Source organism: Stenotrophomonas sp. YJH_SMC_54 (assembly GCF_059368435.1).
Window position 1 is genome coordinate 1 of sequence record NZ_JCAFRS010000004.1, and the last position, 222937, is coordinate 222937.

The following is a 222937-nucleotide window of genomic DNA, read 5'->3' on the forward strand; positions in this document are numbered from 1 at the left end:
CCAGCGCAATTCCGTGCTGACCCAATGGCTGCACCACTACAACTGGCACCGCCCTCACATGGGGATCGGTGGCCAGCCACCTATTTCCAGAGTCCTGCTGAACAACGTGGTGGGTTTACACAACTAACAGTCGACTCTACCAACAATCGACTCTACTGACAGAATCTGTCAGCAGGGCCGTACCACCATGAGCGCTCCCAACAACGGAGCTTCCCCATGTTCACGCCCAGCACCCTGCTGCAGTACGTGCGCGACGTCGCCGCCAGCGCCACCTTCTACAGCGGCATCCTCGGCAAGCCGCCGGTCGAGCAGTCGCCCGGCTTTGCCCTGTTCCTGCTCGGCGATGGCGCCGCACTGGGCCTGTGGCAGCGCGATGACGTGCAGCCGCCGGTGTCCGCGCAGGCCGGTGCCGCGGAGCTGGCGATGGTGGTGGCCAACCCGGAGGCTGTGCAGCAGATGCACGATGCGTGGCGCGCTCTTGGTGTGGAGATCCTGCAGGCGCCGGTGACGCTGGAGTTCGGCCATACTTTTGTCGGGGCAGATCCTGATGGCCACCGCCTGCGTGTGTACAGCCGCGCCGAGGGCCTGGTCGCGCGCGATTGATCGCCCGCATTGTGTAGATCCACGCCATGCGTGGATGGAGCGCGACGGAGCAGGCACAAAAAAACGCCGGGCAATGCCCGGCGTTTTCTCCAAGTCATGTGCCAACCAACGGTTGGCACCCACCGATCAGGTGGCCGATCAGCTGGCCAGCGCCAGGTCGTCCATCATTGCGCGCAGGAAGCGCGCCGCTTCGCCGCCGGTGGCCGCGCGGTGGTCGAAGGTGACCGACAGCGGGATCACCTTGTGCGCTTCCACGCCGCCCATCACCGGGGTCATCTGGTGGCGGGCACGGCCGGCACCGACGATGGCCACGCACGGCGGCACCACGACCGGGGTCGCGTAGCGGCCGGCGAACATGCCGAAGTTGGACAGCGAGATGGTGTAGCCGCTCAGTTCCGAGGCGGCGATCGAACGCGATTCCACCTGCTCGCGCAGGCGGTTGACGCCTTCGCGGATGCCACGTGCATCCAGCATGTCGGCATTGCGCAGGGCCGGCACGAACAGGCCGTCGTCGGTGTCCACGGCGATGCCGATGTCCACCTGTGCGTGCAGGGTGCGGGTCAGCGCTTCACCGTCGAACCAGGCGTTCATCGCCGGCACCTTCTGCGCGGCGACCACGATCGAACGCACCAGGCGCGCGGTGACGTCGTTGCCCGGCACCCAGGCGTGGATGTCGGCGTCGTCGTTCAGCGTAGTCGGCACGACCTTGCTGTGCGCATCGGCCATCACGCGGGCCATGTTGCGGCGCACGCCCTTCAGCGGTTCCGGCTGGCCCTTGGCGACCACGCCCGGCGGCTGGGTACGCATCGGCTTGCCGGCGGCGGACAGCGGGGTGCGGGCTTCGCTCTGCACCGGGGCAGACACCTGCGCCGGGGCCGGCGCGGCATAGGCAGCAGCGGCAACCGGTGCCGGAGCAGCGCCGAGCTTGGCGGTGCCGTTGGCGGCGGCCTGCTTGACGTCGGCCATGGTGACCGCGCCATCGGTGCCGGTAGCGGCCACGCGGCTCAGGTCCACGCCCAGCTTGCGCGCCATCGCACGCACGGCCGGCACGGCCTTGACGCCACCGACGGCCAGCGCCTGCTCGGCGTGCACGGCGTTGGAGCTCTGCATGGCGCCGACCACGGTGCCGGCATCATCGCGCTCGGCAGCGGCGGGCTTGGCTTCTTCTGCGGCCACCGGTGCGGCAGCAGTGGGAAGCGGCGGCGGGGTCGGTGCGGCAGCCGGCGCGGCCGGTGCGGCATGACCATGGCTGTGGCCGGTGTCCTGGCCATCGGCACGCTGCGGCAGGTTCGGGTCCAGTTCGAAGCTGGCCAGCACCGAACCGGTCGGGATGATGTCGCCGGCACCGCCGGACAGCTTCAGCACCTTGCCGGAGAACGGCGAGGGCACTTCCACCACGGCCTTGGCGGTCTCCATCGACACCAGCGGCTCGTCCAGCTTGATCACATCGCCTTCCTTGACGAACCACTCGACGATGGTCGCGTCCGGCAGGCCTTCGCCCAGGTCGGGCAGGTTGAAGTTCTTGGTCTGGCTCATTTGCAGTTCTCTTCCAGCAGTTCCAGTTCGCGGGCCGGCAGCCAACCCGTCGCGCCATTGGCGCGCTCGGACCACCACCACCCGCCGTGTTCGTGATGAAGCTTCACCATCTCGCCGCTTTCCACATCCAGCTCGCGGGCGTCGTAGTCGCACAGCGCTTCGGCGCGACCCTCGTCCAGCAGCTGCAACCAGGCGATGGGCGCCCATCCAGCGCGCCCATCGTTGGTGCGTACCCAGGCAAACGCCGGCCATTCCTCGTCACGTACACCTACTTCGACGATCTGGCCGGTGTGGAACCGGAGCGGGTTGGGATACTGGCTGCGGTAAGCCCCCAGAAGGCGGGCCCGCATGTCAGCCGGCCGCCACCGCGCGCTTGGCCGCAGCCACGATCCGCTCAACGCTCGGCAGGTACTTCATTTCCAGGCGGAACAGCGGGATGTGGGTGTCGTAGCCAGTGACGCGCTCGACCGGGGCCAGCAGGTCGTAGATCGATTCCTCGGCCAGGCGCGCGGCGATCTCGGCGCCGAAGCCCGCGGTCTTCGGGGCCTCCTGCACGATCACGCAGCGGCCGGTCTTGGCCACCGATTCGGCGATGGTGGCGAAGTCCAGCGGACGCAGCGTGGCCACGTCGATGACTTCGGCACTGATGCCTTCGCCGGCCAGCTTGTCGGCCGCTTCCAGCGCTTCCTTCACCTGCGCGCCCCAGGTCACCAGGGTCACGTCGGTGCCGTCGCGCAGCACGAAGCAGACGTCCAGCGGCAAGGCTTCGCCGTCGTTGACGACCACTTCCTTGTACTGGCGGTAGATGCGCTTGGGCTCCATGTAGATCACCGGATCCGGTTCGCGGATCGCGGCCAGCAGCAGGCCGTAGGCGCGCTGCGGCGACGACGGCAGCACCACGCGCAGACCCGGCACGTTGGTGAAGATCGCCTCGTTGGCTTCGCTGTGGTGTTCCGGCGCGCGGATGCCACCGCCCCACGGCACGCGCAGCACCATCGGGCAGTGCAGGCGGCCACGCGTGCGGTAACGCAGGCGTGCGGCGTGGCAGACGATATGGTCGACCATCGGGTACATGAAGCCATCGAACTGGGCTTCGGCCACCGGCTTCATGCCCTGCGCGGCAAGACCAATCGTCAGGCCGGCGATGGTGGTTTCATCCAGCGGGGTGTCGAGGATGCGGTCCGAGCCGAAGCGCTGCTGCAGACCGGCAGTGGCGCGGAACACGCCGCCGTTGACGCCCACGTCTTCGCCCAGCACCAGCACCGACGGGTCGTGTTCCAGCTCCCAGGCCAGCGCCTGGGTGATGGCTTCGATGAGGGTGATCGGGGTGGTGGTCATGCTCTCTTCTCCGCGCGCGACCGCAGCGCTGTCGGCGGCGTTGGTGTGCGCGCCGGGCGCGCCGTTCTTGATCTCATCCATGGCGCTTCTCCAGGGCGATCGCCTGGGCACGCTGGGCCAGCAGGTCCGGCGGCGGATCGGCATACAGGAAGTCGAACATCGCCTCGACCGGCTGCACCGGCGTGTTGAGGTACAGGTTCACTTCCTCGTCCACGCGCGTGCCGCACTCGGCGACCCAGGCAGTCTCTTCGTCCTCGCTCCACACACCGGCGTTGATCAGGTACTTGCGCAGGCGCAGCATCGGCTCGCGCTGCCAGGCATCCTTCACTTCGGCGTCGTCACGGTAGCGGCGCGCGTCATCGGCAGTGGTGTGGTCGGACAGGCGATAGGTCATCAGTTCCAGCACGGTGCCGCCGTCGCCGGCCAGCGCACGTTCGCGCGCCTGCTCCATGGCCGCCAGCACCGCGATCAGGTCGTTGCCATCCACCTGCAGGCAGTGCAGGCCGCCCGCCAGGCCCTTCTGCGCCAGCGTTTCGGCACCGGTCTGGGCCGAACGCGGAACCGAGATGGCCCAACCGTTGTTGACGATGCACAGGATCAGCGGGAGCTTGTAGGCGCCGGCCGAATTCAGTGCTGCGTAGAAGTCGGTCTTGGAGCTGCCGCCGTCGCCGCACACGGCCACCGCGATCTGCGGTTCCTTGTTGAGCTTGAACTTCAGCGCCGCCCCTGCGGCATGCAGGCACTGGGTGGAAATTGGCACGCAGAACGGGAAGTCCTTGGCCGCGTTGCCGCCGTAATCGTTGCCGCGTTCGTCGCCGCCCCAGTACATCAGCACGTCGTGCGGGCGCACGCCACGCATGAACATCGCGCCATACTCGCGGTACGAAGGCGCGAACACGTCGTCCTTCTGCATCGCCGCGCCGATACCCACGTGTGCGGCTTCGTGGCCCAGGCAGGCGGCATAGGTGCCGAGCTTGCCGGTGCGCTGCAGTGCGATGGATTTGCTGTCGAACGTACGTACGAACAGCATCTGCTTGAACAGCGGTACCAGGACCTTGGGGTCGCGCAGCGACGCAGGCAGGTCATCGCGGACGAGTTTGCCGTCCGTATCCAGGTACTGCAGGTATTCGATCTTGAATTCAGCGGCAACCGTCATTGCGTACTGCACCTTCGACAGAGAAGTTACAAATGATATGAATCGCCATGTTAAGGAACGCGTACGGAATAGCCTTCCTGCGCCGCAACACGGGAATTCCCCGTTTTACCCCTGCCGGCGGGTGGGGGGCCAATAACAACAACGTATTCAGTCGTTGCTGCAAAGCATCAGAATACGCCTCTGGCTGACCGCCAGTACAACGGCCTGGACGGTTCCACGCGCAGGCCCGGGATCGGCCGATGCTCCACGGCCAACCGCACGCCCGGGTATGGACCCGGCGGCTGCCAGCGCGGCGGCAACGCGCTACCCTTGCCGCCCCCGATCTGGTCCCGCCCATGTCCGTCGACAACAACCAACGCGATCTCGAAGCCGGCATCCACACCGACCTGCAGGGACGCCTCACCTACGGCGGCTACCTGCGGCTGGACCAGCTGCTCAGCGCGCAGCAGCCGCTGTCCAGCCCGCCGCACCATGACGAGATGCTCTTCATCATCCAGCACCAGACCTCGGAGCTGTGGCTGAAGCTGCTGGGCCATGAGCTGCGTGCCGCAATCGGCTTCCTGCAGCGCGATGAAGTCTGGCAGTGCCGCAAGGTGCTGGCGCGCAGCAAGCAGGTGCTGCGCCAGCTGACCGAGCAGTGGTCGGTGCTGGAAACACTGACCCCGTCCGAATACATGGGCTTCCGCGACGTGCTGGGCCCGTCGTCGGGCTTCCAGTCGCTGCAGTACCGCTACATCGAGTTCCTGCTGGGCAACAAGAACGCGCAGATGCTGCAGGTGTTCGAGCACGACCCGGCCGGGCAGGCGCAGCTGCGCACCGTGCTGGAGGCGCCCAGCCTGTACGAGGAATTCCTGAAGTACCTGGCCCGCTTCGGCCATGCCGTGCCGGCGGTCTACGAGGCCCACGACTGGACCCAGCCGCACGTAGCCGACGACGCCCTGCAGCCGGTCTTCGAACGCATCTACCAGGACACCGACCGCTACTGGCGCGAGTACGCGCTGTGCGAGGACCTGGTGGATCTGGAGACCGCCTTCCAGCTGTGGCGCTTCCGCCACATGCGCACGGTGATGCGGGTGATCGGCTTCAAGCGCGGCACCGGTGGCTCGTCCGGCGTGGGCTTCCTGGCCAAGGCACTGGAGCTGACCTTCTTCCCCGAGCTGTTCCAGGTGCGCACCAGCCTGCAGGCCGCGCCCCCGGCCGAACAGGCCTGATCCGTATTCAGCTTGGATCCCGGCCGGCGGCTGGATCGTTTCAGATGCAAGTTCAGCGAGCAGGCTGGCACCTGCCTCAAACGGCGTGTATTTGACGTGAACGCCAGAAGTCGGTGATCCTCGCGCGTTGCTCCAACTGCACACCGGACGTGCTCGTCATCCACCGAACCAGGAAATCCGCATGAGCGTAAACGCCACTGCGAACACCCCAGAGCCGGCGCTGCCGGACTTCAAGACCACGCTGGGCCACCCGCGCCCGTTGTGGATGCTGTTCATGACCGAGTTCTGGGAACGCTTTGCGTTCTACGGCATCCGCTGGGCCTTGGTGCTGTACATCGTCGCCCAGTTCTACAACGGCAGCGCTGCCGGTGAAGGCGACGCCAGCCGCATCTACGGCGCCTACCTGGCCCTGGTGTACGCCGCGGCGATCTTCGGTGGCTACGTGGCCGACCGGGTACTGGGCTACCAGCGCTCGATCCTGACCGGCGCGATCATCATGGCCGCCGGCCTGTTCATGATCTCGCTGCCACAGGAGCACATCTTCAAGCTCGGCCTGGCCACGATCATCGTCGGCAACGGCCTGTTCAAGCCCAACATCTCGACCATGGTCGGCAAGCTGTACGGGCTGAAGGACGAGCGCCGCGATTCGGGCTTCACCATCTTCTACATGGGCATCAACATCGGCGCGATGATCGCCCCGGTGCTGACCGAGTACCTGGCCCGCAAGGTGTTCGGTACCGATGCGATGCCGTCCTACAAGGTCGTGTTCATCGCCTCGGGCGTGGGCATGCTGATCTCGCTGGTGTGGTTCTACATCGGTCGTGCCGGCCTGAAGGGCATCGGTGCACCGCCGGCCGGCGCCGAAGGTTTCGGCCGCATCATCATGGTGCTGGCCGGTGCCGTGGTCGCCATCCCGGTCGCGTACTTCCTGCTGGCCACCGGCGCCACCGCGCTGGCCTGGATCCTGGGTGCGATGTTCACCGCGCTGGCCGTCCTGCTGCTGGTCGAGGGCATCCGCGAAGGCAAGGTGCAGCGCGACCGCGTGATCGCCATGCTGATCATCTTCGCCTTCAACGTGATGTTCTGGATGTTCTTCGAACAGGCCGGCAGCTCGTTCACCTTCCTGGCCGAGAACATCGTCAACCGCCAGTTCGGTGACTGGACCTTCCCGACCGCGTGGTTCCAGTCGGTCAACTCGGTGGCGATCATCACCCTGGCCCCGGTGATCGCCTGGATCTGGGTGGCCATGGGCCGCGCCAATCCGTCCATCCCGCGCAAGTTCGGCCTGGGCCTGCTGTTCAACGGCGCCGCCTTTGCGCTGCTGATGTTCGCCCTGTCGCAGATGGTCGTGGACGGCAAGATCCCGTTCTGGACCCTGTTCATGGTCTACGTCATCCAGTCGGTGGGTGAGCTGTGCCTGTCGCCGATCGGCCTGTCGATGGTGACCAAGCTGGCCCCGGTGCGCCTGGTCGGCTTCGGCATGGGCGGCTGGTTCCTGTCCACCGGCATCGGCAACAACCTGTCGGGCATCTTCGCTGGCGTGGTCAGTGGTGAAGGCGGCATGACGGTCGAGTCGGCCCTGAAGGGGTATACCTTCGGGTTCTGGGCCCTGATCGGCTCCGGCGTGGTGTTGTTCCTGATCGCCCCGCTGATCAACAAGCTGATGCACGGCGTCAAGTAATGATGGGAGGGTAGAAGGCATGCGTAGCAAGCTCGGTACTGCGGTAGTGGTGGTCTGTGCGGCGCTGATCGGCGCCTGTTCCCAACCGCAACCGCCTGCCACCGCCGAGCCCACGCAGCCTCTGGATACCCGACCCACCGAGCCACCGGTCGCTGACCCCAGCGAACCGGTGGCCTCGGGCAACACCCCGGTGGCGGCAGACATTGCCGCCATCGCCGGGCTCGGTGCGCAGTTCGACCCGGCCCGCAACCCCGCCGATGATCTGGCCACCGCCAAGGTGGAAGCCCAGCGGGGCAAGAAGCGCATCCTGCTGGAGGTCGGCAACGCCGCCTGTGAGCGCTGCCGCGCGCTGGACGATGTCGTGGAAGGCAACGGCGACCTGCGTCGCTTCCGCGATGCCCACTACGTGTGGGTGAAGGTCAACGCCAGCGACGAGCAGCCCAACACCGCCTTCTTCGCTCAGTTCCCGGTGATGGAGCGCGACTACCCGCACCTGCTGGTGCTCGATGCCGATGGCGGACTGCTGGTGTCGCAGGCCACCGGCGAACTGCGCAGGGGCGAAGCCTTCCAGCCGGCACGGGTGAGCGCCTTCCTAAAACAATGGGCGCCTGACAAACCGGAATAGGGGTAGTGCCGGCCGCTGGCCGGCAGGGGTGGTGGTGGGTGGGTGCCGACCGCTGACCGCCAACCCCGGTGGACGCCGACCGCTGACCGCCATCCCCGGTGGGTGCCGACCGTTGGTCGGCACAGAAGTGCATCCACGCATCACGTGGATCTACTGTGGTTGCGGTCACATTCCCGGAATCGGCATCTCAATATCGCAACGCGCTCGCCGTTACCGGCAAGGACCTCAGTCGACATCCCGTCGACGCAACCTTCCGGAACGCCCATGCACAGCGACCACGCCGAACGACTGCCCGAACCCGCCAGTGAGTTGGCCGAGGGTGGAGCAGGCGAGGGCGTAACCCTGCCGCCGCAGGAGGCGCTGCTGGATGACACCGGAACCGGCGAGGCCACCGTCGACCTGGCGCCGCCGCGCCATCGCCTGCCGCAGATCGCGCTGCCCGACAACGTGGTGCTGAAGGGGGCGGTGCAGAAGCTGGTCGAGCAGAAGTCCCGGCTTGATGCGCTGGCCGCCGACGGTCAGCTGGCCGGGCTGCTGCCACCGGAGTGGCAGGGGCACGGCGTGCGTGCGATCGAGCTGTCCACCTTCATCCAGGGCGTGCTGCCGTTCCTGCAACCCGGCGAACGTGGCGAAACCGCGCCCGCGCGCCTGCCGGTGCGCCATGTGCTGGGAGACGACAGCCGCTGGGGCCTGGAGGATGTCGCCGAACCGAAATCGCTGGCCTGGTACCTGGCCAGTGACGAACGCGCCACCGCTGGCAGCAAGGACGTGGCCGAGGCCTATCTGGTGGGTGCGCTGGGACTGGCGTGGATGCAGGAAGGGCGCAGCCGCCCCGGCTTCCTGCGCGCGATGGGGCAGGACAGCCTGGCCGCGCGGGTGACCATGCTCGGCTACCCGCCGGCCAACGAACTGGCGCTGTACAGCGTCACCGCGCATGGGCAGCAACAGATCTGGTGCGTGCATGGCCGCCGTCGCATGCGCCCGCTGGTGGCGCCTTGGCTGAGCGTGCCGGTGCTGACCGCGTATGGCGTGCCGGCGCCGGTCGCGTGGCCGTCCAGTTTCCCGCCGGTGGAGGCCGTGGCCGAGCTGCTGGCGACCGCACGGCAGGGGCGCGCGCTGCCGGAAGTGGACCTGGCCAAGGCGGTGGCGAAGATCGCCGAGGACGCCGCCTCGGAAGCCTGGCAACCGGTCAGCCTGCTGCAGCTCAATACCTGGTCACCGCGTTGGCATTTCTTCCTGGGCACCTTCGTCGGCCTGCCGTCGCTGCTGCTGGTGGCGGCAGCGCTGGCGCTGCCGGGGGCAGTCGAAGCAGCCACGGTTGCGGCTTCCCTCGGCTTCGCCGGTGGTGCCATCGCGGCGCTCGCGGTGCCATGGATCCATGCACGGCGCAAGCATCTGAGCTGAAAAAAGGGGACGGAGGGGATTAAGCCGCAATCAGCACAGATGTGCCCAAAACGACTTAATCCCCTCCGTCCCCTTTCTTTCAGACCCCTTCGCCCATCCGTTCCAGACCTTCGCCGGCCAGGCGCAGGATCAGCTTCTCCAGCACCTGCTCTTCCTCTTCGCTCAGCACCGACATCAGCTTGCGGGTGATTTCGATCACCATCGGCGCGATGGTCTCGTACACCTCGAAGCCAGCTGCCGACAGCGCCAGCACCGAGCGGCGGCGGTCGTCGCCGTGGGTCTCGCGCTTGATGAAGCCGCGCTCCAGCAGGCGGGCCACGGCACGGCTGACCGCCACCTTGTCCATCGCCGTGCGGTCGGAGACCTCGCTGGCCGAGGAGCCCGGGTACAGCGCCAGGATGGTGATCACCCGCCATTCGGGAATCGCCAGACCGTAACGATCGCCGTATAGCTTGGCGATGTTGCCGCTGACCCGGTTGGACAGCACGCTCAGCCGGTACGGCAGGAACTGTTCCAGGTCGAGCAGGACGTGCGAGGAACGCAGGCGGGTCGAAACGGGATCGGCGGGGCTCATGTTGCGGTGCACCTTGCTGGTGGTTTCAAGTGTAACTATAAGGGGTGGGTCCAGACCCTGCATTCTCGCCGGGTCCCTACCTGCCCGCACCTGGTTTGTACCGATGCGGTACCGATTCGGAGCCACGCCATGAATACCGCAGTCCCGACCGCCTCGCATCCCAACCCCGGCATGCAGGTCACCACCTTCGAGAACCCGATGGGCATCGACGGCTTCGAGTTCGTCGAATTCGCCGCCCCGGCCGGCCGTGGCCAGGAGCTGCACGAGTACTTCCGGAAGATGGGCTTCAGCGCGGTGCTCAAGCACAAGCAGCGTCCGATTACCGTCTATCGCCAGGGCGACGTCAACTTCCTGGTCAATGAGGACCCCGATTCGTTCGCCGCCGACTTCGCCGAGAAGCACGGTCCGTGCGCCTGCGGCTTCGCCATCCGCTTCAAGAAGCCGGGCCAGGAGGTCTACCAGACCGCGCTGGGCAACGGCGCCGAAGCCATCGCCTTCAAGCCGGACAGCAAGGCGGTCAGCGCGCCGGTCATCAAGGGCATCGGCGACTGCATGCTGTACCTGGTCGATCGCTACGGCAGCGCCGGCAGCATCTACGACGGCGACTACGAGCCGATCGCCGGTGCCGACCTGCACCCGGTGGGCTTCGGCCTGACCTTCATCGACCACCTGACCCACAACCTGTATTTCGGCAACATGCAGCAGTGGTCGGACTACTACGAGCGCCTGTTCAACTTCCGCGAGATCCGCTACTTCGACATCAAGGGCCTGAAGACCGGCCTGGTGTCCAAGGCGATGACCGCGCCGGATGGCATCGTGCGCATCCCGCTGAACGAATCGTCCGATCCGAAGAGCCAGATCAACGAGTACCTGGACGCGTACAAGGGCGAGGGCATCCAGCACATCGCCTGCTTCACCGAGAACATCTACGAGACCGTCGAAGCGATGCGCGCGCAGGGCGTGGACTTCCTCGATACGCCGGAGACCTACTTCGACGTGATCGACCAGCGCGTGCCGAACCACGGTGAAGACGTGCCGCGCCTGGCGAAGAACAAGATCCTGATCGATGCCGATCCGGAAACCCACCAGCGCAAGCTGCTGCAGATCTTCACCCAGAACTGCATCGGCCCGATCTTCTTCGAGATCATCCAGCGCAAGGGCAACGAAGGCTTCGGCGAAGGCAACTTCACCGCACTGTTCGAGAGCATCGAGCGCGACCAGATCCGCCGCGGCGTGCTGTAAGGTCTGCAGGCAATGTCGGCGTCCCGCCGGCATTGCCTGTCCGAATGGTCGTGCCGGCCGCTGGCCGGCAATCTCTGGAGTTCCCATGTCCCCCGCCATCACCGCCCGCGGCTACCAGTCCGGCTTCGGCAACGAATTCGCCACCGAGGCCGTTGCCGGCGCGCTGCCGGTCGGGCAGAACTCACCGCAGAAGGTGGCCCACGGCCTGTACGCCGAACAGTTGACCGGCACCGCCTTCACCGCGCCGCGTGGCAGCAACCGCCGCAGCTGGCTGTACCGGATCCGCCCGGCGGTGACCCATGGCGAGTTCACCCCGTTCGCGCAGTCGCAGCTGCAGTGTGATTTCGGCGCTCAGCCGGCCTCGCCAAACCAGCTGCGCTGGAGCCCGCTGCCGCTGCCGGAGCTGCCGACCGATTTTGTCGAAGGCCTGTACACGATGGGTGGCAACGGCTCGCCCGATGCGCATGCCGGCGTGGGCATCCACCTATACGCTGCCAACCGCGACATGGTCGGCCGCTACTTCTACGACGCCGACGGCGAGCTGCTGATCGTGCCGCAGCTGGGCGCGCTGCGCCTGCTGACCGAGCTGGGCGTGATCGAGATCGAGCCGCAGCAGATCGCGGTGATCCCGCGCGGCGTGCGCTTCCGCGTTGAACTGCCCGATGGCCCGAGCCGTGGCTACATCTGCGAGAACTACGGTGCGCTGCTGAAGCTGCCCGACCTCGGCCCGATCGGTTCCAACGGCCTGGCCAATCCGCGCGACTTCGAGACCCCGCATGCGGCGTTCGAGGATGTGGATGGCGATTTCGAACTGATCGCCAAGTTCGAGGGCCGCCTGTGGCGTGCGCCGATCGACCATTCGCCGCTGGACGTGGTGGCCTGGCACGGCAACTACGCGCCGTACCGTTACGACCTGCGTCGCTTCAACACCATCGGTTCGATCAGCTACGACCACCCGGATCCGTCGATCTTCCTGGTGCTGCATTCGCCCAGCGACACCCCGGGCACCAGCAACATGGACTTTGCGATCTTCCCGCCGCGCTGGCTGGTGGCGCAGAACACGTTCCGTCCGCCGTGGTTCCACCGCAACATCGCCAGCGAGTTCATGGGCCTGGTGCATGGCGCCTACGATGCCAAGGCCGAAGGCTTCGTCCCGGGTGGCGCCTCGCTGCACAACTGCATGAGTGGTCACGGCCCGGACGCGCCGACCTTCGACAAGGCGTCCAATGCCGATCTGTCCAAGGCCGATGTGATCAAGGACACGATGGCCTTCATGTTCGAGACCCGCGCAGTGATCCGCCCGACCGCACAGGCGCTGGCCGCCGGCCACCGCCAGGGCGATTACCAGCAGTGCTGGAACGGCCTGCGCAATAACTTCCGCTGACCCTAGAAAGGGGACGGAGGGGATTAAGCCGCAATCAGCACACGTGTGCCTGAAACGACTTAATTCCCTCCGTCCCCTTTTTCTTCAGGCGACTTCGGCGAACGCGTCGCAATGCTCCAATGGCAACGCCTCTAGCAGGCGCTGCCGCACGCGCTGGCAATAGCCATCCGAAGTGAGCGTGGGCAGCAGCTGCATTGCCGACTGCAGTCGCTGCAGCACCTCGTCCTCCGCACGCGCCTGCTGCAGGTCGCGGAACAGCACCGCCGCCTGTGGATGCCGCTGCATTTCCAGGATGCCCAGCACGTAGATGCGCGCTGCCACCAGTGAGCGCCGGCGTTCGACCGCGGGTGCAGCAGGTGTGGCTGCCGGCGGCGTGGGCACCGGCGCCACCGCGGCTGCGGTCGACGGTGCTGGGGTCGTGGCGCCTGTGCCGGTGCTCAGGTACCCCGCCTGTACCAGCTGGATGACCATCGCCGGTGCTTCCTGGCCGAGCAGACCGGTCAGGTCGGCGACGGTACGCTGGCCGTCGCACAGGATCAGCAGCCGGCGCTGGCGCATGTCCAGCGGCGCGCGGTGGGCCTGCAGCGCGGTTCGGGCGAGATCGGTCTTGCGCGGTTGCATGGAAGGGACGGCCAGGTCGGTGCTCGCCGAGCCTGAACGAAGGCGATGAAACCGCGATGACAATGCAGCGCCTGCACACCGGATGGGCTAGCGTGCAGCCATCCTTGTGCCAGGGAACCGCACCGATGAAGCACCTTCCGCTTGCTGGTCTGTTGCTCCTTTCGCTCACCGCCTGCAGTGCTGGCCCCGACAAGCAGGGGGCGGCCGGCAGCGGCAGCGACACCCCGGCGGAAACCGCCGCGGCGACCGGACCCGCGCAGTCGACGGATCCCGACCTGGCCACCCGTCGAGCCAATGACCGTCGCGAGGACAGTCCCGCGCGCCTGGATGGCTTCGCTGGGGCGAAGCTGGGTGCCGGCATCGCCGAGGTCCGTGCCGGCTTCGGCACGCCGCTGCAGGGTCTGGGCACCGATGCGGCCGGCAAGCCACTGCCGGCTGACGACAGCAACGACGGCTGCTACTTCCTGCGCCCGCAGGATGCCGAAGATCCGCGCCTGATGATCGAGGGCCGCAAGCTGGTGCGCTACGACGTGCGCAGCGCCGCCATCACCGCACCGGGCGGTGGCAAGGTCGGCATGACCCTGGGTGAGCTGCAGGTGCTGTATCCCGAGCGCGCGGACGTCGGCCCCGACAAGTATGACGAGAAGGCCCAGCACCTGCGCGTGCGCCCGGCGCAGGAGGGCGGGGCGGTGATCGACTTCGCACTTGGTGCCGATGGCCGGGTGGGTGCCTGGCGCGTCGGACAGACCCCGCAGGTCGATTATGCGGAAGGCTGTGGCTGATCCTTGATCCACGGCCCAGCCGCGCGTACGGGCCAAGCGTAGAATCGCGCCACGACCGCTGGGGGAGTGCTCGATGATCGCCATTGCCATTGCCTGGTTCCTGCTCGGCCTGCTGCTGCTGGCGTTGGGCGGGGACTCCATCGTCAAGGCCGTGTCCGGCCTGGCCCAGCGTTTCGGCGCCAGCCCATTCACTGCCGGGCTGTTGCTGCTCGGGGTGACCACCTCGTTGCCGGAACTGGCAGTCAACGCGCGCGCCCTGGCGGTGGGCCAACCGGAGCTGGCACTGGGCAACGCGGTGGGCAGCAGCATCGTCAACCTGGGCTTGACCCTGGCCGTGGCGGCCATGGCTGCGCCCCTGCTGCTGCGCGCGCGCCTGCAGACGGTGCTGTGGTGGTCGCTGCTGGCGGCGGGTGTGCTGCTGATCCTGTTCGGGCTTGATGGCGGCCTGGCACGCTGGGAGGGCTGCATACTGCTGGCCGGCTTCATCGTGGTGCAGGTGCTGCTGCTGCGCCGTGGCCGTAGCGAGAGCGCCGAGGTGCAGGTGGCCATCGCCGAGTCCGCACTGAGCCGCACCAGCCTGCCGTTGAACGTGCTGCGCGTGCTGATTGCCGCGTTGGCGCTGTACTGGGGCGCGCGCCTGGTGGTGGGCGCCGCCGCCGACTTTGGCGCCGCCCTGGGTTGGACGCCGCTGCTGGTCGGCCTGCTGCCGGTGGCGATCGGTACCGCACTGCCGGAGGTGGCCACCGCCATCGCCGCCGCGCGTCGCGGGCATGGCGACATGGTGCTGGGCCACGTGCTGGGTTCCAGCGTGGTCAACCTGCTGCTGGTGATCGGTGCGATGGCCGTGCTGCAGCCGCTGGCGCTGCCGGCCTCGTTCGTGCGCCTGGAACTGCCGGCGTTGCTGGCGTTCGCGCTGGTGCTGTACCCGATGCTGCGTGGCGACCTGAAGATCAGCCGCGGCGAAGGTGTGATCCTGCTGGTCGCGTTTGTCGGCTGGTTCGTGCTGGAGCTGCTGCTGGTCGGCGCGGCATGAGGTAGTGCCGGCCGCTGGCCGGCAACCCCATGGCCTTCGACGGAGCCCTTGCGGCAGCCGGCCAGCGGCCGGCACTACCGGTTCTGCGTGGCTTCCTCTTCCCGCACCGGCTCCGGCGGCGGCAGCTGCTCCTCGGCGGCACGTTCGTTGCCTGGCAGGGTGGGGCGGGTCTCCATCAGCAGCGACAGCGCGGCCTTGGCCATCATGTGCGCGCTGATCGGTGCGGTGATGAACAGGAACACGGTGATCAGCAGCTCGCGCGGCTGCGGGTCCTGGCCGAGGAAGATGTGGTAGCAGACCGAGCACACCAGCACGCAGCCCACGCCCAGCGTGCTGGCCTTGGTCGGCGCGTGCAGGCGCTTGAAGAAGGTCGACAGCTTCACCAGGCCCAGTGCGCCGACCAGGATGAAGAAGCAGCCGAACAGCAGCAGGATCGACAGGCCGATCTGGATCGCGGTGATCATTCGACGATGTCCCGGCGCAGCACGAACTTGCTCAGCACCACGGTGCTGCCGAAGCCGAGCATGGCGATGATCAGCGCCGCCTCGAAGTAGATCGGCGAATTGAGGTACATGCCGAACAGCATCAGCTCGGCGATCGCGGTCACCGACAGGGTATCCAGCGCAAGGATGCGGTCGGGCACGGTCGGCCCGCGCAGCAGGCGCCAGGTGGCCAGCAGCATGGCCAGGCCGACCACGTGCATGCACACCACCAGTGTGGTCTGGATGACTTCAAAACCGGTCATGGGAAGATCTCCATCAACGGCGCCTCGTAACGGCGCTTGATCGTATCGATCAGGTCCTGTGGGTCCTCCAGGTGCAGCACATGCACCAGCAGGAACTTGCGGTCGTCGCTGAGCGCGGCCGAGACCGTGCCCGGGGTCAGGGTGATCATGCTGGTCAGCGCGGCGATGCCGTGGATGTTGGCGATGTCCAGCGGCAGCCAGATGAAACCCGGGTGGATGTTCTTTTCCGGGCCCAGCACCTGCAGGGCGACGCGGATGTTGGACATCAGGATGTCCCACAGGGTCACGCACACCAGCCTGGGCAGTGGCCGCAGGGTGCCGATACGGGCGAACTCGCGGTCCAGGCGCGCGGCGAACAGCGGCACCACCACGCCCAGCAGCAGCCCCAGCACGATCTGGCCGAGGGTGAAGCTGTCGGACATCAGCAGCCAGAACGCCACCACCATGATGCTGAGCATCGGCGAGGGAATCAGGCGACGGAACAGGGAGCGCTGGGCGGTCATGGCTGGCGGATCTCCGGCGTGGTCGCACGCAGTTGCTGCACGTACTCGCTGGGTTGCAGCAGCTGTGCGGCGGTGGCGTCGGTGTAGCGCATCAACGGTGCCGCAGCCAGGGTCATGCCGATGCCGTAGGCCAGCAGCAGGCAGGCGGCGTAGAGTTCTACCCGGCGCAGGGGAGCCTTGCGCGGCTTCGGTGCCTCCGGATCGACCGGCGGCACGCGCCAGAACAGGCGGATGCCGCCGCGGGTCAGGCCCATGATCACCAGCAGGCTGCTGACCAGCACGGCGGTCCAGACCGGGCCGATGTACTGCGCCGGCATGCCGGCCAGCAGTGTGGCCTTGGCCAGGAAGCCGGACAGAGGCGGCAGGCCGGCCACCGACACTGCCCCGATCAGGAACAGCACCGCCGGCGTTTCCTTGCCCGGCATCGGCGCCACCACCTCCTTGCGGTCGCTGGCGCCACCACGGCGGCGGCGGATCAGGTCGGCAACCAGGAACAGCGCAGCGGCCACGAAGCTGCTGTGCGGCAGGTAGTACAGGCCGGCCGACAGCACCTGCGGCGTGCCCACCGAGAAGGCGATGAACAGTGTGGCTGCCGACACGATGACCAGGTAGGAAATCAGTACGCGCAGGCGGGTCGCGGCCAGGGCGCCGAGCCCGCCCAGCACCAGCGTCGCCACGCCGGCCCACAGCAGCCAGTCGCGGCCATAGCCGGCCATCGCGCCCGCGTCATCGCCGAACCACAGCATCTGGATGCGCAGCACCGAATACAGGCCGACCTTGGTCATGATCGCGAACAGCGCCGCCACTGCGGCCGGTGCGCGCGAATAGGCTTCCGGCAGCCACAGGTACAGCGGCATCAGCGCGGCCTTGGCGCAGAACACCAGCAGCAACAGGCCCATCGTGGCCTTCACCAGGGTCAGCTGCGTCGGCGGCACCGCGGCAATGCGCTGCGACAGCTCGGCCATGTTCAGCGAACCCAGCGTGGCGTACAGCAGGCCCAGCGCGATCAGGAACAGGGTCGAGGCGGTGACGTTGAACACCACGTAGTGCAGGCCGATGCGCATGCGCAGGCCGCGGCCACCGCTGAGCAGCAGGCCGTAGGAGGCGATCAGCATCACCTCGAAGAACACGAACAGGTTGAAGATGTCGCCGGTCAGGAACGCACCGTTGAGGCCGACCAGCTGGAACTGGAACAGTGCATGGAAGTGCGGTGCGCGGCGGTCCCAACCCGAGCAGGCGTGCAGCAGGCAGGGAATGGCCAGCAGCAGGGTGGTCAGCAGCATCCATGCCGACAGCCGGTCGGCCACCAGCGCGATGCCCAGCCGCGACGGCCAGTCGCCCAGCAGGTAGACGTTGATGTCACCGCCCGCGGTCGACGCGAACAGCAGGCCCACCGCCAGCGCCAGCGCCGACAGCGAGGTCCACGCGACCGCGCGCTGCACCCTGGGGCCGTAGCGGCGGTGTTCGACGAACAGCGACAGCGCGGCGCCGAGCAGCGGAATCAGGATCGGCAGGATCACCAGATGGTTCATGCGCGATCCTCGCCCTGGCGCGCCGATGCGCTCTCATCCTGCAGGTCGTCGTCGGGCTCGTGGGCGTCCACATGGTCGCTGTGGTTGTCGCTGCGGCTGCGCATGGCCAGCACGATGCTCACTGCGGTCATCGCGAAGGCGATCACGATCGCGGTCAGCACCAGTGCCTGCGGCAGCGGGTCGGTGTAGTTGCCCAGGTGGCTGTCCACGCCCTCCTGCAGCACCGGCGCCTTGCCCAGCACCACGCGGCCACCGGCGAAGATCAGCAGGTTGGTGGCGTAGGACAGGAAGGTCATGCCGAGGATCACGTCGAAGCTGCGCGCACGCAGCAGCAGGTAGATGCCGATGGCGGTCAGCACGCCGATCGCGGTAGCCAGGGCCAGTTCCATCAGTGCATCTCCCCGGTGCGGGCCGAACGGCGTTGCAGGTCGATCTCACCCTTGCGGGCAGCGCGGGTACGCGACGGCTTGATCGTGCCCATCATCGACAGCATCAGCATGGCGCCGCCGAACACCACCAGATACACGCCGATGTCAAAACCGATCGCGCTGGCCAGCGGCACGTCGCCGATCAATGGCAGGTGCAGGTCGAGGTGGCCACTGGTCAGGAACGGCACGCCGAACAGCATCGAGGCGCTGCCGCTGAGCAGGGCGATCAGCAGGCCCATGCCGATGCAGCGGATGTAGTCGAAGCCGAAGCGCGATTCCACCGACGCGGTGCCCTGGATCACGTACTGGATCAGCAGCGGCACCGCCAGCACCAGGCCGGCGATGAAGCCACCACCGGGCGCGTTGTGGCCGCGCAGGAACAGGAAGATCGACACGGTCAGCGTCAGCGGGAACATGATCTGCGCCAGGTCGGCCGGTACCGGCAGCTTGATCGGCGGGCCGGGCATGATCTGTTCCGGTGCCATCCGCGTGCGCCGCAGCAGTGCGTGCACCACCAGCGCGGCGATGCCGAACACGGTGATCTCGCCGAAGGTATCGAAGCCGCGGAAGTCGACCAGGATCACGTTGACCACGTTCTGGCCGTAGGCCTCGGGCAACGCACGGGCGAGCAGTTCGCCGGCCATGGTGTTCGGCGGCAGGGTCATCGCCGAATAGGCCAGCGCACCCAGCCCGGCGCCGGCGATGATCGCGATCACCGCATCGCGGCGCTTGCGCCAGCGCGGACGTTCCGGCCCGGACTGCGCGGGCAGGTAGTTCATGCCCAGCAGCATCAGCACCAGGGTCACCATCTCCACGAGCAGCTGGGTCAGGGCCAGGTCGGGTGCGGACAGGAACACGAAGGTCAGCGCCACCATCAGGCCGACGCCGCCGACCAGCAGCACCGCCAGCAGGCGCTGCTTGTAGATGCGCAGGGTGGCCACCGCGCAGGCCATCATCACCAGCCACAGCGCCCAGCCCAGCAGCGGCATCGGCTGTGGCGCGGTCCAGTTTGGCGACGCCGGATTTGCCACGAATGGCGCGGCGGCAACTGCGATCGCCACCAGCACCAGGCCCAGCAGCATGCGCTGCAGGCTGCCGTTGGCGATGCCGTTGGTCAGGCGCATGGCCAGTGCGGACACGGCATCCAGCTGTGCATGGAACACATTGCGGCCAGTGCTGACGTTGGTCACGGCATGCAGGTTGATCAGCTTGCGCAGGCCGAAGTACAGCGCCACGCCGCCGATCACGCCGATCGCGCTCATCGCCAGCGGCAGGTTGAAGCCGTGCCATACCGCCAGACTGTACTCGGGCATGGCGCTGCCGAGGATCGACGCCGCAGCGGCATGCAGCACCGGTGCCACGGTCAGTGCCGGGGCGATGCCAACTGCCACGCAGATCACCACCAGCAGTTCCACCGGTACCTTCATCCAGCGCGGCGGCTCATGCGGCACGCGATCCAGGTCGTGCGGGCCGGGGCCAAAGAAGGTGTCGTGCACGAAGCGCAGGCTGTAGGCCACCCCGAATACGCCAGCCAGCAATGCGGCGATCGACACCGCCGTGCGCATGATTCCCGGGCCTCCGGCCGTGATCGCCTCGGCAAACAGCATTTCCTTGGACAGGAAGCCGTTGAGCAGCGGGATGCCGGCCATCGCCAGCGAGGCGATGATCGCCAGCGCGCTGGTGAACGGCATCAGCCTGCGCAGGCCGCCCAGCTTGCGCATGTCGCGGGTGCCGGTCTCATGGTCGATGATGCCGGCGGCCATGAACAGCGAGGCCTTGAAGGTGGCGTGGTTGAGGATGTGGAACACACCGGCCACCACCGCCATCGGCGTGGACAGGCCGAACAGCAGGGTGATCAGGCCCAGATGGGAAATGGTCGAATAAGCCAGCAGGCCTTTCAGATCGTGCTGGAAGATCGCGTTCCAGGCGCCGATCAACAGGGTGATCGCACCGATGCCGCTGACCGTGTAGAAGAACAGGTCGCTGCCGGCCAGCGCTGGATGCAGGCGCGCCAGCAGGAACACACCGGCCTTCACCATGGTGGCCGAGTGCAGGTAGGCAGAGACCGGAGTGGGCGCGGCCATCGCGTGCGGCAGCCAGAAATGGAACGGGAACTGCGCGCTCTTGGTGAAGATGCCCGCCAGCACCAGGAACAGCGCGTACGGGTACAGCGCGCTGGCGCGGATCTGCTCGCCGGCGGCCAGCACCACGTCCAGGTCGAAGCTGCCGACGATGCGCCCGATCAGCAGTACGCCACCGAGCAGCGCAAGGCCGCCGCCGCCGGTGATCACCAGCGCCATCCGCGCGCCCTCGCGGGCGTCCTGGCGATGTGACCAGAAACCGATCAGCAGGAACGAGCTGATGCTGGTCATTTCCCAGAAGATCATCAGCAACAGCAGGTTGCCCGACAGCACCATGCCCAGCATGGCGCCCATGAACAGCAGCAGGTAGCAGTAGAAGCGGTGCGCGTTGTCCTGCTGGCTCAGGTAGTAGCGCGCGTACAGCACCACCAGCGCGCCGATGCCCAGCACCAGCCCGGCGAACATCCACGCCAGCCCGTCCAGGCGCAGGGTGAAGTCCAGGCCGATCTGCGGCAGCCAAGGGACCATCGTCCGCACCACCTGGCCGTCGAGTACGGACGGGGTCAGCCAGCCGAGGATGGCCAGTCCGCCCAACGGCGCCAGCGCCGCCAGCCAGGCAGCAGTCGAGCGCGAACTACGGGGGAAGGCCGCAACAGCCGCTGCCATCAGGAACGGCAGGGCCAGCAGCAGGGGCAGGCTGGGGAGCATGCAGGGAATCCATGATTCACGAGCAGGTCAGGGAGGATAACAGGCTGCGAAATGTCGCTGAAACCCATCGAACAGCGATCAATTGCATGTAACGTCCGCTGATTCATATTTTCTGCGACGCAACATCGCGTTCCTGCAGTCCCTCCCCGGTTGCCCTCGGGTGACGCCCTACGTCCACGCAGGGAGACCGCAGGCCCTGTCGCACAGGGGCTGCCGTCGACGGGCGGGAAGTGGGGAGCGGATCACCGGCGCAGGCTGGCAGGGCCGTCGTGGAGTGCGGGTGATGGAATCTGCCCGTTCAGGAAACGAGGGGCGCCGTCGACCCTGGGCAGGTCAGTAGCGCCAGTCGAGCTTGCGGTAGAACTTGGCCATCACCCAGGCCGGGCCGATCAGCAGGTAGGTCAGGTCGGTCAGGAAGCTGGGCTTGCGGCCCTCGAACTTGTGGCCGATGAACTGCGCGATCCAGGCCACCACGAACACGCCCACCGCCAGCCAGAACAGGTTGTGCAGGCCGATTTCGGCCTCCAGCAGGCGGCACAGGCAGCCGAACACGAAGAACTGGATGAGCATGCCGATGCCCAGCGGGCGCGACAGTTTGTTGTAGAAGCACCAGGCGCTGAACATCGCGAACGCCGACCAGATGCCGTACTGGAACCAGGTGATCAGCGGCGGCAGGCACCAGAGCAGAGCCACCACCGACCACAGGATCGCCGGGACCGCCACCACGTGGATGCGCTGGTTGATCACATTGCGGTGGTCGTCGGAGTAGCTGGCGAAATAGCGGTCGATCGGCCGCGCAAGCTCGGTGGATGTCTGCATGCTGCGTTGCTTCCTCGGACAACGGTAGTGCCGGCCGCTGGCCGGCACTCCAAAGCATAGCCGAGTTCGTGAGGTTGCCGGCCAGCGGCCGGCACTACCAGAGCCAGGCCATGCCTGGCTGCAGGTGTTCGTGAGGTTGCCGGCCAGCGGCCGGCACTACCCTTCAGAGCGCCCCCCGCCTTTCCGGCCGGGGGCGCAGGCGCATCAGTCGACGCTGATCCCGGCCAGGCGCTGCAGTGCCTCGGCATACTTGGCGCGGGTGCGCTCGATGATCTCGGCCGGGATGGTCGGGCCCGGGGCGGTCTTGCCCCAGTCCAGCGTCTCCAGGTAATCGCGCACGAACTGCTTGTCGTAGCTCGGCGGGCTGGTGCCCACTTCGTACTCGTCGGCCGGCCAGTAACGCGAGGAATCCGGCGTCAGCATCTCGTCCATGATGTACAGGCGGCCATCGGCGTCGGTACCGAACTCGAACTTGGTATCGGCCAGGATGATGCCGCGCTCGCGGGCGTAATCGGCCGCGAACTTGTAGATGCGCAGGGTGGCGTCGCGCACGCGCTCGGCCAGTTCCGCACCGACCTGCTTCACCATCGCATCGAAATCGATGTTCTCGTCATGATCGCCCACGGCGGCCTTGGTCGAGGGGGTGAAGATCGGCTCGGGCAGCTGCTCGGCCTGGCGCAGGCCGTCGGGCAGGTCGATGCCGCTGACCTTGCCGGTGCGCTGGTAATCCTTCCAGCCGCTGCCGATCAGGTAGCCGCGGGCGATCGCTTCCACCGGCACCGGCTTCAGCTTGCGGGTGACCACCGCGCGCCTGGCATACAGGGCCGGGTCCACGCCTTCGGGCAGCACGCTGGCCACGTCGATGCCGGTCAGGTGGTTGGGCATCAGGTGCGCGGTCTTGGCGAACCAGAAGTTGGAGACCTGACAGAGCATCTCGCCCTTGCCCGGAATCGGGTCGGGCAGGACCACGTCGAACGCCGACAGGCGATCGGTGGCCACCATCAGCAGGTACTCGCCCGGCGGGGTTCCGGCTGGCAGCCGCTCGCGCGGGATATCGAACACATCACGCACCTTGCCGCGATGGCGCAAGGGCAGGCCGGGGAGATCGGATTGCAACAGCGTGGTTGGCACGGGCACTCCTGGGGCGTTGTCGATACGGCTGCTGCCCAACGGACCCGGCGGGCCCGCTGACCAGCGGGCGGCCTAGTGTAAAGCCGTCCGGGCCCGCTGTGACGTAAAATGAGCGTCCATTTCGTCGGTCGACCCCGGAGCGCCATGCGCTGGTACGGAAAACTGCTCGGATTCATCGCCGGCGCCCTGCTGTTCCGGCCCAATCCGCTGTTCGGGGCGGTGGTCGGCCTGCTGATCGGCCATGCCTTCGATTCGGACTGGTTCCGCCTGAACAAGGAGAATCCGTACCGGGAGCTGGGGCTGACCTCCGAGGCCACCGATGCCGAGGTCGAGCGCGCCTACCGCAAGCTGATCTCGCAGTACCACCCCGACAAGCTTGGCGGCGCCGCCCCCGAGCTGCAGCAGCAGGCCGAGCAGAAGTCGCGGCGCATCAACGCCGCCTACGACCGCATCAAGACCCTGCGCAAGCGCTGACCCCTTTCCCCTCGTTGCAAGGCCCGGCCATGTCCCACTGCCTCATCGCCCCCTCCATCCTGTCCGCCAACTTCGCCCGCCTCGGCGAGGAAGTCGACAACGTCCTCGCCGCTGGCGCGGACTGGGTCCACTTCGACGTGATGGACAACCACTATGTGCCGAACCTGACCATCGGCCCGATGGTCTGCCAGGCGCTGCGCAAGCACGGCGTGACCGCGCCGATCGACGTGCACCTGATGGTCGAGCCGGTGGACCGCATCATCCCGGACTTCGCCGAGGCCGGTGCCACCTACATCAGCTTCCACCCGGAGGCGAGCCGCCACGTGCACCGCACCATCCAGCTGATCCGTTCGCTGGGCTGCAAGCCGGGCATCGTGCTCAATCCGGCCACGCCGGTGGACATCCTCGACTGGGTGCTGGATGACCTGGACCTGGTGCTGCTGATGTCGGTCAACCCGGGCTTCGGCGGCCAGGCCTTCATCCCCTCGGCGCTGGACAAGCTGAAGGTGGTGCGCAAGATGATCGATGCCAGCGGCAAGGACATCCGCCTGGAGATCGACGGCGGCGTGAAGGCCGACAACATCGGCGAGATCGCGGCTGCCGGTGCCGACACCTTTGTCGCCGGCTCGGCCATCTTCAACGCCAAGACCAGCTACCAGGACGTGATCGCGCAGATGCGCGCCAACGTCGCCGCCGCCCGCTGACAAAAAGGGGACGGAGGGGATTAATCTCGTTTAATTCCCTCCGTCCCCTTTATCTGCGCATGGCACTGTTGAACATCCGTCCGGCCACCGTGGCCGATGCTGGCCTGATCCTGCATTTCATCCACGAACTGGCCATCTACGAGAAGGCCGAGCATTCGGTACAGACCGATGAGATCGGCATCGCCGAGAGCCTGTTCGGCGCCGATGCCACGGCGCGCGCGTTGATCTGCGAAGCCGACGGCGAGGCCATCGGCTATGCGGTGTACTTCTACAACTACTCCACCTGGCTGGGCCGCAAGGGCATCTACCTGGAAGACCTGTATGTCAGCCAGGAAAAGCGCGGCGTGGGCGCCGGCAAGGCACTGCTGAAGTACATCGCACGCCAGGCCGTGGCCGAGGGCTGCGGTCGCTTCGAATGGTCGGTGCTGGACTGGAACACCCCGGCCATCGAGTTCTACACCGCTGCCGGTGCGAAGCCGCAGGACGAGTGGACGGTGTACCGGCTGCAGGGCCAGGCGCTGCACGATTTCGCCAACGGGTGAAGCGAAGTGCATCCACGCATGGCGTGGATCTACCAACCGGGTGGGTGCGAACCTTGGTTCGCACTCCCTGCACACCCCAAAAAAAAAGCCACGCCAATCACTGGCGTGGCCTCGCTGCATGCGTGGGAGGCTGATCCTGCCTCCATCCGTCGTCCCTGCTATGGACTCCCATTCTCCGGTAGCTGAATGACATCTGCGTGACATTCACCGCAGGCAAACAGCGCATTGCTAGCCTGTGCCACCGCATCCCTGGAAGCTCTGCATGACCACCCCGCGCTGGCGCCTGATCCTCAACGGCAAATCCGCCGGCAATGATGAGTTGCGCGACGCCGTCGGCCATTGGCGCGGACAGGGCGTGCAGCTGGAAGTGCGGGTGACCTGGGAGGACGGTGACGCCGAGCGCTATGTCGCCGAGGCGATCGACCATGGCGTGGATGTGATCGTGGCCGCCGGTGGCGATGGCACGCTCAGTGCAGTGGCCGAGACACTGGCGCATCGTGAGGAGCTGGCAGATGCGCTGCCCTCGCTGGCGCTGATCCCGATGGGGACCGCCAACGATTTCGCGACTGCGGCCGGCATACCGACCGAACCGAAGGAGGCCTTCGCCTTGATCGGGCAGGCGACGCCGCACGCCATTGACCTGTTGCGCGTGGACGCCGATGGCACCCAATGGTGGTGCGCCAATCTCGCCAGCGGTGGCTTCGGCACGCAGGTGACGGTGGAGACTGATGCGGGCTTGAAGAAGATGCTGGGCGGGCTGGCCTATGTGATCACCGGCATCGCCAAGCTGGGCCGCATCGAGCCGATCACCGCACGGTTGTCCGGTCCGGACTTCGCGTGGGAAGGCGACTTCATTGCGCTCGGCATCGGCAATGGTCGCCAGGCCGGTGGCGGCCAGCAACTGTGTCCGCAGGCATTGATCGATGATGGGCTGCTGGATGTCACCGTGCTTCCGGAACTGGAGGGTGAGGTCACCGCCACGCTCGGCCAGATGCTGAAGTCGGGCACCCAGGCCGCGCTCGAACAGCTGGCCACGCGCGCGCGGCTGCCGTGGCTGGAGATCGCATCTGAGCGCCCACTGACCCTCAATCTGGATGGCGAGCCGGTACAGGCCCGCCAGTTCCGCATCGAGTGCGTGCCGGGCAGGGTGCGGATGCATCTTCCGCCTGGCTGCCCGTTGCTGGGTGGGTAGGGAGGTAGAGTCGACTGTTAGTCGACTGCTCTTCGTTCCGACGGCGTAAAACCCCGCGCTACGCGCGCAAGTCGACCAACAGTCGACTCTACCGGTCCGCGTCGTCGGTTCCCGTGGCTGGCCCCGCCCGTCCCGTGGTTCAGTTTTCCAGGGTTCCCCTGCCGTCCAAGCTGCGATACAGTCAAGGGGTGTCCAGCCTGACGACCCCGCATACCCTTTCTTCCGCACGCCGTTGGTGGCGATGGTGGCCCGTTGCCGTCGTCCGCCCCCATAACGCTGTGTCCCGGAAGGAAAGTCGTCTTGAACTCGCACGCTCAGTTTCAGCAGCAGGCCGCTGAAGGCCACACCCATATTCCCGTCGTCCGCGAAGTGCTGTCCGACCTGGACACGCCGCTTTCGGTCTATCTGAAGCTCGCCGACGGCCCCAATACCTACCTGTTTGAATCTGTCGAAGGCGGCGAGCGCTTTGGTCGTTACTCGATCATCGGCCTGCCGGCGCGCCGCGTGTACGCCTTCCACGGCCACACGCTGACCGTGCGCGAAGACGGCCAGGTGGTGGACACCCGCGAGGTGGCCGACCCGTTCGCCGAGGTCGAGGCGCTGCGCAGCGCCCACTCGGTGCCGAAGCTGGAAGGCCTGCCGGGCTTCACCGGTGGCCTGGTCGGCTGGTTCGGCTTCGAGTGCATCGGCTACATCGAACCACGCCTGGCCCCGCCGGCCGGCCGCGATGAGCTGGGCACGCCGGACATCCTGCTGCTGGACTCCAACGAGCTGGCCGTGTTCGACAACCTCAAGGGCCGCCTGTACCTGATCGTGCACGCCGACCCGCGTGTCGACGGCGCCTTCGAACAGGCGCAGGCGCGCCTGGATGCACTGACTGCCAAGCTGCGCGCGCCGGGCGCCGGCTATCCGGCACCGCTCAACAGCGATGTGCTGGATGAATCCGATTTCGTCTCCGGTTTCACCCGCGAAGGCTTCGTCGATGCGGTCCAGCGCAGCAAGGAATACATCCGCGCCGGTGACATCTTCCAGGTGGTGCTCAGCCAGCGCCTGAGCGTGCCGTTCAAGGCGCGGCCGGTGGATGTGTACCGCGCGCTGCGTGCACTGAATCCGTCGCCGTACATGTATTTCCTGGATGTCGGCGACCTGCAGGTGGTCGGCTCCTCGCCGGAAATCCTGGTGCGCCTGCAGGATGGCGAAGTCACCGTGCGCCCGATCGCCGGTACCCGCCCGCGTGGCGCCACGCCCGAGCAGGACCTGGCGCTGGAAGCCGAGCTGCTGGCCGACCCGAAGGAACGCGCCGAGCACCTGATGCTGATCGACCTCGGCCGCAACGATGCCGGTCGTGTGTCCAGGGCGGGCACCGTGGAAGTGGGCGAGCAGTTCGTGATCGAGCGCTACAGCCACGTCATGCACATCGTCAGCGAAGTGACCGGGCAGCTGCAGCCGGGCCTGAGCTACGCCGACGTGCTGCGTGCCACCTTCCCGGCAGGCACCGTCAGCGGCGCGCCGAAGATCCGCGCGCTGGAAGTGATCCGCGAGCTGGAACCGATCAAGCGCAATGTCTACGCAGGCAGCATCGGCTACATCGGCTGGCACGGCGATGCCGATACCGCGATCGCGATCCGCACCGCGGTGATCAAGGACGGCCGCCTGTACGTGCAGGCCGGCGCCGGCATCGTCTACGACTCGGACCCGGACAAGGAATGGGACGAGACGATGAACAAGGGCCGCGCGCTGTTCCGCGCCGTTGCCCAGGCTGCCAAGGGCCTGTAAGCCTGCCTCGCCACGGCGCCGCGCCGTGGTCGTTCCGCTGTTCCCGTTGAAGACAAGGAGTACCGCATGAAGCTGCTGAGCGCATTGCTGTGGTCGTCACTGCTGGCCACGATGGCCCCGTCTGCGTGGGCGCAGGCCAATACCATTCCCTCGCAGCCGCACCTGCTGGTGAAGGGCGAGGCGCGTCGCGTGGTGATGCCGGACCGGTTCGGCCTGCAGTTGAACATCGAAGAGACCGACATGGACGCCGACGCCGCGCGCCGCCGCGTGCAGGACAACGTTGCCCGCGTGCTGGCACTGTTCAAGCAGCACAAGGCGGTGGAAGGCAGCGTGCGCGCGGACAACCTGCGGATTGGTCCTGCGACGCGCTATGAGCAGAATCGGCAGGTTTTCATCGGCACCCGCGTGTCACGCCAACTGCGCGCCAGCTTCGCCAGCGTCCAGCAGATGCAGGACGTGCTGGGGGCGCTGAAGGCCAACGAGAACGTGCAGGTCAGCAGCGTGGCCCCGACCTACTCGGGCGAAGTGGCGCTGCGCCGCGAACTCAAGGGCGAGGCGGCGGCCCAGACCCGCCAGTCTGCGCAGGGCCTGGCCAAGGCCTACGGCACCCAGCTGCGTGGCCTGTACAGCATCTCCGATGTGGCGCCGAACTTCGCCTATGGCGTGCAGGCGGGCAACTGGCCCAGCAGTGGGGATCTGGTGACGCCGCCCTCGCCGCCCGCGCCCGAGGCACCGATGAACAGCATCGAGACCACGGGCTCGCGCCTGCGCGAGTCGGTGGAAGCCGGCCCCATCACCTACACCGAAAACGTGTACGCCATTTTCCTGATAAGCGACGGAACCTGACCATGTTGTGGATGATCGACAACTACGACAGCTTCACCTACAACCTCGTGCAGTACCTGCAGACGCTGGGCGCCGAGGTGAAGGTGGTGCGCAACGATGCAATGAGCGTGGACGAGATCGCCGCGCAGAAGCCCGAGCGCATCGTCATCTCGCCCGGCCCGTGCACGCCCAACGAAGCGGGCGTGTCGCTGGAACTGATCGAGCGCCTGGGCCCGACCACGCCGATCCTCGGCGTGTGCCTGGGCCACCAGGGCATCGGCCAGGTCTACGGCGGCACGGTCATCCGTGCCGGCAACATCATGCACGGCAAGACCTCGCCGATCCGCCATGAAGGCAAGGGCGTTTTCGCTGGCCTGCCGGACCGCTACCAGGCCACCCGCTACCACTCGCTGGTGGTGGACAAGAACAGTCTGCCGGACTGCCTGGAAGTGACTGCCTGGACCGAGAACGACGACGGCTCGATCGAAGAGATCATGGGCCTGCGCCACCGCCAGTTCCCGGTGGAAGGCGTGCAGTTCCATCCCGAGTCCATCCTCACCGAACACGGCCACGCCCTGCTGCGCAATTTCCTGCAGCGCCCGGCGGCCTGATCCAAGGAGCATTCCCATGAGCTTCTCCCCCCAGGAAGCCCTGCATCGCACCATCGAACATCGCGAAATCTTCTTCGACGAAATGGTCGACCTGATGCGGCAGATCATGCGTGGCGACGTGTCGCCGATGATGACCGCCGCCATCCTCACCGGCCTGCGTGTGAAGAAGGAAACCATCGACGAGATCGCCGCTGCGGCCACGGTCATGCGTGAATTCGCGCTGGCCGTGCCGGTGGCCGATACCACCCACCTGGTCGACATCGTCGGCACCGGGGGCGATGGCTCGCACACCTTCAACATCTCCACCTGTGCGATGTTCGTCGCCGCTGCGGCCGGTGCGCGCGTGGCCAAGCACGGCAACCGCAGCGTGTCGTCCAAGTCCGGCAGCGCCGATGCGGTGGAAGCGCTGGGCGCGGCCATCGAGCTGCAGCCGGCCCAGGTGGCCGCCGCGATCGAACAAACCGGTATCGGCTTCATGTTCGCGCCCATCCACCATCCGTCGATGAAGGTGGTCGCGCCGGTCCGCCGCGAGATGGGCGTACGCACCATCTTCAACATCCTTGGCCCGCTGACCAACCCGGCCAGCGCGCCGTCGGTGCTGATGGGCGTGTTCCACCCCGATTTAGTGGGTATCCAGGCACGCGTGCTGCGCGAGTTGGGCACCGAGCGCGCGATGGTGGTCTGGGGCCGTGACAACATGGACGAGATCTCGCTGGGCGCCGGCACCCTGGTCGGCGAACTGCGCGACGGCAAGGTGCGCGAGTACGAGATCCACCCGGAGGACTTCGGCATCGCCATGTCGGCCAGCCGCAACCTGCGCGTGGACGGCCCGGAACAGTCCATCCAGATGCTGCGCGCCGTGCTCGACAACGAGCCGGGCCCGGCGCTGGACATCGTCGCGCTGAATGCCGGTGCCGCCCTGTACGTGGCCGGTGTGGCCAGCGACATCGGCGATGGCCTGGCCCGCGCCCGTGCCGCCATCGCCAATGGCAGCGCCCGCCAGCGCCTGCAGCAGTATGTGGAGACCACCCGCGCGCTGGTTGCCTGAGCGCGCGGTTCAGCCTGACCCTCTCGATGGCCGATAATGGCCGTCCTCACCGCCCCCCGCACCGACCCGAAGACGATGAGCGACATCCTGCAGACGATCCTGGCCCGCAAGGCCGAAGAAGTGGCCCAGCGCCGCGCCCAGCGCCCGTTCGAGGAGCTGCAGGCCGCCGTGGCCAGCGCCCCGCCGGTACGTGGCTTCGTGCGCGCGCTGCAGGCGGCGGTGGCCAATGGCGACCCGGCGGTGATTGCCGAGGTGAAGAAGGCCAGCCCTTCCAAGGGCGTGATCCGCCCGGATTTCCGCCCGGCCGACATCGCCGTCAGCTACGAGTTCGGTGGCGCCAGCTGCCTGTCGGTGCTGACCGACGTGGACTTCTTCCAGGGCGCCGACGCCTATCTGCAGCAGGCCCGCGAAGCCTGCACGCTGCCGGTGCTGCGCAAGGATTTCGTCATCGACGCCTACCAGGTGTACGAGGCGCGCGTGCTGGGCGCCGACTGCATCCTGCTGATCGTCGCCGCGCTGGACGATACCCAGCTGGCCACGTTGTCCGAGCTGGCGCTGTCGCTGGGCATGGACGTGCTGGTGGAAGTGCATGACATCGACGAACTGGAGCGCGCGCTGCAGGTGCCGGCGCCGATGATCGGCATCAACAACCGCAACCTGCGCACCTTCGAGGTGTCGCTGCAGACCACGCTGGACATGCAGCAGGCGGTGCCGCGTGACCGCCTGCTGGTCACCGAGAGTGGCATCCTCGGCCTGCAGGACGTCGCGCTGATGCGCGATGCCGGCATCCATGCATTCCTGGTCGGCGAGGCCTTCATGCGCGTGGAAGAGCCGGGCGAGGGCCTGCGTCAGCTATTCTTCGCGGCATGACAACGCACTATCCGACGCCGCGCGACGATGCGCCGCTGGTGGTCTTCGATTTCGACCACACCCTCTACGACGGCGATTCGGGCACCCATCTGTTCGCCTCGCTGATCAAGCGCAACCCGCTGCGCATGCTGGCCGCGCTGCTGGTCACGCCGATCGCCGGGCCGTTGGTGGCGATGCTGCCGACCCGCCGAACGGGTATTTCGGTCTACGTGTGGATCGGCAGCTTCGGCCTGCACCGTGCGCGCGATTTCAACAAGGTGATCGATGCCTACGTGCTGCGCAACGAGGCGCAGATGCGCGCCAAGCTGCTGCCGCAGGCGCTGGAGGTGTTCGCCGCGCACCGCGCCAAGGGCGACCGTGTAGTGGTCGCCACCGGCGCGCCGCCGGAACTGGCCCGCGCCATCCTGGCGTTCGTTGCCCACCAGGACGTGCCGGTGATCGGCACCGAGGTCGGCCCGCGACTGGGCGGCGTCGGCCCGACCCGCCACTGCCACAACGAAGAAAAGATGCGCATGCTGCGCGAGCGCGGCTACGGCAATATCGACATCGCCTACTCCGACAGCACCGCCGACCTGCCGTTGCTGCTGGCCGCCAAGGCGCCGGTGGTGGTGAACCCGAAGCGATCCAGGGTGGACTTCTTCCGCCGCGTGCTGCCGGCCGGCACCCGCATCCTCAACTGGGGCTGCGTGGACCGCGGCGGCGACAAGGCGTAGCCCGGGGCCGGATCCCGTCCGGGGCCTGACCCCATCGCACGATGACGGATCTGCCGGCCAGCGGCCGGCACTACCCTCCTCCGTCCCGGTAGTGCCGGCCGCTGGCCGGCAAACGCTCAATGCCCCAGGTACCCGTACACCGCATGGCCGATCTGGAACAGGCTGATCCCCAGCACCAGCACGCCAACGGCCACCAGCACCCAGCGCTCCTTCACCCGCTTGACCAGGATCGCCGCCACCGGCGCGGCCATCATGCCGCCGATCAGCAGGCCGGCGACGATCTGCAGGTGCTGCACGCCCATCGACAACAGGAAGGTCGCTGACACGGTCAACGTGACCACGAATTCGGCCGCGTTGACCGTACCGATGGTGGTGCGCGCCTGGCCGCCACGGGCGAGCAGGGTGGACGTGGCGATCGGTCCCCAGCCGCCACCGCCGCTGGCGTCCAGCAGGCCCGCGAAGAAGCCCAGCACCGGTACCCGGCGGATCTCGCCCTTGGGCATCCAGCGCCCCGCGGCGCGCGCCAGGATGATGATCGCCAGCACCAGCAGGTACAGGTAGATGAGGGGGCGGATGATGTCGCCGGGGATCTGGGTGAGCACGTACGCGCCCAGGGCGCCGCCCACCGCACCGGGCAGGGCCAGCCGCAGGAACAGGCGTTTATCGACATTCCCGGCGGCGAGGTGCGACACGCCCGAGGCGCCGGTGGTGAACACTTCAGCGGTGTGGATGCTGGCGCTGACCTGCGCCGGTGGCAGGCCCATGCTCAGCATCACCGACGAGGACACCAGGCCGAAGGCCATGCCCAGTGCGCCGTCAACCAGCTGCGCGCCAAGGCCGATGAGGATGAACCACCAGAATTCGCTGCTCAGTTCCATGCACCGAGCCTAGCGCGCGAAGGAGTGCGGACCAAGGTCCGCACCCACCGGGTGCTCAACCGTCAACGGGTGCCGTACAGCACCACGGTCTTGCCGCGGGCATGCAGCAGGCCGTCGGTCTGCAGCTTCTTCAGCACGCGGCCGGCCATTTCGCGCGAGCAGCCGACCAGGCGCGCCAGTTCCTGGCGTGACACGCGCAGCTGGCTGCCCTGCGGATGGCTCATCGCTTCTGGTTCCTGCGCCAGATCGTGCAGTGTGCGCACGATCCGATCGGTAACATCCAGGAATGCCAGGCGACTGGCCTTGCGGCTGGTATCGAGCAGGCGCTTGGAAATCTGCTGGCCCAGCGCATACAGCAGGCGCGGGGCGTCGGCCGACAGCGGGCCGAGGAACAGCTGGTGCAGGCGCTCGTAGCTGATTTCGGCCAGTTCGCAGGCGGTACGGGTCCGCAGGATCACCTCGCGGCGGTCCGATTCGACGAACAGGCCCATTTCGCCAACGAACTCGCCGGCACCGAAGTAGCCCAGCACAAGCTCTCGATCGTCATCTTCCTCGGCCATGATTGAAACCGAGCCGCTGACAACGTAATACAGGGTTCCCGCCGGGTCACCGGGTCGGAGGACGTCGGTACGGGTGGGATATCGCCGCCGGTGGCTGTGCGCCAGGAAACGATCGATGGTGGCGATATCCAAGGCCAGTGGACTGCTAGCTAGGCGCACGGTTGACACGATAGGGGCGCTCCCTCTGCGCATGAACGGATTCACGGGGTCGATAGCGGAGCTTAACCAGCGCAATTGTTAAGGGCAAACAGTGTGCCAGAACTCTTGCGTCTTCACGTTCCCCCCGGGGGCAGTTTGCCCCATAATTCCCCCTTTCCCTTCTTACACAGGAATCGACCGCCGTGGTCAAGCCGTTGCCTCGCCTGAGGCTGCAGGGTTTCAACAACCTCACCAAGGCGCTGAGCTTCAACATCTATGACGTGTGTTACGCGCGCACCGAAGAGGAGCGTCAGCGTTACATTGAATACATCGATGAAGAGTACAACGCCGACAGGCTGACTCAAATCTTGACCGATGTCGCCGAGATCATCGGCGCCAACATCCTGAACGTGGCCCGCCAGGACTACGACCCGCAGGGTGCCTCGGTGACCATCCTGATCTCCGAAGAGCCGGTGATCGACAAGAAGCTGGCCGGCAAGGAGCTGATCTCCGACGCCGTGGTCGCGCACATGGACAAGAGCCACATCACTGTCCACACCTACCCGGAAACCCATCCGCAGGAAGGTATCGCGACGTTCCGCGCGGACATCGACGTGGCCACCTGTGGCGTCATTTCCCCGCTGAAGGCCCTGAACTACCTGATCGAGAGCCTTGAGTCGGACATCGTGATCATGGACTACCGCGTCCGTGGCTTCACCCGCGATGTGAAGGGCAAGAAGCACTTCATCGACCACAAGATCAACTCGATCCAGAACTTCCTGGCCAAGAACATCAAGTCGCGTTACGAGATGTTCGACGTCAACGTCTACCAGGAAAACATCTTCCACACGAAGATGCACCTGAAGGACTTCGACCTGGACCAGTACCTGTTCGAGGAAAAGGCCAAGAACCTGTCGTTCAAGGAACGCATGAAGATCGAAGCGCTGCTCAAGCGCGAGATCGAAGAGCTGTTCCACGGCCGCAACCTGTCCGAGTAAGCCCCATGTGCGATGCCCGCAGGCATCGCCACCCAGGCGGGACGACCCGCCCCGTGGAACCAGTGCCCCCGCACGCGTTACAGTTCCACGGTGATGTACCGACCCACGGCCCGGTGTGAAAACACCGGGCCGTTTCGTTTTTTTCAAAAAAGGTAAGGAGCCCCCACCCATGCCCTGGATCTACCTGCTGCTGGCCGGCCTGTTCGAGATCGGTTTCGCCCTCGGAATGAAGTACTCCGAAGGCTTCAGCAAACCCCTGCCCACCGCTGCCACGGTGGTATCCGCGCTGATCAGCCTGTACCTGATGAGCCAGGCGATGAAGAGCATCCCGGTCGGCACGGCCTACGCGATCTGGACCGGTATCGGTGCCATGGGCGTGGCGGTGCTGGGCATCTACCTGTTCAACGACAGCGCATCGCCGGCCCGCCTGGCCTGCGTGGGCCTGATCGTGGCTGGTGTGATCGGCCTGAAGCTGGTCTCGCCGAACTGATTGATGGCCCGACCAACGGTCGGGCCCCACCGTCGGCCCCCCCCCGCACCTCTTGGTAGGCCCGCACCGTTGGTGCGGGCGACCCTTCAAATGCGGTAGGCGATGGTCTTCATCACCCTGGAGGCCAGTGCCATCACGCCCGGGATCGGGAACGGCAGGCGGCGAGCGCCGGCCTGCTCGGCGTGGTCCGCATGGCGGGCCTCGTCTTCCTTCATCACCGCGATGACCGCGCGGCTGCGCAGGTCGCCGGCCGGCAGGTCGACCAGGTGCTCGTCCAGGTGGGCCTCCACCTGGCGCTCGGTCTCGACCACGAAGCCCAGGTTCCAGCCGTCGCCGCGCAGCCCGGCCAGGGTGCCGATGGTGTAGCTGCCGGCGTACCACAGCGGGTTGAACAGGCTCGGACGGCTGTCCAGTTCGGCCAGCCGGGTGGCGCACCAGGCCAGGTGGTCGGTTTCTTCCTGCGCCGCTTCCAGCAGGTGTTCCCGCGTGGCCGGGTCGCGCGCCACGGCGGCCTGGCCGAAGTACAGGCCCTGCGCGCAGACCTCGCCGACGTGGTTGATCCGCATCAGGCCTGCGGCATGGCGCCGCTCGGCGCTGTCCATGCCGGGCTCGCCGGTGTCCGTGGCGGGGTAGGGGCGGGCCGCCGGCGGATTGCCGAACACTGTGTCCAGGGCGCGCTGCGCCTCAGTCAGCAGGTGGTCCAGCGGAGTGGTCTGGCGGAGCACGGTCATGGCAGTACGCGGTGGGGCGGAAGACACCCCGATTCTCGCCCGGCCCCGCGCCCCTGCCAACCCGGCCCAGGGGACGGGTTGCGCTCCCGCGGCAGGATGAGTACAATCCCGCCTCTTACGCTTCACCTTTTTACAACGCGTGGCAGAGTTCCGGCGAGCCTTTCGCCGCAATGAGCCCGACCTAACCTAGAGTTCTTCATGAGCACTTTCACTGCCAAGAACGAGACCGTCCAGCGCGACTGGTACCTCGTCGACGCCGAGGGCAAGACCCTGGGCCGTCTCGCCACCGAGCTGGCCCGCCGTCTGCGTGGCAAGCACAAGCCGGTCTACACCCCGCACGTTGATACCGGCGACTACCTGGTCGTCATCAATGCAGAAAAGATTGCCGTCACCGGCAAGAAGCTGCAGGACAAGATGTATCACCGTTTCACCGGTTACATCGGCAACCTGAAGACCGAGTCCCTGGCCCAGGCGCTGGAGCGCCACCCGGAGCGCGTGATCGAGATCGCCGTGAAGGGCATGCTGCCGAAGGGCCCGCTGGGTCGCCAGATGTACCGCAAGCTCAAGGTCTACGCTGGCACTGAGCATCCGCACGCCGCACAGCAGCCGCAGGTTCTGGATATCTAATCATGGCTATCACTCAAAACTACGGCACTGGCCGCCGCAAGTCCTCCACCGCTCGCGTGTTCCTGCGCAAGGGTTCGGGCAACATCACCGTCAATGGCCGTCCGCTGGACGAGTTCTTCGGTCGTGAGACCGCGCGCATGATCGTGCGCCAGCCGCTCGAGCTGACCAAGAACACCGAGAGCTTCGACATCCTGGTCACCGCCGCTGGCGGCGGCACCACCGGCCAGGCCGGTGCGATCCGTCTGGGCATCGCCCGTGCTCTGGTCGAGTACGACGAAACCCTGAAGTCCGAGCTGCGCAAGGCTGGCTTCATGACCCGTGACGCCCGTGAAGTCGAGCGTAAGAAGGTCGGTCTGCACAAGGCCCGCCGCGCCACCCAGTTCTCCAAGCGCTGATTTACCGCGCCTGGTTGGGCTCCTTCGGGAGCCCGCTGGATGGAAAAGCAAAAGCCCGGCTTCGGCCGGGCTTTTGTCGTTCCGGGGTCATGGATTTCCTGGTCGCCGGCCAGCGGCCGGCACTACCCGTGGTCTCGCGTGTCGGGAGGGTGGGGTCAGGGCCTTTCCCTGCGGAAAAGGATCCGACCCTGGGGTTCTTTCTGGAGAAGAGCCCCCTTGTTGTTCAAGGGGGTGTGCCGACAGGCGCGGGGACAAGGTGGAATGCGCGACCAGATTAAAAGCAAAAGGCCAGATCTTTCGATCTGGCCTTTTGCTTTTAATTTGGCTGCCCCGGATGGATTCGAACCACCGAATGCCTGAGTCAGAGTCAGGTGCCTTACCGCTTGGCGACGGGGCAAAACGTGCAACTATTTTCTCACTTTTCACGCTGAAAAACAACTTGATTTTCAGTGTGGTGGCTATGGGTGGACTCGAACCACCGACCCCAGCATTATGAGTGCTGTGCTCTAACCGGCTGAGCTACATAGCCTTGGTGAGCCCGCTATTCTGCGGATGTGTACCGCCCCTGTCAACACTTTTGTGTCGTGCTTGTGGGCCGACAGAGGGCATGGGATAGTCCCGGCCAGTAGATTTTCTTAGGAGTCCGCATCGTGATCGATCCGGACGGCTATCGACCGAACGTCGGCATCGTGCTGATGCGGCAGGACGGCCAGGTGTTCTGGGCACGACGCGTGCGCCGGGACGGCTGGCAGTTCCCGCAGGGTGGCATGAACACCGACGAGACGCCTGTCGAGGCCATGTATCGTGAACTGCAGGAAGAGACCGGCCTGCTGCCCGAGCATGTGGAAGTGCTCGGGGCGACGCCCGGCTGGCTGCGCTACAAGCTGCCGGCGCGGGCCATCCGCCGCAATGAGCGGCAGGTCTGCATCGGCCAGAAGCAGGTCTGGTTCCTGCTGCGCCTGACCGGCGACGAATCCCACGTGAAGCTGGACCACACCGACTCGCCCGAGTTCGACCACTGGCGCTGGGTGGACTTCTGGTACCCGGTGGAGCATGTGGTGATGTTCAAGCGTGGCGTCTATGCGCGTGCGTTGCGACATCTGGCGCCGCTGGCCCGCGGGGTGGCCGGGCAGGGGGTTACCGCCATGCCCAAGAGCGCCGCCGAAGCCTGGATGCCTGGCCATACCGCCGGGCACGACCGCCCACGCAAGCGCCCTCGGACCCGCGGCTACTGGCCGAAGAAGGCCACGGGCGATGGCCCGGCCAGCTGACGGGCTGAACGGTATCGAGAATGGTTCAGGTCTCTGATTGACAACCATTCTCGTTTCCATTGGAATAGCCAACAGGCCGCTTCTGGCCTGCCAGCCCGGTTCACGCCTGTGTACGTCTGCATCTGCAACGGAGTCACCGACCACCAGATCCGCGAAGCCGCCAGCCATGGCGTCAGTACGGTGGCCGAACTGACCATGCGTACCGGCTGTGGCGCTACCTGCGGTTCCTGCCTGGACATGGCCGGCGATCTGCTGGCCAAGGCGCGTGCCACCCACGATCTGCCGCTGCCGGTATTGGGTCTGGCCCAGGTCGCCTGATCGTCTCTTGGCGGCGCGTTGACGGCGCGCTTTCGCATTCTTCACGTGCGGCCGCACAGGCCAATGCGCACGATTCGCGTTCCTTCACGGCTGCAGGCAAGGCGTTAAAGTGCCTGCGTTTTCAGCGTGCAGGAGCATCCCCATGAAGGGCGACACCAAGGTCATCGAATTCCTCAACAAGGTCCTCTACAACGAGCTGACCGCGATCAACCAGTACTTCCTGCATGCCAAGATGCTGAAGAACTGGGGCATCAAGGAACTGGCCGAACACGAGTACAAGGAATCGATCGACGAGATGAAGCATGCCGACATGCTCGCCGACCGCATCCTGTTCCTCGAAGGCCTGCCGAACTTCCAGGCGCTGGGCAAGCTGCGCATTGGTGAGAACCCGACCGAGATCCTGCAGTGCGACCTGTCGCTGGAACGCGATGGCGTGGTCACCCTGCGCGAGGCCGTGGCGTATGCCGATTCGGTCGGCGACTACGTCAGCCGCCAGCTGTTCGTGAAGATCCTCGATTCGGAAGAAGAGCACATCGACTGGCTGGAAACCCAGCTCGACCTGATCGAGCGCATCGGTGAACCGAAGTACCTGCTGAGCAAGCTGGAAGAGTGAGTCAGCCGGCCTGGCCGGCGCGATGCTGTGCCAGGTAGCCCGTCAGCGCTACGCGCGCTCGGGCGAATTCCGCAACCAGCAGCGCCACCGCTACTGCGGGGCGCTGCAGGCTGCCGCTGCGGGCTTCGTGCTCGATGCGCTGCGCGACTGACGACAGCGACAGTGCGCCCACGTTCGCGCTGGATGACTTGAGGCTGTGCGCGACGGCCTGCAGGCGAGGCTCGTCGCCGTTCTGCGCGGCCTGCTGCAGCTGCTGCACCATTGCCGGCGCATCCTCCAGGAACACCGAGACGATCTGGATGGCGCTCTCCCCGATCACTGCATGCAGTTCGTCCAGCACGTCGCGGTCCAGCACCGGCTGCGGCTTGGAGCCGACTCGGCTGTCATCGTCCTGTAGAGCCGAGCCATGCTCGGCTGATGGAGCGCGACGGCTATCGGCCGTCAGCCGGGCATGGCTCGGCTCTATCGAAGGCCGTGCAGGTGATGCGGCTTTGCCGCCGCCCCAGCGCTGCAGCAGCGCATGCAGGGTGGCGCGTGCAATCGGCTTGGACAGATAGTCGTCCATGCCGGCCTGCAGGCAGCGCTCGCGGTCACCGGCCATGGCATTGGCGGTCATCGCGATGATCGGCAGGCGCGGGCGTCCGTTCTCCACTTCCTCGGCGCGCCAGCGGCGGGTGGCGGCATAGCCGTCCAGCACCGGCATCTGGCAATCCATCAGCACCACATCCACGTCGCCTTCGCGCAGGGCAAGCAACGCCTGCTCGCCATCGGCGGCGTTGCGCACTTCGCACTGGAACACGCGCAGCAGCTGCTCGGCCACCATGCGGTTGACCGTGTTGTCCTCCACCAGCAGCACGCGCAGGTGCAGCGGCGGCAGCGTGGGCGTGGGCTGGCCCTGTCCGGCGTTGGCCAGCAGCGCGGCAGGGCGCGCATGCGCAACCGGTGCAGCCAGCAGTGCATGCAGCCCAGCGTCGTCGAAATGCGAGGGTAGCTGCCGCTGGCGTGGGCGTGGAGGAAGGGCATCGTCCTGCAGCCACAGCACCTGCAGCCCGTCGTCTTCGCCACGTTCGGCCAACGCCTGTTGCAGCGTCGCTTCACCGATGCGGCGCGCACGTGCATCGACCAGCAGCCACGCCGGTGCCGGTTGCCCCGGCCTCGGCACCGCGCGCAGGCGCTCGACCACGGCATCGAACTGCGCCAGGGCGTGCACCAGCAGTCCATGATGGGCCGCGATGCGCTCGATGCGTGCCTGCAGGATGGCATCGCTACTGAACAGCAGCAGCGCGTGTGGCGTGCGCGCCATGGCCGGCAGGTCGCCGGGCACCTTCAACAACGGGATCTCGAACCAGAACGTGGCGCCCTGGCCGGGCGTGGACTGCACGCCGATGCGCCCGTGCATCAGGTCGATGATGCGCTTGCAGATCGCCAGGCCCAGGCCGGTGCCACCGTAGATGCGGGTCGTTGAGGCATCGGCCTGGCTGAAGGACTGGAACAGGCGCGCCTGCAGTGCCTCGTCGATGCCGATGCCGGTGTCGATGATCTCGAAGCGCAGCTGGTGCTGTGCGGGACCTTCGCCCAGGCGCTGCACGCGCAGCTGTACCTGGCCGCGCGCGGTGAACTTGATCGCGTTGGCCAGCAGGTTGCTCAACACCTGGCGCAGGCGTACCGGGTCGCCACGCACCGGCAGGCGCACCGACGGGTCCAGCTGCAGCCCCAGCGACAGGCCCTTGGCGTCGGCGGCGCGCTGCATCAGCTGCACCACGCCATCGAGCAGGTCGCGCAGGTTGAAGCTGGTGATCTCCAGTTCCAGCGCCTGTGCTTCCAGCCGCGAGTAGTCGAGGATGTCGTCGACGATGCGCAGCAGCTGCTGCGAGCTGGCCGAGGCGGTGGCCAGCATCTGCCGCTGGTCCTCGCCCAGCGGGCCGCGTGCGATCAGCTCCAGCATCGGCAGGATGCCGTTGAGCGGCGTACGGATCTCGTGGCTCATCGTGGCCAGGAACTCACCCTTGGCCAGCACCGCCGCCTCGGCGGCCTGCTTGGCCTGCAGCAGCTGCTGTTCCAGCTGCCCCTGTCGTTCGGTGGTGCGGCGCAGCTGGTCACGTTCGGCGGCCAGCAGGCTGCGCTCGCGTTGCAGCTGGGCCAGTGCCCGGTTGCGCGCGCGCAGCCGCAGGCCCAACAGCAGCGCGCTGATGGAGGCCGCAGCAAGGGCAACCAGCAGCGCGACCCACATCGGCACGTCAGAGCACCGCGTTGTGGAAGTCGAAGTTCAGATCGCTGCCGGCCGACTGCACCATGTTGCCCTGGATGTAGTCGACACCGCCCACCCACATCGCGGCGGCGGCCTGCGGATCTTCGATCTGCTGGCCGATGATCTGCTGCCCGGCGGCGTGCGCCCGCTCGATTGCCCGGCGCAGCTCTTCGCGCGTGGCCGGATTGGAATGACTGCTGGAGAAGCGCGCGGCCATGCGCACGAACGACAACGGCAGCTGGGTCAGCAGCGCATCGGCTTCGCCCCCGGGTTCGAACTGGCTCAGGCAGAAGCGCACGCCGGCGCCGGCCATGCGCTGGCAGAACTGCTGTAGCGGCACGGTATGGATCAGCGCGTCGGGCAGGCGGACGTCGATCACCAGCGCGCTGCCGGGCAGGTCGCGCTGCTGCAGCGATTCCAGCAGCCAATCCGCGAACGCATCGCGTTGCAGGGTGCGCAGCGACTGCGAAACGAACAGGTTCAGTGGTTGCGTCGCGTGCCGGTAAAGGTCGAGAAGGCCCAGTGCATGGTCCATCACCTGCTGGTCGAGATCGGCGATGCGCCCGGCAGCCTCTGCGGCCGGAATCACCTGGCCTGCCGCCAGCAGCGTACCGTCGGCCTGGCGAAGGCGCAGCAGCAGCTGGTACTGCGCGGTGTTGCCGCCGGCGACGGCGACGATCGGCTGGTAGGCCAGCTCAAGCTGGCCTTCCAGCAGTGCCAGGTGTTCCTGCTCGCTGGTCACGTCGCGGTGCACGTGGCCGGCCACGCCGGCGCTGAGCAGCCGTGCCTGCAGGGTGGTGCGCTCGACTGCCTCCAGCGCGCTGTTGGCATCGTCGAAGCCCGGCGACAGCGGTGCATAGCCGACCACGCCCCGCAGATGCACCGATTCGTCATCGCGGATCACGAAGGCCCGCGCCGACAACTGCTCGCGCAGCGCAGCGGCAATGCCTTCCAGGCTGTCCTCGCTGACATTGCGCGCAAGCAGCAGGAAGCTGTTGTCGTTCAGGCGCGCCAGCAGGTGCGGGTGGCCGGCTTCTGCCAGGCGTTGCCCGGCCTGCACCATCAGGCGCTCGAAGGCGGCATAGCCATAGCGCTCGCGCAGGCCCAGTGCGCTGGATATCTCGACGAACAGCACGCCGCCCTGGTCACGGTGGGCGAGCGCGGCGTTGAGCTGCTGCAGCACGTGATGCCGCGTCGGCAGCCCGGTTTCCGGATTGCTGGTGGCCGGGGTGCCGGATACGCCGGGCAGGGTTGCGGCCTGCGCCCGCGCGCGGCGGATGCGGTTGGCCACGGCGGCGATCAGGTGGCGCGGTCGGATCGGCTTGCTCAGGTAGTCGTCGGCGCCACTGTCGAGCACCTCGAACTGGCGTTCCGGGTCCGGGTCGCCGCTGAGGAACACGATGGGCAGCAGCTGCAGGCCGGGCTGCTGGCGGATCAGCGCGGTCAGGCGCATGCCGTCCAGACCGGGCAGGTGCAGGTCCATCAGGATCAGGTCGGGGCGATGTTCCTTGATCGCCTGCAGCGCACCGTCGGCATCGCTGTGCACGATCGCCTGCATGCCGGCGCCATGCAGCACGCTCTGTGCGAACAGTGCCTGGGCGCGATCATCCTCGACGATCAGCACGCGGTAGGGCGAATCGGAGTGCAGCGGTGCCGGGTCATTGCCGCCGGCCTCGGCCAGCAGGGATGGGCCGGGCAGCGGCGGCGGTGCGCTGCCGATCGATGCGGGTGCGTCGGAGGCGGCCAGCGGCGGAACCGCTGCCGGCGCTGCGGCGACGGCGCTCGCCGGTTCAGCGGTCCAGCGTTGCCAATGATCGGCCGGAGGGGTTTCAGCGCGTCCCGGGCGGGCGCCCGCGGGGGATTCGTTTGCGGCCATCGGTGCTCCTGGTGTTCGCGTCCATTATGCGACAAGCCCGGCGATCAACCGGTGCCGGGCTGGCGTGGACTGTCGGGCGACGCACTGCGTGCCAGCCAGCGCACGCCCTTCCACAAGGTGCGCCAGACCAGCCACACCAGCAGCGCGCCCGCCAGGCTGCAGGCCAGCACCACGATCAGCGCGATCCACGGGTGTGCCAGGGCCAGGGCCAGACCACCGACCACCACGGTGTCCTCGGCGGCGGAGGCCACCCAGTTGCTGGCAGGCTCGGGCGAGGTATTGAGCAGGGCGCGGGTGCCTGCCTTCAGGCCGTGGCTGGCCAGCGCGACACCTGCACCGGCAGCAAGTGCGCCGGTGCCCAGCTGCCCATCCGGCGACAGCGTGGCTGCGGCAAGGAAGGCACCTGCGGGTACACGTGCCAGGGTCTGCACCAGATCCCACGCCGAGTCGACGCCGGGAATCTTGTCGGCGAAGAATTCGGTCACCGCCAGCGCCGCCGAGGTGCCCAGCACCCACCACGATTCAGTGGCCTGCAGGGCCGGTGGCAGGTCGACCCAGCCGAGCAGGCCGGCCAGGCCGACACCGAACACGGTGAGGTAGACGCGGATGCCGGCCAGCCAGGCCAGCAGGATGCCGATCACGAACAGGTGGGCTTCGGTCATGGCGATGCTCCGGCGACGGAACTGTGCAGGGGACCACACTATCGACGATGGCATGCCTGAACGCCACAGACCGTGGCTCGCCACTGCGCAGGAAACCCACCCGTCCTGTCATACACTAGCCCGTCGTTTGCCACAGGGGCCGTACCGGTGTCGCCCTCGCGATGCCCCGGAATCCACCCATGACCAACCGTCCTCCCATGCGCGTGCAGGTCCGCCTGCCCGGCGCGCCGCAACCGCCGGCCGACCGCCGCCGCCTGCTGGTGATCGGCGGCATCTGGCTGCTCAGCCTGGTGCTGGCGGTGCTCGGCGGCTGCTGGATGGCCACCCCGCGCGATGCGCAGGGCCAGCGCCTGCAGGCCGCCGAGAAGCGTGCCGAGACGCTGCAGGCGCAGCTGACCGAACTGCGCCAGAAGCAGGCCACGCTGGAAGCCTCCGACCGCATCAGCCGCGCCGCCAACACCGAGGTGCAGTCCTCGCTGGCCGAGCGCGATGAGGAAATCGCCGGCCTGCGTGCCGACGTTGCCTTCTATGAGCGCCTGGTGGGTTCGACCAGCCAGCGCAAGGGCCTGAACACCCATTCGATCGAGTTCAGCCCGGAAGCGGCCGGCACCTGGCAGTACACCGCGGTGCTGACCCAGAACCTCAACCGCGGCGCCATCAGCCAGGGGCAGATGCGCTTCACCGTGGAAGGCGTCAAGAACGGCAAGCTGGCCACGATCAGCTGGGATGATCTGCACCAGCGCAGCAAGGTACCGGGACAGGATTACTCGTTCCGGTACTTCCAGCAGCTCACCGGCAGCGTGATGCTGCCGGCTGACTTCACCCCGCAACGCGTGCGGGTGACATTGGGGAGTGGTACGGGGGGTACCACCCAGGTATTCGACTGGAAACAGGCCGGTGCGCCGGCCAGCAAAGGGGAGTAGGCAGATGTTCGGAAGCAGCAAATCCAACCGTGAAGGCCAGCTGGTGGTGGATGCCCTGATCGGCAACCAGGTGGTGATCCGCGGTGATGTGGAATTCAGTGGTGGCCTGTACGTGGAAGGCCGCATCCATGGCAAGGTGATCGCCGCCGAAGGCGCCAGTGGCGCGACCCTGACGGTCGCCGAGCATGGCGTGATCGAGGGCGAGATCCGTGCCCAGGTGGTGGTCATCAGTGGCCGCCTGGACGGCGACGTGCACGCCAGCGAGAAAGTCGAACTGACCCCGAGCGCGCGGGTCAACGGCAACGTCCATTACCAGGTGGTGGAGATGAATGCGGGCGCCCAGCTGAACGGTCGCCTGATCCATGCCAGCGCCCCGATGGCCGCCCTGCCGGCCCCGGAAGCTGATGAGGCCAATGGCGGCAAGGGTGACACCGCCGCACGCCGCAAGCTGGCCGAGGCGATGGCTTGAAAGCCGTCGTCGGCACCCCCATGCTGACACCATGAGCACGCTAGTCTCCCTGCCCGGCGCCACCCCGGCCGCCGCGCCCGATTACCAGTCGCTGGAGCGCCCGCTGAACTTCACCGAGTCGGCGGCCGCCAAGGTCAAATCCCTGATCCAGGAAGAGGGCAACCCCGACCTGGCCCTGCGCGTGTACATCGAAGGTGGTGGCTGTTCGGGCTTCCAGTACGGGTTCGAGTTCGACGAGAACCGTGCCGAGGACGATCTGGCGGTACAGACCAGCGGGGTGACCCTGCTGGTCGACCCGTTGAGCCTGCAGTACCTGATGGGAGCCGAGGTGGACTACACCGAGAGCCTGACCGGTGCACAGTTCGTGATCCGCAACCCGAACGCAAAGACCACCTGCGGCTGCGGCAGCAGTTTCAGCATGTAGGCGGGGCGCGGGGCCTGCGTCCCGCGCGACAAGGTGTGTGGAGCAAGCTCCACACCCACAGACGGCTTCGGCAAAGCCCGCGGCTTGCCACCCGCATCGATTGGCGGCACGCTTGCAGGATGCCCAATACTCCTTCGCCGCTTTCCGGTTTCGCCTTCGTGGGCGAACCGCTGGAGCGCGCCGATGCCCTGCGCGAAGATGCCGATGCACTGGCGCGCCTGTGGCCGGGCGCGCGCATTCTGGTGCTCGATCAGGACGGCAGCGCCTTCACCGGCGATGACGACCAGCCGCTGGCGCTGACCGGCGCCGACATCGGCGGCGGTCCCGGCTCCGCGATCTTCCTCGGCCTGCGCGGGGAACAAGCGTGGTTCTCGGTTGAAGCCGCCAGCGTCACCGTCACCGCACCACGTCGCCTCGACCTGCGCCAGGCCGCGCTGCTGTGGTCGGTGGCTGATGCGACCGCTTTCAGCTACGCACGTGGCATGTCCTACTGGCACTCGCGCACCCGTTTCTGCGGGGTATGCGGTGGTGCCGTGGCGTTCGCCCGCGGCGGCTTCGTGGGGCGTTGCGCGCAGTGTTCCACCGAGCACTACCCGCGTGTCGACCCCGCGGTGATCGTGGCGGTTGAAAACCAGGGCCGCCTGCTGCTCGGCCGTCAGTCAAACTGGGCGCCACGTCGCTACTCGGTGCTGGCCGGCTTCGTCGAACCGGGCGAGACCTTCGAGCAGACCGTGGTACGCGAAGTCCACGAAGAGAGCAAAGTGCGGGTGACCGCTTGCCAGTATCTGGGCTCGCAGCCGTGGCCGTTCCCGGGCGCACTGATGGTCGGCTTCCGGGCGCAGGCGCAGGATGACCTGCCGACCGTGGACGGCGAGCTGGAAGACGCGCGCTGGTTCAGTGCCGACGAGGTCGGCGCGGCACTGGCGCGCGATGTGGAGGACGATGGCCAGGGCATCCGCCTGTCGCCGCCGATCTCGATTTCGCGCGGCCTGATCGAGCACTGGTACCGGCAGCAGAAGGGCTGAGGCGGGCCGGCTGGGGTGATTGCATTGCCGCCACCTGAACACGGCACGGGTTACAGTCCGGTTCACCGCTGAGGGCGCCGCTGCGACAGGTAAGGTAGCGGCGCCGAGCGTTCTGTTTCGTAGGGAGACCTGCCATGTTCACCACTCTGGCCGCCGTGCTGGTGGCACTGGCCCTGGGCCATGTTGCTCCGGCCGCTGCTGCCTCGCTGCGCCGTTTCGACGGTTTCCGGCGTTGGCTGGGCTGGCTGGATGCGCGTGGTGGCAAGGCCTGGCAGGGACCGGCCGGCGTTGCCTTGGCCCTGCTGCCGCCGCTGTTGCTGATGGCGCTGCTGGCGTGGCTGTTGCGCGGGGTGCTGTTCGGCCTGCCGTCGCTGCTGCTGGGCGTGGCGGTGCTGGCCTGGTGCTGGGGCCCGCGTGACCTGGACCGCGATATCGAGGCCATCATCGATGCCGATGATGCGGCGACGCGGCAGGCTGCAGTGCGCAACCTGCAGTCGGCCGGCGGCAGCCTGCGCGAGGACATTCCGTCACTGGTCGAGGCGACGGTGCTCAACGCACTGCGGCGCTGGTTCGCGGTGCTGTTCTGGTTCCTGTTGCTGGGCCCGGCTGGCGCGCTCGGTTACCGGTTGCTGGCGCTGATGGCGGAAAGCCCGATGCGTGCCCGCGTGCCGGTCGAGCCGCTGGCGCTGGCGCAGCGGCTGCTGGGCTGGATCGAGTGGCCGGTGGCACAGCTGATGGCGTTCTCGATGGCGCTGGTGGGCAACTTCGATACGGCGTGGAAGGCGTGGCGCCAGGCCCATGGCGAGCGCCTGACCGGCAACACCGGGTTCCTGGGTGCGGTGGCGCGGGCCAGCGTCAACGCCGAACTGCGCGAGGATGCGCACGACTACACCGAGGCGGGGCTGTTGCCGGTGTGGCAGCGGTTGCCGGACCTGCGTGATGCGATGAGCCTGGTGTGGCGGATGCTGCTGCTGTGGCTGGCGATCCTCGCCCTGCTGGTGATTGCAGGCTGGGTGACGTAGGTGTTTTGGCAGGGCTTGCAGCCCTGCACCTGCAGAGGCAACAGAGCAACAGCAACAGCAACAGCAACAGCTGGATTGCTGCGGGTTGGCGGGGTGGGTCGGATGGCGGGGGACGCCGTGAATCCGTCCATGGAGGCTTGGTCGCCGCTTGCTCGTGTGCGCTGTCCTGCGCACACGGCAAGACCCGGGTTGGGCGTCCTGCCCAACCCGCCCGAGGCATGCCTCGGGCCCATGCGGCTCACACCCCCGCCATCCAACCCACCCCGCCTTCGACAGTTTTCCGCGCACGGACGTTCTCCAGAGCCGAGCCATGCTTGGCTCCGAGCGAGCGTAGCGAAGCGATCCGCTTCTGCTTTTGATCTTTTCTTTCTTTTCCGTGGTGGACGCGCACGGAAACTGTCCGTGGCCGGGCGGGATGGGTTTGCGGGGGTGTCCGCGGCATGGATGCCGCGGCCAAGCCTCCACGGACGGATTCACGGCGTCCCCCGCAAACCCATCCCGCCCGGCCAACCCCAAGGCTTCTGCCTTCAAACGCCGCCCACCACGAGGGGCTGCGTCGTTGGCTGGAAACCTAGATCGGTGCCAGTGCAGTGAACGGTGCCCACGGCAGGTTGCGCAGCAGCGCATACCCGGGCAGCACCCAGAGCCAGAACACAGGATTGGCCAGCACCCGCATCAGCGGGTCGAGCACGCGTGGGCGGATGCCGGCGATGTTCAGCAGCATCAGCAACAGGAACGGCAGGCTGATGACCAGCAGCGGGTTCATCGCCATCGCGCCGGGCAGGTCGAAGTGGACCAGGGAATACAGGCAGCGCGTGCTGCCACAGCCCGGGCAGTACAGGCCGGTCAGGGCGTACAGCGGGCAGCTCGGCAGTGGATTGCCGGCGACATACGGATTGACGTTGCGCAGCACCACCGTGGCACCCACGGCCAGGCCGGCGGAAGCCAGCAGCGGTGCCCAGCGGGCGAGTCGGGAACGAGCGGGAAGCGCGGACATGCAACAACGGATCCGGCGCAGGCGCCGGATCCGTCCAGGCGTATCAGTAGCCGCTGTTGCTCATCGCGCCCATGCCGCCGAGCACGACGAAGAACAGCACGTACAGCACGACCAGCACGGCCCAGGCAATGGCCGACCAGATGGCCCACTTCTTGGCCTTGGCGGCGGAGTCCTGGGCGCCGGCGATGTCGCCAGCGGCCAGCTTGCCGTTGACCTGCGCGGCGTAGACGATCGACACGATGCCGGCCGGCAGGCAGCAGAACAGGGTGGTCAGGATGGCCCAGACCAGGTTGTTCGGGACCTGCGGAGTAGCGGTATTCATGGGTTCAAGCTCCTTGATGGGTGGTGGTGGTGAATCATTGGTCGGAAAGAGCGCCCAGTACGGCCAAGCCGCCGAACAGCCCGAGCCACAACAGCAACAGGACCGGCAGGGCCACGGCCGAAGCCACTGCCCACCAGCCCGCCTTGCGCGACGCGCTGTAGGCCCCCGGCAGATCGCCAGCCGCGCGGCGGCCATCGACCTGGGAGGCATAGACGATCGACACCACGCCCAACGGCAGGCAGCAGAACAGCGTCGTCAGGATCGCCCAGACCAGATGGTTGGGGATGTAGACCGGACGGCTGAGCGGTGGTGGTTGATTCAAAGCGAGACTCCATTCCTTGGTGGCCGGCCTTGGTGAATCGGCCGAACCTCCCCCCTGTGGGTGCGTAATCTACCGCAACCGGCGTTGCATGTATGCGTTTACACGCACGGCATGTCGTGTTCGCCACTGGACGGTGGCGTATGCGGGGGAGGTTGCCGGGCCTGCCTGTCAGTCCGATTCTGTCAGGCGTGATCGCCGCGCAGGGCCCTCACCTGGGCTTCCAGCGCCTGGGCGTTGGTGGTGTGGCCGTCCATGGACGGTGCCGCCACTACCTCGACGGTGGCTCGGAAACGGCGCGGCACCCGCATGCGGCCGAGGCGGCTGTCGCGCCGGCTCCACATGCTCGACCACATGCCGCGCAGGGCCATCGGCACCACCGGCACCGGCCGCCGTTCGAGGATCTTCTCGACGCCGGACTTGAACGGGGCGATTGCACCATCCTTGGTCAGTGCGCCTTCCGGGAAGATGCAGACCAGCTCGCCTTCGGCCAACGCGGCGTCGATGTCATCGAACGCGCGTTGCATCAGCGCCGGGTCTTCGCGCGCACCGGCGATCGGGATCGCCTTGGCGGTACGGAAGATCCAGCGCATCACCGGGATGTTGAAGATCCTGTAGTACATGACGAAGCGCACCGGACGCGGAATCGTCGCCGACAGGATCAGTGCGTCCATGTAGCTGACATGGTTGCAGACCAGCAGCGCGGCGCCTTCGTCGGGCACGTTGGCTTCGATGCCGTGCGGGCGCAGCCGGTACAGGGTGCGCACCATCAGCCAGCTGAGGAAGCGCATCAGGAATTCGGGGACGATGGTGAAGATGTAGATCGCCACCAGCGCGTTGGCGATGGCCAGTGCCAGGAACTGCTGCGGGATGGTCCAGTGCAGCAGCTTGTGCGCGGCCAGCGACAACAGGGCTGCGCCGACGATGAAGCCGGAATTCTGGATGTTCAGTGCGGCGAACACGCGCGACATCTGCGCCTTCGGCGTGCGGCTCTGGATCAGCGCGAACAATGGCACCACGAAGATACCGGTGAACAGGCCGATGCCGATCAGGTCGATGACGATGCGGATGCTGCCCGGCTGCTGCAGGAAGGTGCCGATGGTCAACCCGTGCACCGTCGCCTCGCCACTGCGGGCGAAGTACAGGTCGAGCAGGAACGCGGTCATGCCGAACGCACCCAGCGGCACCAGACCGATTTCCACCGTGCGCGCCGACAGCTTCTCGCACAGCAGCGAGCCAACGCCGGTGCCGACCGAGAACAGGGCCAGGGCGAACAGATACAGTTTGGGTTCGCCGCCGAGGTTGGCCAACGCGTAGTTGGGCAGCTGCGAGGTCAGCACGGTGCCGACGAACCAGAACCAGGACACCCCGAGGATGGCGTTGCGCACCGCCTTCTGCTGCCGTGCCATGCGCAGCACGACCCGCGACTCCGGCAGGGGGTTCCAGTTGATCTTCAGGTTCGGATCGCCGGCGTCGACCTTGGGGATCAGGCGCGCGGCGATGTTGCCGCAGATGGCTAGAACGATCACCGCTGTGGCGGCCACGATCGGGCCGTGGCTCCCCGCAAGCAGGAAAACCGAGCCGCCGATGATCATGCCGGACAGGATCGAGATCGAAGTACCCATCTCGACCAGGCCGTTGCCGCCAGTCAGTTCCTCGGGTTTCAGCACCGAGGGCAGTACCGAGTACTTCACCGGGCCGAACAGGGTCGACTGCATGCCGGTACAGAACAGCGCGACCAGCAGGAACGGCAGGTTCTCGGTGACGAAACCGACAGCCGCCATCGACATGATCACGATCTCCATGGTGGTGGTGATCACGATCAGCCGCGATTTTTCCAGTTTGTCGGCGATCTGCCCGGCCAGCGCCGAGAACAGGAAGTACGGGAGGATGAAGATGGCTGGCGCCAGCGTGGTGTAAAGCGAACGCTGCTCCTCCGAAACGCCCAGATAAAACAACAGGCCGATGATCGCCTGCCGGTACACGTTGTCGTTGAACGCACCCAGCGCCTGGACGACGAAGAACGGCAGGAAACGGCGCTGGCGCAGCAGGGCGAACTGGTTGTGACCGGACATGGAACCTCCTTGACCGGCGCAGCCTAGCATTCCTGCCTATCCACTGTGGGTGCGGACCTGTGGGTGCGGACCGTTGGTCCGCACACCTGTCGATGCTCTCAGACGATATCGTCGACCACGCCGCCATCCACGCGCAGTGCTGCACCGGAGGTGGCGGAAGCCTGCGGCGAGGCCAGGTACACCACCATGTTGGCCACCTCCTCGACCGTGGCGGTGCGCTGGATCACCGAAGACGGCCGGTGTGCCATCACGAACTCGCGGCCGATCTGCTCCAGCGGCTTGCCGCTGCGCTGGCGTTCATCTTCGAACATCGCCGCGAAACCGTCGGACAGGGTCGGGCCGGGCAGCACCGCGTTGACGGTGACGCCACTGCCAGCCACGCGCTTGGCCAGGCCGCGCGACAGCGACAGCTGCGCGGTCTTGCTGACACCGTAATGGATCATGTCGGCGGGAATGTTGCGTGCCGATTCGGAGGAGATGAACAGCACGCGGCCCCAGCCGGCGTCGACCATCGCCGGCAGCAGTGCCCGCGACAGGCGCACGCCGGACATCACGTTGGTCTGCCAGTAGCGCTCCCAGGTGGCGTCTTCGGTTTCGAAGAAGTCCTCGGGGCCGAAGATGCCGGCGTTGTTGACCAGGATGTCGACCTTGGGCAGGCCGGCCAGCAGCACATCGACACCGGCTGCATCGGAAAGGTCGGCGGCGACGCCGATCACCTCGGCACCTGGAACGGTGGCGAGCAGGCGCTGGCGGGCGCGTTCGACACTGTCGGTGCTGCGGCCGTTGAGAATGACCCGCGCACCCGCCGCGGCAAGACCCTGGGCGATCGCCAGGCCGATGCCGGCGGTGGAAGCGGTAACGAGCGCGGTGCGGCCGGCGAGTTCGATCTTCATGGGGGGAGTCCAGGAGCAGGGGATCACCCAGTATCCGCGCAGGACCGTGATCGGGATGCAGCGCCAGGCGCAACACACGGTTGCACACGGTGCAGTAGATCCACGCCATGCGTGGATGGACTGCGGGTCGCGCCAGGCCCTGCCCGGCGCCGGCCTTCAGGTGAGCGTGTGCACCGCCTCATTCGCCGCCGCCCGCACCTTCGGCAGCATCCGCAGCACCAGCGCCATCTGCGTGCGGATCAACTGCAGCTTCGCCGGCATCGCCTCGTCGATCTGCTCCAGTTCGGCCGCCACCGCGCGATCAGCGTCGTTGTCGTCCTCGTTGACCGGCTGCCGTGCGGTCAGGGCCGAGGCCAGCTGCTGCAGCGCCTTGCGCACGCGCTCACCGGCCGCCAATGCCAGCGGGTCGCCAGCAAAGCTGTCCACTTGGTCGCGATGCGCGCCCAGCGCCGACAGATGGCCGAGCAGCGTGTTGGACAGCGCCAGGAAGTGGAAGCCGGCATCCAGGTTGCGGCGCACGTGACCGGGTTCGCGCAGCATGTTCGACAGCGCGGTGGACAGCGCGGCGTCGGCGTTGTGCATGTCGCGGCGGGCGATGCGGTAGGCCAGGTCATCGCGCATGCCGCTGCGGTACTGGCCCAGCACCGAATCCAGGTAGCGCGCGGCGGTATCCAGCACCCGCGCCAGCACAAGGTGCAGCTGGCGGCCCTGCCAGTCGGGCAGGATCAGGAACGCGGCGGCAGCGGCAATCGCGCAGCCCAGTAGCGTGTCGACCATGCGCGGCACGATCAGCACGAAGCCATCGCCGATCAGGTTGAAGCAGGTCAGGGCCATCACCGTGATTGCCGCCGATGCCACCAGGTAGCGGTCGGTGCGGGTGAAGAAGAACAGCAGCGCCGACAGCAGCGCGATCAGCAGTTGCACGTGCAGTTGCGGGAACAACTGCAGCAGCGCCCAGGTGAGCACGAGGCCCGCCACGGTGCCGACGATGCGCTGCGCCAGGCGTTGGCGGGTGGCGCCGAAGTTGGGCCGGCACACGAATACGATGGTCAGCAGCACCCACGAGCCGTTCTGCGCATTGAACAGACGGATCGCGGCGAAACCGGCGATCAGCGCCAATGCCATGCGCAGGCCGTGGCGGAACAGGACCGAGCCGGGCGTGAGCTGCTGGCGCACGCGCACGCCCATCTCGCGCAGGGTATGCGGGTTGCTGTCGCGCAGGCGCGTATCGACATTGTCGAGGCTGGCCTCGGAGCGTTCGGCGTCCAGCAGGCGGCGTTCGATGCTGCGCAGGTTGTGCACCAGCAGGTCCAGCGAACCCAGCAGTCGCTGCCACTGCGGGCGCTGCTGGTCGCGCAGGTAGGCCAGCGCATCGGCCAGGTCGCGCCCGGCCTGCTGGTTGGTTTCGCCATACACGAACGGGCGGCGCAGGCGGATCGCCTCGCCCAGGCGCGCGCAGGCCTGGCCCTGAAGATCGAGCAGGCGCTGGCAGCGGTACAGCACGTCGCTGTGGAAGAACGCATCGACCAGGGCGCCGTACGGGTAGTGCGAGGAACTGGCGCGCTCGTGGAAATCCTGTGCCATGTAATAGAGGCGCAGGTACAGGCCGGAGTTCACGCCCGGCCGCCCGGAACGGCCGAAGCGGGCGAGAATCGCGGTCTTGGCCTCGTTCAACGCGCCGACCACGCGCCGGTTCTGCTCGGCCAGGTCGAGCTGGCGGCGTTGCAGGTCGGCCTCACGTACCGGTTCGAACAGGGCGGCCTTCAGCTGCAGGTAGCGGCCCAGCTCGATGTAAAGCCGCGCCACGCGCTCGCGCACCGGTCGGTTGGCGAACAGTGCGGTCCACAGGATCGACAGCAGTCCGTACCAGACGGCGCCCGCCAGCAGGTGGCTGACCGCTTGCAGCGCGGTATGCAGGTCGCTGGCACCGTGCTGCTCCAGCCCGATCATCGTGTAGATCGCCAGCGTTACCGTGGCCTGGGCGATGGATGCGTAGCGCTCGCCGAGCGCGCCCAGCAGGGTCAGGCCGAAGGTGGACAGTGCCAGCGCGCCGATGAAGATCCACGGCCAGGGGAACAGCCAGATCACCGACGCCGCAGCGATGCAGAAACACAGCAGCGACAGCGCCACCGCCTTGGTCCGGCCCCACCAGTTGTCGTCGGTCTCGGCGATGGCGCTGGCGATGATGCCGAGGAAAACGCCGGGCAGGGCGGTCAGCGCATCCAGCTGCCAGCACACGGCAAGCGCTGCGGTCAGGGCGATGAACACGCGCAGGCCGTAACTGGCCTTCTCGTGGGCCCACAGGCGGCTGAGGCGGGATTGGCGGGCGGGCATGCAGGCTCGGTGGAAGGATCTCCCACCATTATTGCGGGGTGCGCGTGAAATATGGAGGGCGGACCACCGCGGTAGTGCCGGCCGCTGGCCGGCAGATTTGCCGTACCGAGAAAGCCGGCCAGCGGCCGGCTCTACCCTTGGATCCACGCCATGCGTGGATGGGCCGTTCTACGCACGCTGCGCGCGCTTGAGCAGCTTCGCTTCGCGCTTGCGCGCGCGACGGGCCCGCCAGCGTTCGGCCAGGCACGAGAAGATCACGTACAGCGCCGGCGTGCTGAGCAGGGTCAGGCTCTGCGAGAACAGCAGGCCGCCGATCATCGCGATGCCCAGCGGGCGGCGCAGTTCGGAGCCTTCGCCCAGGCCGATCGCCAGCGGCACCGCCGCCAGGATCGCCACCATCGTGGTCATCATGATCGGGCGGAAGCGCACGATGCTGGCCTCGCGCGCGGCATCGCGCGGTGCCAGGCCATGCTCGCGCTGCGCCACCAGCGCGAAGTCGATCATCATGATCGCGTTCTTCTTGACGATGCCGATCAACAGCACCAGCGCGATCATCGAGATCACCGACAACTCGGTGTTGGTGCCGAACAACGCGAGCAGTGCACCCACGCCCGCCGCCGGCAGCGTGGACAGGATGGTGATCGGATGGATCAGGCTCTCGTAGAGCATGCCCAGCACCAGGTACACGGTCAGGATCGCGGCGAACACCAGGATCAGCATGTCGCTGGGGTCGGAGTTGAAGCCGAAGCCCGCATCATCGGCCAGGCGGATGTCACCAGGCATGCGCATGCCGGCCACGGTCGCGTCGATGATCGCCTTGGCCTCACCCATGCTCACGTTCGGAGCCAGGTTGTAGCTGAGGTCCATCGTCGTGTACTGGTTCTCGTGGGTGATCTGCGACGGGGCCAGGCCGGGCATCTGCGTGGCCACCGCGGTGATCGGCACCATGTCGCCATTGCGCGCACGCACGTACACCTCGTCCAGCGCGGCGGGGGTGGCGGTCTGCGAGGGCAGGGCGTTGACCACCACGCTGTACTGGTTGATGTCCGAATAGATGGTGGAGATCTGGCGCTGGCCGAACGCACCGTACAGCGCACCGTCGATGGCACCCACGGTGATGCCCAGGCGTGCGGCCTTGGCGCGGTCGATCTGGATGTTCTGGCGCAGGCCGGCGTTGTCCACGTCGGTACCGACATCGCGCAGCTTGGGGTTCTTCTTCAGCTCCGCCTGCAGCTTGGGCAGCCATTCCTGCAGCGATGCCAGGTCGTTGCCCTGCAGCGAGATGCGGTACTGCGCGCCCTGGCTGGAACCGCCGCCATCGTTGCTGGGCAGATCCTGGATCGCGCGCAGGCGCAACTGCAGGTCGGGGTAGCGGTCGGCCTTGGCACTCAGCCGTGCGAGTGCGTGCGCCGTGGTTTCGCGACGGCCATCGCTGCGCGACTTCAGCTCGATGTTGAACTGTGCGCTGGAGCCCTGGCGGCCGCTGCCCAGGCGCACGCCCACGGTCTTCACCGCGGGGTCGGCCATCAGCATGTCGGTGATGCGACGCTGGCGGGCGACCATGTCCTCGAAGGACACCGTGGCGCTGGAATTGGCGCGGCCCCAGATCAGGCCGGTGTCCTGCGGCGGGAACGCGCCCTTTTTCACCGCGCCGAACAGGAAGACGGTGGCGCCGATCAGGATCAGCGGGGTCAGCGACAGCAGCAGCGCGTGGCGCAGCGAGAAGTCGAGGAACACGGTGTAGACGCGAAGCATGCGCTCATGGCCGGCATCCAGCCAGCGGCCGAAGCGCGACGGCGGCGCGCTGTGGTCGTGCGCGCTGAGGAACCGGCTGCACAGCGCCGGAGTCAGCGTCAGCGAGACGATCATCGAGACCACGATGGCCGCCACCAGGGTGACGGTGAATTCGCGGAAGAACGCACCCATCATGCCGCTGGCGAACAGGAGCGGGATGAACACCGCCACCAGCGAGGCGGTGATCGAGACGATGGTAAAGCCGATCTCGCGCGCGCCGGTGAGCGCCGCCTGCATCCGCGGCATGCCTTCGTCGAGGTGGCGCATGATGTTCTCGATCACCACGATCGCATCGTCGACCACGAAGCCGATGGCGATCACCAGCGCCAGCAGGCTCAAGTTGTTCAGGGTGAAGCCCATCACGTACATCACCAGCGCGGCACCGGCCAGCGACAGCGGCACGGTCACCGCAGCGATCAGCGTGGGTGCCAGCCGGCGCAGGAACAGCGCCATGGTCAGCACCACCATCGCCAGGCTGATCAGCAGGGTGATCTGCACTTCATGCAGCGACGAGCGGATGGTCGGCGTACGGTCGAAGTACGGCGTCATCGTGGTGCCGGGCTGCAGGTAATCGCGCAGGGTCGGGATCTGCGCCTTGACCCGGTCCACGGTCTCCACGATGTTGGCGCCGGCACGGGTGAACACGTACATCACCACCGCCGGTTTGTGGTCGAACCACGCGGCCTGGTAGGCATCCTGCTGGCCGTCGTAGACGTTGGCGATGTCCTTCAGGCGGATCACCCGGCCATCGCCCTGGGTCTTGACCACCAGGTCGGCGAAGTCGGCGGCACGCGCCACCGAGTCGTTGGCGATGATCGCGGTAGTGGTGTTGCCGTCGCTGAGGAAGCCGGTGGGCGAGGTCACGTTGGCCGCGCGCACGGCGTTGCGCAGGTCATCGGCGGTCAGGCCGAGCGCGTTCATCAGGCGCAGGTTGACGTCCACACGCACCGCCGGCGTCGAAGCGCCAGCGATGTCGACCGAAGCAACGCCGCTGATCTGGCGGATGCGCTGGGCCAGCAGCGAGTCGGCGACGTTGTACAGCTCGTCGGCCGACTGCGTCTGCGAGGTCAGCGCGATGGCGATGACCGGGTCGTCGTTCGGATTCGCCTTCTGGTACATCGGCGAGCCCATGCCCGAAGGCAGGTCGGCCTGCGCCGAGTTGATCGCGGTCTGCACGTCCAGCGCGGCCGAATCGATGTTGTGGCCGCTCTGGAAGATCATGAACACCAGCGAGCTGCCTTCCGAGCTCGACGAGCGCATGCGGTCGATGCCCGGCAGCTGGCCGAGGTGGCGCTCCAGCGGCGCGGTGACTGTCGAGGCCATGGTCGCCGCATCCGCGCCGGACTGGCTGGCGTGCACGAAGATCACCGGGATCTCGATGTTCGGCAGTGCCGATACGCCCAGGCGCAGGTAGCAGATCAGGCCGACCATGAACAGGCCGATGGCCAGCAGCGCGGTGCCGATCGGGCGGCGGATGAAGGGGCCGGACAGGTTCATCGTGCGGCCCACCGCAGCAGCGGGGCGTGGATCATGCCTGCGGCTCCTGCAGCGAACCGTTGCGCAGTGCGCGCTGCTCGCGGCGGCGCGCCAGCCATTCGGAGAAGCGTTCCATGTACAGGTAGATCACCGGCGTCGTGTACAGCGTGACCAGCTGCGACAGCAGCAGGCCGCCGACGATGGCGATGCCCAGCGGGCGGCGCAGCTCCGAGCCGATGCCGGTGCCCAGCGCCAGCGGCAGTGCGCCGAGCATTGCCGCGGCGGTGGTCATCATGATCGGACGGAAGCGCAGCAGGCAGGCGCGGCGGATCGCTTCATGCGCGTTGGCACCGGCGCGACGCGCCTCGATCGCGAAGTCCACCATCATGATGCCGTTCTTCTTGACGATGCCGATCAGCAGCACGATGCCGACGATGCCGTCCACCGACAGGCTCAGCCCGCACAGCATCAGCGCCAGCAGCGCGCCGACGCCGGCCGGTGGCAGCGTGGAGATGATCGTGATCGGGTGGATGTAGCTCTCGTAGAGCACGCCGAGCACGATGTAGATCACCACCAGCGAGGCCAGCAGCAGCCACACCACATCGGTCTGGCTGCCGGTGAATTCGGCGGCCTTGCCGATGAACTCGGCATGCAGGTGTGCCGGCATGTCCAGGCTGTCCTTGGTCTCCTGGATCGCACGCACCGCTTCGGACAGCGAATAGCCCGGCGCCACGTTGAACGAGACCGTCACCGCCGGCAGCTGTTGCTGGTGGCTGACCACCAGCGGCGCACTGCTGACCTTGCCTTCGGCCAGCGCCGACAGCGGGATGATGTTGCCGGCGCCGACCGTGATGCCGGTGTTCTGCGCGCCGATGCCGGTGGCGGTGGACGAGTTGGACGAGGTGACCTGGCCGAAGCTGGTGGCATTGGTGCCGGTCAGCGCGCCGGCGCCGTTGGAAGCCACGGCCAGCTGTTCCATCAGCGCGGTGCTGGTACGGAACTCCGGCGCCACTTCCAGCACAACCCGATACTGGTTGAGTTCGGTGAAGATGGTCGAGATCTGGCGCTGGCCGAACGCATCGTAGAGCGTGTCGTCGATGGTCTGCATCGGCACGCCCAGCACACTGGCCTTGTCGCGGTCGATGTTCAGTTCAAGCGCGCGGCCCTGGTTGGACAGGTTGTTGTCCACGTCGGCCAGTTCCGGGCGCTTGCGCAGCGCTTCGGTCAGGCGCGTGGCCTGGGTGGCCACTTCGGCGCTGTCCACGTCCGACAGCGAGTACTGGTATTCGGTGGCGGCCACGCGGGTATCGAGGGTCACGTCCTGCACCGGCTTCAGGTACAGCGCCACGCCCGGAATACCGGCTACCGCCTTCTGCAGGCGCGGCAGGATATCATCCAGGCCATCACGCTGGCTGCGCTCCTTCAGCACGATCGACAGCTGGCCCTGGTTGAGCGTGGGGTTCATGCTGCCGGCACCGATGAATGCCGACACGCCGGTCACGTCCGGATCCTGGCGCAGCGCTTCGGCGACCTGCCGGGTGCGCTGTTCCATCTGCGGGAAGGCGATGTTCTGGTCCGCCTGCACCACGCCGGTGATCAGGCCGGTGTCCTGCTCGGGCAGCAGCCCCTTGGGAATCAGCACATACAGCAGCACGGTGAGTACCAGCGCGCCACCGGCCACGGCCAGGGTCAGGCGCTGGTGGCCCAGCACCCAGTCCAGGCTGTGCTCGTACAGGCCGACGGTGCGCGTCCACAGGTTCTGTTTGCCGGCCGCCGCTGCGCGCTCATGCGCATCCTCGCCCTCGGGCAGGGCGTCGGGCTTGAGCAGGTAGGCGCACATCATCGGGGTCAGCGTCAGCGAGATCAGCATCGACAGCACCACGGCGATGCTCAGCACCCAGGCGAACTCGTGGAACAGGCGGCCGGTGACGCCAGGCATCAGCAGCAGCGGCAGGAACACCGCCACCAGCGAGACCGTCAGCGACAGCACGGTGAAGCCGATCTGGCGTGCGCCGATCTCGGCCGCTTCCTTGCCACTCTTGCCCTGTTCGATGTAGCGGACGATGTTCTCGATCATCACGATCGCATCGTCGACCACGAAGCCGGTGGCCACCACCAGCGCCATCAGCGAGAGGTTGTCCAGCGACATGCCGGCAAAGGCCATCACCGCGAAGGTGCCGGCCAGCGACAGCGGCACCGCCACCGAGGGAATGATCGTGGCCCACAGCCGGCGCAGGAATACGAAGATCACCGCCACCACCAGGCCGATGGTGAGGATCAGGGTGAACTGCACTTCGTGCACCGAGGCGCGGATGGTCTCGGTGCGGTCGTTGAAGATCTCCAGGTGCACGTCGGCCGGCAGCACGCCCTGCAGCTGCGGCAGGATCGCGCGGATGCGCTCGACGGTCTGCACGATGTTGGCGCCCGGCTGGCGGCGCACTTCCAGCAGCACCGCCGGCTTGCCATCGGCCCAGGCCGCCAGCTGGTCGTTCTCCACGCCGTCGACCACCTCGGCCACGTCGGACAGCCGCACCGGGCGGCCGTTCTTGTAGCTGATGATGGTGTCGCGGTACTCGGCGGCGCTGGCCAGCTGGTCGTTGGTGCCGATGCTGTAGGACTGGGTCTTGCCGTTCAACGAGCCTTTGGGCGCATTGACGTTGGCCTGGGTGAGCGCGCTGCGCAGCTGTTCCAGGGTCAGGCCCATGTTCGACAGCTGCGCCGGATTGACCTGGATGCGCACGGCCGGGCGCACGTTGCCGGCAATCGAGACCAGGCCGACGCCCTGCACCTGCGACAGGCGCTGGGCCAGGATCGAGTCGGCGTAATTGTTGACGTCGCGCAGCGGGCGCGTGTCAGAGGTCAGTTTCAGGGTGACGATGGCCGCGTCGGCCGGGTTCACCCGGTTGTAGACCGGCTGGTAGGGCAGCGACGAGGGCAGGGTGGCCTGGCGGATCGCCGCCTGCACGTCCTGCGCGGCGATGTCGATGTCGCGGTCCATCGAGAACTGCAGGATGATCGTGGACAAGCCAGCCGACGAGTCGGAGGTCATCAGCTCCAGCCCGGAGATCTGCCCGAACTGGCGCTCCAGTGGCGTGGTGACCAGCGAGGCCATGGTGGTTGCGTTTGCGCCGGGGTACTGGGTGGTGACCACCAGGCTGGGCGCATCGATTTCCGGCAGCGCCGACACCGGCAGCTTGCGGTAACCGAGGATGCCCAGCAGCAACAGGCCCGCCATCAACAGCGAGGTAGCGATCGGGCGGCGGATGAAGATCGTCGAAAAGCCCACGGACTGATCCTTGCTGGCACTTCAATGTCGGCGCCGGCGGGTCCGCCGGCGCGAGGGAGAACCGTGGCCTGCGCTCAGCGCGGACCGCCACCGCGACGGCCACCGCCGCCACCGTTCTTCTGTTCGGCCGCCTTCAGCTCGGCCTCGGTCGGTGCGGCCGGGGTTTCGCCCGGCTTCAGCGCGGTGACCTTGCTGCCCGGCTTCAGGCGGAACTGGCCTTCACTGACCACCCGCTCGCCGCCCTTCAGGCCTTCGGCGATCTGCACCTGGCTGTCGCCCACTTCCACGCCGCTCCGCACGGTCTGCATCTTCACCGTGTTGTCGCCCTGCACGACGTAGACGTACTCGCCATCCGGCCCACGCAGCACGGCCTGGGTCGGAATGACCACGCCGCCGGCAATCGTGCGCAGCTGCATGCGCACGTTGACGAACTGGCCCGGCCACAGGCCGTTGTCGGTGTTGTCGAACAGCGCGCGCGCCTTGAAGGTGCCGCTGTCGGCACTGATCAGGTTGTCGACCACGTCCAGCTTGCCGTCGCCGGACAGCACGTGCGAGTCGGCGCGGTCCAGTGCCGCCACCGGCACCGCGCCGGCGGCCTGCGCCTGGCGCACGTCGCCGAGCTGGCGTTCGGGCAGGTTGAACAGGACGTGGATCGGGTGGATCTGGGTCAGGGTGACCAGCGCGGTGCCGGCGTTGACCACGTTGCCCGCGTCGACCGCGCGGATGCCGGCGATGCCGGTGATCGGTGCGGTGACCCTGGTGTACTGCAGCTGCACCTGTGCCGAGCGCATGCTGGCTTCGTTCGCCGCGACTGCGCTTTCGTACTGTGCCACTTGGTTTCGCTGTGTATCCAGATCGGTCTTGGCGACGAACTGGCGGTACTCCGGCGCATTGGAGCGCTGGTAGTTGGAGCGCGCGGTGGCCAGCAGCGCCTCGTTCTGGCGCTTGGCTGCCGCGGCCTGGTCGTAGCTGGCCTGGGCGGTGCGTGGATCGATTACTGCCAGCACGTCGCCCTTCTTCACTTCCTGGCCTTCGCGGAAGTTCAGGCTCATCAGCTGGCCACCGACCTGCGGGCTGACGGTGACGGTGTTCATTGCCGTCACGGTACCCAGTGCGCTGGCATACACCGGTACGTCCTGGTGCGTGGCCTCGACCACGGTCACCGGCACCGGGCCGGCATCCGGGTCTTCGCCACCCTGGCGCGCTCCCGCTGCCGGCTTTCCAGCCTTGTCCTTGCCCCCGCCGATGACGCGCAGGCCGACCACGGCCAGCACCAGAACCGCCACGACCAGCAGCACGATCTTCCAAACACGTGACATTACGAGGACTCCAAGAGGGCTGGACGGGGCGCGGCCCCGGTTGGCAATGCGCAAAGCATACCTGTGCCACATCACGTTTCCTGCATGACGGATGGGACGGGCGCTAAGACCGGATCCGGCCGCGGAGGTTCCCGTGGCGGCGGTGTTGCCCTACATTCAGCTGGACCCCTCTTGCTGTGGAGATTGCGATGCGCCGTTCGCTGCTGCTGTCCGCCCTGCTGCTGGCCCTGCCGGCCGTTGCCCACGCCCAGGACGGGCAACGCCCCGAAGTGACCGCCGCTGCCCAGCGCCTGCAGGCCAAGGTGGTTGAATGGCGCCGCGACTTCCATCAGCACCCGGAACTGTCCAACCGCGAGGCGCGCACCTCGGCCGAGGTCGCCAAGCGCCTGCGTGCGATGGGCTTGAAGCCGAAGACTGGCATCGCCCACCACGGCGTGGTGGCGATCATCGAAGGCGGCAAGCCCGGCCCGAAGATCGCGCTGCGCGCGGACATGGACGCGCTGCCGGTAACCGAACAGACCGGGCTGCCGTTCGCCTCCAAGGCCACCGACCAGTACCGCGGCCAGACCGTGGGCGTGATGCATGCCTGCGGCCATGACGCGCACACCGCCACCTTGCTGGGCGTGGCCGAAGCGCTGGTGTCGATGAAGAAGGACCTGCCGGGCCAGGTGATGCTGATCTTCCAGCCGGCCGAGGAAGGCGCACCGCCGCCGGAAGAGGGCGGTGCCGCGCTGATGCTGAAGGAAGGCCTGTTCGCCGACTTCAAGCCGGAGGCGGTGTTTGGCCTGCATGTGTTCTCCAGCGTGCAGGCCGGTCAGATCGCGGTTCGCGGTGGCCCATTGATGGCCGCCTCGGATCGTTTCGGGATCAAGGTGATCGGTCGCCAGACGCACGGCTCGGCACCGTGGAACGGTGTCGACCCGATCGTTGCCACCGCTGATCTGGTCGGTACCGCGCAGACCATCGTCAGCCGCCGCGCGAATCTGTCCAAGCAGCCGGCGGTGCTGACCTTCGGTGCGATCAACGGTGGCATCCGCTACAACATCATTCCCGATGAAGTGGAGATGGTCGGCACCATCCGCACCTTCGACGAGGGCATGCGCCAGCAGATCTTCGCCGACCTGCGCAACGTCGCCGAGCACACCGCCGCCGCGCACGGTGCGAAGGCGGTGACCGACATCTACGAATCAGAAGGCAACCCGGCCACGGTGAACGACCCGGCGCTGACCGCGAAGATGCTGCCGAGCCTGCAGGCGGTGGTGGGCAAGGACAACGTGTACGAGCCACCGCTGCAGATGGGCGCGGAGGATTTCTCGCTGTACGCGAAGGAAGTGCCGGGGATGTTCTTCTTCGTTGGTTCCACCAGCGTGGGCATCGACCCGGCGACGGCGCCCGCCAATCATTCGCCGAAGTTCCTGCTGGATGAGAAGGCGCTGGATGTCGGACTGCGCGCGTTGCTGCAGGTGAGCCTGGATTACCTGCACGGTGCCGGCACGCCTGCGGGGTGAGGGTTTCCGGCAGGGCTTGCAGCCCTGCACCCGCCTAAATCAACGTCAACGTCAAAAGCGGGCATTCCGTGGGATGGCGGGGTGGGTCCGGTTGAGGGGGACGCCGTAAACCCGTCCATGGGGGCTTGGCCGCGGCATCCATGCCGCGGACACCCCCTCAACCGGACCCACCCCGCCTTCGACAGTTTCCCGCGGCTGTTGGTGCCCGCTGCTGTTGGTGGGTGCCGACCGTTGGTCGGCACGGCGGACGTCATGAACGTCTGAAGGATCGGCTTCTGATTTTGATTTTCCTGATCTTTCCCGTGGTGGTGGCGGCGCGCAAGGAACTGTCAGGGGCCGGGTGGGTAGGCGGGGCGGGGGTGTCCGCGGCATGGATGCCGCGGCCAAGCCCCCAAGGACGGGTTTACGGCGTCCCCCGACCCGCCTACCCACCCGGCCAAGCCGATAGACCGCCTTCCACGACCAACCAACAAAACCACCACGGAGGGGCTCCGCCGTTGGCCGGCCCGGCCGAAGGCCCGCCGTCCGCGCGATACAATGCCCCCCATGAACACCCCACAGGATTCCAGCCTCGGTCGCGAGGTCAGTTACCCGTCGCAGTACGATCCCGGCCTGCTGTTTCCCATCCCCCGCAGCGGCGCCCGCGCCGAGATCGGCCTCGATGACGCCGCGCTGCCGTTCGTCGGCCATGACCGCTGGCACGCCTTCGAGCTGAGCTGGCTCGACCCGCGTGGCAAGCCGCAGGTGGCCGTGGCCACCGTGCAGGTGCCGTGCACCTCGCCGCGGCTGATCGAATCGAAGTCGTTCAAGCTGTACCTCAACTCCCTCAACAGCACCCGCATCGACAGCGCCGAGGCACTGCGCGCGCGCATCGTGGCGGATCTGTCGGATTGTGCCGGTGCGCCGGTCCAGGTCGAGTTCGGGCTGCCGGGCCTGCGCGAGACGCCGCTCGGTGAATCCATCGACGGGCTGGAGCTGGAGATCGACTGCTACGGCCCGCCGCAGGCGGACTTTCTCTCGGCCAATGCCGGTGAGGTGGTGGAGGAGACCCTGGTCTCGGCACTGCTGAAGTCCAACTGCCCGGTCACCGGCCAGCCGGACTGGGCGACGGTCAGCCTGCGTTACCGCGGGCCGAAGATCGATCGTGCCGGCCTGCTGCGCTATCTGGTGAGCTACCGCGAGCACGCCGAGTTCCACGAGCAGTGCGTTGAGCGGATCTTCAGCGAGGTGTCTGCGCGCTGCCAGCCGCAATGGCTGGAAGTGGAGGCGCGCTATACCCGCCGTGGTGGCCTGGACATCAACCCGTGGCGCGCCAGTCCCGGCATTGCCGCCCCGGCCGCGACCTACCGCGAACTGCGCCAGTAACCGCCGCAGGCGGTTGCCCGTTGTGCCGGGCCATGCCCGGCGAACACCGGCCAGCGGCCGGCACTACCATGATTCGCAGGCGGTTACGGGTAGTGCCGGCCGCTGGCCGGCAATCGGCCAAGGCCGGATCCCCCTGGCACAGCCGACCAGCGGCCGGCACTACCGGGCACCGTCTCTCCCGATTGTTCAGCCGCCCCCCGGGGCGGCTTCACATCTGCACCATCCCCATTTAACAACCGCCATGGCACCGTGCGAGCCACGTAGTCATGCAGACGGGAGTTGTGGATGAGTACCGAGAAGAAAGCCGATTTCTCCGGCGTCAGCGCCAGCGTCGACAGTACCGCCGAGCAGGTGCCGAAGGCGGACTTCTCCGGCGTGAGCGCTTCGGTGGACAGCACCGCCGAGATCGTCAGCGGCGGCACCTATACCGTGCAGAAGGGTGACTCGCTGTCGAAGATCGCCAAGCAGCATCTGGGCGACGCCAACGCCTGGAAGAAGATCTTCGAAGCCAATCGCGATGTGCTTGACGACCCGGACAAGATCTTCCCGGGCCAGACCCTGAAACTGCCGCCGAAGTAAGCCGGCGATCAAACGCCGTCCGACAATCCCTGGGAGGAACCCCGAATGATCAAGACCACCCCGCTCCAGACCGCCCTGATCGCCGCCCTGTTGGGCAGCGTTGCCTTGGTCGGTTGCAAGAAGAAGGAAGAGTCGACCGACACCAACGCCGCTCCGGCCGCCACGGCTCCGGCCGAGCCGGCAGCGCCGGCACCGATGACCGGTGCACCGCCGCCGATGGCGGAAGCTGCCGCGGTCAGCGTTTCCACCGTCACCGTGGGCAAGACCGCTGCCGCCGACAAATCGGTCGCCCCGGCTGCACTGTTCTCGCCGAAGGATGATGTCATCGTCTCGGTCAAGACCGATGGCGCCGCCAACAACGTCAATGTCGGTGCCAAGCTGACCTTCCAGGACGGCCAGGTGGCCGGCGAACAGACCGCGACCCTGAATGCCAGCGGCGCGGAGACCACCAACGTCACGTTCAAGAATGCAAAGGGCTGGCCGGCCGGCAAGTACCGCGCCGAGGTCACGGTCGATGGCAAGGCGGCTGGAACGCCGCAGGAGTTCGAGGTCAAGTAAGTCCTGCCGACTCTCTCCCGGCAGGACTCACGATGGACGCAGCCGCAAGGCTGCGTCCTTTTTTATTGGCCGGTGGCTGGCTTCATCCATGCATGGCGTGGATCCACTGACGGCGGCGTTCGCGCAGATCCACGCCGTGCGTGGATGGATCACAGCGTTGCCGCCGTGCAGTACCGCCGCGTATGGCGCCGCTTTGCCCCGCGCGGCTGAAAACGCGACAATGCAGGGGTTTCCCCGCCGCGCGCCCACCCTGACGGCGACGGGGGAAAGCGACACGGTTGCACGTGGCCCGGCGCTGGCGCCGGCCTTCCCCTGAGCATTGCTACAGAGTCCAAGTCCCCCATGTCCAAGATCCTCTACACGCTGACCGACGAAGCACCGTTCCTGGCGACCCAGTCGCTGCTGCCGATCGTCGACGCCTATACCGCCACTGCCGGCATCGTGGTGGAAACCCGTGACATCTCGCTGTCCGGCCGCATCCTGTCGCAGTTCCCGGAACTGCTGTCCGACGCGCAGAAGGTCAGCGACGACCTGGCCGAGCTGGGCCAGCTGGCGACCACCCCGGACGCCAACATCATCAAGCTGCCGAACATCTCCGCCTCGGTGCCGCAGTTGAAGGCGGCCATCAAGGAACTGCAGGACCAGGGCTATCCGCTGCCGGATTACCCGGAAACCCCGGCCGACGACCAGCAGCGCGACTACAAGGCGCGCTACGACAAGGTCAAGGGCAGTGCGGTGAACCCGGTGCTGCGCGAAGGCAACTCCGACCGCCGTGCACCGCTGTCGGTGAAGAACTACGCGCGCAAGCACCCGCACCGCATGGGCGCCTGGGCGTCGGATTCGAAGTCGCACGTCGCGCACATGGCCGCCGGCGATTTCTACGGCAGCGAGAAGTCGGCCACCCTGGCCAACGCCGGTGCGCTGAAGATCACCTTCCACGGCAAGGACGGCAGCGCCGTCGTGCTGAAGGAAAAGACCGCGGTCAAGGCCGGCGAGATCGTCGATGCCGCCGTCATGAGCCGCAAGGCGCTGGCCGCGTTCATCGGTGAGCAGATCGCCGATGCCAAGGCCCAGGGCGTTCTGTTCTCGCTGCACCTGAAGGCGACCATGATGAAGGTCTCCGACCCGATCATGTTCGGCGTGGCGGTCAACGAGTTCTACAAGGACGTGCTGGCCAAGCACGCCGACGTGCTCAAGCAGGCCGGTTTCGATGCCAACAACGGCATCGGTGACCTGGCCGCGCGCCTGCCGTCGCTGCCGGAAGCCACCCGCGCCGCGATCGAAGCGGACCTGGCCGCCGAGTACGCGCAGCGTCCGGGCGTGGCCATGGTCAATTCGGACAAGGGCATCACCAACCTGCACGTGCCGAGCGACGTGATCGTCGACGCCTCGATGCCGGCGATGATCCGCGACTCGGGCAAGATGTGGAACGCCGAAGGCAAGCTGCAGGACACCAAGGCGGTCATTCCGGACCGCTGCTACGCCGGCGTGTACCAGGCCGTCATCGACGACTGCAAGGCGCACGGCGCCTTCGACCCGGCCACCATGGGCTCGGTGCCGAACGTCGGCCTGATGGCGCAGAAGGCCGAAGAGTACGGTTCGCACGACAAGACCTTCCAGATCGCCGCCGACGGCGTGGTCAAGGTCACCGACGATGCCGGCAACGTGGTGTTCGAACACGCCGTGGAAGCCGGTGACATCTGGCGCATGTGCCAGACCAAGGACGCGCCGATCCAGGACTGGGTCAAGCTGGCCGTCGAACGCGCCCGCCTGAGCAGCACCCCTGCCGTGTTCTGGCTGGATGCCGCCCGCGCCCACGACGCGCAGGTCATCGCCAAGGTCGAGCAGTACCTGAAGGACCACGACACCACCGGCCTGGACATCCGCATCCTGCCGCCGGTGGAAGCCACCGCGTTCTCGCTGGACCGCATCCGCAAGGGCGAGGACACCATCTCGGTGACCGGCAACGTGCTGCGCGACTACCTGACCGACCTGTTCCCGATCATGGAGCTGGGCACCAGCGCCAAGATGCTGTCGATCGTGCCGCTGATGGCCGGTGGCGGCCTGTTCGAGACCGGCGCCGGTGGTTCGGCCCCGAAGCACGTGCAGCAGTTCGTCGAAGAGGACTACCTGCGCTGGGATTCGCTGGGTGAGTTCCTGGCCCTGGCCGCGTCGCTGGAACACCTGGGCAACCGCTACGACAACGCCGCCGCCCGCGTGCTGGCCAAGGCGCTGGACGAAGCCAACGGCCAGTTCCTGGACAACGACAAGTCGCCGTCGCGCAAGCTGGGTGGCATCGACAACCGTGGCAGCCACTTCTACATCGCGCTGTACTGGGCGCAGGCGCTGGCCGCACAGGACGAAGATGCGGCACTGAAGGCACGCTTCGCACCGCTGGCCAAGGCACTGACCGACAACGAGCAGAAGATCGTCGAAGAGTTGATCGCGGTGCAGGGCAAGGCCGTGGACATCGGCGGCTACTACCGCCCGGACGTCGCCAAGGCGAGCAAGGCGATGCGCCCGAGCGCGACCTTCAACGCCGCGCTGGAGCAGCTCCGCGGCTGATCCATCGCCGTTCGGTCGTGACACCGGAACCCGCGCTTCGGCGCGGGTTTCTTTTGGGCTCCGGGTCAGAACCCTTTTGCCATGCAAAAGGGATCTGACCCCATTCGACCCGCGTCCAGAACCGTGATTCCCGTCGGCTGTCGGAATGTCGTCAACGAGGCATGAAACTTGCCCGCGATGGCCGTCGCAGAACTGATCGGACACCGTCTGCAACCGCCCTCGATCTGAGCAGTCGATCACGACGGCTGCCGCTGGCGATGCCCTAGCCTTGGCGACGCGAGGCCACCGGGGAGGTGGCCGCACGGGGAACACGGATGGCACGCGTGCTGGTAGTGGGAACCGACATCCAGGGTGAGCAGGCCCTGCTGCAGCGGCTGCGCGTGGCATCGGCCCTGCCGGACGGCCAGATCCGCCGCAGCCAGGACCTGGATGATTGCGACCTGCTGGTCATCCGCGATACGCCGGCGCTGCGCAACGCGGCCCTGCGCATGCGCCAGCAGCGTCCGCGACTGCAGTGCTGGATCGAAGACATCGGCGGCCAGCTGCGTGATGGCGACGGGCACCAGGACGTGCTTGACGATGGTGCCATCGGCCGCGCGCTGCGCCGCATGCAGTTGGCAGTGGAGCCCTTGGCCATGCACGCACCCGCACCGATCCGCCTGGCTGATGGTGCGCATGCCATCACCCGTCTGCTGCGCGAGCGGCTGCCGCTGCGACAGGGCCAGGCCCTGTTGAGTGATGCGGGCGAGCCTCTGCTGCTGATGGACCTGGAGCATGACCAGGCCGTGCTGCTGCAGGAACCGGCTACGGCCCTGGTGGAGCGTTTGGCCGATGCCTTCGAACGCCTGCAGCTGGATGCGCTGACACCCGCACGCCTGCATGGCCTGGCCGGCGAGCGGCCACGCCAGCCACTGCGGCCGCTGCTGTGGCAATGGGCGCAGCGCAGCCGCCATTGGCAGGCACTGGACGAACGCCTGCGCGGTGCTTCGGTAAAGCTGCTGCGCTGGCCCGATTTCCGTGTGCTGGGCCATGACCATGATGGCTTCCGCCTGTGCTCGCTGCTGCTCAAGCGCGCGTGCACGGTGGACGAGTGCGCGATGTTGCTTGATCTGCCGCCTGCGGCCGTGCGCGATTTCATCCATGCCGCTTACCTGTGCGGTTACGCGCAGCTGCAGGCAGCACCGGCGGTACCGCTGCCGGAACGCGCTGCCGGCGCTGACAACGGCCTGCTCGCCCGCCTGTGGCGTCACCTGCGTGGGAGCGAACGCAATGCGTGAGCACAAGGTGGTGGTGCTGGGTGGCATGGGCAGTGGCAAGTCGACCCTGGTGCGCAGCATCGCGGCCGGCGCGGTGGTCGACACCGACGTGGCCAACAGCGACCGCCTCGGTGCCGACAAGGCCTCCACCACCGTCGCCCTGGACTATGCAGATATCGACCTGCCCAATGGCGAGCGGCTGCGCCTGTATGGCACGCCGGGACAGCAGCGTTTCGATTTCCTCTGGCCGATCCTGCTGCAGGGCGCCCGCGGCGCCGTGCTGCTGCTGGATGCGCGGCGCGCGGGCGTGGTTGCCGAACTGGAGGATTATCTGCAGGTGTTGCGGCCGTTCGCATCGTCATTGGCGCTGGTGGTGGCCGTCACCCATCTCGACCAGGCACCGCACGCCGCGCTGGATGACTGGGCCGCCCTTGCCTGCCTTGATGACCAGCCGCTGCCGCTACTGGCCGTGGATACCCGCGACCGCGAACAGGGATTGCTGCTGATGGATGTATTGATGGGCGAGATGGAAGCGCACGCACTGGTGGCCGCGCATGGCTGACGGACAGGTGGCGCTGTTGCCCGACGCCGGCCAGCGTGAGCGCCTGCAGCCCTTGCTGCGAGACCTGCAGCAGCGGGTGGAAGGCATACGCACGGTGGTGCTGGCCAGTGTGGATGGCTTCGCCCTGGTCAGTGCCGGTGCCGAAGGGCGCGGTGAACGCCTGGCAGCGATGACCAGCGCGATGCTGGCGCTGGCTGCAGCGGTCGGGCGCGAACTTGTGCTTGGGGATCTGCAGACGCTGATGCTGGAGGCCGCGGGCGGCAAGGTGCTGATGCTGGCGATCCAGGCCGAGGGGCGCGTGCCGTTGCTGCTGATGGCGGCCTGCGACCAGCGCAGCGTGATCGGCCAGGTGCTGTGGCAGAGCAGGGAATGTGGCCAGGCGATCCTGGCCGAACTCGGCGGATCGTGAGCCCGGCCGCAGGGGAACGAGGGGCTCGAACCAACATCGACAAGGGGTGCGACGTGGCTGGACTGAATGAATCGTTGAACGCACTGATGGGCATCGACGGCGCGCAGGCAGTGGCGCTGGTCGACTATGAAAGCGGCATGCTGCTGGGCGAAGCCGGTGCCGGCATGGACATGGAAGTGGCCGCCGCCGGCAACACCGAAGTGATCCGTGCCAAGATGAAGACCGCCGCATCGCTGAACCTCAACGACAGCATCGAGGACATCCTGATCTCGTTGGGCAAGGCGTACCACATCATGCGCCCGGTGGCGAAGAAGAAGGGCCTGTTCTTCTACATCGTGCTGGACCGTACCAGGTCCAACCTGGCATTGGCGCGGCGCAAGGTGCAGGACGTGGAAGCCGAACTGGCGATCTGAGCCAGTAGTGCCGGCTGCTGGCCGGCATCTGCATCGATCCATCGACGGTCCAGGTGCTGCCGGCCAGCGGCCGGCACTACCTTCGCGCTCGACGGCATCGCACACGCCAGCGTATGGTGAAGCCGGTCCTCCCGGGTGAGCCATGCATGTCCAGGCCTGACATCGCTGCCGAGCTGGCACCGCGCATCGCGGTAGCCATCCGCGACGGTTTCGAGCAGTACCACGCCCGCTTTGCGGCGATCACCGCGCGGGCGCGGCAGCGCTTCGAGCAGCGCGACTGGGCCGGTGCGCGACAGGATGCGGTCGAGCGCATCGCCCTGTACGACCTGTGCATCGCCGAGCAGATGGATGCGCTGCGCCGCCTTGCCGGTGAGGCGATCGGCGAGCGCGCGCTGTGGTTGCGGGTGCACGCCCGCTACAGCGCGCTGCTGCAGGGCCTGATCGACGCCGAGCTGTACAAGACCTTCTACAACACGTTGTCGCGGCGCCTGTTCGCTACCCGGGGCGTGGACCCGGCGCTGGAGTTCATCGCCTTCGATGTCGAACCCTCCGATGCCATCACCCACCCGGTGGCGCGGCATACCTACGCGGTTTCGCCGACGCGGCCGGTGGAGGCGCTGCAGCGGGTGCTGGCCGACTATCGCTTCGATATCCCCTATGCGCACCAGCTGCGCTGCGCCGCGGCCATCGCGGTGCGCCTGCAGGATGACCTGGCCCACTGGGGCGATACGCCGGTACGCAGCATCGAGCTGCTCGACACGGTGTTCTACCGCGAGCGCCGCGCTTACCTGGTTGGCCGCGTGTTCGGCGAGCACCGGTTCTCGCCGTGCGTGATTGCCCTGGTGAACGACGAGCGTGGCCTGCGCGCCGATGCAGTGCTGACCCGGCGCCGGGACGTGGCCCACCTGTTCGGCGTGTCACGCAGCTATTTCCAGGCCAACCTGGCCACGGTCGGTGATGCGGTGGTGTTCCTGCGCAGTCTGCTGCCGGGCAAGCCCATCGATGAGATATACACCGTGCTGGGCCGCGCCAAGCAGGGCAAGACCGAGCGCTACCGCACCTTCTTCCGTCATTTCAACGAGCACCCGCAGGAGCGGCTGGTGCATGCAGAGGGCACGCCGGGCATGGTCATGGCGGTGTTCACCCTGCCCAGTTACCCGCTGGTGTTCAAGCTGATCCGCGACCGTTTCGCGTGGCCCAAGGCGATGTCGCGACAGCAGGTGGAAGAGAAGTACGCGCTGGTGTTCAACCTCGATCGTGTCGGCCGCCTGCTCGATGCGCAGCCCTATCGTCATCTGCGCTTCCCGCGCGAGCGTTTTGCGCCGGCCCTGCTGGATGAACTGCTGCAGCAGTGCGCGCAGAGCGTACGCATCGATGGCGATGAGGTCGAAGTCGCACTGTGCTATGTGCAGCGTCGTTTTCGTCCCTTGAATCTCTACCTGCGCGAGCAGGGCGGGGAGGCGGTGCGGGCGGCGGTGCTCGACTATGCGCAGGCGATCACCGACATGGCGCGCAACAACATCTTCCCCGGTGACATGCTGCCGAAGAATTTCGGCGTATCACGGCATGGCCGGGCAGTATTCTACGACTACGACGAGCTGTGCCTGGTCAGCGACTGCGTGTTCCGCGCCTGGCCGCAGCCGCGTACGCCGGAGGAAGCGATGTCCGACGAGCCATGGTTCCATGTCGGTCCGCGCGACGTGTTTCCCGAGCGCTTCGGCCCGTTCATGGGCCTGCCCGCTGCAGAGCTGGCAGCGGTCCGCGAGCACTACCGGCACCTGTTCGACCCGGGCTGGTGGCAGGGCCTGCAGGAGCGCTTCGCCCGCGGTGACTATCCGGATACACCGCCCTATGCTGGCGCGCACCGGTTGGCGTGAGCCAGCTGTCATGGGTGTTGGGACTGAGGTACTCTCGCCCTTCATCACCAAGGATCCGGCAATAATGCGTTCCCCCCTGTTTCTCGCTCTCGCGTTGGCCGTCGGTGCCGGCGCTCCGCTGTTCGCCGGCGATGCCAGCGCGCAGACCACGCGCGCGGTTCGTGCCACTGCGGAGATGAGCATGGTGCTCTCTGGCCATATCGAGGTCACGCCCGAGGGCGCGGTCAGTTCGTTGGTACTGGACCAGAAGTCGATGCTGTCTCCGAGCATCGCGTCCTTCGTGGAGGGCACCATCGGTGGCTGGCGCTTCGAGCCCACCCTGCGCGATGGCACGGCGGTGGCGGCGCGTGCGCCATTGCGGGTGCGCCTGCGGGGCAAGGCCATGGCCGATGGTGGCTACGAAGTCAGCATGACCAGCGTCAACTTCAGCGAGTACGATGAGAAAGCCACAGATTCGGTGACCCAAGGTCGCATGGCGCCCCCGCGTTATCCGGAAGAGGTCTATCGGAGTGGCGGCCAAGGCGAAGTGCTGCTGGTGGTCAGGATCGCGCGTGACGGCACGGTGGCCGATGTCGTTGCCGAGCAGGTGAACATGACCGTAGTCGGACGCGAGCGCACCCTTGCCAAGATGCGCGAAATCCTGGCCAGGGCCGCCGTCAGCAGTGCCCGCAAGTGGACGTTCAACCCACCGACCACCGGCGAAGCCAGCACCCGCGACAGCTGGACGGTACGCATACCGGTCAATTTCGGCCTGAACGATGATCCCAATGGAGCGGAGCGCTATGGCCGCTGGCGTGCCTTCATCCCGGGCCCACGGCAGGCCGTGCCGTGGCGGAAGGCAGATGCGATCGAGCAGGCCGGCAGCGACCTGCTGCCCGAGGGCGGCATCTACATGGTCGACGGCGCCAAGCGCGGCCTGCGCCTGCTGACGCCGCTGGAGCAGGGCTGACGATCACTGCGGAGCCGGCCCGCCCGGCTCCGCGTCAATCGGCGTAGGGGTAGACCACCACCCGGTTGCGGCCCTGCTCCTTGGCCAGGTACAGCGCCTTGTCGGCCAGCCGCAGCGCCTGCTCGGCATCGACATGGAAGCTGGGGAAGTGGGCCACGCCCAGCGAGACGGTGATGGTGCCGACCGGTTCAAACGGATGGTCGGCAATGTGCTGGCGCAGACGCTCGCCAGCCTGTCGCGCTGACTCGGCGCTGATGCCCGGCAACAGCAGCAGGAACTCCTCGCCGCCGGCGCGGCAGAGGATGTCGCTGTCGCGCGAGTAGCGGCGCATCTGGTTGGCGATGTGGACGATGGCAGCGTCGCCGACGTCATGGCCGTGGTTGTCATTGATCGATTTGAAGCGATCGATGTCCAGCGCCAGGATCGCGAACGGGATGCCCTGTACCTGCAGGGCATCCAGCGCCTGCTGCAGGCCGCGGCGGTTGAGAAGACTGGTCAGCGGATCGGTGCGGCTGGCGCGGTTGAGCGTGCCGATGCGGTCCTGCAGTGCATTGAAGCTGTGCAGTACCGCCTGCTTGAGCTGGGCGACCTCGAAGTACCACGCGCGGATGCCGCTGACGTGGCTGATCGCATTGCCGGTGTCTTCGCCGCCCTGCACGTTGCGTGCGAGCTGCCACAGCGGCATCGAGATGCGACGGGCGAACCACCAGGTGATCAGCAGCGACAGCAGGCCCAGCGGGATTGCGTTCCAGATTACCGCAGTCATCAACCGCGACAGCGGTTGCAGCGTGGCCTCGGTCGGGCGCTGGGCGATGATGCCCCAGCCGGTGGCCGCCACCGGCGCATAGCCGGCCAGCATCGACACGCCCAGGTTGTTGCGCACCTGCTGCGCGCCACGCTCGCCGCGCACCACGGCCTTTACTGCGGGGTTGCCGACCACGTAGTCGCCCACCCGCTTGCCATCGGCGTGGTACAGCAGGCGGCCATGGCGATCGACCACGTACAGGTAGGAACCATCACGGTAGTAGTGCTTGCCCAGCAGCGTGTGCAGTGCGCTGCGCTGGCGCAGGTACAGGGTGCCGCTGACGTAACCACGGTAGTGGCCCTGCCGATCGAAGATCGGGTGCGACAGCGAGACCAGCAGCTTGCCTGTGGCCGACTGGTACGGGTCGCTGATCATCGGCTGGCGCGCGGCCAGCGCGGCATTGTTGCCGACGCTGTGCAGCACTTCGCCCTGCAGCTGCAGGGTCTGCGGCGAGGTGGCGATCACCAGGCCGTCGGCATCCACCACCAGCGAAGAGTTGAAGCTGTTGGTCTGCAGCTGCAGGCGGCTGGCTTCGTCCTGGGCCTGTGCCGGGTCGAGGTTGCCCTGGCCGAGCCGCGTGGCGGCGTAGGCCAGTTCCTGCTGGGCAGCCAGCAGGAAGTTCTGGGTCGTTTCGGCCAGTTTGGTGGCGTAGACGCGGTTGGCCTCCAGGGTGTTGCCGACCAGCTGGTCGCGCTGCACCCGGTAGCTGGCCAGCAGGGTGTTGGCCAGCGCGATGATGGCGCTGAGCAGGGCCAGGGCGAGGATCAGCTTGCCCAGGTTGAGGCGGGGAGACAGCGTTCGCATGCGTCGACGGATCCGGCAGGAGGCTGGACCCGACCGGTTCTCCGGAAGGGGCGACAGCGGGAATCGGTGGCCAGGCCCTCGGGGCCGGGCAGGGCATCGGGCGGATTATCGCCAAAACCGGGCGGCGGTGAAGTGAAGTGGGTCGCCCTGCAGGCAAAAAAAAACCTGCCGCAGCGAGCGGCAGGTTCTTTTCGATGCAATGCCGTGGATCAGCGCTTCATCGAACCGAAGAACTCGTCGTTGGACTTGGTGTTCTTCATCTTGTCGAGCAGGAACTCCATCGCGGCCATTTCATCCATCGGATGCAGCAGCTTGCGCAGGATCCAGATCTTCTGCAGCAGTTCCGGCTCGATCAGCAGGTCTTCGCGGCGGGTGCCGGAACGGTTGATGTCGATCGCCGGGAACACGCGCTTTTCAGCGATGCGACGGCTCAGGTGCACTTCGCTGTTGCCGGTGCCCTTGAACTCTTCGTAGATCACCTCGTCCATCTTCGAGCCGGTGTCGACCAGCGCGGTGGCGATGATGGTCAGGCTGCCGCCTTCTTCCACGTTGCGCGCGGCACCGAAGAAGCGCTTCGGGCGGTGCAGGGCGTTGGCGTCCACGCCACCGGTCAGCACCTTGCCCGAGCTCGGCACCACGTTGTTGTAGGCGCGGGCCAGGCGGGTGATCGAGTCGAGCAGGATCACCACGTCCTTCTTGTGCTCGACCAGGCGCTTGGCGCGCTCGATGACCATTTCGGCCACCTGCACGTGGCGCGCGGCCGGTTCGTCGAAGGTCGAGCTGATGACCTCGCCGCGCACGGTGCGCTGCATTTCGGTCACTTCTTCCGGGCGCTCGTCGATCAGCAGTACGATCAGGTGCACGTCCGGGTGGTTGGTGGTGATGGCGGTGGCGACCTGCTGCATCATCATGGTCTTGCCGGCCTTCGGCTGCGACACGATGAGCGAGCGCTGGCCCTTGCCCTGCGGCGCCATCAGGTCGAGGATGCGGCCGGTGATGTCTTCCGACGAACCGTTGCCGCGCTCCAGGGTGAAGCGGCGGCGCGGGAACAGGGCGGTCAGGTTCTCGAACAGCACCTTGTTCTTCGACGCTTCGATCGGCTCGCCGTTGATGGTGTCGACGATGTTCAGCGCGAAGTAGCGCTCGCCGTCCTTCGGGAAGCGGATGCGGCCGGAGATATGGTCGCCGGTGCGCAGGTTGAAGCGGCGGATCTGGCTGGGCGAGATATAGGTGTCGTCCGGGCCGGCCAGGTAGCTGGCTTCGGCCGCGCGCAGGAAGCCGAAGCCGTCCGGCAGGATTTCCAGCACGCCGTCGGCGGCGACGCCGTCACCGTGGCGGGTCAGTACCTTCAGCAGGGCGAAGATCACATCCTGCTTGCGGGCGCGTGCCACGCCTTCGGAGATCTGCAGCTGCTCGGCGATTTCCAGCAGCTTCTGTGCCGGCATGCGCTTGAGGTCGCTCAGCGAATAGACCGGGAAGCCTTCCGGCACGTTGGCGTGCGGACGCGGCACGAAGGGCTGCTGCTCGCCGCCGTCGTTGGGCATGCCGTCGTCGCGGAAGCGGTTGTTGTTGCGGTCACGGTCGCGGCGGTTGCGGAAGCGGTCACGGCGGTTGCCCTGGCCTTGCCCCTGGCCCTGCTGGCCGTTCTGGTTGTACGGGTTCTGGCCCTGGTTCTGGCCACCGCCCTGGTGGTTCTGCTGCCGCGGCTGGCCGGATTCGCGACCCTCACCACCTTCGCCACCGCCACTGCTGGCAGGGGCCTCGGCGGCGGGCGCGCTCGGTGCGGGGGCGGGGGCCGGGGCCGGTGCCTCGGGCGCGGCGGCCAGCGGCAGGGTCGGCTGCGCCGGAGCGGCGCTGGTTTCGGCGGCTGCCGGGGCGGCGGCCTTGCTCACGCGGGGCTTGCGCACGCGCTTTTCGGCGGGCGCATCGGCGCTGCCGGTTTCGGAAGTGTTATCGGACAAGAGCGTTATTCCTCGCTTGAAGGTGCGAGCGCCCGGCTGGGGCGGCGAACGTTGGGAATGGGTCTGGAAGAAACTGCGTCCAGAGGGTGCGGCACGCGAACGCGGCCGGATGTGCCGACACTATCATCGGCCTGCGGCGCCGTGCAAGGGCTGCCGGGAACAGCATTCATCATGGACGCAGGGCGTCCGCCGGCAGCCGCGGGTGGCGGCTGCCGGAAAACAGCAGGATCAGGCCAGGGCCTTGTCCAGCAGGCCGGCCAGCTGGGCCTTGCCCACCGCACCGATCTGCTCGCCGACCTTCTCGCCGTCCTTGAACACGACCAGGTACGGGATCGAACGCACGTGGTACTTGGCGGCCAGCGCACGATTGTGGTCGACGTTGACCTTGGCGATCTTGGCGCGGCCCTGGTAGGCATCGGCCAGTTCGTCCAGCGCCGGGGCGATCATCTTGCACGGGCCACACCATTCGGCCCAGAAATCGACCAGCACCGGTTCCTTGGAATTCAGCACTGCGCTATCAAAGTCGGCGTCGCCGACATGTACAACCTTGTCGCTCATCTTGGTTTCTCGTCTTGGATTGCACCCGGCCATGCCGGAGGTGGGTGAACTGGGCCATGCCCGGTGGCGCGACCCTCGTCGTTGCCTCGCGGCGCACTGCCGCGGTGCGTTCGGCGGGATGCCTGGACGCTCACGGCCGGCAGTGTACCCCTATCGCAGGGCGGGGACAGGCGCCGGCTGGAACCCAGCGTATCGTGATCGCTTCGAAGCCCGGTATGTGTCGGATTTCACTGTCTTCCCGAAGATGGGGGTGGCAGCGGGCGACACCAGCGGGACCGGCGGGGTCGTTCAAGTCCCGTGTGGCTGGATGAAGGCGCGCCGTCTCTTCAGCTGGTGAGACAGGGCATTCCGGTTTGCCGGCCCGAGTGCGTTAAACTGGGCCATTGTGCGGCGCGCGGACCGGGTGGTCCCAGCCTGCCAACCCGCCGCAGGGGCCGCAGTTTGCGACGGTGCCCCTAGACGATGAAGTGCCAGCCGCCCCACGGGCCGGCGGCCATACCAAGACGGACTCATGAGCGACAAACCGCTGACCGATTTGACCTTTTCCTCCTTCGAGCTGCACCCGGCCCTGCAGGCCGGCCTTGAAGGAGCCGGATTCACCCGCTGCACCCCGATCCAGGCGCTGACCCTGCCGGTCGCGCTGCCCGGCGGTGATGTCGCCGGCCAGGCCCAGACCGGCACCGGCAAGACCCTGGCCTTCCTGGTCGCTGTCGTGAACCGCCTGCTGACGCGTCCGGCGCTGGCCGATCGCAAGCCGGAAGATCCGCGTGCGCTGATCCTCGCCCCGACCCGCGAGCTGGCCATCCAGATCCACAAGGATGCGGTGAAGTTCGGTTCCGACCTGGGCCTGCGCTTCGCCCTGGTCTACGGCGGCGTGGATTACGACAAGCAGCGCGAGCTGCTGCAGCAGGGCGTGGACGTGATCATCGCCACCCCGGGCCGCCTGATCGACTACGTCAAGCAGCACAAGGTGGTGTCGCTGCACGCCTGCGAGATCTGCGTGCTGGACGAAGCCGACCGCATGTTCGACCTGGGCTTCATCAAGGACATCCGCTTCCTGCTGCGCCGCATGCCGGAGCGCACCACCCGCCAGACCCTGCTGTTCAGTGCCACCCTCAGCCACCGCGTGCTGGAGCTGGCCTACGAGCACATGAACGAGCCGCAGAAGCTGGTGGTCGAAGCCGAGACCATCACCGCCGCGCGCGTGCGCCAGCGCATCTACTTCCCGGCCGACGATGAGAAGATCCCGCTGCTGCTGGGCCTGCTTTCGCGCAGCGAAGGCGCGCGCACCATGGTCTTCGTCAACACCAAGGTGTTCGTCGAGCGCGTGGCGCGTTCGCTGGAAAAGGCCGGCTACCGTGTCGGCGTGCTGTCCGGCGACGTGCCGCAGAAGAAGCGCGAGAGCCTGCTCAACCGCTTCCAGAAGGGCCAGCTGGAAATCCTGGTGGCCACCGACGTGGCTGCGCGCGGCCTGCACATCGACGGCATCAAGTACGTCTACAACTACGACCTGCCGTTCGACGCCGAAGACTACGTGCATCGCATCGGCCGCACCGCGCGCCTGGGTGAAGAGGGCGACGCCATCAGCTTCGCCTGCGAGCGCTACGCCATGGGCCTGCCGGACATCGAGGCCTATATCGAGCAGAAGATTCCGTCCGAGCCGGTCACCAAGGAACTGCTGACCCCGCTGCCGCGCCCGGAACGCCCGGCTCCGGCGGCAGGCGAGGAAGGCGAGGACAACGAAAGCGTCGGCCAGATCTTCCGCGAAGCGCGCGAAGCCCGCGCCGCCGAGGAAGAGCGTCGGGGCGGTGGCCGCAGTGGCGGCCGTTCCGGCGGTGGTGGTGGTGGCCGTGGTGGCCGTGACGGTGAGCGCAGCGGCGAACGCCGTTCGCGTGGCCCGCGCAAGCCACGCGCGGAAGGCGAGCAGGGCGCTGCCGCGCCGGCCGCCGGTGCCGAAGGCGCCGCTGCCCAGGCCCCGCGTCCGCCGCGCCCCCCGCGCGCCGAAGGCGCACTGGAAGGTGCGGCGGACGGCGAGCACAAGCCGCGCAAGCGCCGCCGCCGTCGCCACGGTCGTCCGGTCGAAGGTGCCGAGGGCGTGCAGAACGCCGCCGGCAATGGCGCCAGCCCGGTCACGCCGGTGCAGGTGGTGGCCAAGCCGGTGCGCACGGCTGCTGATACCGGCGATTCGTTCCTGACCCGCATCGGCCGCAAGATCCGCCGGATGCTGTCGGGTAACTGATCGGCGCTGCCGATCAGCGGGTAGCACCCGACCGTGGGTCGGGTGGCTTCAAGGGCGTGCCGACCAACGGTCGGCACCCACCCTGGCCGGCAGTTGTGTGGGTTGCCGGCCAGCGGCCGGCACTACCGATCGTGTGACCGTCTCCACGACGTCGCGCCGGTCCTGCATAATCGGGGCATGAGTGTCCTGCGCTTCGACAATGTCAGCAAACAGTACGCCGGTGGCCACGAGGCACTGACCGATGTCAGCTTCGAGGTCGCGCCGGGCGAGATGCTGTTCGTCACCGGCCATTCCGGTGCGGGCAAAAGCACCCTGCTCAAGTTGATCCACCTGGACGAGCGGCCCAGCCGTGGCGCGGTGGTGTTCGACGAGCGCAACCTGCTGAAGGTGCGTGGCGGCGATGTGCCCCGCCACCGTCGCGCGGTGGGTGCGGTCTACCAGGACCACCGCCTGCTGATGGACCGCTCGATCGCCGAGAACGTGGCGCTGCCGCTGATCCTGCGCGGCACCCGCCGTGGCGACATCAGCAAGCGCGTGCGCTCGGTGCTGGAACGGATGGGCCTGGGCCACCGCGAGAAGGCGCTGCCCTCGCAGCTGTCGGCCGGTGAGCAGCAGCGCGTTGGCATCGCCCGCGCCATCGTCGGTGAGCCCAAGCTGCTGGTGGCCGATGAGCCGACCGGCAACCTCGACCCGACCCTGGCGGCGGAGATCATGGCCCTGTTCGCCGAGCTGCCCGCGCGCGGCACCAGCGTGCTGGTGGTCAGCCACGACCTGCCGCTGCTGCGCCGCATGCGCAAGCGCGTGCTGATCCTCGACCACGGCCGGCTGGTGGATGACATCTCGCCGCAGGATCTGGCGGAGTAACCCATGGCGAAGAACGAAAACAGCGAAGCCGCCGCCCCCTCGCGCGTGGGCGTCTGGTTCCAGCACCACGCGCACAGCGTGGTGTTCAGCCTCGGCCGCGCCTGCCGCAAGCCGTGGGCGACCCTGCTGACGGTGATGGTCATGGCGCTGGCGCTGGCCCTGCCGCTGGGCCTGTCGATCGCGCTGGACAACCTCAAGCAGTTCGCCGGCAGCGTGCAGCAGTCGCGCGACATCAATGTGTTCCTGAAGGGCAACGTCGATGGCCCCGGCGCGCTGCGCCTGGCCGGCCAGCTGCGCGACCGCGATGACGTGGCCGAAGTGATCGTGCGTACGCCCGAGCAGGGCCTGCAGGAACTGCGCGACGCCGGCCTCGGCGAGGCGATCGACGCACTCAATGACAACCCGCTGCCCTCGCTGCTGGTGATCACCCCCGGCCAGGGCAAGGACGACGCGCGCCTGGCACGCGCGCTGGAGAGCCTGCCCGAGGCCGACCTGGTGCAGCACGATGCACTGTGGCGCCAGCGCCTGGATGCCTGGCTGGCGTTCGGCGCGCGGCTGGTGCAGGTGCTGTCGGTCCTGCTCGGCGTCGGTGCCGCGCTGGTGGTCGGCAACACCGTGCGCCTGGACATCCAGGCCCGCCGCGAAGAGATCGGCGTGCTGCAGCTGCTCGGCGCCAGTGATGGCTTCATCCGCCGCCCGTTCCTGTACCTGGGTGCGTGGTATGGCCTGGGCGCCGGCGCGGTTGCGCTGGCCCTGATCGGCGCCGCCGGTGCCGCGCTGCGCGTGCCGCTGGCCGAACTCTCGCGCAGCTACGGCAGCCCGTTCGTGCTGCACGGCCTGGACCTGCTGCACGGTGGCCTGGTCCTGCTCGGCACGCTGCTGCTGGGCTGGCTGGGTGCGTGGCTGGTCACCGGCCACTTCCTGCGCCAGACCCGACCAACCGACACCTGAGACCGGCATGCAACCGCAAGCGCTGAAGCACCTTGAAGGGCCCGCGACGCGGGTGATGGTGGTCGATGGCTCGAAGCTGGTCCGCAAGCTGATCGCCGACGTCCTGCAGCGCGACCTGCCAGGCGTGGAGGTGATCGGCTGCGACAGCATCGAGGATGCGCAGCAGGCGCTGGCGCAGGGCCCGGTGGACCTGGTGACCACCTCGCTGACCCTGCGTGATGGCGACGGCCTGGCACTGGCGCGGATGGTGCGCGAAGCCGCCGGCCAGGCCTACGTGCCGGTGATCGTGGTGTCCGGCGATGCCCAGCAGCACCTGGAGCAGCGCCGCTTCACCGAGTACGTCACCGACTATTTTGACAAATCGCTCGGCCATGAAGCACTGGCGACCTTCATCCGCGGCTATGTGCAGCCGCAGACCATTCCCGGCGCGACCATCCTCTACATCGAGGACAGCCGCGTGGTGGCCGAGGCCACCAAGCGCATGCTCGAACGCCAGCAGTTGAACGTGCTGCACGTGGTCAGCGCCGAAGAGGCGTTCACCCTGCTCACCGCCGAGTCGCTGGGCCGCAGCCGCCACCGCATCGACCTGGTGCTGACCGACGTCACCCTGAAGGGCGAACTGAGCGGCCGCGACGTGGTGCAGCGCGTGCGCGTGGACTTCGGCTACGGCAAGCGCCGCCTGCCGGTGCTGGTGATGACCGGCGACGGCAACCCGCACAACCAGACCGGGCTGCTGCAGTCCGGCGCCAACGACCTGGTACTCAAGCCGATCGAAGAACGGCTGCTGGTCACCAAGGTGCTGTTCCAGCTGCGCCTGGCCCGGTTGAACGATGGACCCCTGATTCGATGAAGTGGTGCAATGATTGATGAAGTAGCGGACACCCCGACGATCCAGCTGGAACCGAGCTGGAAGCAGCATGTCGGCGATTACCTCCTGCAGCCGCAGATGCGCGAGCTGTCCAGCTTTCTGCGCCAGCGCAAGGCCAGTGGCGCGGCGGTATTCCCGCCCGGCCCGCAGATCTTCGCCGCATTCGACGCCACGCCATTCGAGCAGGTGAAGGTGGTGATCCTCGGCCAGGACCCGTACCACGGCCGTGGCCAGGCGCATGGCCTGAGTTTCTCGGTGCCGCCGGGCGTGCCGGTGCCGCCGTCGCTGCTGAACATCTACAAGGAGATCGAGAGCGATCTCGGTATCCCGCGCCCGGACCACGGCTGCCTGATCCCATGGGCGCAGCGCGGCGTGCTGCTGCTCAATGCCGTGCTGACGGTGGAGGAGGGCAAGGCCGGCGCACACCAGGGCCGCGGCTGGGAAGGCTTCACCGATCACGTGGTGGACGTGCTCAACCGCGAACGCGAAGGCTTGGTGTTCATGCTCTGGGGTGCCTACGCGCAGCAGAAGGGCAAGGTCATTGATACCCGTCGCCATCGCGTTCTGAAGGCCCCGCATCCGTCGCCGCTGTCGGCCCATCGTGGCTTCCTCGGCTGCCGCCATTTCTCGATGGCCAACGAGTACCTGCAGCGTCGCGGCCAGGCCCCGATCGACTGGTCGCTGCCGCCGCGCTCGGTGCTCTGAGCGCCGGCTGGCGGCCGGGCCTGAACGCCGGACAACGTTCCCTGGCCTGAATGGGCCTCCAGAACGGCCCGTTCAGCTCCGCTTGACCGGAATCGGCCGGCTTCCGGCAGGTAATTGCTTGAATTCCAAGGGATTGTGAATCCCGAAAAGCGCGCTCGCCACTGTCATCAAATCGCGTTACGGTAGGGCTCTGTTTGGGACCAGTGTTGCATCAATAGGATGCTGGAACTTTTTCCTCCTTTAGCAGTCCAAATCCCGGACTGCTAAGATGGGTGCCTATGAGCCAGAACACCTCTACTGCCCTTGTGGCAAACAATCTCCCGATTCCCAGTGCGCTCGGTTCGCTGGACGCCTACATCGGTGCCGTGCACCAGATCCCGGTGCTGTCGGTCGATGACGAACAGGACCTGGCCCGTCGCTTCCGCGACGGCAACGATCTGGACGCCGCCCGCGAGCTGGTGCACTCGCACCTGCGCTTCGTGGTGCACGTGGCCCGCGGTTACAACGGCTACGGCCTTGCCCTGGGCGATCTGATCCAGGAAGGCAACATCGGCCTGATGAAGGCGGTCAAGCGCTTCGACCCGGACATGGGCGTGCGCCTGGTCTCCTTCGCCGTGCACTGGATCCGTGCAGAGATGCACGAGTTCATCCTGAAGAACTGGCGCATCGTGAAGGTCGCCACCACCAAGGCGCAGCGCAAGCTGTTCTTCAACCTGCGCAAGTCGAAGACGCGCCTGGGCTGGATGAACGCGGCGGAAGTGAGCGCGGTGGCCAAGGACCTGAACGTGTCCGAGCGCGAGGTCATGGAAATGGAGTCGCGCCTGTCCGGCCGCGATATCGGTTTCGACGCGCCGACCGACGAGGACAACGAACACGCACCGCCGTCGCCGGCTGCGTTCCTGGTTGCCGATGACGAAGATCCGTCGATGGCCTACGAGCGCGAGGACAGCGAAGACAACCAGATGCAGCTGCTGCGCGAAGGCCTGGCCGAACTGGATGCCCGCTCGCGCGACATCATCCGCCGTCGCTGGCTGGACGCCGACAGCAAGGTGACGCTGCAGGAACTGGCCGACGAGTACGGCGTGTCGGCCGAGCGCATCCGCCAGGTTGAGGCGAACGCGCTGAAGAAGATGAAGGCGCTGTTCACCGCGTAAGCGGGAAGGCGTTGGAATGAAGAAAGGCCCGGCGGTGATGCCGGGCCTTTTTGTTTTTGGAGCGCATCCACGCATGGCGTGGATCAATCCTGACGCCAGGGCGGCAACTGCGCCGACCGCAGCATGCGATGGACGCTGATTTTCACGCCGTACCACTCAGTGGCACGGTATGATCATGTCACGTGTCTTCCGCACTCGAAGCTTCAACCGCAGTACACGACGTTCTTCACTGACCGATAGAGCCTTGTGCCGCGCGGTGGTGGAAATGCGTCAAGGCCTGATTGATGCAGACATAGGGGGCGGCCTTCTCAAAAAGCGAGTTGCGCTGCCGGGCCGCGGAAAGCGCGGTAGCGCCCGTGTTATTGTCGCAACCAAGGTGGGGCGCTACTGGTTCTTTCTCTTCTGCTACGACAAGAGCGCGCGCGACCATCAGTAGTGCGGAACGGGATGCCCTTCAGCTGTATGCGTCTGAGTTCTTGAGAATGAGCCCTGCACAGTTGGACAGGGCAGTTATCTGCGGAGAACTGCGGGAGATTTGCCATGACAAAGACGGTTGAACATAGACGTGCAAAGAGTGCGATCCTCGATGCGGTGCATGAAGGCGCGGCGGGCCTTTACGCCAGCGGCTTCATCGACAAGCGGCGCATGAGCATGTACGAGGCGCTTTGTCTGGAGCCTGTGCCCGAATACAGCAGCGCCCAGATCCGTGCACTTCGCACGTCGTTGGAACTTAGCCAGCCGGTGTTCGCAGGTGTGCTCAACACCAGCGTTTCGACGGTCCGTAGCTGGGAACAGGGCGAGAAGAAGCCGAGCGGGCCGTCGCTGAAGCTTTTGAACCTGATTGATCGGAAGGGTCTCGAAGCAGTCCTGTAAAGCAAAGGCCCGGCAATGCCGGGCCTTTGCTTTACCGTGGTATTCAATCCGCGCCATGCATGGAAGCGGGGGTGTGCCTCACCCCTCGCGTGCGATCGCGCGCCAGCCGATGTCGTTGCGGTGGAACTCGTTGGCCCAGGTCACCTTGGCCACGCCGGCATAGGCATTGGCCTGCGCGTCGCGCACGCTGTCGCCCAGTGCGGCCACGCACAGCACGCGACCGCCGGCACTGACCACGTGGCCCTGCGCGTCCAATGCAGTCCCCGCATGGAACACCTTGGCACTGGCCGGCACGTCGTCCAGGCCGGAAATCACGTCACCGGTGATCGGCGCTTCCGGGTACGGCCTGGCCGCCAGCACCACGCCCAGCGACGGGCGCACGTCCCACTGCACTTCGACCTGGTCCAGGCGGCCATCGATGGCGGCTTCCACCAGCTCGACCAGGTCCGACTGCAGGCGCAGCATCACTGGCTGCGTTTCCGGGTCGCCAAAGCGCACGTTGAATTCGATCACCTTCGGCGCGCCGCTGGCATCGATCATCAGGCCGGCGTAGAGGAAGCCGGTGAACGGGATGCCGTCGGCGATCATGCCCTGCACGGTGGGGTTCACCACCTCGCGCATCACCCGTGCATGCACCTCCGGCGTCACCACCGGGGCCGGCGAATAGGCGCCCATGCCGCCGGTGTTCGGGCCGGTATCGCCGTCGCCGACGCGCTTGTGGTCCTGCGAGGTGGCCATCGGCAGCGCATGCACGCCGTCCACCATCGAAATGAAGCTGGCTTCCTCGCCGTCGAGGAATTCCTCGATCACCACGCGCGCACCGGCATCGCCGAACGCGTTGCCCGAGAGCATGTCACGTACCGCGTCCTCGGCTTCGGCCAGGGTCATCGCCACGATCACGCCCTTGCCGGCGGCCAGGCCATCGGCCTTGACCACGATCGGCGCGCCCTTCTCGCGGATGTAGGCCAGCGCGGCGTCCACGTCGGTGTGCACGGCGTAGAACGCGGTGGGGATGTTGTGGCGGGCCAGGAAGTCCTTGGCGTAGGCCTTGCTGCCTTCCAGCTGCGCGGCGGCGGCGGTCGGCCCGAAGATGCGCAGGCCGGCGGCGCGGAAGCGGTCTACCACGCCAGCCACCAGCGGTACTTCAGGGCCGACCACGGTCAGTGCCACGCCTTCAGCCTGGGCCAGCGCCAGCAGACCGTCGATGTCGGTGACTTTCACCGCCACGTTGCGGCACTTGTCTTCGCTGGCGGTGCCGGCGTTGCCGGGTGCCACGATCACTTCGGTGACACGGGAGGACTGGGCCAGCTTCCATGCCAGGGCGTGTTCGCGGCCGCCAGAGCCGATGACGAGGATCTTCATGGGACAGGGTTCTCGGGTACGGAAGAGATAAGCCGGGCAGAGCCCGGCTTCGTGATGCGGATCAGTGGCGGAAGTGGCGCACGCCGGTGAACACCATCGCCAGGCCATGTTCGTCGGCGGCGGCGATCACTTCGGCATCGCGCATCGAACCGCCCGGCTGGATGACCGCCTTGATGCCGGCGGCAGCAGCGGCGTCGATGCCGTCGCGGAACGGGAAGAACGCATCGGAAGCCATCACCGAACCCTCGACCACCAGGTTTGCATCGGCCGCCTTGATGCCGGCGATGCGCGCGGAATAGACGCGGCTCATCTGCCCGGCGCCCACGCCAATCGTGCGGTTGTCCTTGGCGTACACAATCGCGTTGGACTTCACGAACTTGGCCACCTTCCAGGCGAACAGCAGGTCGGTGAACTGCTTGTCGGTCGGTGCCAGCTTGCTGACCACCTTCAGTTCGTCGCGGGTCATGCCGCGGTTGTCCGAGGACTGCAGCAGCAGGCCCGAGCCGACGCGCTTGCTGTCGAAGTTGTTCAGGCCATCACCGTGCGGGATGCGCAGCACGCGCACGTTGGCCTTCTTCTGTGCGTATTCCAGCGCGGCCGGCTCGTAATCCGGGGCAATCAGCACCTCAACGAACTGGCGGTCGAGGATGACCTTTGCAGTGGCGGCGTCCAGCGGCTTGTTGAAGGCGATGATGCCGCCGAAGGCGCTGGTCGGGTCGGTGGCGTAGGCCAGCTCGTAGGCATCGCCGTTGCCGGCGCCAACCGCCACGCCGCACGGATTGGCGTGCTTGACGATGACGCAGGCCGGCGTATCGAACTGGCGCACGCATTCCCACGCCGCATCGGCGTCGGCCAGGTTGTTGTAGCTCAGTTCCTTGCCCTGCAGCTGCTGGAAGGTGGCCAGCGTGCCCGGCACCGGGTACAGGTCGCGGTAGAACGCGCCGCTCTGGTGCGGGTTCTCGCCGTAGCGCAGATCCATCACCTTCACGAAGGTGGAGTTCATCTGTGCCGGGTACTCGGCACGCACCGGCACGGCGGCGTCGGTGGCGGTGACCGCCGACAGGTAGTTGCTGATCGCCGCGTCGTACTGGGCGACGCGGTTGAACGCGGCCACCGAGAACGCGAAGCGGGTGGCGGCCGACAGTTGGCCGTTGTTGGCCGCCAGCGAGGCCAGCAGTTCGGCGTACTGCGACGGATCGGTTGCCACTGCCACGCGGGCGAAGTTCTTGGCTGCCGAACGCAGCATGGCCGGGCCGCCGATGTCGATGTTCTCGACCGCGTCGGCCAGCGTGCAGTCGGCCTTGGCGGTGACCGATTCGAACGGATACAGGTTCAGCACCAGCAGGTCGATGGCGCCGATGCCGTGCTCAGCCATCACCGCATCATCCAGGCCCGAACGGCCGAGCAGGCCGCCGTGCACCATCGGGTGCAGGGTCTTGACCCGGCCGTCCATCATTTCCGGGAAACCGGTGACGTCGGCCACGTCCTTCACGGCCAGGCCCGCATCGCGGATCGCCTTGGCGGTGCCGCCGGTGGACAGCAGCTCCACGCCGCGTGCCGCCAGCGCAGTGGCCAGCTCGACCAGACCGGTCTTGTCGGAAACGGAGAGGAGGGCCCGGCGGACGGGCAACAGATCAGCAGTCATGGGACAGAATCGGCAGCGGAGCGGGGCCGATATTGTAGGCGGTGGGGGCCGGTGGCGGGCGCTGGAAGGGGTAATTTGCCGTGGCGATCGACGCAAGGCCGGGTCGGGCACACCGATCCGGCCCGATCCGGGGGCTGGCCTGCGGACCAGAGCAGGGTTGCCGGAATCTGCCAACGATGGGGTAGGCTGTGCCCGCACTGCCAAGGATCAGCGGGTACGGATCATGTCGATCTATGCATTGAAAGGACGTTTCCAGGACCTGTTGCGTCCAGCCGTACGCCGTCTGTACCGCAGGGGGATCACTGCCAATACGGTGACCGTGGCCGCTGCCGTGGTCTCGCTGCTGGTGGCCGCCGCCGTCTGGTGCTGCGCGCCGGCCCAGCCCCTGCTGTACCTGCTGCTGCCGCTGTGGATGCTGCTGCGCATGGCGCTCAACGCGGTGGATGGCATGCTGGCCCGCGAGTTCGGCCAGCAGTCGCGGCTGGGCGCCTATCTGAACGAGCTGTGCGATGTGATTGCCGATGCGGCGCTGTACCTGAGCCTGCTCAGCATGCCGGGCGTGCGCCCCGAGATGCTGTGGCTGCTGGCCTGGACCGCGGCCCTGAGCGAGTACGCCGGGGTGCTGGGGCTGATGGTCGGTGCCAGCCGCCGCTATGACGGCCCGATGGGCAAGAGCGATCGCGCGTTCGTGATCGGTGCGCTGGGCCTGCTGCTGGCGTTTGAGTGGGTTGGCGCGATGACGGTCACTGGCGTGGCCGCGGTCATGGCGGTGCTGTGCGTGCTGACGATGGTCAACCGCGTCCGTCGGGGACTGCGGGAAGCAGCGGTTTCGCCGAATTAATCAAGCAGATACAAAAAGACAATCAGGAGATTGCATGCGTCAGGCGCAGGAACGGGAATTCCACAGCTTCGACCAGGTACCGCTGTTCTACCGGTACTGGGCGGGCACCACCGCAACGCCGGCCACCAAGGCCATCGTGCTGCTGCACCGCGGCCATGAGCACTCCGGCCGGGTCACCCACCTGGTCGATGAGCTGGACCTGCCCGACACCGCCTTCTTCGCCTGGGACGCGCGCGGCAATGGCCGTTCGCCGGGCGCACGCGGCGATGCACCGGGCTTCCCGGCGCTGGTGCGTGATCTGGACAGTTTCATCGCCCACATCGGCGCCGAGCACGGCATTGCGGTGGAAGACATCGTGGTGATCGCGCAGAGCGTAGGGGCGGTGGTCGCCGCGACCTGGGTGCACGACTACGCACCACGCCTGCGCGCGCTGGTGATGGCTTCGCCGGCGTTCAAGGTGAAGCTGTACGTGCCGTTCGCACGCCCGGGCCTGGCGCTGATGCAGAAGCTGCGCGGCAATTTCTTCGTCAACAGCTACGTCAAGCCGCAGTGGCTGACCCATGACCCGGGGCGGGTGGAAAGCTATCGCACCGACCCGCTGATCACCCGGCCGATTTCGGTGCGCGTGCTGCTGGGCCTGTACGAGGCGGCCGACCGCATCGTGGCCGATGCGCAGGCGATCAGCGTACCGGTGCAGCTGCTGGTGTCCGGCTCGGATTTCGTCGTGCACCGTGGCCCGCAGGACCGCTTCTACGAGCGCCTGTCCAGCCCGATCAAGGAGCGTGTGCATCTGCCGGGCTTCTTCCACGACACGCTGGGCGAGCGCGATCGTGCACCAGCACTGGCGCGCATCCGCAGCTTCATCCAGGCGCGTTTTGCCGAGCCGCTGCGCGAGCTGTCACGGCGCGACGCGCACCGTCACGGGCCAACCTTCGAAGAATCCGAGATCCTGGCCTGGCCACCGGAGCGCAACAGCCTGGCCGACCTGCGCTGGCGCGTGGTGCGTGGCGGCCTGCGCTTCGGCGGCACGCTGTCCGAAGGCATCGCGCTGGGCCTGCGGACCGGTTTCGATTCCGGTAGCACGCTGGACTACATCTACCGGAATGAGGCGCGCGGCAAGGGCCCATTGGGGCGGATGGTCGACCGCAACTACCTGGATGCAATCGGCTGGCGTGGCATCCGCGTGCGCGGCCAGCACCTGCAGGAACTGCTGCGCGACGCTGCCCAGCGCCTGCGCGGGCAGGGCACGCCGGTGCGTGTGCTGGACGTGGCCGCCGGCCATGGCCGGTATGTGCTGGAAGCGCTGGGCCAGGGCGAACAGCGCGCCGACCGTATCGTGCTGCGTGATTTCAGCGATCTGAACGTGACCCAGGGCCAAGCGTTGATCGAGCGCCTCGGTGCGGCCGACATCGCCTGCTTCGAGCAGGGTGATGCGTTCGATCCGGCGCAACTGGCCAAGGTCGATCCAGCACCGACACTGGCGGTGGTCTCGGGCCTGTACGAGCTGTTCCCCGACAACGACGCCGTGCTGCGCTCGCTGCAGGGTATCGCCGCAACGGTGCCGGCGGGAGGCTACCTGGCCTACACCGGCCAACCCTGGCACCCGCAGCTGGAATTCATCGCCCGCGCGCTGACCAGCCATCGCGGTGGCGCGGCGTGGGTGATGCGCCGCCGTACCCAGCAGGAGATGGATGAGCTGGTGCGCCTGGCCGGTTTCGAGAAGGTGGCGCAGCGCATCGACGACTTCGGCATCTTCACCGTGTCGCTGGCGCGCCGGACCGCGTGATGGCGACGCTCGCCGCAACCCCGCTGGCCGCGGAGGGGCGCCCCTGGCGGCGCGCCCTGCTGTGGCTGGCCCTGCTGGGTCCGTTCTTCTTCGCAAGCTACGGCTTCGCCAACTGGATGGCCGGCCGCCACGCCACCCTGCCGGTGATGGCGTTCGCGTGGGAGACACGCATCCCGTTCGTGCCGTGGACGATCGTGCCGTACTGGTCGATCGATCTGTTCTACGCAATCTCGTTCTTCCTGTGCCGGCAACGGCTGGAGCTGGACCGGCACGCGCTGCGGCTGTTCAGTGCGCAGGTCATCGCGGTGGCCTGCTTCCTGCTGTGGCCGCTGCGTTTCAGCTTCGAGCGTCCGGAGATCGGCGGTGTGTTCGGCTGGCTGTTCGATGTGCTGCTGGGCTTCGACAAGCCGTTCAACCAGGCACCGTCGCTGCATATCGTGCTGTTGATCGTGCTGTGGGTGAAGTTCGCGCAGTACCTGCACGGTGTGTGGCGCTGGGTGCTGCACGTGTGGGCGCTGCTGATCGGCGTCTCGGTGCTGACCACGTTCCAGCACCATTTCATCGATATCCCGACCGGCCTGCTGGCCGGTTGGCTGTGCGTCTGGCTGTGGCCGGAGCAGGGCGCGCCACCGTTGCGGGCCTGGCACACCGCGCGTGATGCGAGGCGTTGGCGATTGGCAGCGTTGTACCTGCTGGGGGCCGCTGTATTGCTGGTGCCGGTGGTGCTTCTGCGTGGCGCCGCGTTGTGGCTGCTGTGGCCGGTGACGTCGTTGCTGCTGGTGGCGCTGGCCTATGCCGGGCTGGGTACAGCGGTGTTCCAGAAGCGCGCCGATGGCCGCCTGACGATGGCCGCGCGATGGCTGCTGGCACCGTACCTGGGCGCTGCCTGGATCAACTCGCGGCTGTGGACGCGGCGTGCGCCGCAGCCGGTGCCGGTGCTGGACGGCGTGTGGCTGGGCCGCATTCCCAACGGCGCGTTGCCGCCGCCACTGGGGGGCGTGGTGGATGCCTGCGCCGAGCTGTCCTGTCGCGCGCAGGGCGCCGCGTATGCCAGCGTGCCGATGCTGGACCTGGTGGTCCCTGCACCGGAACAGCTGCGCGAAGCGGCCGAGGCCATCGAGCGCCTGCATGCGCACGGACCGTTGCTGGTGTGCTGCGCGCTGGGCTATTCGCGCAGCGCCGCCAGCGTGGCCACCTGGCTGCTGCGCAGTGGTCGTGCGGCCGATGCGGACGCGGCGGTGGCGATCGTGCGTGCTGCGCGCCCTGGCATCGTGCTGGGTACGGCCCATCTGCGTGCCATCACCGACGCGGCAGGAGTGCGCGCATGAGCACGGTTCCCGATCTGGCGACCATGCAGCTGCTGCTGCGGCAGGGGCGTTGGCCGGCATGCCTGTCGCTGGGGCTGCTGCTGGTGGCATTGCTGCTGCTCGGCACCGAGCCGGGCCTGGCGATGATCGCTGCAGGGTTGCTGCTGGCCAGCATGTCTGCAGGGGTGGCCCAGACGTACCACGCGTGGCGGGTTGCGCTGGACGCCAGCCTGCTGCAGCTGCTGCGCGATGAGCGCCTGGACGGCGATGCCGCCGCGCGCCGCACTGATCAGCTGCTGCACGACAGTGGCCTGCGCCGCGCGTCGCCCGATGCGCCCCTGCGGGGCTGGGACGCGCGCTGGGCCGGCATGCGTCGCCTGCTGCTGCGCCAGTACCTGCTGACAGCGGTGCAGTTCGCACTGCTGGTGCTGGCCGTGTTGTGGCCGCAGACGTGAACGGGAGGGACCAATGTTCGCCGAACTGATTGCCCGCGCCTGCAGTGGTGCGATCCATGTAGTGACCGGTGCCCGCGCGTTGTGGATCGGTTGCGCGCCGTCCAGCGAGCGCCGTGTGTACTACGGCAACCACGCCAGCCATGGCGACTTCGTGCTGATCTGGTCGTCGATGCCGCCTGCGTTGCGGCGCCAGGTGCGGCCAGTTGCCGCGGCCGAGTACTGGCAGCGCGACGGCCTGCGTCGCTACCTGATCGATGCGGTGTTCAACGGCGTGCTGGTCGAGCGCGAGGCCGGCCATCGCCAGCAGGATCCGCTGCAGGCCCTGCGTGACGCGGTGGACGAAGACTGCTCGCTGATCCTGTTTCCGGAAGGTACCCGCAACGTGGGCGATGAGCCGCTGCTGCCGTTCAAGAGCGGCATCTATCACCTGGCACGGCAACGGCCGGAGCTGGAATTCGTGCCGGTGTGGATCGACAACCTGAAGCGGGTGATGCCCAAGGGCCGGTTCCTGCCGCTGCCGCTGCTGTGCACGGCCACCTTCGGTACGCCGCTGCGGCTGCAGGCCGACGAGGACAAGGCGGCCTTCCTGGCCCGCAGCCGGCAGGCGCTGCTGGGCCTGGCGCCGAACGGGGGGCGCGCATGAGTTTCCTGATCGATGTGTCCGGCGATCTGGCAGCGCAGAGCGTGGGCCAGCAGACCGGCCTGCTGTTCGCTGGCGTCGGTGCGGTGCTGGTACTGGCCACGCTGGTGGCCGAAACGCTGCGATGGCGCCAGCGCGGCCGGCCCAGCGCGGTCATCGCCAACCTGGTGTCGCGCATCCGCGCCTGGTGGGTAATGGCGATCGTGGTCGGGCTGGCGCTGTTCTTCGGCCGCGCCGGGGTGATCGTGCTGTTCGCGATCATCTCGCTGTTCGCACTGCGCGAGTTCATCACCCTGGCGCCGACCCGCTCAGGCGATTACTACGCGCTGCTGGCCGCGTTCTACATCGTGCTGCCGTGGCAGTACTACCTGGTGTGGATCGACTGGTACGGCATGTACACGCTGCTGATTCCGGTCTACGCGTTCCTGTTCCTGCCGATCCTGTCGACCATCGGCGGCGATACCACGCACTACCTGGAGCGCACGGCGAAGGTGCAGTGGGGGCTGATGATCTGCGTGTTCTGCATCTCGCACGTGCCGCTGCTGCTGAACCTGCACGTGCCGGGCCATGACCCCTCGCGCAACGTGCTGCTGTTTGCTTTCCTGGTGATCGTGGTGCAGTCCTCGGACGTGCTGCAGTACATCTGGGGCAAGTTGTTGGGCAAGCACCTGATCGCGCCGAAGCTGTCGCCGTCGAAGACGGTGGAGGGCTTCGTCGGCGGCGTGCTGAGTGCCAGCGCACTGGGCGCGGCGCTGTGGTGGATCACCCCGTTCACGCCGCTGCAGGCGTTCGGCCTGTCGCTGCTGATCAACCTGATGGGGTTCTGGGGCGGCCTGGTGATGTCGGCGATCAAGCGTGACCGGGGCATCAAGGACTGGGGCCACATGATCGAGGGCCATGGCGGCATGCTCGACCGGCTGGATTCGGTGTGCTTCGCCGCGCCGGTGTTCTTCCACGTGGTGCGGTATTACTGGAAGGCGGGCGGCGGCGGTTGATTCTGCCGGGCTTCCATCCACGCATGGCGCGGTTCTACCGGTAGTGCCGGCCGCTGGCCGGAAACTGCAACATCCTGTCATCGTTCGTGGGGTTGCCGGCCAGCGGCCGGCACTACCCGTGCGCGCTTACGCGCTGATGCCGTATTCCTTCAGCTTCTTGCGCAGGGTGGCACGGTGGATGCCCAGCATCGCGGCGGCGCGGCTCTGGTTGCCTTCGCAGTGGTTGAGCACTTCCACGAACAGCGGGATCTCCATCTCGCGCAGCACGATCTCGTAGACATCGTCCGCGTCGCAGCCATCGAGGTCACGCAGGTAACGGCGCACGGATTGGGCGACATGTTCACGCAGCGGTGGCCGGGGAGCGCCACGACTGTTGTCAGGACGAGAGAGGACAGCGTTCAAGGGGGTTCCCGATTCGGTGGGCCCGTGCGCGCGGTGCGCGCGGCCGGACGAGGTGGTGGCGGCCAGTCTAGCGCGAGCGTGCCCGGCCTGCCACGGCCGGTCGCCTTTTCACGTTCAGAGGAAGTCGAAGGTGAATGCGACGGTGGATGCGGCGGGCTCCTGCACACGGAAGGCGACGCGCGCGCTCTGGCCCGGTTCCAGCAGCGCGGCGCCGGGGTTCTCGCCAAGGTACTGCGCAGGCGTGAACACACCGCTGCCGATCACCCGGCCATCAGCATCGGACAGTGACAGGCGCAGGTCCGGCCAGGCCTGTGCCCAGCGAGCGTCGTTGCGGATGCTGGCCTGCACCTGCAGCACGCCGGCCCGGCCGGGCAGCGGCCGGATCTCGCGGCTGGTCATGGTAAAGGCAGTGGGTTCATGCCAGGCCGGCAGGCTGCAGCGCAGGAGGCCGCAGAGCGTGCCCAGCCAAGCACGGTTGCCAGCGTCGGCGGCCAGCCGCGCACGGTCGGCCAGCACGCTCTGCAGCACCAGCAGCAGCGCCAGCCCTGCAACCAGCAGCCAGTGCCAGCGCGGTGCCGGCAGGCCGCGGGGGCGCGCACTGCCAAGGAAACTCGGCGCGTCAACGGCGGCCGTCGTCGCCGGCACTGCAACCGGTGCCGACGCGATGGCCGCAATGTCATCAACGATGACAGGCGCATCGTCGTGTTGCATCTCCGCCGCCACATGCGCCGCTTCGGCGGGCCCGGCTGGCACCTGCATGGCAGGCGACGCGTGTTCTTCCGGTTCCTGCGTGCGCGCATCGGTCGCAGGCACGGGCGAACCTTCCGGGGCGGTGCGCAGGAAGGTTGCCAGAGGGCGTCGCGGTGGGTTCGGCTCGGACATGCTCAGGGTGCGGGCTCGGATCCAGCAGTCATTCAACCACGATCAGGCGCGGCGCACGCCGGTGATGTGCATCCAGTCGCCATCCTGGGTCGCCTGCAGGTCGTCGAACCATTCGGCATAGCGCTGCAGCAGTTCACCTTCCTGGCCGTGCAGGATGCCGGACAGGGCAATACGGCCGCCGGCAGCCACGCGCGCGGCCAGCAGCTCGGCCAACGCGTCCAGTGCCGAGGCGAGGATGTTGGCGACCACGATCGGGTAGGTGGCGACCGGTTCGTCCGGCGGCAGGTACACGTGCATGCGCGCCTGTTCGCCGTTGCGCTCGGCATTGTCGGCGGTGGCGACCAGGGCCTGCGGATCGTTGTCCACGCCGATGGCCTCAGCGGCGCCCAGCTTCAACGCGGCAAGCGCAAGGATGCCGGAGCCGCAACCGAAGTCGAGCACGCGCTGGCCCTGCAGCAGGCCATCCACGGCCAGCTGGTCCAGCCAGCGCAGGCAGAGCGCGGTGGTCGGATGGGTGCCCGAGCCGAACGCCAGGCCCGGGTCCAGCCGCACCACGGCGGCGTCGGCCGCCTGTGCGGCCTCCGGCAGTTCATGGTTCCACGGCACGATCCAGGTGCGGCTGCCGAAAGCCATCGGCTGGAACTGGTCCAGCCAGGCGCGTTCCCAGTCCTCGTCCTCGACCGCGCGGAAACTGCCGCTGCTCCAGTCCAGTTCCGGGTCGAACGCCTCCAGCGCGGCCAGCAGCAGCAATGCGTTGCTGTCGGCGGGAAACAGCGCGCTCAGCACCAGGGTGTCCCATAGCGGGGTCTCGCCCACGCCCGGCTCGAGAATGGCCTGTTCGTTGCTGGTATCGGCCTCGGCATCAAGCAGCGTGACGGCCAGTGCGCCGACATCCTCCAGCGCATTCTCATAGCGGGGCTGGGTAGTTTCGGTGCAACGCAGGGTCAGTTCCAGGAACGGCATGGCGGTGGGGGCAATCGCGGGAAAGGGGGCCATGCTAGACCATCGGAGCGTCTCCGTACTGCCTGAGATGCCGCTTGGAGATGAACGGAACCGATTCAGACAGGCCTGGCGGGCCTTGCTAAACTTGCTGCTTTCCTGTGCGCCATGAACGCTCACTGCCGCCAATGGCCTTTGCTCCGACCCTGAAAACCTGGTTGCTCGTGCTGCCGGCGGTGGCCGTGCTGGGCGTGGCCGGGTATCGGGCCAGCGGCCATGCCGGGTCGGTACCGGTGACCGCAGGCGAACTGCCGACGGCGCAGGTTGCGGCGGACGATGCGGCGCCCCTGCCGGTCGTGCCGGAAGCGTTGGCGCGTCGCCTGGCGGCGTTCGAGCGCGGCAACGCGCTGCCTTCGGGCCTGCCGCTGGACCTGCGCGCGGACATCGAGGATGCGACCGATCTGTACGCCTACGCGCAGCGCCTGCGCGTGCAGGCCGACGACGGCAATCACGAGGCGCGCTGGATGCTCAGCCGGGTCTACGACTACTGCGCGCAGTACGCCATCGATCCGGGCGGTTATCGGTTGGACAACAATGTGCTGGCCGGGCTTGGCCTGACCGCTGCACCGGCGATGGTGCAGGCGCGCGAGCGCGTGGCGCAGCGCTGTGGCGGCTTCGTGCCGGGCGACAAGCTGGGGTCCGCGCTGGTGCTGGCCGAGCGCCGCAAGGCAGCCACGCAGGGCAACCTCGCAGCGGAAGCATCGCTGTTTGCCGAAGGCGAGCCGCTGAATGACAGTCCCGAGTACCGCCGTGACCTGGTCGAGCGGGTGCGCACATCGCGCGATCCGGAGGCCTTCATGGCCATTGCACCGGGCATGGGCGTGCGCGCGGCGGGCGACCAAGCGCTCACTGGCCTGGTGGCGGGAGAACAGCTCAGTGAACTGGCGTGGCGGGTTGCGGCCTGCGAGCTCGGTCTACCGTGTGGTGCCGACAGCGTGCTGGTCAACAGTTTTTGCGCGAATGGAGGGATCTGTTCGCAGGATGGGACGCAGGATTTCCGGGATTTCGTGTATGACGCTGCGGTTTCGCGGCAAGGTGCGGGGAAAATGAAGCAGTGGATCAAGCGATTGGTTGGAAAGAGGGGCGGGCAATGAACTACCGTCGATTCCTGCATGGGGCCAAGTTCTGGTTCTGGGTGGCACTGTTCGTGGCCTATTCGGCCGGCGCGGTCGGGCTGTTGATGATCGACACCTATGAAGATCGTTACCGGCATCTGTCGAAAGTGGAACTGACCACGGTGAAGGCGCAGGAAGATGTGCGCCGCGTGGGTGCCAGCCAGGTCGCTGCGGTCTATCGCGCGCAGAGCGGCATGCCGTTCGCATCGTTGCCGGCAGGCAGTACCTTCCAGGTGGTGTGGCCCGATGGGTCCACCGAGACGATGGTGATCGTCGACCCGAGCTCGCCCAATGGTGTACGCCCGCTGGCGAATTCGCAGATCCCGGCCGAAGCTGCCGACAAGCGCTGATGCACCTGCCGTAGAGCCGAGCCCACGCTCGGCTCCACGGCAATGGAAAAGGGCGGGGATATCCCCGCCCTTTTCATGTCCAGTACCTGCTGCCGATCAGGTCAGTGCGATCGGCTTGTTCTTGCGCTCGGCAAGACGCTTTTCCAGGTAGTGGATGTTCTGGCCACCGGCCTGGAAGCCCTTGTCGCGCATGATCCGCTGCTGCAGGGCGATGTTGGTCTTGATGCCGTCGACCACCATCTCGCTCAGCGCCACCCGCATGCGGGCGATGGCGGTTTCGCGGTCCGGGCCGTGCACGATCAGCTTGCCGATCATCGAGTCGTAGTTCGACGGCACGCGGTAGCCACTGTAGATGTGGGTATCCACGCGCACGCCGGGGCCGCCCGGCGGATGGAAGCCGGTGATGGTGCCCGGGCTCGGCACGAAGGTCTCGGCGTCTTCGGCGTTGATGCGGCACTCGATCGCGTGGCCGGTCAGCACCACGTCGCTCTGCTTGATCGACAGCTTCTGTCCGGCGGCGATCTTCAGCTGCTCGGCCACCAGGTCGATGCCGGTGACCATTTCGGTGACCGGATGTTCCACCTGGATGCGGGTGTTCATCTCGATGAAGTAGAAGCGGCCGTCTTCGTACAGGAACTCGAAGGTGCCGGCGCCGCGGTAGCCGATGCGCACGCAGGCTTCGGTGCAGACCTTGCCGATCTGCTCGCGCTGTTCGGCGGTGATGCCCGGTGCCGGCGCTTCTTCCACCACCTTCTGGTGGCGGCGCTGCATCGAGCAGTCGCGCTCACCCAGGTGGATGGCGTTGCCCTGGCCGTCGGCCAGCACCTGGATTTCCACGTGGCGCGGGTTCTCCAGGAACTTCTCCATGTAGACCTCGCCATTGCCGAACGCGGCCTTGGCCTCGCTCTTGGTGGTTTCGATCGAGGTCTTCAACGAGGCCTCGGCATGCACCACGCGCATGCCGCGACCGCCACCGCCACCGGCCGCCTTGATGATGACCGGGTAGCCGATCTCACGGGCGATCTTGGTGTTGGCGACGATGTCATCGCCCAGCGGGCCGCCCGAACCGGGCACGCACGGCACGCCGGCCGACTTCATCGCGCGGATGGCTTCGACCTTGTCGCCCATCATGCGGATGGTGTCAGCCTTGGGGCCGATGAAGATGAAGCCGGATTCTTCCACGCGCTCGGCGAAGTCGGCGTTCTCCGACAGGAAGCCGTAACCGGGATGGATCGCCTGCGCGTCAGTGACTTCAGCGGCGGCGATCAGCGCCGGAATGTTGAGGTAGCTCTGCGGCGACGGCGCCGGGCCGATGCAGACCGACTCGTCGGCCATGGCCACATGCTTGAGGTTGCGGTCGACCGTGGAATGCACGGCCACCGTGCGGATGCCGAGGGTGTGGCACGCGCGCAGGATGCGCAGCGCGATCTCCCCTCGGTTGGCGATGACGACTTTGTCGAGCATGGCGTGCCCCTCAGCCGATCACGAACAGCGGCTGGTCGAATTCCACCGGCTGGCCGTTCTCGCCGAGGATGGCGACGATGGTGCCGGACGTGTCGGCTTCGATCGGGTTGAACATCTTCATTGCTTCGATGATGGCCAGGGTCTCGCCTTCCTTGACCTGCTGCCCCACGGTGACGAAGGCCGGCTTGTCCGGTGCGGACGACGCGTAGAAGGTGCCGACCATCGGCGAGCGCAGCACGTGGCCTTCCGGCAGTGCCGGGCCCGGCTTGGCGGTGCCGCCGGTGGAGGCTTCGGTCGGCGACTGCATCGGCATCGCCTGCGGTGCCGGGGCGGCCGGAGCGGCGTACACCGGGGCGGCGACCGGGGCGGCATAGCCGGCCACCGGGGCACGCGACAGGCGCACCGACTCTTCGCCTTCCTTGATTTCGATTTCAGCCAGGTTCGACTCTTCCAGCAGGTCGATCAGCTTCTTGATTTTGCGCAGATCCATGAGGGCCTCTTTGGTTTCTATCTAGGTGAGGAGAGCGCCGTGGGCGCCCGGGTCGACAATCAGGTGGCGGATACCCGCAGCAGCGCCGCGTCCATCGCGTAGCGGTAGCTGTCGGCACCGAAGCCGCACACCACGCCCACCGCCTTGTCACTGAAGTAGCTGTGCTGGCGGAACGGTTCGCGGGTATGCGGGTTGGACAGGTGGATCTCGATGAACGGCACCGCCACCGCGGCCAGCGCATCGCGCAGGGCAACCGAGGTGTGGGTGAAGGCGGCGGGGTTGATCAGGATGAAAGCGGTTCCGTCGTCGCGTGCGGCCTGCACGCGGTCCACCAGCACGTGCTCGGCATTGGACTGCAGGCTCTCCACCGCGTGTCCGGCGGCCGATGCCTGGCTGGCCAGGGCCTGGTCGATGTCGGCCAGCGTGGTGTGGCCGTAGACCTCCGGCTCGCGTGTGCCGAGCAGGTTGAGGTTGGGGCCGTGCAGGACCAGCAGCTTCGCCATGGGATCCGGAAGACGGGAAAGGGCGGCAGTCTGGCGGAAGCGGCGGATGCTGTCCAGTTCGGCGAAGTTTGCAGCGTTTCAATCGATCGTTTGAAATCTGCCGGAGCGCTTGTGGCCGTATGGCGGGCGCTGGATCAAGGCGCGCTGAATGGCTCGCAGGCCGGGGATGCATGCACGTAGGCCGACGATGGCGGCAGGCATGGGCAGGGCTGATGCTGTCATGGGTGGTGCTGCAGTAGATCCACGCCACGCGCGGATGAGGCCACCATTCAATAGATCCACGCGATGCGTGGATGGAGGACGTTCGGTACGCAGCACGCTACGCACCCACCGAGGGGCAGCCCAAGGTGCGCCGCACGCCTACTGCCCCCCGCCACGCCCCCGCTCACGTCTCCAGCGGCACCGTCGGCACCACGTTCGGGAACACCTCTTCCAGCGGTTCCCGTTCTCCAGGCTTCGGTGCCGGCCAGTTGTAGGCATTCACCGGCTGCGCGCGGTTTACCCACAACGCGTAATACAGGTGGTCGGCGCGGCCATCACCGGTATTGGGGTGGATCAGGATGGTCAGGCCCAGGCTGTTGAGCTGCAGCCAGGGCACCAGCACCGGCAGCAGGTCGTTGGTGAAGCCGAAGTAGAACGACGGGGTGACGTGCGGCCCGCGTGGTTCCAGGTTCCAGTTGCCCAGCTCCACCGGGAAGCGCTCGGCCGCCCAGCGCCGCAGCAGCGCAGCCTTCTCGAAGCTGTCCTCGTCGAAGTAGATGTGCGCGTGATAGCTCTTGATGTCGGTGTAGGCGCGTGGGGTCACGGGCAGGGTGGCCTCGCCGGGACGCACGCTGGCCGGGCGCGGGGTCGGTTCGCTGGCCGTGGCCTGGCCCCAGGGGCTGCGCCCTTCCGGTGCTGGCGGCACGATGGCACGGAAGCCGGGGCGGCCAGGCTCGGTGGTATTCACCGCGTCGTTGCCGCGCGGTGCTGCGGCGGCGGTCGAGGCACTGGCCAGGCCGCCAGCGGCCAGACCCGCCGAAGCGATCAGGCGGCGCCGTGCCGGCGAAAGCAGGTCGGCCCAATGGGCGTCATCATCGCCGGCGTCGGTGAGGGTCTGCGGGTCCGGGTGCATGAAGGGCTCCGTGGCGGCATCGTGTGGGCAGGCAAGCACGCTCGGGCACCCGCATCCACAGCGTCCAATAAGCAGGGGGCATCACCTCATGCAGGTGCGCCCCGTTGTCGTTGAGCGTGGCCGCTGGGCGGGCTAGGGTGCAGGTCTGCCGCCCCGGAGCCCTTCCATGATCTCGCCCGATGCCGCCACACAGCAAAAGCGCGCGTTCTTCCGCCAGCTGCACGCGCAGGGTTGCTTCGTGCTGCCCAACCCGTGGGATGTGGGCAGTGCCCGCTACCTGCAGCGGCAGGGCTTCCAGGCACTGGCCACCACCAGTGCCGGCTGCGCCTGGAGCGAAGGGCGGCCGGACGGAGCGGTTTCGCTGCAGGCCACGCTGGCGCATCTGCGCGTGATGGTGGCAGCGACTCCATTGCCGTTGAATGCCGACTTCGGTGATGGCTTCGGCGCCACGCCGCAGGCGGTGCAGGAGGCGGTGGCCGCGGCGATCGACACCGGCATTGCAGCATTGTCGATCGAGGATGCCAGCGGCGTGGCCGATGCACCGCTGCGTCCGATCGACCAGGCGGTCGAGCGCCTGCGCGCTGCCCGTGCAGCCATCGACCGCGCGGGTGGCGACGTGCTGCTGGTCGGCCGCGCCGAGAACTTCTTCGTTGGCGTGCCGGATCTGCAGGACACCCTGCAGCGCCTGCGTGCCTACGCAGAGGCCGGTGCCGACGTGCTGTATGCACCTGGCATCAGCACGCGCGAGCAGATCAGCGCGGTGGTCGCCGCTGCCGGGTCGAAGCCGGTGAACCTGCTGGTCGGTGTACCGACACCGCTGCGCCTGCAGGACATTGCCGCGCTCGGCATTCGCCGGGTGAGTCTGGGCGGCGCACTCGCCCGTGCCGCGTGGGGCGGGCTGATGCAGGCGACCCAGCCGATCGTGCAGGACGGACGCTTCGATGGGCTGCAGCAGGCGGCGTCCGGGGCTGCCTTGAACGCGCTGTTCCGCTAGATCCACGCCGTGCAAGGCGGGAGGGGCCGGCGACTACAGCGCCTCGGTCTCCCGCTTGGGTAAGGTCACGTCGGGTTCCAGCGCTGGCAGCAGTTGGCGAAGCAGGTTTGGATTGCCCTGCAGCCCGGTGCCATCCAGATACGTCCAGCCGGAACCACCAACGCGGCGCACGGCCACCATGAACGTGGTGCTGCGCATTGGGGTTTCACGCACCCGTATCAGGGATTGGCGTGGCACGAAGCAGACTTCTTCCTCTCCGGCAGCATAGGTCCGGGTCGGCACACCTACATCTTCGCTGATGATCACTACACCGGCGTTGTGCTGCTTCTTCAACGCATCACGGGTGATCGCCTGGAAGGCGTCATCGCCGCCGGCCAGTCGCTTGAGGCTGGGATGGGTACGTTCGATGAGGAAGTCCGCATCGCCGCGGGCGTATGCAGCCATCATGGCGCGCACATCTTCGCGCAGAGCCTTCGCATCACTGGGACTGAGTTCACCTGCGAAGGCGGATGGCAGCAACAGCAACAGCGACAGCAGCATCAGCATCGTCAGGGGCAGGCGTCGATCCATGTTCGGGTGTCTCACAGGGCACCGCCGCACTATACGGTGGATGCGAAAACAGCGTCCCATCGATGGCGCTGGTATCCCGAAAATCACTACTTACTATTGGTAGGTATTGATTTCTGGAGACCCCCCATGCACAGCCTCATTGTCATCGCCCACCCTGAACCCGGTTCGCTGACCCATGCGATGGCGCATCGCATCGGCGATGCCATCACTGCCGCCGACGCCCGCAACACCGTGGCCTACGCCGATCTGATGGCCGAAGGCTTCGATCCGCGCTTCAACGCCCAGGACCAGGCCTTGTTCCGCAGCACTGGCGCGGTACCGGCCGACATCGCCGCCGAGCACGCACGGCTGGAGGCCACCGATACACTGGTGCTGGTGTTCCCGTTGTACTGGTGGTCGTTCCCGGCACTGCTGAAGGGCTGGATCGACCGTGTCTTCACCAACGAATGGGCCTACGCACAGGACGCGCAGGGCAAGCTGGTGAAGAAGCTGCAGCGCCTGAACGTGCATCTGGTGGGGCTGGGCGGTGCCGACGCAGCGATGGTCGAACGACGCGGCTACGATGCGGCGATGAAGACGCAGATCGACATGGGCATCTTCGACTACTGTGGCGCACGCGTGCTGACGTCCGACCTGCTGCTGGATGCCGATACCGGTGCGGCTGGAGCGCATCTGCAGACCGCGCTGGCGATCGGCCGTAAAATAGGCACTCCGATGCGCTGATCGCCGTGTTCCGCCGATGCCCGCCAACGCCGCTCCCACGCGCCGCCGATTGACCCGCGAGCAACGCGCCCGCCAGTTGCTGGACGTGGCCTGGGCGCTGGTTGGTGAAGAAGGCACCGACGCGTTGACGCTGGGACGGCTGGCCGAGGCGGCCGGTGTGACCAAGCCGGTGGCCTACGATCACTTCGTGACCCGCAACGGCCTGCTGGCCGCGCTCTACGATGACTATGACGGGCGGCAGACGGTGGTCTTCCACGAGCGTATCGGCCGCGCCCGCGCGCAGCTGGCCGACCGTGCGGCGGCCATCGCCTCCGGCTACATCGACTGCATCCTCAGCCAAGGCAGTGAAGTGCAGGGCATCCTCGCAGCGCTGGTGGGAGCGCCGGAACTGCACGAGGTGCGGCGGCGTTACCAGCAGGACTTCATCGACAATTGCAACATATGGCTGGGTCCGTTTGCCGCCGATGGCACGGTGCCACTTGCTGGGCGCTGGGCGATTCTCGGTGCAGCTGAAGCCCTGTCCGAAGCCGTGGCGGCAGGCGCACTGGACAAGACCAACGCCGAGGCCGAGCTGCAGCGGCTGATCGTGGCGACGGTCGAGCGGCGCTGAGCGGCTTCGGGCGTCAGGCCCCGGCAGTGCTGCTGGCCAGCGTGGCGAATCCTGCCGCCAGCTGATCGCGCACCAGTGCGTCGCGCGCGTCGCGGCTTTCAGAACCCAATACCACGGTGATCAGGCGTACCGGCTGATCCCGCCCGGGCACTGCCCGGCATGCGGTGGCGGCCAGGCAGAAGCCTGCTGCCTGGGTGTAGCCGGTCTTCAAGCCATCCACGCCATCATCGCCAAGCAGCGCATTCTGGTTGTTGCGGCTGAAGCTGCCATGCACGAACGCGCGCTGCGCGGTGATTGCCAGTATCTGCGGATGGTCATTCAGCAGGCAGGCGGCCAGCACCGCCATGTCGCGCGCGCTGGATGCATGGCGCGGCGTGGTGATGCCGGAGACGCTGGCGAACCAGCTGCTGCGCAGGCCGAGCTGGCGTGCGTGCCGGTTCATGCGCTCCAGGAACGCAGGCTGCGATCCGTCCAGGTGGCGCGCGATGGCCAGCGCCGCGTCATTGCCGGAGACGATCATCAACCCCTCCAGCAGGCGCGCGAGCGTGACCGTTTCGCCGGGCACCAGGCCCATGCGCGTTTCATCGTCGGCGACCGCATGCACGTCGTCGGCGGCGATGGTGACTTCGTCGCCCCACGAGCGCCCGCGCTCCTCGACACATTCGTAAGCCGCGTAGGCGGTCATCAGCTTGGTCAGCGAGGCCGGCTGCCTGGCGATATCCGCGTTGTGCTGGTGAATCACCGCGAAAGTTGCCGCATCGAGGGTGATGGACGACAGCGGTGCACGCGCAGGAGCAGGAGACGGCATGGAAGCGACGATGGTAGCGGGGACCCTGGAGGATAGTGTGCGGCGGCTGCACGAAGCTGAAATATTGAAACGATATAACGTATCGCCATTGTGGGCCGCCGATGGCCCGACGGGACATCCGATGACTGCACGCATTCCACGCCGCTGGCTTCATTCTTCGTTGCTGCTCGCGCTGGCCGCACTTGGCGGCTGCCAGCCCAACCTGCGCGCCGAGGCTGTTTCCACCGCCGAAGCCGGTCCGCTCAATGTGATCGTGATGATCAACGACGGTGCCGGCTGGGGTACCTGGGACGCTGCCGCCTACTGGCAGTACGGCAGCCGTGAAGGCGCACCCTATGCGGATTTCCCACTGCGCCTGGCGGTGACCACCTTTCCCTTGAACGCGAGCAGCCAGCCGACCGGTGACAACGCGCAGACGCTTGGCTACGACCCGGGCAAGGCCTGGGATGACGCGCCGGTTCCTGCGCAGGACCTGCCCTTTGCGGGCTACCAGTACCTGGCCGCGGTGGCTACCGACAGTGCGGCGGCGGGCACTGCGCTGTCCTCGGGGATCAAGACCTACAACAACGCCATCAACTTCAACAACGATGGCCAGCCGGTCGAGTTCAATACGCTGCGCGCCAAGCGCCTGGGCATGGCCACCGGCGTGGTCACCTCGGTGCCGTTCGCGCATGCCACGCCGGCCGCGTTCGCGGCGCAGAACGAATCGCGCAGCAACTATCACGCCATCGCACACCAGATGCTGGCGCAGGGCCACATGGACCTGGTGATGGGCACGGGTGGCCCGGGCTACAGCGTCGACGGCCGCGCCTGCCATGAAGGTACGGACGCCGCGAAGGCGGAGGGCTGTGCGAATCCATGGGAGTGGGTGTCGCAGCAGGATTGGCAGCAGCTGGAAGCGGGCAGCACCATCGGCGGCAATCCGGCGGGACCGTGGCGCCTGATCCGCAGCAAGGAAGCGTTCGCCGCACTGGCGCAGGGACGGTTGCCGGCCGACCGGCCGCTGATCGGTGTACCGCGCGTGGCCAACACACTGCAGCAGGCGCGCCAGCTGCAGGTGCTGGGCAAGGATGCAGCCACGCCTTCGGGAGTGATGAAGATCGACAGCGTGCCCGATCTGGCGACGATGACGCGTGGCGCACTGCAGTTCCTGCAGCAGCGCTCGTCCAAGGGGCTGTACCTGATGGTGGAAGGCGGCGCCACCGACTGGGCCGCACATACCAGTGCGTGCGGCACCGAATGGCATTACGGCCAGTGCAGCGATCAGCCGCAGTATGGCCGGCTGATCGAAGAGACCGTGGAGTTCAATGACGCGGTGGAGGCGGTGGTCGACTGGATCGAGCGCAACGGTGGCTGGGAGCGCAACCTGCTGATCGTCACCACCGACCACGACAACAGCATGCCGATGGGCCCGGATGCACAGGACGTGGCTTTCGCGCCGGTACGCAACAACGGTCGCGGCCGCATGCCCGGAATCAGCTTCCGCCCCACCGGCAACCACTCCAACGCGCTGGTGCCGCTGTGGGCCAGGGGCGCCGGCGCGGAGCTGCTGGGCAAGCGCGTGCGGGGCGTCGATGCCGGCTACCGTCAGCACGTGCGCTGGAACGACGGCAGCTACATCGACAATACCGACGTGGCTGCCGCAGTGCAGGAAGTGCTGCAGCGTCCACGGTAACGCCCGGTTGCACGCGGGCTGTTGTCGAGGCAGCCTGCGTACATGCAGTCGGATATCCGCATCGACGGTCGTGTCTTCGCCTACGTCTTCCCCTGTGCGTGGGAAGACTACGCGAAGATTGGTTTCTCACGTGATCCGCTTGGGCGCATCAGCGCATTGCACCGGCGTTGGTTCGAGTTCTTCGATCTCGACGCCGGTGCGCTGGTGGAAGCGGAAAGCGAGCGCGATGCGCGGGATCTGGAGCTGCAGCTGCGTTCGCCGTTCAAGGCGCACCGCGCTCCGGCGCCGATGACGGTCCAGGACAAGGCTGGAGGCCGCACCGAATGGGTACGTGGTGCCAACCACGCTTTGTCGCTTGCGGTTGCCGGCCTGGGCGAACAGGGCTATCGCTGTTATCCACTGAAGGGATGGCTGCGAGCCGCGCTTCGCCTGCGCATGGACCGGCTGCACGACTGGGCGGCGGTGCAGTTTCCCGAAGAGGAAGGCCTGCGGATCCCCGGTGGCCCCGGCGAAAGAGCGCTGCGTGACACCCTCGACGGTTGTCAGGCATTGGACATCGATCCGATCCCGTGGCTGCCTGAACACGTCCAACGCTGGCATGCAGGTTGAGGAGCGTTCAACGGGCTCGCGGCGGCTGAACCGGCGCGGCCGGTTGCCGCGCGGACTGCGGGGCAGGTGCGGACGGGCTGGCCAGCTGGCGTGCCAGCTCGGCGCTGGCCACGTGGCCCTGCAGGAACAACAAGCCGCCGAAGATGTTCATGAGCGTGCCTCCACTTGAGTGGATTGCACGATACGGGCAGCATGGACGGGCAAAAAGCGACATTTCCGCAAGCATGACTTGAGAGAATTTCAAGCTTTATGTCCCGCCCTCCGCTCCATGCCCTCCAGGGCTTCGTGGCTGCCGCCCGGCTTGGCAACCTGTCGCGCGCGGCGGCGTCGATGAACCTGACCGTCAGCGCGCTCAGCCACCAGATGAGGCAGCTGGAAGAACGGCTCGGGCAGCCGCTGCTGATCCGCCAGCCGCGTGGTATCACCCTTACCCTTGAGGGGCAGCGCCTGCTCGAGCAGGTGGGGCCGCATCTGGATGCGATAAACGAAGCCTTCCAGCCCTATGCCGCGCGTGCCGAGCACGTGCTGACGATCAGTGCGGTGCCATCGATGGCATCGGCCTGGCTGGTGCCGCGCCTGGGTCACTTCGTGGCTGAGCATCCGCAGATCGAGATCAACCTGCAGTCGAGTGAGCGCCTGATTGATTTCGAGCGGCAGCGCCAGTTCGACGCCGCGCTGCGGCTGGGCAGCGGGCAATGGCCGGGCCTGGTGGTGGAACCGCTGTTCGACGAGTGGCTGGTGCCGATGGCGAGCCCCGCGCTGATCGAGCGCATGGGGGGCATCGACCGTGTACCGCTGACCCAGTGGCCGCTGCTCGGTGATCCCGACGGCGCGTGGGGCGCCTGGTTCGCGTTGAGCGGGCAGAGCCCGCCATCGCGCTTCGTGGCGGTGCTGGATGATTCGGAGGCGCACCATCGCGCCGCACTGGATGGCGTAGGCGTGGCCCTTGGCCGGGTGACCCGGGCACGCCTGCTGCTGGAATCCGGCCAGCTGGTCGCGCTGTCCAGCCAGCGCCTGAAGACGGCGTGGCCGCATTGGCTGGTGTACCCGCAGCGCTCGGCCAGCCATCGCGGCTTCCTCGCGTTCCGCGACTGGCTGCATGCGCAGGCCGCCGAGCATGTGCAGCACATGGCGGACGCGCATCTGTAACGCCGCGCGGTGCTCGATCTCGACTCTGCAGTCACTGCACCAGGGTGACCGCCTGCCCGGCACGCGCGAACGCTTCCTCCAGCAACGGGCCCGCCTTGATCGCTTCCACTTCCTCAAACAGCGCCCGCAGCGCATCGGCCGGGCGTGAGGCCGGTGCCGCCACTGCCTGCTGGATCGCGGTGAAGCGATCGGCCAACACCCGATGGCCGGGATGTGCCTTCGCCCAGGCCGCCAGCGGCTGGCGTACACCGGCGGCGGCATCCAGGCGGTGCTGGTCGAACAGGGCGATGGCCGCTGCCGAGGTGTCCGCCCGCTCGATCGTGGCATGGCGCAGTTCCCGGCTCAGGAACAGGTCATAGGCCGCGCCACGCCCCACCGCGATGCGCAGTCCGTCGCGGTCGAGGTCGGCCACTTGCTGCGCCGGGCTGTCTTCGCGCACCAGGTAAGTGCCTTCGATCTCCACATACGGAGCGCTGAAGGCGATGCGGTCGGCACGCGCCGGATCGATCGCCAGGAAGGCCAGATCCCAGCCGTCTTCGCCCGCTGCGGCGACCACCGAGGCTGCGGCATCGTGGCAGGTGAAGCGTGCCTGCACCCCCATCCGTTGCGCTAACGCGGTAGCCAGTTCCAGCGAGGGGCCGCGCGGTGAGCGCGCATCGCCCTGTGCCAGCACCGGGTTGCCCAGGTTGATCGCCACGCGCAGGAAACCGTGCGGTGCCAGCGTACGTCGGTGGTCGGCCAGGGACATGCAGGACTCCACGGGGCAGGGGAGACCCAGCATGCCAACAACGGTGTCCGCGTGGCGTGGACTCAGCCGCGCGCGGCGAAGGTGCCGTGGAAGCCCAGTGGCACCGCATACGGCAGCCACGCCTGGGCCAGCGGACCGTCATCCACATGGCGCGCATCCAGCACGGCCAGACCGCTGCGCTGGTTCACCGGATCGAGCAGGGTGCCGATCAGCCAGCCGTCATCGGCGTTGCGGCTGCCCGGGCGCGGTACGAACACATGCTCTTCGGCCATGATGTCCGCCCCGTAGTTCCAGAGCTGGCGGCGCCCATGCTCGATCTCGAACGCGGCCACCGCGTTGAAGTACGGCGCAGTGGCCGTGCCGTCGATGGTCGGCGCATACAGCCGTGCGCCACGTGTGTTCGCCGAGCGCGGGTCGAACAACGGGAACTCCACCGCGCTGATGCCCAACGTCTGCCAGCGGGCCTGTCCACGACGCAGGTCCAGATGCAGCTCGACCAGGCTGGCGCCACTGTTGGCCGCGTGTGCGCCATCACCGGCCATCGCTTCCTTCATCGGCGAGCGCGCCTCGTTGATGTCGTCGTGGCGCACTGCGCGCAGCACGATGCCGCCATCGCGGGTGAACGCGTCGCCGAAGTGGTAGATCGCCGCGAACGGGGCCTCGAACCATTGCGCCTTGTCCGGCGCATCCTTGGCGACCACCGCGATGCGCACCGGACGCTGCGGTGCGAACTGCATGCGCTCGAAGAAGCTGCCACCTGCGCCGGTGAAATCGAACGGCATCATCACGAACACCAGGTGCTGGTCGGTCATCGCGAAGGCATGCAGGTAGCCATGCTCGGGTGTTTCGATCACATTGGCGCTGCGCAGCTGGCCGTCCACACCGATGTGCCAGACCAGCAGGCCATGGCCCCCCATCAGGCTGATCGAGCCGAAGTTCCAGAGGCTCCCGTCGTGGTCGGTCAGCGGGTGCGCCGAGAACGGCAGCGCCGCCAGGTCCGGACGCCAGGTGACAGGGCCAAGCGTCTGCAGCGAATCCGGGTCCACTTCGAACGCCGAACCGGATTCGCACAGGGCGAACAGGCGGCCATTGATCATCGTCACCGAGGTGTTGGCCACGTTGGCATCATCGTTGTTGCGTACCGCCAGCGCACCGGGAATGCTGGTGCCGGCGGCCGGATACTGGAAGCGGCCGGCCTTCTGTTCACGGGTGAATTTCGGCGTGGCAACCATGCGCCCGTGATGGGTCAGGCTGCCATCACCATTGAAGCGCCAGCCATGCACCATGCCGTCGCCGTCGAACCAGTGGTCGTAGCGGAAGCCATCGCGCTCGGTCCACGCCGGACCGTTGCGGTACAGCGTGCCAGCCAGGCCTGACGGCAGCTTTCCCTGCAACTGCACGGTGGCCGGACCGAGGCTTTCGCTGCCGACGCTGCGCCAGCCGAGCAGCCAAGGGTGTTCCTGCATGCCCTGCGCGAACCGCGCCGGGTCGCCGGCGAAGGCGGGAGCGCTGCGCAGCGCGGTGGTGCCCAGGGCCAGACAGGCACTGCTGCTGAGCAGGGTACGAAGGAAGCGGCGACGGTCCATGGTGGCCTCGGGTCTGGATGCAGGAATCAGCGCAGGGTGATGTCGATGGCGGTGCCGGCGGCCGGTACGTCGACGCGCGCCTCGTCGAAGGTCGGCTTGCGCATCACCTGCGGATTGTTGCTGAAGCCGTAGCCCTCCACCGGCATGCCGACCAGGTTGGTGTCGAGCTTGCCGTTGTCGTTCTCGTCGTGGGTGAGCAGCACGGCATAGCTGCCGGCCGGCACGCCCTTGAACGTGAAGTGGGCGCTGTCGCCGCTGGGCGCCGCCTGCTGGGCCTGCACGGGCCTGGCCTTGCCGTCCCAGGCGGCGGCGCTGTCGACCAGCGCAACGCGCAGGGTGCCGGTCTGCACACGGACGTCGTGCACGGTCACGGCCAGGTCGGCGGCGTGGGCACTGCCGGCCAGGGCCAGGGCAGTCAGGGCGGTGCTGAGCAGGGCGGTGCGGATCATGGCAGTGGCTCCGGAAGTGTGTGTGGCGGTGTGGCGCCAGTCTGCGTGCGACCCTGCACCGGGTTCAGGGCCAGTGGTCATCGATTCGACGTGCCAGAAGTCACTTTCTGCGCCGGACCCATTGCCGCCGGCGTGCGCGGCGGTCAGCATCTGGCCATGCCCAGCCTGTTCCGCCATCTGTTGCGTCCCCTCAGCCTCGCCGGCCTGGCCACCGTGCTGGTGGTGGGCCTGTCATTCGCGGTGCAGCGCAACGGTGCCGGGCTGAGCCTGCTGCTGCTTGCCGTGTTCCTGCTGCTGTTCGTGGTGCACGGCTGGGCGTCGGTGCCATCCCGCGTGCGCGCTGTCGCGGCGGTGTTGCAGGCGTTGCTGGCGGTCGTGCTGGTTGCGCTGCAGCCGCGTACCGGCACCGCACCGGTACTGCTGGTGGTGCTGGTGGCGCAGCTGGCCGAGCATTGGCCACCGCGCTTCGTGCTGGCTGTTGCACTGCTGGCCAACCTCGCCATGTATCTCGTGCTGCGCTACAGCGGCTTCAGCCAGCCGCTGCTGGTGGTGCTGCTCTATGGCGGCTTCCAGGCCTTTGCTGCACTGACCGCACACTATGCCCGCAGCACGGCGCTGGCCCGCGATGACCTGGCCCGCGTCAATGCCGACCTGCTGGCCACCCGCGCGCTGCTGGCCGACAGCGCACGCGATGCCGAGCGCCTGCGCCTGGCGCGCGAACTGCACGATGTGGCCGGGCACAAGCTCACCGCGATGCGCTTGAACCTGCGTGCCCTTGCGGCCGACCCTGTGTTGGCCAGGCGCGAAGGATTGGTGCTGGCCGAGCAGCTGTCCGGCGAGTTGCTGACCGACATCCGCCAGGTGGTGCAATCGATGCGCGATGATCGCGGCCTCGATCTGGCCACCGCATTGCACGCGCTGGCCGCGCCGTTCCCGCGCCCGAAGCTGCAGCTGCAGATCGGCGAGTGCGTGCGCGTGGTTGACCCGCTGATGGCCGAGACCGTGCTGCGCCTGGTACAGGAAGCGCTGACCAATGCCGCCCGGCATGGCAACGCAGACACCGTATGGCTGACGATCAACGAGGAGGATTCCCGGTTGCGTATCGACATCCGTGACGACGGCCAGCGCGCCGAACGTATCCGCGAGGGCAACGGCATCGCCGGCATGCGTGAGCGCCTGGCCGCAGTGCGTGGCCAGTTGGAACTGGCCCGCACCGCACAGGGCGGCATGCACCTGACCGCCTGGGTGCCGGCATGAACGGCAGCGCGATCCGTGTTGCCCTGGCCGACGACCAGGCGCTGGTCCGCGCCGGGCTGCGTGCGTTGTTGCAGGGGTTGGGCGTGGACGTGGCGCTGGAGGCCGAGGAGGGCCAGGCGTTGCTGGACGCGCTGTCCACCCAGCGCGTGGATGTTGTGCTCAGTGACATCCGCATGCCCGGGATGGACGGCATCGAAGCAGTGCGCCAGCTGCGCGCGCGCGGCGATGCGACGCCGTGGCTGCTGCTGACGACCTTTGATGAAAGTGATCTGCTGCTGCGTGCCAGCGAGGCCGGCGCACAGGGCTTCCTGCTCAAGGACGCCGCACCCGCAGACCTGCGCGAGGCGATCGAGCGCGTCGCCGCAGGTGAAACCCTGCTGCTGCCGGTCAGCACCGAGCCGGTACGCGCCCGCTACCGCTTCCACGATGAAGCACCGCCCACCGATACCTTCGGGGAACGCGAGGTGGCGATCCTGCGCTTGCTGGCCGGTGGCTACAGCAACAAGGAGATCGCGCGCAGCCTGTTCCTGGCCGAGGGCACGGTGAAGAACTACGTGTCCGCCATACTCGACAAGCTGGGCACCCGCGATCGCACCCGTGCGGTGCTGAAGGCGATTACCCTGCGCATCATCTGAGTGGACCGAGCAAGGAGTGCCAGTGAACCCGATCCTGCATGTGGAAATCCCGGCCAGTGACCTGGACCGTGCCATCACGTTCTACCAGCGGTGGCTGCAGGTCGCGGTGGACGAACCTGTCGTGCTGCACGACTGCCGGATGGCCTACCTGCCGTTCTCCGATGAGGCCGCCGGTGCCAGCATTGCGCTGGTGCTCGGCGCGGACTACCGGCCTTCCGAACAGGGGGCGCGCGTCTACATCGGCGTCGATGACCTGGATGCGAGCCTGGAGCGAGCACTGCAAGCGGGCGCCGAGCTGTGCTTCGGCCCCGCCGACGCGGGCGACTGGCGCGTGGCCGAGATCCGCGACAGCGAAGGCAACCACATTGCGCTGCAGGCGCGCGCAGCTCTGTAGAGCCGAGACCACGCTCGGCTGCTGTTGGCCCAGCCGCTCCAGCTCAGCCGAGCATGGGCTCGGCCCTACAAGGTCGCGGCGCGCGAGCGCTGCAGCCAGTCATTGATGGCCGGGTCCAGTCGCGGGTCGTCCGGTAGCTGCATGCCGAAGCGCTGTTGCAGCACGGCACGCACATCACCCACATCATGCAGCGGGCGCTTGTCCGGTGCCTGCCCGGGGCGATACTCGGTGTAGTTGCCGCTGCCGATGGTGCGGCGCCAGTCCGGCCCGGTCAGCGACGCGCGCAGCTGCCCGGGGAAACTGGAATCGGGATGGGTGCACACGTACCAGTTGCCCACCACGTTGTCGATCGGTGCCGGCGCCTGCAGGTCGAACCGATACATCGCCCGCCAACCATCGTTGGACTCGGCCGACAGCACGAAATCACCCTCGTCGTGCAGGCGCTGCAGCAGATAGCGTTCGTGCGGCGTGGCCTGCGGCTGCGGATCATGCAGGCGCAGCGGCACGGTCGGGGTCAGGCTGCCGAAACCGGCATCCACCAGCCAGGCGTCGCTGTCGACGTCCACGCGCAGCAGCAGGTGGGTACGCGCGGTCAGTTCGCCGTCCTGGGCGGCCAGCAGTACCCGCGCGCTCAATGGCTGCGCATCGAAGCCCAATGCCTGCAGCAACGCCAGCAACCCGCCATTGAGTTCGAAGCAGTAACCACCGCGGCGCTCGTCGAGCAGCTTGCGCTGCACGCTGTCCAGGTCGATCGGCACCGCATCGCGCAGCAGGCAGCTGAGGGTCTCGAAGGGCAGCAGTGCGTTGTGGCGCTGCTGCAGCAGGGTCAGGCCGGCCAGAGTCCGCGGTGGCGGCGCATCCAACTGCAGGCGCTGCAGGTAGCGGGGGACATCGAGCGTCGTCATGGAGGCACCGGGCGGGGGAGGGAGGTCCACTGTGCTCCCCCAACCGGGGTTGAGGTCAAGCGCGGCGGCCGTGTCATGCCTCCGTCGCCTGCACCCGGTACAAAGGCCGCGTCCACCAGCGATGGGGGGACGCAGACGAAGAAAGCGCTAAAGTTGCCCTGAATCCGGCCGATACAGGTGCGTCTTTCCGCCTGGAGTCTGTCATGTCGGCCGTTGTCCCCCACCTCCGGTCCCTGCGCACGCGCCTTGCTGCGTTGCACTCGGCGTCCCCCGGGCTGCTGCGCTGGCTGCAGCCACATCGGCTCAGCGTGGCCAACAAGCTCAAGGCGACCCTGTGGGTCTGTGGCCTGGGCCTGGTGGCGATCGCCGCTGTCTACGCCTGGACTGGCCATGCCAACGCACTGGCTGCACGCAGCCAGGCCAGTTACCAGCGCGGCAGCGATCTGGCTGCCAGCCTGTCCACGCGGGTGGCCGAAGCGCGTCGCCTGCAGACCCAGTATGCACGCAGTTTCGATGATGCCGACCGCGCGCAGCTGTTGGCCACGCAGACGGCGTTGCAGACCGATCTGCAGGCGCTGCGCGCGACGCCGATGGATGCTGGCCGGCGCAAGGCCCTGCAGGCACTGACCGAAGCTGCCGACGCGTTCTCGCAGGGTGTGGCCGCCCTGTTCGGACGTGTCGACGAGATGGGCCGTGGTGATGCCGGCCTCGCTGCGCAGTTGCAGCAGGCCGCCGACACGCTGCAGGCGCAGGTGGATGTGCAGCAGCGGCCCGCGCTGGCGCTGTCCCTGCAGAAGATGCGAAGGCAGGAGGCGCTGCTGCTGCTCGACGGTGATTCCACCCACGCCGATCGCGCCAGCGAGGAAAAGCTGCCGTTCGACCTCGCGCTGGCGGGCCTGCCTGCGGATGTGCAGGACACCCTGCGCACCGGGATGGAGGCATATCAGGCCGCATTGCTGGGGTATACCGCTGCCCGCGTCGGCCTGGATGTGGAAGCGCAGTCGCTGCTGGATACCGCCGCGGGCGTAGCGCCGGCGCTGGCCGCATTCCAGCAGGCACAGGTGGCGGCGCTGGCCAGGGCGCAGGCACGCCAGCAGGCCGGCGCGCGCACGATGAGCGTGCTGTTCGCACTGACCCTGCTGCTGGTGGCCGGCGTGCTGATCACCAGCCTGGTGCTGGTGCTGCGTGCGGTGCGCCAGCCGATCCAGGACACCCTGCGTTTCGCCAGCGACATCGCCGACGACCGCCTCGACACCACCCTGCGCGTCTACAACGCCAACGATGAAATCGGCCAGCTGGCCCAGCGCCTGGTCGACATGCAGCAGCGCCTGCGCGCGCGCATCGAGACCGAGCGTGCGGTGGCCCGCGGCAACACCCGCGTGCGCCAGGCATTGGACAGCGCACAGGCCGGCTTGATGGTGATTGATGCCGAAGGCCTGGTGGCGTACGCCAATCCGGCGCTGCTGGAGCAGCTTGCACTCCGGCTTGAAGATCTGGTGGGGAGCGACGCGGTACGCCTGCATCCGGCACTGGCCAGCCTGGCTGGCGTGCGCCAGCGCGAGGAGCGCGAGATCGGTCATGCCGGCGTCCGCTACCAGTTGATCGCCAATGCCATCACCGACGAAGGGCATTTCCTCGGCGTGGCAGTGGAGTGGCGCAGCCGCGCGCTGGAAACGCTGCTGGAAACCGAAGTGGCAGCACTGGTTGACGCCGCCGCACATGGCGACCTGCACGGCCGCATCGCGCTGGAGGGAAAACAGGGCTTCGTGCGCACGTTGTCGACCAGCATCAACCGCCTGCTGGCGACCTTCGAGACCAACCTCGGCGATCTGCAGGCGCTTCTGGCGGCGCTGGCCCGTGGTGACCTCAGCGTGCGCATGGAAGGTGAGCTGCAGGGCGTGTTCGCACGCATGCGCGACGATGCCAACGCCACGGTCGCGCAACTGGGCCGCATCGTCACCCGCATCCAGCAGGCGACGTCCAGCCTCGACACCGGCGTTGGTGAGATCGTTGCCGGGCACCATGATCTGTCGCAGCGTACCGAACAGCAGGCGGCCAACCTGGAAGAGACGGCAGCGTCGATGCACGAGTTGACCGACACCGTTGGCCGCAATGCCGATGCCGCGGGCCGCGCAGATGCCCTGGTGCAGGGGGCGGCCGCGGTGGCCCAGCGCGGTGGCGAGGCCGTCGGCCAGGTGGTCGCGACCATGCATGGCATCAGCGAGGCCTCGCGGCGGATCGGCGACATCACCCAGCTGATCGATGGCATCGCTTTCCAGACCAACATCCTCGCGCTGAATGCCGCGGTGGAAGCCGCGCGCGCAGGTGAGCAGGGCCGCAGCTTCGCCGTGGTGGCTGCGGAAGTGCGCCTGCTGGCCCAGCGCAGTGCCGAAGCGGCCAAGCAGATCAAAGGACTGATCGAGGATTCGGTGGCGCGTGTTGGCCAGGGCAACCAGCAGGCCGAGCAGGCGGGCATCACGATGGGCGAGATCGTTGGCAGCGTGCAGCAGCTGGCCGAGCTGCTGGCCGGTATCCGCAGTGCATCGCAGGACCAGCATGCCGGCATCGCGCAGGTGAAGCAGACCATCGTGCAGATGGAAGCCAGCACCCAGCGCAACGCCAGCCTGGTGGAAGAGGCTGGTGCCTCCACCGCGCAGATGCAGGCGCAGGTACACGCGCTGACCGAAGCGGTGGGCGCGTTCCAGTTGCAGTCGATGCCACAGGCGCGCGCTGCGGCCTGATCGTGCTCCGGTAGTGCCGGCCGCTGGCCGGCACTACCCTTGTGGCTCAATACACGTCGCGACGGTAGCGCCCGGTCTCCAGCAGCGTTTCCACTTCTTCATCACCCAGTGCTTCGCGCAGCACCTGGTCCACGCCTTCGGCCATGCCCAGCAGCGAACCGCAGACGTGGATGACCGTACCACGCTGCATCCAGTCGCGCAGGGCATCGGCTGCTGCACGCAGGCGATCCTGCACATAGCCGCCCTCACCATCGCGCGAGAACGCCAGGTCCACCCGCGCGAGATGGCCATCGGCCTGCCACGCTTCGATCTCATCGGCGAACAGGAAGTCGTGCGCGCGCTGGCGTTCGCCGAACAGCAGCCAGTGCCCGTGCTCACCTGCATGCGCGGCTTCGCGCAGCAGGCTGCGCAGGCCCGCGATGCCGGTGCCATTGCCGATCAGCACCATCGGCGCACCGCCAACGTGATGGAAACCGGGGTTGCGGTGCACGCGGGCCACGATGCTGGCACCGACCGGCGCATGCAGCGACAGCCAGCCCGAACCCAGGCCGGTGCGTCCGGTTTCGTCATGGACCAGCCGTACCACCAGTTCGACCGCACCGTCATCCGTACAGGATGCGATGGAGTACTCGCGCCCCGGCAGCAGTGGCAGCCCTGCCAGCCAGAGGCACGCATCCTGCACCGCCAGCGCAGCATCGGCATCGGGCAGCTCGCGCTCGCTGGCCAGCGCCAACAGCGTGCGCGGCTGGCCGTCAGTCAGCAGCGGCTGCTGGGGATCCAGCCCATGTGCCTTCAGCACCGCAGCGGCGTGCCGCGCGTTGTGGCGGGGCGCGATGTGCAGGATGTCGCCCGCCTGCCACTGCACATCGGCCGGTGGCGCAAGACGGATGCGCCAGATGGCGCCGCCCATGCTGCCTGGATTGAGGCGGTCACGGCCGAGCAGGCGCCACTCGTGCATCTGCGTCGCGGCCGGCAACACGCTGTCATCGGTGGCGATGCCGGTCAGCGCGCCGAGATGTTGCTGCCACTGGCGCAGCGCCGGTATCGCGGCGGCATCGACATCGATGCGCTCGAACAGCGCACGTGCGCCGTTGCCCAGCAGCCAGCCATCGAATTGGCGGCCAAAGCCGCAGTAATGCGGGTACTGGCGGTCACCCAGGGCGAGCAGGCCGAACTGCAGGCCCGACAGATCGGGCGCTTGTGCCAGCAGCCGCCGCGCAGCGCCCCGTGCCGCATCCGGCGGCTCGCCATCGCCGAAGGTGCTCAGCACGAACAATGCCTGCGCAGTGCGCGCGAGCTGCGTGGCATCGACCCGGGCCAATGGCAGTACCTGCACGCCATGGCCAGCGGCCTGCAGCTGCGCGGCGGCACGCCAGGCCAGCTGCTCGCCCAGCCCGCTCTGGCTGGCATGCACGACCAGCCAAGGTGCGCGGCCATCATCGGTGGCAACCGGCAGCGACCGGCGCAGCCCGCGCGCGGCACGCTGGCTACGGCGGCGGTCCAGGTACAGCATCCAGCCGGTGATGAAGAACAGGCTCATGGCCAGACTGCTGAGCATCACCACGACACGCCCGGGCATGCCGAAGTAGCTGCCCGAGTGCAATGCGAACACGCTGGTGGCCAGCTGCGCGCCGGCGCCCTGGCGCGCGTAGGGGCGCGAATCGAGGATTGCCCCGCTGGCCGGATCCAGCTGCAGCAGATCATGTGCACGGTCATGGTGGCCACCGCGCTGTGACGGATCGCCAGCCATCACCCGCACGTTGAGCGCCTGGCCAGGCTTTTCCGGCAGGCGCAGGTCGATGTAGCCGGTGTGCACGCCGGGCAGGGCATACAGCGTGGCTTCGATGCGCTCCAGGTTCAGGGCGGTGTCGGTGGCGACCTTGTGCTTGGCGGCCGGTGCGACGCCCAACAGGGTGTTGGCGGCACTGCGATACCAGTCGAAGGACCACCACAGGCCGGTCAGCGCACTCATCAGGTAGATCAGCAGCATCCAGGTGCCGACCACCGAGTGCAGGCTCCACAGGAAGCCACGGCCGCTGCGTTTCCATTCCACCGCCAGCCAGCTGCGCCAGTGCCACCAGCGGCGCGGCCAGCGCAGGTAAAGACCGGACAGGGTGAAGAACAGCAGCGCGATCGCACAGCTGCCGGTGATCCACTTGCCGCGCTCGCCCGCGGCGAGGTGGCGGTGCAGGTCCTCGACGAAGTCGAAGAACGCCTGCCCACGCAAGGCACTGAAGCGCTCGCCGCTGTACGGATCGAAGTAGACCCAGTGTTCCTTGCCACCAGCGAAGCGTGCCACCGAGGGCCGCTGCCCGGTGGCGTCCACGCGCAGGCGCTGCAGGGGGCGATCACTGCCGGCCTGCAGCAGCGGCACCAGCTCGCTGAGTTCAAGCGGAAGCTGGCCGTCGGCATGGTGCTCGGCGATTTCGGTGAAGCCGGGGTTGGCCGCCCGCAGCAGTTCGTCCTCGAAGGACAGCACGGCGCCGCTGAGGCCCATCACGGCCAATACGGCACCGGCGGTGATGCCCAGCAGCCAGTGCAGTTGGAACAGGACGTTCTTGAACATGGAAGGAGGAGGGCCTGGAAGGCTGCCGCCCGCATCCTGCGCAACAGCAAATGAGAATTAGTCGCGGAATTCTCCGTGGCGGACGGGCTACGGTCAAGGAGGGTTTTGTTGCAGGGCTTTGCAGCCCTGCACCCGCTACAAGCCGGAGCAACGTCAACGTCAAAAGCTGGCTTTCCGTGGGTTGGCGGGGTGGGGCCGGTTGAGGGGGACGCTGCAAGTCCCCCTCCGGGGCCCGGCCCAGCCGCTGGCGGCTGTGCGTTCGGGCGCTTGCGAAGCAGTGCTTCGCAAGCAAAGCGCCCTCACCCATGTAAGCTCGGTCGCCGCATCCATGCGGCTCACGCCCCCTCAACCGGACCCACCCCGCCTTCGACAGATTTCCGCGATCTGTCGGAAATACTCTTGGGGTCAGATCCGTTTTCCGTAGGAAAACGGATCTGACCCCGGAATTTCATTCGATATCTGACAGATGTGTCGACCAAGGTCGACACCTACCAACAGCCGCCGGAATCTGTCGAAGGTGGGGCGGTGTGGCTGTGCAGGACCGTTGGCGCCATGGATGGCGCCATCGAGCCCCCACGGACGGGTTTACGGCGTGTCCTGCACAGCCACACCGCCCCGCCATCCCACGGGAAGCCCGCTTTTGCTTTTGTTGTTGAGGTTGCCGGCCAGCGGCCGGCACTACCGCGGGTGCAGGGCTGCAAGCCCTGCAAAAAACACCCTCACTTCACCCAGCTGTCGATCTCGCCGTGGGCGAACGGCCCCAGCTTTGCCTTCACCAGCCGCCCCTGCGCATCGAACAGCACGCTGTAGGGCAGCAGGCCCTGGGTATTGCCCAGCTGCACGCTGGCATCGCGCGGCCCCGGGGTCTCGATCACGATCGGATAATCCACCGGTACCCGCTGCAGGAAACCGCGCACGTCCTCCGGCGTATCCAGCGCCAGTCCCAGCACCTGCACACCGTGCTCGCCCTGGATATGTGCGAAACGCGCCAGTTCGGGCATTTCTTCAACGCAGGGCGCGCACCAGCTGGCCCAGACATTGATCAACAGCGGGCGACCGCCAGCGTGCTGGCGCAGGTCCAGCGGCCGGCCTTCAAGATCGGGCAGCGACAGCGCGGGCAGGCTGTCGCCGACCTGCAGGGCAGGTGCCGCAGCCGCCACAGCAGGCGCCGCTGGCATGGCCTCAGGCGCAACCGGCGCAGGAGCCAATCGATGCCCGGCCCACAGGCCAAGGCCGGCGGCCAGCACCGCTGTCCACAGCAGCGCTGGCCGTTGCCACTTCATCGTGCGGTGCGCAGCAGCGCTTCCTCCACCACCGCCTGGGTCAGCAGGGTCGGCAGCACGGTCGGCGGCGCGCCGGGGCCGTACACCACGTACAGCGGTACGCCGACGGCCTTGTGCTCTTCCAGGAACGTGGTGATCTGCGGATCGACGTTGGTGTAGTCACCGCGCATGTACACCGCGTTGGTGCGCTTGAGCAGGTCCTTGAACTCCGGCCGCGACAGCACGGCACGCTCGTTGGCCTTGCAGCTCACGCACCAGTCGGCGGTCATGTTGACGAACACCACGCGGTTGTCGGCGCGCAGGCGGTCCAGCAACTGCGGCGAATACTCCACCACGTTGTCGCTGGCGGCCTGTGCGGCGCGTGCCGGCGCTGCCAGCTGGGTCACGCCCCAGGCCGGTACCAATGCGCCGATCGCCAGCAGCACGCCGAGCAGGGTTACTGCACGCGAGCCGGTCCAGCGGTTGCGCTCGAACAGCCACAGGCCGAAGGCGAACAGCAACAGGCCACCCAGCACCAGCGCCATGCCGTCCACGCCGCGCTGCTTGCCCAGCACCCACAGCAGCCACAGCGCAGTGGCGTACATCGGGAAGGCCAGCACGTGCTTGAGCGTTTCCATCCACGGGCCGGGCTTGGGCAGGCGGCGCGCCAGCGCCGGCACGAAGCCGATCAGCAGGAACGGCAGCGCCAGGCCCAGGCCGAGGAACAGGAACACGGTCATCGCCTTCAGCGGCGGGGCAATGAACGCGTAGGCGATCGCGCCACCCATGAACGGGCCGACGCAGGCACTGCCGACCACGCAGGCCAGCGCACCGGTGAAGAAGTCACCGGCCGGGCCGCTGCGGCTGGCCAGCGACTGGCCCAGGTTGCCGATGCCGCCGCCCAGGGTGAACACGCCGGACAGGCTCAGGCCTACCGCGAACATGATGTAGGCCAGCGCCGCCACCACGCCCGGGTGCTGCAGCTGGAAGCCGATGCCGACGGCGTTGCCGATTGCGCGCAGGCCCACCATCAACGCACCGATCACCGCGAATGCGACCAGCACGCCCAAGGTGTACCAGAGCGCGTGGCTGCGTGCGCGCTGTGGGCTTTCGCCACTCTGCGCCAGGCTCAGGACCTTCAGCGACAGGATCGGCAGCACGCAGGGCATCAGGTTCAACACCAGGCCGCCGGCCAGCGCCAGCAGCAGCACCCAGACGAACGAACGGTCCGGGTTCGGTGTGGTCGCCGGCGGGCGCGTACGCAGCGCGTTGTCACCGCGCGCATCGGCGGCGAATTCATTGCCGTCCACGGTGCCTGCGACGGCCGGGGGGGCGGCATCCGTATTGGGCACCGTCGGCAGCAGGCGCAGGGGGGCGCCGTTGGCGCCTTCGCGTGGCGCCGCAGCCAACGGGCTGATTACCTCGTTGCGCGGCGGTGCCTGGTCGGCGCTGGCGCTGACCTTGCCGGCCGGGATCGACAGCTTCACCCGGCGGGTCATTGGCGGGTAGCAGATGCCATCGGTCTGGCAGCCCTGGAAGGTCACCACGAGGGTGCCGTCAACCGCGTCGGCAACCGTGCGCCGCAACGGCAGCGGCACTTCCACCTGGTTGAAGTACACCGAGACATCGCCGAAGTGCTCGTCGCGATGCGACTGCGCGGCTGGCCAGCGCGGCGTGCCGGCCTGCACGCCGGTGCTGCCTTCCAGCTTCAGCGAGGTGCGGTCGCGATACAGGTAGTAGCCCGGTGCCGGACTGAAGCGCAGCAGCAGGGTGTTGCCGTCGCTGGCGATGGCATCGAAGCCGAACGCCTGCTCCGACGGCAGCGGCAGCGCCTGGCTGTTGCTGGCCGCACCCGGCAGGCGCAGGCCGCCGCTGTTGCCGGCACCGGCCAGTGGGTTGTTGAACGGACTGGCCGCACCGGCGCGCGCGGCAGGGGCCGCGGCCTGTGCACCGCTGCCGGGCAGGGTGACCTGCACCACGCGCTTCTGCGGCGGGTAACAGACACCGGCATCTGCGCAGCCCTGGTAACGCACTTCCAGGCTGATGGTGCTGGCGGCCTCGGTCGGCGTGCCGGGCAGGGTGGCCTGCAGGCGCTCGCGATAGGTTTCGACCTCGCCGAAGAAATCGTCGTGGTGCTTGTCGCCCTTGGGCATCTGCAGCGCGCCGGCATTGAAGGCCGGGTCGGCCCTGACGCTGGTGCGGTGGCGATACAGGTAATAGCCGGGCGCGATCTTGAACTGCAGCTGCACCTGGCCCCGTTCGGGGGCACTGGCGGTCAGCGCGAACGCCTGGTCCACCGGCAGCAGATCCTTCTCATCCAGGGCGAAGGCGGGCAGCGAGAGCCACATCAGGGCGCACAGGGCGGCGCCACGCGCAAACAGAGTCTTCAATCAGTGTCCTCCCGGGTCTGTGCCCGGATCCAGTCCAGATACGCCGGCAGGCCGGCCCGGGTTTCGACCGCGATGCACTCCGGGAGTTCATACGGATGCAGTTCGACGATCCGGGCGATTGCGTCATTGACGCGACTCGCGGTGGTCTTCACCAGCAGCTGCAGCTCGGCGTCGGTGGTCACCTCGCCCTGCCAGCGGTAGGTCGACTGCGCGCCATCGAGGCGGGTCACGCACGCGGCCAGGCGCTCGCCAACCAGCGCGTGCGCGATGCGCTCGGCACTGGGCCGGTCCGGGCAGGTGGTCAACAGCAGTAGGACGGGATCGACGGTCGACATGGCCGTCGAGTATAGGGCCGCCGCCGGGTCAGGACCCGGCGGCGGCCGTGGACCGCTGCGTTGCGCGGTCAGTTGGCCAGCTGGCAGGTGGCCGGCTTGGCCGAGGTGAACAGGCCAGGGGTCGCCCACTCGGGGTGGTCGATGAACGGGTTGCGGTTGCCCTGGAAGCTGTAGATCACGTCATTGCGCGCACGCTCGGCATCATCCGGCGGGTCGGACAGGTGCCAGTCGATCAGCGTCGACAGCAGGCCCATGTAGGCCGGCGAGCTGCTGGTCTTGACGATCCTGCTGCGGTCGTCGGTCAGCTCCAGGTCCGGCTCGGACTGGCCAGTGGCTGCATCCTTGCCGCCCTCGTAGCGGATCGCCATGTACATCACCGCACGCGCCATGTCGCCCTTGCGCTTGCCCCACACCTCGAACGTGCCGGTGTTGCCGTCCGGCGTGCGCACCCAGTTGGAGTTGCCCGGATAGCCACCACTGCCGCCACCCTGGCCGTTGTTGGCCTCGGTGGCGCGCTCGCCGCAGCTGGCGTCGCACTTGCCGAACGGCTTGTTGCCACGGTCGGCGTTCCACTGTGCATCGGTCAGGTACAGCATGTGGGTGTCGGTATACGGCGCGTACGGCAGGCCCTTGTCACCCGTAGTGGTGGCAAAACCCAGCGAGTTCGGCCAGGTGTGCTCGCGGTTGTACTTCAGGCCACTGCCGCTGCCGGCGCGATCGGTCACCTTGGCGTAGCTGCGGTTGCGATACGCGTCGAGGATGCGGTTCGGGTTGTTCGGGTCCTCGTCGGCGATCTCCAGGATGGTCCAGGTACTGGTGCCCGAGCCGCTGTACGGGTAGGCGGTGTGGCCCTTGATTGTCGCGTGCAGCGAGCAGCGCAGCTGGCTCGGGCTGCTGGTGTTGACCTTGGAGTAGTAGCCGGCCGGCACACCCGGGTTGCCCGGGTCCGGATTGCCGCCGGTGCTGGCCACGGTGAAGGCGATGCGGCTGTCGGCCGCCGGGTGTGCGCCCTGCAGGTCGGTGATGCGCGCGGCGCGGATGTCGAAGCGGCAGGCTTCACCGGCCACCAGCGCGGTGTTGGTGGACAGCTTCACGCTGCGTCCGCTGGCCGGGAAGGTCAGCGGCACGCTGCCGGAGGTACCGCAGCTCAGCGCGAACGCGCCGCTGGCCAAGTTCACCGTCTCGCTGAACACCACTTCCAGATCGGCGGCGGCCGGGAAGGTGCTGCTGCCCTGCGCCGGGGTGGTGGTGGACACCGACGGCGGCGTGTTCGGGCCCGGGGTGCCGCCGCCACTGAAGGTCTGGCCGTTGTTGCAGCTGCCGAAGGTCTGCCTGGCCGACTCGGCCCAGGTGAAGTGGGCGTACTGGCTGCCGCTGCCGGTCAGCTGCAGCGAGGTGCCGGGAGCCGTGCTGTTGGTCTCGGCCACCGGAATGTTCTGGCTGGTCATGCCGGCGGCAGGGCCACCGGAGGCGGTGATGGCGCCCTCGTAGCTGAGGAACTGGACCACCTTGCCGCTGGCGTCGACCAGGGCGACGCCGTCGTTCGGGCCGTTCTGGATGCCGTTGGTCGGGTAGTTGACCACGGCGATGCTGGCGCTGCCGCAACCGGCGGCGGTGCCGGCCGGGACCGGGTTGTTGGCGTAGACCGTGGCGGCCGAAGGATTGCTGCCGTTGTAGAGGTAGAGGCGGTAGCCGGACAGGTCTTCACCTGCGGTAGCGACCACTTCGATGGCTTCGCCGACGTCACCGGCGGCGGTGCTGTCGTCGTAGTGCAGTTCGTTGATGAAGACCTCGGCCTGGGCCGGCGCCGCGGCCAGTGCCAGCAGGCAGGCGGCGGCAAGCGGGGACAGCAATCGCATCGACTACTCCTTGTGATTGGGAATGCCTGACCGAGCCTAAGGCCGATCCAGTGACACTTTGTCGTAAATGAACGTCAGATATCTGACAGTGCGACGCTTGTCACCGAAATTGTCCAGGACCCACGCCTTGGCCGAGGCGCGCGGGTGGAAAAATTTTTTTCATTCCGCCCTTGAAAGGGGGCGGCGGGGCTCCATCTCTGCCCTGCTCCCGACGTTGTCGGGTTTCTTCACGTGCGGTTCTGGCACTCGCCTGGGGTGAGTGCTAACATCGCCGGACTTTTTTAGACCAATCAATCACTTAAGAGGTCTCCTATGAGCATCAAGCCGCTGCACGACCGCGTTGTGGTCAAGCCGATCGAAGCCGACGAAATCTCCGCCGGTGGCATCGTCATCCCCGACTCGGCCAAGGAAAAGTCCACCAAGGGTGAGGTCGTGGCCGTCGGCCCGGGCAAGCCGCTGGACAACGGCAACGTGCGCGCGCCGTCGCTGAAGGTCGGCGACAAGGTCATCTATGGCCAGTACGCCGGCAGCTCGTACAAGAGCGAAGGCGTCGAATACAAGGTCCTGCGCGAAGACGACGTGCTCGCCGTCATCGGCTGAGCCTCGGCGCGACCTGTTTCAACCTGATCCCAAACTCCCAGCCGCCGGGCATCGTCCGGCGCTACCAATGAGGTAAATGCAATGGCTGCCAAGGATATTCGTTTCGGTGAAGACGCCCGTTCGCGCATGGTGCGCGGCGTCAACGTTCTCGCCAATGCCGTCAAGGCCACCCTGGGCCCGAAGGGCCGCAACGTCGTGCTGGAAAAGAGCTTCGGCGCCCCGACCATCACCAAGGACGGCGTCTCCGTCGCCAAGGAAATCGAACTGGCTGACAAGTTCGAGAACATGGGCGCGCAGATGGTGAAGGAAGTTGCTTCGCGCACCAACGACGATGCCGGCGACGGCACCACCACCGCCACCGTGCTGGCCCAGGCCCTGATCCGCGAAGGCGCCAAGGCCGTTGCCGCCGGCATGAACCCGATGGACCTCAAGCGCGGTATCGACAAGGCCGTTTCGGCCGCCGTCGCCGAGCTGAAGAACATCTCCAAGCCGACCGCCGACGACAAGGCGATCGCCCAGGTCGGTACCATCTCGGCCAACTCGGACGAGTCGATCGGCCAGATCATCGCTGACGCGATGAAGGAAGTCGGCAAGGAAGGCGTCATCACCGTTGAAGAAGGCTCGGGCCTGGACAACGAGCTGGACGTGGTCAAGGGCATGCAGTTCGACCGCGGCTACCTGTCGCCGTACTTCATCAACAACCAGCAGTCGCAGACCGCTGACCTGGATGACCCGTTCATCCTGCTGCACGACAAGAAGATCTCCAACGTCCGTGACCTGCTGCCGGTGCTGGAAGGCGTCGCCAAGGCCGGCAAGCCGCTGCTGATCGTGGCCGAGGAAGTTGAAGGCGAAGCGCTGGCCACCCTGGTCGTCAACACCATCCGTGGCATCGTCAAGGTCGTGGCCGTCAAGGCTCCGGGCTTCGGCGACCGTCGCAAGGCGATGCTGGAAGACATGGCCGTGCTGACCGGCGGCACCGTGATCTCCGAAGAAGTCGGCCTGTCGCTGGAGAAGGCCACCATCAAGGACCTGGGCCGCGCCAAGAAGGTGCAGGTCTCCAAGGAGAACACCACCATCATCGACGGCGTCGGCGACAAGGCCAACGTTGATGCACGCGTGGCGCAGATCAAGACCCAGATCCAGGACACCTCCTCGGATTACGACCGCGAGAAGCTGCAGGAACGCGTGGCCAAGCTGGCCGGCGGTGTTGCCGTGATCAAGGTCGGCGCCTCGACCGAAATCGAAATGAAGGAAAAGAAGGATCGCGTCGACGACGCCCTGCACGCCACCCGTGCGGCCGTTGAAGAAGGCGTGGTTCCGGGCGGCGGCGTTGCCCTGGTCCGCGCGATCACCGCGCTGGCCGGCCTGAAGGGCGCCAACGAAGACCAGAACCACGGCATCCAGATCGCCCTGCGTGCGATGGAAGCCCCGCTGCGCGAGATCGTTGCCAACGCCGGTGACGAGCCGTCGGTCATCATCAACAAGGTCAAGGAAGGCACCGGCAGCTTCGGCTACAACGCCGCCACCGGCGAGTTCGGCGACATGCTGCAGTTCGGCATCCTGGACCCGACCAAGGTGACCCGTTCGGCGCTGCAGAACGCGGCCTCGATCGCTGGCCTGATGATCACCACCGAAGCCATGGTTGCCGAAGCTCCGAAGAAGGACGAGCCGGCCATGGGCGGCGCCGGTGGCATGGGCGGCATGGGTGGCATGGGCGGCATGGACTTCTAAGGTCCACGCCCGCGTCGGACGTTGCCGGCCCTGGTCGGCGCGTCTCCCCGATGCACGGAAAAACCCCGCCGCGAGGCGGGGTTTTTTTGTTGCCCGGTTGCCGCCATGGCGCCGCGTCGCTACGCTCGCAGACCATGCCTACCTCGTTCATCGTCGTCGACGACTTCCTCTCTCCAGCCGATGCACACGGCCTGCGCCAGGCCGGGCTGGGCCTGACCTACCCGGCGCAGGAGGGGGCATTCCCCGGGCGTAATTCGCTCGAACGGCTGGAGCTGGACGGCCTGTCCGAGGCCGCGTCGCGGTTGGTCAACGAGCCGCTGCGGCCGGTCAATCCGTTGCAGTCGCACGGCAAGTTCCGGCTGACCCTGGCCAGCGATGTGGGTCGCGCCAAGGTGCACACCGACCATTCGCACTGGTCCGGCATCCTCTACCTCAGCGCCCCGGAGCACTGCGAAGGGGGTACCGAGTTCTTCCGCCATCGCCGCACCAACACCGAGCGCATGGCGCTGAACGCCCACGAGCTGGCTGCGCTGGGCTACGCCAACGGCGGCGACATGCATCGGGACATCATCGAGCGCGACAGCGTCGACGACAGCCAGTGGGAAATGACCATGCGCATCCCGATGCGCTTCAACCGCCTGGTGCTGCTGCGCCCGTGGTTCTGGCATACCGCCGGCCCGGCCTTCGGCGACCGGCCGGAGAATGGGCGGCTGGTCTACCTGATGTTCTTCGAGCAGGCGCGTTGAAGGGAGGTCATCCACGCATGGCGTGGATCTACTTCACGAATGCCTTCGCTGCGCCGTACTCCCACTGCCACGGTACGCCGATGTCGCCGAGCACGAAGGCCACCAGCGCCGGGAAGGTCGCCTCGGCGCGCACATCGTTGCCCAGGATCACCACGCAGCGCTGCTGCTGCTCGACGCACACCAGCGTATTACCGACCGCATCATCGTGGCCGCCCTTGTAGAAGCCCGCGCCTTGCAGGCCACGGAACGTCACCACTCCCAGGCCGGCCGCCAGGTCCTTGCGCTGCAGCGCCTTCGGCAGCTCCGGCTGCAGGGTGGGGAACTGGCTGGCGGTGGTGATCGGCAGCTGCGGCCGCACCAGCTCCTTGCGCATCGTCGCTGACAGCCCATCGCCGCGCACGTAGCCGGCGGCGAAACGGGCCATGTCGGCGATGGTGGTATCCATCGAACCGGCCGCGCGCACGCGGCTGCGCTCATCGTGCGGCTCGGCGGTGCCCTCCATGGTCCAGCCGTCGGCCAGGTTGGTGGCGAAGTCCCCGCGCCACATCATGCTGGTGCGGGTCATGCCGAAGCGGTCGAATACCCGCTGCTGCATCAACGCACCCACATCCTCGCCCAGCCGTCCGCGTTCGATCACGAACTGCAGCAGGATCAGCCCTTCGCCGGAATAGCCGTAGCGGCTGCCTGGATCGAAGTGGAACTTCAGCCGGCCGTCCGGTTCAAGAAACCCGAAGTTGGCAAAGCCACTGGCGTGGTTGAGCAGCAGGCGAGGGGTGAGCTGGCGCCAGCGCGCATCATCGGCCAGCACGCTGTAGTCGGCGTACTTCTTCGTTTCGGGCGGATAGTCCGGCAACGGCTTGTCCAGCGCTGTGGCGATGCTGGCATCCAGATCGATCCTGCGGTCCTGCGCCAGCTGCGCGACCAGATGGCCGAATGCCATCTTGGTCAGCGAGGCGGCGTACATCACCGTATCGGTGCGCAGTGGTTCGCCTGCGGTATTGCGCTCGCCGTAGGCGGCGACGTGCACCACCTTGCCGCCGTCGATCACCGCCAGCGCCATGCCGCGCGCCTGTGCGGCCTGCATCAACCGCTGCGCTTCGGCATCGATGCGGGCCGGCGAGGGTACCGGGGGAGGTGCAGCCAGCACGGCCAGCGGGAACAGCGTCAGCAACATCAGGGCAGCACGGCACATGCGTGGAACTCCTGGTGGGGCGCACGGTGATGCTACGCCAGGCTGCCGCTGGCGTCATTGCCGGATGTCAGCTGGCCTGCGGCCGGCGCAGGCAGATCCGGGACGCGCCGGCACCGATGTCCACCTGGCCGCCGCGCATTGCATCTGTACCAAGGATCAGCGCCGGCCGGGCCTCCAGGCCGATCGCCTTGAACACTGGCAGTTCGCTGATGCGGACCTCCATCGAGGGGTGCTGCCAGCCGTTGCCGGCCATGCCGGGCAGGGTGTACAGCCAGGTTGCCTGCTTTCCGCCGCCCAGACCTTCGGTGCCCTTTTCACGCACCCGCACCCGTGCGTCGCTGCCGTCGGTGCGCAGCCCCAGTGCGCGGGCTGCTTCGGCGTTGAGGACGGTCTGCGCGGCACCGGTGTCGACCACGGCGATGGCGTCCACCGCGGGCGCGCCCAGTGCAAGCATGATGAAACCGAACTGGCGCAGGCCGTCAGTGCGTCCGGGCAGCGCATTGGGCTGGCAACCCGGTCCTTCCAGGTTCAATCCGCCGGGTGTCCACAGCGCCAGTTGATTGCGGCCGAAGTCCCAACGGGTGTCCCAGCGTCCGGTCAGATCGTTGCCGATCAAGCCGTCAATGGCCGGATCATCGTCCTTCGGCAACGACGACAGATCGACCTTCATGGCTTGGGCCTGCAGCTGCCAACTGCCCAGCTGCCAGGACGTTGTGCGTATGCGCTGCAGCCGCGCGGAGGCTGAACTTGCCCCTTGGGCCTGTGATACCTCTGCATCCGCATCCCCCAGACCGTAGCGCCGCACGACGCGGTCATCGACCAGGGTGGCGCCTGCCGCGCTGTCGACCACGAAGCGCAGCGGTTCGGCACGCCCGTCCAGCGACACGGCCACGGCCGGATGACCGCCCTGCATCCACATCGGCAGGATGTGTTCGGGGGAATCGGACGCCAGCGCAGCCAGCGGGGCAGCAAGCAGGACGAATGGGATGAGGCGCAAGGCAAGTCTCCGCAGTGATCATGGGTGACCATTGGCGCGCAGCGCCGTATCGCGGGAATATCGGCGTTGATACCGTCCTGATACAGACCTGCCTGATACTGCCTGCATGACAACTCCCGCCCGTGTCATCGTTGTCGATGACGACGCCAGCATCCGTGATGCCATCGCCGATTGCCTGTTGCTGCATGGCTACCAGGTACGGGTGGCAGCGGACGCGACGGCGCTGGACGTGCTGCTGCAGGTCGATCGCCCGGACGTGATCATCCTCGACTGGATGATGCCCGGTGAGGATGGCCTGTCGGTCTGCCGCCGGCTGCAGGCACGGGCCATTCCGATCCTGATGCTGTCGGCGATGGGCAGCGCACCGGACAGGGTGATCGGCCTGGAGATGGGCGCGGACGACTACCTGGCCAAGCCGTTCGACCCGCGCGAGCTGCTGGCGCGGGTACGCGCGCTGCTGCGCCGGCAGGACAAGCTGCGCGCGCAGGTAGCCAGTGAACTGCGCTTTTCTGGTTGGCGGTTGCTGCCGGAACAACGTCGCCTGCTGGCGCCGGATGGGAACGAGCTGGTGCTCAGCCGTGGTGAATTCAGCCTGTTGCTGGCGCTGGCCGAACGCCCCGGGCGGGTGCTGGGGCGCGAGCAGCTGCTGCAGCTGAGCCGTGGCGAACCGAGTGACAGCGTCGACCGCGCGGTCGACCTGGCGATCAGCCGCCTGCGCCGCAAGCTCGGGCAGGCCTCACCCGGTGCGGAAGCCCTGGTGCAGACATCGCGTGGCGAAGGCTATCGCTTCCACGCCGAGGTACAGGTGCTGTGAACAGCCGGTGGCCGACCGCGCGTTGGATCACGATGCTGGCCCTGGCCAGCCTGCTGCTGGCGACACTGGTCAGCGTGGCCGTGGTTGGCTGGATGCCTCGGCCCGCGCCGCCACCGATGCGGTTGGACCAGGCCGTGCAGGTGCTGCGGGGGGAACAGGCCGCGGCACCACTGGGCCTGCATCTGGCGACGCAGGATGCGCCACCAAAGGGCAGTGCCAGTGACTGGCTCACCCAGTTGGCGGCGCTGCAGATGGGTTTGCCGGCGAAGGAGGTGCGCCTGGTCTGGAGCGGACAGGGCAAGGCGCCTGATGTGCAGGTCATCGAAGGCGGCGAGGTGCTCGACGGCACGGCGCGGGTCGGTGTACTGAAGGCGCAGGCCGCGCTGCTGACCGCGATGCAATGGCCGCCGTTTGAACTGGGCGTGCGCCAGGCCGATGGCCGCTGGCGGGTGGTCGGCAGCGATCACAGTGATCTGGCAGCTTGGCGGCGACAGGTGATACTGGCGCTGCTGGGCGGTGCCGTGTTGCTGGCGCCGCTGGCGGCGTGGGCATCGATCCGGCTGGGGCGTCCACTACGACGCTTGGCCGATGCCAGTGCACGTGTGGACCTGCAAGCCGACACGCCCCTGCCGGATGATGGCCCGCGCGAGGTACAGATGCTGGCCGCCGCGATCGGCACCGGTCGAGAGCGCCTGCGTGCGCAGGCCCAGGACATGACCCATATGCTGGCTGCAGTGGCGCACGACCTGCGCACACCATTGACCGGCCTGCGACTGCGCGCCGAGTTCGCGCCCACACCACAGGCGGCCCGGATGGTGGCGGACATCGAGCGCATGGACACGATGATCGAGCAGGTGCTCGATTACGCACGCGGTGAACTGCAGCCGTTGCAGATGCGCCCGCTGGATCTGGCCGCGCTGCTGGAGGAGTGCGTGCAGGCAGCGTTGCTGCGCGGTGTCGAGATCTCCATCCAGGGGCCGGACAGTCTGCCCTGGCACGGCGACGCGTTGCTGCTTCGGCGCGCGTTCGACAACCTTATCGACAATGCCGATCGCTATGCCGGGGCGATGGAACTGCGGCTTGCCGTGGTTGAGCGAGGGGTCCAGCTGGAGGTGATGGATCGGGGCCCAGGTATCGCCGAGGGCGACCGAGTACGCCTGCTGCAACCGTTCCAGCGCAGCGAGCGTTCTCGTAGTCGCACCACCGGTGGAGCGGGACTTGGGCTGGCAGTGGCCGCCAATGTGGCGAGGCGGCACGCGGGCGAACTGCAGCTGCTGCACCGGGAGGGCGGCGGGCTGATTGCGTGCCTGCTGCTGGGAAAGTTCACCTGATATCGGCTGTGGTTTACAGGCAGCGGCTGTTCGGCTGTATGATTAGGCGCCTAACAATATCGCGTGCGTGAGATGATCGAAGCCAAGCACCATGCCCTGATCGAGGAAGCGCAGCGACGCGGTCACGCCAACATCGCGCCGCTGCGCCTGTGTTTCCAGCTGCTCTCGCTGTCCTCGTCGATCGATCGCGACTGCGCCGCGCGGCTGGCACCGCATGGGCTCAGCGAGGGTCGCTTCATCGTGCTGTTCCTGTTGCACGGGGCCGGTGGCGCACTGCCGCCGCATGTGCTGGCCGAACGCGCCGGCGTGACCCGCGCCACCATCAGCGGCCTGCTCGACGGCCTGCAGCGCGAAGGCCTGCTGCAGCGTCGCAACGATGACGGGGATGGCCGCCGCCTGCAGATCGTGCTGACCGCACCGGGAAAGCGTTTGGCCGAATCGCTGTTCGAGCAGCACACGCAATGGATCGGTGGGCTGTTCAACGGCCTGGATGCTGATGAACAGCAGCAGCTGTCACAGCTGCTGCACAAGGTCTGGCAGCACACGGACGCCGGGCGGGAATCCGCAGCATGAGCACGGCCATTCCTGCGGAACGCCGGCAAGCACTCAACACCGGCCGCGTCCCCGCCACCCATCTGGCAGAATGCCTGGCAGTGGATTTTGCCGCGCTGCTGCAGGTGGTGGCGCCTGCGCTTGCACCGGAGGCGCTGCAACGCATGCGGGACGCCTCAGGCAAGGGCATCACGCTGCGCATGGCCCTGGCTGCGCAACTGCTGCGTGAGGCGGGGCAGGGGGCGCCTGCGCTCTGGCAGCATCACAGCTCCGATACCGTGCGCGGCTGGGCCTGCTACCTGATCGGCAGCGATGCCCGCGCAACGCTGGCAGGGAAGCTGCAGCAGATGCGCACACTGGCCGATGACCCCCATTTCGGTGTGCGCGAATGGGCGTGGCTGGCACTACGCACGGACATCGTTGCCGCACCACTGCAGGCGCTGGAGCACCTGCAACCGTGGTCACAGGAAACATCGCCGTACCTGCGCCGCTTCGCCTGCGAAGCACTGCGTCCGCGCGGTGTCTGGGCCACGCACATCGCACTGTTCAAGCAGCACCCGGAACATGCATCCGCGCTGCTGGAAGCACTGGCCGACGATCCGGAACGCTATGTGCAGGATTCGGTCGGAAATTGGCTCAACGATGCCGGCAAGACTCAGCCGCAGTGGCTGCGCCAGCTGTGTACGCGTTGGCAGCATGAGCGCCACAGCGACGCCAACGCCTACATCCGCAAACGCGCGCTGCGCTCGCTCCGGTAGTGCCGGCCGCTGGCCGGCAACCCCCGAACCCTCAAGGAAGAACCACCATGTCGCACACCTTCATCGAGCTCTACACCGCCACCCCTGCCTGGACCACACTTCCGCCCGAGCAGCGGAACGCCTTCTTCGCCCGTATCGGCGCCGGCATGCAGCAGTTCGATCCGGTCCGCATCACGCCGCTGGCGATGGGCCGCATTGCCTCGGGCGTACCGCACGGCAGCGATGAGCAGTTCTATGCGGTCTGGCGCTGCGCAAGCCGCGAGGAGGTCGACGCGTTGATGGCCGGCATTGCCGCTACCGGCTGGCATGAGTACTTCACCACCACCCAGGCGGTAGGCGCGATGGACAGCATGGCCCAGCACCTTGCCGACCTGGCCGCCTTGTAGCGGGGCGGCAGACGCCGGCAGATCCCGGTGCTGGGCATGGGTGGCACATGCGCCTGTCACCCAGACGCGGTAAACAGGACATTGCCCATTTCCATCCGCAGGAAGGTCGATCATGCAGAGCACGCTCCAGGTCACGCTGTTCGGCCCTCTTGGCGACAGCCCGGCGTTGCAGTTGCCGGGGCTGGAGGGGCCGTCGGTGGCCATCCAGGAATCGGCCCTGCGGCGCTTGGTTTCCGATCTTTACACCGCGCGTTCCCTGCTCAACCCCGAGCAGCTGGACGAGGCCCGGCAGGAACTGGATCGCGTGCTGGAACGCTGGGCCGACATCCATGAGGGCCTGCTGCTGGACGTGGAAGTGCATGGCAAATGAGCGACGTTGCGTGGTTGCCGCCGCGTGGGCAGGGCCGGCGCGCATCTCGCTGAACCGCGTCCCCAGTTGCGGATGAAACATTTTGCACTGCGCAAAAGCTGTGCTATCAATACAACCCATGAACGCAGCCGCCACCCGCTTTTACTGGTATTACTTTCCGAAGCCACTGGCGGAGGAAGGACTGCGCTCACCCTGAAGAAAGCTTCAGACGCATTCCCGAAAGCCGCCAGCGAACCTGGCGGCTTTTTTCATGCCGCCACGCTGGGGACCCCCAACGTTCCGGAGACCTCCCCCAATGCCCCCGCACACCGACGACCTGCGTATCCGCACCATCGAACCGCTGACACCGCCTGCCCAGCTGCTGGCGATGCTGCCGTGTGACGATGAAGCCTCCGACACCGTCAGCGCCTCGCGCGCGGCCCTGCACCAGATCCTGCATGGCCGTGACGACCGCCTGGCAGTGGTGGTTGGCCCATGCTCGATCCACGACCCGAAGGCCGCCATCGAGTACGCCCAGCGCCTGAAGCCGCTGCGTGACGCGCTGGCCGGGGAACTTGAAATCGTGATGCGCGTGTACTTCGAGAAGCCGCGCACCACGGTGGGCTGGAAGGGCCTGATCAACGATCCGGACCTGGACGGCAGCTTCAGGATCGACAAGGGCCTGCGCATCGCCCGTGGCCTGCTGCGCGACATCAACAAGCTCGGCCTGCCGGCCGGCGTCGAGTTCCTCGACGTGATCTCGCCGCAATACATCGCCGATCTGGTGGCCTGGGGCGCCATTGGTGCGCGCACCACCGAAAGCCAGGTGCACCGCGAACTGGCCTCGGGGCTGTCGTGCCCGGTCGGCTTCAAGAACGGCACCGATGGCAACGTGAAGATCGCCGCCGACGCGGTGGGTGCGGCCTCCAATCCGCATCACTTCCTGTCGGTCACCAAGCAGGGCGGCACCGCCATCGTGTCGACCACTGGCAACCCGGATTGCCATGTGATCCTGCGCGGCGGCAAGCAGCCGAACTACGATGCAGGCAGTGTCGCCGAGGCCTGCCAGGCGCTGGCCAAGGCCAAGCTGCCGACTCGTCTGATGATCGACGCCAGCCATGCCAACAGCCTGAAGAATCCGGACAACCAGCCGAAGGTGATCGAGGACATCGCCGTTCAGTTGGAAGACGGTGAACAGCGCATCGTCGGTGTGATGATCGAGAGCCATCTGGTCGGTGGTCGCCAGGAACTGGTGGAAGGCCAACCGCTGGTCTACGGGCAGAGCATCACCGATGGCTGCATCGACTGGGACACCACCGTGACGGTGCTGGAGCGACTGGCCGCGGCCGTGCGCGCCCGTCGCGACGTGAAGGTGTCCGAAGCCGCTTGAGTGCGGCACGTGTGTGGATGGCGGCCAGCGCCTGCGGGGGTGCGGCCGCGATCAGGGCCGGTCGGAGTTGGAGACCGGCCCATCTGCACCGGCGATGCGCCTGGCGCTGCGCATGAGCGACAGCGCCAGGTACATCGCCGGGGTGGTGCGGATTCCGCCGCGCGAACCTCAATGCACTTCGTCGTGGTACACGAACTTCGGCATTTCCCAGCGGTAGTGGATCGCCAGCAGGCGCAGCGCGAAGCCGCCGCCGAGGCAGCACAGGATCGCGGTGGCGTCGGCCACGCCCCAGTGCAGCAGCAACAGGTAGGCCGCGCCGGTCAGCAGTGCGATGATCGCGTACAGCTCCTTCTGGAAGATCAGCGGCACCTCGTTGCAGAGGATGTCGCGCAGCACGCCGCCGAACGCGCCGGTCAGCATGCCGGCGATCAGCACGATCGGCATCGCATGGCCGGCTTCGCGCGCAATCGAGCAGCCGATCAGGGTGAAGGCGATCAGGCCCAGGCCATCGAGCACCAGGAAGGTGCGGCGGAAGTGGTGCATCCAGCGCGCCACCCAGGTGGCGATCAGCGCCGCGCACACGGTGAAGCCCAGGTACTCGGGATGCTTCACCCAGCCCAGCGGGTAGTGGCCGAGCAGGATGTCGCGCAGTGAACCACCGCCGAGGGCGGTGACGCAGGCGATCATGACCACGCCGAACAGGTCCATGCGGCGGCGGCCGGCAGAAAGTGCGCCGGTCATGGCTTCGGCGGAAATGGCGATCAGGTAGATGATGGACAGCAACATGGGGCAGGCTCCGGGCGCGGTGGGGCCGGCCATGCGCGGACGCCGCCATTGCCTGCGCAATGACGGAATGACGATGACCGGTGCCGCTCCCGCTGTCCTTTTGCCTGAGAGTTCAGCGGCATGGGCCGCGTGCCCCTTCGGCGGATCGTCCCGGGCATGCCCGGTGACCTCTCTCCAGCTCGGCGAGTCGAATGCATGGTTGGTGGGATTCCAGCCCACCGGCCTGAGCGATCATGGGAGCCTGCGCCTTCGGCGGGCGCCAGCGCGGCGCCTCTCTCCTGCATTCGGGCGCCAGTATATCCGCTGCAGTGCAGCACGGCATAATCCGGGCATGGCCCCGTCCCTCCGCCCGTGGTTCCTGTACCTGCTCGAATGTCGCGATGGCAGCTATTACGCCGGCATCAGCACCGACGTGGACGCGCGTTTCGCCGCCCATCAGGCTGGCAAGGGCGCGCGCTACACCCGGGCCCGGCCGCCGCTGCGGGTGCTGGCCGTGCGCGAGTACCCGGACCGGGCCGCCGCCTCGCGGGCCGAATGGCAGCTCAAGCAGCAGCCGCGCGAACGCAAGCTGGCCTGGCTGCAGGCGGTGGATGCTGGGTCCCTGTAGATCCATGGCATACATGGATGCCTCTGTGCCGCCATGCGATGATCGCCCAGCCCTCAGCGCTGGAGACCCGGATGTCCACCGTCGCCCTGTTGTTCGCTCTCTCCGCGTCAACCAGTCCCGCTGCCGACCCGGCCACCCTCGCGGCCATCGAAGCCACCTGCCATGACTACGTCGACGGCCAGCTGGAGGCCGACCCGCAGCGCGTCGCCCGCTCCCTGCACCCGGACCTGGCCAAGCGCGCGGTCCTCGGCGATACGCCCGACGAGCGGCTGGGCCTGCGCCGCATGTCGAAGGAAGAACTGGTCGCGCTGACGAAGCAGGGCGCGCTGAAAACCCCGAAGGATCAATGGGACCGCCGCTGCACGGTGCTGGACGTGACCGGCAATGCCGCCTCGGTGCGATTGGAAACGCCGTGGTTCGTCGATTACTTCCACATGGGGCGCTTCGACCAGCGCTGGGTCATCGTCAACGCGTTGTGGTACCCGAAACCGAAGGCGAAGTGAGCACGATGCGTGCCGCCGGTAAGGCATGGGTCTCCGTCGTCGTACTGGCCGCCGGCATCGCACTGCTGCCTGGCCTGCTGTACCTGCTCGGGCTTGCCCTGGTGGGCGGTTGGCCGAAGCCAGCAGACCGTGCGCCCAGTGGTGTGGCTGCGTGCAGCAGTGAACCGCGAACAGGATTTCAGCCGATGAATCCCTGGAGTTTCGCCGCGCAGTTCTTCGACGACGACGCGATGAAGAAGAAGGTGCCAGAGGTGGAACGGGAGGCGTTCTGGATTGCCCGCCGCCATCTTTGGCGGCAGCCACGGCACGACATGCTGCGCTGGCATCTGAGCAGCACGGCACTGACGATCTGGATTACCCGCAACTGGAGTGCCGCGCAGATTGCCGACACCGCAAGGAAGGAGGACTTCTGCCGCGCATGGTCGAAACGGCGGGCGCCCGGCGGCCCGATGAAGCGGTAGATCCACGCCATGCATGGATGATGTTGACGGAGTCAGAGCCCTTTCCTGCGGAAAGGGATCGGACCGCGTGGCAGCCGGCCAGCGGCGGGCACTACCGCCTCGGTCGCCGGTCTTCCTGGTCATCGCCGAAGATGATGCGTGCGCTGCGCTGGTAGCTCCAGTACGCCACGGCCCAGTTCAGCAGCACCACGATGCGGTTGCGGAAGCCGATCAGGAAGAACACGTGCGCGGCCAGCCAGAACCACCAGGCCAGCACGCCCGACAGCTGCAGCCGCCCCAGGTGCACGATCGCGGCCATGCGACCGATGGTGGCCAGGTTGCCGTAGTCGGCGTACTTGAACGGGCCGGGCTCGGGCTTGCCGTGCAGGCGTGCGCGGATCACCTCGGCCACGTATTTGCCCATCTGCTTGGCAGCGGGTGCCACGCCGGGTACCGGCTTGCCGTCGGCCTGGCTCAGTGCGGCCAGGTCACCGGCCACGAACAGCTCCGGGTGATCGGGCAGGGTCAGGTCCGGTTGCACCGGCACGCGGCCGGCGCGGTCCAGCGGCACGTCCAGCGTGCGCGCCAGCGGTGAAGCGGCCACGCCGGCGGCCCAGACCACGGTGCGGGCCGGTACGAACTGGTCACCGAGCGTGAAGCCCTGGCTGTCGATGTCGCTCACCGGGGTACCGGTCAGCACTTCCACGCCCAGCTTTTCCAGCTGGCGGCGTGCTTTCAGCGAAAGTACTTCCGGGAACGAGGACAGCACGCGCGGGCCGGCCTCGACCAGCCGCACCTTGGCGCTGGCCGGGTCGATGTGGCGGAATTCGTTGCGCAACGTATGCCGCGCGATCTCGGCCAGGGTGCCGGCCAGTTCAACACCGGTGGGACCGCCACCGACCACCGCGAAGCTCAGCCATGCGGCCTTCTTCGCCGGGTCCGGTTCCGCCTCGGCGCGCTCGAACGCCAGCAGCAGCTTGCGGCGCAGCGCGATCGCATCGTCCAGCGTCTTCAGGCCGGGCGCATCATCGGCCCACTGGTCGTTGCCGAAGTAGGCGTGGGTGGCGCCGGTGGCCAGCAGCAGGCTGTCGTAGTCCAGCGTGCTGCCATCGGCCATGCGGATCTGCCGGGACTGCTTGTCGATGGCGACCACTTCGCCGAGGCGGACTTCCACGTTGCGCTGGTGGCCGAGGATATGGCGCAGTGGTGCAGCGATATCCGGCGCGGACAGGCCGGCGGTGGCCACCTGGTACAGCAGCGGCTGGAACAGATGATGGTTGCGGCGGTCGACCAGGGTGATGCGTATGCGCTCGCGGGCCAGGGCACGGGTGGCCCAGAGACCGGCAAAACCGCCGCCGACAACAACCAGGTGGGGAACGCGCTCGCGACTCATCGACTCACTCCAGTGGGGGCATTGGGGGAAGCGCCTGGCATCTTCGCACGGCGGCCGCCTGTCACGTCAGCGCCCGCGTGGATCGGCGATACTCGGGTTCAGGCAACCGCCCGCGAGGAGTCCATGAGCGAACCGGAAAAGCGCATCGCCCTGTTGATCGACGCCGACAATGCGCCGGCCTCGAAGATCGACGAGGTGTTGGCCGAAGTGGCCCGCTATGGGGTGGCCAACGTGCGCCGCGCCTATGGCAACTGGAAGAGCCCGCGACTGAAGGGGTGGGAAGCGGTGCTGCATGAGTATGCGATCCGTCCCATCCAGCAGTTCGCCTACAGCAAGGGCAAGAATGCCTCGGACATGGCGATGGTGATCGATGCCATGGACCTGCTGTACGCGCGCAACCTGGATGGCTTTGCCATCGTCTCCAGCGATGCGGACTTCACCCCGATGGTGATGCGCCTGCTGACCGATGGCGTGAAGGTGTACGGTTTCGGCGAGAAGAAAACACCCGAGCCGTTCGTCAACGCGTGTTCGAAATTCACCTACCTGGAAGCACTGGGCCAGACCCACGCCAGCGTGCCGGATACCGAACAGGCCTCCAGCGAACAGGCCTCGAACGAGCCGGTGGCCAACGACGATGCGCGCCCGCGCAAGAGCGGTGCGGAAATGCGCAGCGACACGCGGCTGGTGAAGATGCTGCGCCGCGCGGTGTCCGCGGCCGAGGGTGAGGATGGCTGGTCGCACCTCGGCCCGGTCGGCAGCCAGATCGGCAACCAGGCGTCGTTCGACCCGCGCAACTATGGCTACGGCAAGCTCAGCGATCTGCTGGCAGCGATCGGCCTGTTCGAACTGAAGAAGGATGGCAAGTCGTCCTACGTGCGCGCGCTGCCGAAAAAGAACCGGTAATGCCGGCCGCTGGCCAGCGAGGAACCGGTAGTGCCGGCCGCTGGCCGGCAATGCCCGGACACCAGATCCCGCATCCGGCATGCACACACCCCGCCCGATCAGGGGTATCGTTGCCGCTCGCATTGCCAGCAAGGAATACCCGCATGTTGAAGATCTGGGGCCGTCGCAATTCCAGCAACGTCCGCAAGGTGCTGTGGTGTGCCGAGGAAATCGGCCTGCCGTACGAGTCCATCGAGGTCGGTGGCAGCCACGGCGGCACGCAGACGCCGGAATACCAGGCGATGAATCCCAATGGCCTGGTACCGGTGATCGAAGACCACGGCCTGCCGCTGTGGGAATCGAACGCCATCGTGCGCTACCTGAGTGCGCGCTACGCGCTGGGCACGCTGTACGCTGAAGACCCGATGGAACGCGCCCAGGCCGAGAAGTGGATGGACTGGAGCACCTCGCGCATGGCGCCGCTGTACACCGACCTGATCTGGGGCATCATGCGCACCGCCCCGGCCGACCGCGACGAAGCGCGGATCAATGCCGCCATCGTGCGCGCCGGCGACTACCTGGCGATGGCCGATGCCACCCTGGCCAAGCAGCCGTGGCTGTCCGGCGAGACATTCGCGATGGGTGACATCCCGCTGGGCTCGCTGATCTATGCCTGGTTCGAACTGCCGATCCAGCGTCCGGAACTGCCGCACCTGGCCGACTGGTACGCCCGTCTTCGCGAGCGCCCCGCCTACCAGCGCGGCGTGATGTCGCCGCTGACGTAAGCGAAAGCGTCCGGGGTCAGAGCCCTTTTCTGCGAAAAGGGATCCGGCCCCAGGGCATCGGGGTCGGATCCCACCCGACGGGTGGGCTCTGACCCCTCAATAAAGATCCGTCGGATCCACATCCAGCGACCAGCGCACCTTGCGTGCTTCCGGCAGCGCATACAGCTGCGGTACCAGTTGCGAAAGCACCCCGTGCAGCGGTGGCCGCTGCGCGGCAGACAGCAGCAGCTGGGCGCGCTGATAACCGGCGCGCCGTGGCATCGGCGCCGGCATGGGTCCATAGGCCTCCACCACGTCCTGCTCGCCCAGCAGCTGTCGCGCTGCCAGCAGGAATGCATTGGCATGCTCCACCTGCTGCGCTTCAGCGCGCATCAGCGCCAGATGCGCGAACGGCGGGAATCCTGCGGCCTGGCGCTGGTTCAACTCGGCCTGCGCGAACGGGTGGTAGCCACCGCTGACCAGGGTTTCAAGCAGTGGGTGCCCCGGGTGATGCGTCTGCAGCCAGACTTCGCCCGGGTCGCGCGCGCGTCCGGCGCGACCGGCGACCTGGATCAGCTGCTGCGCCAGTTTCTCGCTGGCGCGGAAGTCGGCGGAGAACAGGCCTTCGTCGATGCCGACCACCACCACCAGGGTCAGCTTGGGCAGGTCGTGGCCCTTGGCCAGGATCTGCGTGCCGACCAGGATGCCGGGCTGGTCGCCCAGTTTCGCCAGCTGTTGTTCCAGTGCATCGCGTCGCGACGTGGTGCCGCGGTCGATGCGCACCACCGGGAAGTCGGCGAAGGCGGCGGTGAGATGTTCTTCCAGACGCTCGGTGCCGATGCCCTGCGGTTGCAGCGCCAGACTCCCGCACGCGGGGCATGCCAGCGGCGCCGGTTGCCGCGCACCGCAGTGATGGCACTGCAGGCGACGACCGCCGCCATGCACGGTCATCGGTGCATCGCAGCGGTTGCATGGCGCGGTCCAGCCGCAGTCGTGGCACAGCAGTACCGGCGCATAGCCACGGCGGTTCTTGAACACCAGCACCTGCTGGCCGCGCTGCAGGTGCTCGCCAATGCCGGCCAGCACGTCGGCCGAGAGGCCGTCATGCAATGGTCGCTTGCGCACATCAAGGATGCGCACGCGCGGTGGCCGCGCATCACCGGCACGCTGCTTCAGGCGCAGGTGGGTGTAGCGCCCGGCATAGGCGTTGTGCAGCGTCTCCAGTGAAGGCGTAGCGCTGCCCAGCAGCACCGGAACGCCCAGCGCCTTGCCCCGGACCAGGGCGAAGTCGCGTGCGTGGTAGCGGATGCCGTCCTGCTGCTTGTAGCTGCCGTCATGCTCCTCGTCGACGATCAGCAGGCCGGCCTGCGGCAGCGGCGTGAACACCGCCGAGCGGGTGCCGACGATCACCCGTGCCTCGCCGCGCGAAGCCGCCGCCCAGACCCGGGCGCGCTCGTTGTCGTTCAACCCCGAATGCAGTGCATGCACGGCGATGCCGAGGCGGCCGCGGAAGCGTGCCAGGGTCTGCGGGGTGAGGCCGATTTCCGGCACCAGCACCAGCGCCTGCTTGCCTTGGGCCAGGCAGTGGATGATGGCCTGCAGGTAGACCTCGGTCTTGCCGCTGCCGGTTACGCCATCCAGCAGGAACGGTTGGAAGCCCTCGATTGCGTTGATCGCCGCCACGGCCTCTGCCTGCTCCGTGTTGAGGGTGGGGCCAGGCAGTGGCTGCGCGTGCTGCGGAGCGACGCGCAGCGCCACGCGTTCGGCCAGCTCGCGCTTGGCCAGGCTGCGCGCGGCGGTGCGCCAGTCGTCCATGCGTTCGCCCAGCACGTCCTCATCGACGATGGCGTCGGCCAGCAGCTCGGCCAGCTGCCGGGGGCGGCTGCCGGCGCGCAGTTTTTCGCGCTGGGCGCGGCCTTCGGCGGTCAGCTGCCAGCCCCAGTGATGGGTGTCGGGCAGGGCGTCGCCATGGCGCAGCGGGCCCGGCAGGGCGGTGCTCAGCACCTCGCCCAGTGGCGCATGGGTGTAGCGCGCCAGCCACTGCAGGCTGTGCCACAGCTCGCCCTGGAGCAGCGGTTGCGGGTCGCACCAGGCCAAGGCCTGGCGCAGTCCCTGGCCGTCATCGGTCTGGCCGTGCCCCACCACCACGCCGACCAGCTCGCGGTTGCCGAACGGCACCTTCAGGCGGCAGCCGACCGCGACCGTGGGGCCATCGCCCTCTGGTGACAGGTAGTCGAACAGGCGCGGCAGCGGGACGGGCAGGGCGACCTGCAGGGTCGGAATGGGTGAAAGCATCGGGCCAGTGTAACGGGCCATGCGCGCGCGGATGGCAGGGGCCAGAGACAGCCGGGGAGCCCTCGTCGAATCATAAATGTCACCTAAATATCGGTGTCCATTGGAGATTCAGTCTTATCCACATGTTCTGTGGATAACGTTGTGCGTTACCGGTCGACGGGAACGCAGGAGGCCGATGGCGACGAGCTCACGCTTGGGTTGGTCAAAAAATCGCCACACTTCAAAGTCATTCAAAATCAACAACTTGAGTGTGAAACATTGCTGAAACAGAGTGAATTCAGCTGGATGCCGCAGTTTTCCCCGAGGCCGGCGTGGTGCTGTGCACAACCTGCAGCACGAAGTGCCTGCGCGCGCAAGTCCTACGGGTGCCGATGGGCTGCCGCTATCATGCCGGCAGACCTTTGGAGTGACCGATGACGGCTGTGCCCGCCCCTGTTTCCTCGACCGCGGCCGGCGCGCTGTCGGCGTTCCTGCGCGGCGTCGAGCGCCGCGCCCTGGTGGTGGCTGAGCTGCAGTGCGGCGATGCCGCGCGAGCCGAGCAGACCCTGGTGGCGGTGATGCGCGCCTTCGCCGCGGTCGCCAGCGACCTGCCGATGGCGCAGTGGCCGACCCGCTTCTGGACCCTGCTGGGCCAGCGCCAGGCGCTGCGCGAGCCGGTGGGCGGCCAGTGGCTGCCGCCGTTGGCCGCGCTGGGCGAAATGGGGCCGCTGCCGCGCTTGGCGCTCCTGCTGCGGGTGGGCGGCAGTCTGGACGAGGGTATCGCCATGCGCGTGCTCGACCAGGACGAAGCGGGCTACCAGCACCTGCTGGCCGATGCCTGCCCCCGTGATGCGCTCGGCCAGCCCGATGCGTCGGCATGGCGCCAGCTGGCCGAACAGGTGCAGCTGCGCATCCGCGACCTGCCGGCCAAGCGCCTGCAGCAGCTGCAGCAGCCGGCTGCGCCGGCCGCCAGCAATGAAGCTCCCGCGACCAGCTGGCGCGCACCGCAGCGCGATGATCGTGCGGCCGCCCAGGGCAAGCGGCGGCGTCCCAATGCCAGGCCGCGCTGGCGCGGCCCGGTGATCCTGCTGGTGACGGTGGCGGTGCTGTTGGCCGCGGCACTGGGCTGGCGCTACTGGCAAGGACATTCATCCGGTAGCGACGCTCCACTGCCGGAAGGGGTAGTGGGCGAAGCTGGCCCGGTCACGGTGGAAGCTCTTCCGCCGAGCAAGGTCAATGCCACGCCGGATGCGACCCCGGCCCAAGCCTCCGACGACGCCATGATGCTGGCCGACCGCGACTATCCGCTGGTGGCCGATGCCGATCTGTATGCCTGGACCGCCGCCGGCGGCCCGTTGCCGGTGGACGAATCGCAATCCAGGCCGAGCCGGCCCGAGCCCGCCAGCGCCACGCTGGAAACCGCTGCCGCCGATGAATAAGACCCTGTTCGCCAGCCTGCTGCTGGCCCTGCCGTTGTCGCTGTCCGCCGCGCCGCAGACCTTGAGCGTGCCGCTGCCGCCGCCAGTGCCGGGCAGTTCACCGGCGGCTCCCGCTCCGGCCACCACAAACACGACGCCCGCTGCGTTCACCCAGCTCGACGCCCAGCAGCAGCGTCAGCGCCGTGCCGACTACGCGGCCTGGCGCGCCCTGCCGGAGAGCGAGCGGGAGCGCATCCGGCAGGCTGCGGCGCGGTTCAATGCGCTGCCGGCGGACCAGCAGCAGCGCCTGCGCGAGCAGTTCCAGGCGCAGGACCAGGCCTTCCGCGAGGGCTGGCGGCTGGGCCCGCAGCTGGGACTGGAGTTCCCCAAGCTGCACGGCCTGTTCGGCTTCGTGCCACCGGAACAGCGCGAGGCCGCGCTGGCCGTGCTGCGCCAGCTCAGCCCAGCGCAGCTGGCCCAGCTGACCCTGGTCGCGCAGCGCACGCCACCGCAGGAGCGTGACACGGTGCGAGGCGCGTTCCTCGCCGTGCCGGCCGCCGAGCGCGATGCCTGGCTCAAGCGCCAGGCGGGTCAGTAAACCGGAAGGCGTAGCGTCCAGGGGTAGCGTCGACTGTTGGTCGACTGCTCTTCATACTGATCCGCGAAAAACCTGCGCTGCGCGCGGAAGTCGACTGACAGTCGACTCTACAGGGCGGACGGTTTTCCCGGTAACGCGATCGCAACGCGTGATGCCGGGGCCTGCCGGAACCCAGCATTCACGCCATGTCATGGGAATGCGCGCGCTGCGCGCGTAAGATGACCGGCCGCAACCCGGTGCCTGTGCCCTTCGCGCGCAACCGTAGTTCGCGTCAAGCACCTTATGTCTACTGCAACCTCCACGCCGCGCTTCAGCAAGGAAGTCGGCGCCACCGGTCTGCTCGCCCTGCCGCTTGTGCTCGGGCATGTGTCCACCGGCCTGATCTCCTTCGTCGACAACGTGATTGCCGGCCACCATGCCACCGCGACCCTGGCCGCAGTGACCATCGGCACGGCGCTGCTGTGGCTGCCGATGCTGATCCCGATCGGCACCCTGATCTCGCTCACCGCCTCGGTATCGCAGCTGCACGGCGCCGGCCGCGAGCGCGAAATCGGCCCGCTGTTCCGCCAGGCGTTGTGGCTGGCGCTGGGCCTGGGCCTGATCATGTTCACCTTCCTCACGGTGGTGCCGCCGCTGCTGCCATCGTTCGGCATCGCGCCGGACATCGTGCCGGGGGCGACCGCGTTCCTGCACGCGGTGCGCTGGGGCGGGCCCGCACTGACCCTGTACTTCTGCATGCGTTACCTGAGCGAAGGCATGCACTGGACGTTGCCGACCATGCTGCTCGGCTTCGGCGGCCTGCTGGTGCTGGCGCCGATGGGCTACGTGCTGGCCAACGGCAAGCTCGGTTTCCCGGAACTGGGTGCGGAAGGCCTGGGCATCGCTTCGGCGGTGATGATGTGGCTGCAGGCCACGGCGTTTGCCCTCTACCTGTGGCGCACCAAGCGCTTCGCCCACCTGCAGCTGTTCTCGCACTTCGAAGGACCGCGCTGGAAGGCGATCTGGGACCTGCTGCGCACCGGCCTGCCGATCGGCATTACCGTGCTGATGGAAGGCGGCCTGTTCATCGTCACCGCGCTGCTGATCGGCCGCCTGGGTGCGAATGAAGCGGCCGCGCACCAGATCGCGATCAACGTGGCGCAGCTGTGCTTCATGATCCCGATGGGCGTGGCCGAGGCCACCACCGTGCGCGTCGGCCATGCGGTTGGCCGTGGCGATGGCTTCGGCGTACGGCGTGCGGCCTGGGCCGGCTACGCGATCATCATGGGCACGCAGACGCTGTCGGCGGCGGTGCTGCTGTTCGGCCACGATGCCATCGTCGGTGTCTACACCAACGACCTGGCGGTGGCCGGCCTGGCCTCGACGCTGCTGCTGTACGCGGCCACCTTCCAGTTCCCGGATGGCATCCAGGTACTGTCGGCCGGCGCGCTGCGCGGCCTGAAAGACACCCGCGTGCCGATGTTCATCGCCATGTTCGCGTACTGGGGCCTGGGCATGCCGCTCGGCGCCGGGCTCGGCCTGGGCCTGGGCATGGGCCCGCAGGGCATGTGGATCGGCCTGATCGTTGGCCTGACCGCCGCTGCCATCCTGATGGGCTGGCGCCTGCGCCGCAGCAGCCTGCGCATCGGCCAGTCGATGTTGTCCTGACCTTTGCGCCCGTCATGCCGACCCATGGCGGGCGATCCCCTGACTTGTGTCCGATGCTGCATCACGCGGCACCGGCTATGCTGGTACCACGGCAAGAAGCCATCCGGAGCGTTCCATGAATCAACCCGTGCCCCCGCTGCCCCCGGCGCGTCGCAACCCCGTCGCCAGTTTCTTCATCGGGCTGTGGGACGTCATGAACTTCACCCGCCGGTTGATCCTCAACCTGCTGTTCTTCGGCCTGCTGTTCCTGCTGCTGGTGATGTTCGTCATCGCGGCGGGCATGGGCGCCGGTGCCAGCAAGTCGCTGCAGGACCGCACCACCCTGGTGATCGCCCCGGAAGGCCGCCTGGTCGAGCAGTTCAGCGCCGACCCGGTCAGCCGCGCACTGGCCAAGGCGGTGGGCGACAACGGCGCCGAAGAGATCCAGCTGCGCGACCTGCTGCGGGTGATCGAGTCGGCCAAGGAAGACAAGAAGATCGAGCGCGTGGTGCTGGAGCTGGACAAGCTGCAGCCGTCCGGCTTCGCTTCGCTGCGTGAAGTGGCCACCGCGCTGCAGGAGCTGCGTGCCTCCGGCAAGCAGCTGGTGGCCTACAGCGAGAGCATGGGCCAGTCGCAGTACCTGCTGGCCGCACAGGCCGACGAGGTCTACCTGGATCCGATGGGGTCGGTGGTGCTCGAGGGCCTGGGCCGCTACCGCCAGTACTTCCGCACCGGCCTGCAGGACAAGCTGGGCGTGGACGTGCACCTGTTCAAGGTGGGCGAGTACAAGTCCGCGGCCGAGCCGTACGTGCTCGATGCGGCCTCGCCGGCCTCCAAGGAAGCCGACCTGTTCTGGATGAACGACGTGTGGCAGCGCTATCTGGCGGACATCGCCAAGGCGCGTCGCCTGGACCCGGCACAGCTGGCCGCCGGCATCGACACGCTGCCGGAAGGCATCGCCGCCGCCGGTGGCGACCTGGCCAAGTTCGCCCTGCAGCAGAAGCTGGTGACCGCGCTGAAGACCCGCGAGGAGTTCGAGGATCTGATGATCGAGCGCGGCGTGGCCGACGACGATGCCGACGGTGGTTTCCGCAACGTCGACTTCGGCACCTACCTGGGCCAGCTCGATGCGCGCCGCAACCCGGTGGACAACCGTCCGCAGGTAGCGGTGGTTGTGGCCGCCGGCGAAATCAGCGGCGGCGATCTCCCGGCCGGCCGCATCGGTGGCGAATCGACCTCGGCGCTGCTGCGTGCCGCGCGTGACGACGAGAACGTGAAGGCGGTGGTGCTGCGCGTGGATTCGCCGGGCGGTGAAGTGTTCGCCTCCGAGCAGATCCGCCGCGAAGTGGTGGCCCTGCAGGCCGCCGGCAAGCCGGTGGTGGTGTCGATGGGCGACCTGGCCGCCTCCGGTGGCTACTGGATCAGCATGAATGCCGATCGCATCTATGCCGATCCGTCGACCATCACTGGTTCGATCGGCATCTTCGGCATGGTGCCGAACTTCAGCCGCGCGCTGGACAAGATCGGCGTGCACACCGATGGTGTCGGCACCACCCGTTTCGCGGGTGCGTTCGATGTCACCCGCCCGATGGATCCGGCCGTGGGCCAGGTCATCCAGTCGGTGATCAACAAGGGTTACGCCGACTTCACCGGTCGCGTCGCCGACGCCCGCAAGAAGCCGGTCGAGGCCGTCGACGAAGTGGCGCGTGGCCGCGTGTGGAGCGGTGCGCAGGCCAAGGAACGTGGCCTGGTCGATGCCTTCGGTGGCCTGAAGGATGCCGTGGCCGATGCCGCCAGCCGTGCCAAGCTGGGCAAGGCTGATGCCTACCGCGTGCGCTACATCGAGAAGGCGGCGACGCCGTTCGCGCAGTTCGTCAGCGGTTTCGCCGGCAGCCGCGCCGGCGCCTGGATGCTGTCCGACTCGGGCATGGCGCGGATGGTGCTGGCGCGCGCGATGCCGGAAGTGGATACGCAGCTGCGCTTTGTCGAGAACGCGGCGCGCGAGAAGGGCAACGGCACGCCGGTGAAGGCGCTGGCGTACTGCTTCTGCGGGTTCTGATCGGCAACGGTGACGAATGAAAACGCCCGGCCCTGGCCGGGCGTTTTCGTTGGTGGGGGTCGGATCCCTTTGCCCCGCAAAGGGCTCTGACCCCACAGGTCACTGCGTCGCGTCGGCCTCGGCCTTGCGTTCGCGTGCGGCGGCTTCTTCCACCGCTTTCTGCGCGCCCTTGGCGCGGTCCAGCGGTTCCTGCATCGCACGCGACATCGCTTTGGGCACCGGTGGCTTCTCCGGGTTCGGCGTCGGCGGCCGCTGGCAGGCCACCAGCAGCACGCCGGCCAGCAGGGACGAGAACAGGGTCAGGATGCGCATGGCGGCTCTCCGCAGTGGGCGTACGTGCAGTGTCGCATCCTCGGCAGAGGGCCGCCGTGAGCGCGTATCCTTGCCGCATCGAAATGCAGCGGGCGCGGCCCCGGAGGACACATGACCCAGCAACGGTGGCGCCTGGACGGGCAGACCGCCCTGATCACCGGTGCCAGCGCCGGTATCGGCCTGGCCATCGCGCACGAACTGGCCGGCTTCGGCGCGGACCTGATGATCGTCGGGCGCGATATCGACATGCTGGAGACCGCGCGCGACGAGCTGCTGGATGTGTATCCGCAGATGCAGGTGCACGCGCTGGCCGCCGATGTCTCCGACGACGAGGACCGCCGGCAGATCCTGGACTGGGTGGAAGACCACAGTGATGGCCTGCACATCCTGGTCAACAACGCTGGCGGCAACGTCACCAAGGCGGCCACGGAGTATTCAGAGGACGAATGGCGGAAGATCTTCGAGACCAACCTGTTCTCGGCGTTCGAGCTGTCGCGCTACGCGCATCCGCTGCTGGCTCGCCACGCATCGTCGTCGATCGTCAACGTCGGCAGCGTGTCCGGCCTGACCCATGTGCGCAGCGGCGTGGTCTACGGCATGAGCAAGGCCGCGATGCACCAGATGACCCGCAACCTGGCCGTCGAGTGGGCCGAGGATGGCATCCGGGTCAATGCAGTGGCGCCGTGGTACATCCGCACGCGGCGGACCTCCGGTCCGTTGTCGGACCCGGACTACTACGAGGAAGTGATCAACCGCACGCCGATGCGTCGTATCGGCGAGCCGGAGGAAGTGGCCGCCGCGGTGGGCTTCCTGTGCCTGCCGGCAGCCAGCTATGTCACCGGTGAGTGCATCGCGGTGGATGGCGGCTTCCTGCGCTACGGGTTCTGATCTTTCCGCAGGTAGTGCCGGCCGCTGGCCGGCAACCACAGGATCTTCAGATGATTGCAGTTGCCGGCCAGCGGCCGGCACTACCGGGTGGCGGTCACCCCGGTACCGGGCAGTTGCTGGCCTCCAACACCGCCTGCAGCCGCTCGCGTTCACCGCGCGCGGTATCGCGGTTTTCCGGTGCGGCGAAGCGTTCACGGCCGCGGGCATCACGGAAGCGCTGCTGCCAGCTGCCGCATCGCTGTGCTTCGGGAAGTTCCTCGCAGCGGTCGCGTACGACTTCGCAGCCGGCCGCGTTCATCGGCGTGACCCCGCCCAGGCCCTGCACCGTCATCGGTTCGCAGCGACCAGGTGATGCCTCGTACTCGTGCAGATAACCACCGCCCTGTCCGTCGGTGCACTGGAAGATCGGGGGAAGCGGCGGCTTCGGTGGACCGTTGCCTGCTTCGGCACGGGCATCGGCATCACGGCGCAGGGTCGCACTGTCGAGAATCTGGTTGGCACCTTCGCGTTCAACCATTCCCGCTTCCATGATGGTGCGTCCTTCGTCCGCGCGTCGTGGTTTCGCTGGGGCCGCAGGGGCAACGGCCGGCCCGGCCGGCACCGGCGCGGGTGTTTCGACGGGGGCGGGTGCAGGTTCCGCAGCCACAGGTGCAGCGGCAGCCGGCTGCGGATTGGCCGGGCCGGATATGCGCAGCACCTGCTGCTTGCTGCCGGTGGGGCACGGCGTGCGCTGCAGGGTAGGGACGTCACTACTGCTGGAGGTACAGCGGTAGATCACGCCCTCTTCGGCCAACGCGCTTCCGGGCAGCAGCGCCAGAAGCAACCAGATCAGTCTGTTCATGCTCACAGCGTACAGGCTGCGCTCAACGCTGGCAGTCGCGTGACAGGCGCGCGTCGATGCCACGCTGTTCGTTGTTGATGGCGGTGCGCTCGCTCTGCAATGCGCTGTTGTAGCGACGGTCCAGTTCCCAGCGGCGGTCGCGCAGGCGCGCACAGACCTCCTGTGGCGGCAGCGCGTGGCAGCTGTCGCGCACCAGCACGCTGCCGGCCGGGACCTGCACGCCTACGCCGACGGCGGGCGGCCGGTAACCTGCACCCTCGCCGACGGGCGGACCGATCGGTGTGCCGATGGCCGGGCGCGGACCCGGGTACGATGGGCCCCGATGCCCGTGTGGCAGCCAGACGCTGGTCCATAACGGCACCCAACGCGGATTGCCCTCGTTGCTGTCGCTGGTATAGCGCTGGCCATCGTCGCGCACGCATTCGTACAGCGGCTGCGGCGGCTGGATGTAGACGTGGCGGACCTCGCGGTCACGCATCACCGGAGATTCGTCCGGCGGTGCGGGGGCCGCATCGCTGCGCACCACCCGCGGCGATGGATCGCGCGGGCGCTGCAGGTCGCGGACTTCCTGGCGGCCGCTGTTGCAGGGCCTGTCCTGCAGGGCCACGGCGCCGTTGCTGGCGACGCAGCGGTAGACCCGCACATCCTCGGCCGCCGGTGCCGTCGATGGCAGCAGCAGGCACAGGCCCAAAGCGGTGCGCAGCAGGTTCATGACGGCAGGGTGCGCGATTGTCCGGGGCAGCGCAATCGGCCGCTCAGGAGCGCAGCACGTTGCCGCTGAGCGCGTCGCGGATCGGGGTGGGCTGGGCCAGGCCGCCGGTTTCGCCATCCAGGATGCCATCAAGCAGGCGCAGCAGGCGTGGATCCAGTTCTTCGCGGCGGCGCGCCGGTGGTTCGCCGGCCAGGTTGGCGCTGGTGGAGACCAGCGGGCCTCCCCAGGCACGGCAGAGTTCGGCCACCAGCGGGTGGGCGCTGATGCGCACGGCGATGCCGCTGTGCTCCCCGGTGACCCACGGCTGGGCACGGGGTCCGGCCGGCAGGATCCAGGTGTTGGCGCCGGGCCAGCTGGCCAGCACCGCGCGCTGGCGTGCGTCCGGCAGGGCCTGCAGGCGCACCCAGCCTTCCAGCTGCGCCAGATCGGCCGCGACCAGAATCATGCCTTTTTCGATCGGGCGTTGTTTCAGTCGCAGCACCATGTGCACCGCCGCCTCGTGCGAAGGGTCACAGCCCAGGCCCCAGACCGCTTCGGTCGGGTAGGCGATCACGCCGCCCGCGCGGAGCGTGGCGACAGCAGAGTCCAGGGTGAGTTCTTTCATGGCGGCGACCGGCCCGGCGTGGGCCTTCATTATCCCCCTGCTGCGTGCAGAAGGGGTGGACCCTGGCACCCGGTAGTGCCGGCCGCTGGCCGGCATCTGATGCTTCTGGGGTTGCCGGCCAGCGGCCGGCACTACCCCTCATCCACGTATGGCGTGGAGTTACTTCGCGGCCTTCTTGGCGGCCTTCTTCGCCGGGGCCTTCTTTACTGCCTTCTTGGCCGCGGCCTTCTTGGCAGGCGCTTTCTTTGCAGCGGCCTTCTTCGGCGCCGCTTCCTTCTTCACTGCCGCCTTCTTGGCCGGGGCTTTCTTCGCAGCGGCCTTCTTGGCACCGAAGCCCTTGCGCACCGGCTTGCCGGTTTCTTCCATCAACTGCTGCACTTCAGCCAGGGTCAGCGACGCCGGTTCGCGATCCTTGGGGATCTTGCCGTTCATCCTGCCGTCGCTGATGTACGGGCCGAAGCGGCCGTTCAACACCTGGATGTCGCTGCCCTCGAACTCCTTGATGATCCGGTTGCGCGCGATCTCTTCCTTCTCTTCGATCAGGAACACGGCGCGCGCCAGGTCGATGGTGTACGGGTCGTCCTCCTTCTTCAGCGAGGCATAGGTGCTGCCGCGCTTGGCGAACGGGCCGAAGCGGCCGATGCCGACGCTGACCGGCTCGCCGTTGTCCTCGCCCAGTGCGCGCGGCATCAGGAACAGCTCCAGCGCGTCTTCCAGGGAAATGGTGTGCATCGACTGGCCGGGGCGCAGCGAAGCGAACTTCGGCTTCTCCTCGGCATCTTCGGCAGTGCTGCCGATGGCGGCATAGGGCCCGAAACGGCCCAACCGCACGCTGACCGGCTTGCCGGTCTTGGGGTCGGTGCCGAGCTCGCGCGCGCCACTGGCCTCCGCGCGGTCGACCGATTCCTTCTTGTCTTCGACCAGTTCCTTGAACGGTTCCCAGAAGCGCGACATCAGCGGGATCCAGTCTTCTTCGCCACGCGAGACGGCATCGAGCTCGTCTTCAAGCTTGGCGGTGAAGTCGTAATCCACGTACTGGGTGAAGTGGCTGGACAGGAACTTGGACACCGCGCGGCCCACATCGGACGGGCGGAAGCTGCGCCCTTCCATTTCCACGTACTTGCGGAACAACAGGGTCTGGATGATCGAGGCGTAGGTCGAGGGACGGCCGATGCCGTACTCTTCCAGCGCCTTCACCAGCGCCGCTTCGGTGTAGCGCGGTGGCGGCTGGGTGAAATGCTGTTCGGCCTGGATGCGTTCCAGCGGCACGCGGTCGCCGGGCTTCATCGCCGGCAGCTTGCGGCCTTCGTCCTCGTCCTCGGCACTCTTGTTGTCCTTGCCTTCCTCGTACACGGCCAGGAAGCCGGGCACGACCACGGTGGTGCCGCTGGCACGGAACACGTGCTCGCTGCCGGCCGAAAGGTCGACGCTGACCGTGTTGAGCGTGGCCGGAATCATCTGGCAGGCCACTGCACGCTTCCAGATCAGTTCGTACAGGCGGCGCTCGTCGTCGGTGAGGAAGCGAGCGACCTGGGCCGGGGTGCGCAGGGCCGAGGTCGGGCGCACCGCTTCGTGCGCCTCCTGGGCGTTCTTCGACTTGGTCTGGTAGGTGTTGGGCTGGTCGGGCAGCGAGGCGATGCCGTAATCACGGGCGATCACGTCGCGGATCTCGGCCAGCGCATCCTGCGACAGGTTCACCGAGTCGGTACGCATGTACGAGATCAAGCCGACGGTGCCTTCGTCGCCAATCGCCACGCCTTCATACAGCTTCTGCGCCACCTGCATGGTCTTGCGGGTGGTGAAGCCGAGCTTGCGCGAGGCTTCCTGCTGCAGGGTGGAGGTGGTGAACGGCGGCGCCGGGCGGCGCTTGCGCTCCTTGCTGGCCACGTCGGTGACGTGCAGCGAGCCCTGCGCGGCCTGCTGGATGCGCATCCGCGCCGCTTCAGCGGTGTCGCCATCGGTGATGGTGAACTGCTCGAACTTCTGCCCGTCCAGCTTGATCAGCTTGGCGTTGAAGTGCTGCGACGGGTGCGCGCACTCGGCGGCGATCGACCAGTACTCGCGGGCGATGAAGGCTTCGATCTCTTCCTCGCGCTCGACGATCATGCGCAGCGCCGGGCTCTGCACGCGGCCGGCGGACAGGCCGCGCTGGACCTTGCGCCACAGCACCGGCGACAGGTTGAAACCGACCAGGTAATCCAGCGCGCGGCGCGCCTGCTGGGCATCGACCAGGTCGCTGGCGATCGCGCGCGGCTGGCTGATGGCTTCCTTGATGGCGCGCGGGGTGATCTCGGTGAACACCACGCGCTGCATGGGCTTGTCCTTGACCAGCCCGCGTTCCTTCAGGATCTCGGCGATATGCCAGCTGATCGCTTCACCCTCGCGATCCGGGTCGGTCGCCAGCAGGATGTCGTCGGCGCCCTTGGCGGCCTTGGCGATCGCGTCGACGTGCTTCTCGTTCTTGTCGATCACGTCATAGTGCATGGCGAACCCGTTGTCCGGGTCGACCGCGCCTTCCTTCGGAATCAGGTCACGCACATGCCCATACGAGGCCAGGACGGTGTAGTCCTTGCCGAGGTATTTGTTGATCGTCTTGGCCTTGGCCGGCGATTCGACGATGAGCAGGTGCTTGGGCATGGCAGCAGGGTCTGTGGGGCGAACCGTGGGGAAGGGGCCGCTAGGGTGGAGCAAATGGCCGCATTAGTGAAGCGGCCACGCGCAAATCCATAAACTGAACGCCCGGTAATGTGCCGGGCGTTCAGGTTTCACCTTATTAGAGGAATCACGCCCGGCCAGCCCGTGTCAAGCAGCCAGCCGTGAGGATGGCCGTTCAGGAGGCCATCTTGGCGATGAAGCCGACCGCGAACACCAGCAGCGCCAGGCCCACCAGCGACAGTACTGCGGTCAACACCAGTACCAGCACGGTGACGGTGCCCAGCTCGCGGCGCTGCAGGTGGGGCTGGTCGGTGTAGGCCCAGCGGTCGACCACCAGAGTGTCGCAGATCATGTCGTGCAGGCCCTGCTTGCGCTCGGTGAAGGCCGCCATCAGGAAGCCGATGCCGAGGGTGAAGCTGCTCAGCAGCATGGCCCAGTAACGACCGAACGCGCGGGCCTTGGTCAGGCGCTCGCCGTTGCCGCGGACGACCTTGATGCCGACCGCCATCTTGCCCAGCGTGGCGCCGCCCTTCGAGGCATGGAACCAGGTGTAGTACGCCATGCCGATGCAGAGGTTGATCAGGGCACTGGCCAGCTGGGCCACGATCTCGATGGCTGATTCGCCACTGCCCACCGCGCCCATGCTGGCGCCCAGGATCGCACCGAGGATGGCTCCTATCATGCTGCCGGGGATGACCAGCACGAAGTAGTCGATCATGTAGGCCGCCACGCGCTTCCAGAAGCCTGCGTAGACCACTTCACCGCCAACCACAGGCTGTGCGTGGCCACCGCTGCCGACGGCGGCTGGAGCGCTGTATGGCGAGCTGCTGAGCGCGCCGGTGCCGGGCAGCGGTGCGGTGCCGCTGTCGATGGCGGCATAGTCGCTGCGCAGGTCGAACCCGCCGCTGCTGGTGGCAGTGGTGGCATCGGCCAGCGTCTGCAGGCCGAGCTCGTCGACCACCTGGCGCAGTGCAGCCCACTGGGCCATGCCCTCGCGCCAGACCAGGGTGTCCAGGTTCAACTGGCCGCGCTGGAAGCGCTGGCGGATCTCCTGGACCGGCAGCGGGCCCTGGCGTTGCTGTCCTTCGGCGTAGTACCACTCAGTCATTGCATGTTCCCTGTTGAATCATCCTTGGAGGTGCTGGCGTGCGCGTGGCTCAGCCGCGGCACGTCGGCGGCAGGTACTTGTCGTTGCTTTCGCCACTGCATTCCCACCGGCCGCTGTCGCGATCGTATTCCAGCCACAGCAGGTCGCCGTCGATGCCCTTGCCTGGTACCGCCAGCGTTGCTTCGATGCCGCAGTGACCGTTGTTGAAGCGGCCGATGTTCACCGCCGACAGGCCCGCGTTGGCGAAGTCGCCCGGGGCCGGGAAGCCGGCGTCATTGGCACCCGGGCAGCGCCCTTCGTCATCGGCGAAATGCTGCACCTGGTCCTTCAGCGGCTGCAGCGCGGCCACGGCGCCGGCGACTTTGCTGCGCACGGTGTAGTCGTTGTAGGCCGGCAGCGCGATGGCGGCCAGGATGGCCACGATCGGGACCAGTACCAGCAACAGGGCACCACCGATGATGGCGGTCAGCGCACAGCCGGACAGCTTCTTTTTCGGTGCCGGCAGGACGGTGGCCGATGCACTGGCGGCGTAGGGCGTGGACGCCGGCAGTACCGGCGGCTGCGGCGGAGGCGGTGCGACGGGTTCCGGTTCCGGTTCGGGTTCGACCGGCGGTACGGCGGCGTCCAGCGCCGGCACGATCAGGCCGAGTTCGTCCACGACGGTGCGCAACGGCTGCCATTGCGGCAGTCCGTCGCGCCAGACCAGGGTGTCCAGGGTGATCTGGTTGTTGCGGAACAGCTCGACCAATTGTTCCGCCGGCAGCGGACCTTGCTGCCGGTTGCCTTCTGCATGGAACCACTCGCTCACGGGGACGCTCCTGAATGCGCTATGCCCCCAAGTGTACGGTCAGTGCAGGGGTTCTGGCTCGTCCATGAACATCTGCGTCTCCATCCAGGCATAGGCCGCTTCGGAGCCAGGCTGGTTGAACAGCACCATCAGTACGACCCATTTCAGGTCGTCCAGGTCCAGTTCGTCCTGGTCCAAGGCCATCGCCCGGTCCAGCACCAGTTCGCGCTGGTCGGCGTCGAGGATGCCGTGCTGTTCCAGGTACAGCAGGAAGCCGCGGCATTCCACGTCCAGCTTGTCCAGCTCGGGGCCGTGGTAGACGCGCACGGGGCCGTCGACCCGTGCCTGGGCCACGCTCGGCCGCTGCGCGGCCAGGGCGTCGAGCCAGTCGAACGCCTTGTTGATCTCGGTTGGGCTGAAACCGGCCTGGATCAGGCCGTTCTGGAGCGAATCGCGGTCACGGATCAGGTCCGCGTCTTCGCTGAAATAGTGTTCAAACAGGTACAGCAGTACGTCCAGGATGCTCTCTTTCATTGCCCCTCGGCCTGCGTCGCGCGACGCTGTGGAGGTGAAGAAACTAGGGAGTTCGACAGTAGCGGCCGTGTACGCACACCACGATTCCCGCCAGTTCCATGGCCAGCAGCATGGAGGACACCTGGGGCGCCGTCAATCCACAGCGTGTGATCAGTGAATCCATACTGCTTGGGTCGTGGTCCAGGGCCCGCCACAAGCACTGGTAGTCAGGGTCGTCGGCCCAGCGCGCCGGCAGGAGCGCCGGCGGTGCCTGTTCAGTGGGGGTGCCCAGCCGTGATTGCAAGCCCGGCAGCTGCTGGCGAAGGGCAGGGGCCAGCAGTTCCAGCACTTCCTCGGGGCGCTCGACCAGTGCGGCCCCTTCACGGATCAGCCGGTGGCAGCCCGCAGCGCGTGGGTTGAGTACCGAGCCGGGCAGGGCACAGACTTCACGGCCCGCCTCGGCAGCCAGCCGTGCGGTGATCAGGGCGCCGGAGCGTTGCGCGGCCTCGACCACCACCGTCGCCAGCGCCAGCCCGGCCACCAGGCGGTTGCGCGCGGGGAAGTGGCCCGGGCGTGCCGGTGTGCCGGGCAGGTACTCGCTGAGCACCGCGCCCCCGGCGGCGATCCGCCCCTGCAACCGTTGGTGGCTGTCCGGATAGGCCCGATCAGGGCCGGTTCCGATCACCGCCACGGTGCAGCCGCCTGCCTCCAGTGTGGCCAGGTGGGCGGCCGCGTCGATGCCGGCCGCCAGGCCACTGGTTACGGCCAGTCCGGCCTCGACGAAGCAGCCGGCAAAGCGCGCGGCCAGCGCGCGTCCTCCCGGGGTTGGCGAGCGGCTGCCGACCAGCGCCACCGAGGGGCGCCAGGCCAGGCTCGGATCGCCCGCCACGAACAGCGCCAGTGGCGGGTTCGGGACGTCCAGCAGGGGCGGCGGAAAGGCCGCATCGGCGAAGGACAGCAGATGGTGGTCGTCGTCTTCCAGCCAGTGCCGCGCCACGGTCCAGGCGCGGGCGTCGGGGTGTTCCAGTGCAGCGCACTGCTCTGGCGTGCAACCGTGCGCGCGCCAGTTCGCGGCGCCCTGCGCGATCGCGGTCTGCGCGCTGCCCGCGGCCTGCAGCAGGGACCGCCGTGGCGCCAGCGCGCCGCCTGCCATCACCAGGCGCAGCAGCGCCTCATCAGCTTGCTTGGTCATTCCCCCACTATCGAGCGCATGCAACAAAGGCGCCCTAGGGCGCCTTCGCATGTGGCTGTCAGGTTTTGCCGGAGACCGCCCCTGTAGAGTCGACTGTCAGTCGACTACCGCGCGCAGCGCGGGCGCTTTCGGGGGGCGGTGAAGAGCAGTCGACCAACAGTCGACTCTACCGCGCGTCCGGGTGCAGCGCGTTGTACCCCACGCGCACCGGCTTCACGCCCTGCATCACCAGCGCGTAGCTGACATTGTCGAAGGTGCGGAACACCATGGCATGCGCCGCGTACTCGTCCGGCAGCGAGACCCGGCCGGCGCCGGTGCTGAGCGAATCGTCCATGCGCGACGAGGTCGGGTACTTCATGCGGTGCGCCACGTGGCGGCCCGGGCGCCACAGCGAGAACACGGTGCCGTTGTCCACGCCCTGCGCGCGGCCTGCCGAGATCGCGATCACATCGCGCGGACCAGCAGCAGTGAACATGTCGGTGACGGCCAGCACGCGCACGTCGACGCCCTCGACACCGGCGGCGGGGACATGGGGCACGAACTGCAGGTCGTACGGCCTGGCCTCGATCGGCACCAGGCGGTCGCCGGCACGCACCTCGCGGCCGCCTTCGTTCTTGTCCAGCACCAGGGTGGACGCCTCGACCTTGCCTCCGGCGACATGGGTGATGGTGCCGGTGGCGACCTGGGCCAGCTCATAGCCGAGCACGCCGCGGCGGTGGTTGGGTGCGCTGTAGGCGCGCCACAGGTTGCCGCTGCCCGGGGTGACGTCGCCGTTGGCGGTCAGGTCCTCGGTCGGCTTGGGCTGGGCGTAGCGCACGGTCGGGCGGACAACCGCCCAGCGCTGGCCCACCTGGGCGTCGGCCAGGCGCACATAGACGGCGTGGCCGCTGGTGGCACGCAGGCGTTCCTCTTCCAAGCCGGCCACGTAGGGCAGCTGCTCGATGCTGTCGACCACGCTCAGCTGCTTCAGGAACGGCTCGACCTGGGCCAGCGGAATGGCGTCGATCGGGGCCTCCTGGCGTGGGCCGGGCCGGGCCGCCACGGTCACCCGGTCCAGGTAGGCCAGGCTCAGGACGTCACCGGGATAGATCAGGTGCGGATTGGCGATCTGCGGATTGGCCTGCCAGATCTCCGGCCACAGCCACGGCTTCTGCAGGAAACGTGCGGCGATATCCCACAACGTATCCCCTTTTCGGACCACATAGGTGTCCGGGTGCCCGCCATTCACTTCCACGGCGGTAGCATAGGCAGCCACGGTCAGCATCGCCGCGGCGACGACCGTACGAAAACGAAGCAACATAGGTGTGAAGCCCTGATTCCCCAACAGGTCCGCGCACTATAGTCCAGAAACCGGGGCGCAAGGCAAGCGTTGGAGCTAGAATCTGCGACGTATGCCGGCGTGCCGGCCCCCTATCCGGAAACAGCCATGGCCCTTCTCCCCATTCTCGAGTTCCCCGATCCGCGCCTGCGTACCAAGGCCGCGTTGATCGAAGCTGCCGAAGTCACCACGCCGGCCTTCCAGGAACTGATCGACAACATGTTCCTGACCATGTACGACGCCCCGGGCATCGGCCTGGCCGCCACCCAGGTGGACGTGCACAAGCGCTTCATGGTCATCGACGTCAGCGAAGAAAAGAATGAACCGCATGTGTTCATCAATCCGGAAATCGTCGCCAAGGACGGGGGCCGGGTGTACCAGGAGGGCTGCCTGTCGGTTCCGGGCATCTTCGCCGACGTGACCCGTGCCGACACCATCACCGTGAAGTACCTGGACCGCAACGGCCAGGAACAGCAGATGGAGGCTGGTGACGTGCTGGCCACCTGCATCCAGCACGAGATGGATCACCTGGACGGCAAGCTGTTCATCGACTATCTGTCGCCGCTCAAGCGCGAGATGGTGCGCAAGAAGCTGGCCAAGCAGCGCAAGCACGTGGCGTGATCGCCAATCCGGGCCACCCTTCGGGTGGCCCGTGCCTGCGCGGCTCGCGCGGGCTCTACGGCGCCGGCCGACGGCGCCGTTTTCTTTCCTGCACGAATCCATCCTGCAAGTGGGGTAGCCATGAGGATTGTCTTTGCCGGTACGCCGGAATTCGCGGTGTCGTCGCTGCGCGCGGCTGCGCGCCACCATGAGGTCGTGGCCGTCTATACCCAGCCTGATCGCCCGGCCGGCCGAGGCCGTGGCCTGGCGCCTTCGCCGGTCAAGCTCGAAGCCGTGGCCCGTGGCATTCCGGTCTACCAGCCGGAGTCGCTGAAGGACGCGGCCGCCCAGCAGCAGTTGCGCGACCTGCAGCCGGACCTGATGGTGGTGGTGGCCTATGGCCTGATCCTGCCCAAGGCAGTACTGGCCATCCCGACCCATGGTTGCTGGAACGTGCATGCCTCGCTGCTGCCGCGCTGGCGCGGCGCTGCGCCGATCCAGCGTGCGATCCAGGCTGGTGACGCGAAGACCGGGGTGTGCCTGATGCAGATGGAGGCTGGCCTGGATACCGGCCCGGTGCTGCTGCACCAGGAGCTGCCGATCGCCGCCACCGATACCGGCGGCCAGCTGCACGACAAGCTGGCCGAGCTTGGTGCCCAGGTGTTGTCCGATGGCCTGGGCCTGCTGCGTGCGGGCATCAAGCCGATCGCGCGACCGCAGCCGGAACAGGGCGTGACGTACGCGCACAAGCTGGACAAGGCCGAAGCCAGGCTGGACTGGGCGCAGGACGCCGACGCGCTGGCGCGTACCGTGCGCGCGTTCAATCCGTGGCCGATCGCCGAGGCAACGCTGGCTGGCGAACGCGTGCGCATCCATGGTGCGGTGGCACTGGAGGCAGACCACGGCCAGGCGCCGGGCACCGTGCTGGCCGCCGGCCGCGACGGCATCGACATTGCCTGTGGCCAGGGCGCGCTGCGCCTGCGCGTGCTGCAGCGTGAAGGCGGCAAGGCGATCACCGCTGCCGATTACCTCAACGCTCGCCGCGACCTGCGCGTGGGGGCATAAGCGGTGTCCAAGCAGAACGATTTCTCCGTCGCCAAGGCGGCACCGGGCGCGGCCACGCGCATGCTGGCCGCACGCGTGCTGGCACAGGTGTTCACCCGTGGCCGTTCGCTGAAGGCCGAACTGGCCTGGGCGCTGCCGAAGCTGGCCGACAGCCGCGACCGCGCGCTGCTGGAAGCCCTGTGTTTCGCTGTGCTGCGCCGTCGCAGCACCTATGACGCGGCCTTGCAGGCCTGGATGCAGAAGCCGCTGTCGGCGCGCGATGCCGACCTGCGCACGCTGCTGATGGTCGGTTTCGCCCAGCTGGACGTGCTCGAACTGCCTGCGCACGCAGCGCTTTCGGCTACGGTCGATGCGGCGCGCGCGCTGGGCCGTGAGCGCCAGGCAGGCCTGGTCAACGCGATCCTGCGCCGCGCCCAGCGCGAGGGGTTCCCCGAACAGCCTGCGCGCGACGCCTTCCCGGAATGGTTGGCTGATGCGATCGAGCGCGACTGGCCGGCGCAGGCCGAAGCGATCTTCAGCGCCAGCCTGCAACCCGCGCGCTTGTGGCTGCGTGCCAACCGCCAGCATGGCGGTCGCGACAAGGCCCTGGCGACGCTGGCCGAGGCCGGCATTGCCGCTGAAGCCACTGCACTGTGCGCCGATGCGTTGCGCCTGGCGACCCCCGTTGCCGTGAACCAGCTGCCGGGCTTCGGCGATGGTGCACTGTCGGTGCAGGACCTGTCGGCGCAATGCGCGGCCGATGCGCTGGCACCCGCGACCGGTGCCCGCGTGCTGGATGCCTGCGCGGCACCCGGCGGCAAATCGGCGCATCTGCTGGAGCGTGACCCGAGCCTGCGCCTGCTGGCGCTGGATATCGACGCGCGCCGTCTGGCCCGGGCACGTGACACTTACACCCGCACCGGTGTGGGCGAGCATGCGCAGACCCTGGTCGCCGATGCCAGCGATCCCGGTTCGTGGTGGGACGGCGTGCCGTTCGACGCGATCCTGCTGGATGCGCCATGTTCGGCCACGGGCGTGATCCGCCGCCAGCCGGATGTGATGTTCCACCGTCGCGCCGAGGACGTCGATGCACTGGTGGGCGTGCAGGCGCGCCTGCTGGAAGCCTGCTGGTCGATGCTGCGCCCGGGCGGCGTGCTGCTGTACGCCACCTGCTCGATCCTGCGCGCCGAGAACATCGATCAGGTGCGTGCGTTCCTGAAGTGGCATCCGGACGCGGTGGCGCAGCCGCTGGGCGATGCGTTCGGCGTGGATTGCGAAGGCGTGGCACGCCAGCGACTGCCTGGTGACAACGATGCTGACGGTTTCTTCTACGCGCGTCTGATAAAAGCAGCCTGACCCCCGCTGCCGTTTCGAGTCCCATGCTGAAGACCCACGCGTCGCGCCAGACGTGGTTGTTCGTGGTGGTGGCCCTGCTGGTGCTGGGGGCCGGGCTCGGTCTCCGCGATCCGTGGCCCTCTGACGAACCACGCTTCGCGCTGGTGGCCAGGCAGATGGTCGACAGCGGTTACTGGTTGTTCCCGCATCGCGGTACCGAGCTGTATTCGGACAAGCCGCCGATGCTGATGTGGTGGCAGGCCTCGCTGTATGGCCTGGTTGGCCACTGGCGCGTGGCCTTCCTGCTGCCCTCGCTGCTGGCCGCATTGGGCACGCTGTGGTGCGTGGTCGATCTGGGGCGCCGGCTGTGGACGCGGCAGGTCGGGCTCTGCGCGGGGTGGGCACTGCTGTTCGCGCTGCAGTTCACCTTCCAGGCGAAGAAGGCGCAGATCGATCCGCTGCTGGTGCTGTTCATCACCCTGGCCAACTATGGCCTGCTGCGCCACCTGCTGCTGGGCCCGGCCTGGCGCTGGTGGTGGCTGGGCTGGTTCTTTGCCGGTATCGGGGTGATCACCAAGGGCGTGGGCATGCTGGCGCTGCTGATGATCGTGCCGGCGGCCATCGCTGCAGCCCTGCAGTGGCCCCGTGTTTCCCTGCACGCACGCGATGGCCGCTTCTGGCTGGCACCGCTGGCCTTCCTGCTGGCGATATCGCTGTGGCTGGCGCCGATGCTGCTGGCCGCGCTGGGCACCGGATCGGACGAGTACCGCGGCTACATCAACGACATCCTGGTGCGGCAGACGGCCCGCCGCTACACGCAGTCCTGGGACCATCACCAGCCGTGGTGGTACTTCTTCGGTGTCATGCCAACGATGTGGATACCCGCGTTCCTGGTGCTGCCATGGGCGATCCCGGCGTGGCGGCGGCGCCTGTGCCGCCGCGATCCACGCTACCTGCTGCCGCTGGCGTGGTGGTTGCTGGTCGTGCTGTTCTTCTCGATTCCCCAGGGCAAGCGTGATGTCTACATCCTGCCGGCGCTGCCGATGTTCTGCCTGGCGCTGGCGCCGCTGCTGCCCGGGCTGCTGAAGCGGCGCGATGTGCAGCGCGTGCTGGGAGGGTTTGCCGCGTTGCTGGCACTGGGATTGAGCCTGGTCGGGGCGCTCGCGTTGCTGGGTGATCCGCGCTTCGAGGTGAACCTTGCCCATGGACGCGGATTGACGCCGGGCGCGACCGATGCATTGGCGTGGACGGCGCTGGCGATGGCGATCTGGTCGGCGTTGAGCCTGTGGGCGTGCGGGCGCCGACGTCGGCACGTTGCCTTGGTCTCTACCCTGGCCGGGGTATGGGTGCTGTATAGCCTGGTCGGTTATCCGGTGTTGAACGATTCCAGCTCGGCCCGTGGCCTGATGCGTGAGGTCAGCGCACGCATCGGTCCGCAGGCCGAGCTGGGATTGGTGGCATGGAAAGAGCAGAACCTGCTGATGGCCGATCGCGCGGCGGCCACCTTTGGATTCGAAGCGCGTTGGCATCAACAGCTGCAGGCGGCCGTGCGCTGGCAGCGGCTGGTTCCGCAGCACCGCTGGCTGCTGGTGAACGAAGATGCGATGCAGGCCTGCATTGACCGTGCGCAGGCCGAAATGGCAGGCATTTCCAATCGTCGCCGCTGGTGGCTTGTGCCTGCCGATGCGGTCGCCGGCACCTGCCGGCCGTCGGCGGCGGAACTCGAGCACGAGCGCCGCCTGCAGGGGCCCGGCCTTACCGATTAAGCGTTCGGGCAATGTGGCTCAGGTGCTGGCCAAGGCGGCGTGATAGCTGGCCAGGGTCGCCCCGGCGAAGGTCTGCAGGCCGAACTCACGCTCTGCATGGCGGCGGGCGGCCATGCCCATCGCCGGCAGCGCCTGGCGTTGTTCATACATCGCCTGGACCTGTGCGGCGATGGCGGCCACGTTGCGGGTGGGCACGACCCAGCCGTCGACTCCCTGCTCGATGTTTTCCGGCAGCCCCGCGTAGTCGCTGACCAGCATCGGCCTGGCGCTGGCCATCATTTCGCGGCAGGCGAAGGAAATTGTTTCGATGTCGTTGGACAGCACGAAGCCGACGTCGCCGGCGGCGATCAGTGGGCGCGTATCGGCCAGCAGTCCGGTGAAGTGGACCTGCGTGGCGACATCGCCGAGGGCCTGCACCTGCGCGCGTTGCTGCGCGTTGGGCAGGTGACCTGCGACCGCCATGTGTACGTGCGGCCGGATCGCGTCGGGGAGCAGGGCAATGGCCTGCGCAAGGTCGATCCAGCCCTTGTAGTCATCGGTGCCGGCGTTGCTGACCAGCAGCAGCGCATCCGGATCCTGCGTCCATTGCTGCCGCATTGCCTGGCCGGCGTCGGCCGGCAGCGGCGCGAAGCGGTCCAGGTCGACGCCGTTGCGGACCACATCGATCGGGCAGCGCCGGTACGGGCCCTGCTCCAGCAGGCGCCCGGTGTGTGCCGAAACCGCAATCACGCGGTCGGTGGCCCAGCGGGCCCTGAAGGCATTGCCAAGCGTACGGGTGGGCTTGCTGTTGTGCTTGGTCAGGATGATCGGCGGGCGGCGCATGCCGAGCAGTCCCTGCATCACGAAGCGGTGATCACGAGCACCGTTGACGTGGACCAGGTCGATGCCCTCGTCCCGCACCAGCCGGCGCAGCGCATGCTGTTCGGCCAGTTGTCGTGGCAAGGTCGGCAGGCCGCTGCCAAAGGCCATCGGCAGCGGGGTGGCGATTCCTTCCTCGGCCACCGTGCGCAGCAGGCGGCTGTCGGCGGGGGCTGCGACATGGACCGTGTGCTGGCCATGCAGGGCGCGCGCCAGGGACACGATGTACGTGGTGTGGCCGCCACCGTCGCCATAGTGGAAGTTGGTGTACAGGATTTTCATGGGGGATCTTCAGGCAACGCGCGGCAAGTGTGACACAGCCGGCTCAGGGCCGTTCCTCAGGGGCTGGAGGATCGGCCACCGCCTGGCCGTTGCCCAGCATCCACAGCATGATGGTCTTCTGCCGTACGTAGTTGGCACGCACATAGGCATAGACCAGGCCGTGCCAGCCGTCGCGGAAGCCGCCGCGGAACAGGAAGCCACGCCAGAACCGCCAGGCCGGCGCCAGCACCAGCTTGCCCAGCGTGGCGCGCTTGCCACGCGCGAACTCGTGCTCGGCCATCATCCGTGCATACTTCTCGGTCTTGGCCAGCTGCTGCTGCAACGATCGATAGGGATAGTGGATGAGATCGCCGCGCAGGGTGCCGACGCTGCCATCGACGCTGGCCGCCTCGTGGATCTCGCGCTTGCCGCGCCAGCCGCCCTGGCGGCGGTCGAACAGGCGCATCACCCGGTCCGGGTAGGCATTGCCGTGGCGCAGGAACCTGCCAAAGTATTCGGACAGGCGGGCGAAGCGGTAGCCGGCGTGACCGGCGAAGCCGCCGTCACGGGCCTGTTCGATGGCCGCACGCAGCTCGGGGCTGATGCGCTCGTCGGCATCCAGGCACAGTACCCAGTCGTGGCTGGCCTGCTCGACGCAGAACGCCTTCTGGCTGCGGAAGCCCTCGAACCGACGCTGCAGCACGCGGGCACCGGCAGCCTCGGCAATGGCCACGGTCGCATCGGTGGACTGCGAGTCCACCACCACGATCTCATCGCAGAAGGCCAGCGAGGCCAGGCAGTCGCCGATGCGTCCGGCCTCGTTGAACGCGATAATGCACGCCGAGATGCGAGGCCGTTCGATGGGAGCGGTCGTGGAGGACATGATGGCCGGGTACCTGTTGTTTGCGACGGAGCGCTATGCGCTGCCTATTCTCGCCCCGTTGGCGCAGGCGTTGCACGCGTCCGGGCAGGAGGTTGCGGCCTGGTTCGAAGGCGGCGCGGCCGGCAGCAGCCTGCCGGGGGTGGCCAACGTCGGCCTGAAGCAGGCCCTGGCAATGCGCCCGCGGGCGGTGTTCAGCGCGGCCAACTGGGTGCCGACCTTCCTTTCGGGGGCCAAGGTGCAGCTGTTCCATGGCTTCAACGTGGAAAAGCGCGACAGCGCGCGCGGCCACTTCCGGGTGCGCGGCACGTTCGATCTGTACTGCACGCAGGGGCCGGCCACCACGACGCCGTTCCGCGAGATCGCGGCCCAGCAGGGCCACTTCGCGGTGGCCGAGACCGGCTGGCCGAAGCTGGACCCGCTGTTCCGCGATGACGGTGGCGAGAGCGCCGCACTGCGCGCGCCGGCCGGCGATCGCCCGGTGATCCTGTTTGGTTCCACCTTCACCGAGCGGCTGAGTGCGGCACCGCACCTGCATGCGCAGATCGCCGCCGATATCGCTGCCGGTGGGCGCTACTGGCTGCTGACCCTGCATCCCAAATGTCCGCCGGAACTGTTCGAGCGCTACCGCGGGCTGGCCGGTGCCAATGCCCGCTTCATCGAGCCGGAGCAGGTGATGGCCGCGCAGCGCGCCGCCGATGTGCTGGTGTCGGACACCTCGTCGATCGTTTCGGAGTTCATCGTCCAGCACAAGCCGGTGGTGACCTTCCGCAACCGCGTGCCGAAGCCGCACATGATTGATTTCGACGACCCGGCACAGCTGCCGGCGATGCTGCAGCGCGCGCTGCATCCGGACGCCGCGCTGCAGGCGGAAATCGTGCGTTACGCCGATGCCATCCATCCGTACCGCGACGGCCTGTCCAGCGAGCGGGTAATCGCGGCCACCGAGGATTTCCTGTCCGGTGAAATGGGTGCGCTGCGCCGCAAGCCTCTCGGCAGCTGGGTGCGCGATCTGCAGATCCGAAGGGACCTGGGCTATTGGGGCCCCTCGCAGCGATGATGCCTCGCTGACCCTGCTCGCGGTAGTGCCGGCCGCTGGCCGGCAAACCGGGGGATGTGCAGTTGCCGGCCAGCGGCCGGCACGACCTGATTCAGGCCGGGATCCGACCCCGCATCACCAGCGCAGTTTGCGCCGCGCCAGCGCGGCCGCCAGTTGATCCATCGCCTGCTGTGCCTGTGCCTGCGGCAGATGGTGCAGGGTGAGTGCCACGTCGCCATGCGCACCGGCGGTATCCAGTTGCAGGCTGCTGGTGCCCAGCACCTTGTCCAGCGGTGAACGCTGCAGGCGCAGGCCCTGCACCTTGTCCAGCTCGGCCCAGCGCCACCAGCGTTTCCACCAGCCGCCGCGCACGGCCACATAGTGCTCGTCCAGATACCAGCCCATGCGTGCCATCTGACGGTGTGCGACCAACAACGCGACCGGCAGCCAGGCCAGCACGACCAGGCCCCATGGGCCCCAGCGCCAGTACGCGGCGGCGGCCAGCAGCGGCACCAGCAGCAGCGCGCCCAGGCACAGCCGCCACCAGCCACGCTGCGGGATGGACTGCCATTGCGCCGGTGGCCAGTGCAGCTGGGGGAGCAGGTGCTGCACCAGTTGCGTGCAATGCTCGCGGGTTGCCAGCGGCGCCAGTTCGCGCAGGGCGCGGTCCTCATCACGCGAAGGGCCACCGGCGGCACTGTCGATGCGCAGCTGGCGCAGCCCGAACCAGCGCTGCAGGGTGCCTTCGCGCAGCGTCCAGGCCTGGATGCGGCGACGTGCCACGCTGCTGCGGGTGCGGCTGAGCATCCCGGCCGACACCGTCAGGCGGCGGTCCTGCTCGACGAGGGTGAAGCCGTGGTAACGCAACAGGGTCAGTACCACCGACAGCACGCGCAGCGCCAGCCAGCCCAGCAGCAGGGCCGCCGCCGCCAGCAGCAACGCGCCGGTCACGCCGGGATGCAGGTGGCTGGCATAGCCGAAGGCTTCGCGGCCGCCGCGCTGGATGGCATCGTCCATCACCGGCCGCGGCACTGTCTGGAACAGGACGCCGAACGCGGCGACTGCCAGTGCCCAGCCGCGGTTGGAGAGCAGTCCCATGCGCACCACGTCCCAGCTGGACAGTCGCAGCAGTACGCGTTCGCTGTCGACGTCGGCAATGGGCGGTGCATCGACGGCGTCGTTGGCCTGCGGCGCCTGCCCGCGCTGGCGGACCAGCCGTTCCAGCGCCAGTGCCTGGTCCAGCTTCAGTACCCGCATCTCCGCTTCAGGGCGCACACCGCCGGCCGATTCCAGGCGCAGCTCGGCCACGCCGAACAGGCGGTGCAGCGGGTTCTGCCGCACTTCCACGTTGTGGATGCGGGCGAACGGGATCTCGCGGCGGTTGCGCGCCAACAGGCCACTGCGCACGGTGATCGCATCGCTGCCGATGCGGTAGCGGTAGCTGAGGTACTGCATCACCGACACCAGGACCAGGGCGGCAATTGCCGTCAGCGGAATCAGCTGCGCCCACATCGGATCGCGGTCGCCGCGCTGGCCGAACACCAGCAGCGCGGCCAGTGGCAGGAAGTAGTGGCGCAGCTGCATCAGCAGCACGAACAGCCACGACCACGGGTGCAGGCGGTGGTCCTCGGTACCGGTGGGCGGCGGTGCAGGCAGGGGCGGCGGCAGGCTCACAGGGCGTCGGCGTCCTGGTCGAGCTGGTGGGACAGGGTGTCGCGCAGGCGCTCGGCATCCGCCTCGTCCAGGCCGCTCACGGTCACCGCGCTCATGCGGGTGCCTGCGGTGTGCACGATCAGCGTGGCCAGGCCGGCACGGCGCTCCAGCGGGCCCCGGCGCAGATCGAGATGCTGCACTCGCGACAGGGGAATGCGCGTCTCCAGCTGCCACATGAGGTCGCGGCGCAGGCCCAGGCCCTGTGCGTCCAGCCGCCAACGGGTGCGGACCAGGCGTCGACGGCCCAGCCACGCACCAAAAGCCACACCCATCAGCAGCCCGGCTGCAGCGGTCCACAGGCCACCGGGCAGATCGAAGAACCACGCCGCCGCCGCCAGTGGCAGGCCCGGGACGAACAGGCCGCCAAAGGCACCTTCCAGTGCGGCCAGGCGGGCTGCGCGTTGCGGCAGTGACTGCCAGTCGGTGGCGGGTGGTGCAGGAATCGTGGCGTCGGTCACGCGGGCTCCGTCAGGCAGCAGGGCGGGCGGTAGCGGCCGTGGCCGCACCGCGCAGACGGTAGCAGGTCGGCTGCGTTACTGGGCAGCCTGGATCAGCGCATCGACATCCAGCAGGTGGCCGGCACGGTCGGCCTTGGTGCGCAGGTAGTTCTCGTTCTCGGCAGTGATCTCGCCGGTGACCGGAATGCAGTCCAGCACTTCGATGCCAGCATTGCGCAGGCGCTGTGCCTTGGTCGGGTTGTTGCTGAGCAGCGCCACGCGCGAAATGCCCAGGCCACGCAGCATCGCCACCGCGCTGCCGTAGCGCCGCTCGTCGGCACCGAAGCCCAGCTGCGCATCGGCGTCGATGGTATCCAGGCCGTCGTGCTGGTAGCCATAGGCGCGCATCTTGGCGGCGATGCCGGTGCCGCGGCCTTCCTGGTCCAGGTACAGCAGCACGCCACCGCCCAGGTCCTTCAGCTTGCGCAGGCCACGCCGCAGCTGGTCGCCGCAGTCGCACTTGAGTGAACCGAACAGATCGCCGGTCAGGCACGAAGAATGCACGCGTACCGGCACCACTGCCGACAGGTCCGGCTCGCCGACGATGATCGCGACCTGGTCGCGCTGCGCCACGCCGCCGCGGAAGACTGCAAAGGTGGTCATGCCGACGTCGCGCAGCGGAACCGGCGAACGCGCCACCAGTTCGTAGTCGTGGGCCGCATGTGCTGCGCCTTCGGCCAGGTCGCACAGGGCCACCTCGGCCGCACCGTCGAAAGTGTGGTCATCGACGTCCAGGCGCACCGCGACCATCGCTGGCAGCAGCAGACCCAGGCGGGCAAGCTCCACCGCGCCGGCATCGAAGGCGTCGCCGGCGCTCCAACTTTCGGGCATCGGCCCGGGTTCGCGCAGGTAGCCCAGCGAGGGCAGGGCCTCGAAGGCCACGCCGCTCAGCGGCAGGCGCGCGCCCTGTGGTGCCTCCACGCCGAGCACGCGGGCGCGGGTGGCGGTCAGGAACAGGTAATGGCGCTCGCGGGCGGCAGCGGCGAAGGCGGCGAAGCTGCTGGTCGTGGCGCTGTCCAGCGCGATCACCGCCAGGCGCTGGCCCTGGCCATCGTGGAGCAGCACCGGGCGACCGGCGCGCAGTTCGGCCACCGCGCGTTCGCAGCGGATCGCGGCCGGATCGCCGAACAGGGAAGAAGCAGCAGGCATGGCAGGACCGGGGGAGGCGGACATCGCAGTCTCTATGGGGGCGCCGGCGTCGTATTCAACGTGGTGCGGCCAGTGGTCGCAGGCGGCCGTCAGTGGGGGTGTTCCTCAGTTGCGTACGGGTCTTCCTCGCTACTGCCCGGTGGCCGCAGCGTATAGCGCTTGTAGGTCCACTGGTACTGCGCCGGGTCGCGGCGGGCGATGCGTTCGATACCGGCGTTGAGGGCGGTGGCCGCCACCAGCGGGTCCGGATCGGCCACGGTCGGGTCGGTCGGCTCGATGTGCAGCGCGAACTCCATGTCCGGCCCGATGCGTTCGCACCAGCCATAGAGCACGGTGGCACCCGTGCGTTCGGCCAGCCGGTTGACCAGGGTCATGGTCAGCGCCTGCACGCCGAAGAACGGCACGAACACGCCATCGCCGGCCTTGGGCTGCTGGTCGGGCAGGATGCCGGTGGCGCCGCCGTCCTTGAGCACCTTGAACAGCTGGCGCACGGCCGGGCCTTCGGCGCGCACCTGCTGTACGTTCTGGCCGCCGCGCACCAGCTGCAGGAAGGCATCGCTGGCCTCGTCCTCCGGCGGCTTGTAGACGATGGCGATCTGCCCGCGCGAGGCCAGCCACTGGTTCAGCAGCTCCCAGTTGCCGAAGTGCGGCGCGGCCACGATCACGCCCTTGCCGCTGGCCAGGGCGGCGTCGTACAGGGCCTCGCCATGGCGCTGCTTCAGGTGCCGGCGCAGGTTGTCGGCCGGCGCCTGGCTCCACAGCCGCAGGGTTTCGATGGCCTGCAGCGCGGTGGAGCGCAGCAGATCACGGTGCAGGCGGTCGCGCGCGGCGCCATCCAGCTCCGGGTAGGCCAGTTCCAGGTTGCGCCGGGTGACGCGGCTCTCACGGGCATTGAGGGCGATCCACGCCCACGCCAGGGCGCGCGCGAACGCCCGCAGCAGCGGCCAGGGCAGGCGGGCGAACAGGGTGGTGGCGCGGTAGACCAGCCGGGCTTTGCGTTGCGGATTCATCGGCGCCAGTTTAGCCAAGGGCGCTGCTATCGTGGCCGGCCCTGTTCATTGGAAGCCCACGATGCTCGTCCTGATCCAGCGTGTCAGCCAGGCCGCCGTCCATGTCGACGATGAGGCCGTGGGGCAGATCGGCCCTGGCCTGTTGGCCCTGGTCGGCATGGAGCCGGGCGATACCGAGGCCCAGTTGCGGCGGATGGCCGAGCGCCTGCTGGGCTACCGGGTATTCGCCGACGAGGCCGGGAAGATGAACCGCTCGCTGCGCGATACCGGCGGCGGCCTGCTGCTGGTCAGCCAGTTCACCCTGGCCGCCGACACCCGTTCGGGCATGCGGCCGAGCTTCACCACGGCCGCGCCGCCGGAAGAGGCTGAACGCGGGTTCAATCGATTTGTCGAGATCTGTCGTGAAAATCACGCGCCAGGGGTGGAAACGGGCCGATTTGGTGCCCATATGGTCGTCAGCCTGGTCAATGACGGTCCCGTGACCTTCCTTCTCCGGCCCTGAGCCTGCGGGACCACCGCCCGGCAGGCAGGGCCCCGGGCTGGTATAATGCTACGTTCCCTATTTCTCCCTGCCGGTGGCGCGAGCACTACATGGCCAACGAACGTCCTGCCCAATCCGAAATCAAGCAACTGATCAGCAAGGGCCTGGAACAGGGCTACCTGACCTACGCCGAAGTCAATGACCATCTGCCGGACGACATGGTCGACCCGGAACAGATCGAAGACATCATCGGCATGATCAACGGCATGGGCATCGATGTCCATGAAGTTGCGCCGGATGTGGAAACCCTGCTTCTCAACGATGGCAACACCGGCAACCGCGAAGTCGATGACACCGCGGCTGAAGAAGCTGCCGCTGCGCTGAGCGCGCTCGACACCGAAGGTGGCCGTACCACCGACCCGGTGCGCATGTACATGCGCGAAATGGGCACCGTCGAGCTGCTGACCCGCGAAGGCGAAATCGCTATCGCCAAGCGCATCGAGGAAGGCCTTTCGCAGGTCCAGGCGGCCCTGGGCCAGTTCCCGGTTTCGGTCGAGTCGCTGCTGAACGACTACGAAGCCCACAAGGAAGGCAAGAAGCGCCTGGCCGAAGTGATCGTCGGCTTCAACGACCTGGTCGACGAAGAGCCGGCGCCGCCGGCGGTCGCTGCCGATGACAGCGCCGATGCGGACGCCGAAGGCGACGAGGACGAGGACGACGATGTCGACGGTGGCGATGAAGAAGCCGCACCGACCGGTCCGGATCCGGAGGAAGTCGCCGCGCGCATGCAGGCGCTGAGCGATGCCTTCAACGCCTTCAAGAAGGCCGCGACCAAGGGCGACAAGAAGAACCTGCCGCGCCTGCGCGAAGAAATGTCGGCGGTGTTCGTCACCCTGAAGCTGCCGCTGCCGCTGACCGACGTGCTGACCAAGCAGCTGCGCGACACCATGGCATCGATCAAGGCCCATGAGCGTCGCGTGCTGAACCTGGCCACCGTCACCGCCCGCATGCCGCGCAAGGACTTCATCCGTTCCTGGGAAGGCAACCAGACCAACCTGGAGTGGGTGGAAGACGCACTGAAGCGCAAGCAGAAGTGGTCCTCGGCGCTGCGCGAAGTGAAGGACCAGATCATTGCCGAACAGCAGGCGACGATCGACATCGAGACGCTGACCCAGCTGGACCTGGAAGAGCTGAAGGAAATCAGCCGTGCCATGGCCTACGGTGAAGCCAAGGCGCGCAAGGCCAAGAAGGAAATGGTCGAGGCCAACCTGCGCCTGGTGATCTCGATCGCCAAGAAGTACACCAACCGTGGCCTGCAGTTCCTCGACCTGATCCAGGAAGGCAACATCGGCCTGATGAAGGCCGTGGACAAGTTCGAATACCGCCGCGGTTACAAGTTCTCGACCTATGCCACCTGGTGGATCCGCCAGGCGATCACCCGCTCGATCGCCGACCAGGCGCGCACCATCCGTATTCCGGTGCACATGATCGAGACGATCAACAAGTTGAACCGCATTTCCCGCCAGATGCTCCAGCAGTACGGCCGCGAGGCTACGCCGGAGGAGCTGGCCAAGGAAATGGACATGCCGGAAGACAAGATCCGCAAGGTGATGAAGATCGCCAAGGAGCCGATCTCGATGGAAACCCCGATCGGCGACGACGAGGATTCCCATCTGGGCGACTTCATCGAGGACACCAACGTGGAGTCCCCGATCGAGAACACCACCAACATCAATCTGTCTGAAACCGTGCGCGACGTGCTGGCCGGCCTCACCCCGAGGGAAGCCAAGGTGCTGCGCATGCGCTTCGGCATCGACATGAACACCGACCACACGCTGGAAGAGGTCGGCAAGCAGTTCGACGTGACCCGCGAGCGCATCCGCCAGATCGAAGCGAAGGCCCTGCGCAAGCTGCGTCACCCGAGCCGCTCGGAGCAGCTGCGCAGCTTCCTGGATATTGATTGATTTCCAGCGGCTGTTGAAGCGTTGAGAGAAACCCCGCCTGGTGCGGGGTTTTTCTTTTTGGGGGGTGTGTGCTTTCTGTAGAGTCGAGCCAGCTGCTGTTTGCGATGACGTATCCAGCAGGTCTTCTCAACGGCTGCGCGTTTGCGCCGCTACTGCATTGGGAAGATGTGATGCGCGACGAGCGCGAGGATTCACTGGGATTTGCCCGAAGAGCGACGCTGGCATTGCTGACGCAGTCTGGTGCTGGATTATTTGCTGGCTTCGGCGGCGGACAACCAGAAGGGGCTGGAAGAGACCAGGAGGACTGTGGCGCTGTTCCACGCGCACCTGCGGCGGCAGGTCTGGTTTGCGGACGTGGCGGAGAAGCGGTTGGGGCATGTGGCTGAGGCTCTTGCTGCTGCCGGGTAGCCGATCGAGCGCGGCCTCCACTACACTGTGACGCTGCGCCGGGCCTATAGCTCAACGGTTAGAGCAGGGGACTCATAATCCCTTGGTTCCAGGTTCGAATCCTGGTGGGCCCACCAACCGACCTCGCCTGACCGGTCGCAGGTCTCATCGCTCCCCAACGCGACCTGCAGCGTCGGTACCATCTGATCCGCACACAGGGATCGACCATGGCCAGCACCGATACCCCGGTGGAAGACTTCACCAACGAAATCGAAGACAGCCGGCACCTGTTTGCCTGGTGCCTGGTCCACTATGGACAGGTGCCCGAGGCGCTGGCACTTGAACAGGCACGCCAACGCTATCCCGACCAGAGCCCCGGCCGCGATTACGAACACGCGCTGATCTTCCACGACGAGCCCTGGCATTGGGCGATGCTGCAGGTGGCGGGGGAAGGTTATTGGCACCGGCGCCCGGAACTGGCGCAGCCATCGCTGGACTACGAAGCCGAATCGGACGCACTGTGCCTGGCCCGCAGTGAGCGGGTCCCACTGCTGGATGAGGACGAGTACCTTGGCGCGCTCGCGCATGCGCGCCACATGCGTGCATGGACGCTGGTCCATCAGACGGGTCGTTCGCCGGATGAAGCGCGCCAGGAGGCGCTCGGCCACTACGCGTATCATCCGCGCCATCATCGCGGTCGATTTCAGGTTCATGATCCGCGTGATGGCTGGCGTCATGTGATGAGCGTATTGAATGGCGACGATTACTGGGCGCGACCAGAGTTGCGGGAACCGCCACAGGCCTATTGGAACGAGTCCCGCGCCTTTGTTTCGGCGCAGGGAATCCGCTTGCCGGACCCTCCGGGCTGAGGACTGCTCGGCCGGCGAAGGCGCAGCACCGTCGATCACCGCACTCTGTGCCGAATGACACATGCCCCGCCATTTCTGCTGGCGGGAAGATGGCGGCATCCCGAAGTGGAGTGATCTGATGCCTGGTACGCTCAGTCGTCGCACCTTCCTGGCCAATGCCGCGGCTGTTCCGGCGGCCACGCTCATGCCTACCGGTGTTGCCACGGCGGCGCAGCCCACCGTCACCACCGGGAACCTGATCGAAGCGGAGCGCGGCGTGATCCGCTCGGCCATGCAAGGCAGCGGCATCGGTGCCGCTGCCGTCTGCCTGGTCGAAGGCGGGCAGGTGCGCTGGACTGAAGGCTTCGGTCACGTATCAGGCCAGGGTAGCGCGGCCGCGGACGCCAGCACGATGTTCAGCATCCAGTCCACCTCGAAGAATTTCGCGGCGGTGGCGGTGCTGTTGGCCGTGCAGGACGGCATTCTTGATCTGGATGCGCCCATTGCCCGCTATCTGCCGTCGTTCACCGTGCGCAGTCGCTTCGAGCATTCCCCGCAGGAGCGCATCACCCTGCGCCTGCTGCTTGCCAACCGCGCGGGATTCACGCACGAGGCGCCGCTGGGCAACAATTACGAACCGGCGTCACCGGGCTTTGATGCGCACGTCCGCAGCATCTCGCAGACATGGCTGCGCTTTCCGGTGGGTACGCGCTATCGCTATTCCAACCTGGGCTTCGACCTTGCCGGTCATGTCCTTGAGCAGGTTGCGGGCATCGGCTATCCGGCCTGGCTGCAGCGCCGGATCTTCGAGCCACTGGGAATGCACGACAGTACGGCCGATGCGTCGGTCTACCTGGCAAGCAAGGGTCGGGCACTGGGAACCCAGGAAGGCCATGCGCAGGTGCCGCCGGTGACGCCGCTGGTGGTGTCGGGAGGCGTCTGGACCAGTGCCGCCGACATGGCGAAGTATCTTGGCTTCCTGCTCGGTGGCGGCCAAACCGGCGCGCAGCAGCTGCTCGAGCCCCATCTCTGGGACGAGATGCATGGCTTCGGCCTGGGTGGTGACTACGGGCTCGGCGTAATGCGCAGCGAACGGCTCTACGGCAGTACACCGGTGCGGCTGCTGCACCATCGCGGCGGAGGCTTCGGATTCGGGTGCGTGTTCACCTACTGCAGGCAGGCCAACGCTGGATTTGCCGCGATGTTCAACCGCGCGACGTCCGCGGGGTACGGCATCGGCGAGCGTCTGCTCGACCAATTGCTGTCGGCGCGTTTCGGGCCCCGTCAGCCGCGTGTGCCGCTATCGTCCCTGGCGCCGATCAGGTTGAACCAGGACCAGATCCAGCGGATGGCGGGAGACTGGATAGGGCGCAGCGGCAAGGCGAAGATCGTGGTTGCCGGAAGCGGTGAACTGCAACTGCATCGTGGGGCGCAAGCTGTGGGCAGACGGTTTGCGGCCATCGACGACGACCAACTGTTCACCGCGGACACCGATGGAGAGGTTGCGACGTACCGTTACCATGCGGCGACGGAGAGGCTGCCGGCGCACCTGGAATGTACGAACGGCGAGGATGGCCTGGACCAGAACGATCCCATCGATGGGGCCACAGGGCCGCAGGCGTCCCATTGGCGACCCTGGCTGGGGCGCTATCGCATCGACCAATGGGGGAAACCGGCGATGTCCGTTGTACTGGAGCAGCGACAGGGCTGGCTGTACATCGATGGCATCCGCCTGGTCACTGAAGTGGAGCCAGGCCTGCTGTTCACCAGCGATGGCGAAGCGGTGGATTTCCGCAGCTCCCAGCCGACATGGCGCAACCTGCGTCTGCAGCGCGTCCAGCCCGTGGGCCAGGGATGATGGCGGCATGCCGCGTGCTCATCCGCGCCGCCTACGCCCATCGATGCTGTAGCGCCCCGCCCCGGTGCAGGCCAGCAGCAGGAAGCCACCGGCCAGCCCCAGGTTCTTCAGGAACATGATCTGCTGGGTGGGGTCGCCAACGTTGTGGTGGAAGATGAAGGCGGTGACCAGGCTGAAGCCTGCCAGCACGATCGATACCAGCCGGGTCTGGAAGCCCAGCAGGATGCACAGGCCGCTGCCGATCTCAAAGGCGATGGTAGGCCACAGCAGGATGCCGGGTACCCCCATCGCTTCCATGTAACCCTGGGTACCGCTGAGGTCGCCGAGCTTGCCGATGCCGGACACCAGGAACAGTGCCATCAGCAGGATGCGCGCAAGCAGGTAGGCGAGCGAATGCGATGAGTTGCTCACGTCGAAGTCCTCGGAGATGGCTGCCGAAGGCGATCGGAGCCCACCGGCAGTGAAGCCCGTGTCTACGTACCGGGCAAGGCGGCTTGACAGCTGGCCGGCCGCAGGACACCTTTCCACCATGACGATCGATATTGAATCGCTCAGCCTTCGGGAGCTGGGCGCCTTGGTGGTTGCCGCTGAACAGCGGAAACAGCTCATTTCCAGCCGCCGTCCGGCCAGCGCGGTGCGGCGGATGTTGAAGGCTGCCGCGGCCGAAGCCGGCTACACCCTCGAAGAACTCTTCGGTGGCGAAGCTTCGGAAACACCTGCGCCCGCCCGCAAACCCACCCGCCGTAAATCCGGCAAAGTCGCGCCCAAGTATCGCGACCCGGAATACAAGCGCCTGACCTGGACCGGTCGCGGGCGCATGCCGCGCTGGCTGGCGTCCAAGGTGTCGATGGGCCACAAGGCCACCGATTTCCTGATTCCTGGCTTGGCTAGGCCGACCGCTGGCAAGACCAGCACCATCGGCAAGCGGACTGTCATCAAGAAGGGATGAGGCTGCAGCACTGCTACCCTGCCCGGGTCTTTCAACCAAGGAGCACCGGATGGCACACGAGGGTGGCATGACGATCACGCCGAAAGTCCTGTACACAGCCGCAGGCGTGGCCGTGCTGGTCAGCCTGTTGGCCTGGGCGGTGGAGTGGAGCGGGATGGCCTATGTCTGCCCATACTGCCGCGTACAACGCACTGTCATCGGTGTGCTGGGCGTGCTGACATTGTTCGCGCGGCCGGGGAGCCTCATCGTGCCCTGGTTGTCGTACACAGCGGGCGGCTTCGCGTTCGTGGTTGCAGCGATGCAGCACTTCAATGGCTGGAAGCGCATTTCCGCCGGCGATTTCAGTTTCAACGCGCAGTGGTACATCGACCCGTGGCTGCTGTCAGGCTGCGCGATGCTGATCCTGGTAGCGCAGCTGATGCTGGTGCAGGCCGCCTGCCGGCGCAGCCTGCGCTGAGTGTTTCCCCCCATGGCGTGGAACTACCCGTTCTGGAATACCGCCAACTGCGCAGCAAACGCGCGCTGATAGGCGGGACGCTGCGTCGCCCGTGCCACATAGGCCACCAGCAGCGGGTACTCGTCGAGCAGGCCGCTGCTCTTCAGGCGCAGCAGCACCGAGACCATCATCAGGTCGCCCACGCTGAACCCGCCGTCCAGCCACGCCGCCGCGCCCAACCACGCGGACAGTTGTGAGAGACGCATCCGCACGCGCTCGTCCAGCATCACCAATCGCTGTGCATACCAGGGCTGTTCGCGCTCCAGCACCCAGGCCATCGAGCGCTCGACGATGGGTGGCTCCACCGTATTCAACGCGGCGAACACCCACATGACTGCGCGCATGCGTGCATCCGGACCGACGGGCAGCAGGCCGGCATGCTGTTCGGCCAGGTGCAGGACGATCGCGCCGGATTCGAGCAGGACCTGGTCGCCCTCCTGCCAGGTGGGAATCTGTCCGAAGGGATTCCGCGCCAGGTGGGCAGGTTGCTTCATTTCGGCGAAGGTCAGCAGCTGCACGTCATAGGGCACGCCCAGTTCCTCCAGCGCCCAGCGCACGCGCATGTCACGGGCCAGGCCCTGGCCGCGGTCGGGGGAGGTGGCAAAGGCGGTGAGGATGGGGGACATCGCGGCGCTCCTGCAGGCGGGAAGGCCTGGCTCTTCTGTTCCGACGAACGACGAGGGCGGAAATCGACATCCCTCGATGCGCTCTTCACCCCGCCCGATGCAGTTTCCGGTACTGGTCCGGCGTGCAGTGCGCGTGCCGCTTGAACATCTCTGCGAAGGCGCTGACGCCGGAGTAGCCCAGCTCCTCGGCAATCCGGCTGATCGGCCGGCGTGTGCACAGCGCTTCGGTGGCGCGCACGAACTTAACCCGACCGCGCCAGTCACCAAGTGACATGCCCAGCTCGCTGCGTGCCATGCGCTCCAGCTTGCGTACGCTCATGTGGTGCCGCTGCGCGATATCGGCGACCGACTCGGCTGCGGACAGGTGCTTCTCGATGTACGCCATCACCTGTTTCAGGGCATCGCTGCTGGCGATCGGCAGGAAGCTGGGCAGCACTGCGGCATTGAGGATCTGGTCGATCACCACGGCGGCCATGCGCCGCTGGGCCGGCGTCCGCGGATCGGTCACGCCCTGTCGCGCCAGCTCGTGCAGCAGCTCGCGCAGCAATGGGCTGACTTCCAGCGCACTGCAACGCTCGGGCAGGCGGCGTGACAACGCCGGCGACAGGTAGGCCGAGCGATAGGCCAACCGCGACCGGTTGCGCGAATAGTGGGGCATTCCCGGTGGGATCCAGATCGCGTAATGGGGCGGGGACACCATCCACTCGCCGTCGATCTTCATCTCCATCACCCCTTGTGCGACGAAGTTGAACTGGCCCCAAGGATGGCTGTGCGTGCCCCAGTCGGTGGGCTCCATCGCACCCTGCCGGAAGTAGACCGGACCGGGCAGCTGGCGGAAGGTGGGGATGGGCTCCATCGGTTGCCGCAACCCGGGGTCGGAGTGACGCATTTTCAGGATGTCCTCGATATGCGCCAAGCGTACGCTGGCCATTCCCCCACGTACACCCACGCTCTTGAACTACCTCTTCCCAATCCTTGCCTGCCTGCTGTGGGGCGCGAATACCATCGTGACCAAGCTGGCCTCGGGCGCGGTCGGTCCCATCGATATTGGTTTCTTCCGCTGGCTGGTGGCGGCCATTGTCCTGTTGCCCTTCGCGCTGCCGCGGCTGCGCAACAACCTGCAGACCGTGCGTGCCAACCTTGGCCGCTTCCTGCTGCTGGGGTGCCTGGGCGGGGTGATGTACCAGTGCCTTGCGTACTATGCGGCGCACTTCACCTCGGCCACCAACATGGGCGTGATCCAGGCATTGATTCCACTGCTCGCATTGGCGTTGTCACGCGTGTTCATGGGCCATCCGGTGCGCGGTACCTCCATTACCGGTGCGGTGATTTCCACTGTCGGGGTGGTGGCGGTGGTCTCGCAGGGCGACCTGGCACGATTGGCCGCTCAGGGCGTGAACCGCGGTGATGCGATCATGCTGATCGGTGCGTTGGCCTTTGCCGCCTACAACGTGCTGATGCAGCGCTGGAAGATCCCGCTGACGGTGCTGGAATCGTTGTTCCTGCAGGCCACCGCCGCGTCGCTGATCCTGTTGCCGGCGCAGCTGCTGGTCGGTACCGGGGTGAACAATCTCACCGCGGTCGGCTGCATCGGGTTTGCGGCAGTATGCGCGTCGATCCTGGCCCCACTGACCTGGATGACCGGATTGTCACGGTTGGGCGCAGCGCGTGTCTCCGGCTTCTTCAACCTGGTGCCGATCGTGACCGCCGCACTGGCCGTGCTGCTGCTGGGCGAATCGCTCAGTGGCTGGGTACTGGCAGGGGGCGTGCTGGCGGTATCCGGTGTGGTCTTCGCCGAGTACGCAGCGAAGCGCGCGACGATGGCGAGTGGGGGCGAAGCGTCCTGACGCGGTCGGGCCGGACCCGCGCGGACCTCAGCCGCGGCGTGTCGTCCCGCATAGCGCCTGCTCCACCTCCTGTTCCAGCGCGTCGGCGTCGTAGCCGCGCTTGCCCTGCAGGCTCAGGTACAGCGACAGCGGGTCCACGCGGTCACCGCTACCGGTGAAGGCAGGCGGATACGACCATATCTGCAACGTTCCACTGCGCGTGCAGTCGGGGCCGGCTGCAGGCAGTGCCCCCAGCTTCCGCCAGGCATCGATGTACAGGGCGCGCGTGATGCCGTGGTCTTTCGACGGCACCGCAAGCATTGCTTCCGTCCCTGCCTGGGGGGCGGATTGAGCATGTCGGGCCAGAACGTCGGCGACCTGTTCCCAGCAGACCTCCACTTCCTTCAGCACGGGGGAGCGCAGGAACGGCTGCGCTCTCGCCCAGACCTCGCCGCGGCTGCCGGCGAGTCTCAGGAAGCGTTCGCGTCCGCCGGTGGAGCGTTCGGCCAGTCCGCGACCGACCAGTTCAGCGGAGAGCCTCGACGCGGTCATCGAGGTGTATCCGGCAGCACGGCTGACCTCACGCGGTGACCACCAGCGTGCCTGGCCGGACAGGAGTACGTGGATGAGCACGGCCTGCGCCGAAGGCAGCAGCGAAATCGCCTTCTTCTCGTGGTCGGGCGCATCGCGGAACTCGATCGCCAGGCTGGGGGCGTACAGCTGGTTGTGCGGTACCACGAAGTCGATATGGTTCTCGACCAGGAACCTGCGCTGGGTGGGGGTGAGGTACGGCGAGACATACAGCACCATGGCCTTTGCCGCTGAGCGCAGCACTTTCACATCCTGGATGACGCGGCTGCTGGATTCGCCCGGGACGCGTGGAACTGCCAGCATCGCCGGCGTTTCACCATAGAGGGTCAGCTCGGCGATGTGATAGCGCGAGGCCATGGTCTGCGGGATGAAGCGTGCCGCAGCCACGGGGCCGACCACCGAGGCCAGGCCGGGCAGGATCCGGCGCAGGTAGCGCTGCGCATCCATGACCAGATCGGTCAAGCCACTGTGTACTGCCGTTGTCATCGCTTGCTTCCCTTGGACCAGCCTCATCCCCGCAGCGGGGAGGGGGTGGTCCATCGCATTCAGTGGTGAATCCGGAGAGGTCGGGCGAGGTGGATGCCGCGCGGGCGATCCTCGCTTGCCTGCTCCATCTGCTGCCGTTGCGCCAGTGTTGCCGGGGATGTTGGAGATTGGGTCGAAGTAGCGTGGAGATTGGGTGGAGGTTGTGTGCGGCGTGGCCGGCGGAACTCCCCTTCCGCCGGCCACGTGCACGGACGCTACGGTCAGAAGCGCTGCGAGTACTTCACGTACACCGTGCGGCCGATATCGAAGCCGCCGTAGTAGGGGAAGGAACTCTGCGGCTTGGAGAACATGATCGGGCCGCGATGGTCGAACACATTGTTCGAGCCCACTGCCACGGTGCCATCCCAGGGCAGCCTGTAGCTGACCTGGATGTCGTGGAACGCATTCGAGCCGACCCTGCGCACGGCATCCGGTTCGCCGTTGGCGATGCGTTCGGGCGCGGTGCAGGGCCGGTTTGGCATGCAGCCTTCCATCATCCCGGAGTAGTAGCGCACCGTGTACTGGGCCGAGAGGTTGCCCAGCTGCCAGTTGACGCCGAGATTGGACCGCAGGCGGAACACCCCCGGGCGTCCAATACGACCGTCCATGATGGTGTCACCGGCCGAGTTCTGCTTCTCCTCGTCGTACTTGGAGACGTAGCTGTTCTGCAGGTCAAGGGTGAAGCGACCGAACGCGTACTCCGGCAGGCGGTAACGGATGCCCAGGTCCCACCCCTCGGTCTTCATCGCGCCGAGGTTGGTCAGGCCGTAGAACATGCTGGTGATGTGGCCATCAGCGGCACGCTTGACGCTGCCGCAGCGCGAGGCATTGCCCAGCACGTAGCAGTCACGGAGGATGCGATCGACGTTGTCCTCGATGATCATGTTGGTGATCTTGTAGCTGTACCAGTCCAGGTTGATGTCCAGACCGTTGACCCAGCGCGGGCTCCAGACCACACCGACGGTCTTGCTCTTGGACTCTTCCGGGCGCAGGTTCGGGTTCGAGCCCGTGGTGAACTCGTTCGGGGTGGCGCACGGGTAGCTGGTGCAGGGCTTCAGGCCCTGGGCCAGCTGCTCGTAGCCACGCGGAACACCGGCGGCGTTGCAGGCCGCGTTGCCGTTGACGCTGTTGGTGGCGCCGATGCCGCAGGGGTCCACGTAGGTTTCGAAGCTGGTGCCCAGGCCGCCATACAGGTCGGAGATGCTGGGAGCACGGAAGCCCTCGGCGAAGGTGCCGCGGACCATCAGCTCCTCGACCGGGCGCCAGGCGAAGCTGGCCTTGGTGTTGGTGGTGCTGCCGAAGTTGCTGTAGTCGGAATAGCGTGCCGCAACGTTGACGGTCAGCTCCTTGGCGAACGGAAGGTCACGCAGCACCGGCACATTCACTTCGGCGAAGACTTCATTGAGGCTGTAACCGCCTGCAGTGGTCTGTGCCCCCAGTGCAGTGCTCTGGCGCGACTGGGCAAAGGCGTCGGGAACGTAGCGTCCTTCTTCCTTGCGGTACTGGTAGCCCATCGCCACCGAGAGCTCGCCCGCCGGCAGTTCCAGCACCGGGCCGGAGATGTTGGCGAAGTAGCTTCGGGTCTTGGTGATGCCGGTATCGGTGAACGTGGGGAACAGGAAGCGCTGCAGTTCCGGGTCGGCAAGCGAGCCGGCGCCAGCAACGCCGTACGGCAGCAGCGGATTCCAGGCCAGGCAGCCGGCGATCGGTGCACCTGCGCTGCCACAGCGTGCTACACCGTTGCCATCAACAAAGGACTGTCCCAGCGCTTGGCGCGAGGCGATCAGGCTCATGTCACCACGGCCGGTCTTGGTCACCTCGTTGCGGTTGAACAGCGCGCCCACCTCCCAGTCGAACGTTTTGCTGGCCAGTTCGAAGTAGCCCGACAGCGTCGGTGCCACGCGCAGCGACTTCAGCTTGCTTTCGGTCGTGCGCGGAAGCTCCCACAGGCGGCGGTTGAAGGCGATGTCATGGCCGACCGGATTGAACGCACTGTTGCCGGCCAGCGGCGTCCCGAACTTGGTCGATTCGTAGGGGTAGCCGGCAATCTGCTGGTCCGAGATGCGCTCGTTGTAGCCGATATCGGTGGTGAAGGTGATCTGGTCACTCAGTGCATAGTCGGAGCTGAGGAACAGCGACCGGCGCTCGATGCCGGTCTGCACATGCATCTGCTCGTTGCCGTTGGAATACTCGGCCGGCGTGATCGGATGGTAATCGTTCGGGTTCTTCGGGTCGCCACCACGATTGAGTGTCTTGAACACGGAATTTCCGGTGGCACAGTCGTAAAGCGCCGGGTTACACCAGGAGCCGTTCTGGCTGAGGTCGCTCCAGCCCGCGCGCGGATAACCCGGCCCCGCACCACCATGCTTGGAGAACCAGCGGTCGCGGGCGAACACCGGGTCGGCCTTCTGGTATTCCAGGGCCAAGGTGTAGCCACCTCGCTCGCCGCGCGCGCCGGTAACGAGCGAGAACGTGCTGTCCTTGCCGTCGCCCTGGCTGAACTGGCCATGCTGCGCCGAAAGCTCCAGCCCCTCGACGCTCTTGCGGGTAATGATGTTGATGACGCCGGCGATGGCGTCGGATCCGTAGAGCACCGAGGCGCCATCCTTGAGCACGTCGATGCGCTCGACCGCGCTCATCGGAATCTGGCTCAGGTCCTGCAGGCCGCTGGTGCTGGCGCCCAGGCGCTTGCCGTTCACCAGCACCAGGGTGCGGGTGGCGCCGAGGTTGCGGATGTTTGCGTAGCTGCCGCCGACGTCTTCGCCGGACGACAGCGTGCGCGAACGCGAGAGCGCTGGTGCGCCGGCCGACGTGAGGTTCTGCAGGACGTCGGCGATGGTGGTGAAGCCCTGCTGCTCGATCATCTTGCGCGAGATGGCAAGCACCGGCTGCTGGGTTTCCACATCCACGCTGCGTATCGCCGATCCCGTCACCTGGATGCGGTCCAGGTTCTTCGGAGACTTCGCAGCGTCGTCCTGTGCATTGGCAGCCGGCGAGAAAACGGCAGCCAACACGGCGCCGATCCCTGCCGAAAGCAGAGTGTATTTGTAGTGCATTGTTTCTCTCTCCAAATCCGTTGTGTGGTCGCAATGCGCGCGGCGCTACGACCGGTCTGCATTCCGTTACCCGGAATCGAGAGGAACCTAACATCCCGCTCACATTTGAACTGCGTTATGGACGCGTTATCTTCGCGCGCCCTTGGCCGCTGTCCTGCACGGGGAGTGCACGTCGCGTCGACGTTTTGCAATGACGTTTCGCTTCAGTCTGGCAGCTCCTTTCCCGGCATACACAGGAGGCCGCCGATGAATACGCCTGGCAAGCCGAAACCCAGCTGGAAGCAATGGCATGTGCTGCTGGTGATTCTGGCGATTGCGCTGCTGATCAGTGTGATCATCGTCATCGCGCCATGGTGAGGCAGGCATCGCATGCGTGTTTTTCCGTGAACATTCAATGATGCCGGCAATGAATAAGTCAGCACGTGTTCCGCATGGTGATGTGTACATCAATTCGTACTCACCCGGCCGGCACACGAGGACGATGATAGTGAGGTCGAAGGCAGTGCCGACGCGCTGCCATTCTCCACTGACTTTCGAGCACACAGGAGCGACGCCATGAGCACCCAGTCCACCATCGAACATCGCCTCAACGACCTGATCGAGATCGCGCGTGATGGCAAGTCCTTCTATGAGGAAGCCGCAACGAAGGTAAAGGATGCCGAACTGTCGGCACTGTTCACCCGTATCGCCGGGGTGAAGGCGCGGATCGTCGCGGCGCTGAGTGGTTCGGTCGCCGCCAGCGGCGGCAAGCCGGCCGAGCACGGCACCATGGTCGGTTCGATGCAGCAGTTCTACGGCAAGGTGCGCGCCGCGTTTGGTGATACCAACTACGGCTACGTGGCCGAACTGGAAGAATCCGAAGACCGCCTGCTGGGCGCGTTCAAGGATGTGCTGCAGGACAACGATCTGCCGCCCGCGGTGCGCCAGGAAGTGACCCAGCTGCTGCCGGATGTGCAGGAGTGCCACAACGTCATGCGGGCACGCAAGCACGCCATGAAGGCTGCCTGACGTCCCGCGCCGGGCGGCCGATCGCGGCCGTCGAGCCCCGGAGGCGCGTCATGGCCCGGGAACCTTCGCAGCCCGGCAGGGCTGCGAAGGACCGGGCGTCCGGCCCCGTTTCCATGGTTATACTTGGCCGAGTCCAGGGAACAGGCGCGGCATGACGAAGGGGGCTTCGTCCAGCATCAACGTCAATCGCCAACCGGATGCAGTCGCGTCCGGTTTTGTGCGTGTGCGCGGTTTGCTGTGATGTGCGCTTCGCCGGTCTTTCCGTTGCCTGATCCTGGTTGTCCCATCGCCATCCATTGCGAACAGGCCCACTGACTATGCGTCGAGTCAATGCACTTTCCGCGATGATGTTGCTGGGCACGGTTGTGGGAAGTGCGGGGGCGCAGTCCTACAGCAAGACCAACGTCATCACCTATCACGATGATCTGTCGAAGTGGGTGCTTGGCCAGGTCCGGACGTCGGTCAACCAGGACACGGGCCGGACCGAGTCCCAGGTGGATTATGACCCGGCCACCGCGAAGCCCCAGCGGATCCATGCCTTCGGCCAGCTCCAGCAGACCATTCACTACAACAGCGACGGTACCGTTCGCGCCGTGGTGGACGGGCGTGGCAATACGGTGAGCCTGTCCGGCTGGAAGCGCGGCATCCCCGGGAACATCCAGTATGCGGATGGTTCGACCCAGTCTGCCGGCGTGGATGACAATGGCTGGATACGCTGGATCACCGATGGCCGGGGCAACACCACGCGTTACGACTACGACGCGATGGGGCGCATGTCGCTGGTCGACTACCCCGACGGCGATACGGTGGACTGGGCGTCCACCACGACACAGTTTGCCCAGGTGGGCGGCGCCGAGTACGGCATTCCTGCCGGTCACTGGCGGCAGACGGTCAGCACCGGCAATGCGCGCAAGGTCACCTACTACGATGCGCTGTGGCGCCCATTGCTGGTGCGCGAGTACGACGCGGGCAATGAAGCCGGCACGCAGCGGGCCTCGGTGACCGCCTATGACACGGAGGGGCGGGTCACCTTCCAGTCCTATCCTGTCGCGGGGGTCGGTACGGTCCAGGACGCCGGAACTGGCGTCCGTACGACGTACGACGCACTTGGGCGGGTGGTCCAGGTCAGCCAGGATTCCGAGATTGGCGCGCTGGTCAGCACAACCGAGTACCTGCCGGGGCGGCGCGTGCGCACGACCAATGCCAGGGGTATCCCGACCGTCGTGACCTACACCGGTGCAGATGCCGCGAAGCTTGACTGGCCGGTACGTATCGAACTGGCAGAGGGAGCCGTGCTGGATATCCTGCGGGACGTCTTCGGCAAGCCGACGTCGATCACCCGCAGGGCCAGCAATGGCTCGGTGACGTCGACCCGGCGCTATGTCTACGATGCGGCGCAGCGGTTGTGCAAGACGATCGAACCGGAAACCGGCGCCACCGTAATTGACTACGACGCCGCATCGAACCCGGTGGGAAGCGCGCAGGGGTTGGACCTGTCCGATGCAGGCAACTGCAACCAGGACAGTGCCGCGGCAAGCGGGCGCCGAGTGGTGCGTTCCTATGACGGACGCAACCGGCTCGCATCACTGCAGTTCCCCGACGGCAATGGCAACCAGCGCTGGAGCTACTGGCCCGATGGCCTGGTCAAGCAGGTCACCACGTTGAACGCCGGGGTGGAGACGCATAACAGCTATGCGTACAACCGTCGCGGGCTGCTCATCGGTGAGGTGCAGAGCCCCATCGATGGCGAAGCGCTGGCGATGGGGTATGCCTACGACGCACTGGGCAACCTGTCCGCGCATCGCTATCCCTCCGGCAACGTGGTCGCGTATGCGCCCAACGCGCTGGGACAGGCCGGGCAGGCGGGCTCCTACGCCGCTGGCGTGGTCTATTACCCCAACGGGGCGATTCGTCAGTTCACCTATGGCAACGGCATTGTCCACTCGATGGTGCAGAACGCGCGCCAGTTGCCGGATGAAAGCCAGGACACGCTTGGCGCAACCCGGATCCTCAGCGACGGCTACGACTACGATGCGGTCGGCAATGTGATGGCAATTACTGACGGTGCCACGGGCCGCAACCAGCGTGGCAACCGCAATCTGGGCTATGACGCGCTGGATCGGCTCGTTTCGGCTTCCTCGCCCATGTTCGGCTCGGCGAGCTACAGCTATGACGCGTTGGACAACCTCACGCGGGTGACGATTCTCGACCGTGACCATCACTACTGCTATGACAACGCATGGCGCTTGACCAACGTCAAGGTCAACGGTTGCGGAGGGTCAACCGTGGTCGGCCTGGCCTACGATGCGCAGGGCAATCTGCGGGCGAAGAACGGGCAGCCGTTCGCCTTCGACTTCGGCAACCGGCTGCGTGCGGCGGCAGGTTCCGAGAGCTACCGTTACGACGCTCACGGTCGCCGCACACAGACAGATTCATCGTTCGGACGGATCACCTCGATGTACGACCACGCCGGCGTCCTCCGCTACCAGGCGAGCGAGCGCGAGGACAAACGGACCGATTACATCACCCTGGGCGGAAGCCTGGTCGCCAAGGCAGCGGTGCCGATGCGGCGTTCGCCGGCCGCGAAGGACTTCGTTGGGTGGTCGCCTGTGGCCTCTGCCGTCCGCTACGTCGTCGAGGAAAGCGTGGACGGGGTGACCTGGACCACGGTCTACGAAGGCAACGCCGCGAACTGGACGTCTGCCGCACGCCCTGCCACCAGCTATGCGTATCGCGTGCTTGCCTGTGGCGCCACGGGGAGCTGCACGCCGGTGTCCGATGTCTCGCATGTCCAGCGTCCGCAGGGTGACATCGTGCCCCTGCTGTACCAGCTGCTGCTGGGCTGAGCGTAGCGGACCGCACGGGGCGCAGTGCACCGTCAACCGGTTGTTCATGACAGGGGAAGGAAGAACATGGATGGAGTACGTGCTGTATCGCGCCCGCGTGGCGCCATCGGCGGCAAGGTCCTGCTGGCGGTGGTGGCAGTGCTGGGAACTGGCCTGGCCTCAACGGCAAATGCTGAGCCTTACAATCTGGAAGGCCATCGGATCGTATCCGTCGCAACTGGCTGGGGCGGGGAAGGGTTCTACCTGGTGACGCAAGGTGTGCTTCCAGCGGGCTCGGATTGTGGGGGTGGCAATCGCTTCATTCTCCTCAATGATCATCCAATGCAGAGGGAGATGGTCTCGATGCTGCTCATCGCCTGGCAGAACAAGCTGCGTGTCGGATTGCGTGTCGACGGCTGCACCTCCGGGGCAATGCAGCTGAGGGCCGTGACGATGCCTGAGGCCTGATGTCTGAATCCACAGGGGAACTACATGATGATGAGTGACGCGACGCCGGGCTTCCGCAGGAGGTTGGGAGCGGGGTTGGCCTTGACGTTGGCCTTGTGCCTGTCTGCACCACTGAAGGCGGAGCCAACCAGCGATCAGATGACGATTCTGTCGCTGCGGCCGTACATGGACGGCCCGGCGGGAATTGTGTACGTGCAAGTTTCGAGTACGGCTTTCTGCAATACCGATACCTTTGCAATCGACATGTCCCGGCCGGGAGCCAAGGAAGCCTACGCGGCGGCGTTGGCAGCGCTGACATCGGGGAAGAATGTCCGGCTCGAGGCATTCAACTCCACCGGGTGCAATGGCTGGGCGACCCGGCTCCAGTCGATCTTCATCCACGCGTAACGCTCCACGGATGGATCCAGGACGCGATGATCCTGAGGTATCGCGCATGGCCCTGGGGCGTGGATAAAAAAGGGGCGGCCCTGAGGCCGCCCCAAACCGTCAAGAGAACACGCGTCTAGAAGCGAACCGACCAGCGCATGTTGGCGCTGTGGTCGCGGCTTTCACTGCCGTACTGGCCGCTGTAACCCAGCTCCAGCTGCTGGCGCGGGGTCAGCCAAGCCGACAGCCCCAGCTCGGCCACCACGGCGCTGTCGGCAATCGGGGCGCCTTCGACCACGAAGGTGGTGCTGCTGTTGGCGAATGCGAGGTCGGCCAGCTGGCTGCGGTCACCCGAGGCACGGCGATAGCCCACGCCACCACGCAGGTGCAGCCAGCTGTCCTGCTGGAACGATGCCTTCAGGCCCTTGTCGAAGCGCAGGCCCGCGGTGGCGATCGTGGTGCCGGTGTCATCCACCTTGCCGTGCAGGGCGGCTGCACCACCGCGCTCGTTGATCGGCTTGAGGTCCACCTCTACGCGCGCGACCTGCAGGTAGGGTTCCAGCCCGGCCTCTGGGCCACCAAAGCGGTAGCCGGCTTCGATGAAGGCCTGGCGGGTATGCGCGTTGTAGCGGGCGCTCAGGCTGTCGCTGAACCCTGCGAAGTCGACATCGCGGGTGCTCTTCACCTTGTGCTTGCTCCAGGCGACGCCGCCACGCAGGCCGAGGCCGCCCCAGTTGTGACTGGCATATGCACCGAAGTGGGTGTTGTCGATCTTCGACTTGGCACGAAGCGCCTGCTGCTTGACGTCGGTGCGGCCGGTGCCAGCCAGCACGCCGACCTGCCAGCCAGAGAACTCGTGGTCGATACCGGCCAGCAGGCCGTTGCTGTTGGCTTCGGTGCGGGCGGTGTTGCTGTTGCCGTCCAGCCTGCTGTTGCCGCCCAGAGCCTGCACCCAGGCGCCGGTGGCGTCGCCCGCATCGGCGCCCGGCGCGACTGCACCTGCACGGCGGGACAGCGCGGCATCGCGAACGTAGCGGCTGCCTTCCACCAGTGCGAGCGGCGTGGCTGCGTGCAGTTCGCCGCTGAGGCCGTCGAGCACGCCGCCGACCTGCTGCGGGAACAGCTGGGTCAGCGGCTTGGGCAGGCCCTGGTTGATTGCCAGCAGGTCCGCCGCGGCGGCCACCGCGCGCTGGTTCGGGGTGGTGGCGGCGCTGGCCAGCGAGGCACCGCGTGCCACGTCGATGCGGGTGCCATTGGCCCCGTAGGCGAGGCTGAACTGCAGGAACGGCGAGAACGCGCTGAAGTCGGTTTTCGCGAACTGGCCGTTGATGCCACCGTCGGCGCGGATGAAGTTGAACTGCTCGCCGAGATAGTAGATGCCTGGTTCCGGCAACGCGACCAGCGTGCCGCCGAGGGTGGCAGTACCGGTCACGTGCAGCTGGTCGCTGCGCCCGCCAGGCGCGAGTTCGGCGGCGTAGACGCCGGTCGCGCCCTGCACGTAGTCGCCGTTGATGGTCAGCGCGCCGATCGAATTGCCGGGCGCGATGGTGCCGTCCACTCGGGTGCTGCCCAACGTGCCGATACCCTTCAGCAGGCCGTTGCTACCGACCGTGGTGGTGCCGCCGGTCTGCATGCCATTGAAGGACACCACGCCGCCATTGACGGTCAGGTTCCCGTCCTTCAGAACGCCGCTGGCGCTGACCGTGCTGACGCCACCGGTGGTGGTGAGTGCGGTGGAGACCAGGCTGCCGTTGAGCAGGAACCGGCCGCCTTGCACATCGACCGCCGAGGTGAGGGTGTTGCTGCCGTTCAACTCCAGCGTGCCCTCGCGCAGCACCGCGCCGTTGAAGCTGTTGTCGCCGCTCAGGCGCAGCCAACCGATGCCGGATTTGGTCAGCGTGCCGGGGCCGCCGATGTCATTGGTCCAGTCGTCCCAGGCATCGCCTTCCCACACCTTCAGGCCGCCGGCCCTCTGGTTCATCACCACGTTGGTATCCACGCGCAGCGAGCCATAGCCCTCGATGGCCCTGCGCAGGTCAACCATGCCCCAGCCGTAGATCGGATCGACGCCTGCCGCACCGAGGTCGCGCGCGGTGGTCAGCAGGACGTCGCGCACCTGGGCGTTGTCCAGGTAGGGGAAGCGCTCCATCAACAGGCCGAGTGCGCCGGTGATATGGGGGGCGGCCATGGACGTGCCGGTCTTCAGGCCGTAGTCGTACGTGGGATTCTGGCTGTCGATGAGAAGACGGACGTAGTCTGCGGTCTTCTCCAGCCGTCCCTGGATGTCACCGGAAACGATGGTGCTGAGGATTGCCGTGCCGGGTGCGGAAATGCACCAGTTGGCAGCAGCGCCACAGATGCTCGAGCCTGCGTTGATCACGTAGTCGGTTTCACCATTGGCTGTATTGGGCTGGCGAACGTTGGCGACGGCCAGCCAGTAGGGCTCGATCTCCGGCTTCCAGCGCGGCAGGGCCGCGGTGATACCGGCGACGGCGCCGCTGCCATTGCCTGCCGACCAGACCTGGATCAACTGCGAAGCGGGGGCGTTCGCACTGTCCTTGTAGATGCTTCCGTATACGTCGTAGCCGGCACCGATGCGTGCGTACTGGGCATCCAGTGCGGCCACGGTCATGTTCCGGGTGGAGATGCCCCAGCTGTGATTGATGGCACGCACGCCTTGTGCCTGCAGCTGCGCGTACATGTCCAGCCTTGCGGCACCATCGGGATCCGTCCGTTCCACGGCTTCAGGCAGGTAGCCTCCGCTCGCCTGGCGCCTCCATTCGTAGTAAGTGTCACCAAATACACGGGCGGTCGTCAGATCGGCACCGAAGGCGACGCCGTGCATCCCCGTGCCATTGCGGTTGGCGCCAATGGTTCCGAGGACATGCGTGCCGTGATCGGCATAGCGGAAACCCCATTCACGGCCTGCGGCAATGATGTTGGCCTGCAGGGAAGCAGGCACGCCCGCGCCGAGCGTGTAGTAGTTGATACCCGGTTGATCACCCTGTGTCTGGCTGCACGCGCCGGTACCGCCGACGGTTCCCGGTGACGCACAGTTCGGGCCGATGGTGATGCTGGAGGTGTTGCGGCCGGCGAATTCGGGGTGAGCCAGTGCCGAGCCGGTGTCGAACAGCGCCAGGCGCACGCCCCTGCCGGTCAGGCCGCGGGCATACGCGTGGTCGGCCCCCATGGCACCCAGGCCCCAGTCGGCGTTGAATTCATCGCTGCGCCAGCTGGCGGCATCGCCCGGATTGCCGAGCAGGGCGGTGCCGGTTGCCGCGGGCGTGGCGGCCGTCGATGCTGCAGGCGCGCTGACGGCGGGCTGTGCCCACGCCGCCTGCAGCTGGCGCTGTTGCTGCCATGCGTCCAGCGCCTCGCCGGCCATGGCGGGCGCGGCAGCGGCAAGCAACAGAGAGCTGGACACGGCCAGCGCGAGGCGGCTGTGCAGCGGGGAGCGGGAGCGGGAGCGGGACGAACGGCCGTGCAGCGGGTGATTCATCGGGCAACTTCCTTGGTGGACGGGCAACAAGGCCGTTAACGCCAATCCGTGGCGACATCCCCCATGCATGTGAAAGGAAAATTGTGAACAGGTTAAGTGTGCGTGACAGTGGGCTTCACTTCGTCTCCCCGTGTCCTCGCTAACGTGGGCCGGCCTGGGCTCACCAGGCTTATCAAGGAGTGATGGCGATGCGTGTTGTCAGGAAGGTGATCGCAGTGGCGGTATTCGCGTTGGCGTGTACCGGTTCGGTGGCAGTGGCAGGGCCGGTCGAGCCCTGCGACCAGCCGTGCTGGCGGGCCTATCAGATGTGCCTGGCCAGTGGCACCGATGCCGGTGAATGCCAGCAGGCGTACAACACCTGCGTGGTCGATCTGTGCATGGGCGTGTGAGTCGCGCCGTTTGAACCGTACACGGAGCCCCGTCATCGACGGGGCTCTTCTGTTCCAGCGATCCCCTCAGATGGCGATGCCGGCATCTGGCCTGAGCCCGCTTGCGGGCCATGCACGCAGCGGCGAGGATGGGAAGTCGCACCGGAGCCGCTGCACATGGCCGTCAAACGCATTGTCGCCAACATCGCCACGCCCGACCCGGCGCGTGCCGCAGCGTTCTATGGCGGGCTGCTGGGCATGCCGGTGGTGATGGATCATGGCTGGATCGTCACCCATGGCGGGCAGGGCAGTGCGCTGGCGCAGGTGAGCTTTGCCAGCGAAGGGGGTTCCGGCACCGCGGTGCCCGATCTGTCGATCGAAGTGGACGACCTGCAGCAGGTGCTGGAGCGCATGCACGCGGCCGGCATCCCGCTGGAGTATGGCCCTGCCGACGAGCCTTGGGGAGTGCGTCGTTTCTTCGTCCGCGACCCGTTCGGGCGGCTGTTGAACATTCTCGCCCACACCTGAGCGGGAAGCGTTGCGTCAGCGGCGTCTGCCGCTGCGCGTCGGCGCTGCCGGAACGCCGACCATGCGCAGGCAATCCGCTTCCACAGCGGCGATGAAGGCATCGGCATCCTGTGCGGGTGTGGCGATCAGGTCGTCGGTGGCACCGTGCACGCCGGCATAGATCAACGAGGCGGTGACCTGTGGAGCAGGCAGCTGCCACAGTCCGGCTGCGTTGCCCGCTTCGAGGATGCCCAGCAGCTGCTGCTGGATCGCATTGCGCTCGGCATTGCCCCGCTGGTGGTGGTGATGGTTGGCGTACACCACGTCATGCAACGCGTGGGTGCGCGCGTAGATCTCGATGTTGGCGCGGATCCAGGCGCGCAGGCGCGCTGCGCCATCACCGGCAGGGTGCTGCTGCACTGCCTGCTCGACCTCGTCCATGAACTGCCGCGTGTAGCGCTGCGCCAGCGCCTGCAGGATCTCGGTGCGGGAGGCGAAATAGGTATAGAAAGTGCCCTTGGCCACGTCGGCCGCGGCGACGATGTCGCTGATGGTGGTGGCGTCCACACCCTGCGAAAGGAACAACGCCTGCGCGGCGTCCATCAGTTCCTCCTGGCGGGTTTCGGCGGGCTTGGTGCGAGGCCTGGCGACAGCTGGGGTCTGCATGGTGGGCGGTATCCGGGTGTGACGGACGCCATTCTAGCTGCCCCTTCGCACTGACTGACCGCCAGTCATTGACCGACGGTCAGTCAGTCGATAGGATGCGCGCACATCCTCCCCCCGGATCCACGCATGAGACGCCTCCAACGGCCCGCCCTGGTGCTGGCGGCCTACCTCGGTACATTCCTCGCTTCGCTGGACATCAGCATCGTCAACGTGGCCCTGCCAACCCTGCAGCAGGCGCTGCAGACCGACATGGCGGGCCTGCAATGGGTGATCAACGCCTATGCGATCGCACTGTCGGCGCTGATGCTGTCGGCCGGTCCGTTGGGGGATCGCTACGGTCATCGGCGGATGTGGCTGCTGAGCGTCGCCACCTTCACCATGGGCTCGCTGCTGTGCGCCTGCGCCAAGGACCTTTCGACCCTGGTCGCCGGGCGCGCGGTGCAGGGCGTGGCAGGTGCGCTGTTGATTCCCAGTGCGATGCCGATCCTGAGTCACGCATTTCCCGATCCGGGCCAGCGTGCACGCGTGATCGGTGGCTGGTCCGCCTTCAGCGCGCTTGCCCTGGTGCTTGGCCCGTTGCTGGGCGGTGCGCTGGTGCAGCGGGCCGGCTGGCCCAGCATCTTCCTGATCAACCTGCCTTTGGGGCTGCTGGCGTTTGTGCTTGGCGCCTGGGGCATCGCCGAGCGACGGCACCCGCAGCACGCCGCGCTGGATCCGGCCGGGCAGCTGCTCAGCATCGGCGCGCTGGGCGCACTGTGCTATGGCCTGATCGCGATCGGCGAGCAGGGCCTGCTGGCCCCGGTGACGCTTCTGGCGCTGGGCGCCGCAACTGCGGGGCTGATCCTGTTCGGCATCGTCGAGCGGCGGGTGGCACGGCCACTGCTGCCGCTGGACCTGTTTGCCGACGGTCGCTTCCGCATGCTCAACCTGGCCTCGTTCGTGCTGGGCTTCACCGCCTATGCGAGCCTGTTCTTCCTGTCGCTGTTCTTCCAGCAGGCACAGGGGCACAGCGCCGCGCTGGCAGGCTCGCAGCTGGCTCCCCAGTTCCTGTTGATGGGTGTTGTCTCGCTGTTGTTCGGGCGCCTGGTTGCCCGCCTCGGGCTGCATGCCGCGCTGGTGCTGGGCTACGTCCTGGCCGGTGTGGCGCTGTGCGCAATGGCCACGTTCGAACCGGCTACTTCGCGCGCTCATGCCACTGCCGTGCTGATGCTGCTTGGCATTGGAATGGGGCTGGCGGTGCCGGCGACCGGCATGGCGATCATGGCCAACGCACCGGCCGAACGCGCAGGTATCGCGTCAGCCACGATGAACGCGCTGCGCCAGGCAGGCATGAGCCTTGGCATCGCGCTGATGGGCAGCCTGATGGGCCAGCGTGCCGTACAGCAGTTCGCCGCCTGCGCACAGGCCGCAGGGCAGCAGCGGCTTGTTGCGCAGGCGCGTGAACTGATCCTGCACCCGGGCTCGATGCACGCCACGCCGCAGGTGCTGACCTGGTACCGCAGTGCGATGGCCAGCGGGTTCGGTTGGGCGATGGCGGTGGCGGGTGCGCTGGCCCTGCTTGCGGCGCTTGGGCTGCATCGGCAGCGTGCATCGGCTTGACGCGCAGCATTCAGCCCTGCTGGCGTTGCGGGTCCTCTGCCGTGCGTTCGATCGCCTGAGGCTGTTGTTGCTGCTGGCGCGCGTTGGCGTGGCGTGCGTGTCCACCTTCGCGTCCGATCGTGGCCATGTGCTGGCGGTCGCGGCTGATCGCTTCGCCGCCCTTGCGGCCTGCGACACGTGCTTCGGCCGGACTGAATTCGTGCGCATTGCCGGAGGCATGTGCCGCGCGCCCGCCCTTGGCGGCGATCGCGCGCTGTTTGTCCTGGTCCATCGAGGCGAAGCCCCGGTTGGAGCTGCGCGGGTTCTGCTCAGTCATGTGAAATCTCCTGCAGTGTGGACGCCGCCTTCGTGGACGACGGCGTCCATGCTTGGCCATCGCACGCTAAGTCCAGGTCGCCATCTTCGCCCCGGTTTTCACGCGCCCTGCGCACCGGGATGATCACGCAGCCGGCCCGGCGGCCGCATTCGTCGCGTATTCACTGCCGGCCCTCGGATGTGCGCGCAACGCCGGCGGCCGCAGTGGCGGTGCCGCACATATGTTCGATGATCCTGTGCTGCTGCCCGATGGCTATCAGATCAGCGTTCCGGACCGGCAACCGATCAGACTGCGCACCGGTGGCAACGGCGAACGGACCGGTGTCGCGCCCCACGCGGCAGGCGGCGACGATCCACTCTCCATCGCGCGTCAACTGCTGGCTCCGCCGAAGTCGTCAGGATGAACGCACAGTTGCGCGGTCGTCCTATCGCAGATGTTCCGTTGCATGCCTAGAATCGAAGCATCCCGGTAGTTCCCGGGCGCTTCGAGTGAATGGACTCAATGAAGATTCTGTTGACCGGCAGTTCCGGGCGGATCGGGCGCGCGATCTTCGGCGCGCTGGCGGCTGCCCATGAAGTGGTGGGTCTGGACCGCAGTCCGTTTGCCACCACGCGCATCATTGCCGATGTCACCGATCATCAAGCCGTCGTGCGCGCGGTGCAGGGCGTCGACGCGGTCATCCATACCGCGGCCCTGCATGCGCCACACGTCGGCCTGGTACCGGACGCGGTGTTCCAGCAGATCAACGTGGACGCGACTGCGCACCTGCTGCAGGCGGCGCGCGAGGCAGGCGCACGGCGGTTCGTGTTGACCAGTACCACCGCGCTGTACGGCCACGCGGTGGTGGCAGGGGGATGCCGCTGGATCGATGAGGATACCGAGCCGCTGCCGCGAACGATCTACCACCGCAGCAAGCTGCAGGCCGAGGCCCTGGCTGAAGCTGCCGCCGCACCGGACTTCGGGGTGCGCGTGCTGCGGATGGGGCGCTGCTTCCCGGAACCGCCGGAACGGATGGCGATGTTCCGGTTGCATCGTGGGATCGACGCCCGTGACGTGGCCAGTGCCCATGCCGCGCTGCTGCTGGATGAGGGGCCGGCCTTCGCCCGCTACATCGCCTGCGCCGCAACCCCGTTCCGTCGCGAGGATTGCCTCGAGCTGGCCACCCAGCCGCGCAACGTACTGGCCCGGCGCGTACCGCAGCTGCTGGCCGAGTTCGAGCGCCGCGGCTGGCCATTGCCGCTGAGCGTCGACCGCGTCTACGACAGCGCCCGCATCCGCAGGGAGCTGGGGTGGCAGCCGCGTTTCGGGCCGGACGCCGTGCTGCAGCAGTACGCCGCAGGCAGCATCGAGGTGTTGCCACGCGCGGAGTGGATCAAGGATCGGGTGGCCGAATAGGGGACGCGGGGACGGATCCCTGTCCCGTCCCTGAGTGGATTCAGGAATGTGTAGGCCGGTCGCCTCAACCTCGTTGGCAGGCGGCCGCTAACCCGGTGCGCTTCCTGCGCCGGGCGGGTCCCGGCGGCCGGTGGCCTGCGCGACGGATCGCGCGCCTGCGCGGTGCCCTCCCGGTGCCGGTCGTCCTGAACTGCCTTGCGGACCCCTACATGCCTTCTTCCCGTTCCGCCGCTGCCCGCCGCCCGGGCAGCATCGCCCACAAGCTGATGCTGGGCACCGCCGTCATCGCGCTGCTGTGCTTCGGCCTGACGGCGTTCCTGATCTATCGCCAGGCCAGTGCCAGCCTGATCGATGCCTCGCGCCAGACCATGACCAGCGAGGCCAACGCTGAAGCGCGCCAGGTCGCCGCCGACCTGGGCACGGCGTTTGCCAGCAACGATGCCATGGTCGAAGCCGTGCTCGCCCAGCGTGCGCGGGGTGACGTGCCCGATCGCGCCAGCCTGGCTGCCGTGCTGGGCGAGCAGCTGCGCACCCACCCGGAGTGGCTCGGCAAGAGCACCATGTGGGAGGCCGATGCCTTCGATGGCAAGGATGCCGAGTTCGCCAATACCGCGATGCACGATGCCAGCGGCCGCTACATGAGCTACTGGGCCTGGCATGACGGCAAGCCGCAGCAGTCGACCATGACCGACTACACCGAAGCCGCCGACGGCTCGGCCGACTGGTATGTGGTACCCAGCCGCGACAAGCTGCCCAAGGTCAGCGAGCCCTATGCCTACGACATCGCCGGCCAGCAGGTGCTGATGAGCACGTTGAGCTCGCCGATCGTCGAAAACGGTACCTTCCTCGGCGTGTTCACCGTCGACTTCTCGCTGGCGGCGCTGCAGAAGCACCTGGCGACGCTGACGCCGATGGGCGCAGGCCGCGTCGAGCTGCTTTCGCCCAACGGCGTGGTGCTGGCCTCGGCGAATGCCGCCGAGATCGGCAAGCCGCGCACCGACGCATTGACCCGCAGCATGCTGGCCGACATCGCCGCCGATCGCCGGTTCGAAGCCTTCACGCCCGATGCAGCCGGCAACGTGCGCGTCTACGTGCCGCTACGCGTGGGCAATGCCCCGCAGCGCTTCGCGCTGGGCGTGGTGATGCCGCACGCGGTGATCGTGGCCGAGGCGCGCCAGCTGCTGTGGTTGACGCTGCTGGTGGGCGTGGTGGCCGCGCTGACGCTGAGTGCCGGTGTCTATGTGCTGCTGCGCCGCCTGGCGATCCGCCCGTTGGCCGAAGCGGTGCGGGTGGCGGGTGACGTCGCCGCCGGCAAGCTCGACAGCACCTTGCCTGCGCGCAGCAACGATGAAGTGGGCCGCCTGCTGGACGCGATGCAGGGCATGCGCGGGCAGCTGCAGGCGGTGATGGCGGCGCAGGCGGAAATGGCGCGCCGCCACGATGCTGGCGAGCTGAGCTACCGCATGGACGCCACTGCCTTCCCCGGCGAGTACGGCCGCATGGTGGCCGACAGCAACCAGCTGGTGGCTTCCAGCAATGCGGTCACCCAGCGCCTGGTCGAGGTGATGCAGCGTTACGCGGTGGGTGACCTCAGCGTGGACATGGAAGCGCTGCCGGGCGAGAAGGCGGTGTTCACCGCAGCGATGGCCACCACCAAGAGCAACCTGGCCGCGATCAACGAGCAGATCCAGCAGCTGGCCGCCGCCGCGGCGGCCGGCGACTTCGCTGTACGCGGTGATGCCCAGCGCTTCGACCACGATTTCCGCCGCATGGTGGAGACCCTCAACATCATGATGCAGGTCAGCGATCACAACCTGGCTGAGCTTTCGACGCTGCTTCGCGCGATTGCCGCCGGCGACCTCAGCGCACGCATGCGCGGTGATTTCCATGGCGTGTTCGCGGTGATGCGCGACGATGCCAACAGCACCGTGCAGCAGTTGACCCAGATCGTCGGCCAGATCCAGCAGTCGGCCGCCAGCATCCGCCTGGCGGCGGGTGAGATCGCTGCGGGCAACAGCGATCTCTCGCGTCGTACCGAGCAGCAGGCCGCCAACCTGGAAGAAACCGCCGCCTCGATGGAGGAGCTGACCTCCACCGTGCGCCAGAACGCCGACCACGCGCTGCAGGCCAATACCCTGGCAGGATCCGCCGCTGACGTTGCCAGCGAGGGCGGGGAAGTGGTCAACCAGGTGGTGCAGACCATGGAGCAGATCGAGGCTTCCTCGCAGCGCATCGCCGAGATCATTTCGGTGATCGACGGCATCGCCTTCCAGACCAACATCCTGGCGTTGAATGCGGCGGTGGAAGCGGCGCGGGCCGGTGAGCAGGGCCGCGGCTTCGCGGTGGTCGCCAGCGAAGTGCGCGCGCTGGCGCAACGCTCGGCGGGCGCAGCGAAGGAGATCAAGGAGCTGATCGACGCATCCGTGGCGCAGGTCGGCGCCGGTGCGCAGCTGGTGCACGGTGCGGGCCGTACCATGCAGGCCATCGTCGGCCAGGTGGGGCGCGTCAACGAGATCATGGCCGAGATCTCGGCTGCGTCGCGTGAACAGTCCGCCGGCATCGAGCAGGTCAACCAGACCGTGGTGCAGATGGATGAGACCACCCAGCAGAATGCCGCGCTGGTGGAGGAAGCCAGCGCCGCGGCGCGGGCTATGGAGGAGCAGGCCGAGCAGCTGGCCGTGGCGGTCTCGCGCTTCCGCCTGCAGGCCGAACCGGAGGCCATGGCCCGCCGCGCGGCCTGATCCCGGAAACGAAGACGCCCGGCGGGGGCCGGGCGTCGGTTGCATCCTTGCCGCGCATCCTGCGCAGGTCTGATGGCTCAGAACATTCCTTCAAACGGGTTCCAGCTGGTACGTCCTTCCACCTTCTCCAGGTAGTAGCTGTAGTTGGTGCTGGAGGCGACCAGCAGGTTCATGGCGATGAACAGCATGCGCCCGACGACGTCCGGAAGGAACATGGTGATGATGGCCAGCGCGATGTTGATGCCGATCACCACCAGTGCCTTGCGCCACATGCCAAGAATCAGCAGGTAGATGGCACCGAAGAACAACGCGAAGAAGTTCAGGTTGATCTTCAGGCGGTCACCAAAGGACAGCGCCTTCCAGGCCTGCTTGAAGCCGGGGTTCTTGGGGGCGCCGTGCTGGCGGAAGAAGTTGAAGCGGAACTGCCACTTCGGGCTGAACTGGGACAGGTCAGTGGTATTCATTGGGGGAGACATCCCTGTGAGAAAACGTTTTCATGATAGGACAAGTCCTATTCAGGATCCAAGCGTCACCGTCAAAAATGTGACGCCGGCCTTGTTCCGGCTGCTGCGGCAGGGGCGCGCACCGTCACCCGCCCGCCTTGTTTTTAGGATAGGGTGCGCAGTTCCGCTGCCGCACCAGCTGAATCCGTACGGCGGCGGGATGTCCATGGAGGTTGCATGACCACACCTGCTACACCGGAAAACGCACCGGGACCGGTGCTCCTGCCGACACCTGAAGTGGTGCAGGCACAACAGCTGCTCGCACGCCAGCAACTGGCGGTGGCGATGGACCGTGCACGCACGGCGGCTACGCAGAGCGCGGCGCCTGCCGCCGCATTGGAAAGCGAGTAATCCGCAACACCGCCGATCGCGCTGGCCCGTCGCCAGCGCGATCGCGGCGGACGCTCTTGGTCAGAACCGCGCGGTCATGCTGAGGAAGTAGCTGCGCCCGGCCACGAAGTAATCGGTGGAGCCTTCCGCATACAGCTTCTTGTCGGCCAGGTTGCTGACGCCGCCACGCAGGGTCAGTACCTCATTGACGTTCCAGGCCGCAGTCAGGTCATACAGCGTGTAGGCCTTGAGGAAGGTCGTCGCCGTGCCGGCCTGCCTGCCGGTGTACTGCGCCGACAGGCTGCTGGAAAACACCGCGTCGGGCGTCCAGTCCAGCGACGAATAGCCCGAGAATTCAGGGGTATCGATCAGGTTGCGGCCGGTGGTCAGGTTCCTGGCTTCCTTCATCCACGTCGCCGAGGTGCGCCAGCGCCAGTGCTCGCCGAAGCGGACATTGAAGTTGCCTTCCATGCCGCTGGTGCGTGCGCGCTGCACGTTGCTCATCCGCGTCCACCAGATGCCGTTGAACCTGCCCAGCGGTGCGTACTCGATCTTGTTCCTGAAGTCGGTGTGGAAGTAGGTCAGGCCTGCATCCACCAGATCGTTGTCGAAGCTGATGCCGATCTCGCGGTTGGTGCTGGTTTCCGGGTCCAGGTCCGGGTTGCCGGCCATGTAGCAGCCGCCGCGGGTATAGCCCAGCGGAATCAGCGAGGTGCAGCCACGGCCACCGGACTGGGTGGCGGCGCTGGCGGAGTTCTCGGTCAGGCTGGGGGCGCGGAAGCCCTTGGAAACGCCACCGCGGATGGTCCATTGCTCGGCCGGATGCCAGACCAGGTAGGCGCGCGGGCTGACGTGGCCACCGAACTTCTCATGGTGATCCAGGCGCGCGCCCAGGGTCAGTGCCAGAGTGCGGTGCAGCTTCAGTTCGTCTTCGACGAACAGGGCCCAGGTATCCACTTCCAGATCGGAGCCGCTGACGGCATTGCCGGCATAGTCGATCGGCGCGCGGCCGATGGTGTCGGTGTTGGTCAGCTCCTGGCGCTTCCACTGGCCGCCCACGGCGAACTGGTGTTCAACGCCGAGGGTGAACGGCGTGGTCAGGCTGCCCTCGATGATCGTATCGGTGGCTTCGGAACGGCCGGTAGCACCGATGTCGTTCCTGTACTCGGTCCAGTACGCACTGATCTTCGAATTGCCGAAGCTCCACTTGCCATCGTGGTTGAGCGCCAGCGAGCTGCGCTTGAGTTCGCTGGCACCCCAGGCGCCTTCATCCTGCTTTTCCAGCGAAGCGTCGATGAAGGCCTGCTGCACGCCATGGCCGGCTTCGAGCGACAGTTCCTGCGCGTCGCTCAGTTTCCACTGCAGCAGCGCATCGACATTGCGGTCCTTCTCGCCTGCATACGCGTTGCCGTAGACACCGCCATTGGAGCGATCCGAATCGCGGCGCATGCTGTTGGCACCGATGCGCAGGCCGAAGCGCTCGCCGAGCGGGCCGGAGAACGTCGCACCGATCTGCTGGGTGTCGCCGCGCTTGCCATCGCCCGGGCGGGTATAGCTGTGGGTGGCGCTGCCGCTCCAGTCATCACCGATGCGCCGGGTGATGATGTTGATCACGCCGCCCATGGCGTCGGAGCCATACAGCGACGACATCGGTCCGCGCACCACTTCGATGCGCTCGATCTGGTCAGGCGAGATCCAGTTCAGGTCCTGGCGGCCCAGGTCCGGCCGGTAGTTGGTCGAGGCCGAGCTGCCCATGCGCTTGCCGTCCACCAGCACCAGCGTGTAGTTCGACGGCATGCCGCGCAGCTTGATCTTGGACTGCTCGCCAACCGCACTGAGGCCACCGGTCACGCCGGGCACGCGGCTGAGCAGGGTGGCCAGGTCGTGCACCGGCTGGCGCGCGATGTCCTCGCGGCTGATCACGCTGATGCTGGCCGGCGCATCCTTGATCCATTGCTGGTTGCCCGAGGCGGTGACCACCACGGTATCCAGGTCCTTGGTGGAGGCATCGGCGCTGGCCTCTGCAGCGGCCACGCCGGGCAGGGCCAGCAGGCAGGCGGTGGCCAGGGCACTGGCCAGGCGGGTGCGCGGCAGGCGCGCGGAACGGGAGCGGAACGGCTTGGACATGACGGCTTCCATCGAATGAGGGGGGACCGGATGGAAGCAGCGGGCACACGCAGACAAGCAGGCAGGCCCCCTTCCATGGGTCATAGGGCGCACGGTTCGGGCCGGCGCAGCTGGGTGGGTCTCGGCCGTACGGAAGACGGCGACCTGCCTGGTTAATGAAATGATAACCGTTCGCGTTTGTTACGATCCAGTACCCGGTGACACGAAGCGACATTCCGCTGCGCGGTCCGCCATCGCCTGCTGTTTGCTGAATGGGGATAAATCCCGGCGTAGACCTTCGCACTCGGCTTACATCCGGCGCCCTAGACTGGGCCGCATTTTCGATTCCGCCCCGTTGGAGATCGTGTGGGTTCCGGTAGTGACAGACAGCGACTGTGCGGCCAAGGGCCGGTACAGCCAGGACAAGTGCGGGCGCCGGGAAGGCGCGCCGGGAACCTTCGCGCATGCAGCCCGGCCGGGACGGCCGGCCATGCCGATCGTGGGGAGTAAGCGGTGATGGGGGGTCAAACCATCCACGCGGAAGCGGATGCGCCCCGGCTCGACGCCGGCTGGGCGCTGCTGCCGGCTGAATCTCCGCTGCCGATGCCCGAACAGACCCTGCGCGAAGGCAAGCTGAAGGTCCGTCGGCACCGTACCTCGCCACGCCTGATCGGCCTGCGCCGGTTCTACATCTTCGGCGGCACCCTGGCCATGACCGCCATCGCCACCCGCATGATGTGGCGGGTGCTGTCGGCCAATGGCATCAGCGTGCTGGAAGCCTGCCTGCTGGTGCTGTTCGTCGGCCTGTTCGCCTGGATCGCGCTGTCCTTCGCCAGCGCCGTGGCCGGCTTCCTGACCGCCGTGTTCGACCGTGGCTATCGCCTTGGCATCGACCCGGACAAGCCGCTGCCGACCGTGCACAGCCGCACCGCGCTGCTGATGCCGACCTACAACGAGGATCCGCGCCGACTGCTGGCGGGCCTGCAGGCGATCTACGAGTCGGTGGCCGCCACCGGCCAGCTCGAACGCTTCGACTTCTTCGTGCTCAGCGATACCCGGCGCGAGGACATCGCACGCGCCGAGGAGCAGGTATTCGCCGAACTGCGCGAGCGCGTGCCGGACGGCCAGACGCGGCTGTTCTACCGCCGCCGTGGCGACAACAGCGGGCGCAAGGCCGGCAACATCGCCGACTGGGTGCGCCGCTTCGGTGGCGCTTACCCGCAGATGCTGATCCTGGACGCCGACAGCCTGATGACCGGCGACAGCATCGTGCGCCTGGTGGCCGGCATGGAACACAACGCCGATGTCGGCCTGATCCAGACCCTGCCCTCGGTGATCGGTGGCCGCACCCTGTTCGCACGCATGCAGCAGTTCGGCGGTCGCGTGTACGGCCCGGTGATCGCCCGTGGCGTGGCCTGGTGGCATGGCGCCGAGAGCAACTACTGGGGCCACAACGCCATCATCCGCACCCGTGCCTTCGCCGACCACGCCGGCTTGCCAGCGCTGCCGGGGCGCAAGCCGTTCGGCGGCCACGTGCTCAGCCACGATTTCGTCGAAGCGGCGCTGATGCGCCGTGGCGGCTGGGCCGCGCACATGGTGCCGTACCTGGGGGGCAGCTACGAAGAAGGCCCGCCGACCCTGACCGACCTGCTGGTGCGCGACCGTCGCTGGTGCCAGGGCAACCTGCAGCACGGCAAGGTGGTCGGCAGCCGTGGCCTGCACTGGATCAGCCGCACCCACATGCTGATCGGCATCGGCCATTACTTCACCGCGCCGATGTGGGCGATGCTGATGCTGATCGGCATTGCGATCCCGCTGTTCCAGGAAGGCATCGATTTCAATGCCCTGCTGCACCTGTCACCCAGCGTGTACTGGCGGGCCCAGGACGAGGAGCAGGTGGTGCGCCTGTTCGCCGCCACCATGGCGGTGCTGCTGCTGCCCAAGGTGCTGGGCTATCTGGCGATGCTGCTGGACCCTGTCGACCGCCGCGGTTGCGGCGGTGCGATCCGTGCGTTCGTGTCGATGCTGGTGGAGACCGTGCTGGCCGCACTGATGGCACCGGTGGTGATGTACGTGCAGTCGCGCGGCGTGGCCGAAGTGCTGTCCGGCCGCGATTCCGGCTGGGACGCACAGCAGCGTGACGATGGTGGCATCTCGTGGATGGCCTTGATCCGTGGCTACGGCGGGCTGGGTGTGTTTGGTGCGTTCATGGGGGTGCTGGCGTGGGCGGTGTCGCCGTCGCTGGCAGCCTGGATGGCGCCGGTGGTGATCGGCATGGTGCTGGCCGTTCCGGTGGTGGCGCTGACCTCCTCGCGCGGCCCGGGTGCCTTCCTGCATCGCCTCGGCCTGCTCGACATCCCCGAAGAGAACATTCCGCCACCGGTGCTGGTGCGCGCCGCGCAGCTGCGCCGGGAAGCCGCCGAGCAACCGCCGCTGTACTGATGGCCCTGCACCAGCGGCATAATGCGGCTCGAACTTGAAGGAGCCGCATCATGCTGCAAACGGTGGAACAGGAAACCGGCGCCTCGCCACAGTGGTCGGTGATCTGGCTGCACGGGCTTGGCGCCGACGGCCACGACTTCGCGCCGATCGTGCCGGAACTGGTGCGTCCGCACTGGCCGGCGCTGCGCTTCGTGTTCCCGCACGCACCGGTGCGGCCGATCACGATCAACAACGGCGTACCGATGCGCGGCTGGTACGACATCGTCGGGATGGACTTCCGCTCGCGTGCCGACATGGCCGGCGTGCAGGAATCGGTGCTGCAGCTGGATGCGCTGATCGCACGTGAGATCGAGCGCGGCGTCGCGCCGGAGAAGATCTTCCTGGCCGGCTTCTCGCAGGGCGGGGCGATCATCCTCACCGCTGCACTGTCGCGCACCGCGCCACTGGCCGGCCTGATCGCACTGTCCACTTACCTGCCGGAAGCCGAGAGCGCCAGGCGCGTTGACGGTGCGGTGCAGGTGCCGGCGTTCATGGCCCATGGCAGCAGCGACCCGGTGATTCCGCAGGCGGTGGCCGTACACAGCGCGCAGGCCCTGCAGGCGCTGGGCCTGGAGGTGGAGTGGCACAGCTATCCGATGGCCCACCAGGTCTGCGCCGAAGAGATCCAGGCGCTGGGTGACTGGCTGCAGGAACGATTGGGCGCTGCCTGAGCCATGCCCCCGGCCAGCACATCGCCGTGGATGCCGGAACTGTGCCGGCTGCCGCGGCTGGCGGCGATGCTCGGCCTGGCCCAGCTGGTGGTGGTGGTGCTGGCGCTGGCGCCCGATGGCAGCCGCCACTGGACCTTCGGCGAGCTGCTGTCGGCCAGCGGCTTCGCGCTGTGGCTGGCGCTGGCGGTGACCGCCAGCCTGTGCCTCCTGCGGCAGGCACTGTCGAGGCTGCCGCAGGTGCTGGGCGCTGTCGCGGCGATCGTGCTGGCGACCCTGATCGCGGTGGTCTGTGCCGGCATCGTGCATGCACTGTACGCGGTGCTGGGCGACAACTTCGCCCGCGGCATCAGCTTCTGGCGCTTCACCCTGGGCAGTGCGGCAACCACGGCACTGATCGCCGCACTTGCCCTGCGCTACTTCTATGTGAGCGATCGCTGGGCCGCGCAGGTGCAGGCCAACGCGCGTGCCCAGGCCGACGCGCTGCAGGCGCGGATCCGGCCGCACTTCCTGTTCAACAGCATGAACCTGATCGCCAGCCTGCTGCATCGCGATCCGGCGGTGGCCGAACGCGCGGTGCTGGATCTGTCCGATCTGTTCCGTGCTGCCCTGGGCGCGGGCGAGGGCGACTCCACCCTGCGTGACGAATGCGAGCTGGCCGAGCGCTATCTGTCGATAGAGTCGCTGCGCCTCGGCGAGCGTCTGCAGGTGCGCTGGGAGCGCGATGAGCCGCTGCCGTGGGACTTGCCACTGCCGAGGCTGGTACTGCAGCCGCTGGTGGAAAACGCAGTGCTGCATGGCATTTCGCGGCTGCCCGAAGGCGGCACCATCGAATTGCAGCTGGTGCGCGAGGGCAACGAGCTGCAGATCCGCGTGCGCAATCCCGCGCCCGATCCGCAGGCGCCGGGGTTGGCGCTGGCGCGTGGTGCCGGCCATGCCCAGCACAGCATCGCTCATCGGCTGGCCTGGCGCTTCGGCGCCGCCGCGCGGATGACGGCTGGCTGGAGCGAGGGCTACTATGCCTGCCAGGTGACAGTGCCGATCCAGTGAGGGGACGACCGTGAGGGTAGTCATCGCCGATGACGAACCGCTGGCGCGAGAACGCCTGCGCAGCCTGCTGGCGGCGCAGGACGGGGTGGACGTGGTGGCCGAGGCCGGCAACGGCGAGCAGGCCCTGCATGCGTGCGCGGAGCTGCAGCCGGACCTGGTCCTGCTGGACATCGCCATGCCCGGGCTGGACGGCCTGGAAGCCGCCCGCCACCTGGCCAGCTTCGAGCCGCGCCCGGCGGTGGTGTTCTGCACGGCTTATGACGCGCATGCGCTGTCGGCGTTCGAGGCGGCGGCCATCGATTACCTGATGAAGCCGGTCCGCGCCGAGCGACTGGCGGCAGCGATCGCACGTGCACGCACGTTCCTGGCCGGCCGCGACGGCCAGCCGCAGGACAGCGGCGGGCAGCAGGCCCGCAGCATGCTGTGCGCACGTCTGCGTGGCAGCCTGCGGCTGATCCCGCTGGACGACATCCACTACCTGCAGGCGGAAGAGAAGTACGTGGTGGTGCACCATGCGCGCGGCGAGGACCTGATCGAGGAGTCGCTGAAGTCGCTGGAGGAAGAGTTCGCCAGCCGCTTCATCCGCATCCATCGCAACTGCCTGGTGGCGCGCCACGAGCTGGTGGAATTGCGCCGCGGCACGGGTGGTCAAGTGCAGGCGGTGCTGCGGCATGGCAAGCAGCCGCTGGAAGTCAGCCGCCGCTGCGTGGCGACGCTGAAGCAGGAACTGCGGCATCTGTGAGTGGTCCCGCGCGGCCTGCGGCCGCGACTGCTATGAAATCAACAGCAACAGCAACAGCAACAGCGGGTCATGGCTCGTTGTTTCTACGTGCTGGGTTGGGCCGGGGTGGGGCGGCGGGACACGCTGCAAGTACATCCATGTAGCTCGATGGCGCCATCCATGGCGCCAACGGTCCCGCCGCCCCACCCCGGCCCAACCCTCTCGTTTTTCCCGCGTCGGACGGCAAAGGCATTGTTGTTATCGGGTGGGGAAAGAGGGGTCAGATCCCTTTTCCTGCGGAAAAGGGATCTGACCCCGGAAGCCGTCGGCTGTTGCTTTTGCTTCTGCTTTTTTCTTTTGATCTTCCGTGGCTGACGCGCACTGAAGCTGTCAGAGGCCGGGCGGGGTGGGGTCGCGGGGGTGTCCGCGGCATGGATGCCGCGGCCAAGCCTCCACGGACGGATTCACGGCGTCCCCCGTGACCCCACCCCGTCCGGCCAAGCGCGGCTGTTGCTTTCACGACCCCTCCGCCAGCCACGAGGGGCTCCGCCGTTGGCCGTATCCGCGCCGGAGGCGCGATAATGACCGGATGGAAACCGTCCGCATCGCCACCCGCAAGAGCCCGCTCGCCCTCTGGCAGAGCGAACACGTCGCCGACCGCCTGCGCCAGGCCCATCCCGGCTTGCATGTGGAACTGGTGCCGATGAGCACCCGCGGCGACGAAGTGCTCGACCGTTCGCTGGCCGCCATCGGTGGCAAGGGCCTGTTCCTGAAGGAGCTGGAGCTGGCCATGCTGCGCGGTGAGGCCGACTGCGCCGTGCACTCGCTGAAGGATGTGCCGATGGAACTGGACGAACCCTTCGCGCTGCCGGCGATGCTGACCCGCCACGATCCAGCCGATGGCTTCGTCTCCAACCTGTACGCCTCGCTGGACGCGCTGCCGATCGGTGCGCGGGTCGGGACCTCGTCGCTGCGTCGCCAGGCGCAGCTGCGCGCGCTGCGACCGGACCTGGAACTGCTCGACCTGCGCGGTAACGTCAACACCCGGCTGGCCAAACTCGACAACGGTGGCTACGACGCCATCGTGCTGGCCGTGGCCGGCCTGGAGCGTCTGGGTCTGGGCGAGCGCATCGTCGCGCGCCTGCAACCGCCGCAGTGGTTGCCGGCCCCGGCGCAGGGCGCGGTGGCGGTGGAGTGCGATGGTGGCAATGCGCGGCTGATGGCGTTGTTCGCCCCGCTTGATGACGCGGCCACGCGTGCCTGCGTGGAAGCCGAGCGGGCGATGAACCGTGCGTTGCATGGCAGCTGCCACGTGCCGGTGGCGGCCATAGCGCAGTGGCAGGGCGATGACCTGCACCTGCAGGGCCTGGTTGGCAGCGCCAGCGACGGCCGTGCGGTGCGCGCCGAAGCCGTGGGCCCCGCCAATGACCCGGAAGGCCTGGGCCAGCGCGTGGCGAAGCTGCTGCTGGACGATGGCGCCGGCGAACTGCTGAACGTCTGAGCCACCGCGGGTAGTCCCGGCCGCTGGCCGGCAACCTCGTGCCCAGTTGAATGCAGTTGCCGGCCAGCGGCCGGCACCACCGGAAGAAGAACGGGCGCCCTTGGCGCCCGTTTCTTACTTGAACTTGTAGACCACGTTCATCGTGGTCAGCGTATCGGTCTTGCGCTTGTCCTCGGCCACGTCACTGTTGTAACGCGCCTGCCAGCCGGCCTTCAGCGCCAGGTGCTCGTTCATGCTCACCGACACGCCGAAGTCGTTCTGGCCGAAGGTGTTGTACGAACCGGATTCGACCAGCAGGGTGTTGACCAGGTCGGTGTTGTCGGTCAGCGAGTACTTCATGTCGAACAGGCCGCGGCCGATCATGCCGGTGCGGGTGCGGTCGTCCTCGGTGCTGTGGGTGCGGCGCACACCGGGGCCGATCTGCGCGTCGAACGAGAAGCGCTCGGTGTTCCACAGGCGGGTGCCGTAACCCAGACCGAACGAGCTCTGGCGGTCGTAGGTGGCGAAGTCGTCGCGCTCTGTACGCACCGTGGCCGTCAGCTGGCGGTGCTCGCCCAGCTGCAGCGCGCTGCCGGCACTGCCGGTGTAGCGGTTGGCGGTGGTGTTGTTGCGGCGGGTAGTGGTGCCGTCGTCGCGGGTCTCGGTCACCTTGGAGCTGGAACGCAGGCCGGCCAGGTCCATGCTGTGCACCCAGTCGCCGTCGGTGTAGCGCAGGCGCAGGCGGCCGTTGAAGCTCTCGGTGCTGCTGTTGCCGCGTGCCGAGGCGAAGCCGAGCTCGCCGCCACTGCCGCTCCACGGCGAAGACATCGCCGCCAGTTCGGAGGCATCCTGTGCATACGCGAGCGGCGCGCACAGCAGCAGGGGGATCAGCAGGGACACGCGCAGGGACATCGGGGCTTCTCCGAAGCGGTTGACAGCCGGTGATGATACTGGAAGCGTGATGGCGGTCAGAATCGATCCAAGGCGCGCTTCAGCAGACGTTGCCGCGGACGCCTATTCAGGGCAAATCGATACGCAATGCCGGGTCGTTGAAGCGCGAATAGCGCAGGCGCAGCTGGAAATTGCGGCCGTTGCTGCTGCCGCTGCGCACGATCTGCCGTGGCAGGCCCTGGGCGTCCACCCAGTACTCCAGGCGTTCGCCGGCCTGCGCGCCGCGCAGGCGGTAGTGACGGGTCTCGACTCCATCCAGCGATTGGCTGCCCAGGTCTTCGGCCTGCAGTTCGGCAGGCAGGGCGTCGGCCGGCAAGGGATTGCGCCACTGCTCCAGCAGGCCCGGCGGGGTGGGAGCCTGGCGGATCGCACCGTCGGCCTGCAGGAACATGGTGTCGCCAATGATCGTCTGCGACCCGCCCGGGGTCTGTACCCGGAAGCGGTCGGGGGCGACGAAGTCCATGGCGCTGCGCACCGGCTGCGGTGCGCCCAGCACCTCCAGCTCGGCATGGAAACTGCCCAGGGCCGCAAAGCGTTGGCTGGCGCCCAGTACGGCCTGGGCCGGATCGGCCGCGGGCACGGGGGCTTCGGTCCTGGCCGGCGCCGGTGCGCGATCGCAGGCAGCCAGCAGCAGGCAGGCCAGCAGGGACAGGGCGGGCAACCGGCGCATCGGGCATTCCATGGGGGTGGGGGCGACCACGATAGCCCAAACGTCCCACACAAGACCCGCGACTCGGACATAATCGGGGGTATGGACCGATACGAACGCATCACCGCCCTGCATCGTCTGCTCAAGTCCGCGCGCTATCCGGTGACGGTGGCGACCCTGCAGGACAAGCTCGGTTGTTCCCGTGCCACCGTCTACCGCGACCTGGCCTTCCTGCGCGATGCGCTGATGGCACCGATCGAGGGCGACGGCGAGGCCGGCTTCCGCTACCAGGCCGACGAGAGCGACCGCTTCGAACTGCCTGGCCTGTGGCTCAGCTCGGAGGAGCTGCACGCCCTGCTGGCCTCGCAGCACCTGCTGGCGCGTACCGGCGGCGGCGTGCTGTCCTCGGTGCTGGCGCCGCTGCAGCAGCGTATCGAGAGCCTGCTGGCTGCGCAGGCCGGTGTCTCCAACTGGCCGGTGGATCGTGTGCGGGTAATCCCGCACCGCGGCCGCAAGTTCGATGAAGGCAGCTTCCGCAGCGTGGCCTCGGCGGTGCTGGAGCGCCGCCAGCTGGCGTTCGAGTACCGTGCCCGTTCCACCGACGAGCCGACCAAGCGCACCGTCTCGCCGCAGCGCCTGACCCATTACCGCGACAACTGGTACCTGGATGCCTGGGACCATGACCGCGAAGCCCTGCGCAGCTTCGCCGTGGACCGCATCCACAAGGCGCGCGTGGTCGACAGCACTGCCCGTGACGTCGCCGACAGCGAGCTGGACGAGCAGCTGGGTGCCAGCTACGGCATCTTCTCCGGTGCGCCGAAGGGCTGGGCGACCATCCTGTTCAGTGCCAAGGCCGCGCGCTGGGTGGCCGACGAGCATTGGCACTCCAAGCAGCAGGGCCGCTTCCTGGCCGATGGCCGCTATGAACTGAAGGTGCCGTACAGCGTCTCACGCGAACTGCTGATGGACGTGCTGCACTACGGCTCGGATGCCGAAATCGTCGAGCCGGTGATGCTGCGCGAGCAGGCCAAGGCGCTGCTCGAGCTGGCCCTGAGCAACTACGAAAAATCCTGACACTCCCCCCGAGAACTCCTCAGCCCATGAAGAAGACCCTGTTGCTGCCCCTGCTCGCCGCTGCGCTGGCCCTGACCGCCTGCGGCAAGTCCGGCGAGCCCTCGCAGAAGCTGGTGGTGGCCGCCACGGCCGTGCCGCATGCCGAGATCCTTGAGGTGGTCAAGCCGATCCTCAAGCAGGAAGGCGTGGACCTGGACGTGCGCGTGTTCAACGACTACGTGCAGCCCAACGACCAGCTGGTGCAGAAGCAGGTGGACGCCAACTACTTCCAGACCGAGCCGTACCTGGATGCCTACAACCGCGATCGCAAGACCGATCTGGTGAAGGTGATCGGCGTGCATATCGAGCCGTTCGGTGCCTATTCGCGCAAGGTCAAGTCGCTGGCCGAGCTGCGCGACGGTGCCGACGTGGTGATCCCGAACGACCCGAGCAACAACAGCCGCGCGCTGATCCTGCTGCACAAGGCCGGCGTGATCGAGCTGAAGGATCCGGCCAACGCGCTGTCGACCCTGCGTGACATCACCGCCAACCCGAAGAACCTGAAGTTCCGCGAGCTGGACTCGGCGATGCTGCCGCGCGTGCTGGACCAGGTCGACCTGGCCCTGATCAACACCAACTACGCGCTGGATGCGGGCCTCAACCCGACCAAGGATGCACTGGCGATCGAGAGCAAGGACTCGCCGTACGTGAACTTCCTGGTCGCGCGGCCGGACAACAAGGACGACGCCCGCGTGCAGAAGCTGGCCAAGGCCCTGACCAGCCCGCAGGTGAAGGCTTTCATCGAGACCAGGTACAAGGGCGCGGTGCTGCCGGCGTTCTGACCGGCGCTGCGGGCGTTCTGGCCATGCGGTCGTGCCGGCCGCTGGCCGGCAATCTGCAAACGCCGCCAAGGATCATGGGGTTGCCGGCCAGCGGCCGGCACGACCTTCAGTCGACGTGGAAGGCGAGGGTGGCCGCCACGGCCTGCTGCCAGCCTGCATAGAGTTTCTCGCGCCGCGCCACTTCCATCTGTGGCTCGAAGCGCCGGTCCAGGCCCCATTGCGCGGCGATCTGCTCGCGGCTGGACCAGAACCCGACGGCCAGACCGGCCAGGTAGGCCGCGCCCAGCGCGGTGGTCTCGGTCAGCCGCGGCCGCAGCAGAGGCACCCCAAGGATGTCGGCCTGGAAGCCGGCCAGGAAGTCGTTGCCGATCGCACCGCCGTCGGCGCGCAGTTCGGTCAGCGCGATGCCCGCATCGGACTGCATCGCATCAAGCACGTCGCGGGTCTGGTAGGCCATCGCCTCCAGCGCGGCACGCACGAAGTGTGCCTTGCGGGTGCCACGGGTCAGGCCGAACATCGCGCCGCGCACATCGCTGCGCCAGTAGGGCGCGCCCAGGCCGACGAATGCCGGCACCAGATACGCGCCGCCGCTGTCCGGCACCTGCGCAGCCAGTGCCTGGCTGTCGCTGGCACGCTCGATCATGCGCAGGCCGTCACGCAGCCACTGCACCACCGAGCCGGCGATGAAGATCGAGCCTTCGAGTGCATATTCCACGCGCCCGTCCAGGCCCCAGGCAATGGTCGTCAGCAGGCCGTTGCGCGAGCGCACCGCCTGCGTGCCGGTGTGCATCAGCATGAAGCAGCCGGTGCCATAGGTGTTCTTGACCATGCCCGGCTGGAAGCAGGCCTGGCCGAACAGCGCCGCCTGCTGGTCTCCGGCGATGCCGGCGATCGGGATCGGGTGGTCGAAGAAGAACTGTGGCCGGGTGTGCGCATACACCGTGCTGGAATCGCGCACCTGCGGCAGCATCGCGCGGGGTATGTCCAGCAGCGCCAGCAGGTCGTCATCCCAGTCCAGCGTGTGGATGTTGAACAACAGGGTGCGTGCGGCGTTGCTGTAGTCGGTCACATGCGCCTGGCCGCCACTGAGGTTCCATACCAGCCAGCTGTCGATGGTGCCGAACAGCAGCTCGCCACGCTCGGCGCGTTGCTGCGCACCTTCCACGTGGTCGAGGATCCAGCGCACCTTGGTGGCGGAAAAATAGGCGTCGATCAGCAGGCCGGTGCGTTCGCGGACCAGTGCCTCATGCACGTCGCACTTCAGTCGCTCGCAGATGGCATGGCTCTGCCGCGACTGCCAGACGATGGCATTGTGGATCGGCTGGCCGGTGGCGCGGTCCCAGACCACGGTGGTCTCGCGCTGGTTGGTGATGCCCAGCGCGGCGATATGACGCGGGTCGATCTGTTCGCGGCTGAGCAGTTCGGTCAGCGTGGCATAGACACTGGTGAGGATCTCGCGCGGGTCATGCTCGACCCAGCCGGGTTGCGGGAAGATCTGCGCGAACTCGCGCTGCGCACTGCCGACGATGTCGCCAGCACGGTCGAACAGGATCGCGCGCGAACTGGTGGTGCCCTGGTCGATGGCCAGCACGTAGCGGGGCGTCATGCAGCGTCTCCGGTGGCGATGGGGAAATCCTAATGCATCGATCGCGTCGCGCGCGGCCACCCTGGTAGCTGCCAACCTTGGTTGGCACACGTGGCAACACGGGGGTCAGAGCCCTTTCCCTGGGAAAGGGATCCGCCCCCCCATCCACGCCTGCAGCCGCGCCACCTGCGCCGCATCCAGCCGCAGCCCCAGCTTGCTCCGCCGCCACAGCACGTCCTCGGCATTCAAGGCCCATTCGTGGTCGCGCAGGAAGTCCACTTCGCGGGCATGCAGGCCGCCGCCAAACTCCTCGCCGAGATCGTTCATACCCCGCAGGCCCTGCAGCAGCTCCGCGCTGCGGCTGCCGTAGGCGCCGGCCCAGCGGCGCGCCATCTCTGCGGGCAGCCACGGTGCCAGTGCCTGCAGGCGCGAGCACGCCTGCGTGGCGTCGCCCCAGTCGCTGCCCGGCAGTGGGTGGCCCGTTGCCGTCCATGCCGGTCCCATCTGCGGCAGGGCGGGGCGCAGCAGGTCCAGCGCTTCTTCGGCCAGCACGCGGTACGTGGTCAGCTTGCCGCCCAGCACATGCAGCGCGGGCGCCGGGCTGGACTGCAACTGCAGGCGGTAGTCACGGCTCAGCTTCGCTGCACGCGGATCGGGATCGGCAAGTAGCGGGCGTACCCCTGCGAACTGCCAGACCACGTCCTGCGGGGTGATCGGCTCGCGCAGGTAGTGGTTGGCGGCCTCGCACAGGTAAGCCACCTCCGAAGGCAGCACGCTGCACCGGGCCGGGTCGCCGCGGTAGTCGGTGTCGGTGGTGCCGACCAGCAGGTGGTCGTGGGCGAACGGCAGCAGGAACACCACGCGGCCATCGGGCTGCTGAAGCAGGCAGGCGCTGTCGTCGGGCCAGGGCCGGCGCAGCACGATGTGGCTGCCCTGTACCAGGCGCAGGGCGGGGCCGCCATCGCGCGCCTGCATACGTTCCAGCAGGCCTCCTGCCCAAGGGCCGGCTGCATTGGCAACGGCCTGGGCGATCACCGTTTGCTGCCGGCCGTCTGTGGCTTCCAACGTGGCCTGCCAACGGCCCAGCACAGGGCGCAGTTCAATGCAGCGGCTACGCACATGTACCCGTGCGCCACGCCGGGCGGCGTCCAGCGCATTGAGCAGTACCAGCCGCGCGTCATCGACCTGCGCATCGGCGTAGCTGAAGGCCTGCCGCAGCGCCGGGGAGAGCCAGGGGCCGAGCGGGTCGCGTTGCAGGTCCAGTGCGCGCGAGGCGGGAAAACTCGGGCTGCGCCGGCCGAGATGGTCATACAGCCACAGGCCCGCGCGCAGCATCCAGCGCGGTCGCAGGTGGGGTTCCCATGGCAGTACGAAGCGCAACGGACGGACCAGATGGGGGGCTTGGCGCCGCACCACTTCGCGTTCACCCAGTGCCTTGCGCACCAGTCCGAACTCGCCCTGTTCAAGGTAGCGCAGGCCGCCGTGGATCAGTTTGCTGCTGGCGCTGGAGGTGTGCGCGGCCAGGTCATCCTGCTCGCACAACAGCACCCGCAGGCCGCGGCCGGCCGCATCACGGGCGATGCCGGCGCCGTTGATGCCGCCACCGATCACCAGCAGGTCGACGTCGTCCATCGCGTCTCCGTGTCCTGTGTGTGCGTAGAGTCGACTGACAGTCGACTCTACAGAACGCGGGTGACGGAAACGACGACGGGCCCCGCAGGGCCCGTCGCGTTACATCAGTGAAGCCGGTGCTGCCTGGATCAGAAGCGGGCACCGATGCCGAAGCCGACGGTCCACGGATCCATCTTGGCCTCGCCGATCTTCTCGCCGCCGACCTTCACGTCCGGACGCGAACGCATGTAGCGGGCATCGGCACGGGCGAACCAGGTGGAGTTGATGTTCATGTCCACGCCGACGGTGCCGATCACGCCCTTGGCGTCCTTGAGGCGGATGTCGGAGCTGCTGCCGTCGGCCAGCGTTTCATTGCTGAAGCTGGACTGGTAGTAGCCCACGCCCACGAACGGACGGAACACGTTGTCAGCCTGGCCGAAGTGGTACTGGCCGCTCAGCGCGACCGGCTGCTGCTCGACGTTGCCCAGGCGGGCATTGTTCGGGCCCTTCACCTTGTGGTCGAACTTGTCGGCGGCGCCCCACAGTTCAACGGCCCAGTTGTCGTTGATGTAGTAGCTGAAGCTGACGGTCGGCGCCGGGCCACCATCGACCTTCTTGATGCCGTCGATCGGATCATTCTTCGGCTGCAGCAGCGCGACGCCGCCAACCACGGCAAAATGCTTGCCCGAAGCGGTATCGGTGGAGCTGCTGTCCTGGGCGAAAGCAGCCGGCGCGAAGGCGGCGGAGGTCAGCAGGGCGAGACTCAGGATACGGATGGAGCGCATGGGGGTATCTCCTAATGTTTCTTGTTTTGGGCCCCCGGTTGCGGGGCGAGCACACCGTAGTCGCCTCAACATGAATCGAATCCGACGCGCGTTAAAAAATAGTTTTCCTTGTTCAGCGATCAGCGCGAAAAGCCTGTATCCATGGGGTTTCTGGTCGTCAGTGGCATTCATTCAGTTGGAGAAGATGTGAGCGCGGCAACGCTGTGCGTCGGCCTGCAAGCGCAGGTGAACGTGGATTGCAGGGTGCTGCTGCTGGGTTCGATGCCAGGCGTGGCATCCCTCCAGGAGCAGCGTTACTACGCGCATCCGCGCAACCGCTTCTGGCCGCTGATGGCCGATATCTGCGGTTTCGACGCGGCTCTGCCCTATGTGCAACGGCTGCAGGCGTTGAACGCCGCGGGCATCGGCCTGTGGGATGTGATCGGCCGCTGCGAGCGGCGCGGCAGCCTGGATGCCGACATCGTGCGTGGCACGGAAGTGGCCAATGCGCTGCCGGAACTGATCGCCACGCTGCCTGAGCTGAAGCTGATCGGCTGCAATGGTGGTGCCTCGCTGCAGGCATTCCAGCGCTGGGTGCTGCCACGGCTGGAAACCCCGCCGAAGCTGGTCGCATTGCCGTCGACCAGCCCTGCCAATGCGGCGTGGTCGTTGCCGCGCCTGCGGCAGGCCTGGCAGCCGGTGGCCGACGCGCGGGCGACATGAAGCGGACATCGTCCGGACAATACGCTACCGACTGGTCGCGGCCGCGACCCATGGGCAACAGCCTGTCCCGGCTGCGTGCGTACTGAAAACACCTGTAACGGTTGGCGCTGGCCCCCGCTGGCCGCACAATAGACGTTTCCCTACACCAGATTGCCGGAGTTATCCCCATGGCCGAAATCAAGGAAGTACTTGTCCCCGATATCGGTGACTACAGCGATATCCCGGTAATCGAGGTGCTTGTCGCCGTCGGCGACACGGTCAAGAAGGACCAGGGCCTGGTGACGCTGGAAAGCGACAAGGCGACCATGGAAGTGCCGTCCTCGGTGGCGGGCGTGGTCAAGGAACTGAAGGTCAAGGTCGGCGACAGCCTGTCCGAAGGCAAGGTCGTGGCCCTGATCGAAGTGGCCGCAGGCGAAGCCGAAGCCGCCAAGCCGGCGGCTGCCGCGCCGGCCAAGGCCGCTGCCCCGGCTGCCGCTACCCAGAGCGCGCCGGCTCCAGCCGCAGCTGCGCCGGCCGCTCCGGCTGCCAGCGGTGGTGCGGTTGAAGCGCTGGTGCCGGACATCGGCGACTACTCCGGCATTCCGGTCATCGAAGTGCTGGTCGCCGTCGGCGACACGGTCAAGAAGGACCAGGGCCTGGTCACGCTGGAAAGCGACAAGGCCACCATGGAAGTGCCGTCGTCGGTGGCCGGCGTGGTCAAGGAGATCAAGGTCAAGGTCGGCGACACTCTGTCGCAGGGCAATGTGGTCGCCATCATCGAAGCCGACGGCGCTGCCGCGCCGGCGCCGACCAAGGCTGCCGCTGCGGCCGCTCCGGCTGCCGCCGAGACCGCCACCAAGGTCGAGCCGGTCGCTGTGCCGGCGCAGCCGGACAAGCTGGCGGCCCGCGAGATCGCCTCGGCGGGTACCCCGTCCAGCCCGCCGGTGCAGTTCAACGCCGATGGCGTGCTGCCGGCCAAGGTGCCGTATGCCACCCCGGCGGTGCGTGTGTTCGCCCGCGAACTGGGCGTGGACCTGCTGCAGATCAACGGCACCGAGAAGGGTGGCCGCATCACCAAGGGTGACGTGCAGAAGTTCGTCAAGGCCGCACTCAGTGGTGGCGTGCCGGCTGCCGGCGGTGCTGCTGCCGCTGCCGGTGGTGGCCTGAACCTGCTGCCGTGGCCGAAGGTCGACTTCAGCAAGTTCGGCGAGACCGAAGTCCAGCCGCTGTCGCGCATCAAGAAGATCTCGGGTGCGAACCTGGCCCGCAACTGGGCGATGATCCCGCACGTCACCCAGTTCGAGCAGGCTGACATCACCGACCTGGAAGGCCTGCGCGTGGCGCTGAACAAGGAGAACGAGAAGGCCGGCATCAAGCTGACCATGCTCGCCTTCCTGATCAAGGCCAGCGCCGCGGCGCTGAAGAAGTTCCCGGAATTCAACGCCTCGCTCGATGCCAGCGGTGAAAACCTGACCCTGAAGAAGTACTTCCACATCGGCTTCGCCGCCGACACGCCGAACGGCCTGGTCGTGCCGGTGATCCGCGACGTGGACAAGAAGGGCGTGGTGCAGATCGCGCAGGAAACCGGCGAACTGGCCAAGAAGGCGCGCGACGGCAAGCTGGGCCCGGCCGACATGAGCGGCGGCTGCTTCTCGATCAGCTCGCTGGGCGGCATCGGTGGCACCGCGTTCACCCCGATCGTCAATGCACCGGAAGTGGCCATCCTCGGTGTCTCCAAGTCGTCCATCCAGCCGGTCTGGAACGGCAAGGAATTCGCACCGAAGCTGATGCTGCCGCTGTCGCTGAGCTACGACCACCGCGTCATCGACGGCGCCCTGGCCGCACGCTTCACCACGTACCTGTCCCAGGTACTGGCCGACATGCGCCGCGTGCTGCTGTAAGGCACCCGCTTCGCCCCCACCGTGCGGCCGCAGCCCCTGGCGCGGCCGCGTGAACAGATGCAGTGACAGCCCACCGGCCATGCC

The 222937-nt window shown here is 67.2% G+C and carries 209 protein-coding genes, 3 tRNA genes, 1 pseudogene and 2 riboswitches; of the genes and pseudogenes, 122 read left to right on the forward strand and 91 right to left on the reverse strand.

Translation table 11 applies throughout. The annotated features are described in order from the left end of the window. Together AC5P5S_RS05645 and AC5P5S_RS05650 are read left to right on the forward strand one after the other, a co-directional pair. Nucleotides 1-127 (forward strand): integrase core domain-containing protein (locus tag AC5P5S_RS05645; RefSeq protein ID WP_146257439.1); only part of this gene is annotated, 127 nt, incomplete at its 5' end. Nucleotides 128-216: 89 nt separating this feature from the next. Continuing rightward, complete coding sequence (locus AC5P5S_RS05650; protein WP_062605500.1) at nucleotides 217-603, forward strand: VOC family protein; 387 nt, start codon at nucleotides 217-219, stop codon at nucleotides 601-603. A 138-nt stretch (nucleotides 604-741) separates the two neighbouring features. Here the strand turns inward: AC5P5S_RS05650 and AC5P5S_RS05655 are convergent, their stop codons facing one another. The 4 genes from AC5P5S_RS05655 to pdhA are packed head-to-tail and all read right to left on the reverse strand — an operon-like array spanning nucleotide 742 to nucleotide 4633. Beyond that, nucleotides 742-2139, reverse strand: a complete 1398-nt coding sequence (locus AC5P5S_RS05655) for a dihydrolipoamide acetyltransferase family protein (RefSeq protein ID WP_062605502.1) — start codon at nucleotides 2137-2139, stop codon at nucleotides 742-744. Next, nucleotides 2136-2489 (reverse strand): SH3 domain-containing protein, encoded by a 354-nt coding sequence (locus tag AC5P5S_RS05660; protein ID WP_005411349.1) that lies wholly within the window; start codon nucleotides 2487-2489, stop codon nucleotides 2136-2138. Before AC5P5S_RS05660 ends, AC5P5S_RS05655 begins: the two co-directional genes overlap by 4 nt. Nucleotide 2490: 1 nt before the next feature. Beyond that, the gene (locus AC5P5S_RS05665; protein ID WP_005414714.1) at nucleotides 2491-3558 is read right to left on the reverse strand and encodes an alpha-ketoacid dehydrogenase subunit beta; all 1068 of its coding nucleotides are present in this window, start codon (nucleotides 3556-3558) and stop codon (nucleotides 2491-2493) included. After that, nucleotides 3551-4633: a pyruvate dehydrogenase (acetyl-transferring) E1 component subunit alpha gene (gene pdhA, locus AC5P5S_RS05670; RefSeq protein ID WP_049451145.1), complete on the reverse strand. Its 1083-nt coding sequence runs from the start codon at nucleotides 4631-4633 to the stop codon at nucleotides 3551-3553. Before pdhA ends, AC5P5S_RS05665 begins: the two co-directional genes overlap by 8 nt. 335 nt (nucleotides 4634-4968) lie before the next feature. Here pdhA and AC5P5S_RS05675 point away from each other — a divergent pair, with 335 nt between their 5' ends. The 4 genes from AC5P5S_RS05675 (at nucleotide 4969) to AC5P5S_RS05690 (ending at nucleotide 9554) form a co-directional block, all read left to right on the forward strand. After that, nucleotides 4969-5844 carry a tryptophan 2,3-dioxygenase gene (locus AC5P5S_RS05675; protein ID WP_005414712.1) on the forward strand — a complete coding sequence of 292 codons (876 nt, stop codon included), beginning with the start codon at nucleotides 4969-4971 and terminating at the stop codon, nucleotides 5842-5844. A 181-nt stretch (nucleotides 5845-6025) separates the two neighbouring features. Beyond that, complete coding sequence (locus AC5P5S_RS05680) at nucleotides 6026-7525, forward strand: peptide MFS transporter (RefSeq protein WP_005411345.1); 1500 nt, start codon at nucleotides 6026-6028, stop codon at nucleotides 7523-7525. A gap of 19 nt (nucleotides 7526-7544) precedes the next feature. Then, nucleotides 7545-8150, forward strand: coding sequence for a thioredoxin family protein (locus AC5P5S_RS05685; RefSeq protein WP_012481458.1), 606 nt, complete (start codon nucleotides 7545-7547; stop codon nucleotides 8148-8150). A gap of 264 nt (nucleotides 8151-8414) precedes the next feature. Next, the gene (locus AC5P5S_RS05690; RefSeq protein WP_049395603.1) at nucleotides 8415-9554 is read left to right on the forward strand and encodes a hypothetical protein; all 1140 of its coding nucleotides are present in this window, start codon (nucleotides 8415-8417) and stop codon (nucleotides 9552-9554) included. Nucleotides 9555-9633: 79 nt separating this feature from the next. On the opposite strand, the gene AC5P5S_RS05695 is transcribed toward AC5P5S_RS05690, so the two are convergent. After that, nucleotides 9634-10191 (reverse strand): MarR family winged helix-turn-helix transcriptional regulator, encoded by a 558-nt coding sequence (locus AC5P5S_RS05695; protein WP_080047716.1) that lies wholly within the window; start codon nucleotides 10189-10191, stop codon nucleotides 9634-9636. Between the two features lie 66 nt (nucleotides 10192-10257). On the opposite strand from AC5P5S_RS05695, the gene hppD reads away from it, so the two are divergent. After that, nucleotides 10258-11370 carry a 4-hydroxyphenylpyruvate dioxygenase gene (gene hppD / locus AC5P5S_RS05700; RefSeq protein ID WP_005411340.1) on the forward strand — a complete coding sequence of 371 codons (1113 nt, stop codon included), beginning with the start codon at nucleotides 10258-10260 and terminating at the stop codon, nucleotides 11368-11370. A gap of 85 nt (nucleotides 11371-11455) precedes the next feature. Continuing rightward, nucleotides 11456-12754: a homogentisate 1,2-dioxygenase gene (gene hmgA / locus AC5P5S_RS05705; RefSeq protein ID WP_005411339.1), complete on the forward strand. Its 1299-nt coding sequence runs from the start codon at nucleotides 11456-11458 to the stop codon at nucleotides 12752-12754. Between the two features lie 84 nt (nucleotides 12755-12838). Here the strand turns inward: hmgA and AC5P5S_RS05710 are convergent, their stop codons facing one another. Further along, the gene (locus AC5P5S_RS05710; protein WP_062605504.1) at nucleotides 12839-13375 is read right to left on the reverse strand and encodes a hypothetical protein; all 537 of its coding nucleotides are present in this window, start codon (nucleotides 13373-13375) and stop codon (nucleotides 12839-12841) included. 125 nt (nucleotides 13376-13500) lie between these two features. Here AC5P5S_RS05710 and AC5P5S_RS05715 point away from each other — a divergent pair, with 125 nt between their 5' ends. Together AC5P5S_RS05715 and AC5P5S_RS05720 are read left to right on the forward strand one after the other, a co-directional pair. Continuing rightward, nucleotides 13501-14157 (forward strand): hypothetical protein, encoded by a 657-nt coding sequence (locus tag AC5P5S_RS05715; RefSeq protein ID WP_049395608.1) that lies wholly within the window; start codon nucleotides 13501-13503, stop codon nucleotides 14155-14157. 73 nt (nucleotides 14158-14230) lie between these two features. Further along, entirely contained in the window at nucleotides 14231-15190 is a 960-nt protein-coding gene (locus AC5P5S_RS05720) for a sodium:calcium antiporter (RefSeq protein ID WP_062605506.1), read from the forward strand. Nucleotides 15191-15264: 74 nt separating this feature from the next. On the opposite strand, the gene AC5P5S_RS05725 is transcribed toward AC5P5S_RS05720, so the two are convergent. The 8 genes from AC5P5S_RS05725 to AC5P5S_RS05760 form a co-directional block, all read right to left on the reverse strand. Beyond that, the gene (locus tag AC5P5S_RS05725) at nucleotides 15265-15654 is read right to left on the reverse strand and encodes a Na+/H+ antiporter subunit G (RefSeq protein ID WP_005414707.1); all 390 of its coding nucleotides are present in this window, start codon (nucleotides 15652-15654) and stop codon (nucleotides 15265-15267) included. Next, entirely contained in the window at nucleotides 15651-15935 is a 285-nt protein-coding gene (locus AC5P5S_RS05730) for a K+/H+ antiporter subunit F (protein ID WP_005411334.1), read from the reverse strand. The genes AC5P5S_RS05725 and AC5P5S_RS05730 overlap by 4 nt, the downstream gene beginning before the upstream one ends. Next, the gene (locus AC5P5S_RS05735; protein ID WP_005411333.1) at nucleotides 15932-16438 is read right to left on the reverse strand and encodes a Na+/H+ antiporter subunit E; all 507 of its coding nucleotides are present in this window, start codon (nucleotides 16436-16438) and stop codon (nucleotides 15932-15934) included. Before AC5P5S_RS05735 ends, AC5P5S_RS05730 begins: the two co-directional genes overlap by 4 nt. Next, entirely contained in the window at nucleotides 16435-17970 is a 1536-nt protein-coding gene (locus tag AC5P5S_RS05740) for a monovalent cation/H+ antiporter subunit D (protein WP_062605508.1), read from the reverse strand. The genes AC5P5S_RS05735 and AC5P5S_RS05740 overlap by 4 nt, the downstream gene beginning before the upstream one ends. Then, a complete protein-coding gene (locus tag AC5P5S_RS05745; protein WP_012481447.1) occupies nucleotides 17967-18359 on the reverse strand; it encodes a Na+/H+ antiporter subunit C in 393 nt (130 codons plus the stop codon). Before AC5P5S_RS05745 ends, AC5P5S_RS05740 begins: the two co-directional genes overlap by 4 nt. Continuing rightward, nucleotides 18359-21187: a monovalent cation/H+ antiporter subunit A gene (locus AC5P5S_RS05750; RefSeq protein ID WP_059035644.1), complete on the reverse strand. Its 2829-nt coding sequence runs from the start codon at nucleotides 21185-21187 to the stop codon at nucleotides 18359-18361. Before AC5P5S_RS05750 ends, AC5P5S_RS05745 begins: the two co-directional genes overlap by 1 nt. Nucleotides 21188-21520: 333 nt before the next feature. Further along, complete coding sequence (locus tag AC5P5S_RS05755) at nucleotides 21521-22006, reverse strand: Mpo1 family 2-hydroxy fatty acid dioxygenase (RefSeq protein WP_005411329.1); 486 nt, start codon at nucleotides 22004-22006, stop codon at nucleotides 21521-21523. Between the two features lie 204 nt (nucleotides 22007-22210). Continuing rightward, nucleotides 22211-23137 carry a phosphoribosylaminoimidazolesuccinocarboxamide synthase gene (locus tag AC5P5S_RS05760; protein WP_043034284.1) on the reverse strand — a complete coding sequence of 309 codons (927 nt, stop codon included), beginning with the start codon at nucleotides 23135-23137 and terminating at the stop codon, nucleotides 22211-22213. 144 nt (nucleotides 23138-23281) lie between these two features. Here AC5P5S_RS05760 and AC5P5S_RS05765 point away from each other — a divergent pair, with 144 nt between their 5' ends. From AC5P5S_RS05765 to AC5P5S_RS05810, 10 genes are all read left to right on the forward strand, one after another. Further along, entirely contained in the window at nucleotides 23282-23611 is a 330-nt protein-coding gene (locus AC5P5S_RS05765) for a J domain-containing protein (protein WP_005411327.1), read from the forward strand. A 29-nt stretch (nucleotides 23612-23640) separates the two neighbouring features. After that, the gene (gene rpe / locus AC5P5S_RS05770) at nucleotides 23641-24315 is read left to right on the forward strand and encodes a ribulose-phosphate 3-epimerase (RefSeq protein WP_005414702.1); all 675 of its coding nucleotides are present in this window, start codon (nucleotides 23641-23643) and stop codon (nucleotides 24313-24315) included. 59 nt (nucleotides 24316-24374) lie between these two features. Then, entirely contained in the window at nucleotides 24375-24857 is a 483-nt protein-coding gene (locus AC5P5S_RS05775; RefSeq protein WP_062605509.1) for a GNAT family N-acetyltransferase, read from the forward strand. A 262-nt stretch (nucleotides 24858-25119) separates the two neighbouring features. Next, nucleotides 25120-26049, forward strand: a complete 930-nt coding sequence (gene yegS, locus AC5P5S_RS05780; RefSeq protein ID WP_062605514.1) for a lipid kinase YegS — start codon at nucleotides 25120-25122, stop codon at nucleotides 26047-26049. Between the two features lie 300 nt (nucleotides 26050-26349). Then, entirely contained in the window at nucleotides 26350-27825 is a 1476-nt protein-coding gene (gene trpE, locus AC5P5S_RS05785) for an anthranilate synthase component I (RefSeq protein ID WP_024957679.1), read from the forward strand. 66 nt (nucleotides 27826-27891) lie between these two features. Further along, a complete protein-coding gene (locus AC5P5S_RS05790) occupies nucleotides 27892-28671 on the forward strand; it encodes an SIMPL domain-containing protein (RefSeq protein WP_049407132.1) in 780 nt (259 codons plus the stop codon). 2 nt (nucleotides 28672-28673) lie between these two features. Further along, entirely contained in the window at nucleotides 28674-29261 is a 588-nt protein-coding gene (locus AC5P5S_RS05795; RefSeq protein WP_012481439.1) for an anthranilate synthase component II, read from the forward strand. A 16-nt stretch (nucleotides 29262-29277) separates the two neighbouring features. Then, the gene (gene trpD, locus AC5P5S_RS05800; protein ID WP_049395616.1) at nucleotides 29278-30309 is read left to right on the forward strand and encodes an anthranilate phosphoribosyltransferase; all 1032 of its coding nucleotides are present in this window, start codon (nucleotides 29278-29280) and stop codon (nucleotides 30307-30309) included. A 75-nt stretch (nucleotides 30310-30384) separates the two neighbouring features. Continuing rightward, on the forward strand, nucleotides 30385-31179 hold the full coding sequence (gene trpC, locus AC5P5S_RS05805) for an indole-3-glycerol phosphate synthase TrpC (protein ID WP_062605847.1): 795 nt from the start codon (nucleotides 30385-30387) through the stop codon (nucleotides 31177-31179). Then, complete coding sequence (locus AC5P5S_RS05810) at nucleotides 31176-31892, forward strand: haloacid dehalogenase-like hydrolase (protein ID WP_005411318.1); 717 nt, start codon at nucleotides 31176-31178, stop codon at nucleotides 31890-31892. Before trpC ends, AC5P5S_RS05810 begins: the two co-directional genes overlap by 4 nt. Nucleotides 31893-32008: 116 nt before the next feature. Here the strand turns inward: AC5P5S_RS05810 and AC5P5S_RS05815 are convergent, their stop codons facing one another. Together AC5P5S_RS05815 and crp are read right to left on the reverse strand one after the other, a co-directional pair. Further along, nucleotides 32009-32770, reverse strand: a complete 762-nt coding sequence (locus AC5P5S_RS05815) for a sulfite exporter TauE/SafE family protein (protein ID WP_005411317.1) — start codon at nucleotides 32768-32770, stop codon at nucleotides 32009-32011. A 62-nt stretch (nucleotides 32771-32832) separates the two neighbouring features. Then, nucleotides 32833-33522, reverse strand: coding sequence for a cAMP-activated global transcriptional regulator CRP (gene crp, locus AC5P5S_RS05820; protein WP_495276294.1), 690 nt, complete (start codon nucleotides 33520-33522; stop codon nucleotides 32833-32835). Between the two features lie 149 nt (nucleotides 33523-33671). On the opposite strand from crp, the gene speD reads away from it, so the two are divergent. Together speD and AC5P5S_RS05830 are read left to right on the forward strand one after the other, a co-directional pair. Continuing rightward, a complete protein-coding gene (gene speD / locus AC5P5S_RS05825) occupies nucleotides 33672-34466 on the forward strand; it encodes an adenosylmethionine decarboxylase (protein WP_005411315.1) in 795 nt (264 codons plus the stop codon). Between the two features lie 169 nt (nucleotides 34467-34635). Continuing rightward, entirely contained in the window at nucleotides 34636-34956 is a 321-nt protein-coding gene (locus AC5P5S_RS05830; protein WP_005411314.1) for a DMT family transporter, read from the forward strand. Between the two features lie 86 nt (nucleotides 34957-35042). Here the strand turns inward: AC5P5S_RS05830 and coq7 are convergent, their stop codons facing one another. Beyond that, nucleotides 35043-35687: a 2-polyprenyl-3-methyl-6-methoxy-1,4-benzoquinone monooxygenase gene (gene coq7, locus AC5P5S_RS05835; protein ID WP_005411313.1), complete on the reverse strand. Its 645-nt coding sequence runs from the start codon at nucleotides 35685-35687 to the stop codon at nucleotides 35043-35045. A 198-nt stretch (nucleotides 35688-35885) separates the two neighbouring features. On the opposite strand from coq7, the gene rplM reads away from it, so the two are divergent. Both rplM and rpsI read left to right on the forward strand, forming a co-directional pair. Continuing rightward, nucleotides 35886-36314 (forward strand): 50S ribosomal protein L13, encoded by a 429-nt coding sequence (gene rplM, locus AC5P5S_RS05840; protein ID WP_005414692.1) that lies wholly within the window; start codon nucleotides 35886-35888, stop codon nucleotides 36312-36314. A 2-nt stretch (nucleotides 36315-36316) separates the two neighbouring features. After that, entirely contained in the window at nucleotides 36317-36709 is a 393-nt protein-coding gene (gene rpsI, locus AC5P5S_RS05845) for a 30S ribosomal protein S9 (RefSeq protein ID WP_005411311.1), read from the forward strand. A gap of 322 nt (nucleotides 36710-37031) precedes the next feature. Here rpsI and AC5P5S_RS05850 read toward each other — a convergent pair. Both AC5P5S_RS05850 and AC5P5S_RS05855 read right to left on the reverse strand, forming a co-directional pair. Continuing rightward, nucleotides 37032-37106: transfer RNA gene (locus AC5P5S_RS05850), tRNA-Gln, on the reverse strand. A 55-nt stretch (nucleotides 37107-37161) separates the two neighbouring features. Beyond that, a tRNA-Met gene (locus tag AC5P5S_RS05855) sits at nucleotides 37162-37238 on the reverse strand. A gap of 121 nt (nucleotides 37239-37359) precedes the next feature. Between AC5P5S_RS05855 and AC5P5S_RS05860 the strand changes: the two genes are divergently transcribed. From AC5P5S_RS05860 to bfr, 3 genes are all read left to right on the forward strand, one after another. After that, complete coding sequence (locus AC5P5S_RS05860; RefSeq protein WP_005411310.1) at nucleotides 37360-37980, forward strand: RNA pyrophosphohydrolase; 621 nt, start codon at nucleotides 37360-37362, stop codon at nucleotides 37978-37980. A 108-nt stretch (nucleotides 37981-38088) separates the two neighbouring features. Then, the gene (locus tag AC5P5S_RS05865) at nucleotides 38089-38298 is read left to right on the forward strand and encodes a (2Fe-2S)-binding protein (RefSeq protein WP_005411309.1); all 210 of its coding nucleotides are present in this window, start codon (nucleotides 38089-38091) and stop codon (nucleotides 38296-38298) included. Nucleotides 38299-38440: 142 nt separating this feature from the next. Then, nucleotides 38441-38911 carry a bacterioferritin gene (bfr, locus tag AC5P5S_RS05870; protein ID WP_005414691.1) on the forward strand — a complete coding sequence of 157 codons (471 nt, stop codon included), beginning with the start codon at nucleotides 38441-38443 and terminating at the stop codon, nucleotides 38909-38911. 1 nt (nucleotide 38912) lies between these two features. Here bfr and AC5P5S_RS05875 read toward each other — a convergent pair whose 3' ends face one another. Genes AC5P5S_RS05875 through AC5P5S_RS05885 form a run of 3 tightly spaced genes read right to left on the reverse strand, consistent with a single transcriptional unit; the run spans nucleotide 38913 to nucleotide 43697 of the window. Beyond that, nucleotides 38913-41147, reverse strand: coding sequence for an ATP-binding protein (locus AC5P5S_RS05875; protein WP_062605515.1), 2235 nt, complete (start codon nucleotides 41145-41147; stop codon nucleotides 38913-38915). A 1-nt stretch (nucleotide 41148) separates the two neighbouring features. Next, nucleotides 41149-43035, reverse strand: a complete 1887-nt coding sequence (locus AC5P5S_RS05880; RefSeq protein ID WP_005411306.1) for an EAL domain-containing protein — start codon at nucleotides 43033-43035, stop codon at nucleotides 41149-41151. Between the two features lie 44 nt (nucleotides 43036-43079). After that, a complete protein-coding gene (locus AC5P5S_RS05885; RefSeq protein ID WP_005411305.1) occupies nucleotides 43080-43697 on the reverse strand; it encodes a DUF4126 domain-containing protein in 618 nt (205 codons plus the stop codon). Between the two features lie 179 nt (nucleotides 43698-43876). Here AC5P5S_RS05885 and AC5P5S_RS05890 point away from each other — a divergent pair, with 179 nt between their 5' ends. The 5 genes from AC5P5S_RS05890 to ampE all read left to right on the forward strand — a co-directional run bounded on the left by AC5P5S_RS05890 (nucleotide 43877) and on the right by ampE (nucleotide 47560). Continuing rightward, nucleotides 43877-44620 carry a DUF6776 family protein gene (locus AC5P5S_RS05890; protein ID WP_005411304.1) on the forward strand — a complete coding sequence of 248 codons (744 nt, stop codon included), beginning with the start codon at nucleotides 43877-43879 and terminating at the stop codon, nucleotides 44618-44620. A 4-nt stretch (nucleotides 44621-44624) separates the two neighbouring features. Next, a complete protein-coding gene (locus tag AC5P5S_RS05895) occupies nucleotides 44625-45089 on the forward strand; it encodes a bactofilin family protein (protein WP_024958552.1) in 465 nt (154 codons plus the stop codon). 31 nt (nucleotides 45090-45120) lie between these two features. Then, nucleotides 45121-45513, forward strand: coding sequence for an iron-sulfur cluster insertion protein ErpA (gene erpA / locus AC5P5S_RS05900; protein WP_005411302.1), 393 nt, complete (start codon nucleotides 45121-45123; stop codon nucleotides 45511-45513). 119 nt (nucleotides 45514-45632) lie between these two features. Further along, nucleotides 45633-46538, forward strand: a complete 906-nt coding sequence (gene nudC / locus AC5P5S_RS05905; RefSeq protein WP_049418001.1) for an NAD(+) diphosphatase — start codon at nucleotides 45633-45635, stop codon at nucleotides 46536-46538. 134 nt (nucleotides 46539-46672) lie between these two features. Then, entirely contained in the window at nucleotides 46673-47560 is an 888-nt protein-coding gene (gene ampE, locus AC5P5S_RS05910) for a regulatory signaling modulator protein AmpE (protein ID WP_005414686.1), read from the forward strand. 571 nt (nucleotides 47561-48131) lie between these two features. Here the strand turns inward: ampE and AC5P5S_RS05915 are convergent. The 9 genes from AC5P5S_RS05915 to AC5P5S_RS05955 all read right to left on the reverse strand — a co-directional run bounded on the left by AC5P5S_RS05915 (nucleotide 48132) and on the right by AC5P5S_RS05955 (nucleotide 62375). Further along, nucleotides 48132-48557: a DUF2752 domain-containing protein gene (locus AC5P5S_RS05915; RefSeq protein WP_005411299.1), complete on the reverse strand. Its 426-nt coding sequence runs from the start codon at nucleotides 48555-48557 to the stop codon at nucleotides 48132-48134. Between the two features lie 43 nt (nucleotides 48558-48600). Continuing rightward, complete coding sequence (locus AC5P5S_RS05920) at nucleotides 48601-48879, reverse strand: CD225/dispanin family protein (RefSeq protein ID WP_005411298.1); 279 nt, start codon at nucleotides 48877-48879, stop codon at nucleotides 48601-48603. 34 nt (nucleotides 48880-48913) lie between these two features. Continuing rightward, nucleotides 48914-49201, reverse strand: a complete 288-nt coding sequence (locus AC5P5S_RS05925; RefSeq protein WP_005411297.1) for a CD225/dispanin family protein — start codon at nucleotides 49199-49201, stop codon at nucleotides 48914-48916. A 182-nt stretch (nucleotides 49202-49383) separates the two neighbouring features. After that, nucleotides 49384-51273, reverse strand: a complete 1890-nt coding sequence (locus AC5P5S_RS05930) for an MFS transporter (protein ID WP_024958117.1) — start codon at nucleotides 51271-51273, stop codon at nucleotides 49384-49386. Between the two features lie 98 nt (nucleotides 51274-51371). Further along, entirely contained in the window at nucleotides 51372-52166 is a 795-nt protein-coding gene (locus tag AC5P5S_RS05935; RefSeq protein WP_024958118.1) for an SDR family NAD(P)-dependent oxidoreductase, read from the reverse strand. A 156-nt stretch (nucleotides 52167-52322) separates the two neighbouring features. Then, nucleotides 52323-54500: a YccS family putative transporter gene (yccS, locus tag AC5P5S_RS05940; protein WP_062605516.1), complete on the reverse strand. Its 2178-nt coding sequence runs from the start codon at nucleotides 54498-54500 to the stop codon at nucleotides 52323-52325. Between the two features lie 168 nt (nucleotides 54501-54668). Further along, a complete protein-coding gene (locus AC5P5S_RS05945) occupies nucleotides 54669-57791 on the reverse strand; it encodes an efflux RND transporter permease subunit (RefSeq protein ID WP_062605517.1) in 3123 nt (1040 codons plus the stop codon). Between the two features lie 31 nt (nucleotides 57792-57822). Next, a complete protein-coding gene (locus tag AC5P5S_RS05950) occupies nucleotides 57823-61056 on the reverse strand; it encodes an efflux RND transporter permease subunit (RefSeq protein ID WP_062605518.1) in 3234 nt (1077 codons plus the stop codon). A gap of 74 nt (nucleotides 61057-61130) precedes the next feature. Continuing rightward, on the reverse strand, nucleotides 61131-62375 hold the full coding sequence (locus tag AC5P5S_RS05955; protein WP_043034293.1) for an efflux RND transporter periplasmic adaptor subunit: 1245 nt from the start codon (nucleotides 62373-62375) through the stop codon (nucleotides 61131-61133). 188 nt (nucleotides 62376-62563) lie between these two features. On the opposite strand from AC5P5S_RS05955, the gene AC5P5S_RS05960 reads away from it, so the two are divergent. The 11 genes from AC5P5S_RS05960 (at nucleotide 62564) to AC5P5S_RS06010 (ending at nucleotide 74416) form a co-directional block, all read left to right on the forward strand. After that, nucleotides 62564-63883, forward strand: coding sequence for a M20 family metallopeptidase (locus AC5P5S_RS05960; RefSeq protein WP_012481426.1), 1320 nt, complete (start codon nucleotides 62564-62566; stop codon nucleotides 63881-63883). A 546-nt stretch (nucleotides 63884-64429) separates the two neighbouring features. Continuing rightward, complete coding sequence (gene queF / locus AC5P5S_RS05965) at nucleotides 64430-65248, forward strand: NADPH-dependent 7-cyano-7-deazaguanine reductase QueF (RefSeq protein ID WP_012481425.1); 819 nt, start codon at nucleotides 64430-64432, stop codon at nucleotides 65246-65248. A 285-nt stretch (nucleotides 65249-65533) separates the two neighbouring features. Beyond that, nucleotides 65534-65827 carry a LysM peptidoglycan-binding domain-containing protein gene (locus AC5P5S_RS05970; RefSeq protein ID WP_005411287.1) on the forward strand — a complete coding sequence of 98 codons (294 nt, stop codon included), beginning with the start codon at nucleotides 65534-65536 and terminating at the stop codon, nucleotides 65825-65827. Nucleotides 65828-65872: 45 nt separating this feature from the next. After that, the gene (locus tag AC5P5S_RS05975; protein WP_005411286.1) at nucleotides 65873-66385 is read left to right on the forward strand and encodes a hypothetical protein; all 513 of its coding nucleotides are present in this window, start codon (nucleotides 65873-65875) and stop codon (nucleotides 66383-66385) included. Between the two features lie 342 nt (nucleotides 66386-66727). After that, nucleotides 66728-68950, forward strand: a complete 2223-nt coding sequence (locus AC5P5S_RS05980; RefSeq protein ID WP_062605520.1) for an NADP-dependent isocitrate dehydrogenase — start codon at nucleotides 66728-66730, stop codon at nucleotides 68948-68950. Nucleotides 68951-69264: 314 nt separating this feature from the next. Then, nucleotides 69265-70227: a hypothetical protein gene (locus AC5P5S_RS05985; RefSeq protein WP_049418055.1), complete on the forward strand. Its 963-nt coding sequence runs from the start codon at nucleotides 69265-69267 to the stop codon at nucleotides 70225-70227. Next, entirely contained in the window at nucleotides 70220-70768 is a 549-nt protein-coding gene (locus tag AC5P5S_RS05990) for a GTP-binding protein (RefSeq protein ID WP_049418054.1), read from the forward strand. The genes AC5P5S_RS05985 and AC5P5S_RS05990 overlap by 8 nt, the downstream gene beginning before the upstream one ends. After that, nucleotides 70761-71177: a roadblock/LC7 domain-containing protein gene (locus AC5P5S_RS05995; protein WP_005411281.1), complete on the forward strand. Its 417-nt coding sequence runs from the start codon at nucleotides 70761-70763 to the stop codon at nucleotides 71175-71177. The genes AC5P5S_RS05990 and AC5P5S_RS05995 overlap by 8 nt, the downstream gene beginning before the upstream one ends. A gap of 53 nt (nucleotides 71178-71230) precedes the next feature. Next, nucleotides 71231-71590, forward strand: a complete 360-nt coding sequence (locus tag AC5P5S_RS06000) for a hypothetical protein (RefSeq protein ID WP_005411280.1) — start codon at nucleotides 71231-71233, stop codon at nucleotides 71588-71590. A gap of 146 nt (nucleotides 71591-71736) precedes the next feature. Then, the gene (gene aceK, locus AC5P5S_RS06005; protein WP_049418052.1) at nucleotides 71737-73467 is read left to right on the forward strand and encodes a bifunctional isocitrate dehydrogenase kinase/phosphatase; all 1731 of its coding nucleotides are present in this window, start codon (nucleotides 71737-71739) and stop codon (nucleotides 73465-73467) included. A 61-nt stretch (nucleotides 73468-73528) separates the two neighbouring features. After that, nucleotides 73529-74416: an energy transducer TonB gene (locus tag AC5P5S_RS06010; protein WP_049403515.1), complete on the forward strand. Its 888-nt coding sequence runs from the start codon at nucleotides 73529-73531 to the stop codon at nucleotides 74414-74416. A gap of 34 nt (nucleotides 74417-74450) precedes the next feature. On the opposite strand, the gene AC5P5S_RS06015 is transcribed toward AC5P5S_RS06010, so the two are convergent. The 3 genes from AC5P5S_RS06015 to trxA form a co-directional block, all read right to left on the reverse strand. Further along, complete coding sequence (locus tag AC5P5S_RS06015; RefSeq protein WP_005411277.1) at nucleotides 74451-76025, reverse strand: sensor domain-containing diguanylate cyclase; 1575 nt, start codon at nucleotides 76023-76025, stop codon at nucleotides 74451-74453. 209 nt (nucleotides 76026-76234) lie between these two features. Next, nucleotides 76235-77986 (reverse strand): transcription termination factor Rho, encoded by a 1752-nt coding sequence (gene rho, locus AC5P5S_RS06020; RefSeq protein WP_005411276.1) that lies wholly within the window; start codon nucleotides 77984-77986, stop codon nucleotides 76235-76237. A 228-nt stretch (nucleotides 77987-78214) separates the two neighbouring features. After that, on the reverse strand, nucleotides 78215-78544 hold the full coding sequence (trxA, locus tag AC5P5S_RS06025; protein ID WP_005411275.1) for a thioredoxin: 330 nt from the start codon (nucleotides 78542-78544) through the stop codon (nucleotides 78215-78217). Between the two features lie 511 nt (nucleotides 78545-79055). Here trxA and rhlB point away from each other — a divergent pair. The 8 genes from rhlB (at nucleotide 79056) to AC5P5S_RS06065 (ending at nucleotide 86198) form a co-directional block, all read left to right on the forward strand. Continuing rightward, nucleotides 79056-80783 carry an ATP-dependent RNA helicase RhlB gene (rhlB, locus tag AC5P5S_RS06030; RefSeq protein ID WP_062605522.1) on the forward strand — a complete coding sequence of 576 codons (1728 nt, stop codon included), beginning with the start codon at nucleotides 79056-79058 and terminating at the stop codon, nucleotides 80781-80783. Nucleotides 80784-80960: 177 nt separating this feature from the next. Further along, nucleotides 80961-81647: a cell division ATP-binding protein FtsE gene (gene ftsE / locus AC5P5S_RS06035; protein ID WP_005411273.1), complete on the forward strand. Its 687-nt coding sequence runs from the start codon at nucleotides 80961-80963 to the stop codon at nucleotides 81645-81647. Between the two features lie 3 nt (nucleotides 81648-81650). Next, on the forward strand, nucleotides 81651-82598 hold the full coding sequence (gene ftsX / locus AC5P5S_RS06040) for a permease-like cell division protein FtsX (protein WP_024958451.1): 948 nt from the start codon (nucleotides 81651-81653) through the stop codon (nucleotides 82596-82598). Nucleotides 82599-82605: 7 nt separating this feature from the next. Next, nucleotides 82606-83448, forward strand: coding sequence for a response regulator (locus tag AC5P5S_RS06045; protein WP_005414663.1), 843 nt, complete (start codon nucleotides 82606-82608; stop codon nucleotides 83446-83448). Between the two features lie 9 nt (nucleotides 83449-83457). Further along, nucleotides 83458-84171, forward strand: a complete 714-nt coding sequence (gene ung, locus AC5P5S_RS06050) for a uracil-DNA glycosylase (RefSeq protein ID WP_005411270.1) — start codon at nucleotides 83458-83460, stop codon at nucleotides 84169-84171. A 278-nt stretch (nucleotides 84172-84449) separates the two neighbouring features. After that, nucleotides 84450-85325 (forward strand): RNA polymerase sigma factor RpoH, encoded by an 876-nt coding sequence (gene rpoH, locus AC5P5S_RS06055; RefSeq protein ID WP_005411269.1) that lies wholly within the window; start codon nucleotides 84450-84452, stop codon nucleotides 85323-85325. Between the two features lie 175 nt (nucleotides 85326-85500). Beyond that, nucleotides 85501-85761 carry a type II toxin-antitoxin system RelE/ParE family toxin gene (locus AC5P5S_RS06060; RefSeq protein WP_231098194.1) on the forward strand — a complete coding sequence of 87 codons (261 nt, stop codon included), beginning with the start codon at nucleotides 85501-85503 and terminating at the stop codon, nucleotides 85759-85761. Between the two features lie 104 nt (nucleotides 85762-85865). Then, nucleotides 85866-86198, forward strand: a complete 333-nt coding sequence (locus tag AC5P5S_RS06065) for a helix-turn-helix domain-containing protein (protein WP_005414661.1) — start codon at nucleotides 85866-85868, stop codon at nucleotides 86196-86198. Between the two features lie 78 nt (nucleotides 86199-86276). Here the strand turns inward: AC5P5S_RS06065 and purD are convergent, their stop codons facing one another. Together purD and purH are read right to left on the reverse strand one after the other, a co-directional pair. Then, nucleotides 86277-87560, reverse strand: coding sequence for a phosphoribosylamine--glycine ligase (gene purD, locus AC5P5S_RS06070; protein WP_062605523.1), 1284 nt, complete (start codon nucleotides 87558-87560; stop codon nucleotides 86277-86279). 61 nt (nucleotides 87561-87621) lie between these two features. Further along, nucleotides 87622-89205 carry a bifunctional phosphoribosylaminoimidazolecarboxamide formyltransferase/IMP cyclohydrolase gene (purH, locus tag AC5P5S_RS06075; protein WP_043034540.1) on the reverse strand — a complete coding sequence of 528 codons (1584 nt, stop codon included), beginning with the start codon at nucleotides 89203-89205 and terminating at the stop codon, nucleotides 87622-87624. Nucleotides 89206-89428: 223 nt separating this feature from the next. Between purH and AC5P5S_RS06080 the strand changes: the two genes are divergently transcribed. Genes AC5P5S_RS06080 through AC5P5S_RS06105 form a run of 6 tightly spaced genes read left to right on the forward strand, consistent with a single transcriptional unit; the run spans nucleotide 89429 to nucleotide 95229 of the window. Beyond that, nucleotides 89429-90046 (forward strand): CDP-alcohol phosphatidyltransferase family protein, encoded by a 618-nt coding sequence (locus AC5P5S_RS06080; RefSeq protein ID WP_043034541.1) that lies wholly within the window; start codon nucleotides 89429-89431, stop codon nucleotides 90044-90046. Between the two features lie 34 nt (nucleotides 90047-90080). Beyond that, a complete protein-coding gene (locus tag AC5P5S_RS06085; protein WP_012481414.1) occupies nucleotides 90081-91832 on the forward strand; it encodes a bifunctional alpha/beta hydrolase/class I SAM-dependent methyltransferase in 1752 nt (583 codons plus the stop codon). Beyond that, a complete protein-coding gene (locus AC5P5S_RS06090) occupies nucleotides 91832-93160 on the forward strand; it encodes a phosphatase PAP2/dual specificity phosphatase family protein (RefSeq protein ID WP_062605524.1) in 1329 nt (442 codons plus the stop codon). Before AC5P5S_RS06085 ends, AC5P5S_RS06090 begins: the two co-directional genes overlap by 1 nt. Then, nucleotides 93157-93594, forward strand: a complete 438-nt coding sequence (locus tag AC5P5S_RS06095) for a hypothetical protein (protein WP_033834060.1) — start codon at nucleotides 93157-93159, stop codon at nucleotides 93592-93594. The genes AC5P5S_RS06090 and AC5P5S_RS06095 overlap by 4 nt, the downstream gene beginning before the upstream one ends. Before the next feature lie 13 nt (nucleotides 93595-93607). Further along, the gene (locus tag AC5P5S_RS06100; protein ID WP_049459113.1) at nucleotides 93608-94237 is read left to right on the forward strand and encodes a lysophospholipid acyltransferase family protein; all 630 of its coding nucleotides are present in this window, start codon (nucleotides 93608-93610) and stop codon (nucleotides 94235-94237) included. Further along, nucleotides 94234-95229 (forward strand): phosphatidate cytidylyltransferase, encoded by a 996-nt coding sequence (locus tag AC5P5S_RS06105; RefSeq protein ID WP_005414654.1) that lies wholly within the window; start codon nucleotides 94234-94236, stop codon nucleotides 95227-95229. The genes AC5P5S_RS06100 and AC5P5S_RS06105 overlap by 4 nt, the downstream gene beginning before the upstream one ends. A 126-nt stretch (nucleotides 95230-95355) precedes the next feature. Here AC5P5S_RS06105 and fis read toward each other — a convergent pair whose 3' ends face one another. From fis to prmA, 3 genes are all read right to left on the reverse strand, one after another. Further along, a complete protein-coding gene (gene fis, locus AC5P5S_RS06110; protein WP_005419706.1) occupies nucleotides 95356-95631 on the reverse strand; it encodes a DNA-binding transcriptional regulator Fis in 276 nt (91 codons plus the stop codon). Between the two features lie 114 nt (nucleotides 95632-95745). Next, nucleotides 95746-96513 carry a DUF3426 domain-containing protein gene (locus tag AC5P5S_RS06115; RefSeq protein ID WP_062605526.1) on the reverse strand — a complete coding sequence of 256 codons (768 nt, stop codon included), beginning with the start codon at nucleotides 96511-96513 and terminating at the stop codon, nucleotides 95746-95748. Nucleotides 96514-96555: 42 nt separating this feature from the next. Next, entirely contained in the window at nucleotides 96556-97476 is a 921-nt protein-coding gene (prmA, locus tag AC5P5S_RS06120) for a 50S ribosomal protein L11 methyltransferase (protein WP_062605527.1), read from the reverse strand. Nucleotides 97477-97640: 164 nt separating this feature from the next. Here prmA and AC5P5S_RS06125 point away from each other — a divergent pair, with 164 nt between their 5' ends. Both AC5P5S_RS06125 and AC5P5S_RS06130 read left to right on the forward strand, forming a co-directional pair. Next, nucleotides 97641-98606, forward strand: coding sequence for a hypothetical protein (locus tag AC5P5S_RS06125; protein WP_032967023.1), 966 nt, complete (start codon nucleotides 97641-97643; stop codon nucleotides 98604-98606). Continuing rightward, a complete protein-coding gene (locus AC5P5S_RS06130) occupies nucleotides 98603-98977 on the forward strand; it encodes a hypothetical protein (protein WP_005411254.1) in 375 nt (124 codons plus the stop codon). The genes AC5P5S_RS06125 and AC5P5S_RS06130 overlap by 4 nt, the downstream gene beginning before the upstream one ends. A gap of 96 nt (nucleotides 98978-99073) precedes the next feature. On the opposite strand, the gene accC is transcribed toward AC5P5S_RS06130, so the two are convergent. The 4 genes from accC to AC5P5S_RS06150 form a co-directional block, all read right to left on the reverse strand. Then, nucleotides 99074-100441 carry an acetyl-CoA carboxylase biotin carboxylase subunit gene (accC, locus tag AC5P5S_RS06135; protein WP_005411253.1) on the reverse strand — a complete coding sequence of 456 codons (1368 nt, stop codon included), beginning with the start codon at nucleotides 100439-100441 and terminating at the stop codon, nucleotides 99074-99076. 10 nt (nucleotides 100442-100451) lie between these two features. Then, nucleotides 100452-100931, reverse strand: coding sequence for an acetyl-CoA carboxylase biotin carboxyl carrier protein (gene accB / locus AC5P5S_RS06140; protein ID WP_005411252.1), 480 nt, complete (start codon nucleotides 100929-100931; stop codon nucleotides 100452-100454). Between the two features lie 59 nt (nucleotides 100932-100990). Next, entirely contained in the window at nucleotides 100991-101434 is a 444-nt protein-coding gene (aroQ, locus tag AC5P5S_RS06145; protein WP_005411251.1) for a type II 3-dehydroquinate dehydratase, read from the reverse strand. A 385-nt stretch (nucleotides 101435-101819) separates the two neighbouring features. Next, complete coding sequence (locus AC5P5S_RS06150) at nucleotides 101820-102548, reverse strand: DOPA 4,5-dioxygenase family protein (RefSeq protein WP_033834056.1); 729 nt, start codon at nucleotides 102546-102548, stop codon at nucleotides 101820-101822. A 166-nt stretch (nucleotides 102549-102714) separates the two neighbouring features. On the opposite strand from AC5P5S_RS06150, the gene AC5P5S_RS06155 reads away from it, so the two are divergent. Then, entirely contained in the window at nucleotides 102715-103542 is an 828-nt protein-coding gene (locus AC5P5S_RS06155; protein WP_062605528.1) for an isocitrate lyase/PEP mutase family protein, read from the forward strand. A 33-nt stretch (nucleotides 103543-103575) separates the two neighbouring features. Here AC5P5S_RS06155 and AC5P5S_RS06160 read toward each other — a convergent pair whose 3' ends face one another. Continuing rightward, nucleotides 103576-104112, reverse strand: a complete 537-nt coding sequence (locus tag AC5P5S_RS06160) for a hypothetical protein (RefSeq protein ID WP_062605529.1) — start codon at nucleotides 104110-104112, stop codon at nucleotides 103576-103578. A gap of 126 nt (nucleotides 104113-104238) precedes the next feature. Here AC5P5S_RS06160 and AC5P5S_RS06165 point away from each other — a divergent pair, with 126 nt between their 5' ends. Both AC5P5S_RS06165 and AC5P5S_RS06170 read left to right on the forward strand, forming a co-directional pair. Beyond that, nucleotides 104239-104835, forward strand: coding sequence for an NAD(P)H-dependent oxidoreductase (locus AC5P5S_RS06165; RefSeq protein WP_005411247.1), 597 nt, complete (start codon nucleotides 104239-104241; stop codon nucleotides 104833-104835). 16 nt (nucleotides 104836-104851) lie between these two features. After that, nucleotides 104852-105445 carry a TetR/AcrR family transcriptional regulator gene (locus tag AC5P5S_RS06170; protein WP_049460171.1) on the forward strand — a complete coding sequence of 198 codons (594 nt, stop codon included), beginning with the start codon at nucleotides 104852-104854 and terminating at the stop codon, nucleotides 105443-105445. Between the two features lie 13 nt (nucleotides 105446-105458). Here AC5P5S_RS06170 and AC5P5S_RS06175 read toward each other — a convergent pair whose 3' ends face one another. Further along, on the reverse strand, nucleotides 105459-106253 hold the full coding sequence (locus tag AC5P5S_RS06175; protein ID WP_062605530.1) for a D-alanyl-D-alanine carboxypeptidase family protein: 795 nt from the start codon (nucleotides 106251-106253) through the stop codon (nucleotides 105459-105461). Nucleotides 106254-106374: 121 nt separating this feature from the next. Here AC5P5S_RS06175 and AC5P5S_RS06180 point away from each other — a divergent pair, with 121 nt between their 5' ends. Beyond that, nucleotides 106375-107928, forward strand: a complete 1554-nt coding sequence (locus tag AC5P5S_RS06180; RefSeq protein ID WP_012481402.1) for an alkaline phosphatase — start codon at nucleotides 106375-106377, stop codon at nucleotides 107926-107928. A gap of 42 nt (nucleotides 107929-107970) precedes the next feature. Next, complete coding sequence (locus AC5P5S_RS06185; protein WP_012481401.1) at nucleotides 107971-108537, forward strand: GIY-YIG nuclease family protein; 567 nt, start codon at nucleotides 107971-107973, stop codon at nucleotides 108535-108537. A 7-nt stretch (nucleotides 108538-108544) separates the two neighbouring features. On the opposite strand, the gene AC5P5S_RS06190 is transcribed toward AC5P5S_RS06185, so the two are convergent. After that, complete coding sequence (locus tag AC5P5S_RS06190; RefSeq protein ID WP_171956675.1) at nucleotides 108545-108688, reverse strand: hypothetical protein; 144 nt, start codon at nucleotides 108686-108688, stop codon at nucleotides 108545-108547. 98 nt (nucleotides 108689-108786) lie between these two features. Between AC5P5S_RS06190 and AC5P5S_RS06195 the strand changes: the two genes are divergently transcribed. Next, a complete protein-coding gene (locus AC5P5S_RS06195) occupies nucleotides 108787-109686 on the forward strand; it encodes a LysR substrate-binding domain-containing protein (RefSeq protein ID WP_005411241.1) in 900 nt (299 codons plus the stop codon). Nucleotides 109687-109717: 31 nt separating this feature from the next. Here the strand turns inward: AC5P5S_RS06195 and AC5P5S_RS06200 are convergent, their stop codons facing one another. From AC5P5S_RS06200 to AC5P5S_RS06210, 3 genes are all read right to left on the reverse strand, one after another. Then, nucleotides 109718-110434 (reverse strand): ABC transporter substrate-binding protein, encoded by a 717-nt coding sequence (locus AC5P5S_RS06200; RefSeq protein ID WP_005411240.1) that lies wholly within the window; start codon nucleotides 110432-110434, stop codon nucleotides 109718-109720. A 62-nt stretch (nucleotides 110435-110496) separates the two neighbouring features. Then, nucleotides 110497-112020 (reverse strand): carotenoid oxygenase family protein, encoded by a 1524-nt coding sequence (locus AC5P5S_RS06205; RefSeq protein WP_062605534.1) that lies wholly within the window; start codon nucleotides 112018-112020, stop codon nucleotides 110497-110499. 26 nt (nucleotides 112021-112046) lie between these two features. Then, nucleotides 112047-112469 carry a DUF2141 domain-containing protein gene (locus AC5P5S_RS06210; RefSeq protein ID WP_012481398.1) on the reverse strand — a complete coding sequence of 141 codons (423 nt, stop codon included), beginning with the start codon at nucleotides 112467-112469 and terminating at the stop codon, nucleotides 112047-112049. A gap of 156 nt (nucleotides 112470-112625) precedes the next feature. Here AC5P5S_RS06210 and AC5P5S_RS06215 point away from each other — a divergent pair, with 156 nt between their 5' ends. The 3 genes from AC5P5S_RS06215 to AC5P5S_RS06225 are packed head-to-tail and all read left to right on the forward strand — an operon-like array spanning nucleotide 112626 to nucleotide 114755. Continuing rightward, nucleotides 112626-113726, forward strand: coding sequence for a sensor histidine kinase (locus AC5P5S_RS06215; RefSeq protein ID WP_062605537.1), 1101 nt, complete (start codon nucleotides 112626-112628; stop codon nucleotides 113724-113726). After that, nucleotides 113723-114361: a response regulator transcription factor gene (locus tag AC5P5S_RS06220; protein WP_005411236.1), complete on the forward strand. Its 639-nt coding sequence runs from the start codon at nucleotides 113723-113725 to the stop codon at nucleotides 114359-114361. Before AC5P5S_RS06215 ends, AC5P5S_RS06220 begins: the two co-directional genes overlap by 4 nt. 22 nt (nucleotides 114362-114383) lie before the next feature. Next, the gene (locus AC5P5S_RS06225) at nucleotides 114384-114755 is read left to right on the forward strand and encodes a VOC family protein (RefSeq protein WP_062605539.1); all 372 of its coding nucleotides are present in this window, start codon (nucleotides 114384-114386) and stop codon (nucleotides 114753-114755) included. 65 nt (nucleotides 114756-114820) lie between these two features. Here the strand turns inward: AC5P5S_RS06225 and AC5P5S_RS06230 are convergent, their stop codons facing one another. Next, nucleotides 114821-115660 (reverse strand): arylamine N-acetyltransferase family protein, encoded by an 840-nt coding sequence (locus AC5P5S_RS06230; RefSeq protein WP_062605540.1) that lies wholly within the window; start codon nucleotides 115658-115660, stop codon nucleotides 114821-114823. A 203-nt stretch (nucleotides 115661-115863) separates the two neighbouring features. On the opposite strand from AC5P5S_RS06230, the gene AC5P5S_RS06235 reads away from it, so the two are divergent. Continuing rightward, entirely contained in the window at nucleotides 115864-118401 is a 2538-nt protein-coding gene (locus AC5P5S_RS06235) for a methyl-accepting chemotaxis protein (protein WP_087802544.1), read from the forward strand. A 46-nt stretch (nucleotides 118402-118447) separates the two neighbouring features. Here AC5P5S_RS06235 and AC5P5S_RS06240 read toward each other — a convergent pair whose 3' ends face one another. The 5 genes from AC5P5S_RS06240 to AC5P5S_RS06260 all read right to left on the reverse strand — a co-directional run bounded on the left by AC5P5S_RS06240 (nucleotide 118448) and on the right by AC5P5S_RS06260 (nucleotide 126813). After that, nucleotides 118448-120967 carry a PepSY domain-containing protein gene (locus tag AC5P5S_RS06240; protein ID WP_231336643.1) on the reverse strand — a complete coding sequence of 840 codons (2520 nt, stop codon included), beginning with the start codon at nucleotides 120965-120967 and terminating at the stop codon, nucleotides 118448-118450. Nucleotides 120968-121686: 719 nt separating this feature from the next. Beyond that, entirely contained in the window at nucleotides 121687-122250 is a 564-nt protein-coding gene (locus tag AC5P5S_RS06245) for a TlpA family protein disulfide reductase (RefSeq protein ID WP_005411231.1), read from the reverse strand. Continuing rightward, a complete protein-coding gene (locus AC5P5S_RS06250) occupies nucleotides 122247-124619 on the reverse strand; it encodes a protein-disulfide reductase DsbD family protein (protein ID WP_049419062.1) in 2373 nt (790 codons plus the stop codon). Before AC5P5S_RS06250 ends, AC5P5S_RS06245 begins: the two co-directional genes overlap by 4 nt. Beyond that, nucleotides 124616-124954: a divalent-cation tolerance protein CutA gene (cutA, locus tag AC5P5S_RS06255; protein WP_012481391.1), complete on the reverse strand. Its 339-nt coding sequence runs from the start codon at nucleotides 124952-124954 to the stop codon at nucleotides 124616-124618. Before cutA ends, AC5P5S_RS06250 begins: the two co-directional genes overlap by 4 nt. A gap of 68 nt (nucleotides 124955-125022) precedes the next feature. Further along, nucleotides 125023-126813 carry an endonuclease gene (locus tag AC5P5S_RS06260; protein WP_049419065.1) on the reverse strand — a complete coding sequence of 597 codons (1791 nt, stop codon included), beginning with the start codon at nucleotides 126811-126813 and terminating at the stop codon, nucleotides 125023-125025. Nucleotides 126814-127125: 312 nt separating this feature from the next. On the opposite strand from AC5P5S_RS06260, the gene AC5P5S_RS06265 reads away from it, so the two are divergent. From AC5P5S_RS06265 to AC5P5S_RS06275, 3 genes are all read left to right on the forward strand, one after another. Continuing rightward, the gene (locus AC5P5S_RS06265; RefSeq protein ID WP_005411227.1) at nucleotides 127126-127413 is read left to right on the forward strand and encodes a co-chaperone GroES; all 288 of its coding nucleotides are present in this window, start codon (nucleotides 127126-127128) and stop codon (nucleotides 127411-127413) included. 81 nt (nucleotides 127414-127494) lie between these two features. Continuing rightward, complete coding sequence (groL, locus tag AC5P5S_RS06270) at nucleotides 127495-129144, forward strand: chaperonin GroEL (RefSeq protein WP_005411226.1); 1650 nt, start codon at nucleotides 127495-127497, stop codon at nucleotides 129142-129144. Between the two features lie 134 nt (nucleotides 129145-129278). Beyond that, nucleotides 129279-129890, forward strand: a complete 612-nt coding sequence (locus tag AC5P5S_RS06275) for a DUF6445 family protein (protein WP_005411225.1) — start codon at nucleotides 129279-129281, stop codon at nucleotides 129888-129890. Between the two features lie 28 nt (nucleotides 129891-129918). Here the strand turns inward: AC5P5S_RS06275 and AC5P5S_RS06280 are convergent, their stop codons facing one another. Both AC5P5S_RS06280 and AC5P5S_RS06285 read right to left on the reverse strand, forming a co-directional pair. Continuing rightward, on the reverse strand, nucleotides 129919-131082 hold the full coding sequence (locus AC5P5S_RS06280) for a serine hydrolase domain-containing protein (protein ID WP_062605543.1): 1164 nt from the start codon (nucleotides 131080-131082) through the stop codon (nucleotides 129919-129921). A 67-nt stretch (nucleotides 131083-131149) separates the two neighbouring features. Then, complete coding sequence (locus AC5P5S_RS06285; protein WP_062605545.1) at nucleotides 131150-132079, reverse strand: aspartyl protease family protein; 930 nt, start codon at nucleotides 132077-132079, stop codon at nucleotides 131150-131152. A gap of 106 nt (nucleotides 132080-132185) precedes the next feature. On the opposite strand from AC5P5S_RS06285, the gene AC5P5S_RS06290 reads away from it, so the two are divergent. The 7 genes from AC5P5S_RS06290 to AC5P5S_RS06320 all read left to right on the forward strand — a co-directional run bounded on the left by AC5P5S_RS06290 (nucleotide 132186) and on the right by AC5P5S_RS06320 (nucleotide 137659). Further along, on the forward strand, nucleotides 132186-132893 hold the full coding sequence (locus tag AC5P5S_RS06290; protein WP_005411222.1) for a response regulator: 708 nt from the start codon (nucleotides 132186-132188) through the stop codon (nucleotides 132891-132893). A gap of 32 nt (nucleotides 132894-132925) precedes the next feature. Continuing rightward, on the forward strand, nucleotides 132926-134224 hold the full coding sequence (locus AC5P5S_RS06295) for a sensor histidine kinase (protein WP_049460247.1): 1299 nt from the start codon (nucleotides 132926-132928) through the stop codon (nucleotides 134222-134224). A gap of 72 nt (nucleotides 134225-134296) precedes the next feature. Next, nucleotides 134297-134797, forward strand: coding sequence for a MarR family winged helix-turn-helix transcriptional regulator (locus tag AC5P5S_RS06300; RefSeq protein ID WP_005414623.1), 501 nt, complete (start codon nucleotides 134297-134299; stop codon nucleotides 134795-134797). Next, the gene (locus AC5P5S_RS06305) at nucleotides 134794-135534 is read left to right on the forward strand and encodes a DNA alkylation repair protein (protein ID WP_005411219.1); all 741 of its coding nucleotides are present in this window, start codon (nucleotides 134794-134796) and stop codon (nucleotides 135532-135534) included. The genes AC5P5S_RS06300 and AC5P5S_RS06305 overlap by 4 nt, the downstream gene beginning before the upstream one ends. A gap of 47 nt (nucleotides 135535-135581) precedes the next feature. Next, nucleotides 135582-135920 (forward strand): DUF6616 family protein, encoded by a 339-nt coding sequence (locus tag AC5P5S_RS06310; protein WP_005411218.1) that lies wholly within the window; start codon nucleotides 135582-135584, stop codon nucleotides 135918-135920. Between the two features lie 112 nt (nucleotides 135921-136032). Continuing rightward, nucleotides 136033-136290 (forward strand): hypothetical protein, encoded by a 258-nt coding sequence (locus tag AC5P5S_RS06315; RefSeq protein WP_005411217.1) that lies wholly within the window; start codon nucleotides 136033-136035, stop codon nucleotides 136288-136290. 295 nt (nucleotides 136291-136585) lie between these two features. Further along, nucleotides 136586-137659: a 3-deoxy-7-phosphoheptulonate synthase gene (locus tag AC5P5S_RS06320; RefSeq protein WP_005411216.1), complete on the forward strand. Its 1074-nt coding sequence runs from the start codon at nucleotides 136586-136588 to the stop codon at nucleotides 137657-137659. Between the two features lie 168 nt (nucleotides 137660-137827). On the opposite strand, the gene AC5P5S_RS06325 is transcribed toward AC5P5S_RS06320, so the two are convergent. After that, the gene (locus AC5P5S_RS06325; protein WP_005411215.1) at nucleotides 137828-138445 is read right to left on the reverse strand and encodes a trimeric intracellular cation channel family protein; all 618 of its coding nucleotides are present in this window, start codon (nucleotides 138443-138445) and stop codon (nucleotides 137828-137830) included. Nucleotides 138446-138527: 82 nt separating this feature from the next. Next, nucleotides 138528-138633, reverse strand: a riboswitch (glycine riboswitch). A gap of 13 nt (nucleotides 138634-138646) precedes the next feature. After that, a riboswitch (glycine riboswitch) is annotated at nucleotides 138647-138736 on the reverse strand. A 40-nt stretch (nucleotides 138737-138776) separates the two neighbouring features. Here AC5P5S_RS06325 and AC5P5S_RS06330 point away from each other — a divergent pair. The 3 genes from AC5P5S_RS06330 (at nucleotide 138777) to AC5P5S_RS06340 (ending at nucleotide 140016) form a co-directional block, all read left to right on the forward strand. Continuing rightward, nucleotides 138777-139052 (forward strand): GIY-YIG nuclease family protein, encoded by a 276-nt coding sequence (locus AC5P5S_RS06330; protein ID WP_005411214.1) that lies wholly within the window; start codon nucleotides 138777-138779, stop codon nucleotides 139050-139052. 71 nt (nucleotides 139053-139123) lie between these two features. Beyond that, nucleotides 139124-139555 (forward strand): nuclear transport factor 2 family protein, encoded by a 432-nt coding sequence (locus AC5P5S_RS06335; RefSeq protein ID WP_005411213.1) that lies wholly within the window; start codon nucleotides 139124-139126, stop codon nucleotides 139553-139555. A gap of 5 nt (nucleotides 139556-139560) precedes the next feature. After that, nucleotides 139561-140016, forward strand: a complete 456-nt coding sequence (locus AC5P5S_RS06340) for a hypothetical protein (protein ID WP_012481379.1) — start codon at nucleotides 139561-139563, stop codon at nucleotides 140014-140016. A gap of 91 nt (nucleotides 140017-140107) precedes the next feature. Here AC5P5S_RS06340 and AC5P5S_RS06345 read toward each other — a convergent pair whose 3' ends face one another. Beyond that, nucleotides 140108-141388, reverse strand: coding sequence for an NAD(P)/FAD-dependent oxidoreductase (locus AC5P5S_RS06345; protein ID WP_005411211.1), 1281 nt, complete (start codon nucleotides 141386-141388; stop codon nucleotides 140108-140110). Between the two features lie 123 nt (nucleotides 141389-141511). Here AC5P5S_RS06345 and AC5P5S_RS06350 point away from each other — a divergent pair, with 123 nt between their 5' ends. Continuing rightward, the gene (locus AC5P5S_RS06350; RefSeq protein WP_005411210.1) at nucleotides 141512-142291 is read left to right on the forward strand and encodes an NYN domain-containing protein; all 780 of its coding nucleotides are present in this window, start codon (nucleotides 141512-141514) and stop codon (nucleotides 142289-142291) included. 143 nt (nucleotides 142292-142434) lie between these two features. Next, complete coding sequence (locus AC5P5S_RS06355; protein ID WP_005414615.1) at nucleotides 142435-143055, forward strand: glutathione S-transferase family protein; 621 nt, start codon at nucleotides 142435-142437, stop codon at nucleotides 143053-143055. Between the two features lie 96 nt (nucleotides 143056-143151). Here AC5P5S_RS06355 and AC5P5S_RS06360 read toward each other — a convergent pair whose 3' ends face one another. Next, a complete protein-coding gene (locus tag AC5P5S_RS06360; RefSeq protein WP_049419118.1) occupies nucleotides 143152-145329 on the reverse strand; it encodes a primosomal protein N' in 2178 nt (725 codons plus the stop codon). Nucleotides 145330-145742: 413 nt separating this feature from the next. On the opposite strand from AC5P5S_RS06360, the gene AC5P5S_RS06365 reads away from it, so the two are divergent. The 4 genes from AC5P5S_RS06365 (at nucleotide 145743) to sppA (ending at nucleotide 151009) form a co-directional block, all read left to right on the forward strand. Continuing rightward, entirely contained in the window at nucleotides 145743-146747 is a 1005-nt protein-coding gene (locus tag AC5P5S_RS06365) for a hypothetical protein (RefSeq protein WP_062605548.1), read from the forward strand. Then, nucleotides 146740-147324 carry a DUF3106 domain-containing protein gene (locus AC5P5S_RS06370; protein ID WP_005414612.1) on the forward strand — a complete coding sequence of 195 codons (585 nt, stop codon included), beginning with the start codon at nucleotides 146740-146742 and terminating at the stop codon, nucleotides 147322-147324. Before AC5P5S_RS06365 ends, AC5P5S_RS06370 begins: the two co-directional genes overlap by 8 nt. A gap of 282 nt (nucleotides 147325-147606) precedes the next feature. Further along, on the forward strand, nucleotides 147607-148971 hold the full coding sequence (locus AC5P5S_RS06375; protein ID WP_005414611.1) for an MATE family efflux transporter: 1365 nt from the start codon (nucleotides 147607-147609) through the stop codon (nucleotides 148969-148971). A 115-nt stretch (nucleotides 148972-149086) separates the two neighbouring features. Continuing rightward, nucleotides 149087-151009, forward strand: a complete 1923-nt coding sequence (gene sppA / locus AC5P5S_RS06380) for a signal peptide peptidase SppA (protein WP_062605549.1) — start codon at nucleotides 149087-149089, stop codon at nucleotides 151007-151009. Nucleotides 151010-151108: 99 nt separating this feature from the next. Here sppA and AC5P5S_RS06385 read toward each other — a convergent pair whose 3' ends face one another. Further along, nucleotides 151109-151321, reverse strand: a complete 213-nt coding sequence (locus AC5P5S_RS06385) for a hypothetical protein (protein WP_005414610.1) — start codon at nucleotides 151319-151321, stop codon at nucleotides 151109-151111. Nucleotides 151322-151432: 111 nt separating this feature from the next. Between AC5P5S_RS06385 and AC5P5S_RS06390 the strand changes: the two genes are divergently transcribed. After that, nucleotides 151433-152209 (forward strand): SDR family oxidoreductase, encoded by a 777-nt coding sequence (locus AC5P5S_RS06390; RefSeq protein WP_005411202.1) that lies wholly within the window; start codon nucleotides 151433-151435, stop codon nucleotides 152207-152209. A 94-nt stretch (nucleotides 152210-152303) separates the two neighbouring features. Here the strand turns inward: AC5P5S_RS06390 and AC5P5S_RS06395 are convergent, their stop codons facing one another. The 9 genes from AC5P5S_RS06395 to AC5P5S_RS06435 all read right to left on the reverse strand — a co-directional run bounded on the left by AC5P5S_RS06395 (nucleotide 152304) and on the right by AC5P5S_RS06435 (nucleotide 161921). Further along, on the reverse strand, nucleotides 152304-153050 hold the full coding sequence (locus AC5P5S_RS06395; RefSeq protein WP_032967020.1) for a hypothetical protein: 747 nt from the start codon (nucleotides 153048-153050) through the stop codon (nucleotides 152304-152306). 22 nt (nucleotides 153051-153072) lie between these two features. Then, nucleotides 153073-153762, reverse strand: coding sequence for a DUF4124 domain-containing protein (locus AC5P5S_RS06400; protein ID WP_062605551.1), 690 nt, complete (start codon nucleotides 153760-153762; stop codon nucleotides 153073-153075). Between the two features lie 43 nt (nucleotides 153763-153805). Then, nucleotides 153806-154396 (reverse strand): L-threonylcarbamoyladenylate synthase type 1 TsaC, encoded by a 591-nt coding sequence (gene tsaC / locus AC5P5S_RS06405; RefSeq protein WP_005411199.1) that lies wholly within the window; start codon nucleotides 154394-154396, stop codon nucleotides 153806-153808. 129 nt (nucleotides 154397-154525) lie between these two features. After that, nucleotides 154526-157003 carry a DNA topoisomerase I gene (locus AC5P5S_RS06410; protein WP_062605553.1) on the reverse strand — a complete coding sequence of 826 codons (2478 nt, stop codon included), beginning with the start codon at nucleotides 157001-157003 and terminating at the stop codon, nucleotides 154526-154528. A 193-nt stretch (nucleotides 157004-157196) separates the two neighbouring features. Further along, entirely contained in the window at nucleotides 157197-158129 is a 933-nt protein-coding gene (locus AC5P5S_RS06415; protein WP_024957896.1) for an RDD family protein, read from the reverse strand. 49 nt (nucleotides 158130-158178) lie between these two features. After that, a complete protein-coding gene (locus tag AC5P5S_RS06420; RefSeq protein WP_005414606.1) occupies nucleotides 158179-158937 on the reverse strand; it encodes a pilin in 759 nt (252 codons plus the stop codon). A 39-nt stretch (nucleotides 158938-158976) separates the two neighbouring features. Then, nucleotides 158977-159450: a DUF494 family protein gene (locus AC5P5S_RS06425; RefSeq protein WP_005411195.1), complete on the reverse strand. Its 474-nt coding sequence runs from the start codon at nucleotides 159448-159450 to the stop codon at nucleotides 158977-158979. A gap of 43 nt (nucleotides 159451-159493) precedes the next feature. Next, nucleotides 159494-160621, reverse strand: a complete 1128-nt coding sequence (gene dprA / locus AC5P5S_RS06430; RefSeq protein WP_005414605.1) for a DNA-processing protein DprA — start codon at nucleotides 160619-160621, stop codon at nucleotides 159494-159496. A gap of 166 nt (nucleotides 160622-160787) precedes the next feature. Next, complete coding sequence (locus AC5P5S_RS06435) at nucleotides 160788-161921, reverse strand: LysM peptidoglycan-binding domain-containing protein (protein WP_062605554.1); 1134 nt, start codon at nucleotides 161919-161921, stop codon at nucleotides 160788-160790. Nucleotides 161922-162047: 126 nt separating this feature from the next. Between AC5P5S_RS06435 and def the strand changes: the two genes are divergently transcribed. The 4 genes from def to AC5P5S_RS06455 all read left to right on the forward strand — a co-directional run bounded on the left by def (nucleotide 162048) and on the right by AC5P5S_RS06455 (nucleotide 166684). Continuing rightward, nucleotides 162048-162560 (forward strand): peptide deformylase, encoded by a 513-nt coding sequence (gene def, locus AC5P5S_RS06440; protein WP_005411192.1) that lies wholly within the window; start codon nucleotides 162048-162050, stop codon nucleotides 162558-162560. A gap of 120 nt (nucleotides 162561-162680) precedes the next feature. Further along, entirely contained in the window at nucleotides 162681-163604 is a 924-nt protein-coding gene (gene fmt / locus AC5P5S_RS06445; protein ID WP_024957899.1) for a methionyl-tRNA formyltransferase, read from the forward strand. A gap of 3 nt (nucleotides 163605-163607) precedes the next feature. After that, nucleotides 163608-164939, forward strand: coding sequence for a 16S rRNA (cytosine(967)-C(5))-methyltransferase RsmB (rsmB, locus tag AC5P5S_RS06450; protein WP_495276295.1), 1332 nt, complete (start codon nucleotides 163608-163610; stop codon nucleotides 164937-164939). A gap of 23 nt (nucleotides 164940-164962) precedes the next feature. After that, complete coding sequence (locus AC5P5S_RS06455; protein WP_062605556.1) at nucleotides 164963-166684, forward strand: ArnT family glycosyltransferase; 1722 nt, start codon at nucleotides 164963-164965, stop codon at nucleotides 166682-166684. Nucleotides 166685-166702: 18 nt separating this feature from the next. Here the strand turns inward: AC5P5S_RS06455 and AC5P5S_RS06460 are convergent, their stop codons facing one another. Both AC5P5S_RS06460 and AC5P5S_RS06465 read right to left on the reverse strand, forming a co-directional pair. Further along, entirely contained in the window at nucleotides 166703-167824 is a 1122-nt protein-coding gene (locus AC5P5S_RS06460) for a glycosyltransferase family 4 protein (protein WP_062605558.1), read from the reverse strand. A gap of 43 nt (nucleotides 167825-167867) precedes the next feature. Beyond that, nucleotides 167868-168686 carry a glycosyltransferase family 2 protein gene (locus AC5P5S_RS06465; protein ID WP_012481364.1) on the reverse strand — a complete coding sequence of 273 codons (819 nt, stop codon included), beginning with the start codon at nucleotides 168684-168686 and terminating at the stop codon, nucleotides 167868-167870. Here AC5P5S_RS06465 and AC5P5S_RS06470 point away from each other — a divergent pair. Beyond that, nucleotides 168685-169743 (forward strand): CDP-glycerol glycerophosphotransferase family protein, encoded by a 1059-nt coding sequence (locus AC5P5S_RS06470; protein ID WP_062605560.1) that lies wholly within the window; start codon nucleotides 168685-168687, stop codon nucleotides 169741-169743. The two genes, AC5P5S_RS06465 and AC5P5S_RS06470, sit on opposite strands and share 2 nt — an antisense overlap. Nucleotides 169744-169857: 114 nt before the next feature. On the opposite strand, the gene AC5P5S_RS06475 is transcribed toward AC5P5S_RS06470, so the two are convergent. The 4 genes from AC5P5S_RS06475 to AC5P5S_RS06490 all read right to left on the reverse strand — a co-directional run bounded on the left by AC5P5S_RS06475 (nucleotide 169858) and on the right by AC5P5S_RS06490 (nucleotide 174091). Further along, on the reverse strand, nucleotides 169858-171396 hold the full coding sequence (locus AC5P5S_RS06475) for a PH domain-containing protein (protein WP_062605562.1): 1539 nt from the start codon (nucleotides 171394-171396) through the stop codon (nucleotides 169858-169860). Beyond that, nucleotides 171393-171893, reverse strand: a complete 501-nt coding sequence (locus AC5P5S_RS06480) for a PH domain-containing protein (RefSeq protein WP_005411183.1) — start codon at nucleotides 171891-171893, stop codon at nucleotides 171393-171395. Before AC5P5S_RS06480 ends, AC5P5S_RS06475 begins: the two co-directional genes overlap by 4 nt. A 75-nt stretch (nucleotides 171894-171968) precedes the next feature. Then, nucleotides 171969-173105 (reverse strand): GTP cyclohydrolase II RibA, encoded by a 1137-nt coding sequence (ribA, locus tag AC5P5S_RS06485; RefSeq protein WP_033834003.1) that lies wholly within the window; start codon nucleotides 173103-173105, stop codon nucleotides 171969-171971. 65 nt (nucleotides 173106-173170) lie between these two features. After that, nucleotides 173171-174091 carry a lauroyl acyltransferase gene (locus tag AC5P5S_RS06490; protein WP_062605564.1) on the reverse strand — a complete coding sequence of 307 codons (921 nt, stop codon included), beginning with the start codon at nucleotides 174089-174091 and terminating at the stop codon, nucleotides 173171-173173. A 61-nt stretch (nucleotides 174092-174152) separates the two neighbouring features. Between AC5P5S_RS06490 and dtd the strand changes: the two genes are divergently transcribed. The 5 genes from dtd (at nucleotide 174153) to AC5P5S_RS06515 (ending at nucleotide 179629) form a co-directional block, all read left to right on the forward strand. Then, entirely contained in the window at nucleotides 174153-174593 is a 441-nt protein-coding gene (gene dtd, locus AC5P5S_RS06495; protein WP_005411180.1) for a D-aminoacyl-tRNA deacylase, read from the forward strand. An 89-nt stretch (nucleotides 174594-174682) separates the two neighbouring features. Next, complete coding sequence (gene rpoD, locus AC5P5S_RS06500; protein WP_005411179.1) at nucleotides 174683-176536, forward strand: RNA polymerase sigma factor RpoD; 1854 nt, start codon at nucleotides 174683-174685, stop codon at nucleotides 176534-176536. A 448-nt stretch (nucleotides 176537-176984) separates the two neighbouring features. Then, nucleotides 176985-177060 (forward strand) — tRNA-Ile (locus AC5P5S_RS06505). A 90-nt stretch (nucleotides 177061-177150) separates the two neighbouring features. Continuing rightward, nucleotides 177151-177792, forward strand: a complete 642-nt coding sequence (locus tag AC5P5S_RS06510; RefSeq protein WP_062605565.1) for a hypothetical protein — start codon at nucleotides 177151-177153, stop codon at nucleotides 177790-177792. Between the two features lie 61 nt (nucleotides 177793-177853). Beyond that, the gene (locus AC5P5S_RS06515; protein WP_231098195.1) at nucleotides 177854-179629 is read left to right on the forward strand and encodes a serine hydrolase domain-containing protein; all 1776 of its coding nucleotides are present in this window, start codon (nucleotides 177854-177856) and stop codon (nucleotides 179627-179629) included. Nucleotides 179630-179647: 18 nt separating this feature from the next. Here the strand turns inward: AC5P5S_RS06515 and AC5P5S_RS06520 are convergent, their stop codons facing one another. Next, a complete protein-coding gene (locus AC5P5S_RS06520) occupies nucleotides 179648-180040 on the reverse strand; it encodes a DoxX family protein (RefSeq protein WP_062605567.1) in 393 nt (130 codons plus the stop codon). 118 nt (nucleotides 180041-180158) lie between these two features. Between AC5P5S_RS06520 and AC5P5S_RS06525 the strand changes: the two genes are divergently transcribed. Together AC5P5S_RS06525 and AC5P5S_RS06530 are read left to right on the forward strand one after the other, a co-directional pair. Continuing rightward, complete coding sequence (locus tag AC5P5S_RS06525) at nucleotides 180159-180578, forward strand: H-NS histone family protein (protein ID WP_005414575.1); 420 nt, start codon at nucleotides 180159-180161, stop codon at nucleotides 180576-180578. Between the two features lie 49 nt (nucleotides 180579-180627). Next, a complete protein-coding gene (locus tag AC5P5S_RS06530) occupies nucleotides 180628-181035 on the forward strand; it encodes a hypothetical protein (RefSeq protein WP_024957909.1) in 408 nt (135 codons plus the stop codon). A 23-nt stretch (nucleotides 181036-181058) separates the two neighbouring features. On the opposite strand, the gene AC5P5S_RS06535 is transcribed toward AC5P5S_RS06530, so the two are convergent. Both AC5P5S_RS06535 and AC5P5S_RS06540 read right to left on the reverse strand, forming a co-directional pair. Further along, nucleotides 181059-181700: a glutathione S-transferase family protein gene (locus AC5P5S_RS06535; protein WP_062605569.1), complete on the reverse strand. Its 642-nt coding sequence runs from the start codon at nucleotides 181698-181700 to the stop codon at nucleotides 181059-181061. 85 nt (nucleotides 181701-181785) lie between these two features. After that, nucleotides 181786-182589, reverse strand: a complete 804-nt coding sequence (locus AC5P5S_RS06540) for an AraC family transcriptional regulator (protein WP_043034601.1) — start codon at nucleotides 182587-182589, stop codon at nucleotides 181786-181788. 64 nt (nucleotides 182590-182653) lie between these two features. Between AC5P5S_RS06540 and AC5P5S_RS06545 the strand changes: the two genes are divergently transcribed. Next, a complete protein-coding gene (locus tag AC5P5S_RS06545; RefSeq protein WP_062605571.1) occupies nucleotides 182654-183547 on the forward strand; it encodes a DMT family transporter in 894 nt (297 codons plus the stop codon). A gap of 27 nt (nucleotides 183548-183574) precedes the next feature. Here AC5P5S_RS06545 and AC5P5S_RS06550 read toward each other — a convergent pair whose 3' ends face one another. Continuing rightward, nucleotides 183575-184603 carry a hypothetical protein gene (locus AC5P5S_RS06550; protein ID WP_062605573.1) on the reverse strand — a complete coding sequence of 343 codons (1029 nt, stop codon included), beginning with the start codon at nucleotides 184601-184603 and terminating at the stop codon, nucleotides 183575-183577. Nucleotides 184604-184863: 260 nt separating this feature from the next. After that, a complete protein-coding gene (locus AC5P5S_RS06555; protein WP_062605574.1) occupies nucleotides 184864-187698 on the reverse strand; it encodes a TonB-dependent receptor in 2835 nt (944 codons plus the stop codon). Nucleotides 187699-188253: 555 nt separating this feature from the next. Between AC5P5S_RS06555 and AC5P5S_RS06560 the strand changes: the two genes are divergently transcribed. The 4 genes from AC5P5S_RS06560 to AC5P5S_RS06575 all read left to right on the forward strand — a co-directional run bounded on the left by AC5P5S_RS06560 (nucleotide 188254) and on the right by AC5P5S_RS06575 (nucleotide 192386). Next, nucleotides 188254-188706, forward strand: coding sequence for a PA2169 family four-helix-bundle protein (locus AC5P5S_RS06560; RefSeq protein WP_005411167.1), 453 nt, complete (start codon nucleotides 188254-188256; stop codon nucleotides 188704-188706). A 317-nt stretch (nucleotides 188707-189023) separates the two neighbouring features. Next, nucleotides 189024-191552, forward strand: a complete 2529-nt coding sequence (locus tag AC5P5S_RS06565) for an RHS repeat domain-containing protein (RefSeq protein WP_062605576.1) — start codon at nucleotides 189024-189026, stop codon at nucleotides 191550-191552. 66 nt (nucleotides 191553-191618) lie between these two features. Then, entirely contained in the window at nucleotides 191619-191999 is a 381-nt protein-coding gene (locus AC5P5S_RS06570) for a hypothetical protein (RefSeq protein WP_062605579.1), read from the forward strand. A 24-nt stretch (nucleotides 192000-192023) separates the two neighbouring features. Beyond that, nucleotides 192024-192386, forward strand: coding sequence for a hypothetical protein (locus AC5P5S_RS06575; protein WP_062605580.1), 363 nt, complete (start codon nucleotides 192024-192026; stop codon nucleotides 192384-192386). Between the two features lie 115 nt (nucleotides 192387-192501). Here the strand turns inward: AC5P5S_RS06575 and AC5P5S_RS06580 are convergent, their stop codons facing one another. Further along, nucleotides 192502-195864, reverse strand: a complete 3363-nt coding sequence (locus AC5P5S_RS06580) for an autotransporter domain-containing protein (RefSeq protein ID WP_062605581.1) — start codon at nucleotides 195862-195864, stop codon at nucleotides 192502-192504. 188 nt (nucleotides 195865-196052) lie between these two features. Here AC5P5S_RS06580 and AC5P5S_RS06585 point away from each other — a divergent pair, with 188 nt between their 5' ends. Together AC5P5S_RS06585 and AC5P5S_RS06590 are read left to right on the forward strand one after the other, a co-directional pair. Continuing rightward, nucleotides 196053-196253 (forward strand): hypothetical protein, encoded by a 201-nt coding sequence (locus AC5P5S_RS06585; protein WP_005411162.1) that lies wholly within the window; start codon nucleotides 196053-196055, stop codon nucleotides 196251-196253. Between the two features lie 156 nt (nucleotides 196254-196409). Next, a complete protein-coding gene (locus AC5P5S_RS06590; protein WP_005411161.1) occupies nucleotides 196410-196760 on the forward strand; it encodes a VOC family protein in 351 nt (116 codons plus the stop codon). Nucleotides 196761-196775: 15 nt separating this feature from the next. Here AC5P5S_RS06590 and AC5P5S_RS06595 read toward each other — a convergent pair whose 3' ends face one another. Next, the gene (locus AC5P5S_RS06595) at nucleotides 196776-197405 is read right to left on the reverse strand and encodes a TetR/AcrR family transcriptional regulator (protein WP_005414565.1); all 630 of its coding nucleotides are present in this window, start codon (nucleotides 197403-197405) and stop codon (nucleotides 196776-196778) included. Nucleotides 197406-197531: 126 nt separating this feature from the next. Between AC5P5S_RS06595 and AC5P5S_RS06600 the strand changes: the two genes are divergently transcribed. Beyond that, nucleotides 197532-199004: an MFS transporter gene (locus tag AC5P5S_RS06600; protein ID WP_062605583.1), complete on the forward strand. Its 1473-nt coding sequence runs from the start codon at nucleotides 197532-197534 to the stop codon at nucleotides 199002-199004. A 10-nt stretch (nucleotides 199005-199014) separates the two neighbouring features. Here the strand turns inward: AC5P5S_RS06600 and AC5P5S_RS06605 are convergent, their stop codons facing one another. After that, nucleotides 199015-199320, reverse strand: coding sequence for a KGG domain-containing protein (locus tag AC5P5S_RS06605; RefSeq protein WP_024957919.1), 306 nt, complete (start codon nucleotides 199318-199320; stop codon nucleotides 199015-199017). Between the two features lie 121 nt (nucleotides 199321-199441). Here AC5P5S_RS06605 and AC5P5S_RS06610 point away from each other — a divergent pair. From AC5P5S_RS06610 to AC5P5S_RS06620, 3 genes and pseudogenes are all read left to right on the forward strand, one after another. Continuing rightward, nucleotides 199442-199723 (forward strand): annotated as a pseudogene (locus AC5P5S_RS06610) (S41 family peptidase); the annotation flags it as partial. A gap of 98 nt (nucleotides 199724-199821) precedes the next feature. Further along, nucleotides 199822-200715 (forward strand): NAD-dependent epimerase/dehydratase family protein, encoded by an 894-nt coding sequence (locus tag AC5P5S_RS06615; RefSeq protein ID WP_005414561.1) that lies wholly within the window; start codon nucleotides 199822-199824, stop codon nucleotides 200713-200715. A gap of 209 nt (nucleotides 200716-200924) precedes the next feature. Next, the gene (locus AC5P5S_RS06620; protein ID WP_043034588.1) at nucleotides 200925-203456 is read left to right on the forward strand and encodes a methyl-accepting chemotaxis protein; all 2532 of its coding nucleotides are present in this window, start codon (nucleotides 200925-200927) and stop codon (nucleotides 203454-203456) included. Nucleotides 203457-203533: 77 nt separating this feature from the next. Here AC5P5S_RS06620 and AC5P5S_RS06625 read toward each other — a convergent pair whose 3' ends face one another. After that, the gene (locus tag AC5P5S_RS06625) at nucleotides 203534-203920 is read right to left on the reverse strand and encodes a DUF2628 domain-containing protein (protein WP_024957921.1); all 387 of its coding nucleotides are present in this window, start codon (nucleotides 203918-203920) and stop codon (nucleotides 203534-203536) included. Between the two features lie 216 nt (nucleotides 203921-204136). On the opposite strand from AC5P5S_RS06625, the gene AC5P5S_RS06630 reads away from it, so the two are divergent. Continuing rightward, nucleotides 204137-204310 (forward strand): hypothetical protein, encoded by a 174-nt coding sequence (locus AC5P5S_RS06630; RefSeq protein ID WP_005411154.1) that lies wholly within the window; start codon nucleotides 204137-204139, stop codon nucleotides 204308-204310. 60 nt (nucleotides 204311-204370) lie between these two features. Here AC5P5S_RS06630 and AC5P5S_RS06635 read toward each other — a convergent pair whose 3' ends face one another. Next, on the reverse strand, nucleotides 204371-206416 hold the full coding sequence (locus tag AC5P5S_RS06635) for a TonB-dependent receptor domain-containing protein (protein WP_062605587.1): 2046 nt from the start codon (nucleotides 206414-206416) through the stop codon (nucleotides 204371-204373). Nucleotides 206417-206911: 495 nt separating this feature from the next. On the opposite strand from AC5P5S_RS06635, the gene mdoH reads away from it, so the two are divergent. The 5 genes from mdoH to hemC all read left to right on the forward strand — a co-directional run bounded on the left by mdoH (nucleotide 206912) and on the right by hemC (nucleotide 212816). After that, nucleotides 206912-208837, forward strand: a complete 1926-nt coding sequence (gene mdoH / locus AC5P5S_RS06640; protein WP_005414555.1) for a glucans biosynthesis glucosyltransferase MdoH — start codon at nucleotides 206912-206914, stop codon at nucleotides 208835-208837. A gap of 50 nt (nucleotides 208838-208887) precedes the next feature. Then, entirely contained in the window at nucleotides 208888-209547 is a 660-nt protein-coding gene (locus AC5P5S_RS06645) for an alpha/beta hydrolase (protein ID WP_012481332.1), read from the forward strand. A gap of 3 nt (nucleotides 209548-209550) precedes the next feature. Further along, nucleotides 209551-210594, forward strand: coding sequence for a sensor histidine kinase (locus tag AC5P5S_RS06650; RefSeq protein ID WP_172711697.1), 1044 nt, complete (start codon nucleotides 209551-209553; stop codon nucleotides 210592-210594). A gap of 10 nt (nucleotides 210595-210604) precedes the next feature. After that, entirely contained in the window at nucleotides 210605-211336 is a 732-nt protein-coding gene (locus AC5P5S_RS06655; RefSeq protein WP_012481330.1) for a LytR/AlgR family response regulator transcription factor, read from the forward strand. 568 nt (nucleotides 211337-211904) lie between these two features. Further along, nucleotides 211905-212816, forward strand: a complete 912-nt coding sequence (hemC, locus tag AC5P5S_RS06660) for a hydroxymethylbilane synthase (protein WP_062605589.1) — start codon at nucleotides 211905-211907, stop codon at nucleotides 212814-212816. A 114-nt stretch (nucleotides 212817-212930) separates the two neighbouring features. Here hemC and AC5P5S_RS06665 read toward each other — a convergent pair whose 3' ends face one another. Together AC5P5S_RS06665 and AC5P5S_RS06670 are read right to left on the reverse strand one after the other, a co-directional pair. Next, nucleotides 212931-213707, reverse strand: a complete 777-nt coding sequence (locus AC5P5S_RS06665) for a DUF481 domain-containing protein (protein WP_005411146.1) — start codon at nucleotides 213705-213707, stop codon at nucleotides 212931-212933. Between the two features lie 106 nt (nucleotides 213708-213813). Then, the gene (locus AC5P5S_RS06670) at nucleotides 213814-214416 is read right to left on the reverse strand and encodes a LolA-like protein (RefSeq protein ID WP_049397489.1); all 603 of its coding nucleotides are present in this window, start codon (nucleotides 214414-214416) and stop codon (nucleotides 213814-213816) included. 81 nt (nucleotides 214417-214497) lie between these two features. Here AC5P5S_RS06670 and AC5P5S_RS06675 point away from each other — a divergent pair, with 81 nt between their 5' ends. After that, nucleotides 214498-215469, forward strand: coding sequence for a helix-turn-helix transcriptional regulator (locus AC5P5S_RS06675; RefSeq protein WP_005411144.1), 972 nt, complete (start codon nucleotides 214498-214500; stop codon nucleotides 215467-215469). A 26-nt stretch (nucleotides 215470-215495) separates the two neighbouring features. Further along, complete coding sequence (locus AC5P5S_RS06680) at nucleotides 215496-216290, forward strand: MetQ/NlpA family ABC transporter substrate-binding protein (RefSeq protein ID WP_012481327.1); 795 nt, start codon at nucleotides 215496-215498, stop codon at nucleotides 216288-216290. Nucleotides 216291-216396: 106 nt separating this feature from the next. Here AC5P5S_RS06680 and glpK read toward each other — a convergent pair whose 3' ends face one another. The 3 genes from glpK to AC5P5S_RS06695 form a co-directional block, all read right to left on the reverse strand. Next, the gene (glpK, locus tag AC5P5S_RS06685) at nucleotides 216397-217896 is read right to left on the reverse strand and encodes a glycerol kinase GlpK (protein ID WP_495276296.1); all 1500 of its coding nucleotides are present in this window, start codon (nucleotides 217894-217896) and stop codon (nucleotides 216397-216399) included. Between the two features lie 105 nt (nucleotides 217897-218001). Beyond that, nucleotides 218002-219507 carry a glycerol-3-phosphate dehydrogenase gene (gene glpD / locus AC5P5S_RS06690; protein ID WP_062605591.1) on the reverse strand — a complete coding sequence of 502 codons (1506 nt, stop codon included), beginning with the start codon at nucleotides 219505-219507 and terminating at the stop codon, nucleotides 218002-218004. Between the two features lie 128 nt (nucleotides 219508-219635). After that, a complete protein-coding gene (locus AC5P5S_RS06695) occupies nucleotides 219636-220271 on the reverse strand; it encodes an OmpW/AlkL family protein (RefSeq protein ID WP_005411140.1) in 636 nt (211 codons plus the stop codon). A 186-nt stretch (nucleotides 220272-220457) separates the two neighbouring features. On the opposite strand from AC5P5S_RS06695, the gene AC5P5S_RS06700 reads away from it, so the two are divergent. Both AC5P5S_RS06700 and aceF read left to right on the forward strand, forming a co-directional pair. Further along, nucleotides 220458-220973: a DNA-deoxyinosine glycosylase gene (locus AC5P5S_RS06700; protein ID WP_005411139.1), complete on the forward strand. Its 516-nt coding sequence runs from the start codon at nucleotides 220458-220460 to the stop codon at nucleotides 220971-220973. Nucleotides 220974-221140: 167 nt separating this feature from the next. Continuing rightward, nucleotides 221141-222853, forward strand: coding sequence for a dihydrolipoyllysine-residue acetyltransferase (gene aceF / locus AC5P5S_RS06705; protein ID WP_495276297.1), 1713 nt, complete (start codon nucleotides 221141-221143; stop codon nucleotides 222851-222853). The last annotated feature ends 84 nt before the right edge of the window (nucleotides 222854-222937 follow it).

What these genes read in the sequence shown, in the direction of transcription:
- AC5P5S_RS06435 (WP_062605554.1), bottom strand. Translation starts at nt 161,921, where the DNA reads ATGTTGCTTCGTTTTCGTACGGTCGTCGCCGCGGCGATGCTGACCGTG.
- AC5P5S_RS05665 (WP_005414714.1), bottom strand. Translation starts at nt 3,558, where the DNA reads ATGGATGAGATCAAGAACGGCGCGCCCGGCGCGCACACCAACGCCGCC.
- AC5P5S_RS05790 (WP_049407132.1), top strand. Translation starts at nt 27,892, where the DNA reads ATGAAGCTGCTGAGCGCATTGCTGTGGTCGTCACTGCTGGCCACGATG.
- AC5P5S_RS06455 (WP_062605556.1), top strand. Translation starts at nt 164,963, where the DNA reads ATGCTGAAGACCCACGCGTCGCGCCAGACGTGGTTGTTCGTGGTGGTG.
- aroQ (WP_005411251.1), bottom strand. Translation starts at nt 101,434, where the DNA reads ATGGCGAAGCTGCTGGTCCTGCACGGCCCCAACCTCAACCTGCTCGGC.
- AC5P5S_RS06325 (WP_005411215.1), bottom strand. Translation starts at nt 138,445, where the DNA reads ATGTTGCTGTCCATCATCTACCTGATCGCCATTTCCGCCGAAGCCATG.
- AC5P5S_RS06375 (WP_005414611.1), top strand. Translation starts at nt 147,607, where the DNA reads ATGTCTACTGCAACCTCCACGCCGCGCTTCAGCAAGGAAGTCGGCGCC.
- AC5P5S_RS06160 (WP_062605529.1), bottom strand. Translation starts at nt 104,112, where the DNA reads ATGGATCGACGCCTGCCCCTGACGATGCTGATGCTGCTGTCGCTGTTG.
- AC5P5S_RS06595 (WP_005414565.1), bottom strand. Translation starts at nt 197,405, where the DNA reads ATGCAGACCCCAGCTGTCGCCAGGCCTCGCACCAAGCCCGCCGAAACC.
- rpoH (WP_005411269.1), top strand. Translation starts at nt 84,450, where the DNA reads ATGAGCCAGAACACCTCTACTGCCCTTGTGGCAAACAATCTCCCGATT.
- AC5P5S_RS06130 (WP_005411254.1), top strand. Translation starts at nt 98,603, where the DNA reads ATGAACTACCGTCGATTCCTGCATGGGGCCAAGTTCTGGTTCTGGGTG.
- AC5P5S_RS05755 (WP_005411329.1), bottom strand. Translation starts at nt 22,006, where the DNA reads ATGCAGACATCCACCGAGCTTGCGCGGCCGATCGACCGCTATTTCGCC.
- glpD (WP_062605591.1), bottom strand. Translation starts at nt 219,507, where the DNA reads ATGGACGACGTCGACCTGCTGGTGATCGGTGGCGGCATCAACGGCGCC.
- AC5P5S_RS05955 (WP_043034293.1), bottom strand. Translation starts at nt 62,375, where the DNA reads ATGTCACGTGTTTGGAAGATCGTGCTGCTGGTCGTGGCGGTTCTGGTG.
- AC5P5S_RS06320 (WP_005411216.1), top strand. Translation starts at nt 136,586, where the DNA reads ATGCCCCCGCACACCGACGACCTGCGTATCCGCACCATCGAACCGCTG.
- trxA (WP_005411275.1), bottom strand. Translation starts at nt 78,544, where the DNA reads ATGAGCGACAAGGTTGTACATGTCGGCGACGCCGACTTTGATAGCGCA.
- AC5P5S_RS06645 (WP_012481332.1), top strand. Translation starts at nt 208,888, where the DNA reads ATGCTGCAAACGGTGGAACAGGAAACCGGCGCCTCGCCACAGTGGTCG.
- AC5P5S_RS06300 (WP_005414623.1), top strand. Translation starts at nt 134,297, where the DNA reads ATGATCGAAGCCAAGCACCATGCCCTGATCGAGGAAGCGCAGCGACGC.
- AC5P5S_RS06365 (WP_062605548.1), top strand. Translation starts at nt 145,743, where the DNA reads ATGACGGCTGTGCCCGCCCCTGTTTCCTCGACCGCGGCCGGCGCGCTG.
- AC5P5S_RS06185 (WP_012481401.1), top strand. Translation starts at nt 107,971, where the DNA reads ATGCAGTCGGATATCCGCATCGACGGTCGTGTCTTCGCCTACGTCTTC.
- dtd (WP_005411180.1), top strand. Translation starts at nt 174,153, where the DNA reads ATGCTCGTCCTGATCCAGCGTGTCAGCCAGGCCGCCGTCCATGTCGAC.
- AC5P5S_RS05890 (WP_005411304.1), top strand. Translation starts at nt 43,877, where the DNA reads ATGACCAACCGTCCTCCCATGCGCGTGCAGGTCCGCCTGCCCGGCGCG.
- AC5P5S_RS06680 (WP_012481327.1), top strand. Translation starts at nt 215,496, where the DNA reads ATGAAGAAGACCCTGTTGCTGCCCCTGCTCGCCGCTGCGCTGGCCCTG.
- AC5P5S_RS06315 (WP_005411217.1), top strand. Translation starts at nt 136,033, where the DNA reads ATGCAGAGCACGCTCCAGGTCACGCTGTTCGGCCCTCTTGGCGACAGC.
- AC5P5S_RS06535 (WP_062605569.1), bottom strand. Translation starts at nt 181,700, where the DNA reads ATGTCCCCCATCCTCACCGCCTTTGCCACCTCCCCCGACCGCGGCCAG.
- AC5P5S_RS05675 (WP_005414712.1), top strand. Translation starts at nt 4,969, where the DNA reads ATGTCCGTCGACAACAACCAACGCGATCTCGAAGCCGGCATCCACACC.
- AC5P5S_RS05720 (WP_062605506.1), top strand. Translation starts at nt 14,231, where the DNA reads ATGATCGCCATTGCCATTGCCTGGTTCCTGCTCGGCCTGCTGCTGCTG.
- AC5P5S_RS05690 (WP_049395603.1), top strand. Translation starts at nt 8,415, where the DNA reads ATGCACAGCGACCACGCCGAACGACTGCCCGAACCCGCCAGTGAGTTG.
- def (WP_005411192.1), top strand. Translation starts at nt 162,048, where the DNA reads ATGGCCCTTCTCCCCATTCTCGAGTTCCCCGATCCGCGCCTGCGTACC.
- AC5P5S_RS05830 (WP_005411314.1), top strand. Translation starts at nt 34,636, where the DNA reads ATGCCCTGGATCTACCTGCTGCTGGCCGGCCTGTTCGAGATCGGTTTC.
- AC5P5S_RS06295 (WP_049460247.1), top strand. Translation starts at nt 132,926, where the DNA reads ATGCTGGCCCTGGCCAGCCTGCTGCTGGCGACACTGGTCAGCGTGGCC.
- rpe (WP_005414702.1), top strand. Translation starts at nt 23,641, where the DNA reads ATGTCCCACTGCCTCATCGCCCCCTCCATCCTGTCCGCCAACTTCGCC.
- AC5P5S_RS06065 (WP_005414661.1), top strand. Translation starts at nt 85,866, where the DNA reads ATGACAAAGACGGTTGAACATAGACGTGCAAAGAGTGCGATCCTCGAT.
- rpsI (WP_005411311.1), top strand. Translation starts at nt 36,317, where the DNA reads ATGGCTATCACTCAAAACTACGGCACTGGCCGCCGCAAGTCCTCCACC.
- nudC (WP_049418001.1), top strand. Translation starts at nt 45,633, where the DNA reads ATGCCCAATACTCCTTCGCCGCTTTCCGGTTTCGCCTTCGTGGGCGAA.
- AC5P5S_RS06575 (WP_062605580.1), top strand. Translation starts at nt 192,024, where the DNA reads ATGATGATGAGTGACGCGACGCCGGGCTTCCGCAGGAGGTTGGGAGCG.
- AC5P5S_RS05795 (WP_012481439.1), top strand. Translation starts at nt 28,674, where the DNA reads ATGTTGTGGATGATCGACAACTACGACAGCTTCACCTACAACCTCGTG.
- AC5P5S_RS06175 (WP_062605530.1), bottom strand. Translation starts at nt 106,253, where the DNA reads ATGCCGTCTCCTGCTCCTGCGCGTGCACCGCTGTCGTCCATCACCCTC.
- AC5P5S_RS06620 (WP_043034588.1), top strand. Translation starts at nt 200,925, where the DNA reads ATGCCTTCTTCCCGTTCCGCCGCTGCCCGCCGCCCGGGCAGCATCGCC.
- yegS (WP_062605514.1), top strand. Translation starts at nt 25,120, where the DNA reads ATGACCACCCCGCGCTGGCGCCTGATCCTCAACGGCAAATCCGCCGGC.
- AC5P5S_RS06580 (WP_062605581.1), bottom strand. Translation starts at nt 195,864, where the DNA reads ATGAATCACCCGCTGCACGGCCGTTCGTCCCGCTCCCGCTCCCGCTCC.
- AC5P5S_RS06235 (WP_087802544.1), top strand. Translation starts at nt 115,864, where the DNA reads ATGTCGGCCGTTGTCCCCCACCTCCGGTCCCTGCGCACGCGCCTTGCT.
- AC5P5S_RS05685 (WP_012481458.1), top strand. Translation starts at nt 7,545, where the DNA reads ATGCGTAGCAAGCTCGGTACTGCGGTAGTGGTGGTCTGTGCGGCGCTG.
- AC5P5S_RS05740 (WP_062605508.1), bottom strand. Translation starts at nt 17,970, where the DNA reads ATGAACCATCTGGTGATCCTGCCGATCCTGATTCCGCTGCTCGGCGCC.
- AC5P5S_RS05775 (WP_062605509.1), top strand. Translation starts at nt 24,375, where the DNA reads ATGGCACTGTTGAACATCCGTCCGGCCACCGTGGCCGATGCTGGCCTG.
- AC5P5S_RS05895 (WP_024958552.1), top strand. Translation starts at nt 44,625, where the DNA reads ATGTTCGGAAGCAGCAAATCCAACCGTGAAGGCCAGCTGGTGGTGGAT.
- AC5P5S_RS06605 (WP_024957919.1), bottom strand. Translation starts at nt 199,320, where the DNA reads ATGACTGAGCAGAACCCGCGCAGCTCCAACCGGGGCTTCGCCTCGATG.
- AC5P5S_RS06650 (WP_172711697.1), top strand. Translation starts at nt 209,551, where the DNA reads ATGCCCCCGGCCAGCACATCGCCGTGGATGCCGGAACTGTGCCGGCTG.
- AC5P5S_RS06665 (WP_005411146.1), bottom strand. Translation starts at nt 213,707, where the DNA reads ATGTCCCTGCGCGTGTCCCTGCTGATCCCCCTGCTGCTGTGCGCGCCG.
- AC5P5S_RS05730 (WP_005411334.1), bottom strand. Translation starts at nt 15,935, where the DNA reads ATGACCGGTTTTGAAGTCATCCAGACCACACTGGTGGTGTGCATGCAC.
- coq7 (WP_005411313.1), bottom strand. Translation starts at nt 35,687, where the DNA reads ATGACCGTGCTCCGCCAGACCACTCCGCTGGACCACCTGCTGACTGAG.
- AC5P5S_RS06540 (WP_043034601.1), bottom strand. Translation starts at nt 182,589, where the DNA reads ATGCGTCACTCCGACCCCGGGTTGCGGCAACCGATGGAGCCCATCCCC.
- AC5P5S_RS06570 (WP_062605579.1), top strand. Translation starts at nt 191,619, where the DNA reads ATGGATGGAGTACGTGCTGTATCGCGCCCGCGTGGCGCCATCGGCGGC.
- AC5P5S_RS05660 (WP_005411349.1), bottom strand. Translation starts at nt 2,489, where the DNA reads ATGCGGGCCCGCCTTCTGGGGGCTTACCGCAGCCAGTATCCCAACCCG.
- AC5P5S_RS06100 (WP_049459113.1), top strand. Translation starts at nt 93,608, where the DNA reads ATGTTCGCCGAACTGATTGCCCGCGCCTGCAGTGGTGCGATCCATGTA.
- AC5P5S_RS05745 (WP_012481447.1), bottom strand. Translation starts at nt 18,359, where the DNA reads ATGGAACTGGCCCTGGCTACCGCGATCGGCGTGCTGACCGCCATCGGC.
- AC5P5S_RS05975 (WP_005411286.1), top strand. Translation starts at nt 65,873, where the DNA reads ATGATCAAGACCACCCCGCTCCAGACCGCCCTGATCGCCGCCCTGTTG.
- AC5P5S_RS06210 (WP_012481398.1), bottom strand. Translation starts at nt 112,469, where the DNA reads ATGATCCGCACCGCCCTGCTCAGCACCGCCCTGACTGCCCTGGCCCTG.
- AC5P5S_RS06165 (WP_005411247.1), top strand. Translation starts at nt 104,239, where the DNA reads ATGCACAGCCTCATTGTCATCGCCCACCCTGAACCCGGTTCGCTGACC.
- AC5P5S_RS06635 (WP_062605587.1), bottom strand. Translation starts at nt 206,416, where the DNA reads ATGTCCAAGCCGTTCCGCTCCCGTTCCGCGCGCCTGCCGCGCACCCGC.
- AC5P5S_RS05970 (WP_005411287.1), top strand. Translation starts at nt 65,534, where the DNA reads ATGAGTACCGAGAAGAAAGCCGATTTCTCCGGCGTCAGCGCCAGCGTC.
- AC5P5S_RS06335 (WP_005411213.1), top strand. Translation starts at nt 139,124, where the DNA reads ATGTCCACCGTCGCCCTGTTGTTCGCTCTCTCCGCGTCAACCAGTCCC.
- accC (WP_005411253.1), bottom strand. Translation starts at nt 100,441, where the DNA reads ATGCTCGACAAAGTCGTCATCGCCAACCGAGGGGAGATCGCGCTGCGC.
- trpC (WP_062605847.1), top strand. Translation starts at nt 30,385, where the DNA reads ATGAGCGACATCCTGCAGACGATCCTGGCCCGCAAGGCCGAAGAAGTG.
- AC5P5S_RS06105 (WP_005414654.1), top strand. Translation starts at nt 94,234, where the DNA reads ATGAGTTTCCTGATCGATGTGTCCGGCGATCTGGCAGCGCAGAGCGTG.
- AC5P5S_RS06490 (WP_062605564.1), bottom strand. Translation starts at nt 174,091, where the DNA reads ATGAATCCGCAACGCAAAGCCCGGCTGGTCTACCGCGCCACCACCCTG.
- AC5P5S_RS06355 (WP_005414615.1), top strand. Translation starts at nt 142,435, where the DNA reads ATGTTGAAGATCTGGGGCCGTCGCAATTCCAGCAACGTCCGCAAGGTG.
- AC5P5S_RS06085 (WP_012481414.1), top strand. Translation starts at nt 90,081, where the DNA reads ATGCGTCAGGCGCAGGAACGGGAATTCCACAGCTTCGACCAGGTACCG.
- AC5P5S_RS06670 (WP_049397489.1), bottom strand. Translation starts at nt 214,416, where the DNA reads ATGCGCCGGTTGCCCGCCCTGTCCCTGCTGGCCTGCCTGCTGCTGGCT.
- AC5P5S_RS06095 (WP_033834060.1), top strand. Translation starts at nt 93,157, where the DNA reads ATGAGCACGGTTCCCGATCTGGCGACCATGCAGCTGCTGCTGCGGCAG.
- trpD (WP_049395616.1), top strand. Translation starts at nt 29,278, where the DNA reads ATGAGCTTCTCCCCCCAGGAAGCCCTGCATCGCACCATCGAACATCGC.
- AC5P5S_RS06045 (WP_005414663.1), top strand. Translation starts at nt 82,606, where the DNA reads ATGCAACCGCAAGCGCTGAAGCACCTTGAAGGGCCCGCGACGCGGGTG.
- AC5P5S_RS06470 (WP_062605560.1), top strand. Translation starts at nt 168,685, where the DNA reads ATGATGGCCGGGTACCTGTTGTTTGCGACGGAGCGCTATGCGCTGCCT.
- AC5P5S_RS05960 (WP_012481426.1), top strand. Translation starts at nt 62,564, where the DNA reads ATGCGCCGTTCGCTGCTGCTGTCCGCCCTGCTGCTGGCCCTGCCGGCC.
- AC5P5S_RS06615 (WP_005414561.1), top strand. Translation starts at nt 199,822, where the DNA reads ATGAAGATTCTGTTGACCGGCAGTTCCGGGCGGATCGGGCGCGCGATC.
- yccS (WP_062605516.1), bottom strand. Translation starts at nt 54,500, where the DNA reads ATGCCCGCCCGCCAATCCCGCCTCAGCCGCCTGTGGGCCCACGAGAAG.
- AC5P5S_RS05920 (WP_005411298.1), bottom strand. Translation starts at nt 48,879, where the DNA reads ATGAATACCGCTACTCCGCAGGTCCCGAACAACCTGGTCTGGGCCATC.
- AC5P5S_RS06555 (WP_062605574.1), bottom strand. Translation starts at nt 187,698, where the DNA reads ATGCACTACAAATACACTCTGCTTTCGGCAGGGATCGGCGCCGTGTTG.
- purD (WP_062605523.1), bottom strand. Translation starts at nt 87,560, where the DNA reads ATGAAGATCCTCGTCATCGGCTCTGGCGGCCGCGAACACGCCCTGGCA.
- AC5P5S_RS06205 (WP_062605534.1), bottom strand. Translation starts at nt 112,020, where the DNA reads ATGGACCGTCGCCGCTTCCTTCGTACCCTGCTCAGCAGCAGTGCCTGT.
- glpK (WP_495276296.1), bottom strand. Translation starts at nt 217,896, where the DNA reads ATGACGCCCCGCTACGTGCTGGCCATCGACCAGGGCACCACCAGTTCG.
- AC5P5S_RS06465 (WP_012481364.1), bottom strand. Translation starts at nt 168,686, where the DNA reads ATGTCCTCCACGACCGCTCCCATCGAACGGCCTCGCATCTCGGCGTGC.
- AC5P5S_RS06400 (WP_062605551.1), bottom strand. Translation starts at nt 153,762, where the DNA reads ATGAACCTGCTGCGCACCGCTTTGGGCCTGTGCCTGCTGCTGCCATCG.
- AC5P5S_RS05885 (WP_005411305.1), bottom strand. Translation starts at nt 43,697, where the DNA reads ATGACCGAAGCCCACCTGTTCGTGATCGGCATCCTGCTGGCCTGGCTG.
- AC5P5S_RS05980 (WP_062605520.1), top strand. Translation starts at nt 66,728, where the DNA reads ATGTCCAAGATCCTCTACACGCTGACCGACGAAGCACCGTTCCTGGCG.
- AC5P5S_RS05815 (WP_005411317.1), bottom strand. Translation starts at nt 32,770, where the DNA reads ATGGAACTGAGCAGCGAATTCTGGTGGTTCATCCTCATCGGCCTTGGC.
- AC5P5S_RS06630 (WP_005411154.1), top strand. Translation starts at nt 204,137, where the DNA reads ATGACCACACCTGCTACACCGGAAAACGCACCGGGACCGGTGCTCCTG.
- AC5P5S_RS06350 (WP_005411210.1), top strand. Translation starts at nt 141,512, where the DNA reads ATGAGCGAACCGGAAAAGCGCATCGCCCTGTTGATCGACGCCGACAAT.
- prmA (WP_062605527.1), bottom strand. Translation starts at nt 97,476, where the DNA reads ATGCCGTTCCTGGAACTGACCCTGCGTTGCACCGAAACTACCCAGCCC.
- AC5P5S_RS05650 (WP_062605500.1), top strand. Translation starts at nt 217, where the DNA reads ATGTTCACGCCCAGCACCCTGCTGCAGTACGTGCGCGACGTCGCCGCC.
- AC5P5S_RS06425 (WP_005411195.1), bottom strand. Translation starts at nt 159,450, where the DNA reads ATGAAAGAGAGCATCCTGGACGTACTGCTGTACCTGTTTGAACACTAT.
- tsaC (WP_005411199.1), bottom strand. Translation starts at nt 154,396, where the DNA reads ATGAAGGCCCACGCCGGGCCGGTCGCCGCCATGAAAGAACTCACCCTG.
- hppD (WP_005411340.1), top strand. Translation starts at nt 10,258, where the DNA reads ATGAATACCGCAGTCCCGACCGCCTCGCATCCCAACCCCGGCATGCAG.
- AC5P5S_RS06460 (WP_062605558.1), bottom strand. Translation starts at nt 167,824, where the DNA reads ATGAAAATCCTGTACACCAACTTCCACTATGGCGACGGTGGCGGCCAC.
- ftsX (WP_024958451.1), top strand. Translation starts at nt 81,651, where the DNA reads ATGGCGAAGAACGAAAACAGCGAAGCCGCCGCCCCCTCGCGCGTGGGC.
- AC5P5S_RS06360 (WP_049419118.1), bottom strand. Translation starts at nt 145,329, where the DNA reads ATGCTTTCACCCATTCCGACCCTGCAGGTCGCCCTGCCCGTCCCGCTG.
- aceK (WP_049418052.1), top strand. Translation starts at nt 71,737, where the DNA reads ATGTCCAGGCCTGACATCGCTGCCGAGCTGGCACCGCGCATCGCGGTA.
- AC5P5S_RS06675 (WP_005411144.1), top strand. Translation starts at nt 214,498, where the DNA reads ATGGACCGATACGAACGCATCACCGCCCTGCATCGTCTGCTCAAGTCC.
- AC5P5S_RS06395 (WP_032967020.1), bottom strand. Translation starts at nt 153,050, where the DNA reads ATGAACAGACTGATCTGGTTGCTTCTGGCGCTGCTGCCCGGAAGCGCG.
- hemC (WP_062605589.1), top strand. Translation starts at nt 211,905, where the DNA reads ATGGAAACCGTCCGCATCGCCACCCGCAAGAGCCCGCTCGCCCTCTGG.
- AC5P5S_RS06290 (WP_005411222.1), top strand. Translation starts at nt 132,186, where the DNA reads ATGACAACTCCCGCCCGTGTCATCGTTGTCGATGACGACGCCAGCATC.
- AC5P5S_RS05935 (WP_024958118.1), bottom strand. Translation starts at nt 52,166, where the DNA reads ATGAAGATCGAACTCGCCGGCCGCACCGCGCTCGTTACCGCTTCCACC.
- AC5P5S_RS06525 (WP_005414575.1), top strand. Translation starts at nt 180,159, where the DNA reads ATGACGATCGATATTGAATCGCTCAGCCTTCGGGAGCTGGGCGCCTTG.
- accB (WP_005411252.1), bottom strand. Translation starts at nt 100,931, where the DNA reads ATGGATCTGCGCAAAATCAAGAAGCTGATCGACCTGCTGGAAGAGTCG.
- AC5P5S_RS06600 (WP_062605583.1), top strand. Translation starts at nt 197,532, where the DNA reads ATGAGACGCCTCCAACGGCCCGCCCTGGTGCTGGCGGCCTACCTCGGT.
- AC5P5S_RS06115 (WP_062605526.1), bottom strand. Translation starts at nt 96,513, where the DNA reads ATGTCCGAGCCGAACCCACCGCGACGCCCTCTGGCAACCTTCCTGCGC.
- AC5P5S_RS06510 (WP_062605565.1), top strand. Translation starts at nt 177,151, where the DNA reads ATGGCCAGCACCGATACCCCGGTGGAAGACTTCACCAACGAAATCGAA.
- pdhA (WP_049451145.1), bottom strand. Translation starts at nt 4,633, where the DNA reads ATGACGGTTGCCGCTGAATTCAAGATCGAATACCTGCAGTACCTGGAT.
- AC5P5S_RS06080 (WP_043034541.1), top strand. Translation starts at nt 89,429, where the DNA reads ATGTCGATCTATGCATTGAAAGGACGTTTCCAGGACCTGTTGCGTCCA.
- AC5P5S_RS06215 (WP_062605537.1), top strand. Translation starts at nt 112,626, where the DNA reads ATGCCCAGCCTGTTCCGCCATCTGTTGCGTCCCCTCAGCCTCGCCGGC.
- AC5P5S_RS06515 (WP_231098195.1), top strand. Translation starts at nt 177,854, where the DNA reads ATGCCCCGCCATTTCTGCTGGCGGGAAGATGGCGGCATCCCGAAGTGG.
- AC5P5S_RS05750 (WP_059035644.1), bottom strand. Translation starts at nt 21,187, where the DNA reads ATGCTCCCCAGCCTGCCCCTGCTGCTGGCCCTGCCGTTCCTGATGGCA.
- fmt (WP_024957899.1), top strand. Translation starts at nt 162,681, where the DNA reads ATGAGGATTGTCTTTGCCGGTACGCCGGAATTCGCGGTGTCGTCGCTG.
- AC5P5S_RS06155 (WP_062605528.1), top strand. Translation starts at nt 102,715, where the DNA reads ATGATCTCGCCCGATGCCGCCACACAGCAAAAGCGCGCGTTCTTCCGC.
- groL (WP_005411226.1), top strand. Translation starts at nt 127,495, where the DNA reads ATGGCTGCCAAGGATATTCGTTTCGGTGAAGACGCCCGTTCGCGCATG.
- erpA (WP_005411302.1), top strand. Translation starts at nt 45,121, where the DNA reads ATGAGCACGCTAGTCTCCCTGCCCGGCGCCACCCCGGCCGCCGCGCCC.
- AC5P5S_RS06390 (WP_005411202.1), top strand. Translation starts at nt 151,433, where the DNA reads ATGACCCAGCAACGGTGGCGCCTGGACGGGCAGACCGCCCTGATCACC.
- AC5P5S_RS05715 (WP_049395608.1), top strand. Translation starts at nt 13,501, where the DNA reads ATGAAGCACCTTCCGCTTGCTGGTCTGTTGCTCCTTTCGCTCACCGCC.
- AC5P5S_RS06245 (WP_005411231.1), bottom strand. Translation starts at nt 122,250, where the DNA reads ATGAAGTGGCAACGGCCAGCGCTGCTGTGGACAGCGGTGCTGGCCGCC.
- aceF (WP_495276297.1), top strand. Translation starts at nt 221,141, where the DNA reads ATGGCCGAAATCAAGGAAGTACTTGTCCCCGATATCGGTGACTACAGC.
- AC5P5S_RS05985 (WP_049418055.1), top strand. Translation starts at nt 69,265, where the DNA reads ATGGCACGCGTGCTGGTAGTGGGAACCGACATCCAGGGTGAGCAGGCC.
- AC5P5S_RS05655 (WP_062605502.1), bottom strand. Translation starts at nt 2,139, where the DNA reads ATGAGCCAGACCAAGAACTTCAACCTGCCCGACCTGGGCGAAGGCCTG.
- AC5P5S_RS06280 (WP_062605543.1), bottom strand. Translation starts at nt 131,082, where the DNA reads ATGTGCCGTGCTGCCCTGATGTTGCTGACGCTGTTCCCGCTGGCCGTG.
- AC5P5S_RS06565 (WP_062605576.1), top strand. Translation starts at nt 189,024, where the DNA reads ATGCGTCGAGTCAATGCACTTTCCGCGATGATGTTGCTGGGCACGGTT.
- AC5P5S_RS06170 (WP_049460171.1), top strand. Translation starts at nt 104,852, where the DNA reads ATGCCCGCCAACGCCGCTCCCACGCGCCGCCGATTGACCCGCGAGCAA.
- AC5P5S_RS06015 (WP_005411277.1), bottom strand. Translation starts at nt 76,025, where the DNA reads ATGCGAACGCTGTCTCCCCGCCTCAACCTGGGCAAGCTGATCCTCGCC.
- AC5P5S_RS06220 (WP_005411236.1), top strand. Translation starts at nt 113,723, where the DNA reads ATGAACGGCAGCGCGATCCGTGTTGCCCTGGCCGACGACCAGGCGCTG.
- AC5P5S_RS06550 (WP_062605573.1), bottom strand. Translation starts at nt 184,603, where the DNA reads ATGACAACGGCAGTACACAGTGGCTTGACCGATCTGGTCATGGATGCG.
- ung (WP_005411270.1), top strand. Translation starts at nt 83,458, where the DNA reads ATGATTGATGAAGTAGCGGACACCCCGACGATCCAGCTGGAACCGAGC.
- bfr (WP_005414691.1), top strand. Translation starts at nt 38,441, where the DNA reads ATGAAGGGCGACACCAAGGTCATCGAATTCCTCAACAAGGTCCTCTAC.
- AC5P5S_RS06265 (WP_005411227.1), top strand. Translation starts at nt 127,126, where the DNA reads ATGAGCATCAAGCCGCTGCACGACCGCGTTGTGGTCAAGCCGATCGAA.
- AC5P5S_RS05680 (WP_005411345.1), top strand. Translation starts at nt 6,026, where the DNA reads ATGAGCGTAAACGCCACTGCGAACACCCCAGAGCCGGCGCTGCCGGAC.
- AC5P5S_RS06195 (WP_005411241.1), top strand. Translation starts at nt 108,787, where the DNA reads ATGTCCCGCCCTCCGCTCCATGCCCTCCAGGGCTTCGTGGCTGCCGCC.
- AC5P5S_RS06190 (WP_171956675.1), bottom strand. Translation starts at nt 108,688, where the DNA reads ATGAACATCTTCGGCGGCTTGTTGTTCCTGCAGGGCCACGTGGCCAGC.
- AC5P5S_RS06060 (WP_231098194.1), top strand. Translation starts at nt 85,501, where the DNA reads ATGTCACGTGTCTTCCGCACTCGAAGCTTCAACCGCAGTACACGACGT.
- AC5P5S_RS05725 (WP_005414707.1), bottom strand. Translation starts at nt 15,654, where the DNA reads ATGATCACCGCGATCCAGATCGGCCTGTCGATCCTGCTGCTGTTCGGC.
- AC5P5S_RS06530 (WP_024957909.1), top strand. Translation starts at nt 180,628, where the DNA reads ATGGCACACGAGGGTGGCATGACGATCACGCCGAAAGTCCTGTACACA.
- AC5P5S_RS05995 (WP_005411281.1), top strand. Translation starts at nt 70,761, where the DNA reads ATGGCTGACGGACAGGTGGCGCTGTTGCCCGACGCCGGCCAGCGTGAG.
- AC5P5S_RS06200 (WP_005411240.1), bottom strand. Translation starts at nt 110,434, where the DNA reads ATGTCCCTGGCCGACCACCGACGTACGCTGGCACCGCACGGTTTCCTG.
- AC5P5S_RS06695 (WP_005411140.1), bottom strand. Translation starts at nt 220,271, where the DNA reads ATGCGCTCCATCCGTATCCTGAGTCTCGCCCTGCTGACCTCCGCCGCC.
- AC5P5S_RS06625 (WP_024957921.1), bottom strand. Translation starts at nt 203,920, where the DNA reads ATGAATACCACTGACCTGTCCCAGTTCAGCCCGAAGTGGCAGTTCCGC.
- AC5P5S_RS05880 (WP_005411306.1), bottom strand. Translation starts at nt 43,035, where the DNA reads ATGGCCGCAAACGAATCCCCCGCGGGCGCCCGCCCGGGACGCGCTGAA.
- ampE (WP_005414686.1), top strand. Translation starts at nt 46,673, where the DNA reads ATGTTCACCACTCTGGCCGCCGTGCTGGTGGCACTGGCCCTGGGCCAT.
- AC5P5S_RS05735 (WP_005411333.1), bottom strand. Translation starts at nt 16,438, where the DNA reads ATGACCGCCCAGCGCTCCCTGTTCCGTCGCCTGATTCCCTCGCCGATG.
- rpoD (WP_005411179.1), top strand. Translation starts at nt 174,683, where the DNA reads ATGGCCAACGAACGTCCTGCCCAATCCGAAATCAAGCAACTGATCAGC.
- AC5P5S_RS06150 (WP_033834056.1), bottom strand. Translation starts at nt 102,548, where the DNA reads ATGCACCCGGACCCGCAGACCCTCACCGACGCCGGCGATGATGACGCC.
- AC5P5S_RS06180 (WP_012481402.1), top strand. Translation starts at nt 106,375, where the DNA reads ATGACTGCACGCATTCCACGCCGCTGGCTTCATTCTTCGTTGCTGCTC.
- queF (WP_012481425.1), top strand. Translation starts at nt 64,430, where the DNA reads ATGAACACCCCACAGGATTCCAGCCTCGGTCGCGAGGTCAGTTACCCG.
- AC5P5S_RS06415 (WP_024957896.1), bottom strand. Translation starts at nt 158,129, where the DNA reads ATGACTGAGTGGTACTACGCCGAAGGACAGCAACGCCAGGGCCCGCTG.
- purH (WP_043034540.1), bottom strand. Translation starts at nt 89,205, where the DNA reads ATGACTGCTGATCTGTTGCCCGTCCGCCGGGCCCTCCTCTCCGTTTCC.
- rplM (WP_005414692.1), top strand. Translation starts at nt 35,886, where the DNA reads ATGAGCACTTTCACTGCCAAGAACGAGACCGTCCAGCGCGACTGGTAC.
- AC5P5S_RS06585 (WP_005411162.1), top strand. Translation starts at nt 196,053, where the DNA reads ATGCGTGTTGTCAGGAAGGTGATCGCAGTGGCGGTATTCGCGTTGGCG.
- AC5P5S_RS06590 (WP_005411161.1), top strand. Translation starts at nt 196,410, where the DNA reads ATGGCCGTCAAACGCATTGTCGCCAACATCGCCACGCCCGACCCGGCG.
- AC5P5S_RS06090 (WP_062605524.1), top strand. Translation starts at nt 91,832, where the DNA reads ATGGCGACGCTCGCCGCAACCCCGCTGGCCGCGGAGGGGCGCCCCTGG.
- AC5P5S_RS06240 (WP_231336643.1), bottom strand. Translation starts at nt 120,967, where the DNA reads ATGTTCAAGAACGTCCTGTTCCAACTGCACTGGCTGCTGGGCATCACC.
- AC5P5S_RS05945 (WP_062605517.1), bottom strand. Translation starts at nt 57,791, where the DNA reads ATGAACCTGTCCGGCCCCTTCATCCGCCGCCCGATCGGCACCGCGCTG.
- AC5P5S_RS06305 (WP_005411219.1), top strand. Translation starts at nt 134,794, where the DNA reads ATGAGCACGGCCATTCCTGCGGAACGCCGGCAAGCACTCAACACCGGC.
- AC5P5S_RS05915 (WP_005411299.1), bottom strand. Translation starts at nt 48,557, where the DNA reads ATGTCCGCGCTTCCCGCTCGTTCCCGACTCGCCCGCTGGGCACCGCTG.
- ribA (WP_033834003.1), bottom strand. Translation starts at nt 173,105, where the DNA reads ATGTCCGCCTCCCCCGGTCCTGCCATGCCTGCTGCTTCTTCCCTGTTC.
- AC5P5S_RS06560 (WP_005411167.1), top strand. Translation starts at nt 188,254, where the DNA reads ATGAGCACCCAGTCCACCATCGAACATCGCCTCAACGACCTGATCGAG.
- ftsE (WP_005411273.1), top strand. Translation starts at nt 80,961, where the DNA reads ATGAGTGTCCTGCGCTTCGACAATGTCAGCAAACAGTACGCCGGTGGC.
- AC5P5S_RS06230 (WP_062605540.1), bottom strand. Translation starts at nt 115,660, where the DNA reads ATGACGACGCTCGATGTCCCCCGCTACCTGCAGCGCCTGCAGTTGGAT.
- AC5P5S_RS06125 (WP_032967023.1), top strand. Translation starts at nt 97,641, where the DNA reads ATGGCCTTTGCTCCGACCCTGAAAACCTGGTTGCTCGTGCTGCCGGCG.
- AC5P5S_RS05810 (WP_005411318.1), top strand. Translation starts at nt 31,176, where the DNA reads ATGACAACGCACTATCCGACGCCGCGCGACGATGCGCCGCTGGTGGTC.
- AC5P5S_RS05990 (WP_049418054.1), top strand. Translation starts at nt 70,220, where the DNA reads ATGCGTGAGCACAAGGTGGTGGTGCTGGGTGGCATGGGCAGTGGCAAG.
- AC5P5S_RS06370 (WP_005414612.1), top strand. Translation starts at nt 146,740, where the DNA reads ATGAATAAGACCCTGTTCGCCAGCCTGCTGCTGGCCCTGCCGTTGTCG.
- hmgA (WP_005411339.1), top strand. Translation starts at nt 11,456, where the DNA reads ATGTCCCCCGCCATCACCGCCCGCGGCTACCAGTCCGGCTTCGGCAAC.
- AC5P5S_RS06275 (WP_005411225.1), top strand. Translation starts at nt 129,279, where the DNA reads ATGCCTACCTCGTTCATCGTCGTCGACGACTTCCTCTCTCCAGCCGAT.
- AC5P5S_RS05765 (WP_005411327.1), top strand. Translation starts at nt 23,282, where the DNA reads ATGCGCTGGTACGGAAAACTGCTCGGATTCATCGCCGGCGCCCTGCTG.
- AC5P5S_RS06340 (WP_012481379.1), top strand. Translation starts at nt 139,561, where the DNA reads ATGCGTGCCGCCGGTAAGGCATGGGTCTCCGTCGTCGTACTGGCCGCC.
- AC5P5S_RS06310 (WP_005411218.1), top strand. Translation starts at nt 135,582, where the DNA reads ATGTCGCACACCTTCATCGAGCTCTACACCGCCACCCCTGCCTGGACC.
- AC5P5S_RS05695 (WP_080047716.1), bottom strand. Translation starts at nt 10,191, where the DNA reads ATGCAGGGTCTGGACCCACCCCTTATAGTTACACTTGAAACCACCAGC.
- AC5P5S_RS06385 (WP_005414610.1), bottom strand. Translation starts at nt 151,321, where the DNA reads ATGCGCATCCTGACCCTGTTCTCGTCCCTGCTGGCCGGCGTGCTGCTG.
- cutA (WP_012481391.1), bottom strand. Translation starts at nt 124,954, where the DNA reads ATGTCGACCGTCGATCCCGTCCTACTGCTGTTGACCACCTGCCCGGAC.
- AC5P5S_RS05930 (WP_024958117.1), bottom strand. Translation starts at nt 51,273, where the DNA reads ATGTCCGGTCACAACCAGTTCGCCCTGCTGCGCCAGCGCCGTTTCCTG.
- AC5P5S_RS06345 (WP_005411211.1), bottom strand. Translation starts at nt 141,388, where the DNA reads ATGAGTCGCGAGCGCGTTCCCCACCTGGTTGTTGTCGGCGGCGGTTTT.
- AC5P5S_RS05710 (WP_062605504.1), bottom strand. Translation starts at nt 13,375, where the DNA reads ATGCAACCGCGCAAGACCGATCTCGCCCGAACCGCGCTGCAGGCCCAC.
- crp (WP_495276294.1), bottom strand. Translation starts at nt 33,522, where the DNA reads ATGCGCAGAGGGAGCGCCCCTATCGTGTCAACCGTGCGCCTAGCTAGC.
- dprA (WP_005414605.1), bottom strand. Translation starts at nt 160,621, where the DNA reads ATGACCAAGCAAGCTGATGAGGCGCTGCTGCGCCTGGTGATGGCAGGC.
- rhlB (WP_062605522.1), top strand. Translation starts at nt 79,056, where the DNA reads ATGAGCGACAAACCGCTGACCGATTTGACCTTTTCCTCCTTCGAGCTG.
- sppA (WP_062605549.1), top strand. Translation starts at nt 149,087, where the DNA reads ATGAATCAACCCGTGCCCCCGCTGCCCCCGGCGCGTCGCAACCCCGTC.
- AC5P5S_RS06330 (WP_005411214.1), top strand. Translation starts at nt 138,777, where the DNA reads ATGGCCCCGTCCCTCCGCCCGTGGTTCCTGTACCTGCTCGAATGTCGC.
- AC5P5S_RS06410 (WP_062605553.1), bottom strand. Translation starts at nt 157,003, where the DNA reads ATGCCCAAGCACCTGCTCATCGTCGAATCGCCGGCCAAGGCCAAGACG.
- AC5P5S_RS06260 (WP_049419065.1), bottom strand. Translation starts at nt 126,813, where the DNA reads ATGCGATTGCTGTCCCCGCTTGCCGCCGCCTGCCTGCTGGCACTGGCC.
- mdoH (WP_005414555.1), top strand. Translation starts at nt 206,912, where the DNA reads ATGGGGGGTCAAACCATCCACGCGGAAGCGGATGCGCCCCGGCTCGAC.